Source organism: Streptomyces sp. NPDC020898 (genome assembly GCF_044333925.1).
GTDB lineage: Bacteria > Actinomycetota > Actinomycetes > Streptomycetales > Streptomycetaceae > Streptomyces.
Genome location: NZ_JBIRRV010000014.1, coordinates 57,672 through 282,579, shown reverse-complemented (window position 1 = coordinate 282,579; position 224,908 = coordinate 57,672). Strand labels below are relative to the sequence as shown.

The 224,908-nt window shown below is 70.8% G+C and carries 202 protein-coding genes and 4 pseudogenes (1 of these 206 running past the window's edge); 94 read left to right on the top strand and 112 right to left on the bottom strand.

What is annotated here, in order from left to right:
* Nucleotides 1-100 precede the first annotated feature (100 nt).
* Nucleotides 101-742 carry an SRPBCC family protein gene (locus ACH4TV_RS35720; RefSeq protein WP_398405418.1) on the top strand — a complete coding sequence of 214 codons (642 nt, stop codon included), beginning with the start codon at nt 101-103 and terminating at the stop codon, nt 740-742.
* Nucleotides 743-980: 238 nt separating this feature from the next.
* Here ACH4TV_RS35720 and ACH4TV_RS35715 read toward each other — a convergent pair whose 3' ends face one another.
* The 5 genes from ACH4TV_RS35715 to ACH4TV_RS35695 all read right to left on the bottom strand — a co-directional run bounded on the left by ACH4TV_RS35715 (nt 981) and on the right by ACH4TV_RS35695 (nt 4,778).
* The gene (locus tag ACH4TV_RS35715; protein ID WP_398405417.1) at nt 981-1,913 is read right to left on the bottom strand and encodes an alpha/beta hydrolase fold domain-containing protein; all 933 of its coding nucleotides are present in this window, start codon (nt 1,911-1,913) and stop codon (nt 981-983) included.
* Nucleotides 1,914-2,001: 88 nt separating this feature from the next.
* Complete coding sequence (locus ACH4TV_RS35710; RefSeq protein ID WP_398405416.1) at nt 2,002-2,811, bottom strand: SAM-dependent methyltransferase; 810 nt, start codon at nt 2,809-2,811, stop codon at nt 2,002-2,004.
* Between the two features lie 34 nt (nt 2,812-2,845).
* Entirely contained in the window at nt 2,846-3,385 is a 540-nt protein-coding gene (locus tag ACH4TV_RS35705; protein WP_398405415.1) for a hypothetical protein, read from the bottom strand.
* A 277-nt stretch (nt 3,386-3,662) separates the two neighbouring features.
* A complete protein-coding gene (locus tag ACH4TV_RS35700) occupies nt 3,663-3,908 on the bottom strand; it encodes a DUF397 domain-containing protein (RefSeq protein WP_398405414.1) in 246 nt (81 codons plus the stop codon).
* Nucleotides 3,909-3,911: 3 nt separating this feature from the next.
* Entirely contained in the window at nt 3,912-4,778 is an 867-nt protein-coding gene (locus ACH4TV_RS35695) for a helix-turn-helix domain-containing protein (RefSeq protein ID WP_398405413.1), read from the bottom strand.
* Nucleotides 4,779-5,031: 253 nt separating this feature from the next.
* On the opposite strand from ACH4TV_RS35695, the gene ACH4TV_RS35690 reads away from it, so the two are divergent.
* Nucleotides 5,032-6,474, top strand: a complete 1,443-nt coding sequence (locus ACH4TV_RS35690) for a hypothetical protein (RefSeq protein WP_398405412.1) — start codon at nt 5,032-5,034, stop codon at nt 6,472-6,474.
* Nucleotides 6,475-6,498: 24 nt separating this feature from the next.
* Here the strand turns inward: ACH4TV_RS35690 and ACH4TV_RS35685 are convergent, their stop codons facing one another.
* Nucleotides 6,499-7,335, bottom strand: a complete 837-nt coding sequence (locus ACH4TV_RS35685; RefSeq protein WP_398405411.1) for an SDR family NAD(P)-dependent oxidoreductase — start codon at nt 7,333-7,335, stop codon at nt 6,499-6,501.
* A 262-nt stretch (nt 7,336-7,597) separates the two neighbouring features.
* Between ACH4TV_RS35685 and ACH4TV_RS35680 the strand changes: the two genes are divergently transcribed.
* The 3 genes from ACH4TV_RS35680 (at nt 7,598) to ACH4TV_RS35670 (ending at nt 9,732) form a co-directional block, all read left to right on the top strand.
* Entirely contained in the window at nt 7,598-8,017 is a 420-nt protein-coding gene (locus tag ACH4TV_RS35680; RefSeq protein ID WP_398405410.1) for an ATP-binding protein, read from the top strand.
* 43 nt (nt 8,018-8,060) lie between these two features.
* The gene (locus tag ACH4TV_RS35675) at nt 8,061-8,606 is read left to right on the top strand and encodes a DUF6624 domain-containing protein (RefSeq protein WP_398405409.1); all 546 of its coding nucleotides are present in this window, start codon (nt 8,061-8,063) and stop codon (nt 8,604-8,606) included.
* Nucleotides 8,607-8,781: 175 nt separating this feature from the next.
* Complete coding sequence (locus ACH4TV_RS35670) at nt 8,782-9,732, top strand: SDR family oxidoreductase (protein WP_398405408.1); 951 nt, start codon at nt 8,782-8,784, stop codon at nt 9,730-9,732.
* Here the strand turns inward: ACH4TV_RS35670 and ACH4TV_RS35665 are convergent.
* The gene (locus ACH4TV_RS35665; RefSeq protein ID WP_398405407.1) at nt 9,723-10,274 is read right to left on the bottom strand and encodes a hypothetical protein; all 552 of its coding nucleotides are present in this window, start codon (nt 10,272-10,274) and stop codon (nt 9,723-9,725) included. The two genes, ACH4TV_RS35670 and ACH4TV_RS35665, sit on opposite strands and share 10 nt — an antisense overlap.
* A gap of 50 nt (nt 10,275-10,324) precedes the next feature.
* Between ACH4TV_RS35665 and ACH4TV_RS35660 the strand changes: the two genes are divergently transcribed.
* Nucleotides 10,325-11,113 carry an SDR family NAD(P)-dependent oxidoreductase gene (locus ACH4TV_RS35660; RefSeq protein ID WP_398405406.1) on the top strand — a complete coding sequence of 263 codons (789 nt, stop codon included), beginning with the start codon at nt 10,325-10,327 and terminating at the stop codon, nt 11,111-11,113.
* A gap of 143 nt (nt 11,114-11,256) precedes the next feature.
* Complete coding sequence (locus tag ACH4TV_RS35655) at nt 11,257-11,952, top strand: L,D-transpeptidase family protein (protein ID WP_398405405.1); 696 nt, start codon at nt 11,257-11,259, stop codon at nt 11,950-11,952.
* A gap of 75 nt (nt 11,953-12,027) precedes the next feature.
* On the opposite strand, the gene ACH4TV_RS35650 is transcribed toward ACH4TV_RS35655, so the two are convergent.
* From ACH4TV_RS35650 to ACH4TV_RS35635, 4 genes are read right to left on the bottom strand one after another with little or no spacing between them, the layout of a single operon-like run.
* Nucleotides 12,028-13,248, bottom strand: a complete 1,221-nt coding sequence (locus ACH4TV_RS35650; RefSeq protein WP_398405404.1) for a Gfo/Idh/MocA family protein — start codon at nt 13,246-13,248, stop codon at nt 12,028-12,030.
* Nucleotides 13,249-13,286: 38 nt separating this feature from the next.
* Nucleotides 13,287-14,642 (bottom strand): ABC transporter substrate-binding protein, encoded by a 1,356-nt coding sequence (locus tag ACH4TV_RS35645; RefSeq protein ID WP_398405403.1) that lies wholly within the window; start codon nt 14,640-14,642, stop codon nt 13,287-13,289.
* 32 nt (nt 14,643-14,674) lie between these two features.
* The gene (locus ACH4TV_RS35640) at nt 14,675-15,622 is read right to left on the bottom strand and encodes a carbohydrate ABC transporter permease (RefSeq protein WP_398405402.1); all 948 of its coding nucleotides are present in this window, start codon (nt 15,620-15,622) and stop codon (nt 14,675-14,677) included.
* A 16-nt stretch (nt 15,623-15,638) separates the two neighbouring features.
* Nucleotides 15,639-16,541, bottom strand: coding sequence for a carbohydrate ABC transporter permease (locus ACH4TV_RS35635; RefSeq protein WP_398405401.1), 903 nt, complete (start codon nt 16,539-16,541; stop codon nt 15,639-15,641).
* A gap of 172 nt (nt 16,542-16,713) precedes the next feature.
* On the opposite strand from ACH4TV_RS35635, the gene ACH4TV_RS35630 reads away from it, so the two are divergent.
* Nucleotides 16,714-17,877, top strand: a complete 1,164-nt coding sequence (locus tag ACH4TV_RS35630; protein ID WP_398405400.1) for an ROK family protein — start codon at nt 16,714-16,716, stop codon at nt 17,875-17,877.
* A 110-nt stretch (nt 17,878-17,987) separates the two neighbouring features.
* Complete coding sequence (locus ACH4TV_RS35625) at nt 17,988-18,173, top strand: hypothetical protein (RefSeq protein WP_398405399.1); 186 nt, start codon at nt 17,988-17,990, stop codon at nt 18,171-18,173.
* Between the two features lie 73 nt (nt 18,174-18,246).
* Here the strand turns inward: ACH4TV_RS35625 and ACH4TV_RS35620 are convergent, their stop codons facing one another.
* Both ACH4TV_RS35620 and ACH4TV_RS35615 read right to left on the bottom strand, forming a co-directional pair.
* Entirely contained in the window at nt 18,247-19,623 is a 1,377-nt protein-coding gene (locus ACH4TV_RS35620) for a S1 family peptidase (protein ID WP_398405398.1), read from the bottom strand.
* 226 nt (nt 19,624-19,849) lie between these two features.
* The gene (locus ACH4TV_RS35615) at nt 19,850-20,830 is read right to left on the bottom strand and encodes a hypothetical protein (RefSeq protein WP_398405397.1); all 981 of its coding nucleotides are present in this window, start codon (nt 20,828-20,830) and stop codon (nt 19,850-19,852) included.
* A 166-nt stretch (nt 20,831-20,996) separates the two neighbouring features.
* Between ACH4TV_RS35615 and ACH4TV_RS35610 the strand changes: the two genes are divergently transcribed.
* The 6 genes from ACH4TV_RS35610 to ACH4TV_RS35585 are packed head-to-tail and all read left to right on the top strand — an operon-like array spanning nt 20,997 to nt 26,841.
* On the top strand, nt 20,997-22,322 hold the full coding sequence (locus ACH4TV_RS35610) for an ABC transporter substrate-binding protein (RefSeq protein ID WP_398405396.1): 1,326 nt from the start codon (nt 20,997-20,999) through the stop codon (nt 22,320-22,322).
* Nucleotides 22,319-23,242: a carbohydrate ABC transporter permease gene (locus ACH4TV_RS35605; protein ID WP_398405395.1), complete on the top strand. Its 924-nt coding sequence runs from the start codon at nt 22,319-22,321 to the stop codon at nt 23,240-23,242. Before ACH4TV_RS35610 ends, ACH4TV_RS35605 begins: the two co-directional genes overlap by 4 nt.
* Complete coding sequence (locus ACH4TV_RS35600) at nt 23,239-24,183, top strand: carbohydrate ABC transporter permease (RefSeq protein ID WP_398405394.1); 945 nt, start codon at nt 23,239-23,241, stop codon at nt 24,181-24,183. The genes ACH4TV_RS35605 and ACH4TV_RS35600 overlap by 4 nt, the downstream gene beginning before the upstream one ends.
* A gap of 29 nt (nt 24,184-24,212) precedes the next feature.
* Nucleotides 24,213-25,121 carry a 5-dehydro-4-deoxyglucarate dehydratase gene (locus ACH4TV_RS35595; protein ID WP_398405393.1) on the top strand — a complete coding sequence of 303 codons (909 nt, stop codon included), beginning with the start codon at nt 24,213-24,215 and terminating at the stop codon, nt 25,119-25,121.
* Nucleotides 25,118-26,398, top strand: a complete 1,281-nt coding sequence (locus ACH4TV_RS35590) for a glucarate dehydratase family protein (RefSeq protein WP_398405392.1) — start codon at nt 25,118-25,120, stop codon at nt 26,396-26,398. The genes ACH4TV_RS35595 and ACH4TV_RS35590 overlap by 4 nt, the downstream gene beginning before the upstream one ends.
* A gap of 59 nt (nt 26,399-26,457) precedes the next feature.
* Nucleotides 26,458-26,841, top strand: coding sequence for a PPOX class F420-dependent oxidoreductase (locus ACH4TV_RS35585; protein ID WP_398405391.1), 384 nt, complete (start codon nt 26,458-26,460; stop codon nt 26,839-26,841).
* Between the two features lie 77 nt (nt 26,842-26,918).
* Here the strand turns inward: ACH4TV_RS35585 and ACH4TV_RS35580 are convergent, their stop codons facing one another.
* From ACH4TV_RS35580 to ACH4TV_RS35555, 6 genes are all read right to left on the bottom strand, one after another.
* Nucleotides 26,919-27,095, bottom strand: coding sequence for a hypothetical protein (locus ACH4TV_RS35580; protein ID WP_398405390.1), 177 nt, complete (start codon nt 27,093-27,095; stop codon nt 26,919-26,921).
* A gap of 175 nt (nt 27,096-27,270) precedes the next feature.
* A complete protein-coding gene (locus tag ACH4TV_RS35575) occupies nt 27,271-30,054 on the bottom strand; it encodes an alpha/beta hydrolase family protein (protein ID WP_398405389.1) in 2,784 nt (927 codons plus the stop codon).
* Nucleotides 30,055-30,240: 186 nt separating this feature from the next.
* Nucleotides 30,241-30,648, bottom strand: coding sequence for a Zn-ribbon domain-containing OB-fold protein (locus tag ACH4TV_RS35570; RefSeq protein ID WP_398405388.1), 408 nt, complete (start codon nt 30,646-30,648; stop codon nt 30,241-30,243).
* A gap of 111 nt (nt 30,649-30,759) precedes the next feature.
* A complete protein-coding gene (locus tag ACH4TV_RS35565; RefSeq protein ID WP_398405431.1) occupies nt 30,760-31,485 on the bottom strand; it encodes a TetR family transcriptional regulator in 726 nt (241 codons plus the stop codon).
* Between the two features lie 103 nt (nt 31,486-31,588).
* Complete coding sequence (locus tag ACH4TV_RS35560) at nt 31,589-32,875, bottom strand: cytochrome P450 (protein WP_398405387.1); 1,287 nt, start codon at nt 32,873-32,875, stop codon at nt 31,589-31,591.
* 34 nt (nt 32,876-32,909) lie between these two features.
* Nucleotides 32,910-34,265: a glutamine synthetase family protein gene (locus ACH4TV_RS35555; RefSeq protein WP_398405386.1), complete on the bottom strand. Its 1,356-nt coding sequence runs from the start codon at nt 34,263-34,265 to the stop codon at nt 32,910-32,912.
* Between the two features lie 360 nt (nt 34,266-34,625).
* On the opposite strand from ACH4TV_RS35555, the gene ACH4TV_RS35550 reads away from it, so the two are divergent.
* The 11 genes from ACH4TV_RS35550 to ACH4TV_RS35500 all read left to right on the top strand — a co-directional run bounded on the left by ACH4TV_RS35550 (nt 34,626) and on the right by ACH4TV_RS35500 (nt 45,896).
* The gene (locus ACH4TV_RS35550) at nt 34,626-34,814 is read left to right on the top strand and encodes a ferredoxin (RefSeq protein ID WP_329267447.1); all 189 of its coding nucleotides are present in this window, start codon (nt 34,626-34,628) and stop codon (nt 34,812-34,814) included.
* Between the two features lie 43 nt (nt 34,815-34,857).
* A complete protein-coding gene (locus tag ACH4TV_RS35545) occupies nt 34,858-36,069 on the top strand; it encodes an NAD(P)/FAD-dependent oxidoreductase (RefSeq protein WP_398405430.1) in 1,212 nt (403 codons plus the stop codon).
* Nucleotides 36,066-36,878: an acetoacetate decarboxylase family protein gene (locus ACH4TV_RS35540; protein ID WP_398405385.1), complete on the top strand. Its 813-nt coding sequence runs from the start codon at nt 36,066-36,068 to the stop codon at nt 36,876-36,878. The genes ACH4TV_RS35545 and ACH4TV_RS35540 overlap by 4 nt, the downstream gene beginning before the upstream one ends.
* Before the next feature lie 126 nt (nt 36,879-37,004).
* Nucleotides 37,005-38,471, top strand: a complete 1,467-nt coding sequence (locus ACH4TV_RS35535) for an aldehyde dehydrogenase (RefSeq protein WP_398405384.1) — start codon at nt 37,005-37,007, stop codon at nt 38,469-38,471.
* A complete protein-coding gene (locus tag ACH4TV_RS35530) occupies nt 38,464-39,384 on the top strand; it encodes a 3,4-dihydroxyphenylacetate 2,3-dioxygenase (protein WP_398405383.1) in 921 nt (306 codons plus the stop codon). Before ACH4TV_RS35535 ends, ACH4TV_RS35530 begins: the two co-directional genes overlap by 8 nt.
* Before the next feature lies 1 nt (nt 39,385).
* Nucleotides 39,386-40,231, top strand: coding sequence for a fumarylacetoacetate hydrolase family protein (locus ACH4TV_RS35525; RefSeq protein ID WP_398405382.1), 846 nt, complete (start codon nt 39,386-39,388; stop codon nt 40,229-40,231).
* A gap of 44 nt (nt 40,232-40,275) precedes the next feature.
* Nucleotides 40,276-40,884, top strand: a complete 609-nt coding sequence (locus ACH4TV_RS35520) for a TetR/AcrR family transcriptional regulator (protein ID WP_398405381.1) — start codon at nt 40,276-40,278, stop codon at nt 40,882-40,884.
* A gap of 201 nt (nt 40,885-41,085) precedes the next feature.
* A complete protein-coding gene (locus ACH4TV_RS35515) occupies nt 41,086-42,546 on the top strand; it encodes an APC family permease (RefSeq protein WP_398405380.1) in 1,461 nt (486 codons plus the stop codon).
* A 113-nt stretch (nt 42,547-42,659) separates the two neighbouring features.
* A complete protein-coding gene (locus tag ACH4TV_RS35510; RefSeq protein WP_398405379.1) occupies nt 42,660-44,150 on the top strand; it encodes an aldehyde dehydrogenase in 1,491 nt (496 codons plus the stop codon).
* Nucleotides 44,147-44,866 (top strand): gamma-glutamyl-gamma-aminobutyrate hydrolase family protein, encoded by a 720-nt coding sequence (locus tag ACH4TV_RS35505; protein ID WP_398405378.1) that lies wholly within the window; start codon nt 44,147-44,149, stop codon nt 44,864-44,866. The genes ACH4TV_RS35510 and ACH4TV_RS35505 overlap by 4 nt, the downstream gene beginning before the upstream one ends.
* A gap of 190 nt (nt 44,867-45,056) precedes the next feature.
* On the top strand, nt 45,057-45,896 hold the full coding sequence (locus ACH4TV_RS35500; protein ID WP_398405377.1) for a hypothetical protein: 840 nt from the start codon (nt 45,057-45,059) through the stop codon (nt 45,894-45,896).
* A 33-nt stretch (nt 45,897-45,929) separates the two neighbouring features.
* Here ACH4TV_RS35500 and ACH4TV_RS35495 read toward each other — a convergent pair whose 3' ends face one another.
* The 4 genes from ACH4TV_RS35495 to ACH4TV_RS35480 all read right to left on the bottom strand — a co-directional run bounded on the left by ACH4TV_RS35495 (nt 45,930) and on the right by ACH4TV_RS35480 (nt 51,651).
* On the bottom strand, nt 45,930-47,627 hold the full coding sequence (locus ACH4TV_RS35495; RefSeq protein WP_398405376.1) for an amidohydrolase: 1,698 nt from the start codon (nt 47,625-47,627) through the stop codon (nt 45,930-45,932).
* A gap of 78 nt (nt 47,628-47,705) precedes the next feature.
* Nucleotides 47,706-48,686, bottom strand: coding sequence for an ABC transporter permease (locus ACH4TV_RS35490; protein ID WP_398405375.1), 981 nt, complete (start codon nt 48,684-48,686; stop codon nt 47,706-47,708).
* Nucleotides 48,683-50,611: an ATP-binding cassette domain-containing protein gene (locus ACH4TV_RS35485; RefSeq protein ID WP_398405374.1), complete on the bottom strand. Its 1,929-nt coding sequence runs from the start codon at nt 50,609-50,611 to the stop codon at nt 48,683-48,685. The genes ACH4TV_RS35490 and ACH4TV_RS35485 overlap by 4 nt, the downstream gene beginning before the upstream one ends.
* 11 nt (nt 50,612-50,622) lie before the next feature.
* Nucleotides 50,623-51,651 carry a sugar ABC transporter substrate-binding protein gene (locus ACH4TV_RS35480; protein ID WP_398405373.1) on the bottom strand — a complete coding sequence of 343 codons (1,029 nt, stop codon included), beginning with the start codon at nt 51,649-51,651 and terminating at the stop codon, nt 50,623-50,625.
* Nucleotides 51,652-51,942: 291 nt separating this feature from the next.
* On the opposite strand from ACH4TV_RS35480, the gene ACH4TV_RS35475 reads away from it, so the two are divergent.
* Together ACH4TV_RS35475 and ACH4TV_RS35470 are read left to right on the top strand one after the other, a co-directional pair.
* On the top strand, nt 51,943-53,025 hold the full coding sequence (locus ACH4TV_RS35475) for a LuxR C-terminal-related transcriptional regulator (RefSeq protein WP_398405372.1): 1,083 nt from the start codon (nt 51,943-51,945) through the stop codon (nt 53,023-53,025).
* Between the two features lie 83 nt (nt 53,026-53,108).
* Nucleotides 53,109-53,765, top strand: a complete 657-nt coding sequence (locus tag ACH4TV_RS35470; protein WP_398405371.1) for a peptidoglycan-binding protein — start codon at nt 53,109-53,111, stop codon at nt 53,763-53,765.
* Between the two features lie 24 nt (nt 53,766-53,789).
* Here the strand turns inward: ACH4TV_RS35470 and ACH4TV_RS35465 are convergent, their stop codons facing one another.
* From ACH4TV_RS35465 to ACH4TV_RS35445, 5 genes are all read right to left on the bottom strand, one after another.
* Nucleotides 53,790-54,179 (bottom strand): hypothetical protein, encoded by a 390-nt coding sequence (locus ACH4TV_RS35465; RefSeq protein ID WP_398405370.1) that lies wholly within the window; start codon nt 54,177-54,179, stop codon nt 53,790-53,792.
* Between the two features lie 269 nt (nt 54,180-54,448).
* Nucleotides 54,449-55,372 (bottom strand): MurR/RpiR family transcriptional regulator, encoded by a 924-nt coding sequence (locus tag ACH4TV_RS35460; protein ID WP_398405369.1) that lies wholly within the window; start codon nt 55,370-55,372, stop codon nt 54,449-54,451.
* 47 nt (nt 55,373-55,419) lie between these two features.
* Nucleotides 55,420-57,153, bottom strand: a complete 1,734-nt coding sequence (locus tag ACH4TV_RS35455) for an ArnT family glycosyltransferase (protein ID WP_398405368.1) — start codon at nt 57,151-57,153, stop codon at nt 55,420-55,422.
* Nucleotides 57,154-57,251: 98 nt separating this feature from the next.
* Entirely contained in the window at nt 57,252-59,186 is a 1,935-nt protein-coding gene (locus tag ACH4TV_RS35450; protein ID WP_398405367.1) for a phosphatase PAP2 family protein, read from the bottom strand.
* Between the two features lie 183 nt (nt 59,187-59,369).
* Complete coding sequence (locus tag ACH4TV_RS35445; RefSeq protein WP_398405366.1) at nt 59,370-60,278, bottom strand: N-acetylglucosamine kinase; 909 nt, start codon at nt 60,276-60,278, stop codon at nt 59,370-59,372.
* A 329-nt stretch (nt 60,279-60,607) separates the two neighbouring features.
* Here ACH4TV_RS35445 and ACH4TV_RS35440 point away from each other — a divergent pair, with 329 nt between their 5' ends.
* From ACH4TV_RS35440 to ACH4TV_RS35415, 6 genes are all read left to right on the top strand, one after another.
* Complete coding sequence (locus ACH4TV_RS35440; protein ID WP_398405365.1) at nt 60,608-61,738, top strand: ROK family transcriptional regulator; 1,131 nt, start codon at nt 60,608-60,610, stop codon at nt 61,736-61,738.
* A gap of 276 nt (nt 61,739-62,014) precedes the next feature.
* Complete coding sequence (locus ACH4TV_RS35435; protein WP_398405364.1) at nt 62,015-63,343, top strand: ABC transporter substrate-binding protein; 1,329 nt, start codon at nt 62,015-62,017, stop codon at nt 63,341-63,343.
* A 120-nt stretch (nt 63,344-63,463) separates the two neighbouring features.
* Complete coding sequence (locus tag ACH4TV_RS35430) at nt 63,464-64,375, top strand: carbohydrate ABC transporter permease (RefSeq protein WP_398405363.1); 912 nt, start codon at nt 63,464-63,466, stop codon at nt 64,373-64,375.
* Entirely contained in the window at nt 64,372-65,274 is a 903-nt protein-coding gene (locus ACH4TV_RS35425; RefSeq protein ID WP_398405362.1) for a carbohydrate ABC transporter permease, read from the top strand. The genes ACH4TV_RS35430 and ACH4TV_RS35425 overlap by 4 nt, the downstream gene beginning before the upstream one ends.
* Before the next feature lie 2 nt (nt 65,275-65,276).
* The gene (locus tag ACH4TV_RS35420) at nt 65,277-66,995 is read left to right on the top strand and encodes a hypothetical protein (RefSeq protein WP_398405361.1); all 1,719 of its coding nucleotides are present in this window, start codon (nt 65,277-65,279) and stop codon (nt 66,993-66,995) included.
* Between the two features lie 88 nt (nt 66,996-67,083).
* On the top strand, nt 67,084-68,928 hold the full coding sequence (locus tag ACH4TV_RS35415) for a hypothetical protein (RefSeq protein WP_398405360.1): 1,845 nt from the start codon (nt 67,084-67,086) through the stop codon (nt 68,926-68,928).
* Nucleotides 68,929-69,006: 78 nt separating this feature from the next.
* On the opposite strand, the gene ACH4TV_RS35410 is transcribed toward ACH4TV_RS35415, so the two are convergent.
* The 3 genes from ACH4TV_RS35410 to ACH4TV_RS35400 all read right to left on the bottom strand — a co-directional run bounded on the left by ACH4TV_RS35410 (nt 69,007) and on the right by ACH4TV_RS35400 (nt 71,369).
* Nucleotides 69,007-69,675, bottom strand: coding sequence for a nucleoside/nucleotide kinase family protein (locus tag ACH4TV_RS35410; RefSeq protein WP_398405359.1), 669 nt, complete (start codon nt 69,673-69,675; stop codon nt 69,007-69,009).
* Nucleotides 69,676-69,692: 17 nt separating this feature from the next.
* Nucleotides 69,693-70,811 (bottom strand): serine hydrolase domain-containing protein, encoded by a 1,119-nt coding sequence (locus ACH4TV_RS35405; RefSeq protein ID WP_398405358.1) that lies wholly within the window; start codon nt 70,809-70,811, stop codon nt 69,693-69,695.
* A 156-nt stretch (nt 70,812-70,967) separates the two neighbouring features.
* On the bottom strand, nt 70,968-71,369 hold the full coding sequence (locus ACH4TV_RS35400; protein WP_398405357.1) for a molybdopterin-binding protein: 402 nt from the start codon (nt 71,367-71,369) through the stop codon (nt 70,968-70,970).
* Between the two features lie 119 nt (nt 71,370-71,488).
* Between ACH4TV_RS35400 and ACH4TV_RS35395 the strand changes: the two genes are divergently transcribed.
* A complete protein-coding gene (locus tag ACH4TV_RS35395; protein WP_398405356.1) occupies nt 71,489-72,520 on the top strand; it encodes a permease in 1,032 nt (343 codons plus the stop codon).
* Entirely contained in the window at nt 72,517-73,236 is a 720-nt protein-coding gene (locus ACH4TV_RS35390; RefSeq protein ID WP_398405355.1) for a TIGR03943 family putative permease subunit, read from the top strand. Before ACH4TV_RS35395 ends, ACH4TV_RS35390 begins: the two co-directional genes overlap by 4 nt.
* Before the next feature lie 24 nt (nt 73,237-73,260).
* Here ACH4TV_RS35390 and rpmF read toward each other — a convergent pair whose 3' ends face one another.
* The 6 genes from rpmF to ACH4TV_RS35360 all read right to left on the bottom strand — a co-directional run bounded on the left by rpmF (nt 73,261) and on the right by ACH4TV_RS35360 (nt 77,129).
* A complete protein-coding gene (gene rpmF, locus ACH4TV_RS35385) occupies nt 73,261-73,425 on the bottom strand; it encodes a 50S ribosomal protein L32 (RefSeq protein ID WP_398405354.1) in 165 nt (54 codons plus the stop codon).
* A gap of 94 nt (nt 73,426-73,519) precedes the next feature.
* A complete protein-coding gene (locus ACH4TV_RS35380) occupies nt 73,520-74,476 on the bottom strand; it encodes an LLM class F420-dependent oxidoreductase (protein ID WP_398405353.1) in 957 nt (318 codons plus the stop codon).
* Between the two features lie 19 nt (nt 74,477-74,495).
* A complete protein-coding gene (tgmB, locus tag ACH4TV_RS35375) occupies nt 74,496-75,479 on the bottom strand; it encodes an ATP-grasp ribosomal peptide maturase (protein ID WP_398405352.1) in 984 nt (327 codons plus the stop codon).
* A gap of 16 nt (nt 75,480-75,495) precedes the next feature.
* Nucleotides 75,496-75,687 (bottom strand): putative ATP-grasp-modified RiPP, encoded by a 192-nt coding sequence (gene tgmA / locus ACH4TV_RS35370; protein ID WP_398405429.1) that lies wholly within the window; start codon nt 75,685-75,687, stop codon nt 75,496-75,498.
* Nucleotides 75,688-75,891: 204 nt separating this feature from the next.
* Nucleotides 75,892-76,263 (bottom strand): DUF6479 family protein, encoded by a 372-nt coding sequence (locus ACH4TV_RS35365; RefSeq protein WP_398405351.1) that lies wholly within the window; start codon nt 76,261-76,263, stop codon nt 75,892-75,894.
* 50 nt (nt 76,264-76,313) lie between these two features.
* Complete coding sequence (locus ACH4TV_RS35360; protein WP_398405350.1) at nt 76,314-77,129, bottom strand: SAM-dependent methyltransferase; 816 nt, start codon at nt 77,127-77,129, stop codon at nt 76,314-76,316.
* 153 nt (nt 77,130-77,282) lie between these two features.
* Between ACH4TV_RS35360 and ACH4TV_RS35355 the strand changes: the two genes are divergently transcribed.
* The 3 genes from ACH4TV_RS35355 to ACH4TV_RS35345 all read left to right on the top strand — a co-directional run bounded on the left by ACH4TV_RS35355 (nt 77,283) and on the right by ACH4TV_RS35345 (nt 80,801).
* Entirely contained in the window at nt 77,283-78,980 is a 1,698-nt protein-coding gene (locus tag ACH4TV_RS35355) for a hypothetical protein (protein WP_398405349.1), read from the top strand.
* A 138-nt stretch (nt 78,981-79,118) separates the two neighbouring features.
* Nucleotides 79,119-80,264: a M23 family metallopeptidase gene (locus tag ACH4TV_RS35350; RefSeq protein ID WP_398405348.1), complete on the top strand. Its 1,146-nt coding sequence runs from the start codon at nt 79,119-79,121 to the stop codon at nt 80,262-80,264.
* 84 nt (nt 80,265-80,348) lie between these two features.
* On the top strand, nt 80,349-80,801 hold the full coding sequence (locus ACH4TV_RS35345) for a DUF1569 domain-containing protein (protein WP_398405347.1): 453 nt from the start codon (nt 80,349-80,351) through the stop codon (nt 80,799-80,801).
* Between the two features lie 44 nt (nt 80,802-80,845).
* Here the strand turns inward: ACH4TV_RS35345 and ACH4TV_RS35340 are convergent, their stop codons facing one another.
* From ACH4TV_RS35340 to ACH4TV_RS35325, 4 genes are all read right to left on the bottom strand, one after another.
* A complete protein-coding gene (locus ACH4TV_RS35340) occupies nt 80,846-81,304 on the bottom strand; it encodes a (2Fe-2S)-binding protein (RefSeq protein WP_398405346.1) in 459 nt (152 codons plus the stop codon).
* Between the two features lie 63 nt (nt 81,305-81,367).
* Entirely contained in the window at nt 81,368-83,575 is a 2,208-nt protein-coding gene (locus tag ACH4TV_RS35335; protein ID WP_398405345.1) for a molybdopterin cofactor-binding domain-containing protein, read from the bottom strand.
* Nucleotides 83,576-83,683: 108 nt separating this feature from the next.
* On the bottom strand, nt 83,684-84,931 hold the full coding sequence (locus ACH4TV_RS35330) for a MalY/PatB family protein (RefSeq protein WP_398405344.1): 1,248 nt from the start codon (nt 84,929-84,931) through the stop codon (nt 83,684-83,686).
* Between the two features lie 216 nt (nt 84,932-85,147).
* Nucleotides 85,148-86,488 (bottom strand): MFS transporter, encoded by a 1,341-nt coding sequence (locus ACH4TV_RS35325; RefSeq protein ID WP_398405343.1) that lies wholly within the window; start codon nt 86,486-86,488, stop codon nt 85,148-85,150.
* A gap of 140 nt (nt 86,489-86,628) precedes the next feature.
* Here ACH4TV_RS35325 and ACH4TV_RS35320 point away from each other — a divergent pair, with 140 nt between their 5' ends.
* Nucleotides 86,629-86,988, top strand: coding sequence for an ArsR/SmtB family transcription factor (locus ACH4TV_RS35320; RefSeq protein WP_398405342.1), 360 nt, complete (start codon nt 86,629-86,631; stop codon nt 86,986-86,988).
* A 156-nt stretch (nt 86,989-87,144) separates the two neighbouring features.
* Here the strand turns inward: ACH4TV_RS35320 and ACH4TV_RS35315 are convergent, their stop codons facing one another.
* The 9 genes from ACH4TV_RS35315 to ACH4TV_RS35275 all read right to left on the bottom strand — a co-directional run bounded on the left by ACH4TV_RS35315 (nt 87,145) and on the right by ACH4TV_RS35275 (nt 98,085).
* A complete protein-coding gene (locus ACH4TV_RS35315; RefSeq protein ID WP_398405341.1) occupies nt 87,145-87,882 on the bottom strand; it encodes a DUF1775 domain-containing protein in 738 nt (245 codons plus the stop codon).
* An 81-nt stretch (nt 87,883-87,963) separates the two neighbouring features.
* The gene (locus ACH4TV_RS35310; protein WP_398405340.1) at nt 87,964-88,620 is read right to left on the bottom strand and encodes a hypothetical protein; all 657 of its coding nucleotides are present in this window, start codon (nt 88,618-88,620) and stop codon (nt 87,964-87,966) included.
* A 411-nt stretch (nt 88,621-89,031) separates the two neighbouring features.
* The gene (locus ACH4TV_RS35305; protein ID WP_398405339.1) at nt 89,032-89,418 is read right to left on the bottom strand and encodes a cupin domain-containing protein; all 387 of its coding nucleotides are present in this window, start codon (nt 89,416-89,418) and stop codon (nt 89,032-89,034) included.
* Complete coding sequence (narI, locus tag ACH4TV_RS35300; RefSeq protein ID WP_398405338.1) at nt 89,418-90,155, bottom strand: respiratory nitrate reductase subunit gamma; 738 nt, start codon at nt 90,153-90,155, stop codon at nt 89,418-89,420. The genes ACH4TV_RS35305 and narI overlap by 1 nt, the downstream gene beginning before the upstream one ends.
* Nucleotides 90,152-90,814 (bottom strand): nitrate reductase molybdenum cofactor assembly chaperone, encoded by a 663-nt coding sequence (gene narJ / locus ACH4TV_RS35295; RefSeq protein ID WP_398405337.1) that lies wholly within the window; start codon nt 90,812-90,814, stop codon nt 90,152-90,154. The genes narI and narJ overlap by 4 nt, the downstream gene beginning before the upstream one ends.
* Complete coding sequence (gene narH / locus ACH4TV_RS35290; RefSeq protein WP_398405336.1) at nt 90,811-92,568, bottom strand: nitrate reductase subunit beta; 1,758 nt, start codon at nt 92,566-92,568, stop codon at nt 90,811-90,813. The genes narJ and narH overlap by 4 nt, the downstream gene beginning before the upstream one ends.
* A complete protein-coding gene (locus tag ACH4TV_RS35285) occupies nt 92,568-96,314 on the bottom strand; it encodes a nitrate reductase subunit alpha (RefSeq protein WP_398405428.1) in 3,747 nt (1,248 codons plus the stop codon). The genes narH and ACH4TV_RS35285 overlap by 1 nt, the downstream gene beginning before the upstream one ends.
* Nucleotides 96,308-96,886, bottom strand: coding sequence for a hemerythrin domain-containing protein (locus tag ACH4TV_RS35280; protein ID WP_398405335.1), 579 nt, complete (start codon nt 96,884-96,886; stop codon nt 96,308-96,310). The genes ACH4TV_RS35285 and ACH4TV_RS35280 overlap by 7 nt, the downstream gene beginning before the upstream one ends.
* A gap of 11 nt (nt 96,887-96,897) precedes the next feature.
* Nucleotides 96,898-98,085 (bottom strand): MFS transporter, encoded by a 1,188-nt coding sequence (locus tag ACH4TV_RS35275; RefSeq protein ID WP_398405427.1) that lies wholly within the window; start codon nt 98,083-98,085, stop codon nt 96,898-96,900.
* 816 nt (nt 98,086-98,901) lie between these two features.
* Here ACH4TV_RS35275 and ACH4TV_RS35270 point away from each other — a divergent pair.
* From ACH4TV_RS35270 to ACH4TV_RS35245, 6 genes are all read left to right on the top strand, one after another.
* Nucleotides 98,902-101,556 (top strand): cation-translocating P-type ATPase, encoded by a 2,655-nt coding sequence (locus ACH4TV_RS35270; RefSeq protein ID WP_398405334.1) that lies wholly within the window; start codon nt 98,902-98,904, stop codon nt 101,554-101,556.
* Nucleotides 101,557-101,591: 35 nt separating this feature from the next.
* Nucleotides 101,592-102,248: a helix-turn-helix domain-containing protein gene (locus ACH4TV_RS35265; RefSeq protein WP_398405333.1), complete on the top strand. Its 657-nt coding sequence runs from the start codon at nt 101,592-101,594 to the stop codon at nt 102,246-102,248.
* 570 nt (nt 102,249-102,818) lie between these two features.
* Entirely contained in the window at nt 102,819-103,244 is a 426-nt protein-coding gene (locus ACH4TV_RS35260; RefSeq protein WP_398405332.1) for an STAS domain-containing protein, read from the top strand.
* Nucleotides 103,245-103,300: 56 nt separating this feature from the next.
* Nucleotides 103,301-103,666, top strand: coding sequence for a hypothetical protein (locus tag ACH4TV_RS35255; RefSeq protein WP_398405331.1), 366 nt, complete (start codon nt 103,301-103,303; stop codon nt 103,664-103,666).
* Nucleotides 103,663-104,424, top strand: a complete 762-nt coding sequence (locus tag ACH4TV_RS35250; protein ID WP_398405330.1) for an ANTAR domain-containing protein — start codon at nt 103,663-103,665, stop codon at nt 104,422-104,424. The genes ACH4TV_RS35255 and ACH4TV_RS35250 overlap by 4 nt, the downstream gene beginning before the upstream one ends.
* A gap of 79 nt (nt 104,425-104,503) precedes the next feature.
* Complete coding sequence (locus ACH4TV_RS35245) at nt 104,504-105,220, top strand: GAF and ANTAR domain-containing protein (RefSeq protein WP_398405329.1); 717 nt, start codon at nt 104,504-104,506, stop codon at nt 105,218-105,220.
* 375 nt (nt 105,221-105,595) lie between these two features.
* Here ACH4TV_RS35245 and ACH4TV_RS35240 read toward each other — a convergent pair whose 3' ends face one another.
* The gene (locus ACH4TV_RS35240) at nt 105,596-106,420 is read right to left on the bottom strand and encodes a SigB/SigF/SigG family RNA polymerase sigma factor (protein WP_398405328.1); all 825 of its coding nucleotides are present in this window, start codon (nt 106,418-106,420) and stop codon (nt 105,596-105,598) included.
* A gap of 370 nt (nt 106,421-106,790) precedes the next feature.
* Here ACH4TV_RS35240 and ACH4TV_RS35235 point away from each other — a divergent pair, with 370 nt between their 5' ends.
* From ACH4TV_RS35235 to ACH4TV_RS35205, 7 genes are all read left to right on the top strand, one after another.
* The gene (locus tag ACH4TV_RS35235) at nt 106,791-107,441 is read left to right on the top strand and encodes a hypothetical protein (RefSeq protein ID WP_398405327.1); all 651 of its coding nucleotides are present in this window, start codon (nt 106,791-106,793) and stop codon (nt 107,439-107,441) included.
* 373 nt (nt 107,442-107,814) lie between these two features.
* Nucleotides 107,815-108,426: a DUF5994 family protein gene (locus tag ACH4TV_RS35230; protein ID WP_398405326.1), complete on the top strand. Its 612-nt coding sequence runs from the start codon at nt 107,815-107,817 to the stop codon at nt 108,424-108,426.
* 5 nt (nt 108,427-108,431) lie between these two features.
* Complete coding sequence (locus ACH4TV_RS35225) at nt 108,432-108,647, top strand: hypothetical protein (RefSeq protein ID WP_398405325.1); 216 nt, start codon at nt 108,432-108,434, stop codon at nt 108,645-108,647.
* Between the two features lie 625 nt (nt 108,648-109,272).
* A complete protein-coding gene (locus ACH4TV_RS35220; RefSeq protein WP_398405324.1) occupies nt 109,273-109,980 on the top strand; it encodes a restriction endonuclease in 708 nt (235 codons plus the stop codon).
* A gap of 343 nt (nt 109,981-110,323) precedes the next feature.
* Entirely contained in the window at nt 110,324-110,683 is a 360-nt protein-coding gene (locus ACH4TV_RS35215) for a hypothetical protein (RefSeq protein WP_398405323.1), read from the top strand.
* A gap of 5 nt (nt 110,684-110,688) precedes the next feature.
* Nucleotides 110,689-110,958: a hypothetical protein gene (locus ACH4TV_RS35210; protein ID WP_398405322.1), complete on the top strand. Its 270-nt coding sequence runs from the start codon at nt 110,689-110,691 to the stop codon at nt 110,956-110,958.
* 6 nt (nt 110,959-110,964) lie between these two features.
* Nucleotides 110,965-111,480: a DUF5994 family protein gene (locus ACH4TV_RS35205; protein WP_398405321.1), complete on the top strand. Its 516-nt coding sequence runs from the start codon at nt 110,965-110,967 to the stop codon at nt 111,478-111,480.
* Here the strand turns inward: ACH4TV_RS35205 and ACH4TV_RS35200 are convergent.
* From ACH4TV_RS35200 to ACH4TV_RS35185, 4 genes are all read right to left on the bottom strand, one after another.
* Nucleotides 111,419-111,739, bottom strand: a complete 321-nt coding sequence (locus tag ACH4TV_RS35200) for an STAS domain-containing protein (RefSeq protein ID WP_398405426.1) — start codon at nt 111,737-111,739, stop codon at nt 111,419-111,421. The genes ACH4TV_RS35205 and ACH4TV_RS35200 overlap by 62 nt on opposite strands.
* 266 nt (nt 111,740-112,005) lie before the next feature.
* Nucleotides 112,006-112,413 (bottom strand): ANTAR domain-containing protein, encoded by a 408-nt coding sequence (locus ACH4TV_RS35195; protein ID WP_398405320.1) that lies wholly within the window; start codon nt 112,411-112,413, stop codon nt 112,006-112,008.
* A gap of 481 nt (nt 112,414-112,894) precedes the next feature.
* Nucleotides 112,895-113,329 (bottom strand): STAS domain-containing protein, encoded by a 435-nt coding sequence (locus tag ACH4TV_RS35190; protein WP_398405319.1) that lies wholly within the window; start codon nt 113,327-113,329, stop codon nt 112,895-112,897.
* A 1,081-nt stretch (nt 113,330-114,410) separates the two neighbouring features.
* The gene (locus tag ACH4TV_RS35185) at nt 114,411-115,265 is read right to left on the bottom strand and encodes a hypothetical protein (RefSeq protein WP_398405318.1); all 855 of its coding nucleotides are present in this window, start codon (nt 115,263-115,265) and stop codon (nt 114,411-114,413) included.
* Nucleotides 115,266-115,780: 515 nt separating this feature from the next.
* On the opposite strand from ACH4TV_RS35185, the gene ACH4TV_RS35180 reads away from it, so the two are divergent.
* The 3 genes from ACH4TV_RS35180 (at nt 115,781) to ACH4TV_RS35170 (ending at nt 117,941) form a co-directional block, all read left to right on the top strand.
* On the top strand, nt 115,781-116,203 hold the full coding sequence (locus ACH4TV_RS35180) for an STAS domain-containing protein (protein ID WP_398405317.1): 423 nt from the start codon (nt 115,781-115,783) through the stop codon (nt 116,201-116,203).
* A 231-nt stretch (nt 116,204-116,434) separates the two neighbouring features.
* Nucleotides 116,435-117,163, top strand: a complete 729-nt coding sequence (locus ACH4TV_RS35175; RefSeq protein WP_398405316.1) for a GAF and ANTAR domain-containing protein — start codon at nt 116,435-116,437, stop codon at nt 117,161-117,163.
* A 52-nt stretch (nt 117,164-117,215) separates the two neighbouring features.
* Nucleotides 117,216-117,941, top strand: coding sequence for a GAF and ANTAR domain-containing protein (locus ACH4TV_RS35170; protein ID WP_398405425.1), 726 nt, complete (start codon nt 117,216-117,218; stop codon nt 117,939-117,941).
* Nucleotides 117,942-117,976: 35 nt separating this feature from the next.
* Here the strand turns inward: ACH4TV_RS35170 and ACH4TV_RS35165 are convergent, their stop codons facing one another.
* From ACH4TV_RS35165 to ACH4TV_RS35140, 6 genes and pseudogenes are all read right to left on the bottom strand, one after another.
* A complete protein-coding gene (locus tag ACH4TV_RS35165; RefSeq protein ID WP_398405315.1) occupies nt 117,977-118,888 on the bottom strand; it encodes a universal stress protein in 912 nt (303 codons plus the stop codon).
* A 104-nt stretch (nt 118,889-118,992) separates the two neighbouring features.
* The gene (locus tag ACH4TV_RS35160) at nt 118,993-119,610 is read right to left on the bottom strand and encodes a hypothetical protein (RefSeq protein WP_398405314.1); all 618 of its coding nucleotides are present in this window, start codon (nt 119,608-119,610) and stop codon (nt 118,993-118,995) included.
* A gap of 369 nt (nt 119,611-119,979) precedes the next feature.
* Nucleotides 119,980-120,855, bottom strand: coding sequence for a universal stress protein (locus ACH4TV_RS35155; protein WP_398405313.1), 876 nt, complete (start codon nt 120,853-120,855; stop codon nt 119,980-119,982).
* A 130-nt stretch (nt 120,856-120,985) separates the two neighbouring features.
* On the bottom strand, nt 120,986-121,819 hold the full coding sequence (locus ACH4TV_RS35150) for a universal stress protein (RefSeq protein WP_398405312.1): 834 nt from the start codon (nt 121,817-121,819) through the stop codon (nt 120,986-120,988).
* Nucleotides 121,816-122,064, bottom strand: a pseudogene (locus ACH4TV_RS35145) (putative PEP-binding protein); the annotation flags it as partial. The gene ACH4TV_RS35150 and the pseudogene ACH4TV_RS35145, both read right to left, overlap by 4 nt.
* 85 nt (nt 122,065-122,149) lie before the next feature.
* Nucleotides 122,150-123,058, bottom strand: coding sequence for a universal stress protein (locus ACH4TV_RS35140; RefSeq protein WP_398405311.1), 909 nt, complete (start codon nt 123,056-123,058; stop codon nt 122,150-122,152).
* A gap of 263 nt (nt 123,059-123,321) precedes the next feature.
* Between ACH4TV_RS35140 and ACH4TV_RS35135 the strand changes: the two genes are divergently transcribed.
* From ACH4TV_RS35135 to ACH4TV_RS35125, 3 genes are all read left to right on the top strand, one after another.
* The gene (locus ACH4TV_RS35135; RefSeq protein ID WP_398405310.1) at nt 123,322-123,786 is read left to right on the top strand and encodes a cyclic nucleotide-binding domain-containing protein; all 465 of its coding nucleotides are present in this window, start codon (nt 123,322-123,324) and stop codon (nt 123,784-123,786) included.
* A gap of 42 nt (nt 123,787-123,828) precedes the next feature.
* Nucleotides 123,829-124,503, top strand: coding sequence for a CBS domain-containing protein (locus ACH4TV_RS35130; protein ID WP_398405309.1), 675 nt, complete (start codon nt 123,829-123,831; stop codon nt 124,501-124,503).
* Between the two features lie 135 nt (nt 124,504-124,638).
* The gene (locus ACH4TV_RS35125) at nt 124,639-125,340 is read left to right on the top strand and encodes a response regulator (RefSeq protein WP_398405308.1); all 702 of its coding nucleotides are present in this window, start codon (nt 124,639-124,641) and stop codon (nt 125,338-125,340) included.
* Between the two features lie 57 nt (nt 125,341-125,397).
* On the opposite strand, the gene ACH4TV_RS35120 is transcribed toward ACH4TV_RS35125, so the two are convergent.
* From ACH4TV_RS35120 to ACH4TV_RS35070, 11 genes and pseudogenes are all read right to left on the bottom strand, one after another.
* The gene (locus ACH4TV_RS35120) at nt 125,398-127,143 is read right to left on the bottom strand and encodes a GAF domain-containing protein (RefSeq protein ID WP_398405307.1); all 1,746 of its coding nucleotides are present in this window, start codon (nt 127,141-127,143) and stop codon (nt 125,398-125,400) included.
* Nucleotides 127,144-127,407: 264 nt separating this feature from the next.
* Nucleotides 127,408-127,917, bottom strand: coding sequence for a flavodoxin domain-containing protein (locus tag ACH4TV_RS35115; protein WP_398405306.1), 510 nt, complete (start codon nt 127,915-127,917; stop codon nt 127,408-127,410).
* A gap of 123 nt (nt 127,918-128,040) precedes the next feature.
* Nucleotides 128,041-130,743 carry a GNAT family N-acetyltransferase gene (locus tag ACH4TV_RS35110; protein ID WP_398405305.1) on the bottom strand — a complete coding sequence of 901 codons (2,703 nt, stop codon included), beginning with the start codon at nt 130,741-130,743 and terminating at the stop codon, nt 128,041-128,043.
* 212 nt (nt 130,744-130,955) lie between these two features.
* Nucleotides 130,956-131,964 (bottom strand): annotated as a pseudogene (gene gap, locus ACH4TV_RS35105) (type I glyceraldehyde-3-phosphate dehydrogenase).
* 31 nt (nt 131,965-131,995) lie between these two features.
* On the bottom strand, nt 131,996-134,377 hold the full coding sequence (locus ACH4TV_RS35100) for a phosphoketolase (RefSeq protein WP_398405304.1): 2,382 nt from the start codon (nt 134,375-134,377) through the stop codon (nt 131,996-131,998).
* Nucleotides 134,378-134,531: 154 nt separating this feature from the next.
* Entirely contained in the window at nt 134,532-135,407 is an 876-nt protein-coding gene (locus ACH4TV_RS35095; protein WP_398405303.1) for a universal stress protein, read from the bottom strand.
* A 5-nt stretch (nt 135,408-135,412) separates the two neighbouring features.
* Nucleotides 135,413-136,435 carry an alcohol dehydrogenase AdhP gene (adhP, locus tag ACH4TV_RS35090; RefSeq protein WP_398405302.1) on the bottom strand — a complete coding sequence of 341 codons (1,023 nt, stop codon included), beginning with the start codon at nt 136,433-136,435 and terminating at the stop codon, nt 135,413-135,415.
* Nucleotides 136,436-136,459: 24 nt separating this feature from the next.
* A pseudogene (locus ACH4TV_RS35085) lies at nt 136,460-136,771 on the bottom strand (universal stress protein); the annotation flags it as partial.
* A 422-nt stretch (nt 136,772-137,193) separates the two neighbouring features.
* On the bottom strand, nt 137,194-137,889 hold the full coding sequence (locus ACH4TV_RS35080) for a hypothetical protein (protein ID WP_398405301.1): 696 nt from the start codon (nt 137,887-137,889) through the stop codon (nt 137,194-137,196).
* A gap of 410 nt (nt 137,890-138,299) precedes the next feature.
* On the bottom strand, nt 138,300-138,542 hold the full coding sequence (locus ACH4TV_RS35075) for a twin-arginine translocase TatA/TatE family subunit (protein ID WP_398405300.1): 243 nt from the start codon (nt 138,540-138,542) through the stop codon (nt 138,300-138,302).
* Between the two features lie 16 nt (nt 138,543-138,558).
* Nucleotides 138,559-139,134 (bottom strand): TerD family protein, encoded by a 576-nt coding sequence (locus tag ACH4TV_RS35070; RefSeq protein WP_398405299.1) that lies wholly within the window; start codon nt 139,132-139,134, stop codon nt 138,559-138,561.
* 201 nt (nt 139,135-139,335) lie between these two features.
* Between ACH4TV_RS35070 and ACH4TV_RS35065 the strand changes: the two genes are divergently transcribed.
* The 5 genes from ACH4TV_RS35065 to ACH4TV_RS35045 all read left to right on the top strand — a co-directional run bounded on the left by ACH4TV_RS35065 (nt 139,336) and on the right by ACH4TV_RS35045 (nt 142,734).
* Nucleotides 139,336-139,782: a BlaI/MecI/CopY family transcriptional regulator gene (locus ACH4TV_RS35065; protein WP_398405298.1), complete on the top strand. Its 447-nt coding sequence runs from the start codon at nt 139,336-139,338 to the stop codon at nt 139,780-139,782.
* Nucleotides 139,783-139,788: 6 nt separating this feature from the next.
* Nucleotides 139,789-140,739, top strand: coding sequence for a M56 family metallopeptidase (locus tag ACH4TV_RS35060; RefSeq protein WP_398405297.1), 951 nt, complete (start codon nt 139,789-139,791; stop codon nt 140,737-140,739).
* Nucleotides 140,740-140,829: 90 nt separating this feature from the next.
* Nucleotides 140,830-141,759: an ATP-binding cassette domain-containing protein gene (locus ACH4TV_RS35055; RefSeq protein WP_398405296.1), complete on the top strand. Its 930-nt coding sequence runs from the start codon at nt 140,830-140,832 to the stop codon at nt 141,757-141,759.
* Entirely contained in the window at nt 141,756-142,532 is a 777-nt protein-coding gene (locus ACH4TV_RS35050; protein ID WP_398405295.1) for an ABC transporter permease subunit, read from the top strand. Before ACH4TV_RS35055 ends, ACH4TV_RS35050 begins: the two co-directional genes overlap by 4 nt.
* Nucleotides 142,525-142,734, top strand: a complete 210-nt coding sequence (locus tag ACH4TV_RS35045; protein ID WP_398405432.1) for a hypothetical protein — start codon at nt 142,525-142,527, stop codon at nt 142,732-142,734. The genes ACH4TV_RS35050 and ACH4TV_RS35045 overlap by 8 nt, the downstream gene beginning before the upstream one ends.
* On the opposite strand, the pseudogene ACH4TV_RS35040 reads toward ACH4TV_RS35045, so the two are convergent.
* From ACH4TV_RS35040 to ACH4TV_RS34995, 10 genes and pseudogenes are all read right to left on the bottom strand, one after another.
* Nucleotides 142,674-142,910: pseudogene (locus tag ACH4TV_RS35040) on the bottom strand (5-methyltetrahydropteroyltriglutamate--homocysteine S-methyltransferase); the annotation flags it as partial. The gene ACH4TV_RS35045 and the pseudogene ACH4TV_RS35040 sit on opposite strands and share 61 nt — an antisense overlap.
* Nucleotides 142,911-142,959: 49 nt before the next feature.
* Nucleotides 142,960-143,958: a methylmalonyl Co-A mutase-associated GTPase MeaB gene (gene meaB, locus ACH4TV_RS35035; RefSeq protein ID WP_398405294.1), complete on the bottom strand. Its 999-nt coding sequence runs from the start codon at nt 143,956-143,958 to the stop codon at nt 142,960-142,962.
* Nucleotides 143,955-146,135: a methylmalonyl-CoA mutase gene (scpA, locus tag ACH4TV_RS35030; RefSeq protein WP_398405293.1), complete on the bottom strand. Its 2,181-nt coding sequence runs from the start codon at nt 146,133-146,135 to the stop codon at nt 143,955-143,957. The genes meaB and scpA overlap by 4 nt, the downstream gene beginning before the upstream one ends.
* The gene (locus ACH4TV_RS35025) at nt 146,135-147,943 is read right to left on the bottom strand and encodes a methylmalonyl-CoA mutase family protein (RefSeq protein ID WP_398405292.1); all 1,809 of its coding nucleotides are present in this window, start codon (nt 147,941-147,943) and stop codon (nt 146,135-146,137) included. Before ACH4TV_RS35025 ends, scpA begins: the two co-directional genes overlap by 1 nt.
* A gap of 125 nt (nt 147,944-148,068) precedes the next feature.
* Nucleotides 148,069-148,641 carry a hypothetical protein gene (locus ACH4TV_RS35020; RefSeq protein ID WP_398405291.1) on the bottom strand — a complete coding sequence of 191 codons (573 nt, stop codon included), beginning with the start codon at nt 148,639-148,641 and terminating at the stop codon, nt 148,069-148,071.
* A 26-nt stretch (nt 148,642-148,667) separates the two neighbouring features.
* Complete coding sequence (locus tag ACH4TV_RS35015; RefSeq protein WP_398405290.1) at nt 148,668-149,591, bottom strand: STM4011 family radical SAM protein; 924 nt, start codon at nt 149,589-149,591, stop codon at nt 148,668-148,670.
* Between the two features lie 10 nt (nt 149,592-149,601).
* Entirely contained in the window at nt 149,602-150,978 is a 1,377-nt protein-coding gene (locus ACH4TV_RS35010) for an STM4012 family radical SAM protein (protein WP_398405289.1), read from the bottom strand.
* Complete coding sequence (locus ACH4TV_RS35005; RefSeq protein ID WP_398405424.1) at nt 150,975-151,781, bottom strand: STM4013/SEN3800 family hydrolase; 807 nt, start codon at nt 151,779-151,781, stop codon at nt 150,975-150,977. The genes ACH4TV_RS35010 and ACH4TV_RS35005 overlap by 4 nt, the downstream gene beginning before the upstream one ends.
* A 43-nt stretch (nt 151,782-151,824) precedes the next feature.
* Nucleotides 151,825-152,991, bottom strand: a complete 1,167-nt coding sequence (locus tag ACH4TV_RS35000; protein WP_398405423.1) for an STM4014 family protein — start codon at nt 152,989-152,991, stop codon at nt 151,825-151,827.
* A 60-nt stretch (nt 152,992-153,051) separates the two neighbouring features.
* Entirely contained in the window at nt 153,052-154,020 is a 969-nt protein-coding gene (locus ACH4TV_RS34995) for an STM4015 family protein (RefSeq protein ID WP_398405288.1), read from the bottom strand.
* A gap of 229 nt (nt 154,021-154,249) precedes the next feature.
* Between ACH4TV_RS34995 and ACH4TV_RS34990 the strand changes: the two genes are divergently transcribed.
* Nucleotides 154,250-154,576 carry a hypothetical protein gene (locus ACH4TV_RS34990; protein WP_398405287.1) on the top strand — a complete coding sequence of 109 codons (327 nt, stop codon included), beginning with the start codon at nt 154,250-154,252 and terminating at the stop codon, nt 154,574-154,576.
* Nucleotides 154,577-154,666: 90 nt separating this feature from the next.
* Complete coding sequence (locus ACH4TV_RS34985; protein WP_398405286.1) at nt 154,667-155,692, top strand: DUF6745 domain-containing protein; 1,026 nt, start codon at nt 154,667-154,669, stop codon at nt 155,690-155,692.
* 38 nt (nt 155,693-155,730) lie between these two features.
* Here ACH4TV_RS34985 and ACH4TV_RS34980 read toward each other — a convergent pair whose 3' ends face one another.
* Nucleotides 155,731-156,567, bottom strand: a complete 837-nt coding sequence (locus ACH4TV_RS34980; RefSeq protein ID WP_398405285.1) for a PaaX family transcriptional regulator C-terminal domain-containing protein — start codon at nt 156,565-156,567, stop codon at nt 155,731-155,733.
* A 190-nt stretch (nt 156,568-156,757) separates the two neighbouring features.
* Between ACH4TV_RS34980 and ACH4TV_RS34975 the strand changes: the two genes are divergently transcribed.
* The 4 genes from ACH4TV_RS34975 to ACH4TV_RS34960 are packed head-to-tail and all read left to right on the top strand — an operon-like array spanning nt 156,758 to nt 160,215.
* Nucleotides 156,758-157,735: an ABC transporter substrate-binding protein gene (locus ACH4TV_RS34975; RefSeq protein WP_398405284.1), complete on the top strand. Its 978-nt coding sequence runs from the start codon at nt 156,758-156,760 to the stop codon at nt 157,733-157,735.
* On the top strand, nt 157,732-158,589 hold the full coding sequence (locus ACH4TV_RS34970) for an ABC transporter permease (protein WP_398405283.1): 858 nt from the start codon (nt 157,732-157,734) through the stop codon (nt 158,587-158,589). Before ACH4TV_RS34975 ends, ACH4TV_RS34970 begins: the two co-directional genes overlap by 4 nt.
* Nucleotides 158,586-159,368, top strand: coding sequence for an ABC transporter permease (locus ACH4TV_RS34965; RefSeq protein ID WP_398405282.1), 783 nt, complete (start codon nt 158,586-158,588; stop codon nt 159,366-159,368). The genes ACH4TV_RS34970 and ACH4TV_RS34965 overlap by 4 nt, the downstream gene beginning before the upstream one ends.
* Nucleotides 159,369-159,381: 13 nt before the next feature.
* Nucleotides 159,382-160,215, top strand: coding sequence for an ABC transporter ATP-binding protein (locus ACH4TV_RS34960; RefSeq protein ID WP_398405280.1), 834 nt, complete (start codon nt 159,382-159,384; stop codon nt 160,213-160,215).
* A gap of 19 nt (nt 160,216-160,234) precedes the next feature.
* Here the strand turns inward: ACH4TV_RS34960 and ligA are convergent, their stop codons facing one another.
* From ligA to ACH4TV_RS34940, 4 genes are all read right to left on the bottom strand, one after another.
* A complete protein-coding gene (gene ligA, locus ACH4TV_RS34955; RefSeq protein ID WP_398405279.1) occupies nt 160,235-162,337 on the bottom strand; it encodes an NAD-dependent DNA ligase LigA in 2,103 nt (700 codons plus the stop codon).
* Between the two features lie 55 nt (nt 162,338-162,392).
* Nucleotides 162,393-163,397: a Dyp-type peroxidase gene (locus tag ACH4TV_RS34950; RefSeq protein ID WP_398405278.1), complete on the bottom strand. Its 1,005-nt coding sequence runs from the start codon at nt 163,395-163,397 to the stop codon at nt 162,393-162,395.
* A 144-nt stretch (nt 163,398-163,541) separates the two neighbouring features.
* On the bottom strand, nt 163,542-166,007 hold the full coding sequence (locus tag ACH4TV_RS34945) for a glycoside hydrolase family 2 TIM barrel-domain containing protein (RefSeq protein WP_398405277.1): 2,466 nt from the start codon (nt 166,005-166,007) through the stop codon (nt 163,542-163,544).
* 30 nt (nt 166,008-166,037) lie between these two features.
* A complete protein-coding gene (locus ACH4TV_RS34940; RefSeq protein ID WP_398405276.1) occupies nt 166,038-166,991 on the bottom strand; it encodes an alpha/beta hydrolase in 954 nt (317 codons plus the stop codon).
* A gap of 182 nt (nt 166,992-167,173) precedes the next feature.
* On the opposite strand from ACH4TV_RS34940, the gene ACH4TV_RS34935 reads away from it, so the two are divergent.
* From ACH4TV_RS34935 to ACH4TV_RS34920, 4 genes are all read left to right on the top strand, one after another.
* Complete coding sequence (locus ACH4TV_RS34935; protein WP_398405275.1) at nt 167,174-168,106, top strand: LacI family DNA-binding transcriptional regulator; 933 nt, start codon at nt 167,174-167,176, stop codon at nt 168,104-168,106.
* Between the two features lie 111 nt (nt 168,107-168,217).
* Entirely contained in the window at nt 168,218-168,790 is a 573-nt protein-coding gene (locus ACH4TV_RS34930; RefSeq protein WP_398405274.1) for a TIGR03086 family metal-binding protein, read from the top strand.
* A gap of 48 nt (nt 168,791-168,838) precedes the next feature.
* The gene (locus ACH4TV_RS34925; protein ID WP_398405273.1) at nt 168,839-169,348 is read left to right on the top strand and encodes a GNAT family N-acetyltransferase; all 510 of its coding nucleotides are present in this window, start codon (nt 168,839-168,841) and stop codon (nt 169,346-169,348) included.
* Nucleotides 169,349-169,525: 177 nt separating this feature from the next.
* On the top strand, nt 169,526-170,944 hold the full coding sequence (locus ACH4TV_RS34920) for a DEAD/DEAH box helicase (protein ID WP_398405272.1): 1,419 nt from the start codon (nt 169,526-169,528) through the stop codon (nt 170,942-170,944).
* 102 nt (nt 170,945-171,046) lie between these two features.
* On the opposite strand, the gene ACH4TV_RS34915 is transcribed toward ACH4TV_RS34920, so the two are convergent.
* Nucleotides 171,047-172,219 (bottom strand): N(5)-(carboxyethyl)ornithine synthase, encoded by a 1,173-nt coding sequence (locus ACH4TV_RS34915; RefSeq protein WP_398405271.1) that lies wholly within the window; start codon nt 172,217-172,219, stop codon nt 171,047-171,049.
* A 235-nt stretch (nt 172,220-172,454) separates the two neighbouring features.
* On the opposite strand from ACH4TV_RS34915, the gene ACH4TV_RS34910 reads away from it, so the two are divergent.
* The gene (locus ACH4TV_RS34910; protein ID WP_398405270.1) at nt 172,455-173,024 is read left to right on the top strand and encodes a PadR family transcriptional regulator; all 570 of its coding nucleotides are present in this window, start codon (nt 172,455-172,457) and stop codon (nt 173,022-173,024) included.
* On the top strand, nt 173,011-173,832 hold the full coding sequence (locus tag ACH4TV_RS34905; RefSeq protein WP_398405269.1) for an SGNH/GDSL hydrolase family protein: 822 nt from the start codon (nt 173,011-173,013) through the stop codon (nt 173,830-173,832). Before ACH4TV_RS34910 ends, ACH4TV_RS34905 begins: the two co-directional genes overlap by 14 nt.
* A 21-nt stretch (nt 173,833-173,853) precedes the next feature.
* On the opposite strand, the gene ACH4TV_RS34900 is transcribed toward ACH4TV_RS34905, so the two are convergent.
* From ACH4TV_RS34900 to ACH4TV_RS34880, 5 genes are all read right to left on the bottom strand, one after another.
* Nucleotides 173,854-175,614: an amylo-alpha-1,6-glucosidase gene (locus ACH4TV_RS34900; RefSeq protein ID WP_398405268.1), complete on the bottom strand. Its 1,761-nt coding sequence runs from the start codon at nt 175,612-175,614 to the stop codon at nt 173,854-173,856.
* A 91-nt stretch (nt 175,615-175,705) separates the two neighbouring features.
* Complete coding sequence (locus ACH4TV_RS34895) at nt 175,706-176,527, bottom strand: carbohydrate ABC transporter permease (RefSeq protein ID WP_398405267.1); 822 nt, start codon at nt 176,525-176,527, stop codon at nt 175,706-175,708.
* Nucleotides 176,524-177,507, bottom strand: a complete 984-nt coding sequence (locus tag ACH4TV_RS34890; RefSeq protein WP_398405266.1) for a carbohydrate ABC transporter permease — start codon at nt 177,505-177,507, stop codon at nt 176,524-176,526. The genes ACH4TV_RS34895 and ACH4TV_RS34890 overlap by 4 nt, the downstream gene beginning before the upstream one ends.
* A gap of 44 nt (nt 177,508-177,551) precedes the next feature.
* Nucleotides 177,552-178,781 (bottom strand): extracellular solute-binding protein, encoded by a 1,230-nt coding sequence (locus ACH4TV_RS34885; RefSeq protein ID WP_398405265.1) that lies wholly within the window; start codon nt 178,779-178,781, stop codon nt 177,552-177,554.
* Nucleotides 178,782-178,910: 129 nt separating this feature from the next.
* Nucleotides 178,911-179,966, bottom strand: a complete 1,056-nt coding sequence (locus ACH4TV_RS34880) for a LacI family DNA-binding transcriptional regulator (protein WP_398405264.1) — start codon at nt 179,964-179,966, stop codon at nt 178,911-178,913.
* Between the two features lie 599 nt (nt 179,967-180,565).
* Here ACH4TV_RS34880 and ACH4TV_RS34875 point away from each other — a divergent pair.
* Complete coding sequence (locus ACH4TV_RS34875; protein ID WP_398405263.1) at nt 180,566-183,211, top strand: cellulosome protein; 2,646 nt, start codon at nt 180,566-180,568, stop codon at nt 183,209-183,211.
* Between the two features lie 17 nt (nt 183,212-183,228).
* Here ACH4TV_RS34875 and ACH4TV_RS34870 read toward each other — a convergent pair whose 3' ends face one another.
* Entirely contained in the window at nt 183,229-183,996 is a 768-nt protein-coding gene (locus tag ACH4TV_RS34870; protein WP_398405262.1) for a thioesterase II family protein, read from the bottom strand.
* Between the two features lie 99 nt (nt 183,997-184,095).
* Nucleotides 184,096-184,974: an NAD(P)H-binding protein gene (locus ACH4TV_RS34865; RefSeq protein ID WP_398405261.1), complete on the bottom strand. Its 879-nt coding sequence runs from the start codon at nt 184,972-184,974 to the stop codon at nt 184,096-184,098.
* An 80-nt stretch (nt 184,975-185,054) separates the two neighbouring features.
* On the opposite strand from ACH4TV_RS34865, the gene ACH4TV_RS34860 reads away from it, so the two are divergent.
* Nucleotides 185,055-186,032: an AraC family transcriptional regulator gene (locus ACH4TV_RS34860; RefSeq protein ID WP_398405260.1), complete on the top strand. Its 978-nt coding sequence runs from the start codon at nt 185,055-185,057 to the stop codon at nt 186,030-186,032.
* Nucleotides 186,033-186,086: 54 nt separating this feature from the next.
* Here the strand turns inward: ACH4TV_RS34860 and ACH4TV_RS34855 are convergent, their stop codons facing one another.
* The 11 genes from ACH4TV_RS34855 to ACH4TV_RS34805 all read right to left on the bottom strand — a co-directional run bounded on the left by ACH4TV_RS34855 (nt 186,087) and on the right by ACH4TV_RS34805 (nt 198,191).
* Entirely contained in the window at nt 186,087-186,743 is a 657-nt protein-coding gene (locus tag ACH4TV_RS34855) for a response regulator (RefSeq protein WP_398405259.1), read from the bottom strand.
* Nucleotides 186,740-188,065, bottom strand: a complete 1,326-nt coding sequence (locus ACH4TV_RS34850) for a sensor histidine kinase (protein WP_398405258.1) — start codon at nt 188,063-188,065, stop codon at nt 186,740-186,742. The genes ACH4TV_RS34855 and ACH4TV_RS34850 overlap by 4 nt, the downstream gene beginning before the upstream one ends.
* Before the next feature lie 146 nt (nt 188,066-188,211).
* A complete protein-coding gene (locus ACH4TV_RS34845) occupies nt 188,212-190,659 on the bottom strand; it encodes an MMPL family transporter (RefSeq protein ID WP_398405257.1) in 2,448 nt (815 codons plus the stop codon).
* Nucleotides 190,660-190,829: 170 nt separating this feature from the next.
* Complete coding sequence (locus ACH4TV_RS34840; RefSeq protein ID WP_398405256.1) at nt 190,830-191,558, bottom strand: hypothetical protein; 729 nt, start codon at nt 191,556-191,558, stop codon at nt 190,830-190,832.
* Nucleotides 191,559-191,619: 61 nt separating this feature from the next.
* On the bottom strand, nt 191,620-192,009 hold the full coding sequence (locus tag ACH4TV_RS34835) for a fic family toxin-antitoxin system, toxin component (protein ID WP_398405255.1): 390 nt from the start codon (nt 192,007-192,009) through the stop codon (nt 191,620-191,622).
* Nucleotides 192,006-192,305 carry a hypothetical protein gene (locus tag ACH4TV_RS34830; protein WP_398405254.1) on the bottom strand — a complete coding sequence of 100 codons (300 nt, stop codon included), beginning with the start codon at nt 192,303-192,305 and terminating at the stop codon, nt 192,006-192,008. The genes ACH4TV_RS34835 and ACH4TV_RS34830 overlap by 4 nt, the downstream gene beginning before the upstream one ends.
* Before the next feature lie 50 nt (nt 192,306-192,355).
* The gene (locus tag ACH4TV_RS34825) at nt 192,356-193,234 is read right to left on the bottom strand and encodes a dioxygenase (RefSeq protein WP_398405253.1); all 879 of its coding nucleotides are present in this window, start codon (nt 193,232-193,234) and stop codon (nt 192,356-192,358) included.
* Nucleotides 193,231-194,352, bottom strand: coding sequence for a maleylacetate reductase (locus ACH4TV_RS34820; RefSeq protein WP_398405252.1), 1,122 nt, complete (start codon nt 194,350-194,352; stop codon nt 193,231-193,233). The genes ACH4TV_RS34825 and ACH4TV_RS34820 overlap by 4 nt, the downstream gene beginning before the upstream one ends.
* Nucleotides 194,349-195,641: an MFS transporter gene (locus tag ACH4TV_RS34815; RefSeq protein ID WP_398405251.1), complete on the bottom strand. Its 1,293-nt coding sequence runs from the start codon at nt 195,639-195,641 to the stop codon at nt 194,349-194,351. Before ACH4TV_RS34815 ends, ACH4TV_RS34820 begins: the two co-directional genes overlap by 4 nt.
* Entirely contained in the window at nt 195,638-197,188 is a 1,551-nt protein-coding gene (locus ACH4TV_RS34810) for a bifunctional 3-(3-hydroxy-phenyl)propionate/3-hydroxycinnamic acid hydroxylase (RefSeq protein ID WP_398405250.1), read from the bottom strand. The genes ACH4TV_RS34815 and ACH4TV_RS34810 overlap by 4 nt, the downstream gene beginning before the upstream one ends.
* A 16-nt stretch (nt 197,189-197,204) precedes the next feature.
* Nucleotides 197,205-198,191, bottom strand: a complete 987-nt coding sequence (locus tag ACH4TV_RS34805; protein WP_398405249.1) for an amidohydrolase family protein — start codon at nt 198,189-198,191, stop codon at nt 197,205-197,207.
* 295 nt (nt 198,192-198,486) lie between these two features.
* On the opposite strand from ACH4TV_RS34805, the gene ACH4TV_RS34800 reads away from it, so the two are divergent.
* The gene (locus ACH4TV_RS34800) at nt 198,487-199,269 is read left to right on the top strand and encodes an IclR family transcriptional regulator (protein ID WP_398405248.1); all 783 of its coding nucleotides are present in this window, start codon (nt 198,487-198,489) and stop codon (nt 199,267-199,269) included.
* Nucleotides 199,270-199,273: 4 nt separating this feature from the next.
* Here the strand turns inward: ACH4TV_RS34800 and ACH4TV_RS34795 are convergent, their stop codons facing one another.
* Nucleotides 199,274-200,083: a PaaX family transcriptional regulator C-terminal domain-containing protein gene (locus ACH4TV_RS34795; protein ID WP_398405247.1), complete on the bottom strand. Its 810-nt coding sequence runs from the start codon at nt 200,081-200,083 to the stop codon at nt 199,274-199,276.
* 183 nt (nt 200,084-200,266) lie between these two features.
* Here ACH4TV_RS34795 and ACH4TV_RS34790 point away from each other — a divergent pair, with 183 nt between their 5' ends.
* The 7 genes from ACH4TV_RS34790 (at nt 200,267) to ACH4TV_RS34760 (ending at nt 209,273) form a co-directional block, all read left to right on the top strand.
* Entirely contained in the window at nt 200,267-201,784 is a 1,518-nt protein-coding gene (locus tag ACH4TV_RS34790; protein WP_398405246.1) for an FAD-dependent monooxygenase, read from the top strand.
* A complete protein-coding gene (locus ACH4TV_RS34785) occupies nt 201,781-204,168 on the top strand; it encodes an acetate--CoA ligase family protein (protein ID WP_398405245.1) in 2,388 nt (795 codons plus the stop codon). The genes ACH4TV_RS34790 and ACH4TV_RS34785 overlap by 4 nt, the downstream gene beginning before the upstream one ends.
* On the top strand, nt 204,161-205,828 hold the full coding sequence (locus ACH4TV_RS34780) for a (2,3-dihydroxybenzoyl)adenylate synthase (protein ID WP_398405244.1): 1,668 nt from the start codon (nt 204,161-204,163) through the stop codon (nt 205,826-205,828). Before ACH4TV_RS34785 ends, ACH4TV_RS34780 begins: the two co-directional genes overlap by 8 nt.
* Nucleotides 205,825-206,913: a cupin domain-containing protein gene (locus ACH4TV_RS34775; RefSeq protein WP_398405243.1), complete on the top strand. Its 1,089-nt coding sequence runs from the start codon at nt 205,825-205,827 to the stop codon at nt 206,911-206,913. Before ACH4TV_RS34780 ends, ACH4TV_RS34775 begins: the two co-directional genes overlap by 4 nt.
* A complete protein-coding gene (locus ACH4TV_RS34770) occupies nt 206,910-207,743 on the top strand; it encodes a fumarylacetoacetate hydrolase family protein (RefSeq protein ID WP_398405242.1) in 834 nt (277 codons plus the stop codon). The genes ACH4TV_RS34775 and ACH4TV_RS34770 overlap by 4 nt, the downstream gene beginning before the upstream one ends.
* A complete protein-coding gene (locus tag ACH4TV_RS34765; protein ID WP_398405241.1) occupies nt 207,740-208,468 on the top strand; it encodes a maleylpyruvate isomerase family mycothiol-dependent enzyme in 729 nt (242 codons plus the stop codon). The genes ACH4TV_RS34770 and ACH4TV_RS34765 overlap by 4 nt, the downstream gene beginning before the upstream one ends.
* A gap of 76 nt (nt 208,469-208,544) precedes the next feature.
* A complete protein-coding gene (locus ACH4TV_RS34760; RefSeq protein ID WP_398405240.1) occupies nt 208,545-209,273 on the top strand; it encodes an alpha/beta fold hydrolase in 729 nt (242 codons plus the stop codon).
* Between the two features lie 141 nt (nt 209,274-209,414).
* Here the strand turns inward: ACH4TV_RS34760 and ACH4TV_RS34755 are convergent, their stop codons facing one another.
* On the bottom strand, nt 209,415-209,843 hold the full coding sequence (locus tag ACH4TV_RS34755) for a VOC family protein (RefSeq protein ID WP_398405239.1): 429 nt from the start codon (nt 209,841-209,843) through the stop codon (nt 209,415-209,417).
* Between the two features lie 328 nt (nt 209,844-210,171).
* Between ACH4TV_RS34755 and ACH4TV_RS34750 the strand changes: the two genes are divergently transcribed.
* From ACH4TV_RS34750 to ACH4TV_RS34740, 3 genes are all read left to right on the top strand, one after another.
* Nucleotides 210,172-210,828: a hypothetical protein gene (locus ACH4TV_RS34750; protein WP_398405238.1), complete on the top strand. Its 657-nt coding sequence runs from the start codon at nt 210,172-210,174 to the stop codon at nt 210,826-210,828.
* Nucleotides 210,818-211,453 carry a Fic family protein gene (locus ACH4TV_RS34745; RefSeq protein WP_398405237.1) on the top strand — a complete coding sequence of 212 codons (636 nt, stop codon included), beginning with the start codon at nt 210,818-210,820 and terminating at the stop codon, nt 211,451-211,453. Before ACH4TV_RS34750 ends, ACH4TV_RS34745 begins: the two co-directional genes overlap by 11 nt.
* Before the next feature lie 64 nt (nt 211,454-211,517).
* On the top strand, nt 211,518-211,985 hold the full coding sequence (locus ACH4TV_RS34740; RefSeq protein ID WP_398405236.1) for a hypothetical protein: 468 nt from the start codon (nt 211,518-211,520) through the stop codon (nt 211,983-211,985).
* A gap of 67 nt (nt 211,986-212,052) precedes the next feature.
* Here the strand turns inward: ACH4TV_RS34740 and ACH4TV_RS34735 are convergent, their stop codons facing one another.
* Nucleotides 212,053-213,111 carry a LacI family DNA-binding transcriptional regulator gene (locus ACH4TV_RS34735; RefSeq protein ID WP_398405235.1) on the bottom strand — a complete coding sequence of 353 codons (1,059 nt, stop codon included), beginning with the start codon at nt 213,109-213,111 and terminating at the stop codon, nt 212,053-212,055.
* A 241-nt stretch (nt 213,112-213,352) separates the two neighbouring features.
* Between ACH4TV_RS34735 and ACH4TV_RS34730 the strand changes: the two genes are divergently transcribed.
* From ACH4TV_RS34730 to ACH4TV_RS34710, 5 genes are all read left to right on the top strand, one after another.
* Nucleotides 213,353-214,300 carry a carbohydrate ABC transporter permease gene (locus ACH4TV_RS34730; RefSeq protein WP_398405234.1) on the top strand — a complete coding sequence of 316 codons (948 nt, stop codon included), beginning with the start codon at nt 213,353-213,355 and terminating at the stop codon, nt 214,298-214,300.
* Nucleotides 214,297-215,118 (top strand): carbohydrate ABC transporter permease, encoded by an 822-nt coding sequence (locus ACH4TV_RS34725; RefSeq protein ID WP_398405233.1) that lies wholly within the window; start codon nt 214,297-214,299, stop codon nt 215,116-215,118. The genes ACH4TV_RS34730 and ACH4TV_RS34725 overlap by 4 nt, the downstream gene beginning before the upstream one ends.
* Before the next feature lie 54 nt (nt 215,119-215,172).
* A complete protein-coding gene (locus tag ACH4TV_RS34720) occupies nt 215,173-216,438 on the top strand; it encodes an ABC transporter substrate-binding protein (protein ID WP_398405232.1) in 1,266 nt (421 codons plus the stop codon).
* Nucleotides 216,439-216,498: 60 nt separating this feature from the next.
* Nucleotides 216,499-219,660: a family 78 glycoside hydrolase catalytic domain gene (locus tag ACH4TV_RS34715; RefSeq protein WP_398405231.1), complete on the top strand. Its 3,162-nt coding sequence runs from the start codon at nt 216,499-216,501 to the stop codon at nt 219,658-219,660.
* 293 nt (nt 219,661-219,953) lie between these two features.
* On the top strand, nt 219,954-220,469 hold the full coding sequence (locus ACH4TV_RS34710) for a GNAT family N-acetyltransferase (RefSeq protein WP_398405230.1): 516 nt from the start codon (nt 219,954-219,956) through the stop codon (nt 220,467-220,469).
* Nucleotides 220,470-220,592: 123 nt separating this feature from the next.
* Here the strand turns inward: ACH4TV_RS34710 and ACH4TV_RS34705 are convergent, their stop codons facing one another.
* From ACH4TV_RS34705 to ACH4TV_RS34695, 3 genes are all read right to left on the bottom strand, one after another.
* On the bottom strand, nt 220,593-221,102 hold the full coding sequence (locus tag ACH4TV_RS34705; RefSeq protein ID WP_398405229.1) for a GNAT family N-acetyltransferase: 510 nt from the start codon (nt 221,100-221,102) through the stop codon (nt 220,593-220,595).
* A 92-nt stretch (nt 221,103-221,194) separates the two neighbouring features.
* Nucleotides 221,195-222,964 carry a glycoside hydrolase family 36 protein gene (locus ACH4TV_RS34700; protein ID WP_398405228.1) on the bottom strand — a complete coding sequence of 590 codons (1,770 nt, stop codon included), beginning with the start codon at nt 222,962-222,964 and terminating at the stop codon, nt 221,195-221,197.
* Nucleotides 222,965-223,170: 206 nt separating this feature from the next.
* A protein-coding gene (locus ACH4TV_RS34695) for an RICIN domain-containing protein (protein WP_398405227.1) crosses the window boundary here: on the bottom strand, nt 223,171-224,908 show its 3' portion. It continues 359 nt past the right edge of the window; the window shows 1,738 of its 2,097 coding nt (coding positions 360-2,097); its start codon lies off the right edge, out of view; its stop codon occupies nt 223,171-223,173.

Here is a 224,908-nt window from a genome sequence, read left to right as displayed (position 1 = left end):
CAAGCTCCGATGCTCGACGACCCGGATCACGAGCCTCGTCCAAGCTGTCCTCACCCTCCAACTGGCCAGCTCAGACTGAGGATGGAAAAGGCTCAGTGGCATGGATATGGACATCGTCGGCAGGATCAACGCCGTTCACCGTGAGCTCGGCACCAGGAACATCCCCGCGGGTGAGGGCAAGGTCGTTGTCCTGCGCCGGAGTTACGACGCGGACATCGAGGACGTCTGGGACGCCTGTACCGACCCGGAGCGCATCGCGCGCTGGTTCCTGCCCGTCACCGGTGACCTCAAGCTCGGCGGCACCTACCAGCTGAAGGGCAACGCCGGCGGCGAGATCGTGGGCTGCGAGCCGCCCCGGCTGCTCAAGGTGACCTGGGTCTACGGCGAGAACGCCACCGAGAAGGACGTCGGCGAGGTCACCGTACGGCTGTCCCCGGGGGAGGACGGCGCGACCGTCCTCGAACTCGAACACGCGGCCGTTGTCGACCCCGGTTTCTGGGGAGAGTTCGGGCCGGGCGCGGTCGGCGTCGGCTGGGACGGGGCCCTGCTGGGCCTGGACGTGTACCTGGGCGGTGGCACGTTGGACGGGGAGGCGTGGCCGACCTCGCCGGAGGGGCGGGAGTTCGCGACCCGGAGCAGCGAGGCGTGGGGTGTCGCCCACGCCGCCTCCGGTGCGCCGGCGGACGAGGTCGCGGCGGCGGTCGAGAACACGACGAAGGCCTACGCGCCGCCTCCTGCGTGAGGGTTTCGCCCCCGCCGCCCCTACCCCGTCCCATCCCTGAGGGCTGCCGCCCCCAGACCCCCGCTGTCGGCCCTGAACGGGCCTCGTCCTCAAACGCCGGACGGGCTGGGGATGCGGGCCGGCCGAGAGGTTCAAGGGCGCCTGGCAATCGTGCCGAGACGGGCGGGTGGGTGGGAAACATGGCCTGGGCGGCATCGGCCTCGACTTTTCGACGCCGGACGAGCCGGAGGCAATGCGCTCAGGCCGTCGTGGCCTGCCGTACGTGGCCGGCGATGAAGGCGTAGCTCTCCCGGGCCTTCTCGTCGTCCTTGATGTCGTAGCCGTGGTCGACCCCGGCCATGTCATGGTGCTCGACCAGTGATCCCACCTGCCGCAGCCGCTCGGCGTAGCGTGCGCCCTCCGCCCGGAGACGGTCGTACGCGGCCGTGACGATCAGGGCCGGAGCGATGCCCTTGAGGTCGGCGGTGTCCTTCGCGCCCGCGGGGGAGACGAGCCGGTCGGCGCGCTCGGCCACATCCGGTACGTACGCACTGTCGAACACCTCACCCATCCACGGGCGCAGCATCGGCTTGGCGATCGCGGCGGGCTTGTCCTTCGCGGCGATCGAGAGGTCGAGCGGCGGGTAGAGCAGGACCTGCAACGCGATCGAAGGGCCACCCTCCTCCAGGGCCTGGCGGGCCACGGCCGCCGCGAGACCACCGCCGGCGCTCTGCCCGCCCACGGTGAGCCGGGCGCCGTCCCAGCCGTGCTCGTCGCCGTGCGCGGCGATCCACCGGACGACCTCGAACGCCTGCCGGGGCGGGGCGGGGAACGGGTGCTGAGGGGCGACCACATAGTCGACGTTGACGACCACCACCCCCGCCTGCGCGGCGACGGCCCGGCAGAAGGCGTCGTCGGTCTCCGTCACCGGCATGATGTAGCCGCCGCCGTGGAAGTTGACGTGGACCGGCGGGGCCGGGTCCCCGTTCGCGGGCCGGTACACCACGATCCGGGCCGGGGCGATAGACGTCGGGACCATCAACTCGCGGGTGTCGCGCGGGAATTCGGGGAGGCGGGCGTGGGCCGAGGCGGCGGGACCCCGCTCGCCGGAGCGCCGGTCCGCCAGCTTGAGGAGACGTTGCACCGTCTTGGCGATGAAGGAGGCCACCGCAGGCCTGGCGAGGAGGGACACGCGGTTCCGATCGGTCGGGCTATTGCCAGGAATCCTGTCGATCGACAGGCTGACATTAAACACGACCGCTCGGTACACCGAAAGTGGGCTACGGCTTGTGGGCGACCCCGCCGTACACGTCCGTGGGCTCGGGCGAGGTGCCGGGCTCCGGGCGCCACAGGGGGCAGGAGACGATGCCCGGCTCCAGCAGGTCCAGGCCCTCGTAGAGCGCGGAGAGCTTGTCGGGGCTGCGCAGGACGTAGGGGACGGCGCCCGTGTCGTCGTATCCGTCCTGGGCGCGTTTCAGCTCCTCGTCGGTGTCCGTGCTGTCGTAGTGCACGAAGTAGCTGCCCGGGGGCAGAGCGGCCTGGAGGCGGTGGGTGATCGACTTGGCCTTCTCCCAGTCCTGGACATGGCCGAGGATGCCCATCAGCATCAGCGCCACCGGCTTGCGGAAGTCCAGGATCTTGCTCGCGGCCTCGATGATCGTCTCGGGCTCGTGCAGATCCGCGTCGACGTAGTCCGTGGTGCCCTCGGGGGTGCTGGTGAGTAGGGCCTGGGCGTGCCGCAGGACGAGCGGGTCGTTGTCGACGTAGACGATGCGCGACTCGGGGGCCACCTTCTGGGCCACCTGGTGCGTGTTGTCGTACGTCGGCAGCCCGGTGCCGATGTCGAGGAACTGGCGGATGCCGCGCTCGCGGGCCACGAAGGTGACCGTGCGGATGAGATAGGTGCGCGAGGCCCGGGCCATCGTCTCGATGTTGGGGGCGATCTCGCGGTACGCGTCGCCCGCCTCGCGGTCGACCTCGTAGTTGTCCTTGCCGCCCATCCAGTAGTTCCAGATGCGGGCGGAGTGCGGCACCGTGGTGTCGATCTTGGACAGTGCTTCCTGGTCTGGGGTGGGCTGGTCGTCTGCCATCGGGGTTCTCCTGACTTGCCTCGCGCGGACTTCGCTAACCTACCGTCAACTGCCGTGTCGGGTAACGGAGTTGGGACTGCCGAGGCGCGGGTGCACGGATGCGGCGACCCGGTTCGGCGGACAACTCGGTGACGTCGACGGTGACGACGGGAACGTGCTGGGCGAGTGTCCGGAACACCCGGCCGTACGCGAGGGCGGCGGCCGAGGACTCCGAACCGTCGTCGCCGTGTTCACCTCCGGTGAGGTGGAGCATGGCGCCGTCGCGTTCGGCGACCGCCTCGGCGAAGTCGAGTGCCTGGATCCAGGTCACCCGGGAGCGTCCGTGGCGCAGTGGCCCGTAGACGAGTTCCCCGATGATGCCGCCGTCGATGACGAACCGGCCCGGCGCGGACAGCAGATCGCGGTACGGCCGGGTCGGATCCAGGTGGTGCAGACCGCCCGGCGTCCGCCGCAACGGGAAGCCGGAGCGGGCCAGTTCGGTGAGAAGACGGGTGCGGCGGACGCCCTCGTGGCCCTCGACGACCAGGGTCGGGTACGGGGCGACGGTCTCCGCGACGCTTTGCGGCAGGCTCATCGCGGGGGCGTCCCCGCTCCTCGGGAGCGGCCCGGCAGGGGAGTGCCGGCACGCCCGGTCGGTATGGCTCGGCCCGGGACGCGAGGCGGCGTGCGCATGCCGCTCCCTTCAGAGTGCTGCGTGCGGGTGTGCGTCAACTCCCTCAGTGTGTACGGGACCCCCGCACGGCGGGAGTGCGCGTGCGGGTTGTCCGGTTGTGCGGGTGTGGTGGCGCGCCGGACGCCCGCCGGTCGCGACGGCGCGTGGGTCTGGTGATTCGGGTGGGTCGGGCGGAGGGTCAGGCGATCAGGAAGTCGGCCTGGCCGGACTTCGCGCCCTCCAGGAACGACACCATCTCGTCCCGGGAGTAGACCAGCGCGGGCCCGTCCGGGTCCTTGGACTGCCGGAACGCGACGCTGCCGTCGGGCAGCCGCTTGGCCTCGACGCAGCTTCCGCCGTTGGTACCGCTCCAGGGCTTGTGCCAGCCCTCGGAGCCGAGTTCGGACGCGGCCATGCCGCTGTGGACGGTTCCGTCGGTTGCCATGGTTCACAACTCCTTACGCAGTGCTGCCAGGGTCTCCCTGGTCCGAGCGACCGGCTCCGCCTGTACGGACATCCGGTCCAGTACCTCCAGGTACGTCACGACGTCGGCGGGCTGGTCGAAGTACTGCGCGCCGGCGAGGCTCTCCGTGTAGACGACGTCGGGCAGTTCGGAGAAGCCGAATCGGAAGTAGTGAAAGGGACCGAAGGCTCCCGGGTGCGGACCTGCCTTGAAGCGCATGACCTGGATCCGGACCTTCGGATACTCCAACACCTCGATGAGACGCTCGATCTGAGCCCGCATCACCTCGGCCCCGCCCACGGGCCGGTGCAGCACGGTCTCGTCCAGTACGGCCCAGACGGCGGGCGCCTCGGGCTTGTCGAGGAGATCCTGGCGCTTCAGCCGCAGGTCGACCATGCGCTGGATGTCCTCGTGGCTCTTGTTGGGAAAGCCGACGCGCAGCAGCGCGGCGGCGTAGTCGCGGGTCTGCAACAGGCCGGGGACGTAGTGGGGTTCGTAGAGCCGGATGACGGTGGCTTCGCTCTCCAGGCTCACATAGGCGCTGAACCAGTCCGGCAGTACGTCGCGGTACGTGTACCACCAGCCCGGCTGGTTGGCCTCCCTGGCCAGGTTGAGGAAACCGTCGATCTCCTCGGCCAGGACCCCGTAGGTGCGCAGCAGCTCCCTCACGTAGGGGATGCGGAGGCCGACCTCGGCCTTCTCCATCCGGCGGACCGTCAACGGTGTGACCTCGATCGCCCGTGCCGCGTCCTCGAAGGACACCCCTGCCCGCTCCCGCAGATGCCTCAGACGCTTTCCGAGGACCATCCGCAGGACGGTGGGGGCACTTCCGCCTGAGCGGTTCTCGCTCACGTGGTACCTCCAGGGACCGCCGTCACAGCGGGCAGTGTGCCACGTCTTCGGTTGACACCGACAGGGCTTTGCGCTTCATTCTGAAATTATCAGAACGAAGGTTGCGAGCTGTGCCTGTCCGTCACCATAGTGATCGAGTGACGTGCCGCACACTGTGCGGCACCGCCACCGAACCTCGTCCGTCCTCCGGGAAGTTGACGTCCCGGCAGACCGGACAGGTACGAAGCCCCACCCGACGTGATGCGAGACCTGGATGGCCGCCGTGACGAACGGACAACCGAGAAGCCCGGGCAAGGGCACGGGCGGAAGCAACAAGGCGCTGGCAACCGCGCTCAAGGACGCCGGCTGCTCGTACGCCTCGCTCGCGCACCGCGTCAATGACCTGGGCCGCCGCCAGGGCGTGGACACCAACTACGACAAGGCGTCGGTCACCCGCTGGCTCCAGGGCCAGCAGCCCCGGGGCGCCACACCCGAGCTGATCGCCGCCGTCCTCTGCGAGCGGCTCGCCCGCCCGCTGTCCCCGGCGGACCTCGGCTTCCTCCCCGACCAGCAACGCCCCGTCGTGGGCAGGGCACTTGTGTACGGCGACGACGTGGCGGAGACCTTGCACACCCTGGCGGAACTCGGCTGCACCGACATCTCCCGGCGCACGCTCCTCGGCGCGGTCCCCTTCGTCCCGGGCGCCCTGACGAACCCTCAGCGCGAGTGGCTGCTCTGGCTGTTGGAGAACACCGGGAGCGGCGAGGGGGGTGGCGACCCGGGAGGTGTCCGTCCTGGGTTCGCGGTTGACGCCGGGGGGCCGGTGGAACAGGTCCACGCGATGATCGGCATGTTCGACGAGATGGACAACCACTACGGGGGCGGCGGGGTCCGCACCAGCATCGTGCACTACCTGTCCACCGAGATCATCCCCATGCTCCAGCAGCGCGGCGTCGCCCCGGCCCCGCTGCGGGAGCTGTTCGCCGCCGCGGCCCGCCTCGCGGCGATGGCCGGCTGGAGCTCGTACGACGCGGGGGAGTACGGGCTGGCGCAGCGCTACATGATCCAGGGGCTGCGGCTCTGCGCCGAGGGGCGCGACCGGGTGCTCGGCGGACAGATCCTGGCCGGGCTGTCCCATCTGGCGACCAGCCTCGGCCGCCCCGACGAGGGCGTGTGTCTGGCCCGGGCCGGCCTCGCCACGGCAAAGGGTTCGGGCAGCCCGCTCGGCCTGATGCGGCTGTACGCCATGTCCGCCCGGGGCCACGCCGCGCTGGGCCGCGCCCGCGAGACCTCCGAGGCGCTGCGCGAGGCCGAGCAGCAGCTGGCCGCGAGCCGTGGGAGTGCCCAGGAGTCACCCTGGGTGCGGTTCCTGGACCACCACTACCTGGAGGCGGAATCGGCCCTGTGCTTCCGGGATCTGGGCTGGGCGGCACAGGCGGAGAACACCGCCGTGGAATCCGTACGCGCCCACGCGGACCGTCGCCGGCGCCAGGCCATCAGCCGCTCGGTGCTGGCGACGGCCCAGCTCCAGCAGCACCGCCTCGACGAGGCGATCGGCACGGCGACGGAGGCGCTCGACGCGCTGAGCGGCGTACACAGTGAACGCTCGATACAGGCCCTGCGGGACTTCCGCGGCCGGCTCGCCCCGCACCGCGGGGAGCCGATGGTGCAGGAGTTCGAGCACAGGTCCCGGCCGGTACTGGGGGCGGTGGCGTAGGGGTTCCGCTGCTTCGGCCGTACGTCAGTAACCGTCCGGTGTCGGCGCGTTCTGGGCCCGGTCCACCGGGAGATGGGCGCCCGAGACGCCGCTCGACGCGTCGGAGAGCAGGAAGGCGACCACGTCCGCGACCTCCTCGGGGGTGACGGGTTCGCCGCCGGGCAGCTCGGCGGCGGTGAAGGCCGCGTAGGCCTCCGGTTCCTCCGTGCGCATCCGGTCCCAGCGGCGGCCGGGGATCAGCATCGAGCCCGGGGAGACGGCGTTGACGCGGATGCGGTCGGGGCCGAGTTCGCGGGCCAGGGAGGCCGCCAGATGGATCTGGGCGCTCTTGGCCGCGCCGTACTGCGCGTACGGCCCCGGTTTCCACCCGGAGATCGACGCGATCACGACGACCGAGCCGCCGCCGGCCGCCCGCAGCGCGGGCAGCGCGGCCCGGACGAGCCGGGCCGTGTGACCGGCGTTCAGCTCCCAGGTGTCCGTCCAGTCCTGCGCCCGGGACCCTTCCAGACGACCGCCCCGGGAACCGCCGACACAGGCGGCGACACCGTCGAGACCGCCGCCGAAACGTTTCCCCGCAGCGGTGACGAAGTCCTCCAGCCGATCGGGCTCCACCACGTCCAGTACCTCGGTGAACAACCGGCCGCGCGCCTCCTCGTCGAGGGAGGCCGCGAGGGCCGTCAGCCCGGCCTCCGTGCGCGCACAGGTCGCCACCCGCGCGCCCTCCGCGAGCAGCAGCCGCACGATCCGCTCGCCGAGCCCGCGGGTGCCCCCGGTGACGAGCACCCTCTTGCCCCGTACCCCGGCCCGGCCTGCGAAGCCGCACCGCAGGCCGGCGGCCCGGCCTTCGTTCACGTACACCATGAACGGGAACCTACCGCCCCCGCCACTACGCATATGCAACCGGACAACCCCCGCACTCCCTGGCCCGGCAGGCCCCCGGTGCTGTTGTCTGCGACAACAGCACCGGCGTACCGGAAGGAGCACCGATGACGGCACCCGAGACATCCCCGCAAGGCTCACCCCGCCGTCACCGAACCTCCGTGCCGGACCGATTACCCGGACCGGCCGGAACGCCTGGATCGCCTGGCACGCATGCATACGTGGACTACATGGTGAGGCTCCCTTGATCTCCCTCAGCAGGCCCCGCCTGTTCCAGGTCGCGGTCCCCGCGCGCGCTTCGTGCGCGGCCCGGGTACGGCGCACGGTGGCCGCGCACCTCACCCTCTGGCAGCTGTCGCACCTGCTCGACGACGCCGTCCTCGCGACGGACGAGCTGTTCGCCAACGCCGTCCGGCACACGGGCGTCGGGCCGGGCGACTCGATCGCCATCGTGCTCGAACACGACGAGCACGAACTGCGCGTCACCCTCTCGGACCCCTCGCCCCTGTTGCCCCGGCCGCGTACGTCCACCGCGGCGGCCGAGTCCGGGCGGGGACTGAACATCGTCGCCGCGCTCGCGGACGACTGGGGCACAGCGCCGCCGGACCCGGGCATCCCGGGCAAGAAGGTGTGGTTCTCCCTGGTCACCGGAGAGACGGCATGAAGGCCATCGGGGGCAGGAGAACGCTATGAGGAGTGCACCGCCCATGGGGACCGCACGAGGCCCGGCGGCAGAGCCGCACCAGGCCGCCCTGGCCGCCGAACTGGTGGGCCGGGCCGAGGAGGACCAGCGGCTGACCCGGCAGGCACGCGAGGTGCCCACGGCGCTCAACCGGCATTTCGTGACGCGGTGCCGGGGCGCCAACGCCGACGCCCTGAGGTCGGTCGTGGCCCGTCGCGGCTGGCCCGAGGCCGGGCAGGTCGGCGAGCCCGCCTCGACGGCGGCCCTGATGATCCTGCTGCACACCGCCGACCTCGGTTTCCAGCTCACCTGCCGCGACCTGATCGCGGAAGCCGTGGCGGACGGCGGCTGCCCGGCCGTGCACCACGCCTACATCGCCGACCACTGCGCGGTCGAACTGGGCCAGCCGCAGTTCTACGGCACCCGTATCAACGCGAACACGCTCTGCCCGTACCCGATCCGTCACCCCGAGACGGTCGACGAACGCCGCCAGGACGTGGGCCTTGAGCCGCTGGCGGAACATCTGCCCGCGCTGCGGCATGTCGTGCACGCGGTGCGCGACGGGCGCTGAAGGACGCTCTCGGGCGGACGGGGTCTGACGGGCGCGTTCGCGCGATGGAAGCGGCTCGCGCTTCCCCTGCGGAAAACCTGACAGCAGATGTCCGGTATTCGCGACACCCTGAAGTGACGCCGGTCCTGAGGGCCCGGGCGGTCACATTTGTTGTCACGCACGGAGGAGGTCGCACATGCCGAGTACGACGGAGAACCCGCCCGCCGGGAAACAGGACGGGGAGCAGGAAGGCAAGGTCGCGCTGGTCGCCGGGGCGACCCGCGGGGCCGGGAGGGGCATCGCGGTGGAACTCGGAGCCGCCGGGGCCACCGTCTACGTGACCGGACGCAGCACCCGGAAAAAACGCTCCGAGTACGACCGGCCGGAGACCATCGAGGACACCGCCGACCTGGTCACCGAGGCCGGCGGCCGGGGCATCGCCGTGCCGACCGACCATCTCGTGCCGTCCGAGGTGCGCGCCCTCGTGGACCGGATCGCCGGTGAACAGGGCCGCCTCGACATTCTCGTGAACGACATCTGGGGCGGCGAGAACCTGTTCGACTGGGAGAAGCCGGTCTGGGAGCACGACCTCGACAAGGGGCTCAGACTGCTCCGGCTCGCCGTCGAGACACACGCGATCACCAGCCATCACGCGCTGCCGCTGCTGCTGCGCAACCCCGGCGGCCTGGTGGTCGAGGTCACCGACGGCACCGCCGAGTACAACCGCGACACCTACCGCGTGTCCTTCTTCTACGACCTCGCCAAGTCGTCCGTCCTGCGCATGGCCTTCGCGCTCAGCCACGAACTCGGCCCGCGCGGCGCCACCGCCGTGGCACTGACCCCGGGCTGGATGCGCTCCGAGATCATGCTCGAACACTTCGGCGTCGGCGAGGAGAACTGGCGCGACGCCCTCGAACGCATCCCGCACTTCGGCATCTCGGAGACCCCGCGCTTCGTGGGCCGCGCGGTGGCGGCCCTGGCGGCCGACCCCGACGTGGCGCGCTGGAACGGCGAGTCCCTTTCCAGCGGCGGGCTCGCCCAGTCCTACGGCTTCACCGACCTCGACGGCAGCCGCCCGGACGCCTGGCGTTATCTGGTCGAGGTCCAGGACGCGGGCAAGCCGGCGGACGTGACGGGCTATCGCTGAGCCGGTTCGGACCGGTCGGGCGGCGGGAGCGGCCAGCGCCCCGCATGCCCGGGCGGGAGCGCCAGGTCGTCCCGTACGGCCGTGTAGTAGCCGTCGCGTCGGGCGCGCTGGCGTTCCAGCAGCGTCTGCCAGGTCTGGGGGTCGCGCGTTCCCGCGCGCAGGAACCGTTCCATCTCCATCACCGCGACGACCCACTCCCGGGCCTTGTCCACCACTTCCGGGCTGCCGAGGAGAATCAGCGCCTCCCCGGACGGATCCCGCGCGACGGTCGCCTCGGCGAGCAGGGGCTCCGCCTCCTCGGGCGACAGCGGGTGCGGATGGGGGTCGTTCCCCAGATGGGAGGCGACCCGGTAGGTGAGGGTGACGGATCCCTTGAGGGTCCTCGCGTAGTCGGAGTACACCGAGAGCCGCCGCTCCTCCCAACGGGCCTCCCGCTCACGGCGGAAGCGGACCCGGTCGACCCGCACAACCGCCAGATACGAGCCGAGGGCGCCGATGACGACACCGATGAGGGCCGGGAGTTGCTGAAAGAACGCGGACATGTCCGCACGGTATCCGTCCAGTTGATCTCCGGGACACTACCGTCGACCCCATGACGACACAGACAGGGCGCTTCGAGGGGTACGGGGTTCTTGTCACGGGCGCTGCCCGCGGCATCGGCGCGGCCGTCGCGCGGCGGCTGGCCGAGGAGGGTGCGCGGGTGCTGGTGACCGACGTCGACTCCGGCGGGGCCGAGCGTACGGCGGCGGCGTTGCGCGAACGGGGCCTGGCGGGCGAGGGGTTCGGGTGCGACGTGGCGGACCGCGCCTCGGTCGAGGCCGCCGTCGCACACGCCGTCGCCTCCTTCGGCTCGCTGGACGTCCTCGTCAACAACGCCTACGGCTGTACACCCGACGCTCCCCTGTTCGAGGACGAGCCCGACGAGAAGTGGGCCCACGACCTCGACCTCACCCTGACCGGCGCCTACCGCTGCTGCCGCGCGGCGCTTCCGCACCTGGTGGCCTCCGGGCGCGGTGCCGTCGTCAGCATCGGTTCCGTGAACGGCGTCCAGGCCTTCGGCAACCACGCCTACAGCGCGGCCAAGGCGGGGCTGGCGTCCCTCACCCGCACCCTCGCCGGGCACGCCGCCGCCCGCGGGGTCCGCGTCAACCTGGTCGAGCCGGGCACCGTACGGACCACGGCCTGGGCGGGGCGCGACGCGGAACTGGAGGCGCTGCGCGAGCTGTACCCCCTGGGGCGGGTCGGCGAACCGGAGGACATCGCGTCGGCCGTCGCCTTCCTCGCCTCGCGCGACGCGTCCTGGATCACCGGCACCACCCTGCGCGTCGACGGCGGCCTCACTGCGGTCAACACTGGATTCCGCCAGGTCACACGGTCGTGAACGACGGAGGACGCACCAGCGAATGTCACCGTTTCGTCCCGGCCCGGGCTGTTCTACAACCGAACCCCCGGAACGCCGGTCTAGCTGGCAGAGAACGTGCGGGGGCGCCCCGTACGCAGCATGCAGGGGAGAGAGGTTCTGTCATGGGGGACGTACGCAGACGAGGAGCCGTCGCGCTCGGGATCGCGGGGCTCGTGGCGCCGCTGACGCTCGCGCTCGGCACCGCACCGGCGCAGGCGGCGAGCTGTACGACGCAGACAGGCCCGTACCAGAAGAAGGTGGAGAAGTTCCTCGGGCGGCCGGTCGACGGTGTGCAGTCCCCCGCTGACTGCAAGGCCATCCGGGCCTTCCAGAACAAGCACGGCATCACCCCCAACGTGGGCTACGCGGGTCCCGTCACCTGGGGCGTGATGGACCTGATGCTGAAGCAGCGGGCCGTCGGGAACAAGCCCAACAAGGCCGGCAAGTGCCCGGTCAACAAGGGCCGCATCGCGTGCGTCGACCTCACGCTCCAGCTGAGCTGGGTCCAGGACGGCAGCCGTCTCGTCTACGGCCCGGTGCCGGTGCGTACCGGCCGCAACGGCTACGAGACGCGCACCGGGCTGAAGTCGGTCTACTGGCGGGACATCGACCACATCTCGTCGATATACGACGTCCCGATGCCATACAGCCAGTTCTTCGACGGCGGTCAGGCCTTCCACTCGGTCGGTGTCAGCATGTGGAACCCGCCGGGCTCGCACGGCTGCGTCAACATGACCACGAAGGACGCCAAGAAGTACTGGTCGCTCCTGAAGAAGGGCGACGACGTCTTCGTGTACGGGCGCAAGCCGGGCACCTGACGAAACGCCCGCGTCCCGCCCCGCCGAGGTGGCGGAACGGGACGCGGACTCCCCTCTGGTGAGCCAGGGAGGCCGTCAGCTCGCTGTTCGGGCCGTGTCCGTGTCCGGGTCACCGAAGTCCGGGATCGCCAGCCTCGCCCCGCCCTGGAGCGCGGAGTCGTGCGCCACGATGCCCGGCAGGGTGTAGCGGGCGGCCACCCATGCGTTCACCGTCGGCAGGGTCCGCGTGTTCACCGCCGTCACGAAGTCGTCCACCAGGAAGTGGTGGCTTCCCTCGTGACCGTTGTGCAGGTGCTCGAACTCCTTCGGCAGGCGCGAGCGGTCGTGCACCGGCGCAGAGCCGGACGTGAACGCGGCCCGCAGGTCGGGGGCGATGTGCTGGAGTGACGGATCGTCAGGAGCCATGGTGGGCTTGGGTTCCAGCAGCTCGCTGATGTCCGTGACCCCCTTCTTGTCCTGCCAGAAAGCGACCGTGGCGAGCTGCTCCATACTCGCGTCCGTACCGAAGAACCGGAACCGCGACTCCCGGATCTGGGAGGGATAGCCGACCCGGCGGAACTCGTTCGTCCGGAACGAACCGCCGCCCGCGACCTCGAACAGCGCGGTCGCGTTGGAGTAGTCGTTGCCGAACTGGCTGACCTCCTTGTCGAACACGCCGTCGCCGCGCTCGTCCCGCACCCCGATCGCCGACACGCTCACCGCGTGCGTCTGCCAGGCGCCGAGCACCCCGCCCACCGAGTGCGTCGGGTAGAGCAGCGGGGGATAGCTGGCGGTCGCCTTCCAGTTGTCGCCGCCGCTGTACTGGTAGGCCTCGTAGAAGCCGAGGTCCATGTCGTGGACGTAGTCGCCCTCGGCGTAGAAGAGCCGGCCGAAGGCGCCCTCGGCGATCTGGTTGCGGGCGTGGACGGTCGCCGGGTTGTACTGACTCGTTTCACCCATCATGTAGGTGAGTCCGGTGGCCCGTACGGCGTCGATGATCGCGCCGATCTCCTCCGCGCTGACCGCCATCGGCACCGCCGAGTACACGTGCTTGCCGGCGCCCAGCCCCTGGAGGACCAGGGGGCCGTGCGTCCAGCGCTGGGTGAAGATCGCGACCGCGTCGACCGCCGGCGACTCCAGCATCGCCTCGTACGAGGGGAAGGTGCCCGACAGGCCTTCTGCCGCGGCCAGTTGCTCCGCGCGCTCCGGCAGGAGGTCGGTCACGTACACCTCGCCGACGCCCGGATGGGCGAGGAACAGCTTGGCGAACTGGCCGGAGAACTGCCCGGCGCCGACGATGCCGAGGGAGAACGTCATGGATTGCGTGCCCTTCTGTGGTCGCTCGACCGGTGTCGTTACTGGTCGAGAATCAGATTGATCTGGCTGTTGGTCCGGTCGAGGCCGGTCACGGACCCGCCGTTGCTGAAGATGTCCTGCATGGCCGGGTGCATGAGGGCGTACACGTCCGCCGCGTAGTTGGTGATCGGGTAGGAGAAGGTGGCGAACTCCTTCCCGCCGGCCTTCTCGTCGGCGACCGGCCTGGTGAACGCCGAGACGTCGATGCCCTTCTTCTCGTACGCGGCCACCGCGGCCTCCGTGCCGTCGGGTGTGGCCGGGAAGACGATCCCGTAACTGCCCACGGTCCGCTGGCACTTGTCCGAGGCGAGGTACGTGACCCACTTCTTGGCGCCCGCCTTGTTGTGGGCGCCCTTGGTGATCGAGTCGGCGAGGCCGTTCAGCATCGTCGCCCGCTTGCCCGTCGGCCCGGCCGGAGTGACGGCGGTGGCGATGTCCATGCCCTTGAAGCCGGCGTACGACGAGATCATCCAGGCTCCGTCGAACGCCGCCGCGGCCTTGCCGGAGGAGATCTGCGTGTTGGCCTGGTTGGACTGGGAGTTGTAGTCGGTGAAGGGGACCATGTAGCCCTTCTTCGCCAGGCCGAAGTACCACTTGATCACGGACTGAAAGGTATCGCTGTCGTACCGGTACTCGGTGCCCCAGCGCTTCTCGTTCGTGTACGTCCAGCCCGCCGAGGCGGCGAAGTTGCTCCACTGGGTCTGGCCGTCACCGTCACCGCCGCCGTTGGTGGCGAGGCCGTACACCTTGACGTTGTCCTTGTCGAAGCCGGCCTCGTCGCCCCGTTTGCCGTTCTTGTCGATGGTGAGGTGTGCGATCGCCTTCTCGAAGGTGCCGCCGTCCTTGGGGTTCCAGGAGAGGCCGTTCAGTTGCGCGGCTGTGAGACCGGCCGCCCGCGCCAGCTTCTCGTTGTAGAAGAGGGCGACGGTGTCCCAGTCCTTCGGGGCGCCGTAGCGGTGGCCGTCCTGGCCGGTCCAGTTGGCGGCGAGCCCGGGCTGGTAGGCGGAGCCGTCGATGCCGAGGTCGTCGAGCGGTTCGAGGACCTTCAGGTCGGCGAACTGGCCGAACTTGACGATGTGGTCGGTGAACACGTCCGGCTGGGTGCCCGCGATGAAGCTCGCGGTGAGCTTGGTCCAGTAGTCGTCCCAGCCCAGCTGGGTGATCTTCACCGTCAGCCCGGGGTTCTCCTTCTCGAAGTCCTTCGCGCAGGCCTGGTAGGCGGGTTGCTGGTTGGCGTCCCACAGCCAGTAGTTCACGGTGTCCGCCGACGAGCCGGCCGCCCCGCCCTGCGCGCAGCCGGTCGCGAGGGTCAGCGCCAGGGCTCCGCCCAGCGCCACGATCGTACGAATGCGCATGTCCGTCCCCTCAGTTGACTCCGTTGACGCGGTCACTTGATGCCCGTGAAGCTGACGGAACTGACGATGCGGCGGGCGAAGCACGCGAACAGCACGATCATCGGCAGCGCGGCGATCAGCGTGGCCGCCATCAGCCCCGACCAGTCGACGCCGGTCTGCGGGGTCTGCGCGCGGAAGATCGCCAGAGCCACCGTGAGCACCCGCGAACTGTCGCTGTACGACACCATCAGAGGCCAGAAGTAGTCGTTCCAGGCGGTGATGTACGTCAGGATCGCGAGGGTGAGCACCGGTGTGGACGCCATCGGCAGCAGCACCCGGAAGAAGACGCGGATCTTGCCGGCGCCGTCGAGCAGCGCCGCCTCCTCGACCTCGCGCGGGATGTTCATGAAGAACTGGCGCAGGAAGAACACCGCGAACGGCGTCATGAACATCGTCGGCAGCGCGATCCCCAACAGGTTGTCCACCAGGCCGAGTTGCTTGATCAGCACGAAGTTCGGCAGCAGAGTGAAGATGGCCGGGACCATCAGACCCGCCAGGAAGAGCCCGAAGACCGTGTCCCGGCCGCGCCAGCGCAGCCGGGCGAAGGCGTACGCGGCCATCGCCGAGAAGAAGATCTGGCAGCCGGTGATCAGGGTCGACACGACCACCGAGTTGAGGAGGTAGCGCCAGAAGTCCAGACCGCCGCCCGCGCCGCCCTGGGCGATCGCCTCCTCGGTGGACTGGAGCCCGAGCGCCCGCTCGAAACCGCCGGTGGTCGGGTGCACCGGCAGCGGGTTCGCCGGGTCGGCGGCGAGGCCCGCGTTGGTGGACAGCGCGGTGCGCAGGATCCAGTAGAACGGCAGCAGAGTGACCAGCACGATCGCGGCCATCACCGCCCAGGCGGCGATCCGCCCGAGGGAGGGCCCGCGCCGCAGGGGCCGGACGGCCGTCGCGGTGGGCGTCGGGGTGGGCGTCGGCGCCGGTGTTGTCAGAGTTGTCATGGCGTGCTCCTTCCGGTCAGCCGAGATCCGTGTGGCCGGCCCGGGTGAGCCGGTACTGGAGGAAGGTGATCGCGCTCAGCACGACCAGCAGGGCCACGGACATCGCCGAGGCGTAGCCGAACTGGAAGCGGCCGAAGGCGGAGCCGTAGATGTAGAACTGAAGGACGTTGGTGGCGTTCGCCGGACCGCCCGCCGTCGTCACCGCGACGGTGTCGAACACCTGGAACGAGCCGATCACCGTCATGATCAGGACCACCGCGAGGACCGGACGCAGCAGCGGCATCGTGATGCGCCAGAACATCCGCCCCTCGCTCGCACCGTCCACCTTGGCCGCCTCGTACATGTCGTTCGGGATGGCCTGGAGACCGGCGAAGAGCAGCAGCGCGGTGTAGCCGACATGCCGCCAGACGTTGATCAGCGCGATCGTCGGGATCGCCCAGGTCTCGTCGGCGAGGAACGGGATCCGGTCGAAGCCGAGGGCCGCGATGATCTCGTTGCCGATGCCGAGCTGGGTGTCGAGCATCCAGAGCCAGACGATGCCCGCGACGACGTTCGACATCAGATAGGGCGTGAGCACGATCCCGCGGAGTACGGCGGACTGGGTCAGCCGCTGGAGCAGTACGGCGATGGCGAGTGCCGCCGTCGTCTGCACCCCGATGTTGATGAGGACGTATTCGACGGTGACCGTCAACGAGTCCCAGAAGATGGGGTCGTTGACCATCCGGACGTAGTTGTCGAGCCCCACCCACTCGGCCGGGGTCAGCAGGTTGAAGCGGGTGAAGCTCAGGTAGACGCCCCGCAGCGTCGGCCAGAGCAGGAACACCAGGAAGCCCAGCATCGCCGGGGCGACGAAGAGCGCCGCGAGTGCGCCGTCGCCGCGTGGTCGACGCAGGGGTGGGCTGGTGGAGGCGACGGTCATGGAGAGACTCCCTCGTCTGCTCGTCAGCGGCTCGTCCTCAGGGGACTTACTTTTGAGCCAAAAGAATCCATTCGTCAAGAGGTGGGTAACCATCTTTTTCCGGCAGGGAATCCCGGCGTATGGTGGTCACGTTAGTTTCAGGGCAAAAGAAATGGTGAGGGGTCTGATCGTCATGACGACCGCACTGGCCGACGGCTGGCCGCCACTGAGTCCCGGCGAGCGCTCGGTGGCGATCGAGGTGCTCGTCCACGGCCCGCTGTCCCGTGCCGAACTCGCCCGGCGGCTCGACCTCTCCGCCGGCAGCCTCACCCGGCTGACCAAACCGCTGCTCGCCTCGGGGCTGCTCGTCGAGGTGCCCGACGCCGGCGCCCCGGCCGAGGTGCGGCAGGGGCGCCCCTCGCAGCCGCTCGACGTCGTCGCCGAGTCCCGCGCCTTCCTCGGCTTCAAGATCACCGAGGACATGGTCTACAGCGTCGTCACCACCCTGCGCAGTGAGGTCGTCGCCCGTCTCGACCGGCCCCTCACCACACACGATCCGGCCGAAGTGGCCGACCTGGTCGGCGAGATGACCGCCGAACTCACCGCCGCCCACCCCGCCGTGGCCGGCATCGGGATCGGCGTCGGCGGACACGTCGAGAAGCGCTCGATGGTCGTCGACTCCGTCTTCCTCGGGTGGCAGGACGTCCCTCTCGCCGCACTCGTCGAGGAACGTACGGGGTTGCGGGTGGTCGTCGAGAACGACGTGGCCGCCCTCGTCGAGGCCGAGAGCTGGTTCGGCGCGGGCCGCGGCCTGGACCGCTTCGCGGTCCTCACCATCGGCGCGGGCATCGGCTACGGCCTGGTCAGCGGCGGCCGTCGCGTACCGTCCGCCGAGCACGACCGGGGCATAGGGCGCCGCTGGATCGTCAACCCGAACGGCCCGCTCACCCCCGAAGGGGAGCGTGGCAGCGCCATATCCCTGCTCGCCGTCCCCAGCATCCGCTACCAGATCCGCGCCGCCACCGGCCACGACCTGACCTACGACGAGATTCTCGCCCGGGCCGCCGCCGGTGACCCCATGGCCGCCCGCGTCATCGACGAGGCGGCCCGCGCTCTCGGCACGCTGATCGCCCAGATCGCCAACTTCGCGATGCCCGAGAAGATCCTGCTGGCCGGGGAGGGCGTCGGGCTCGTCGAGGTGGCCGGCGCCGCGGTCGAGGAGACCATCCTCGCCAACCGGCATCCGCTCGCCGATCCGGTCAACCTGGAGACCAAGGTTTCCGACTTCCACGACTGGGCGCGCGGGGCCGCCGTACTCGCCATTCAGGTACTGGTGCTGGGGGCCGTCGACCGATGAACTCCGGGGCCGGAAACGAGGGATGCCGATGGCTGGACGTGATCAGCAACACGGTCCCTGATGTCCGTTTAGTTCGAAATAATCGATTCGGCTTTCACTCTTGGCGGCATATGCTTCACACCATGTCCACCACTCTTCAATCCGCCCCTGATCGATCGGCAGCCGACGTCAACGAAGAGATCCGGGCCCTGTGGCTCCGGTCGGGCGGGATTCTCAGCACCGAGCAGCGGCTGACCTATCAGCAGCTCGTCGCCGAATGGGCCGCGGTCTCCCCGCACCCCGGGCACGAGGCGTAACCACTTTCGACATCTCCGCAGCAGGGCCGGGGCCGCGCACAGCGCGTCAGCCCCGGCCTTTCGTGTGTCCCCCTCAGCTCCAGGTCGCCGAGTACGAACGGCGGTAGTCCCTGCGGTCCTGTTCCACCCGGAACCAGCGGGTGGCGACCAGGGCGATCAGGCTGCCGCCGACGATCAGCAGCCCCGGCCCCACGTTCTTCGGGTCCGCGAGCCGGTCCAGCAGTGCCTCCCCGACCGAGCCGCCCGCCACCGGCGCCACCGAGCCGGGCTGGGCGTCCCCCGGGTCGATGGCGTTCTGCGTGGCCGTCGCGGACGGTTCCGGGGCGGCCCCCGCCCCCTGACCCGCGGCGTTCGCCGGGCCGATCAACCGGACGTTGAGCGCGGTCAGCGCCTTGGTCACCGGCTGGAAGAACGTCGTACCGCCGCTCTGGCAGTCGCCGTTGCCGCCCGAGGTGATCCCGAGCGCGATGCCCTCGGAGAACAACGGGCCACCGCTGTCTCCCGACTCGGCGCACACGGTGGTCTCGATCAGGCCCGACACCGTGCCCTCCGGGTAGTTGACCGTGGCGTTGAGCCCGGTCACCTCGCCGTCGCGCAGCCCGGTGGTGCTGCCGCTGCGGAACACCTTCTGGCCCACGGTCGGATCGGCCGAGCCCGTGATGCGCACGCCCCGGCCGTTGCCGATGGCGACGACATCGGCGCCGTCACCGGCCGAACCGCCGTTGTACTGCACCAGCGAGTAGTCGTTGATGGGGAAACTGCCGCTGATCGTTTTGCCGATCTCCTGTGAGCCTGAGGTGTCCGCGAACCAGATCGAACCGTTGGGCCCGCAGTGACCGGCGGTGAGGATGAAGTCGGCCGTCCCGTTGGTCACGTTGAAGCCCGCCGAGCAGCGCCCGCCGGTCGACAGGATCGGCTGCGCCGCGTTGATCCGGGTGGTGAAGGTGCCCTGGGTGCGCTCCATGCGGACGGAGCCGCCGATGTCCTCGGCGACCGCGGCGAGTTTGGCCCAGTCGGCGGCCGACACGGTGGTGTCGGCCTGGACGACCACCTCGTTCTTGGTGTAGTCGACCGACCAGGCCGTGCCCGCCACGCGTGGTGCCGAACGCAGCGTCTGGGTCGCGGACTTGAGGTCGTTCATGCTGTAGTCCACGACCTTGGCCCGGGCGCCCGCCTTCTTGACCTCCGCCGCCGCCTTCTCGTCGGTGACCGCGACGACCGGTTTTCCGTCGTCCGCGATCCAGCTGCCCGCCGTACGGTCGGTGCCGAGCTCGGTGACGAGACCGGAACCGGTGGTGCCGGCCGCCCGGGCCGAACTGAGAGGCAGGTCGGCGGCTTGCGGTGGCTCGGTCGCCACGGCCTGGGTGACCATTAATCCGCCGAGGATGATTCCGCCGACGGCCGCCAGCCGTGTCGCTCGCCGGACGATCCGTCGTCGTGCGTGCCTCATCAATGGCTCCCGAACCCTGAACGCGCGGTCTCAACACCGCGGGGCCCTCCGGTCGTTGAGTGGCCCTGACTTCCATACGTGGCGAGCGGTGTTCATGTTCACCGGGTTCAAGATCCTGTGCGGTCCTCTTGCCAAGGGGGCGGATCGTGTCAGGACGTGCGGCCCGGTCCGCAGTACACGGCAGTCCAGGCAAGGTTGTTGATGTGGGCGAAGGCCTGGACAGGGCCTAATCGGGGGCAGTTGCGAAGAGCCGGCCCCGGCTCCGTTCGTCGCCCCACACGGACCCCGTGTCCACATACGGACGCAGCAGCGCCGTCAGTGTCGCGTCGCCGCGCCCGTTCAGCTCGTGGGAGGCGATGCTGCGGGCGATGCCGGCGAGGAAGTCGGCCAGCTGGATCCGCGCGTCGTCCCGAGCGACGACGAGGCGCAGCCCGCCGATCCGCGCGGTCTCCTTGAGCCACTCGATGCGCTCCTCCGTCAGCATGTTCTGCCGGTCGTGCACCAGCACGACGGCCTGCCCGCCCGCACGCCAGTAGGCGGCCGTCCGCACGATCGCGGGCAGCAGCGGATTGAGTACGGGGATCAGGGCGGGGGCGGCGAGCAGCCGGGCCCGGTGCTCCTCGGCCCGGGAGCGGGCACCGCCGAGCAGCTTCAGCACGTCTGCCGCGTCCTGGCCCAGAGGGCCCGGTGTCTCCCGGGCCAGGGTGTCCACCGCGCGGAAGAAGGCGTCGACGGGCGCCCGAGGATCGGCGCCGGCGTCACCGCGTACCCGCAGCAGGGCGTTGGCCGCCGCCAGGAACTCCTTCCATCGCTCGGCCCCGAAAGCGTCCGCGCCCGCGCGGAAGAGGGGACCGGCGCCGGCCGGATCGCCGAGGAGCAGGTCCACGACCCGCTCGACCATGAAGAAGGTCTTCTCCGTGAGATGGACGTACGCGTGCCCGTGCAGAGGGCCCGCGGGGGCGAGCAGCCATTCGAGGACCGCTCGGTGCTTCTCCCGGAGCAGATGGTTGGCCTTGTACTCCTCGGCGGGTGACCGGATCCGGTCGCGTATCTCCTGGATCGCCGCCGCCGCGGACGCCACGGGCACATCCACACTGCCGTGCGCGAAGACATCGGTGTTCCCGCCGGTCAGGTTCTCGCCGTCCGAGCCCGACTCGTCGCAGGCGATCTCGACTTCCGTGGGCTGCCGGGTCACACCGATCAGCATCCCCCACCAGGGTCCGTGAGGGCACCTGGTTATCGGGGCGCCATGAGCGGTGTGACGTCCGTGAAAACTCCGACCCATGTCTTGACATGCGGCTGAAATCATTCGTAGCTTACAGCGATCATTTAGATTCGTGAAAGATGTTCACGGATATGAACGGAGAACTTCCATGGGCGATCGCCGACGAAGTCGCCGCCTGGCCGCCGTGCTCACCGCCTCGGGGCTCGCATTCGGAGCGGCCGCCTGCGGGGCCGGTTCCGACAGTTCGGGTGGCGACCCGAACACGCTCGAGGTGTGGACCCGGAGCAACCCGGACCCCGCCGCCACCTATGAGCGCGTCTTCGCCGCCTTCACCAAAAAGACCGGGATCAAGGTCGACTATCAGCCGGTCGTCAACTTCGACCAGCAGCTGCAGAGCCGTGCGTCGACCAAGGACCTGCCGGACGTCATGATCAACGACACGGCGCTGATGGGCAGTTACCAGAGCCAGGGGCTGCTGAAGGTCATCGACCCCGCCTCGATCGCGGGCCACGGCCAGATCACCGCCAAGTCATGGTCCTCGACGGTGGGTATCGACGGCAAGCACTACGGCATCCCCTACTCCCGCCAGGCCCAGACCCTGATGATCAGGAAGGACTGGCTGCGGACGCTCGGCCTCGCGGTGCCCACCACCTGGGAGGAGATGCTGAGCGTCGCCAAGGCCTTCGCCACCCGCGACCCGGACGGCGACGGCAAGGCCGACACCTACGGCATGGTCGTCCCCGGCAGCGCCCAGAACGGCTACGCCGCCTGGTGGGGCGCCAGCTTCCTCTGGCAGGGCGGCGCGAAGATCGTCGAACCGGACGGCAAGGGGTTCTACAAACCGGCCATGGACTCGGCCGCCGCCGTGAACACCGTGACCTGGATGAAGGACAACCTCTTCTGCGGTGACAACGCTGTCACCCAGCCCGGCGCGCTGACCGCCATCACCTCCACCGCCACCAACTTCCAGGACGGCAACGCCGGGATGTACCTCACCGGCCCGTACAACATGGCCACCTTCGACGGGACCCTCGGCAAGGACAAGTACGAGGTCGTTCCGGCTCCCGCGGGCCCGGCCGGCGGTGACGTACTGGCCGACGGCGAGAACGTCTACTTCGGCGCCAAGACCGGCAAGACCGAGCAGGAACAGGCGCTCGCCGCGTTCCTCATCTCCCCCGAGGGCCAGAAGCTGGCCATGACCGGCGAGAACCAGCCCGTCGTCCGCATCCCCGTGAACTCCACGCTGGACGCCGCCACCGTCCGCGACGACGCCCGTTGGAGCGTGGTGCAGAAGGCGTACGAGGACACCTCGCAGCAGTTCCCGAACGCACCCGACTTCGCCCCCATCAAGCAGGACATCGCCGACAGCCTCAACGCGATCTTCACCTACTGCGGCGGAGACGTCCGCTCCCAGCTGGGGGAGCTCAACGACACGCTCGCCGGTGACCTCAAGGACCAGGACCTGCTGAAATGACCGCTACCGTGACCACCCCCGCGGCGCGCAGAGTCGTCACAGCGCGCAAGGTCTTCAATAAGAAGGCCCTCATCCCCTGGCTGTTCCTCGCGCCGGGTCTGCTTCTCGCCCTCGTCTTCAAGTTCTGGCCGATGGCCAAGGGCGTCTGGCTCAGCTTCTTCGACGTCCGGCCCTTCCTCGGCGACCAGTGGACCGGCCTCGACAACTACACCCGCGTCCTGACCGACCACCGCTTCCAGGACGCCATCGGACACACCCTGCTCCTGGGCCTCGGCCAGTCCCTCGGCGCCATCGTCCTCGGATTCGTCCTCGCCCTGCTCCTGGAGGGCCAGGCCCGCTCGCTGAAGATTGTGCGCACCGCCGTCTTCCTGCCCGCCGTCACCGCCACCGCGGTCGTCGGCGAGCTGTGGCGGCTGATGTACTACCCGACCTCCGACGGCCTGATCAACAGCGGCCTGAACCTCCTCGGGTTCGGCCCCGTCCAGTTCCTCGACAACCCGGACCTCGCGCTGTGGTCGACGATGGTCATGGGCATCTGGATCTGGGCCCCCTACAACATGGTCATCATCATGGCCGGCCTCGCGGGCGTGGACCGCTCGCTGTACGAGGCCGCCGCGATGGACGGCGTCTCCCTCTGGCAGCGCCTGCGCCACGTCACCCTCCCCGCGATCCGCCCCGCCCTCAGCATCGTCCTGATCCTCGCCGCGATCCGCGGCCTGCGTGTCTTCACCGAGGTCTACGTCCTCACCGGCGGCGGCCCGGCCGGGTCCACCGATGTCTGGATGACCCGCGCCTACACCCTCGGCTTCACCCGCAACGACATCGGCGGCGCCTCCGCGGCCTCCGTCGTCCTGCTCTGCGTCACGCTGCTGCTCACGGTCACCGTCAACTACTTCCGCAAGAGGGGAGACGTGCGATGAGCGCCCCAGCCATCGACCCCGTCCGGACAACGGCCCCGAAGCCGAAGGCGAGGCGGTCCGGCAAGGCACAGCGCACCACGCCGGCCCGCTTCGACACCGCCCTCGGCTGGAACGACAAACCGGGCTCCGCCTGGACCCTGAGAATCCTGCTCTGCGCGATCGCCCTGCTCATCTTTGCCGCGCCCTTCCTCGCGATCCTCTCCGGAGCCTTCACCAAGAACGCCAGCGGCTCCTCGCTGTCCTTCCTGCCGCACGACAGCACCCTGCTGAACTTCACGGTGGCCGGCGAGCGCGGCATCTGGGACTACTTCTCCAACTCGCTCGTCATAGCGGGCGGCGGGCTGCTGCTCCAGCTCGTGGTGTGCACGCTCGCCGCGTACGCGCTGGCCCGGCACCGCTTCCGCGGCCAGGCCATCGTCCTCACCCTGTTCATGCTGACGATGATGCTCCCCGAGGAGGTCATCGCGATCCCGCTGTCGCTGGTCCTCGGCGACGTCCCGGTGGTCCACCTCGACCTCAAGGGCACCGTCTGGGGCGTCATCCTGCCGCTGGGCGCCTGGGGCTTCTCGGTGATGATGCTCACCGAGTTCATGAAGGACATCCCCGACGAGATCGAGGAGGCCGCCCGCCTCGACGGCGTCGGCGAGCTGCGGATGCTGTGGCAGATAGTCCTGCCCCTGTGCAAGCCCGCGCTCGGAGTGGCCGGTGTCCTCGGCTTCATCATGATCTGGGACCAGTACCTGCTGCCGCTGATCGCCGCCAAGGACCCCACCGACTACACGGTGACCGTCGCCCTGTCCATCCTGCGCACCGACCCCGAGGTCGGTTCCGGGGTGGTGCTGGCGGGCGCGGTCATCGCCCTCCTGCCCAGCCTGATCGTCTATCTGCTCCTCCAGCGCTCGCTGGTCACCGGCATCGCCGCCGGTGCCACCAAGGGCTGACACCGACCCCCCACACCTTTGAGAGAGACATGAAGTTCCAAGGAGTGCTGTTCTTCCCGGTCACGCCCTTCGCGGCGGACGGGTCGCTGGACGGGGAACTCCTCGCCCAGCACATCGAGGCCGGCGTCGCGGCCGGCGCCGGCGGGGTGTTCGTCGCCTGCGGTACCGGCGAGTTCCACGCGCTGACACCGGCCGAGATCGAACAGGCGACCAGGATCGCGGTCGCCACGACCGCCGGGCGCGTCCCCGTCCTGGCCGCCGCGGGCGGTCCGGTGCCCGTCGCCATCGACCAGGCCACCCGTATCCGGGAGGCCGGCGCCGACGGCATCCTGCTGCTGCCGCCGTACCTGGTGACCGCACCGCAGCAGGGGCTCGTGCGCTACGCGCGTGAGGTGACGTCGGCCGCCCGGCTGCCGGTGATCTTCTACCAGCGCGGCACCGCCCGCCTCACCGAGGCGACGGCCGCCGAGATCGCCGCCCTGCCCGGAGTCGTCGGCCTCAAGGACGGCACCGGCGACATCGAGCGCATGCACCGCATCGTGCGCACGGTACGGGCGCTGCCCGGCGGCGAGGACTTCGCCTTCTTCAACGGCCTGCCGACCGCCGAGATGACGGCCGCCGCCTACCAGGGCGTCGGCGTCGACCTGTACTCGTCCGCCGTGTTCGCCTTCGCCCCGGAGATCGCCACCGCGTTCCACCGGGCACTGAGCGAGGGGAACGAGGCCCTGACCACGAAGCTCCTCGACGAGTTCTACGGCCCGCTCGTCGAACTCCGCGACGAGGTACCGGGATACGCGGTGTCCCTCGTCAAGGCCGGGGTGACCCTCCGGGGCCTGGACGTCGGCGGCGTACGGGCCCCGCTGCTCGACCCGACGCCGGAGCACGTGGCCCGGCTGGCGAAACTCATCGACCACGGTCTGGAGGCGGTCCGCGCATGAGCGACAGCAGGAGTACGACCATCAGCGTCACCGGCACCCGTATCCGCGAACTCCTCGTCACCCCCATCGCGTTCGGCGACCCGCCGCTGCTCAACGCCGACGGGGTGCACGAACCGGTCGCCCTGCGCTGCATCCTCCAACTCGTCCTGGAGGACGGCACGGTGGGCCTCGGCGAGTCGCCCGGCGGCACCGCCCGCCTCGCACGGCTCCAGGAGGCCGCGAAGGCCGTCGTCGGCATGGACGTCTTCGACACGACAGCCATCGCGGCGGCGATCGACGCCGTCCTGGCGCCGACCGTGCCCCGCTCCCACGATCGCGGCTGGGCCACCTCGGCCGTCGAGGTGGCCTGTCTCGACGCCCAGGGCAAGCTGCTCGGCCGCCCGGTCAGCGACCTGCTCGGCGGCAAGGTCAGGGACGCCGTGCCCTTCGCCGCGTACCTCTTCTACAAGTGGGCGCAGCACCCCGCCCTCGACGGCCGCGAAGCCATCGGCGACGAATGGGGCGCGGCCCTCGACCCGGCCGGGATCGTCGAACAGGCCCGGCGGATGCAACAGCGGTACGGATTCACCTCGTTCAAGCTCAAGGGCGGGGTCTTCCCGCCCGACGAGGAGATCGCCGCGATGCGGGCCCTCGCCGAGGCCTTCCCCGGACAGCCCCTGCGCCTGGATCCCAACACGGCCTGGACGGTGGAGACCTCGAAGTACGTCGCCCGTGAACTCGACGGCGTCATCGAGTACTTGGAGGACCCGACCGCCACCATCCCCGGCATGGCCGAGGTCGCGAAGGACGCGCCGATGCCGCTCGCGACCAACATGTGCGTGATCGCCTGGGAACATCTGCGGCCCGCCGTCGAACAGAACGCGATCCAGGTCCTCCTCACCGACCACCACTACTGGGGCGGACTGCGCCGGACCCGTGAACTCGCCGCCGTGTGCGAGGCGTTCGGCATCGAGTTGTCCATGCACTCCAACTCGCACCTGGGCATCAGCCTGGCCGCGATGACCCACGTCGGCGCGGCGATCCCCAACCTCGCGCACTCCTGCGACACGCACTACCCGTGGAACTCGGCCGACGACGTGATCGTCCCCGGCGTCATCGAGGTCCGTGACGGTGCGGTGAAGGTGCCGACCGGCCCCGGCCTGGGCGTCGAGCTCGACCCCGACGCCCTCGACCGGGCCCACCGCCGCTACCTCGCCTGTGGGGTGCGCGACCGGGACGACACCGGGTACATGCGGCGGATCCGGCCGGAGTACGAGCGGCGGCTGCCGCGCTGGTGACGGCGGACAGCGGGGAGGGGCCGTCGCCGGCGCCCTCCCCGCTGCCTAGACTCCCGTCCATGGACGAGACCACGCTGGACCGGCTCGGTGCGGGCAGCTACCTGCTGATCACCAGCTACCGCAAGAACGGCACGCCCGTCGCCACCCCCGTCTGGGTGGTACGGGACGGGAACGCGCTCGGCGCCTGGTCGGCCGCGGACGCCTGGAAGGTGAAACGGATCCGCAACCGGGCCGACGTCCTCGTCGGCCCCTGCGACGCCCGCGGAAAACCGACCGGCGACCAGGTCCCCGCCACCGCCGAGATCCTCGACCAGCCCGCGACCGACGTCTACCGCGGGCTCCTCGCCCGCAAGTACGGCGTGCTGGGCCGCGTCACCCTGCTCGGCAGCCGGCTGCGGCGCGGGAAGTCGGGCACGGTCGGGATCCGCATCACCCTCACGTAGGCCGGCGGACGGCCCCGAACGCCGAGGGGCCGGAAGACGCCGTTCCCGGCAGGTCTTCCGGCCCGTCCCCTGTCCGGTCAGTCCTCGCCCCGGACGATGTTCCACTCCGTACCCGTGTGCGTCGGCGCCGCGGAGCCGCAGGTCTCGACGGGGGAGAGGCAGGTGCGTATTCCCTCGTCGGGGGCGTGGCGGTCTTCTGCCTCGCCGGTCTCGCGGGGTTGCGATGCCTTCTTCGCAATGGTGTGCGCAGTCACGGCCCTTCAACTTCTCTCTGCCTCGGAATCACCAGACCGCGAGGCCGAGCCGCACCGTTCTTCGCTGGTGCCCGACTCTCACGGTGTGGCGACCGAGTTCCCCCGGCCATGAGGACAAAACGCGTTCGCAGGCCGGGCCCCCGAACGGGATGCCCGGCCTGCGAACGGCTCACCCCTACGAAGCGTCCGACACCGTTCCCGAGAACTCGGGCCCGAACACCGGATCGCCCGTCTCGTCGTCGTAGTCCGTCATCCGCAGCCGCACCGACTCCTCCGGCTCCGCCACCGTGTCAGCGATCGTCGGCACGCTGATCTCGGCGGTCAACTCGCCCGGCGGGATCGCCACGTACAGATAGAGGTCGGTCTTGGACAACAGCCGTTCCGGCAGCGGTTCCTGACCGGAGGTGTCCGCCAGCCACGTCGGATCGACGTCCGTGGTGGACAGTTCGGCGCCACCTGCGACCGGCAGCGCTTCGATGCCCCAGTACATCTCGGCGCCGGAGGGCGCCGACAGGGTCGCGCGCCAGGTCAGCCGCTGCCCCTCGGTGACCCGGTCCGCGACCGGGGTGATGGTGAGCGTGGGCCGGGGATCGTCGTTCTCGGCGGTCACCCCGCCGCTGTGCGCACCGACGACCGCACCGCGCACGGCCTTCACGAACACGTTGTGCGTCATGTCGTAGTCGTACAGAGTGTCGCCCTTCACCGTGACCGGCACGTCGACGCTCTGCCCACCGGGCCGTACCGTCACCAGGCGGCTCGTCGTCGCGTACGTCTCGGGGTTCTGGACGTACAGCCGGACCGTGCCGCCGCCCTGTCCGGAGATCCGGACCGGCACCCGGTAGGTCCGGGTGCCCGAGTCGCCCTCCATGACGCTCAGCCGTCCGAGGTCGACGCGCGGCAGCACGGCCGGCCGCACCGCGGGGGTGCCCGGGCGCCAGCCCCAGGTGTCGATCAGCCAGGCCTGCCCCGCGTTGCTGCGCGGAGTCAGCTCCACGCTCCGCACCTTGTGCAGGTCGAGCCCGGCCCGGCCGGCGGCTGCCAGCGGTACGCGGACCTCCCGCGCCCAGTACGAGGCGGTGCGCTCGGTCCCCGGCAGCCCGTCCACGCGGACCCTGCCGAGGGTGGCGCGCCGGCCGGAGGTGTCGGTGACGGACACGTCCAGCTGGGTTCCGGTGGTGTTGGGCGGCACCATCACGCGCAGGGCGAGGCCCTTGGCGCCGCCCAGGGACACCGGCCGTTCGGGAAGCACCCGCACCGGCGTACCCGGCTGCGACCACTTCATGGCGACCGCCCGGCGGCCCACCTCCCGCTCCGTCTCCCAGCTCGCGAAGTGCGGGGAGCCGCCGGGGGTGTCCTCGGCCAGGCACCTGAGCGCGGCACGGTCGTCGACCGCCGAGCACAGTCGCCCGCCGGCGCCCTGCACGGTCACCGCACCGTCCGGCAGGATGCCGGCGGAACGGTTCGCGCCCACCGCGTGCGTGAGGACTCGCGCCGGGTCGGCGGACGGTATCCGACGGCCCGAGCCGTCCAGCAGCGGACGCACCCGGTCGTCACCGGCGACGAACAGCCGGGCCGCCGCCGCGATGTAGGAGGCGCCCGCCCTGTGCTGCTGGTCGGCGGTCAGCCGGGTCCTGGTGCCCATGTTGCACACCGCGTCCGGCTCCTCCTCGTCCGACCAGAAGTCGTCGTTCGCCGGTGCCTGCGCCTGCCCCGGCGTCCACTCGGTGTTGAAGTAGTTGTGGTTGGCGCCGATCATGTACACCGCGCTGTGCAGAGCGGCGCCGCGGCTGATCCCCCGGGTGCCGTCGATCGCCAACTCGCCCTGGAGATCGGACACATCGCCGTCGCAGCCCGGCAGAATCGTCACCGACGGCACGTCGGCGACCGGGTTCTGTCCGAAGATCGTCGGGCCGATGAGGACCGTACCCCGGATGTTCCAGCGCACCGGGCCGCCGTACCCGTCCTGGTCGGCCGGCGGACGGTACAGGCTGTCCATCGCGGCCCGGTTCACACCCTCACCGCCCCGCGAGTGACCGACCAGCAGCACCCGCGAGAGGTCGGCGGCCGGCGCGGTCCGCACGATCGCCGGCGCCGAGGGCCGGTTCGCCGCCCAGCCTGCCCAGCGGGCCAGATGCTGCCGTACGAGGGAGGAGCGGGCCTGCGCCCCGGCGTCCTCGGCCCACCGGTCCTGCGCGTTGATGCCGTTGGCGGAGATCGACACCGTCACATAGCCCTGCGACGCCAGGAGTTTCTGGTCGCGCAGATAACCCCGGTAGCTCGGTATCTGCTTCGCGCCCGCCTGACAGGGCCAGTCGCCGCTCACCTCGCCGTCCGGCGTGTAACAGGTCGAGTGGCGCCCGTGCAGGAACAGCGCGAGCGGCCGGTGACCGGTGGCCCCGGTCGGCGCGACCACCACGGCCTTCATCTCGATCGGCACGGCGAACCCGGGCAGCTTCACGGAGTCCAGCGCGTACTCGCCCGAGACCGTACGGTACGAGCCCGGCTTGCCGGGATCGACGGAGCCCGCCGGAGCCAGGGCGGGCGGAGCGACCGCCGCGCGCTGCTCGTCCGGCGCCGACACCAGTCCCGCCGCGTCCAACCGGCGCCCACCGGCGCGCACTTGGAGATCCTCGAATTTCTTGGTGCCGCCGCCGTTCAGGGCCTCTTCCAACGGAAGCCGGAACGTCCGGCCGTCCTTCGCGGCCGTGGGCCGGCCGAGCAACTGGTCGCCCGCGTAGAACTCGACGCGCGCGTCCCCCATCGGTACCGGTCTGCCGCCGGAGCGCCAGACGAGCTGCCGCTTCGCACCGTCACCGGTGAACGTCCAGTCCGGGGGCAGCTGTTGGTCGGCCGCCACCTCCGACCGGGTCGGCTGCTGCGCCTGCGCCCAGCCTGGCGATGCTCCCACCACCGCGACCAGGGCAGCCGCGGTGACCCATATTCGCCGGGCACGTAGCAATGGTCTTCTCCTCCTGGACTCGCTCAGGAGCCCCGGGCTTCCCGGTGGCCCCTCTCGTCTCGGAGGACGGGATCAAGGACCTGTGGGTTGCCTGTGGAGGAGAGTCAATGGAAGTGAGAGCTACGGCAGTTGGCGGTGCGAGGAGTCGGCGTACCGGCAGCGGGGGCGCTGGTTACTGACGTACCGTCAGATCCAGGCGCGGTACGGCTCGTCCAGCAGCTGGAAAACCGGCTCGCCGCGCACCGGGTCCTTCGCCGTGGACAGTCGGACCCGGTCCCCGCTGTGGATGCCGGCGGCGGGGCCCATCACCCGGCCGCGTACGACGAAGCCCTCGGCCATCTCGACCAGCGACACATTGCGCGCGGCCGGCGTGTTCCGGTTGACCACCGTGGCGTGCCGGACGGTGCCCGTGCCCTCGCTGCGCTCCGTGCGCAGGTCGCTGCCCGCGCAGACCGGACACAACAGCCGGTGGTACATCGCGGTGGCGCACCAGCCGCAGCGCTGGAAGACGAGGGTGTTCGTGTCGGCCGGGGCGTCGAGCAGGCCCGTGGAGCCGACGGCCACCGGACGAGTGGCGCCAAGTGAGTGGTACACCGTGTCATCTCCCTGCGCTCCGCCTGAATCCGAAGTGCGCGGTTCGCCGTGCCACCGTGCACGGCTTCAGGGTATGGCACTCAGTGTCACGCGTAAAGGCACTGCGTACCCTCAATTCTCGCGAAGATGCGAGAGCGTCGACTCGATCTCCTGCACGACCCGCCACATCGGTGCCCCGCGCCGCGAGACGACGACAACCACGTCATCGGACTCGTCCAGGTCGGAGGCTGGGGACGGGGACGGGGACGGGGACGGAGACGGAGGCGGAGGCGTGGGCGTGGGCGGGGTGCCGAACGCGGCCTTCACGTAGTCCAGGGCGTGGTCCACGGCTGTGGTCGCGTCGCCCTGTCCGTCCGAGCGCAGCCAGGAGCGCAGCGCGTTGTTGTGTGCGGCGACGACGGACGCCGCGATCACGTCGGCCTGGAGCGTCCCGTCGGGCCGGCCGGCGAAACGGCCGCGCAGATACGCGGCCAGGGCACGCTCGTACCGCCAGACCACCGACAGCTCGGACGCGCGCAGCCCGGGGACCTTCTTGGTGAGCCGGTAGCGCTGTACGGAGAAAGCGGGGTTCTCGGCGTACATGAGCAGCACCATGCGGGCGGCGGCGCTCACCCGCCCCACGGGTTCCGCGTCCTCGGGGCTGTCGGCGAGGTAGGCCGTCATGTCGGCCAGGCACCGCTCGTGGTCGGGGAAGACCACGTCCTCCTTGGAGGGGAAGTAGCGGAAGAACGACCGGCGCCCGACCCCGGCCAGCGCCACGATGTCGTCCACGGTGGTCTGCTCGTAGCCCCGCTCCAGGAACAGCTGGAAGGCCGCCGCGACCAGGGCGTCCCGCATGGGCGGTTTGGTCATGGACCGGAAACTAGCATCCGAGCGGGAGTGATGGCACTCAGTGCGCTGCGTATGGGGAACTGAGTGCCCTCGGATGGACGCCCGCGCATCACGCGAGGGTGACCTCGACCGGCAACTTCTTGATCCCGTTGACGAAGTTCGAGCGCACCCGGGGAGCGTCCCCCACCAGCCGGATGTCCGCGAGGCGTGGGATCAGCTCCTCGAACATGATCCGGATCTCGGTGCGGGCCAGCAGATTGCCCAGGCACAGGTGCGGACTGCCCTTGCCGAAGGTGAGGTGGTCGTTGTCCGTGCGCGTGACGTCGAAGTCGTACGGATTGCCGAAGACCGCCTCGTCACGGTTGCCGGAGGCGTACCACATGACGACCTTGTCGCCCTCCCTGACCAGCTTGCCGCCCAGCTCCACCTCACGGGTCGCGGTGCGCCGGAAGTGGTAGACGGGGGACGCCCAGCGCAGGAACTCCTCGACCGCGCCCGGGATCAGGGAGGGGTCGGCCTGGAGGCGGGCGAGCTGCTCGGGGTGCTGGAGGAGGGCCAGCATCGAGTGGGTGATGGTGTGCCGGGTCGTCTCGTTGCCGGCGACCACCAGCAGCAGGAAGTAGTTGTCGAAGTCCTGCGCGGACAACGGCACTCCGTCGCGCGGGGTGGTGTTGATGAGCTTGGAGACGAGGTCGGTGCCCTCCCCGCCGCGCCGCTTGCGGGCCAACTCCCGCCCGTACTCGAAGACTTCGAGCGAGGCGGGGGAGCGGAAGGGCAGATCGCGGTACTGCTCGCTCTCCGCGCTGTGCAGCAGCACGTCGGCGTAGTCGGGGTCGGTGTTGCCGATGATCCGGTTGCCCCAGTCGATGAGCTGCTGGTTGTCCTCGGGCGGGACGTCGAGGAGCCGGGCCAGGACGTTGATGGGGAAGTCGGCGGAGACCTCCTTGACGAAGTCGAACGTCCCCTTGGCGAGCGCGGTGTCCAGGGTCCGTGCGGTGAGCCCGCGCAGGAAGTCGGTGTAGCTGTTGATGACGCTCGCGCCGAACTGGCGTTGGATCAGGCTGCGCAGCGCGCGGTGGCGCACTCCGTCCAGCTCCAGGACGGAGGCGCGTTTCTTGATCTGGTCCTCGTCGAGCTCTTCGAGGTTGACGAACTTCGTCGAGGTGAAGGTCTCCGCGTCACGGTCGACGCGCGCGATGTCCGCGTGCCGGGTCACCGCCCAGAAACCGGAGTTGGGCGCCTCCTCGGGCTGCCAGTGCACCGGGTCCTCGTGGCGCAGGGTGTGGAACATCCGCCAGGGCGTCACCCCGTCGGTGAAGTTGTCGAGGTCGGCGAGGTCGACGGCGTCGAGGGGGAGCGGTTCTTGGGCCGGGGTGGACTTGAGGGTCTCGTTCATGAAGGGCTCCGGGGGAGGGGGCAGGCAACGGCGATCAGAGGTGGTACGCGTACTCGGTGAACTCCCAGTCGGTGACGTGCCGTTGGAAGCGTTCGACCTCGTTGCGCTTGTAGGCGAGGAAGGAGGCGACGAAGTCCTTGCCGAGCAGCTCGGTCAGGGCGGTGTCCGCCTCCAGCGCGTCCAGGGCGGCGGGCAGGCTCATCGGCAGTACGGCGGACCGTTCGGTGTCGTAGCCGTAGCCCTCCAGTGGCGCCGACGGCTCCTCCCCGGCCAGCACGCCGAGCAGCGCGGCGGCCGCGGCGCCGGCGATCGCGAGATAGGGGTTGGCGCCGGCGTCACCGAGGCGCAGTTCGAGCCGGGCCCCGGACCCGCGCTCCGGGGGTACCCGGACCATGGCGCTGCGGTTGTCGAGCCCCCAGTCGATCAGCCAGGGGGCGAGGGTGTCGGGCCCGAAGCGTTTGTACGAGTTCACGGTCGGGTTGAGCAGCGCGGCGAGGGCGGGTGCGTGGGCGAGGAGACCCGCCGCCGCGTGCCGTGCCGTGGCGGACAGTCCGTACGGGCCGGCCGGGTCGTCGAAGGTGTTGCGGCCCTCGGCGTCGTCGCAGGAGATATGGAGGTGGAAGCCCGAGCCGCCCGCGTCGTTGAAGGGCTTCGCCATGAAGGTGGCGAGCCGCCCTTCCTTGCGGGCCAGTTCCTTGATCGCGGCCTTGAAACGGAAGGCCCGGTCGGCCGCCGACATCGCCTCCGAGTGCAGCAGGTTGATCTCGAACTGCCCGCCGTCGAACTCGTGGTTTCCGCTGAGCACGCCGATGTTCAGATCGCGTACGTGGCGCAGGGTGCGCAGGAGATGGTTGTCGGGGTCGGCGCGCAGTCCGGCCGTGTAGACGACACCCGCGTCCCGGTTGTACCGCTGCCAGCCGCTCGCGTCCCCCGGCGCGGGATCGCACAGGAAGTACTCCAGCTCGGGCCCGACGACAGGCCGCAGCCCGTGCTCGGCGCACCGGGCGAGGACGGCGCGGAGCAGATCGCGGGGCGACTCCGGCGCAGGTGAACCGGTCGCCGGGTCGACGACGTCCCCGAGGCAGACGGCGACGCCGGGCTCCCAGGGCAGGGCGACCAGGGTGGACAGATCCGGCCGTACGGAGATGTCGGGCAGGCCCGCGTCCAGGCCGCCGCTGACCGGGACCACGTCTCCTTGGGGGCTGGTGTGGTAGACGGCCCGGCAGAAGGCGAGGCCGTGCTCACAGGCGCGGGGCAGTTCGTCGAGCAGGACGTCACGGGCGCGGTCGGTGCCGATGAGGTCGGGATAGACCACCCGGACCACGTCGATCCCCTCGGCGGCGAGCCGCTCGATGTGCCGGCGGACCTCTGGAATGTCGATTGCGCTCACCGTTGTCTCCTCGGGCGGACGTCGGGCACCTCCGGAACGGGGGTCCGGGAGGCGGGTGGCGTGGGGAGCACGGCCGGGGTGCGCGGTGCGGGCGGACGGCCCGGGCTCGTTGTTTGAGGCCAAACGGTATGGAGGGGTGGCCTGTACCGCAAGAGGGTCGGGAAAGAATTTATCCATCCGGATAGCTATTGACCAGACTCCAGCTGCTTCCTATCTTGTTTGAAGCCAAACGAGTCAGGGGTCGAGCCTCTTACCGGGTCTCCGCACCCCTTTGGCCGGGGCCCGTCCGGCAGCGGCCGGGCCCCTCCACCTCCCTCCCACTCCCCGCTCCGACGCCCTCACCACCAGGAGGACCGGCCCATGAAGGTCGTCGTCGACATGAACAAGTGCCAGGACCACGGCCAGTGCGTCTTCGCGGCGCCCGACGTCTTCTCGATGGACGACGGCGGTCACCTGCTGTACGTCTCCGACCCCGACGACGCGCTGCGCGACGAGGCCGAGGAGGCCGCGGACGTCTGCCCGCTCCAGGCCATCCGGATCGAGGACTGACGTGACCGGCGCGACCGACTCTCCGGGTGCGCCCGTGGGGCGCGTGGTCGTTGTGGGCGCCTCGATGGCCGGGCTCCGCGCCGCCGAGCAGCTGCGCGCGGCAGGCTGGACCGGGGCCGTCACGGTTGTCGGCGACGAGCCCCACATGCCCTACAACCGCCCTCCGCTGTCCAAGGGCGTACTCGCGGGCAAGGCTTCATTCGCGTCCCTGGCCTTCACCCCGAAGGCGTCGACGGCCGACGTGGAGTGGTGCCTCGGTACGAAGGCGATCACGGCCCGCCTCACGGAGCGAACCGTCGACCTCGACGACGGTTCGACCCTGTCGTACGACGGTCTGGTCGTCGCCACCGGAATGCGCCCCCGGAGGCTGCGCTGCGCCGGCCCGCAGGCCGGCCGGCACACCGTACGCACCCTCGCCGACGCCCAGGGTCTACGCGACGAGCTGACCCGGCCCGGTGTCAGGGTCGTCGTGGTCGGCGCCGGATTCATCGGCTGCGAGGTCGCCGCCACGGCCGTCGGGCTCGGCGTCACCGAGGTGACCGTCGTCGATCCGCTGCCCCTGCCCATGGTGGGCCCCCTCGGTGAACTCCTCGCCCGCGCGCTGCTCACCCGGCACGAGGAACGCGGGGTGCGCTTCGCACTGGGAACCGGGGTCGCCGGATTCGAGGGCGACGACCGGGTCACCGGCGTCGTCCTCGGCGACGGAACGGTCCTGCCCGCCGACGTCGTCGTGGAGTCGGTCGGGTCCGTCGCCAACGTCGAGTGGCTGGACGGCAACGGGGTCGATCTCGGCGACGGTGTGCTCACCGACGAGTGGCTGCGAGTGGGCGGGCGCCCGGAGGTCGTCGCGGTCGGCGACGTGGCCCGCTTCCCGAACGCCCGCTACGACGGCGTACCCCGCCGCGTCGAGCACTGGTCGATCCCGACGGATACGGCCAAGCACGCTGCCAGGTCTCTCGTCGCCCATCTCGCGGGCGAAGGAGGGGAGTTGGCGCCCTTCGCGCCGCTGCCCACCTTCTGGAGCGACCAGCACGACTTCCGGCTCCAGTCCTTCGGGGCGCCCGTGCTCGGTATCGACGACGTACGTGTCCTCGACGGCGACCCGGCGGGTGACGTCCTCGTCGGATACCACGCCGACGGCCGGCTCGTCGGGGTCGTCGCCCTCGGCGGGCCCGCCACGGCGACCAAGGCCGCCCGCTATCGCGCCGAACTGCTCAAGCAGCCCGTTCTCCCTGTGCAAGGAGCCTCCAAGTGACCGGTCCCCGTGGGTTCTTCCACCCCAAGACGGCGAGCGGCGCCTCGTCGCTCATCCCGTCGCCGCCCTGGCGCTACTCGGGCGACCTGCTGACGATCGAGTACCGCACGGATCCCTCGCGGGTGCGTGAACTGCTCCCCGAGCCACTGGAGTTGGCCGACGAGGAGCCGGGCGCCGTCGCCATGATCTGGGCCGACTGGCAGTCGTGCTCGGCGGCTGGGGACGAGCTGCTGGATCCCGTGCGGGGGCAGTACAAGGAGGCGTTCGCGGTCGTCCGGTGCAAGTACCGGGGCGAGACGTACTCGCGGTGCGTCTACATCTGGGTCGACAAGGACTTCGCGATCGCCCGTGGGCTGCACCAGGGGTATCCGAAGAAGCTCGGGTCGATCCATCAGACGCGTCCGCATCCTTACGGGCCCGCTCCGCGGGTTGAGGCGGGGGCGAGGTTCGGCGCGACGCTTGCTGCGGCGGACCGGCGGTTGGCTCAGGCGGTGGTGACTTTGCGGGAGCCTTCGGCGACCAACGGGTTCGTGAACGGGCATCCCATGGCCCATCATCGCTGGCTGCCGTCCATCGAGAGCGGTAAGGGGTTGGCTCTGGACGAGTTGATCGAGTCGGGGGCGGCGTCGTTCGAGGGTGGGCAGGCGTGGGTTGGTGAGGCGTCGTTGGAGTTGTTTGACGCGCCTACGGAGGAGCTGGCTCGGCTGGAGATTCGTGAGCCTATTGCTGCGTATTACCGGCAGGTTGGCGTCGTTTGGGATGGCGGGCGGTTGTTGGAGTCGGGGACTTCGGGGGTGGGTGCCTCTTGATGTCGGTGGGTTTGTGCGGGCTGTGTGTGGCTGGTCGCGCCCACGCGGCGGAGCCGCAAATGTCACAGCCCCGCGCCCCTAGAAGCAGGTCGGTTCAGCCCAACTTCCTTTAATTGGAGCCCTTTCATGTCCGAAAGACTCATCGTCGCCGGAGTTTCCGTCGACACCCGGCACTGGATCGGCGGGAAACGCGTCGCATCCGCCGCCACCTTTACCGACACCTCGCCCATCGATGGCCGTACCCTCGGGGAGATCGCTCGTGGCGGGCCCGTCGAGGCCTCCGCTGCTGTCGCCGCCGCGAAGGCGGCCTTCCCTGTCTGGGCCGCGACCTCGCGTGACGAACGTGCCCGTGTCCTCCATGCCATCGCCGACGGCGTGGAGAAGCGGATCGAAGAACTGGCGATCGTCGAGACCAACGACAACGGCGCCCTCCTCCGCTCGCACCGCAGGGGTGTGATGCCCCGGGTGGCGCACAACTTCCGTTTCTTCGCGGACTGGTTGCTGAAGCTGGACCACGAGGACTTCGAGACGCGCGGACACACGAACCACGTCTCGTGGGACCCGGCAGGCCCGAGCGTTCTGATCACCCCGTGGAACGCGCCCTTGATGCTGGCCACTTGGAAGGTCGCCCCGGCGCTCGCCGCCGGTAACACCGTGATCCTCAAGCCCGCCGAGTGGTCCCCGCTCACCGCGTCCCTGTTGGCCGACATCGCGGCCGAGGCGGGACTGCCGGCCGGTGTCCTCAACGTCGTCCAGGGATACGGGTCCGAGATCGGCGACGCGCTCACCTCGCACCCGGACGTACGCCGGATCAGCTTCACCGGGTCCGTGCCGACCGCCAGGCACATCGCCGCCTCCGCCGCCGCGAACCTCACCCCGCTCAGTCTCGAACTCGGCGGAAAATCCCCGCTGTTGGTGTTCGCGGACGCCGACCTGGAGCTGGCCGTCGACCTCGCGGTGGAGCAGTACGACAACGCCGGCCAGGTCTGTCTGGCGGCGACCCGCATCCTCGTCGAGGAGTCGGTCGTCGACGAGTTCACCCGGCGATTCATCGACAAGGCAACGCGGTTGACGCAGGGCGACCCGCGCGACGAAGCCACCGACCTGGGCCCCAACATCCACCCCCGTCAGCTGGAGAAGATCGACGGGTTCGTGCAGCGGGCCGTCGAAGCAGGTGCGCGGGCTCTCATCGGCGGGCACCGCGCGGACGGGGACGGCCAGTACTACGCGCCGACCCTGCTCACCGAGGTCGCCCAGGACTCGGAGATCGTCCAGGAGGAGGTCTTCGGGCCGGTCCTCACCCTCCAGACCTTCGCCGGCGAGGACGAAGCCGTCCGCCTCGCCAACGACACTCGCTTCGGCCTCGCCGCGACCCTCGTCACCGGCGACCCCGACCGCGCCGAACGCGTCACCGCGCGGCTCGTCGCGGGCACGGTCTGGGTCAACTGCTTCTTCGTACGCGACCTCCAGGCACCCTTCGGCGGCTCCCGGCTCTCCGGGGTCGGCCGCGAGGGCGGTACCTGGAGCTTCGACTTCTACTGCGACGTCAAGAACACCGTCACCGCGCCGAACGGATGGATCAACCATGGGTGAGATCGTCGGGGCGGGCCTGCTCGCCCATGTGCCCACCATCGTGCTACCTGAGGCTGACCGGCTGGAGCTGAACGAGGGCAAGGAGATCACCCTCGTCACCGGACTGCGTCAGCTCAGGAAGGATGTGTTCGAGCGCGATGCCGCCGACGACTACGACACCGTCGTCGTCCTCGACTCGCACTGGGCGACCACCGTCGAGTTCGTCGTCAGCGGCCAGCAGCGCCGGGCCGGCCTCTTCACCTCCGAGGAGCTGCCGCGCGGCATGTGCAGGATGCCGTACGACTATCCCGGCGACCCCGAACTCGCCCACAACATCGCCCAGTTCGCCGACAAACACGGCACCTGGATCACCCCGATCGACGACGAGTACCTGCCCGTCTACTACGCGACGATCAACCTGTGGAAGTTCCTTGGCGAGGGGCTGCCCGACAAGCGGTGGGTGACCATCGGGGTCTGCCAGACCGGTGACATGGAGGACCATCTGCGGCTGGGGAGGGCCCTCGCCGACGGTATCGCCGCCACTCCGGGGCGCCGGGTCCTCGTCATCGCCTCCGGCGCCCTCTCGCACACGTTCTGGCCGCTGCGCCAGATCCGCGACCACGAGGCCAGCGACCCGGCGCACATCTTCACGCCGGAGGCCCGCGCCGCCGACGAGGAGCGCATCGCCTGGTTCAAGGAAGGGCGCCACGACAAGGTCCTCGACACCATGCCGGAGTTCTGGCAGCACAAGCCCGAGGCGAAGTTCTTCCACTACCTGATGCTCGCCGGCGCCCTCGGTGAACAGGCCTGCACCGCACCCGCCCGCCAGTATGGCGCGTACGAGAACTCCGTCGGTACCGGCCAGGTCCACCTCTGGTTCGACCGCCCCGCTGCCGGCTGGACCGCCCCCCGAACCCCCGTACAGGAGTCCTGACATGCCCGAATACCGTCGCATCCTGCTCGACGGCGCCGCCGTCCAGGTCACCGTCGAGGGTGACGAACTCGTCGCCGGAGACGGCCGCCGGGTCAAGGTGGAGGAGGCGCAGCATCTGCCGCCGGTCGTGCCGTCGAAGGTCGTCGCCGTTCATCTCAACCACCGTAGCCGGGTGGACGAGTTCCAGATCCGGCTCACCCCCACGCCGACCTACTTCCACAAGCCGACCTCCTCCCTCAACTCCCACAAGGGGGCGATCGTCCGCCCCGAGGGCTGCAAGTGGCTCAACTACGAGGGCGAGGTCGCCATTGTCATCGGGAAGACCGCGCGGAACATCTCGCAGGCCGAGGCGGGGGAGTACATCGCCGGTTACACCGTCGCCAACGACTACGGCCTGCACGACTTCCGCGACACCGACGCCGGGTCGATGCTCCGGGTGAAGGGCTCCGACACGCTGTGCCCGCTCGGGCCGGGGCTCGTCACCGACTGGGACTTCCACGGAAAGCACCTGCGGACGTACGTCAACGGCGAGGTGGTGCAGGACGGTTCGACGGACGAGATGGAGTGGGACATGCACTACCTCGTCGCCGACATCGCCCGCACCATCACCCTCTACCCGGGTGACGTACTGCTCTCCGGTACGCCCGCGGGCTCCCGGCCCGTCCAGCCCGGCGACATCGTCGAGGTCGAGGTCGAGGGGCTCGGACGGCTGACGAACCACATCGTCACCGGCCCGACCCCGATCCGCGCCGACGTCGGTGCTCAGCCCACCGAGTCCGAGGAGGTGCTGTCCACCGCGCTGGGCGGCGACTGGGAGTTCCGCGGCATCCGGGCGCCGCGGCGTTGACCATGGCCACGGGCAGGATCACGGCCGCGGGTAAGGTCGCGGGCATGACCGAGCCCGCCGCCCCGCGCCGCCCCCGCAAGCGCGTGACCTACGGAGCCGGCCGCGAGGCCCTGCTGAACGCCGCCGTCCGGGTGGTGGCCCGCGGCGGGCTCCGCAAGCTCACGTACCGGGCGGTCGCGGAGGAGGCGGGGGTCACCCACGGGCTCGTCGTACACCACTTCGGCTCGCGCGACACGCTGATCGAGGAGGCCCTCACCCACGCCATCCGCTCCTCCCTGACCAGCAGCGACCTCGAACCCGGTACGGGCAGGGCCGCCGACTTCTCGGCCGGGCTGACGGAGATGGTGGAGAGCGGCCCCGACCTCCAGGCCTTCCAGTACGAACTGCTGCTGGAGTCCCGCCGCAGGCCCGAGCTGCTCCCGCACCTGCGTGCCCTGTACGACAACGAGTACTTCGAGGCGACCCGGCGCGAACTCTCCCAGATGCTGCCCGGGCCGGTCGACGAGGGCCTGTCCCGCATGGTCTTCGCCACGCTGGAAGGCCTGGTCCTGCACCAACTGGTGTTCGGCGAGCGCGAGATCATCGAGGACGCCCTCGACGAACTGCGCAACGTCCTGCGGCTCCTGGCCGCCGACCGGAACGGCGAGGCCTGAGCCCGTCCTGCCCGGGCGCGCACTCTCCGTACGAGGCGTACGACGGCTGACGACCGGCCGCTGATTACGACCGTGTAAGGAAAACCGTCGGTAGCGGAATCAGCGTGCCCGACCCCTTGCCAAACGGATAGTTCCACCCCACCATGAGGCAACTCGTTTGGCCTGAAACGATTTCCCCTCTTCCCCTGGCAGGTGATCCGAGTGGACAGTCAGACGGTCTCCCCAGAGCAGACCGCGCGGGACGCATCCACCGCAGGCAAGCTCAAGCCCAACGCCCTCGGCGTGCTGGGCATCCTCTTCCTCGTCCTGTCCGCCCAGGCGCCGCTCACCGGCATCGCCGGGTCGGTCCCCATCTCCGTCGCGATCGGCAACGGTCCCGGCACCGCCGGCGCCTACGTCCTGGTCGGTGTGGTGACCCTGCTCTTCGCCGTCGGCTTCGTCACCATGGGCCGGCACGTCGTCGACGCGGGCGCCTTCTACACGTACATCGGCAAAGGTCTCGGACGGACCGCCGGGGCCGGCAGCGCGGGCGTGGCGCTCTTCGCGTACTGCGCCATCCAGGCCGCCATGTACGGGCTGTACGGCGCCATCGTCAACGGCCTGGTCGGCACGCACACGGGTCTCGACCTGCCGTGGTGGGTGTGGTCGCTGGCCACCATGGCTCTCGTGCAGCTGCTCGGCGTCACCGGCATCGACATGGGCGCCAAACTGCTCGCGGTCTTCGTCCTGGCCGAGTTCAGCATCCTGCTCGTCTTCAGCCTGGTCATGCTCTTCAAGGGCGGCGGACCCGAAGGGCTCGGCATCTCGGACACGTTCTCCGTGAGCGCCGTGACACAGGGCGCGCCCGGCATCGCCGTGATGTTCGCCCTGGCGTCCATGTTCGGCTTCGAGGCCACCGCGATCTACGGCGAGGAGGCGCGCGAGCCGAAGAAGACCGTCCCGCGGGCCACCTACCTCGCCATCGTCGTGGTCGTCGGTTTCTTCGCCCTGACCTCCTGGATGCTGGTCTCCGCACACGGCGCCTCGAACGCCGTCGCGGCGGCGGGCAAGGCGCTGGAGAGCGGCGACTCGACGGCGTTCGTCTTCGCCCCGATCGCCGCCGAGTTCGGCGACTGGGTCAACGACGTCCTGCCGGTCCTCCTGGCCACCTCCCTCTTCGCCGGCCTCCTCACCTTCCACAACTCGGCCAACCGCTACCTGTTCTCCCTGGGCCGCGACGGGCTGCTCCCCGGCCGCCTCTGTACGCTCAACAGCCGCCGTTCGCCCTGGGTGGCGGGCTGCGTGCAGACGGCCGTCGCGGTGGCCCTGGTGGTGCCGTTCGCCCTCGCCGGCAAGGACCCCGTGCTGACGCTCTTCTCCTGGTTCAGCGGTGTCGCCGTCCTCGGGATGATGCTCCTGTACCTGCTGACCTCGGTATCCGTGATCGTCTTCTTCCGCCGCGAGCGCCTGGACACCCGCCTGTGGAACACGATGATCGCCCCGGGCCTGGCCACGGTCGCCGTCGCGGGCGCCGTCTGGCTGATCCTCGACAACTTCACCACCCTCATCGGCGGCGACAGCGACACCGCCCTGTGGCTGCAGCTGACCGTCCCGGCCGTCATGGCCCTCGGGCTCCTCGCAGCCCGGCTGACCCGCCCGCGCGTACCGGCTGCCGACGCCTGACCCGGCCGCCCGCCTGCCTCCGGAGCGGCCCCCGTCGCTCCGGAGGCACGGCAGCGCTTTCCATCCGCTGCTCCGAACCGTCCCCGCACATCCATCTGTTCTGGAGGCCTGCCATGTCGCCTGTCACCCACGACGAGTGGCTCCGCCGAGCCAAGGCGCCGGTGGTGTCCGGTGCGCACCACATCGACGGCCGGGACGAGCCCGGTGGCGGTGCCGTTTTCGCCGTCGTCTCGCCGCGCGACGGTGAGGTGCTGGCCGAGGTCGCCGACGGCGGGCCCGCCGAGGTGGACGCCGCCGTGGCCGCCGCCCGCCGGGCCTTCGACACCGGACCGTGGCCGCGCCTGGCGCCCGCCGAACGCGGCCGGGTGCTGCTGCGGCTGGCCGAACTCCTCGAAGAACAGCGCGAGTTGCTCGCCCTGACGGTGACCCTGGAGATGGGCAAGCCGATCACGGACGCGCACGACATCGAACTGCGCGCCGCCATCAACACGTTCCGCTGGTACGGGCAGTTGGCGGACAAACTCACCGACGAGTCCCCGCACACCGCCCCCGACGCGCTCGCCCTCGTGACCCGCGAACCGGCGGGCGTCGTCGGCGCGGTGGTGCCGTGGAACTTCCCGTTGACGCTGGCGAGTTGGAAGGTCGCCCCGGCGCTCGCCGCCGGTTGCACGGTCGTGCTCAAGCCCTCGGAGAACTCCCCGCTGTCCGCCTTGCTGCTCGGCCGGCTCGGCACCGAGGCAGGGCTGCCGCCGGGCGTCCTCAACGTCGTCGCCGGAGACGGACCGGGGGCCGGTCGGGCGCTCGGCCTCCACCCCGACGTCGACGTACTGGCGTTCACCGGCTCCACGGCCGTCGGCCGCCACTTCCTTCGCTACTCCGCCGACTCCAACCTCAAGCGCGTCTGGCTGGAGCTGGGCGGCAAGTCGCCCAACATCATCCTTCCCGACGCCCCCGACCTGGAGAAGGCCGCCGCCACCGCCGCCTGGGGCATCTTCTTCAACCAGGGCGAGATGTGTACCGCCCCCTCCCGGCTCCTGGTCCACTCCTCGATCGCCGAGCAGGTCACCGAGACGATCGTCCGCCGGGCGCGCGAACTCCGGGTCGGCGACCCCCTCGACCCCGCCACGGAGATGGGCGCGCTGGTCGGGGAGGCCCACCTGGGCCGCGTACTCGACCACATCGGGACGGCGGCGGAGGAGGGCGCCAGGCTGCGTACCGGCGGTGCCCGGGTCCTGGAGAGCACGGGCGGCACCTACCTGGAACCGACCGTCTTCGACCGGGTCGGCCCCGGCAGCCGCCTGGCCCGCGAGGAGATCTTCGGCCCGGTCCTGTCCGTCCTCACCTTCGACGACGTGGACGAGGCGGTACGCCTGGCCAACGCCACCGAGTACGGCCTCGCCGCCGGCCTGTGGACCTCGAACCTGACCACCGCCCACCAGGTCTCCCGCGCCCTCAAAGCCGGAACCGTCTGGGTCAACTGCTACGAGGAGGGCGACCTGACCGTCCCCTTCGGCGGCATGAAGCAGTCCGGCAACGGGCGCGACAAGTCCGCGCACGCGATCGAGAAGTACACCGAGCTCAAGACCACCTGGATCCAGCTGTGACGACGCGCGTGCGACCACTGATCGCGATCCCGGCCCGCTTCGCCGCCTCCACGTCCGCACTGCGCTACGCCGCCGAGGTCAACGCCCGCGCGCTGATCGAGGCGGTCTGGCGGGCCGGCGGTGAACCGGCGAGCATCCATCCCACGGACTGCACCGAAACCGAGGTCACGGCCCGCCTCGCCCGCTTCGACGGTGTCCTGCTCCCCGGCGGCGGCGACCTCGCCCCGCACCGCTACGGAGCCGCCGACACCCACGACACGGTGTACGACGTCGACGACCTCCAGGACGCCTTCGACCTCCAAGTCGCCCGCAGCGCACTCGACTTGGACATTCCGCTACTTGCGATCTGCCGCGGCCTCCAGGTCGTCAACGTCGCCCTGGGTGGCACGCTCGACCAGGACATGGGCGGCCCGGCACGCGAACACCGGCACGTGGTACATCCGGTGACGCTCCGTCAGGGTTCCTTGCTGGCACAGGTCGTCGGCACAGAGAAGGCGGAGGCCTCCTGCTACCACCACCAGCGCGTCGACCGCCCGGGCGCCGGCCTGGAAGTGGTCGCCACGGCGGTGGACGGCACAATCGAGGCGCTCGAACTCCCGCAAACCCGGAACTGGTTCACGTCCGTCCAGTGGCACCCCGAGGACACCGCACACGAGGACCCGGCACAGCAGGGACTCTTCGACGCGCTGGTGACCGCCGCCCGGGAGCGTGTCTGAGCCGGGGCGACGACAGAACGGACAAGGCCGGGGGAGGGCACGAAGGTGGACCTGAACGTCGACGGCGACACCGTCGTGCGCCGGCTCTCAGCTGTGGCGGCACAATGTGGTCCTCGGCGCCACGGCCGCCCGCGCCGTGCTCGCCGGCAGCTTCTTCGCCACCTGCTTGACAGTCCTCCAGGGAGAGTTCATGCCGTCCGCCCGCCCACAGCTCCTGTACGTCACCGACCTGTCCTACCCGGCGCGCGGTCGCCGCTACTGCGACGAGGACATCTACCTGACCTCTCGCCTGCGTGAGGACTTCGACCTCGCCCTGTGCCACCCGCTGGACGCGGCAGCGCTGATGCACACCTTCGACGCCGTAGTGGTCCGCAACAGCGGGCCGGTCCTCGAGTACCAGGCCGCGTACGACGACTTCCGCGTACGCGCGGCCGCCACCGGGACCCGCGTCTACAACCCGCTCACGGGCAAGGCCGACATGGCGGGCAAGCAGTACCTCGTCGACCTGTCCGCCGCGGGACACCCGGTCATCCCCACGGTCGACCGCCCGGAGGACCTGCACCGCCTGCCGAAGGCCGACGCCTACGTGGTCAAGCCCAAGCTGGGCGCGGACTCCATGGGCCTGGAGATCGTCCCCGAGGACCGCCTGCGCGGCCTGGCGGACGGGACCGTCCTTGTCCAGCCGCGCATCGACTTCACGTACGAGGTCTCGTTCTGCTTCGTCGACCACGAGTTCCAGTACGCCCTGTACGCCCCGCACACCGACCGGCGCTGGCAGCTGGAGCCGTACCGGCCCACCCCGGCCGACCTCCGCTTCGCCCAGGACTTCATCGACTGGAACGGTCTCGGCCACGGCATCCAGCGGGTGGACGCCTGCCGCGCCCCGGACGGCGAACTCCTCCTGGTCGAACTGGAGGATCTCAACCCGTACCTGTCCCTGGACGCTCTCGGTGAGGAGACCCGGCATCAGTTCGTCGCCGCGCTGAAGGCGTCCCTGGCCCGGTTCCTCGACACCGCGCCGGGCACCTGACATCCCCAGCTTCTTCAGGATTCCCCAGGATCCTCAGCGTTCGAAGACCACGCGCCCGTCGAAAACGGTGAGGTCCACCTCGACCCCGGTGATGTCGTGCGGGTCGATGCCGAGCAGCGGCCTGTCCAGGACACACAGGTCCGCGACCTTGCCCGGCTCGATCGTGCCCTTCCAGTCGTCGGCGAAGTCCTGCCAGGCCGGGGTGGCCGTGTAGGCGCGCAGCGCCTCCGCGAGGGTCACGCACTGCTCGGGGCCGCTGGGGCGGCCGCTGGCCTTCGACTCGCGCAGCAGCATCGCGGCCACGCCCTGGCGCCAGTCGGGCTCGGTGATCGGCGCGTCGGAGCTGGCGCACACTCGCACCCCGGCCTCGACCGCGGACCGCACCGGCCACTGGTACGCCGACCGCACGGGTCCCACGAGCTCGTCCATCAGGTCGGAGATCGTCCACTTGATGGCGGGGTTCATGTTGACCCCGTACCCGTGCGCCGCCAGTTTCGCCAGGCTGTCCGGGCCGATGAAGTCGCCGTGGATGACGTAGTGCCGGGCGTCGGCGCGCGGCGCGGCGGCATCGGCGTCGAGGAACGCGTCGACGACGGTGTCGATCGCCCGGTCGCCGGTGACATGCACGCCGAGCTGGAAACCGGCCTCGTGCGCGACCCGGATCATCTCGCGCAGCTCGTCCACCTGGAGCGCGGGAGTGGCCCCGTGCACACACAGGGCGCCGTGACCGCCCTCGGGATACGGGTCGTTCATCCAGGCCGTACGGTTCGGCGGCACCCCGTCGGCGAAGATCTTGACGCCGATCGCGTTCAGGAGCCGGGGGTCGGCCGACTCGGGGCGGCTCAGCTCGGCCAGCCCCTTGCGTACGTCGTCGGCGGAACCGCCCATCGGCGCGGGGAGCAGCAACACGCTGATCCGGGCGCCCAGTTCACCGCTCGCGGCCAGTTCGGCGTACGCCGTCCAGTTGTCGGTGCTCAGCCCGCCGAAGAAGGTGCCGGCACCGCCCGGCCCGAGACCGGGCTCCGTGTAACTGGTGATCCCGCGCGAGTGCATCTCGCCGACCACCCCCTGGATGGCCCGGCGCCGCTCGGCGACGGTGGGGGAGGGGAGCCCGGCCTGCACGAGCCCCTGGGCGGCCTCGCGCAGGATGCCGGTGGGCTGCCCGTCGGGCCCGAGGTCGATGACCCCGCCGGCCGGCGCCACACTGCCGGCGTCGATTCCGCACGCACGCAGCGCCGCACTGTTGACCCACACCATGTGCGAGGAGAAGTCGGTGAGACAGACCGGGTGGTCCGGCGCGACCGCGTCCAGGTCCCGGCGGTCCGGAAAGCGCCGCGGATCGGCGAGACACTCCGCCAGATACCCCGGGTTCCAGCCCAGCCCGACCACCCACTCACCGGCCGACGCTTCCCGCACGGCCCGCTCCACGACACCGGCGATGTCGGCGATCGACCGCACGCCCGGATGGCCGACGTCGACGGCGAAGGGCGGCTTCGTCATCCCGTACGCGGCCCCGTGCAGATGCGAGTCGTTGATGCCGGGCAGGACCGTGCGGCCGTTCAGCTCGACGACCCGGGTGTCCGGCCCGGCCAGGGCCCGCACCTCGGTGTCCGACCCGACGGCGAGGATGTCCCGGCCGCGCACGGCGACACCTTCCGCGACAGTGAAGTCGCCGTCGACGGTGAGGACCTGACCGCCGGTCAGGATCAGGGTGGGAGCGCTGTCGCTCACGCGGAAACCTCTTTCGCAGAGTTCACGGCATTAATAGTGGTCAACGGTGTTCACACCTGGAAGGGAAGAGCGAAGGGTTCACCGGCCTGGCCGGGGCGCGAAGTGCGCGAGCGCGGCGCCCGCCACCAGCGCGGTCCCCTGCGCCATCTGCTGCCAGAAGGTGGGTACGTCGAGCAGCGTCAGCCCGTTCTGCAGGCTGCCGAGGAACAGCACCCCCAGCAGCACCCCGAGGACGGACCCGGAACCGCCGGTGAGCGCGACCCCGCCCAGCAGCACGGCGGTCAGCACCGTCAGTTCGAACCCGGCCCCCGAGGTCCCGCCGACCGCACTGTCCAGCACGGACGCCTTGATGGCCCCGGCGAGCGCGGCGGCCACCCCGGTGACGACGAAGAGCGCGAAGGGCGTACGCCGGATGCTGATACCCGACAGATACGCGGCCTCCCGGTTCACACCGATCGCGAAGACATGCCGCCCGGCCGGCGTGAGCGCCAGGAACAGCGCGCCCGCGACCAGCACCACCGCGGCGATGACGACCGGCGCCGCGACGCCGGCGATCCGCGACCCGCCCAGCCAGGCGAACCCGGAGCCGAACCCGCTGAGCGGCAACGGGAAGAGCTGCTGCGCGAGGCCGCGTACGGCGGTCAGCATGCCCAGCGTCACGATGAACGCCGACAGCCCGAAGTAGCAGCACAGCACCCCGTTCACCGCACCGACCGCCGCCCCGGCGGCCAGCCCGCCCAGCACGGCGACGACCGGCGACTGCCCCTGCCCGGCCAGCCATCCGGCGACCAGCCCGCCCAGGGCGAGGGTCGAGCCGACGGACAGATCGAGATACCCGCTGATCACCAGCAGCGCGAGGGGCACGGCGACGATGGCGACGGTGGCCGCGTCGGTGGCGATCCCGCGCAGGTTGGCCGCGTCGAGGAAACTCCCCGTCGACACCTGGAACACCAGCACCATGACGGCCAGGACGACGATCAGTGGATGCCGCCGCACGGTACCGAGACCGCCCGCGGCGAGGGCGCGCGGGCGCACGAGGACGGAGTCGGCGGTGGTCATACTGCTCCTTCGGCGGGGACGGACTGCTCAAGTGCCGGTGCGGATGTGGCTGCGGGTGCGTTGTCGGAGGCGTCGTGCACGGCTGACAGCAGCGCCTCCTCGGTGAGTTCGGCGCCGGACAGCTCACCGACGACCCGGCCCCCGGCGACGATCAGGCAGCGGTCGGCGAGCGCGACGATCTCCTCCGGGTCGCTGGACGCGAACAGCACGGCCGTGCCCCGGTCGGTGCCGAGCGAGCGCACGACCCGGTAGATCTCCTGCCGGGCGCCCACGTCGACGCCCTGGGTCGGCTCGTCGAGGAGCAGCACACGGAGGTCCCGGGTGTCGTTGATCCACCGGCCGAGGACCAGCTTCTGCTGGTTGCCGCCGGAGAACGCGGCCGCCGGCAGCCGGGACCGCGCCGGACGCAGGCCCACCGCGGCGGCCAGCGCGTCGAACACCCGCTGCTCGGCGCCGAGTGCCCGTACGCCGTACCGGGAGAGGGGGCGCACCGCGGGAAGCAGCGCGTTGTCCCGGGCGCTCAGCGTCGGGAACAGCCCCTGTCTGCGCCGGTCGGCCGGTACGAGGGCGATCCCGGCGTCCAGCGCGTCGCCGGGCCGGGCGGCGGCGACGGTACGGTCACCGACGCGCACGGTGCCGCCGGACGCGCGGCGCCTGCCGTACAGGGTCTCCAGGATGCGCGTACGGCCGGAGCCGATGAGCCCGTGGAGCGCGACGCGTTCGCCGTCGCGGACGGTGAGCGTGACGGGCCCGAACCCGGGTCCGCGTAGCCCGTCGAGGACCAGACCGTCGGCCGGTGAGCCCACACCCCGCGCCACCGAAGTGACGGGGGAGAACGTGACGCGGGGTGTGGTGTCGGTGCGGGGCTCGCCGGCCCCGGGTGCTGAAGTACCGGCCGGAACCCGCTCCCCGCCGGTCGGGAGCATGCCCGCGGGACCCGCGTGATCAGGGACCTGGCTGCCGGGACCTCCGCCGTGGTGGGAGTCGGAGCGCTCGGGGCCGGGGAAGCGTGCGCCGCTCGGCGGGAGCATGCCCCCGGGACCCGCGTGATCAGGGACCTGGCTGTCGGGAACCCCGGAGTGGTGGGAGTCGGAGCGCTCGGGGCCGGGGAAGCGTGCGCCGCTCGGCGGGGTGTCAGCACCCCGATCCCCGGTGGGGCCGGCGCCTGCGCGACGGTCCCTGGAGTTGTCCCCGGCCTCTGCCGGTCGGCCCGCGATCGCGGCGACCAGTTCCCGCCGGCTCTGCCCGGCGCCCACCGCGTGATGGGCGACGCGTCCGTCCCGCAGGACGGTGACCGCGTCCGCGAGGCGTTCCACCTCGCCCAGCAGATGGGTGACGTACACGATGGCCAGCCCCTGGGCGCGCAGGTCCTCGACCCGTTCGGCCAGGGCGTCGCTCTCGGTGGTGGACAGGGCGGCGGTGGGCTCGTCGAGGACCAGGACCGACGCGCTGCGACCGAGCGCCTTGGCGATCTCCACCAACTGGCGTTGCCCCATGGGGAGTTCACCCACGCGGTCGCGTGGTGAGCAGGTCGCCGCCACCCGTTCGAGGAGTCCGGCGGAGACCTCTTCCTGGGCGCGGCGGTCGATCCGGCCGTACCGGGTCCACTCCTGGCCGAGGAAGATGTTCTCCGAGACGGTGAGCGCGTCGACCACGCTCAGCGTCTGGAAGATGATCGCCACGCCCGCCGCGATCGACTCGCGCGGGCTCAGCCGCTCGTACGCCCGGCCGCCGACCTCGATCGTGCCCGCGTCCGGTGGGTACGCCCCGCCCAGGCACTTGATGAGCGTCGACTTGCCGGCGCCGTTGTGGCCGAGCAAGGCGTGGACCTGTCCCATCGGCACGGTCAGGTCCACGCCGTCCAGTGCCCGGACTCCGCCGAAGGACTTCGTCAGTCCGCGGATCCGGAGACTCGCCTCCGTCATGACGTCCGCCCCTAGCCGTTCTGGGCGAGCAGCGCGTCGATCTTCGCCGTGTCGCGGGGCCCGACGAGCGCGATCGGAACCTCCACGCCCGGGTTGGCCTTGCCCGCGGCGACCGCGAGCGGCACGTCCACGATGGCGTTCGCGATGTCCTGCGGGGCGAGGGCGGCGGAGGCACGGTAGAACGTGCCTGCCTTGATCGCGAGGAGCGAGGGTGCCGCCCCGTCCTGCCCGCCGACGAACGTCTTCGCGTCGTCCTTCGCACGCCCCGTCTGCTCCAGCGCCTTGTATCCGCCGTACGCGGCCGAGTCCGTGACCCCGAGGACCAGGTTGAGGTCGGGGTGCTTGGCCAGGATGGCCTTGGTCCTGGTCAGGCCCGTGTCCGGGTCGATGGCCTGCTCCTGGGCGACCACGTCGACGCCCGGCGCCAGTTTGGTGAAGGCGTCGACCATGCCCTTGGTGCGTTCGCGGCCCAGTTCGATCGTGTTGTCGGTGAGGAAGGCGACCTTGCCCTTGCCACCGAGGTTCTCCAGCGCCCACCTGGCCGCCGCCTCGCCGAGCAGCGTGCCGCCCTCGCGGAAACTGAACCGGATGTCGGCGCTCTGGTTCTCGAGTGTGCCGCCGTACGTCACCCAGATCAGGCCCGCGTCCAAGGCCGCCTTGGCGATCGGCTCGGCGGCCTCGAACACCATCGGGAACGACACGATCGCCGGAGTCTTCCGGGCGACCCAGGTGGTGAGGTTGGTCGCCTGAGTGTCGGCGCTGCTGCCGTCGCTGGTCGTCAGCAGGGAGACCCCGTGCTTCTTCGCGGCGGCCGTGGACAGCTTCACCAGCGTGGCGTAGAGCGGTATCTGGGTGAACGGATAGTCCAGGCCGATCTTCGTCAGGGGCTCACTGGACCGGTCAGCCGCTTTCTGACCCGACGACGCCGTGTTGCTGCCGGGCGCCGAACAGCCGGCGGCGGCGAGGGCGACGGTCGCGCCGGACCAGGCGAGGAACTGTCTGCGCGAGGCCGCGGAGTCGGCGTACCGGGATGTGATCATGGCGGTGCTCTCCCAGGGGATGTGCCCGCCGGAGGAGGGCGGGCTGCGAGGGGGCTTGCGGCGCTGCCGGTCGGGAGGACCGGCTGTGCCCAACAGGAAAGACCCCGGGGCGTCGCGGCACCATCCGTACAAATACCGACCGCGTCCGGACCGCGTCCCGACCACCGTCCGGGCCGGGACCGATCCGGTCACGTCGTGCTGAACGCCTTGCCGGACAGGGGCCGTACCCCTAGCGTTAGGGCCCAAACGACTTCACTCCTGGTTCACTCCCGGGCAGTCCCGGAGGCGCGCATGCTCAGTCACCACCAGATCGCGGCGGCCACCCGCATCGGCATGCTCACGCGTGAACGCGACACGGTGTCGGCCTGCGCCCAGGCCCTGGACGAACTCGGCCGCGCCCTGCCCCTCGACGTGGCGACCCTGCTCTCCATCGACCCGCTGACCGGTGAGCACGTCCAGGTCGCGGGCATCGGCTACACCGCCGCCAACTCGCAGGCGCTGGCCGCCGAGTTCATCGGCACCCCCTGGTACCGCAACGTCGTCAGCCAGGACGTGCCGCCCTCCATCTCCGAGGACGCCGCCGACCCCGGGCAGCGCTTCCGCAACGGCTGGTTCTATGCCGAGCGGGTCCGCCCGGCCGGCCTGCGCGACGCCATCACCGGAGCGCTCCGGCACGACGGACGCCTCGTCGGCCTGATCAACCTCTCCACCCAGAACCCGGACGCCTACGACACCGAGGCCCGTCACCTCCTCGCCTCCGTCCTGCCCGCGTTCGGCGCGCTCGCCGACCCGACGGCACGCACCGGTGACCTGCACGGACTGCCGCCCGAGGGTGCGGCGAGCCTCGTCGCCGAGAGCGGGAGCATCGGCCTGCCGGGGCGGGAACACGCACGGGCGGCGACGGACGAGGAGTTCCGGCCGCTGCTGCGCGCCTTCGCCGAGACGGGCGGCCACCGGCTGCGGCTGCTGTGGCCGCTCGACGGTACGTGGCACCGCATCTCCCTGCACCGGCACACGACATGCCCCGGCCTGACCGGCCCGGCGGTGGCGGTACTGGTCCACGAGACCCCGACCGAACTGCCGTACGGGCTCAGCCCGCGCGAGCTGGAAGTGCTCACGCGGGCAGCCACCGGGCAGACCAACCAGGCCATCGCCCAGGCCCTGTTCCTGTCCCCCCGGACCGTGCACAGCCACATCGAGCATCTGCTCCGCAAGACCGGCGCCGCCTCCCGCGCCGAGGCCACCGCCCTCGCCGTCCGCGACGGCCTGCTGCGCCCCGCCCCGGACCACCTCGGCCACTTCGTCGAGCGGAGCGGCCGAAGCGACAGCGGCGACAGGCGCCGTGCTTCCCGCAACGTCCGCCCGTCGCGCTGAACCCGGCGGCCCCCGACCGCGTATCACTCCAAGGAGCTGACGGCATCGCCGTACGCGAGGAATGCGCAGGGAAGGGGAGCGGAGTGTCGACACCGCCCGAAACGGGCCGGCCGGAGCGCCGCCGGACCCTGGAGCCGACGCGGGTGCTGCGCCGCCGCCGTACCGAGGCGCTGGCACAGCTGATGCGCGAGCACGACGAGGCGCTGGCCACAGGCAACGAGGGCTACGAGTCCGTGCCCCTGCCCCGCCCGGCGCGTGGCGCCGAGGATGTGACACAGGAGCTGCCGCCCGTCGCCAGGCGTACACGGGCGCTACGGCCCGCCAAGCGCTTCGGGTTCGGCCCGAACCTGCGACGCGCCGCTGTCGTGGTCGCCGTGGGCGCGGCGGCGCTCGTCGGCTTCGGCTCGGCCCTGCTGCTCCCGGGCGACGCCCAGGGCGAGGAGGCCCGGCCGGCCCCTTCCGGCATCCCCACCGCCGCTCCGTCGACGCAGGCTCCGGCCGACCCGGACGGCCCCGGCACCCTCCGGGAAGGCGCCAGCGGCCCCGAGGTGACCGAACTCCAGGAACGGCTGCTGCGTATCCCGAACGTCTACGACAACGGCGCCACGACCGGCAGCTACGACACCACCCTCACCGAGGCCGTCGCACGCTTCCAGCTCTGGTACGGCATCCGCGGCGACGAGGACGGCGTCTACGGCGACGACACGCGCAAGGACCTGGAGTCCCGTACGGCGTCCTGAACACCGCTTGGGAGGCCCCGCGGCTCAGCGGGCGGCGTGGGTGTCGACCAGGGCCTGGGTGACCGCGCGGATGCTGCGGGCGATGTGCTGGAGCTGGAGCACCTCGGCGGCGTACATCTTGATCGTGTGCTCGATGACCGACTCGCTCAGGCCGAGGCCGGGCAGGTCGGCGCGGGCCGTCTGGAGGGCGGTGCGGGCCACCCGTATCTCGTGCTGGACCTGGATCTGCGCGTGGCGGGCCAGCAGGACGGGGTGGCGGATCAGCGTCGGATAGCCCGCGTAGCGCGTCGGCACCAGTTCGCGCAGCCATCTGACGGCCGAGCGCTCCCAGTCGTAGCTGCCGGGGATTTTGACCTGACACGGCCAGTCGGGGCCGGTCCGCGTGGCGATCGTGGACATCAGAGGCATGGTCATCGCTCCGGGAGTGCGGCGTCGACAGGGTGGTGCGACGGGATTCAGCGGCCCCGGCCTAGGGGATGGCCGGGGCCGCAACGGGCGTTCGCGCAGGCGATACCCGTCTGCACGCCCACGGCGCCGACGCGGGTAGGAGACGGCGGCAGCGGGTGTGCAGGGCAGTGGAAACGTGTCCCGGAGTCCCACCGGGTCGCGATCCGTGAGAAGTATTTATATATGCCGTCCGGTTTGCAAGAAGTATGAAAAAATTCATGCACAAAACGGGATATTCAGTCCCTCAGGAAGAACTGATGCAGGTCGGCGCTCTGCTCGTACTCCTCCAGGCGCCCCTGGGTCCGCTCCGGATCGGCGTCCGTCATGGCCTGGAGCAGCGCCGCCGACAGCACGGCGGGCCCGGCGTACGAGTCGAACACCAGCCGTGAGCCCGTCCCGGTGGCGAAGGCGACGTCGGCCTCGTCGGCCAGCGGACCCAGCGCCAGATCGGTGACCAGGGCCACCCGCAGCCCGGCCCGCCGGGCGACCTGCACCGCGGTGAGCGTCTCCTGCGCGTGCCGGGGCATCGAGAACGCCAGCACCCACGTGCCGCCGGCCTCCCGCGACTGGAGGAGCGCGTCATAGGCGGTGCTGCCGCCCCGGGTCACCAGCCGGACGTCGGGGTGGATACGGCGGGCGGCGTAGGCGAAGTACTCGGCCAGCGATCCGGAGATGCGCAGGCCGAGCACGGTCAGCGGAGTCGAGCGCGACAGACTCCGGCCGACCTCGATCACCCGGTCCGGGTCGGCGAAGTCCCGCCGCAGGTTCTCCAGGTTCGCGATCTCCGCGTCCACCGCCGCCTGGAGCTCGTTGCTCCGGTTCTCCTCCGCCGTGCCCGGCGCGTTCGCGAGGGTGCTGAGCGCGATGGCCTGGAGCCTCTCGCGCAGTGCCGGGTAGCCGCTGAAGCCGACGGCCGCCGCGAACCGCGTCACCGACGGCTGGCTCACCCCCACCCGGTCCGCGAGGTCCGTGATCGACAGGAACGCCGCCTCGGTGATGTGCTCGATCAGGTACTGCGCGATGCGCCGCTGCCCGGGGGAGAGCCGGGGCCCGTCGAACAGGTCCCGCAGCCGGGAGGTCGGCGCCGCTTCCACCTCCGGGGCCGTCTTCCCCGAGGTGATCGCGGACGCCTGGGCGCGAGCCTGCTGCGGCGATGGCACCGATGTGCCTCGTTCGTCTCCCACAGCGAGTCAACATAGCCCACCGTTCACCGGCGGAAGATCGTGATCGAGTGGCCGACCTCGTCGACCTCGCGGCTGCTGCGGATCAGCCGCGCCAGTCGCCCTTCCGCCTTGGCGACCGACGAGTCCGACACCACCAGCAGCCCGCGCACCTTCCGTTCGGGCCGGCTGCGCGGATCGGACCCGTGGATCCCGTAGTACGACGGCACCCCGCTGCCCTTGTAGACCAGCCAGACCCGCTGACCCGAGTACCGGTCCCGCAGCCGGTCCGCGAGCCGGCCCAGGTCCTGCCCCCAGTCGACATTGGAGTCGTGCAGCCGCTCGTGCGCCCTCGCCGCCGAGCCGAACGCCTCGTTGGCGTACGGCAGATAGAACGGGAACGTCCGCAGCGAACTCACCGCCACGAACGCGAGCAGCGCGGCCGCCGTGACCGGCACCCACCGCTTTCGCAGCGCGAGGACCCCAACTGCCGCCACCGCGCCGAACATCGGAACGAAGATGGCGTACCGCACCCCGAAGTCCCGCTGCCCGCCCATGGCCGCGGCCAGCAGCACGGCCGTCGGAAGCAGCAAGTACGGTGCGACGGGCCGAAAGTGACGGATCGTCAAAAAAGCGGCCGTGCCCGCCGTCCAGAGCGCCAGCGTGCCGAGTGGCGTCTTCACCAGGAGCGCGGCCGGCAGGTAGTACCAGAGGGAACCCTCGTAGTGCCGCCCGAAGAGGAAGCCCTCCCAGTGCGCGTTCTCCAAGCCGAACTGCACCCGCATCCCGTCGCGGTAGGCCTCCGGGAAGGGCAGCAGGCCGGTCACCAGCCCCCGCAGCCCGTGCACGACCGGTACCTCGCCGGAGGACGGCGTCCAGCGCAGCCGGGGATCGACGACGAGGTACGACGCCCAGACGACGGCCACCGCGATCACCGCCACCAGGGCCGCGCCCACGGCAGCCCGCGCGAGCGGCCGCAGGCGCGCTCCCGGAGCCGCCGTGCGCCGGGCATGCCACACCGACAGGCCGGCCAGCAGGAGCAGGACCGGGACTGCGGCGAGAGTGTTCATCTTCGTGGCCACGGCCGCCCCGAGGGCCACTCCGGCGAGAGGGAGGTACAGGCGGGGCCGCCGACTCGCCCGCCACAGCAGCCACACCGACGTCAGCACGAACCCGGCCGCCGGTACGTCGAGGGTGGCCAGCGAGCCGTGCGCGACGATGTCCGGCGAGAACGCGTACAGGGCGAGCGCCCCCAACCCGCCCACCGTACCGGCGAGTTCACGGCCGAAGGAGAACACCACCAGCCCGAAGAGCAGCGTCAGCGCGATCACCGGCAGCCGCGCCCACAGCATCAGACGCCAGGGGTCGTTGCCGGACTCGTAGAGCAGACGGCGGCCCACACGGCTCTGGTCGCCGTCGTAGGCCCGGTCGACGTGCGGACCGGCCGCGGCCACCCCGGCGGCGATGAACAGCTTGCCCAGCGGCGGGTGCTCGGGGTTCAGGCGCAGGCTGTGCTCGTGGAGGTAGACGGCTGCCGTGCCGACGTAGACGGGCTCGTCGATGGTGGGCGTCTGCTCCACCGCCGTCGTGATCATCGCCACGGCCATCTGGAGGAGCAGGACGGCCACGGCGAGCGGGATCAGCAGGCGGCGGCGGTGTCTCAGGCGGGCGGACAGCCGTGCCCGTCCGGTGAGCACCTCCCCCTGGGCCGCAGAACCGAGCGGGCTCCTCGTGACGAGGGGAGCCCCGGGGGCGGGAACCGTGTGCTGATCGTGTGTCATCAGCCGCACCGCGGTGACGCCGACCGCGCGGTGGCGGGAGCGATCCTGAGCCGGGCCATGGCCCTACTCTCGCATCAGCTCCCGCCCCGCAGCGTGCATTACCGCTTCAGGAGTCGTACCGCCAGACCGTCCGCCGTGTAGACGGGCACGGCGCGCAGCTTGTCCGAGTTCAGCTCGATACGGTCGAACTGGCCACGCAGCACCGGAGCCTCGATGACGGAGACGACGCTGCCCGCGGCCGGCGGGTTCTCGGCGTCGAGGGTCAGCGACAGGACGCTGCCCTTCTCCAGGACCACCCGCCGCGTCACCGTCACGACCTCCTTGCGGCGGCCCGCGCGCAGCGTGACCGCCAGCGCGCCCGACTCCTGGGCGTAGGTGCCGTGCAGCTGGACCGGCTCGGTCACCCGCAGCGTCCCGCCCAGTACCCGGACATCGCCGTGGCCCAGCGCGTGGGCGGCGGAGGAGACCAGCGTGCCCTCCTTGAGGACCGTGCCGCCCCGGTAGCTGTTGTGCCCGGTCAGCGTGAGCGTGCCGGTGCCGCTCTTGGTCAGTCCGCCCCGGCCGTCGATGTCGTTGCGCCAGGCGTCGGCAGCGCCGAAGCCGCCGGCCGCCGCGTCGAGCGCGACGGTCACGTCGGACTCGAAGGAGCCGTAGCCGTCCGCCGCGGCGAACAGGTTGAGCCGCCCCCACTGCTCGAAGCCGTCGAGCACGACGTACCCGGCCGGCAGCGCGGTCGTACGCAGCACCGCGCGCCGCTGCGCCGCGTCGAGGTACGGCTGACGCGTCTCGAGGAGCACCTCCGCGCCCTTGGGCACGGTCAGCGCCTGGTCGCGGCCCTTGCGGTTGAGGATGTACGTCAGCTTCGGCGTGACCGCACAGAGGTTCGCGTCCCGGTCGGCGTACGCGTCGCCGGTGGCGGGGTGCGCGTAGTCGTACAGGGTGTCCGCCGTCGTGCCGGTCTGCGCCTGGAAGTAGGCGAGGGCCTGGGCGCGCGCCGCGGCCTTGAGGCCGGCGTTGGCCGGGTCGGCGAGAGCGGCGGCGGCCAGGGCGGTGGCCATGACACGGCCGCCCAGGACGTCCGTGGGGGAGTGCATGCCCGACATGATCCGGGTGTGGCTCAGCTCGAACGCGCGCGTCACGATCTCCTGGAAGCGCTCCGGGACCGCGTACGCGAACGCCAGTGCCGCCAGGTGGAAGGCGTTGGTGTGGCCGCTGGGGAAGCCGCCGTCCTCGGCCGGGTTCGTGCTGCGCTGCCGCAGCAGCTGCGGAACGACCACGACGTCGGACTCGTACACCGGGTAGCCGAGGGCGTCGGTCGCACCGGTGGGGACGGCCTCGCTGTTCTCGTTGAGGCGCCACGGACGCGGGTACTGGAAGGCGAACTTGGCGGGGTTCCCGGAGGCGAACGGGCCGCGCACCGTGTCGACCAGCTTCGCCACCTGACCGAGATCCGAGGTGTACGAGCCCGCGCCGAGGGCCGATCCGGCCGGGGCGCCCGCCGGAACGGAGTCGCTGATCGTGGTCGCGGGCGTCGTGTCCGGCGCCGCCGTGATCGACGTGACCGCCTTGGCGCCCGCCTTGTACAGGTCGGCCAGCGGGCCCAGGGCGGCGATCATCGCGTAGCTCTGGTGCTGACGGTCGTAGACGAACGCCTCCCGTCCCTGCGCATCGGTGCGCGCCTGGGTGACGCGGGCGCAGTAGCGCACGTTGGCACGCAGCACCTCGGGCATCAGCGGGATGCCGGTGTTCCAGGCGTCGCCGGTCTTCCACACCTTGGCGAAGCCGCCGAGGGCCCGGATCACCGCGTTGGTCTCGGGCGTCTGGTTCGCGACGATGTTGGTCGTGTAGTCGTCGACGAACGCGGCGGCTGCCGTCGCGCCGGTCGTCGAGGAGGCCGTCGCGGCACTCGCCTGTCCGACGCTCGCCCAGGTGATCACGGTCGGACCCGCGACCAGACCGGCCGACGCGGCCAGCGAGGTCTTGAGGAGCTTCCGCCGGTTCAACGCGGTGGAGTGGAGTCCGTCTGCAGGCATGCGCGTGCCTCTCTTGGGTTCTTCGGCCGTGCGGCCAGGAGGGAAGGTGGTGCGAACGACAGGAGCTCGATGAGTACGTGAGACGCGCCGACCCCATGGGGACTGCGGTGAGGGCGAATCGTACGGCTGAAGATCTACGGCGGGGCCATGTCCGGCCGGAGTCTGCTCAGCGACCGGGACATGTCATACGAGTGAACGGGCCAGTGCCAGGGCACCTTCCACCGGCGGCACCCGCAACGGCCGCAGCCGGGCACCGGGGACGAGTATGGCAAGTGACGCCAACAGAGCGTCGTGCAGGGCTGGTTGAGCGAGCACAGTACCGCCCGAGACCACCACGTCGTCGACGGGGACCCCGCGACCGGCGAGGCGCACGACGAGTGACGCCAGTGACCGGCCCCCTTCGGCGATCACCTCTGCGGCGATGAGCGAACCACTCGCGGCGGCCTCGAACACCACGGGAGCGTGCCGTCCCCACTCGGCCGAGACATCCGTCGCGCTCTCCAGCGCCGCGCCCAGCGCGGGTACTTCACCGACCCCGAAGGCGGACATGAGCCCCTCGGCCAGCGCGTCGGGCGCCTCGCCCCGGTCATGGGCGGCCCAGACCGCCCGCGCCGCCTCGCGCACGAGACCCGCGGCACCGCCTTCGTCGCCGAGTACGGCGCCCCAGCCGCCGACCTGGACGAGAGTGCCGTCGGGCCGCCGGCCGACAGCGACCGAGCCGGTGCCTGCCACCAGCCCGACACCCTTGTCCAGCCCCGCCGCCGGGACCAGCAGTTCGGCGTCGCCGACGACCGACGCGGGCGCGTCGAAGTGACGATGCAGAGCGGTGCGGATCCGGTCGCACTGAGGGGGTGTCTCGCAGGCGTGTCCGCCCACGGCGACGGCGGACGGGCGCGCGCCCGCGGGCAGGGCACCGTCGACCAGCGCGGCCAGCCAGTCGGCGGCGGCCACGGGGTCGTGCGGCCGCCAGCCGCTGCTGGGGCGGACGTGATCGGCGATCAGATCGTCCCCGGAGCAGGCGCGCAGGTGTGTCTTGGTGCCGCCCACGTCGATGCCCACGACGAGCGGGCGTGGGAAGGGAGAGTCCTGCACGGATCCTCTTTCGTCGTTGCGCTGTGGCTGCGACGGTGGGCGAACCGTGTCTGGAGCAGGGAAAACATGACGTACGGAAGAGCTAGGGAAGCCCCGGGACGGGCCTCTGAGCGGACACGGCAGGCGAGTACCGTGACATTCGTTAGGAAGTTAACTAACGAAGTACAGTGCGTGTCAAGAGGTATCGCGTACTCGACCGCGGCGGTGGCCCGACCGGGCCGGAACGCAGCGGGAAACAGCGATACCAGGGCGTCCTATCGCCGCATCCCACGACAGCGAGTCACCGGGGGAGCGCGGCCCTCGACCTTGGGGAGACTGTGGAACACGATGTGGCGAAGGCCCCACGCCTGACCGAGAGCGCGAGCGCGGTCTTCGCCGTGCTGGCCGGCGCGGGCACGGCCACCCGGCCGCAGCTCGCGAGCCTGGCGGGCCTCTCGAAGCCGACCGTCTCCTCCGCCGTGGCGGAGCTGGAGAACGCCAGGCTCGCCGCCCACTCGGGCATCGCCTCCGGCGGTACGGGCCGTTCCGCCGCCGTATACGGTCTCGGTCCCGCCGCCGGCTCCGTACTCGCCGTCGACCTCGGCCCCGCCCTGACCCGGGTGCGCGGCTGCGCCCTGGACGGCACCCTGTTCGCCGAGGCCACCGGCCCTCGCGAGGAGGCCGCCGACGTGGTGCGCGAAGCGCTGTGCGCGCTCCCCGCCGACGCTCCGCTGCGCACCATCGTCGTGGCCGTCGGTGACGTCACGGCGCGCGCCGAGGAGGGCACCGTGCGTCCGGCGACGGCCAAGGCGGGACCGGTCTTCGACGCGATGGCCGTGGCGCTGCCGCCCGGGGTGCCCGTCCACCTCGAGAACAACGTCAACTGCGCCGCGCTCGCCGAACTGCACGAGGGCGCGGCGCGCGGCCGGCACACCTTCGGCTATCTGCGGATCGGTGTCGGTATCGGTCTCGGCATCGTCGTGGGGGGCCATGTGCTGGCCGGGGCCAACGGGGCGGCCGGAGAGCTCGCCCGGCTGCCCTACCCCTGGGACGACGACCTGGAGCCCCGCCATGAGGCCCTGGAGGAGTACATCGGCGCCCGCTCCCTGCTGCGCCGGGCCGCCGAGGCCTGGCCGCAATCCGACGGCTCGTGCCCCCGTACCGTCGAACGGCTGTTTTCGCTGGCCGGACAGGGCGGTGGCACAGCCCGCGCGATCGTCGACCGGCACGCGGTGGACGTGGGCCGGCTGGCGGCCGCGGTGACCGCCGTACTGGATCCCGGGCTGCTCGTCCTGGGCGGCAGCACCGGTGCGTTTCCGCAGCTCCTGCCCGGTGTGCGGGCCGAGCTGGAGCGGCTGAGCTGGCCCACCGAGGTGGTCAGCAGCCAGGTCGGTGATCTCGGCACCGTGGTGGGCGCGGCGCGGCTCGCGGTCGCCAGAGGAGTCCAAACCGTGACCCAGGCAGCGCGAATGAAGGATTGACGGTTTCGGACTCGGTCTGCCAATGTCCGGACAAGCGCTTTCTAAGTCGGCCGGGACGCCGACTTGGGGTGAGCCTCCCGCCCGTACTCGACGTACGGCAACCGCACGAGGGCGTGCCCGTGCGGTGACGGCCAGAACGGCCGGGGATCCCGCCCCGCGTGGACGATGCGGCCGGGCGAGGCCGTACCCCCAGAAAGCAACTTTTCCTGCAAACTGCACCCGTGCCGCTTCGGTCGGCGCCGTGCTCCGTCCCCTACGACGAAAAAGGGATCGAAGATGACCACTGTAGGTGTGCGGCGCTCTCGCCGACCCGGCCTCGGCGGCATGCGCCGCCTGGCTCCCCTCGCTGCCGTTGCCACGTCAGCTGCCCTGCTGCTCACCGCCTGCGGAGGGGGATCCGACTCGGGCGGCACCTCCAAGTCGCTGACGTTCTGGATCTCCACGGTTCCGGGGCAGGACGCGGGCTGGAAGAAGTCGGTGGCGGAGTACAAGAAGGAGACCGGCGTCGACGTCAAGCTCGTCAACATCCCCTACGACGGCTACGACGCGAAGCTGCGCAACGCCGCGCAGGCGAGTTCCCTGCCCGACGTGGCGGCGGTGCCGAAGATTGACCCGATCTGGTCGAACAAGCTGCTCGACCTCAGCTCCATCGCCAACAACAAGACCAACAAGATCAACGCCAACTTCGTCGCCAAGGACTCGTCCGGGAAGGTGCTGTCCATCCCCTCGGACGTCACCGCGTCCGGCATGTTCATCAACAAGACGCTGTTCGCGAAGGCCGGCGTCGCCGTCCCGACCTCGCCCCAGGACACCTGGACCTGGACCGACTTCATCAAGGCGGCGGACGAGGTCCGGGAGAAGACCAAGGCCAAGTACTCCCTGACGTTCGACCAGTCGCCGTCCAGACTCCGCGCCATGGTGTACGAGATGGGCGGGCAGTACATGCACGCGGACTCCTCCGGCAAGTTCTCGGCGGACGAGGCGACGAGGAAGGCCGTGAACACCTTCGTCGGATGGAACGACGACAAGACCATGCCGAAGTCGGTGTGGACCAGCGGCGCCGACCCGTCGGCCATGTTCCAGAGCGGTGACGTCGTCGCCTACTGGTCCGGTGTGTGGCAGGTCGCCTCCTTCGCGGAGAGCGTCACGAAGTTCGAGTGGGCGAGCGTCCCGACACCGGCCGAGCCGGTGCAGGCCAGCGACGTCAACAGCGGCGGCATGGTCGTGGGCTTCAACAACAACAGCGACGCGGCCACCGCCGCGAACAAGTTCATCTCCTGGCTGTACGAGCCCGAGCACTACAAGGCGCTGTGCGAGGCGTCCGGGTTCCTGCCGGTCGAGAGCGGTCTGAACCCGACGTACCCCTTCAAGTCCGAGGCGGCGCAGGCGGCGTTCAAGCTCTACAACGAGTCGATCCCGCTCTACGCTCCCATCTCCGGCTACTTCAACGTCGCGCAGACGAACTGGGCGCTGAAGGGCAAGAGCCTCACCGACGACCCGACCAAGGCGGAGATCGGCAAGGCGATCAACGGTGAGCAGTCGGCCGACAAGGCCCTGGAGAACATCGTGGCCGGCTACAACCAGCAGGTCGGCGGCGCGTCGTAGGCGCCCCAGGTCCGGGCGGCGGTACGAGCCACCGCCGCCCGGACCTGGACGTCCGCGTGATGCCGGGCTCATGGCGTGAGCCCACCGCAATCCCATCCACCAGCACGGAGTGTCAGGAAGATGACAAAACGAGCCTCGGACGTGTCCGTGAGCCCGCCCAGGAGCCGCAGTAAGTACACCCTCGCGCCGCTCGTCCTGATCGCGGCCAATGTCGTGCTCTTCGCGCTGTTCTTCGTCTGGCCGGCGGTGATCGGGCTCGTTTACTCCTTCACGAACTACACGGGCATCGGGTCGTTCCAGTTCGTCGGACTGGACAACTACCAGAAGCTGCTCGGGGACTCGGCCTTCTACGACGCGATGACCCGCACGCTGCTGTACACCGTGCTCTTCGTCCCGCTGAACTTCGTGCTGTCGCTGCTCATCGCCAACGTGCTGGTGAGCAAGCACGCCAAGGGCGCGTCGGTCGCCCGCCTCTCCTTCTTCATCCCGTGGCTTCTGTCGCCCATCATCGTGGGTGTCCTGTGGCGATGGCTGTTCGGTGAGAACTTCGGACTGGTCAACTACCTCATCGAGAAGGTCGGCGGAAGCGCCGTTCCGTGGCAGTCGAACGCGGACCTGTCACTGATCGTGGTCGTGGTGGCGGCGTCCTGGGCCTGGACGGGCTTCTCCATGCTGCTGTTCATCGCGGCGATCAAGAACGTACCGACGTCGTACTACGAAGCGGCCTCGCTCGACGGCGCCGGTCCGTGGCGCCAGTTCATCAGCATCACACTGCCGAGCATCGCGCCCACCTCCTTCATCGTCATCCTGCTCAACACGATCCACGCGATGAAGGAATACGCGGTGTTCGCCTCCCTCAACAGCGGCGGACCCGGAACGTCGAACAACCTGCTTGTCCAGTACATCTACCAGACGGGGTTCAAAGCAGGCCAGATCGGCTACGCGAGCGCCGCGTCGTTCGTGCTCATGCTCATCCTGATGGGCGTCGCGGTCATCCAGATGATGGTCAACCGGCGGGTGGAGAACCGATGACAACCACAGACATGCCGCGCAAGGTCGACGCCGACTCCGTACGGGCCGTCTCCAAGAAGAGGAACCGCGGCTCGGCAACTGGCGGGCTTCGGCGCGCGATCGCCCCGACGACTCTGCTGTGGGTCCTGGCGGGCCTCTACGGGATTCCGGTGCTGTGGTTCGTCCTCAGCTCCTTCAAGCCGGCGGGAGACCTGTTCTCCCTTCCGCTGACGGTGTTCCCGGAGAACCCCACCGTGTCGGGTTACAAGGCGGCGTGGGCAAGCGCCAACTTCGCCCAGTACTTCATCAACACGACCCTCGTGTGTGTGATCGCGACGATCCTCACGGTGGGAGTCAGCTGCTGCACCGGGTACGCGCTGGCCAAGTACGACAACAAATGGCTCAAGGCCTTCTTCCTCTGCATCCTGGCCACCACGATGCTGCCGGCCGAGGTCATGCTCGCCCCGCTGTTCCTGGTGGTCCGCGACCTCGGCTTCTACAACTCGCTCACCGGCATCATCCTCCCGGCTCTGCTCACCGCGACCGGGTGCTTCATGTTCCGCCAGTTCTTCCTGACGGTCCCCGACGAGCTCATCGAGGCCGCCCGCATCGACGGCGCCAAGGAGCTGTCGATCTTCCTGCGGATCATGGTGCCGCTCTCCCGGCCCATCGCGCTGACGCTCGCCATCCTGTCGTTCCAGTGGCGGTGGAACGACTACATCTGGCCGCTGCTGATGCTCAACGACCCCGAGAAGTTCACCGTGCAGATCGGCATCCAGAGCCTCGTCGGCGCGCAGAACATCAACTGGTCGGTGCTGCTCGGCGGATCGGTCATCTCCATGGTCCCGCTGATCGTCGTCTTCCTGGTGTTCCAGAAGTACGTCATGAACGCCGACATCAACGCCGGACTGAAGGACTGACCTTGCCCACCCCGCTCGACCACGAGTTCGTCCGCGCGGCGGCCCGCGCCGCCGACCGGCAGGCCGCCCCGCTCGCGGCCCGCCCCGACGGGGAACCCGCCGGTGTGCCGCACCGTGGTCTGGCGCGGCGGGTGAAGACCCTGGTCGCGGCATACCGTTCCCCGGACTCGGCACTGCACGGCAGCGGGCAGGCCGTCGCCGCCGCGATGACCCACCTCCGTGCCCTGCGAGCCACGCAGACCACCACCGGCCTCTTCGCCGGCGGCGACAACGTGCAGTCACCGCCGGACTCCGCCTTCACCGTGAACGACGTGTGCGACGCGCACGTCCTCGCCGCCGGCGCGGGACCGGAACTGCGCGGCGTCACGGCCGCGCTCGCCGAGATCGCCGGCGCCGCCACCGGCAGTCTCCTGACCGGTGGGGTGCACACCCCGAACCACCGCTGGGAGCTGTGCGCGGCGCTGGCCCGGCTGCACCGGTCGTTCCCGGACGACCGGCTGCTCGACCGCGTCGACGAGTGGCTCGCCGAGGGCGTCGACATCGACGCGGAGGGCCTGTACTCGGAACGCAGCGCCAACTACGCCGCCCACGTGTCCAACCCGTCGCTGCTCCTGCTGGCCGAAGTGCTCGGCCGCGCCGACCTGCTGTACGCCGTCGAACGCAATCTCGCCACCACCCTGGACCTGATCAGGCCGGACGGCACGGTGGAGACCGTCCACTCGCGACGGCAGGACCAGCACTGCCCGTTCCCGCTGGCGCCCTACCTGCCGCACTACCGGCTGCTCGCGATCCGCACCGGCCGGGGCGACTTCGCCCGGGTGGCGCGGCTGGCGGCCGCCGGCGGGATCGACGACCCCGACCTGCTCGCCGAGACCCTCCTCACCCCGGATCTGTGCCGCGCCCTGCCGGCCCCGGCCGAGGAGCCCCTTCCGCGCGACCGGTACCTCACCACCGCAGGCCTCGCCGTACGCGCCTCGGCCACCGCCCACACGGTGGTGTACGGCGGCTCCGACGTGCCCGAGCACCGGCGCATCCGCTCGGGCCTCGCCTGCAACCCCACCTTCCTGCGCCTGTTCGCCGGCGACGCCGTCCTCGACGCGGTCCGTCTCTCACGGGGCTTCTTCGACCTGGGTCCGTTCCGCGCGGCCTACATGGAACAGCCCGCCGACAACCGGTACCGGCTCACCGAAACCCTCACGGCCGCCTACTATCAGCCACTCCCGAAGGACGAGAGGCGGGACGACGGCGTCTACCGGCTGGTGGACGACGGACGCTTCTCGGCCGCCATGGCCTTCCCGGACCGGCCTCGGGACGAGGTCTCCCACACGACCCGCATCGACGTGGACCTGCGCGAGGACGGCGCCGACCTGCGGATCGACATCAGCGGACCACGGGTGCCCTGGGCCCTCGAACTGACCTTCCGGCCGGGCGGCGTGCCAGCGGGCGCCGTACCGATCGGCGACGGACGCTGGTGCCTGACGACCGAACCGATGACCTACCGGGTCGGTGACGACGAGATCCGGGTCGAGGCCGGCATCGAGGCAGGCGAACCGCTCGCCGGGCCGGACCGGAGCGACGTACTGCGGTACGCCCCGGGTCAGGGCTACTCCGTGGTGGGCGGCACCGATGCGACGACCGGCAACCGCGTCTACATCGGTGGACACGGCCCGAACACTCTGACCGTCGCGCTGCGCGCCCGCAGACCCGCACCCGCCGTGTGACTCCGATGCCTTCGACGACTCCGACGAACCACACCATGGCCACCCCAGGCATGAAGGGCAGCTCCCCGTGCACCACACGTCCCCTCCCGTGCACCTCACGCACCAGCGCGGACCTCTGCACGATCTGCCCGACAGCCCCGAGGCGTACGACGCCCTCCTGACCGCCGTCACGGGTGAGGCGCTCACTCGCCTCACCCGTGACGGCAACCTCGAACACCCCGCCGCCACCGACGACATCGGCGACACGTCTCTCGGGATCACCTCGCTGCTGGCCCTCGCCTGGCAGCGCGGCAAGGACCCGCTCCTGCCCGAGGCGGTGGCCCGCAGTCTCGCCTTCCACCTCCGGGAGCGCGTCTACACCGAGGACAACCCCGGCTACCCGAACCTGACGGTTCGCAACTCCGGTCTCCCGTACGCCCGTTACGTACTGGAGTCCGGCGCCCACCCCATCGGCGACTGGCCGAGCACGGTGTGGGCGCTGCTCCAAGCAGTCAACATTCTGGACGCGGCCGAGGGACTCGTCGCCGACGAACAGCGCATGGAACTGGTCGAGTTGGCGCACGGCTACTGGCGCTGGCTCACCGAGGCGACCTTCTTCAACCCGCAGGAAGCCGGCAACCAGGCCATCGGCTGCGTCGTCGGTGGCCTGATGCTGGCGCCCCATCTCCCGCCGGGGGAGGGCGAGTCGGTGCGGTCGCGCGCGATCTCGTTGTACGCCGACAAGATCCGCGCCCACCGGGTACGAGACCGGGGCGCGGCCCTGCCGCCCGAGCACGGCGGCGCCTACGACAACAACTACGGCCCGATCTCCCTCTCCTTCCTCGCCCAGGCCCACCGGGTCAGCGGCGAGGAGATGTTCGCCCAGGACGGCGAGGCGCTGGCCCGCTACATCGACGCCCGCCTGACGAACGGCGGCTACGACAACGGCGGGCCCCGCTACAGCGAACAGCACTCCGCCTTCGAATCGGTCCTCGGCCTGCGCTACTTCGGCCACCGCATCGGCGCCGACCTCGGCCGCTACCGGGGCGACAGCCGCTGGGCCCGCCACGCGGTCAAGCCGGACGGCGGCATCGACGGCCACTTCGCGTGGATGCTGGTCTGGCAGATCCAGGACACCACCCCCTGGCACCGCACCCCGTCCACCGAACCGCTGCGCCACCAACTCCGCGCCGGTACGGTCTCGGTGGCCTTCGACGACAAGATGACCCCGTCACTGGTCGAGGCGGCCGGCACGTACTACCTCCCCGCCGCCGTCAACCGCCAGCACGGCTTCGGCCCGGTGACCGACGGCTTCCTGCTCTGCCGCCCGATGGGCGAGGTCCGCGTACGCGACCTGCGCACCCCCGCTCTCACGGCGAAGCTGGTCACCAAGCCCGTCGTCGGCCGCGACCACGTCCTGCGCCACCTCCGGTCCCTGTACGTCACGGACGGCACGACCCTGTGGGTCACGGTCGCCGTCGAACACCTCGACGGCACCCCGTACCTGCTCGCCGGCCTGCCGTACGCCACGGACGACGGCGACCGGGTCCGCCGGACCGCGGAAGCCGGCGGAGTGACCTCCGCGGGCCCCCTGCGTCTGACGCACCCGGCGACGGAGGGCGTCGACCACTTCGATGCCCGCAGCGAGGCGACCCAGCAACAGGCGGCCTTCGCCCTCGCGGCCGACCCGCGCGGCTACGGCAACCCCGACGAGGGCTGGCGCCACCTGGTGAGTTCCACGGCATTGGAGGCCGACCCGGCCCCGGGCGCACCGGCGGGGCTCAGTGTCTTCGCCGTACGGTACGGCGACGGTGACAGCGGCGCCGGGTTCGCTCCGGCCTTCGAGGCGACGCCGGAAGGCCTGAGGGTGCGCACGGAGGCGTTCACGGCCGTCATCGGTGAGGTCGCGGGCGACGTCCGCGGTGAGCCGGAGCTGACAGTGTCGGGCTGCTGATGAGTATGTGGCTGCGGGCCGGTGGGGGCTTGTCGCGCCCACGCGGCGGAGCCGCAGATCAGACACAGCCCCGCGCCCCTAGGAGGGTGCAGTTCCGCCTGTCTGTACGACCAGGTCTGCTCGGTCACGGGTTGCCGCTGCCAGTTCTGCGTTGCGCTGGTCGGTGCCCAGCACCCACGCGAGGGCCGTGTCGTGGTCCTTGCCGAACTCCTCGTGCCGGGCGACCAGCCGGCGGACGCGCTCGTCCTCGTCCAGCTCGCAGAACCACACCTCGTCGAGCTGGGCCCGCACCCGCGTCCACGAACCCTCCGCCAGGAGCAGGTAGTTGCCCTCCGTGACGATGAGCCGCGCGGACGGAAACACCGGAATCGCGCCCGCGACCGGCTGCTCCAGGACCCGCTCGAACCCCGGCGCGTACACGATGTCTCCGTCGCTGTCCTCTCTCAACCGCCGCAGCAGCGCCGCGTACCCCGCAGCGTCGAACGTGTCCGGAGCGCCCTTGCGGTCCCGCCGGCCCAGCCGCTCCAACTCGACGTCGGCCAGATGGAACCCGTCCATCGGCACGTGCGCGACCCAGGGCGCGCCGTCGCCGTTCAGCGCCTGGACGAGCCGCCCGGCCAGCGTCGTCTTGCCCGCGCCGGGACTCCCGGCGATACCGAGCACGGCACGCCGACGGCTGTCCCCGACCAGCGCTCGCGCCCGGCCGAGGAGCTCGTCGAACGTGGGGGAGGAGAGGGGTTGTTCCACGCGGCCGAGTCTCTCACCTACCCGGACAGCCCCTCGTAGGCCGCCGCCAGGATCATGAACGCCCGATCGTCACCGAGGGCTCCCTGGTCGAGCATGCGGTTCATGACGTACGCCACGGACATGCGCGCGTCCAGGTCGACCAGGACCATCGAACCGCCCCAGCCGCCCCAGAAACACGTGCGCGGGTTGGGGAGCTGGCCGCCGTTCAGGCCGTACCCCAGGCCCCAGCGCATGGGCACGCCCAGGACCCGGTCCGTCCCCAGGAACTGTTCCTCCAGGGCGCGTTCGCAGCCCGCCTCCGACAGCAGCCGTACGCCTCGTACGGTGCCGCCGCAGGCCAGGACCGACTGGACGGCGGCGACCGAGCGGGCGTTGCCGTGCCCGTTCGCGGCGGGGATCTCGGCTCGCCGCCAGGCCTCCGTGTTGGCGGTGGCGGCCGGGATGTGCGGGTTGCCCACGCCGTCGCGCGGCAGAGCGGCATCCGGATCGGGCACCCGCTCGGGCGGGGCGATCACCGGCGCGACCCGGTGATCGTGCTCGGCGGGCAGTCCGATGTGGAAGTCGGCGCCCAGCGGCCCGGCGATCTCCTCGGCGAAGAACACGCCCAGGGAGCGGCCGGTGATCCGGCGGACCACCTCGCCGACCAGATGGCCGTAGGTGACCGCGTGATAGCCACCCTCGGCACCGGGCTTCCAGGCCGGGGCCTGCGCGGCGAGCAGGGCGGTGGCGGCCGGCCGGTCGTAGAGGTCCTCGACCGTCATCGGCTCGTCCCAGGTGGGCAGGCCCGCCGTGTGGCCCAGCAGATGGCGTACCCGTACGTCGTCCTTGCCGTTCGCGGCGAACTCGGGCCAGTAGCGGGCGACCGGCGCGTCCGGGTCGAGTTCGCCCCGGTCGGCGAGGACCAGGGCGCACAGGGCCGTCATCGTCTTGGTCGTGGACCAGGTGTTGGTGAGTGTGTCGCGCTCCCACGGCACCGTACGGGCCTCGTCGATGTGGCCGCCCCACAGGTCGGCCACCGGTTCGCCGTCGACGTACACCGCCACCGAGGCGCCCACGTCCTGGTCGTCGAGGGATGCCGTCAACGCCGTTCGGACAGCGGCGAACTGGTCGGTGCACGTGCCGGAGATCTCCACCATGCCGCGACCGTAGCCAGGACCCGGCAGACGTGGCCACCGATTAATTTTCGGGCCGGTGGCATCCTTGGCGTGGGCTCGATGAGGGCGGATACCACCGGCTCACCCGGGCGCCTGCCCGTTCGCATCCGGTCCACACACCCGGATCCCGGCGGGCTGTCAGGTCCGGTCGATGTGCACGCTCGTCGACTTCACGCGGGCCGTGGCCTCCACACCCACTTCGAGGCCCAGTTCCTCCACGGCCTCCCGCGTCAGGAGGGACACCAGCCGGTGCGGCCCCGCCTGGATCTCGACCTGAGCGGCGACATCGCCCAGTTTCACCGCCGTGACGATGCCGGGAAATGCGTTGCGGGCCGAGGTGTACGACGGCTCCTCCTCGGTGGAACCGGTGCCGGTGTCCGCCAACTCGATCGAGAAGGCGGCCAGATCCCGTCCGTCGATCAGCCGCCGTCCGGCGTCGTCACGGTGGGTCTTCACACGGCCGGCATCCGCCCACCGCCGGGCGGTGTCGGGGCTCACGCCCAGCAGACGGGCGGCCTGACCAATGGTGTAGGACTGCATACGCGCCAACTTAGCCCGTTCCCCGATCCCGCAAAATGAGCAACAGTGCCCGTCCCGGCGTACTGAAGTGGTAAGGAACGCACGTACGCAGCACGGCCACGCCCGGAGGTACCTCGCCCGTGAGCATCACCAAATCGGCCTCGCCCGGGGCCGGCCACCGCGACACGGAGGTTCCGCGGGACGAGGCGAAGGGCGAGCAGGGCTGGCAGTTCAACTCGCCGCTCGTCCTGACCATGCTGCTGATCCTGGTGATCGCGTCCCAGGGGCCGATCCGCCGGGCGGTGTCCGCGCCGGTGATGCAGAGCTGGATGACGGTGTTCGTCGCCGTCGTCGTGCAGGCGCTGCCCTTCCTCGTCCTGGGCGTGCTGCTGTCGGCGGTGCTCGCGGTGTTCGTGCCGCCGTCGTTCTTCGCCCGCGCCCTGCCCAGCCGTCCCGCCCTCGCGGTGCCGGTCGCCGGGATGGCCGGCGCGGTACTGCCGGGCTGCGAGTGCGCGTCGGTGCCGGTGGCCGGTGCGCTGGTGCGGCGGGGTGTCGCCCCGGCGGCGGCGCTGGCGTTCCTGCTCTCCGCCCCGGCGATCAACCCGATCGTGCTGACCGCGACCGCCGTCGCGTTCCCCGGCAGGCCGGAGATGGTCGTCGCCCGGTTCGTGGCGAGCCTGCTCGTGGCGTGCGCGATGGGCTGGCTCTGGCAGCGGCTCGGCCGTACCGACTGGATGCGACCCCCGGCCCACCCGTCGGACGAGGGCCTGGGCAAGGGCGCCGCGTTCTGGAGTTCCGTACGGCACGACGTGATGCACGCGGGCGGCTTCCTCGTCGTCGGCGCGATGGCCGCGGCCACACTGAAGTCCGTGGTGCCGGAACGCTGGCTGAGCCTCGCGGCGGACAACCCCGTGGTGTCGGTCCTCGCGCTCGCGGTCCTCGCGGTGCTGCTGTCGATCTGCTCGGAGGCGGACGCGTTCGTCGCCGCGTCGCTGACCCAGTTCTCGCTCACGGCCCGGCTGGCGTTCCTCGTGGTCGGCCCGATGATCGACCTGAAACTGTTCGCGATGCAGACGGCGACCTTCGGCCGCGGCTTCGCCCTCCGCTTCGCCCCCGCCACCTTCGTCCTGGCCGTGGCGTCGTCGGTCCTCGTCGGGGCGGTGCTCCTGTGAACCGGCAGGCACAGGCGGTCGTCCTGTTCCTGGTCGGCGGCGCGATGGTGCACGCCGGTTCCACCGACCTCTACCTGCGCTACGTCAAGGCAGGGCTCCAACCGCTGGTCATCGGCGCCGGCGTGGTCCTGATCGTGGCCGCGCTGGCGACGGTCTGGTACGAGCGGAAGCGTGCGAAGACCGGCTCCGGCAAGGAGGTTCACGCCCACCGTGAACCGCGCGTCGCCTGGCTGCTGGTCCTGCCCCTCTTCGCGCTGATCCTGGTCGCCCCGCCCGCCCTGGGCTCCTACAGCGCCCTGCGCACGGGTACGTCCCTTCAGGAGCCGCTGGCCTACGCGCCCCTGCCGGCCGGCGACCCCGTACGCCTCAGCCTGGTCGACTACGCGGGCCGCGCGGCCTACGACGGCGGACGCTCCCTCGGTGACCGGCGGATCGCGATCACCGGGTTCGTCGCCCTCGACGGCAAGGGCACCCCGTACCTCGTCCGGATGGCCCTCAACTGCTGTGCCGCCGACGCCCAGCCGGTCAAGGTCGGTCTGACCGGACGGATCCCCCCGGTGCTGCAACCGGACACCTGGCTCGAACTCACCGGCACCTACACCGACAAGCGGACCAGGGACCCGGTGAACGAGGGCATCATCCCGTTCTTCGACATCACCGGGTTCAAGCCGGTCCCGGCCCCGCGCGACCCGTACGACGAGAGCTGGAACAACTGAGGGCCGGGGCGGTCAGGCGCCCGGTCAGGGCTGGATCAGCCCACGCTCGTACGCCTTGACCAGCCGCTGCGGCACCATGTGCGCGACGCCGTCGACGGTGACCTGCACCAGCTGGGTCGTCGTCGCCTTCCACTGGGCGCGGCGGTGACGGGTGTTGCTGCGGGACATCTTCCGCTTCGGAACGGCCATGGGAATCCTCCTCGGTTGGCAAGCGAGACAGGACGCTACATGAAAATGGATCCCATTAACAATTGAGTGCAGGGGCTCCGGCTACCGGCGGCCGTCAGCCCGCCAGGGCCGTCAGGGTCCGTTCGCCGCCCGGGTCGCCGGCGGTGGCCGGTACCGCGGCGATCTCGTCCAGCCCGGCCGCGGCGTAGGCGTCGATCCGGGTGCGTACGGCGTCGATGTCACCCACCAGGGCGACCGTGCCCGCGGCCTCGGGCGGCAATGCGGTGAGCAGCGTGTCCACGGGGGCGCCGGAACGCGCCAGTTCGACCGCCGCCCCGAAGCCGGCCTCGGCGAACACGTCGCTGTAGCCCGGCACGGTCAGGTATCCGACGAGACTCCGCAGGACCTGGTCGAGGGACTCCGGCTCGGGGTCGACGGCGACAGGCAGCCAGGCGGCGATCCGGGGCGGCGAGGCCCGCCCCACTCGCCTCGCCGCCGCGTCCAGCCTGCCGCGCAACTCCCGCACCTGCTCCGGGGAGACCACATCGAGAAGCATCCGGTCGGCGTGCGCGGCGGCGGTCGCGATCGCCCGGTCGCCGAACGCCGCCACGGTGAGCGGACCACCGGGCGGCCGGTGCCGCCGCCGGAAGACGCTCCCGGGCACGATCGCGTCGCCCGGCTTCCCGTGCAGGAGACCGCCCAGCGCCTCCGCGCTGTGCGCGAGCGCCGCCGCGGGCCGGGTGCGGGAGACCCCGTGCACGCCTTCGACGACCCGCTTGCTGGAGGTCCCCAGCGCGACTCCGACGGGGCGCCCCACGACAGCGGCGACGGAGGCCGCGCCCCTCGCGATCGTCAGCGGATCGCGTACGGAGACGGGCACGGGACCGGCCGTGAGGGCGACGTGCCGGGTCGCGAGCCCGATGGCCGTGGCGAGGACGAACGCGTCCCACGTCGGCCCCTCACCGGCCCACACCTCGCGGTACCCGAGCCTGTCGGCGACCACGCCGACCCGTACCGGCTCATCGACCGGACTGTCGTCCTCACGCGCTGCGGCGACCACGCTGATGTCCATGGAATTCACCGTAGGGGGTTCAGGGAACCGTGTGGGCGGAGGTGCCGGGGTGCGACGGCGCCTCCGGCCCATCCCCGGCCAGCCACTCGGCGACGGACCGGGCGATCGGCTGCCCGGTGTCCATCTCGACGAAGCCGAACTGGCCCGACTGGTTGCATTCGAGGAACCACCAGATGCCGTCGACGTCCTCGGCGAAGTCGAAGGCTCCGTAAGCGAGTTCGGCCTCGCGCAGATACAGCCGCACGGCCTCGGCGATCCGGGGCGGCACGTCCGCCGGCCGCCAGGGCTCGTCCGAGGGCGCGAAGCGGACGTCGACGTCGGCGGGATCCGCGTCCGGCGCGACGGCCTTGCGGGCGGCGAGGATCCGGTCGCCGACCGCCGTCAACCGGATGTCGGCCCGCTTGTCGACCCGGCGTTGCAGCAGGGTGGGCCCGAACGCGACGGCGGCGAAGTCGACATCGGGTGCCACCCTGCTGGTCGGCACCACCCGGGGCGGCTCCTGCGGATGGGCTCCGGAGACGGGCTTGACGACGAGGTCGGGAAAACGTTCCGCGAAGTCACGGGCGGCCTGCGGGAAAGTGGTGATCAGCGTGGCCGGTACGGGGAGCCGGCTGCGCTGCGCGAGATGGAGCTGCCAGGGCTTGTGGCGGGCCCGGCGGGCGGCGTCGGGATGGTTCATCCAGCGCGCGCCGGTGCCCCGGAGCATGCCGTAGAAGGCCTGCGAGGCCTCCTCGGCCAGCCAGCCGGAGGGCTCGGCGGCCCGCGCTCCGGGAACCCCCGGCCTGCGCACCCAGACCGACCGCAGCCCGCCCATGCTCACCAGCCGGCCACCGGCGGACAGATGCCCGCGAAAGACACCGTGGACGTACTCGCCGGACAGGGCGACCTCACCGGGCAGATCGGCGGGATCGAGCCGGACCACGGGAACACCGGCACTGTTCAGCCGGGCCACCACAAGATCCGCCGTCACATCCTGTTCGCAGGTCAGCACCAGGACCGTCATCGTGTCGGGCCCGCGTTCAGTCGTCGAAGTGTGTCTTGGAACCGGCCGTTGACGTGGTGGCTCCGAATTCGCGCATCACGGCATGGTCATGAGCGGCTATCCGCCCATTGGGGAGCACGTTCAACTGCAGTCCGCAGTCATAGCTGTACGGAGTGCTCACCTCCAACTGTTCAGCCGGGCGTGCGTAGTTCAGAACGAACAGCTGCATCGCTTCTCCTCGATCGGCGACGACGTCGGTCAAGTGGACGGTGGAGCTCCGGTATTACTGTCCCGTCCACCGTGCCCCGCCTCCAAGGAGTTATACGAATCGAACGAGTGAATGGTTGCCTCATCCAGTGCAGCGGTGTCCGGCGCAGCCCTCAGCGGCCCGCGGCGAGAGGCCTGCGAGCCGCTGTACCGGGCCGCGGACGGATCAGGTGTGACCGAGGCCACCACTGCCGAAGGAGCCGCTGGAGCCGGGATCCCAGCGCCCTCGATGCTGATCCTGCCGTCGTTTGCTCGCCGAGTGGTGGAGCTCGTACGGCATGAGCCGTTCCCGCTCCTCCGCCGCGTGCGGCATCTCGTCGGGCTCCCTCATCTCGCGGATCTCGTGGACCGGACCGGAGAGCGGGAGGGTGGGTTGTTCGTCGGGCCGGGGCCGGGCGGATTCCCGGTCCCGGACCTGCATGCCGAACCGTACGGCCCAGATCAGTGCACCGGAGATGAACAGGCCCGCGACAAATGCGGCCGTTACGTTGAGTAGATCGCTCGACGCGGCCAGTAGTTCAGACGTTGTCGTACCCATATACCAATTATCGCCGACAGAATATGAATGCGCGCCTGAAGCGAACCTTGTTAAACGGTCTTCACGGCGACGGCACCGAATTGCGGAAGGACGTCGGCGGAGTCGGTGCCGGAACGCCACTGCGCACAGGAGACGAGCCCCGGATCGAGCAGGTCCAGGCCGTCGAAGAATGCGGCGACCTCGGCGCGGGAGCGGGCGGTGATCGGCGGGGTGGCGTTCTCGTTCCAGAACTTCATCGCCTCGATGTTTCCCTCCCCGCCGAGGTCGGAGTCGGTCGTCGGATGGGTCAGCACCAGACAGCTTCCGGAGGGCACCGCCGCCATGACCCGGCGCACGATGTCCTGCGCCTCGTCCGTGTCGAGCACGAAATTCAGAATGCCCAGCATCATGACGGCGACGGGCCGGCCGAAGTCGAGGGTCGCCCTGGCACGGTCGATGATGCTGTCGGGGTCGTGGACGTCCGCGTCGATGTAGTCGGTGGCTCCCTCGCGGGTGCCGGTCAGCAGCGTACGGGCGTGCGCGAGCACGATCGGATCGTTGTCGACGTACACGATCCGTGACTCGGGCGCGATGCGCTGGGCGATCTCATGGGTGTTGTCCACGGTCGGCAGGCCCGTCCCGATGTCCAGGAACTGCCGCATCCCCCGCTCGGCGACCAGGAACCGCACGGCGCGCCCGAGGAAGGCGCGGTCCGCGCGCGCCACGCTGCGGATCAGCGGGAACATGGCGTCGATGTGGTCGCCGACCCCCTGGTCGACGAGGTAGTTGTCCTTGCCACCGATCCAGTAGTTCCACACCCGCGCGTTGTGGGCGACCGCGGTGTTCAGCCGGCTCCGTCCGTCCGACGGGCTCTCCTGCTCGCTCACGTCTCTTCCTCTCCCCAGATCCCCGGCGCACGAGCCGTCAACATCGTTCGTGCCTATGGGGGTGATCTTATGACCGGCGCCTTCGCGGTCGGGGCGGGAGCGGGAAGGATGGGTGTCCGGCGGGCGAGGCGAACGGGAGCGGGAGAGAGACAGATGGACTACACCGACAACACGGACTACTACGACCTTGGTACCCATGGCCGGACCGTGACGACGGCGTCCCCCGTGGCCCAGACGTGGTTCGACCGCGGCCTGGTGTGGACGTACGGCTTCCACCACGAGGAGGCCGTCTCCTGCTTCGAGGCCGCCGCGGCGGCGGATCCCGACTGCGCCATGGCCCACTGGGGCATCGCGTACGCCCTCGGCCCGAACTACAACAAGCCCTGGGAGTTCTTCGACGGCGAGGAACTCGTGGAGACCGTCGCCCGTACCCACGCCGCCGTCGAACTCGCCCGGCGGAAGGCGGCCGGTGCCACGCCCGTCGAACAGGCCCTGATCGGTGCTCTGCGGGCCCGTTACCCGCAGGCGGAGGCCGTCGAGGACTGCTCCGTGTGGAACGAGCCGTACGCCGAGAGCATGCGGGCCGTCCACGAACTCGCCCCCGACGACCTCGACGTCGCCGCCCTGTACGCCGACGCGCTGATGAACCTCACGCCCTGGCAGCTGTGGGACATCCGCACCGGCGAACCGGCCGACGGCTCGCGCGCCCTCGCCGCGAAGGCCGTCCTGGAACGGGCGATCGCCACCGAGGCCGGATCGCGGCACCCGGGCCTCCTGCACCTGTACATCCACCTGATGGAGATGTCCGCCGCCCCCGAGACCGCCCTGTCCGTCGCGGACCGGCTGCGCGGCCTCGTCCCGGACGCCGGCCACCTCCAGCACATGCCCACGCATCTGGACGTGCTCTGCGGCGACTACCGGCGCGTGGTGTCGGACAACAGCGTGGCGATCACCGCCGACGAGAAGTTCCGTGAGCGGGCCGGCGCGATGAACTTCTACACGCTCTACCGGTCGCACAACTACCACTTCAAGATCTACGGCGCGATGTTCCTCGGGCAGTCCAGGACAGCGCTGGAGACCGCCGCGCAGCTCGAGGCGTCGATCCCGGAAGAGCTGCTGCGGGTGCAGAGTCCGCCCATGGCCGACTGGCTGGAGGGGTTCCTCGCCATGCGGGTCCATGCGCTGATCCGGTTCGGCCGCTGGTCGGACATCCTCGAACTGCCGCTCCCCGCCGACCCGTTGCTGTACTGCGTGACGACGGCCATGCTCCGTTACGCCCGAGGCGTCGCCCTCTCCGCCACCGGCCGGATCCCCGAGGCCGAGGCCGAACGCGAACAGTTCCGTGCGGCGGTCAGCCGGGTGTCGGAGACCCGGATGCTGTTCAACAACACCTGCGCCGACATCCTCGCCATCGCGTCGGCGATGCTCGACGGCGAACTGGAGTACCGCAAGGGCAACCACAAGGCGGCCTTCGCGGCGCTGGAACGCTCGATCGAACTGGACGACAACCTCCCCTACGACGAGCCCTGGGGATGGATGCAGCCCACCCGGCACGCCTACGGCGCCCTCCTCCTCGAACAGGGGCACGTCGCCGAGGCGGAAGCCGTCTACCGCGCCGACCTCGGTCTCGACGAGACCCTTCCGCGCGCCCAGCAGCATCCGGGCAACGTGTGGGCCCTGCACGGGTTCCACGAGTGCCTCGTCCGGCTGGGCAGGGACGGGGAGGCGCAGATCGTGGCCCAGCAGCTGAAGATCGCGCTCGCCCTGGCGGACGTCCCGGTGGAAGCGTCGTGCTTCTGCCGTCTGGAGACCGGCACCGGCATCGGCGGCTCCGACACCGGTTGCTGCTGAGCGGGGCACCGACCGTGCGGACACTCCAGGTCTGCCCCTGAGGACGTCTCGGTCTGCCTCCGCGTCCGGTGACGTCCGCCGGACCCCGCGTTAGCGTACGCACGTGAGTACCAGCAACTTCCCCCGACGGCCGGTTGCGTGAGCGACGACAACGCCGTCGGGACACCCACGCACGAGGCACCCACCACCGCGGAACCGCCCGACACGGCCGGCGCTCCCGCTGCCCCGCCGCAACAGGAGCGGCCCGCACCACGCCCCGCCCGGCGCGGCCCGGGCTGCTTCACCCTGATGGTGCTGCCGGGCCTGGTGACGCTCTCCGCGGTCGCCGGTTTCCTCGCCCTGACGGGCGGCTTCTCCGGGGACTGGACCTCGGACGCGGATCCGCAGCAGGACAGCGCGGGCGGCGTCAACGAGACCTACGGACCGTGGCTGCGCAAGGCCGCCGACTGCACCGTCGTCCAACCCTCCCTGCTCGCCGCGCAGATCGACCAGCTCACCGGCTGGCGCGACGACACCGGCGAACTCACGGGCGCGCAGGGCATCGCCGGATTCACGGCCGCGCAGTGGCGGACCTGGGGCAAGGACGACGACGGCAACGGCACCTCCTCGCCGCGTGATCCGGCCGACGCCATCATGGCGCTCGGCCGGCAGAACTGCTCCCTCGCCCGGAAGATCACCGACCTCAGGACCGAAGGCACCGTCAACGGCGACCTGGTGGACCTCACCCTCGCCGCGTACGCCGTCGGAATCGAGGAGGTCACCGACGCCGGACGCGTGCCCGCCGGGGCCCGGACCTACCTCGCCGAGGTGAAGGAACTGCTCCCGCGCTACGAGACGTTCGACCAGGAACCCCTGACCGGCGGCGGACCGGCGTCGGCGATCCTTGGCGCCCCCGTGAGCACCCTCGTCATCACCTCCCCCTACGGATCACGTCAGCACCCGCTCACCGGCGTGACCAAACTCCACACCGGCGTCGACTTCGGCGCGCCCCAGGGAGCCGAGGTCTTCGCCGCCCGCCAGGGCCAGGTGGTGTTCGCGGCGATGACCAGGGCGTACGGCAACCGCATCGTCATCGACCACGGCACGATCGAGGGCAAGCGCCTGGAGACGACGTACAGCCATCTCTCCGCGCTCGGCGTCACCGCCGGCCAGACCGTGGCCGCCGGCACCCCGATCGGCCGGGTCGGCTCCACCGGCTTGTCCACCGGCCCGCACCTGCACTTCGAGGTGATCTACGACGGCTACTACGCCGACCCGCAGCCGTGGCTGGCGCCACCGGGCTGACGAGGCGTTACGGTCCGCCTCTGTCGGGCGCTGGCACATGTTGCTACGAAACGTCGATTCTTCGTACCAACATATGCTGGTGGCATGGCCTCACTCACCCTTACTGAGCTCACCGAGCGGCTGCCCGCGGACCTCGGCCGTCCCGAAGCCGACCTGCTGGCGTCGGGCGGTGTCTGGAACCTGTCCCAGACGCTGCAGCACTGTGCTCAGACCGTCCGCTATTCCGTGACGGGATACCCGACACTCAAGCCCGCGCTGTTCCGGGCCACGGCCGGCGCCCTGGCCAAACGCCTCTTCCTGCGCCGCGGAGCGACGAAGCACTCGCTCGGCGCCGAGATCGACGGAGCTCCGCCGCTGGACCCGAGCCTGCCGTCGGCAGAGGCCGCGTCCGGCCTCGCGGACGCGGTGGCCCTGTTCACCGGCCACACGGGACCGCACGCCCTCCACCCCGCCTACGGACGCTGCACGCACGAGGAGTTCGCACGTCTGCACGCCATGCATCTCGCCGAACATCTCCCCGGTCTGGCCTACGCCTGACGCCGGGCCGCCCCGGGGCCACCTTCGCGACGTGCGGCCCGCCGTCACCCCAGTTTGGCGGCGGCGCTCTTGATCGCCTCGCGGATCCGGAAGTAGGTCCCGCAGCGGCAGACGTTCTCGATCGCGTCGATATCGGCGTCCGTGGGGTTCTTCGTGCGCTTCAGCAGGGCCACCGCCGCCATGATCTGGCCGGGCTGGCAGAAGCCGCACTGGGCCACGTCCTGCTCCAGCCAGGCCTGCTGCACAGGGTGCAGCCGGTCGCCGTCCGCGAGACCCTCGATGGTGGTGACCTCCTTGCCCGCGGCCTCGGCCACGGGGACCACGCAGGGATTGACCGCCTCGCCGTCGAGATGGCTGGTGCAGGCCTTGCAGACGTCGATCCCGCAGCCGTACTTGGGGCCGCGCACACCCAGCAGATCGCGCAGCACCCACAGCAGGGGCAGGTCGTCAGGGGCGTCGACGGTCACGGACTTCCCGTTGACGGTGAAGGTGTGGGAGGGCACGTACGTTCTCCTGTCGGCGTGCTGAGGGTGCTCGGCGGCTGTTTTGCCGGTGCTCGGAGAGGATCAGCGGGGAAAGGGAGTGAAGTCGACGTCGAAGTTGACGGGGAAACCGCGCGGCTTCGTGCCGGTGGCCCGGGCGTAGGCGTTGGCGATCGCCCCGACGGCCGCCGGGACGCCCAGTTCTCCCGCGCCGCCCGGCTCGCCGTTCGCGGGCATGATGAAGATCTTCACGTCCTTGGGGCTGTCCTTCTGCCGCGCGTAGTGGAACTGCGAGTAACTGCCCTCCAGCGGAAGGCCCTTGTCGATGTGGAGCCCAGCCCGCAGGGTGGTCGAGATGGCGTCCGTCAGGCCCCCGAGCAACTGGGCCTCGATCCCCAGCGGATTGACCGGCCGCCCCACGTCGGCAGCGATGACGGCCTTCGTCACCCGTGGCCGCTTCGGGTCGGTGGCGTCGATCTCGACCAGGCAGGCCGTGCAGGACTTGTACTCCTCATGGAAGCCGACGCCCTGCGCCCAGCCCTTCGGCAGGGTGCGGCCCCAGCCGCCCTCCGCCGCCACTTTGTCGAGCACGGCCCGCTGCCGGCCGGACTTGAGGAACTCGCGCCGGAAGGCCACCGGGTCCTTGCCCAGCCTGGCGGCCAGTTCGTCGACGACGATCTCCTCCGCGCCCCGGGTGTTGCCCGAGTACACCGAGCGCCAGGACCCGGTGTGCATCTTCAGCGGCACCTCGGTGAGTACCTGGGTGGTCAGGCCGAAGTGGTACGGGGACTTCACCGTGGTCAGGAAGAGCGTCTGGGCGAAGCCCGCGTTGCCCACCCCGGAGGGCAGACTGGCCGCGGTGGCCGTCAGGATCTCGCCGAGACCGTGCCGGAAGTCGGTCTCCACGGCAGCCACCCGGTGCTCGAACGAGAGGACCTGTCCGAGTGCGTAGGTGGCACGGATCTTGTGGTGGGTGGCGGGCCGCATACGGCCGTGCCGCATGTCGTCGATCCGCGACCACTGGAGCCGGACCGGGCGCCCGCTCTTCTGCGAGACGAGCGCGGCCTCCAGCGCGGCGTCGAAGAACAACCGCCGCCCGAAGGAGCCGCCCGCCTGCACCACATGGACGGTGACCTTGTCCAGCGGTAGCCCGAGCTCCTTCGCGATGGTCTGCCGGGCCACGATCGGGGACTTCAGCCCCGACCAGATCTCGGCCCGGTCGGAACGGACGTCCGCGACCGCCGAGTTGGTCTCCAGCGGAGCATGGCCGGCGAACGCGAAGTCGAACTCGGCATCCACCCGCTTGACCAGCAGCCCGGGAACGACCAGCGGGGCGGTCGCCGCCTTCAGTTTCGCGGTGATCTCGTCGTCGGAGAGCGCGTCGACGCTTCCGGGACCCCAGTCGACATCCAGGGCGTCCTTGGCGTCGAGTGCCTGTCCGAAGGTCTCCGCGACCACCGCCACACCCGTGGGGACGGTCACGATGTCGAGGACGCCCGGCATGGCCCGTACGGCGGACTCGTTGTTCACCGATTTCACCGTGCCGTTGATGGTCGGCGGTCGGCGCAGCATGCAGGGCTTGGCGCCGGGCACTTCCAGGTCGAGGGTGTACTCCTGGCGGCCGGTGATGATCGCCCGGGCGTCGATACGGGAGGTGGGGGTGCCGACCAGCGTGTGCTCGGACTCGGGCTTGGGGGTGGCGGTGAGCGCGCCCAGGGCGGGGGAGGCCGCCGCTGCCGACAGTGATCCGTAGGAGGCGGTACGCCCGTCCGGCGCCGTCACGACTCCCTGACGGACCGTCAACTCGCTGGTCCGCACGTCCCATTGCCGTGCTGCGGCGGCGATCATGCGGGCACGGGCCGCCGCCGCGGTGTGCCGTACGGGGTCATAGAGTGAACGGATCGAGTTGGAACTGCCGGTCAGCTGGTTGAAGAGCAACTCGGGCCGAGCATCGTCCAGCCGGATACGTACCCGGGCGAGCGGGACGTCCAGCTCCTCGGCCACCAGCATCGCCACCGCTGTCGTGAGGCCCTGGCCGACCTCCACTCTCGGCAGCCGGAAGTCCACGATCCCGTCCTCGCCGATTTCCAGCACCAGCATGTTCGCGGTGGGCGCGCCGGCGAGGATCAGCACATCCCCGAGGTCGACCAGGTCGGCCGGCGCGGGCAGCGTGGGTATCACGGCTTGGGCGGTGCTCGGCGCGGCGGCGTCAAGACCGACGTTCGTTGCCAGCGCGAGGGTGGGAGCGGCGACCAGATAGGTGAGGAACCCGCGCCTGCCGAGTCGTTTCATCGTTGCTCCGTTCACGCGTGCCCGCCGACGTCGCCGGGCCGCGCTCTGATCATTACCGACTGGTAGGCGCAGGTTCAAGGGACATGGCGCTTCGGGTCCGGCGGCTCATTACGGAGAAATGCGGACCGAATTTCCCATTCTGGTCACCGCCTGGCGCAGAACGGCCGGTGTCGTCGCGAAGTTGAGGCGTACGTGTCCCTCGCCTCCGGAGCCGAAGACATGGCCTGAGCTGAGGGCGACCCTGGCCTCGGCGAGGAACATCTTCGCGGGTCCGGCCACATCGCTCACCACGCCGGGCCCCTCGACGTCCTGGTCGATGTGCAGTCCCAGCCACCTGCAGTCCAGCCAGGCAAGGTAGGTGCCCTGGGGCTCCTGGTACCCGACCTCGGGGAGGTGTTCTTCGAGCAACTGCCCCAGCAGGCGCCGGTTGGCGTCGAGCCCGAGCAGCAGTTCGTCGAGCCAGGCCCCGCCCTCGCGGAACGCCGCGGTGTGGGCGATGACCCCGAGGTGGCTGGGGCCGTGGCTGACTTCTTCCGGCAGGAGCCGAAGCTCGTCGGCGGCTTCGGCTCCCGCGACGGCCAGAGCGGCCTTCAGTCCGGCGAGGTTCCACGCCTTGGACGCGGAGACCAGGGCGAACGCGTTCTCGGCGCCGGGAACGCTGAGGAAGGGGGTGAAGACGGCCCCCGGCAGCACCAGAGGGGCGTGGATCTCGTCGGACACCACTCGCACACCGTGCTTGCGGGCGAGGGCCGCGACCGCTTCCAGTTCCTGGCGGGTGGGGACGACACCGGTCGGATTGTGCGGGTTGCTCATCAGGAACGCGGCGCGGCGGCCCTGACATCGTGCCCGCACGAAGGCGTCCTCCAGAGCGGCCAGGTCGACCCGCAGGTCGGCACCGAGTCGTGCCTCGACGATCTCGCGGGCGTCGTGGGCGACGAACGCGTAGAAGGGCGGGTACACCGGGGAGCACACGACGACCGCGTCGCCGGGCCCGGTCACCAGCCGGAGCACTTCGACGACGCCGAGCATCACATCGGGCACGATCGCCGTGCGCTCGACATGCAGCCCGTCCCACTTCCACCGCTCGGCGGCGAACGCGGCGACGGCCTCGGCGTAGCCGCTCCCGTACGGATAGCCGGTGTCACCGAGGTCGATCGCCGCGCGCAGGGCCTCGGCGACGGGCGGAGCCATCGGCACATCCATCTCCGCCACCCAGAGCGGAAGCACGTCCTCGGGGTGGGCACGCCACTTCATGCTGGTGCGCCGCCGCAACTGTTCCAGGGACAACTGGACGAGAGGATCCGTCCGGTCGGCTTCGGGGACATCGAGGGCTTCGCTCTTCGGGCCGTCTGCCATTCCATGCTCCAACTCCCGGGTCCACCGGGTCGGTAGGGATGTGTGCCCGCCCGCAGTCACATCACTTGTCCGTGGTCGGCTCCAGGACGGGCTCCCGGCGCCGAACACCCGCAGAGTGCGCGGTTCCGGGGAAGCCTCCCGTGTCCCGCGTGCGCGGGCAACCACGTCTCCTGCTTCCCCCCGGCGTGGAAACAGCGTCTGACGGTCCCGGGACTGTCAGCGGTGGCCGTGCAGCCCGTCGAGGAGCGGGTGATGGCTGTGCCGCCAGCCGCTCCGGACCCGGATCGCGTCGCGCAGGTGCGGGTGCCCGGCAGGGAGACCCGCGTGCTCGTGCTCCACGGGCGCGGACTCCCGCACCGGCCACAGGCGTACGGCGAGCAGCCCGGCGGCCGAGGCGACGGCGCCCAGGACGAGGACCGCGGACCCGAGCCCGGCTGCCGCGCCGAGCCAGCCGGCCAGCGGGTACGTGAGCAGCCAGCAGCCGTGCGAGAGGGAGAACTGGGCGGCGAAGGCAGCCGTACGCCGCTCGGCCGGTGCCGCGCGCCGGATCAGCCGCCCGGTCGGGGTGAGCACCAGGGAGCAGGCGGCCCCGAACGCTGCCCAGACCGCGAGCAGCGCGGGCCAGCGCCAACTGCCGCTGTCCGCCGCGGTGATGGTGCCCAGGGCGACGAAGATCGCGGTGAGCAGCAGCGCCCCGCGCAGCATCACCGTACGGTCGGGAATCCGGTCGAGCAGCCTGGGCAGGAGCAGCGCCACGACCATCGAGCCCGCACCGTAGGCGCCGAGCGCCAGCGGTACGTCGGCCGCGCTCCGGCCGAGCTGGTCGCGGACGTACACCACGGTGTTGACGGTGACCATGGCGCCCGCGGCGGCCACCGCCAGGTCGAGGGCGAGCAGGGCGCGCAACTGCGGGACGCCGAGGAAGAGGCGGGTGCCCGCGATCGCCCTGGCGTACACGCCGCCTGTTCGTGGGGCGGTGGGCGCGACGGGTTTGGGCAGTGCGGCGGAGACGACCAGGGAGGCCGAGGCGACGAATCCGAACACCGTGCCCAGGAACAGCCAGTTGTAGGTGATGAGGGAGAGCAGCGCGGCGGCGAGGGCGGGGCTGAACAGGCTCTCCAGGTCGTAGGCGAGCCGGGACAGTGACAGGGCCCGGGTGTAGTCGCGTTCGGCGGGCAGTACGTCCGGTATCACGGCCTGGAAGGTGGGGGTGAACGCGGCCGACGCGGCCTGGAGCAGGAAGATCAGGACGTACACCTGCCAGACCTGGTCCACGAACGGCAGCAGCAGCGCGACCCCGGCCCGGGTGAGGTCAGAGGCCACCATCAGCGCGCGGCGCGGCAGGCGGTCGGCGACCGCGCCGACGGCCGGGGCGATCGTCACGTACGCCACCATCTTGACCGCGAGCGCGGTGCCGAGCACCGATCCGGCGTCGGCGCCCGCGATGTCGTAGGCGAGCAGGCCGAGGGCGACCGTCGCCAGGCCGGTGCCGATCAGGGCGACGACCTGGGCGGTGAAGAGGCGGCGGTAGGCGCGGTTGCGCAGTACGGAGAGCATGCGGGGGTCCCTTGGCCGGTCGGGGAAGCGAGCGCGACTGCCCTCCACTGTAGCTATAGGTGCGCACCTGTGCACATGTTGATCCGGGAATCGGTACGCCGACGCCGTCGATGCCTGCCTCCGGCCTCTACGCTGAGGGCATGCCTGCTCGCGAGACCTTGCCACCTGCGGCCGATGCGCATCTGCGTGCCCCGGACAGCGCGCGTCTCGCGGAGGCGACCGAGGTGTTCGCGCTGCTCTCCGACGCGACGCGGCTGCATCTGCTGTGGCTGCTCGCGCAGGGCGAGTCGGACGTCGGCTCACTGACCGAGCGGTGCGAGGCGTCGCGGACGGCCGTCAGCCAGCACCTGGCGAAACTCCGGCTCGCGGGGCTGGTGGACACCCGGCGCGAGGGCCGGTACGTCCACTACAGCCTGCGCGACGGGCATCTGCGCCGCCTGGTGATGGAGGCCCTCAGCCACGCCGACCACCGCGTCAGCGGCAAGGCCCCACACGACTGAGGCACCCCCGAACCCCCGCTCAAACGCCGGAGGGGCTGACATACCAGCCTGTCCGGCGTTTGAGGACGAGGCCCGTTCAGGGCCGTAGCGGGGGTCCGGGGGCGGCAGCCCCCAGGGATGGGACGGGTCGGGGCGGCGGGGGCGAGGAAAAAACGGCTACGGCTGGGCAGCGGCCCGGCGTCGAACGAGGTAGACAGCCCCGCCTGCCACCACGATCACCGCCGCCCCGATCCCGATCCAGGCGCCCGCGGACATCCCGTCGTCGTCCTTGCTCGTCGCCTCTGCCGCCGGTGAGGCCGGTGCCTCAGTGGCCTCGGATGTGGGCGTCGGCGTCGCGGACGGAGACGGGGACTCGGACGCCGTCTCACTCGGCGACGGGCTGACTGCCTTCGCGCCCGGTGCGGCCGCCTTGAGCTTGAGCACCGGGGCAGGCTGCTCACCGCTCTCGTCCAGCTCGATCCAACGGTCGATCCTGCCGTCGCTGTACGTCTGCAACGACTTGAAGGCGAGCTCCTTCGCGTCGGGCAACTGCCGTACGACGATGGAGTACTCGGCGCTCGTGCCGGTCTTCAGGGCCGCGCCCTTGACCGTGTAACCCTCGGCGTCGGTCGCGAACTTCCAGCCCGCGGGGCCCTCGCCGTACGTCACGTCACCGGGCGCGATGCCCTCGGGCAGGATCACGCGGACCTCGGCGATCCCGGCGGTGTCGGACTCCGCCTCCGCGTGGAAGGAGAGCTCGACGTTCTCGGCGAGGGCCTGGGCCTTCTCGGACTCGACCTCCACGTGGGCGGCGGCCGGCCCGGCGGTGAGGAGGACGAGGGTGGCAGCGGCGGCAGCGGCGGCCGTAAGGGTCAGGCGCCGCGCGGTGCCGTGCTGGACAGGGGAAGTGAACATGGGTGTCTCCGGTGCTTTCCGGGGTCTCCGGGCGTGCGGTGGCACAGAACGGCCGACGTGCGACGGACCGTTCCGGCAGGGTCAGTTGGCGAGAGCGGGCCGCTCGGGCGGAGGACCCCGCCGTACCACCGTGTCCGCGAGGAGCGACCCCTTGAGCGGCGGCAGCTCAGTCCACCGAGGGCGGCTCACCCGCGCCCTGTGGGTGACCGGTGCCGGCCGGCCGGCGAGCAGTGCCCGTACGGTGGCGAGCCGTGTCCGTACCGCGTCGACGGCGCCCGTCAGGCCGCGGGCCAGCGACCAGCAGGCCGCGTCCGCGCGGTGCAGCAGCACGGCGACGAGTACGGCGGCCACGGCATGGAGGACCGGCATCGCCCCCGAGTCGTGCAGCCGCTCCTGCCAGACCCCGTGGGTGGTCGTCGCGGGATGGGCGTGCGGGGACATGTCCATGGCCACGCCTGTCCTATGGCGTGAGTGCGCTGCCGACAGCCACAGATGCAGTCCGGTCTGGGCCGCCGCGCATGTCACCACCACCGCGGCGAGCGAACGCGGGCGCCGCGTGCCGGCCAGTCCCACGGCGAACAGCAGCCCCGCCGCCGCGATGCCCGGCCGCCACGGAGCGGGGCCCCCGGCGACCAGATGATGCGCGCCGACCCCGAGCACCGTGCCGACGACGGCGAACACCGCTGCCCGGAGCACGGGCAGTGGCGCGGAGTGCGTCGTCGTACGGAGCATGGTCATGACCCGATCATCATCAACCATGCGACGGCCGGGCCGGGACCGGGTTCAAGGAAATTCTCATCGCCTTCCCATGGGGGAACCAGAGTCCGGTCATGGAATGGTCAAGTACTCATCAGGAAGGTGAGGTTCCGCACGCCGGGGGTCAGGGCGGCACGGTCATGGTTGTGGTCGGTCCGGAAGTGCGCCGAGTGGCCCGTGGGTTGAGACGGCGGGTACGGAGGCTGGCGGAGCCCCCTGTGCCGCAGTCGGCCCATCGGCTCGTCCCGGACCCGGTGTTCGTCACGTCACGGCGGCTGGTGCCCGGCGGATCAGACAGGTGCGGGAACGGGATGCGCGCGGCCTGTGCTTTACCCCACTTCAAGGCACGCGGAGAGGATGGCGCGAGGCGCACGAGATCTTCTCCGCCGGTGTTCATGCCAGCCGGACGGTGAGGAGTACCGCCGCGTCCGTCTCGGCGGTCAGGCTGTGCCGTCGGTCGGGGATGGCGACGATGTCGCCCTGGCCGAGGGGCCATGTGAGGTCGGCGGCGCGGAGTGTCACCCGGCCGGTCAGACAGGTGAGGGTGGCGGCGCCCGGCGCCTCGTGTTCGGCGAGTTCGGAACCGGTCGCGAGCGCGATCAGGGTGACGCGGAGTCCCGGGAGGGTGACGACGGTTCGTGCCGTTCGCCCGGAGCTTCCGGAGTTCGCTGACCTGGCATCGGCGAGCAACTCCTCACCCATGGCCGGCAGGTTGGTGACCTCACCGGCGGACAGGTGTGCCTCGGGAGGCCGGGCAGGACCGTTGTGGTGGGTGTTCATCAGGTGCGTTCCCATCCGCGCCGGGGTGTGCGGGAGCCCAACTGCGCGTCCCGGCTGCGATAGACGATGTAGGGGCGGGTGAGGTAGCCGAGCGGTGCGGTGAGCATGTGCACCAGCCGGGTGAACGGCCAGACGCCGAACAGCAGCAGGGCGCTGAGCGCGTGCAGGCGGAACAGCAGTGGCGCACCGGCCATCAGCGCGGGGTCGGGGTGCAGGTAGAAGACCGACCGGAACCAGGGCGAGATGGTGGTGCGGTAGTCGTAGCCTCCGCCGATGATGTTGCTGACCACGGTGGCGGACAGCCCCAACGCCAGGGTCAGGGTGAGCATGACGTACATGAGCTTGTCGTTGCGGGTGGTGGCGCTGAACACCGACCCGACCGTACGTCGGCGGTAGACGAGGATGGCGAGCCCGGCCAGGGTGGCGGCACCGGCGATGGTCCCCAGACCGGTGGCCATGAGGTGGTAGGCGTGCTCGCTGACGCCGATGGCTTCGGTCCAGCCCTTCGGGATCACCAGTCCGCCGATGTGGCCGAGCACCACCGCCAGGACTCCGAAGTGGAACAGCGGGCTGCCGATGCGCAGCAGCCGGCTCTCGTACAGCTGGCTGGACCGGGTGGTCCAACCGAACTTGTCGTAGCGGTAGCGCCAGACATGGCCGGCGATGAACAGGGTCAGCGCGATGTACGGCAGGACGACCCACAGCACGACGTCGAGCGCGTCCGCGTCCGGGGTCATGACCGGCCTCCCCCGACCGGGGCGGGCATGCTCCCGAACTCTCTACTGGCCGGTGGTGCGAACGGCGCGAGGCCCACCTGTTCCTCGGGCGGTCCCTGGGCGGCGAGCTTGGCGACGGCTTCGCGTTCGTCGCCGGCCAGCGGGGGCAGGGTCGCCGATACGGAGTCCAGGACGTCGGCCCAGGCGGATCGTGCGTCGCGCAGTGCCAGGCGCAGCAGTTCCAGGCCGGCCCGGTGCTCGGTGAGGAGGCGCCGGCCTGCTTCGGGGTCGCCGGTGGCGGCGAATTCCAGGACGACGCAGAGGTGGTCGGGCAGTTCGTCGTCGGTCAGCCGCAGTCCGGCCGCGGCGTAGGTCTGCTTGAGGCGCAGGAGTGCGGCGCCGCGATTGCGGGTGTCGCCGTGGGCGTAGTACGTCAGGAAGAGGCAGTTGCGTTTGCGGTGGTCGAAGGTGGTGACGTAGTCCGCCGCCAGGGCGGTGGCGGGCGTGCGGTCGAGGTGCCCGAGGAATCGGCGCAGCGGCGCGGCGACCCGGTCGGGCAGGGTCTCGGTCACCGCTCGTACGAGCGGCACCTGTTCGAAGAGCCGTTCGTCGGGATAGCCGAGGAGCAGGGACTGGACCTGCCAGGCGGCGGGGTGGCGGGCGGTGCCTTCGCGGGTCATGGGCGCGGCTCGCTCTCGTCGGCTCCGGGGGAGTGGGGGAACAGGCCCTGGGGGCGGCCGTTGCCGTCCCAGTTGAGGAGGTTGAGCCGGGTGGACTTGTCGCCGGGGGCGGCTGGGGAATCGGCCGGGGTGTCCATGGCGTCGGCTCTCTGGCGGTCGCGCTGCAGGTGGAAGTTCTCCACGGCGATCGGGGCCGGAGCGTCGCCGGACGCCTCGCCGAAAGGCCCTGAACTGCCCGGACCGGAGCCGCCCATGCCGGGGCCGTCCTCGAAGTCGAGGCTGCACTCGGTGGCCAACTCCTCCAGGCTGTGGGCCTGTTCGGCGTGCGCGGGCGGGATGACGTACCTGTCCTCGTACTTGGCCAGCGCCAGGAGGCGGAACATGTCGTACATCTGCTCCTCGGTCATCCCCACCGCGGCGGGGATGCTCGCGTCGGGTTCGCGGCCGAGGTTGATGTCGCGCATATAGCTGCGCATGGCGGCCAGTCGTCGCAGCACGGCGTCGACGGGGGCCGGGTCGCCGGCGGTGAACAGCTGGGCGAGGTAGTCCACGGGGATGCGCAGGGCGTCGATCGCGGCGAACAGGTTGCCGCGGTCCTCGGCGTCGTAGCCGGTGTCGCGGACCACGTCCACGACCGGGGACAGCGGCGGGATGTACCAGACCATGGGCAGCGTGCGGTACTCCGGGTGCAGCGGCAGGGCGACCTTGTACGTGTTGATCAGGGCGTGCACCGGGGAGCGCCGGGCGGCCTCGATCCAGTCCCGTGGGATGCCGGACCGCTCCGCGTCGGCGGCCACCTGCAGGTCCTCAGGGTCGAGGAAGACCTTCCGTTGCGCCTCGTACAGGTCGGTGTCGTCGGGGGTGGAGGCGGCTTCGAGGACCTGGTCGGGGTCGTAGAGGACCAGGCCGATGTAGCGGAGCCGGCCGACGCAGGTCTCGGCGCAGACGGTGGGCTGGCCGACCTCGATGCGCGGGAAGCAGAAGGTGCACTTCTCGGCCTTGCCGGTGCGGTGGTTGAAGTAGATCTTCTTGTACGGACAGCCGGACACGCACATCCGCCAGCCCCGGCAGCGGTCCTGGTCGACCAGGACGATGCCGTCCTCGGAGCGCTTGTAGATCGCGCCGGAGGGGCAGGAGGCGACACAGGACGGGTTGAGGCAGTGCTCGCAGATCCGCGGCAGATAGAACATGAAGGTCTGCTCGAACTCGAACTTGACCTTCTCGGCGATGCCCGCGAGGAGGACGTCCTTGTCGCCGTGGTCGGCCGAGCCACCGAGGTTGTCGTCCCAGTTGGCCGACCAGGTGATCTTCATGTCCTTGCCGGTGATCAGGGACTTGGGGCGGGCGACCGGGGTGTGTTCCTGGAGCGGCGCGTTGGTCAGCGTCTCGTAGTCGTACGTCCAGGGCTGGTAGTAGTCGTCGAGCGAGGGCAGCGTGGGGTTGGAGAAGATGTTGATGAGCTTCTTGAACCGGCCGCCGCCCTTCAGTTTCAGGTTGCCGCGCTTGTTGAGGTCCCAGCCGCCGCGCCACTTCTCCTGGTCCTCGTAGCGGCGCGGATACCCCTGGCCGGGGCGGGTCTCGACGTTGTTGAACCACACGTACTCGACGCCGGGACGGTTGGTCCACGCCTGTTTGCAGGTGACCGAGCAGGTGTGGCAGCCGATGCACTTGTCGAGGTTCATCACCATCGCCATCTGGGCCATGACCCGGCGACCGGGCGCTGCGGTCGGGGGCGTCGCGGCGATCGGGGCCATCAGTACGTCACCTCCTGGTCGGTGCGGCGGCGGATGACGGTGACCTCGTCGCGCTGGTTGCCGGTCGGGCCTAGGTAGTTGAAGGCGTACGTCAACTGGGCGTAGCCGCCGATGAGATGGCTGGGTTTGACCAGCAGGCGGGTCAGCGAGTTGTGGACGCCGCCGCGCCGCCCGTTGGTCTCGGTGCGGGGGACGTCGATGAGCCGGTCCTGGGCGTGGTGCATGTAGACGGTGCCTTCCGGCATGCGGTGGGAGACGACCGCGCGGGCGGCGACGACGCCGTTGCGGTTGACCGCCTCGATCCAGTCGTTGTCGTGCACGCCGATCTTCGCCGCGTCCTCCTTGCTCATCCAGACGGTCGGGCCGCCCCGGGAGAGCGAGAGCATGAACAGGTTGTCCTGGTACTCGGAGTGGATGGACCACTTGTTGTGCGGGGTCAAGTACCGCACGGTGATGCCGAGTTCGCCCTGATCACCCACCTCGGGCTCGTCGAAGAGGGCGTGCATGTTGAGCGGCGGCCGGTAGACGGGCATCCACTCGCCGAGTTCGGCGATCCAGTCGTGGTCGATGAAGAAGTGCTGACGACCCGTCAGGGTGTGCCAGGGCTTGAGCCGTTCGACGTTGATGGTGAACGGCGAGTAGCGGCGCCCACCGGACTCCGTCCCCGACCACTCCGGCGACGTGATGACCGGGACGGGCCCCGCCTGGGTGTCGGCGAACGTGACCCGCTTGCCCTCGGCCTCCGCGGCCAGGTCGGCCAGCTTGACGCCGGTACGGGCCTCCAGGGTGCGGAAGCCCTGGGTGGCCAGGTGCCCGTTGGTGGTTCCGGAGAGGGCCAGGATCGCTTCGCAGACGTGTACGTCCCTGGCGATCGACGGGCGGCCGTCGGCCGGACCGCCGCGTACGGTGCCGTTCTTGTGGCGCAGGTACTCCAGCTCCTGCCGTACGTCGAAGGTGACGCCCTTGGCGGTGGCGCCCAGGGTGTCCAGGAGCGGGCCGAGGGCGGTCATCCGGTCGGCGACGGCCGGGTAGTCGCGCTCGATCACCACCAGCTTGGGCATGGTCCGGCCGGGTATCGGCTCGCACTCGCCGGCCTTCCAGTCCCGGACACGGCCGTGCGGGGTGGCCATCGCGTCGGGGGTGTCGTGCAGCAACGGCGCTGCCACCACGTCCTTTTCGGTGCCGAGCCGCCCTTCGGTGAGACGGCTGAACGCCGCCGCGATCGTGTTGAAGGCGTCCCAGTCGGTGCGGGTCTGCCACGGCGGCGGGATGGCCGGGTTGAAGGAGTTCACGAACGGGTGCATGTCCGTGGTGTTGAGGTCGTGCTTCTCGTACCAGGTCGCCGCCGGCAGCACGATGTCGGAGTAGACGGTGGTGCTGGTCATCCGGAAGTCCAGGGTGAGCAGCAGGTCGAGCTTGCCCACCGGTGCCTCGTCCCGCCACACCACATCGCGCGGGCGGGCGTCGGGCGGCGCCTCGGTGGCGCGTACGGCGGAGTCGGTGCCGAGCAGGTGCTTGAGGAAGTACTCGTTGCCCTTCGCGGAGGAGCCGAGCAGGTTCGCCCGCCAGATGGTCAGCACCCGGGGGAAGTTCTCCGGTGCGTCCGGGTCCTCGCCCGCGAACTTCAGCCGCCCGGACTTGAGTTGGTCGACTACGTACTCCGATACCTGCTGCCCGGCGGCTTCGGCGTCCGTAGCGAGGGTGAGCGGGTTGCGGTCGAAGGTCGGGTAGGACGGCATCCAGCCCATCCGGGCCGAGGCTGCGATGACATCCGCGGTGCTCTTCCCCGCGAACGTGCCGCCCGCGCCCGCGGCGGCGAGGGTGTCGGCGCTGAAGGGGTCGTAGCGGAACTGGTCGGTGTGCAGGTACCAATAAGCGGTCTGGATCATCTGCCGGGCGGGCCGGTGCCAGTCGGCGGCCGTCGCGATCGCCGAGTACCCGGTGATCGGGCGGACCTTCTCCTGCCCCACATAGTGGGCCCAGCCGCCGCCGTTGACACCCTGGCAGCCGGTCAGCGTCGTCAGGGTGAGGAAGGAGCGGTAGATGGTGTCGGAGTGGAACCAGTGGTTGGTCCCCGCCCCCATGATGATCATTGAACGGCCCCTGGACTCCTCCGCGTTGGTGGCGAACTCGCGCGCGATGCGGGCCGCCGTCTCACCGGCCACCCCGGTGATGGCCGCCTGCCAGGCCGGGGTGTAGGGCTGGTCTGGGTCGTCGTAGCCGGTCGGCCAGATCCCCGGCAGTCCGTCGCGGGCCACGCCGTACTGGGCGAGCAGCAGGTCGAACACCGTGGTCACCAACTGCCCGGCGACCCGGCGTACGGGGACACCGCGCCGCAGCTGTCCGGCGGTCCCGTCCGGGGTGTCGAACCGGGTCAGCTCCACCGTCACGGCATCCTGGCTCTCACCGTCGGCCGCCGCTGTCAGCAGCGGGTCGGTGTCGCCGAGGTCGAGGTTCCACTTCCCGGCGCCGGACTCGCCGTAGCGGTGGCCGAGCGAACCGTTCGGGACGACGGGCTCGCCGGTGGCGGCGTCGAGGAGGACGGTCCTGAACTCCGCGTTCTCCGCCTCGGCCGCCGTGCCGCCCAGGTCGGCGGCGGTGAGGAACTTCCCTGGTGCGTACGTCAAGTCCGGTCCGGTGCCGCGCTGTTCGAGGGTGACGAGGAAGGGCAGGTCGGTGTACCGCTTGACGTAGTCGGTGAAGTAGCCGACCTGGCGGTCGACGAAGAACTCCTTGAGGATCACGTGTCCCATCGACATGGCCAGCGCCCCGTCGGTGCCGGGCGCGGCGGGCAGCCACTCGTCGGCGAACTTGACGTTGTCGGCGTAGTCCGGAGCGACCGCGATCACCTTCTGGCCCCGGTAGCGGGCCTCCGCCATCCAGTGCGCGTCCGGTGTACGGGTCACCGGCAGGTTCGAGCCCCACATGATCAGATAGCCGGCGTCCCACCAGTCCCCGGACTCCGGTACGTCGGTCTGGTCCCCGAAGACCTGGGGCGAGGCGACCGGCAGGTCGGCGTACCAGTCGTAGAACGACAGCATCACCCCGCCGAGCAGCGAGTAGAAGCGGGCCCCCGCGGCGTGGGAGACCATCGACATCGCCGGTATCGGCGAGAACCCGGCCAGCCGGTCGGGACCGTACTCCTTGATGGTGTGTACATGGGCAGCGGCGATCATCTCGCTCGCCTCGTCCCAACTCGCCCGTACCAGGCCGCCCTTGCCGCGCGCGGACTTGTAGCGCCGGGAGCGCTCCGGGTCGGAGACGACGTCCGCCCACGCCAGCACCGGGTCACCGAGCCGGGCCCTGGCCTCCCGGTACATCTCCAGGAGCACTCCGCGCACATAGGGGTAGCGGACGCGGGTGGGCGAGTAGGTGTACCAGGAGAACGCGGCGCCGCGTGGGCAGCCGCGCGGCTCGTACTCGGGGCTGTCCGGGCCGACCGTGGGGTAGTCGGTCTGCTGGGACTCCCAGGTGATGATCCCGTCCTTGACGTACACCTTCCACGAACACGAGCCGGTGCAGTTCACCCCGTGGGTGGAGCGCACCACCTTGTCGTGGCTCCAGCGGTCCCGGTAGAAGTCGTCGGCCTTGCGGCCACCGATCTTGTACAGGGTGCGGTGGTCGGCGGAGACCTCGGCCCGGGTGAAGAACCGGCGGGTCCCCACCAGCGCGTCCGTCAACTCACCGTCCAGGCCGGCCGGTTTGCGTGCCTGCGGGTCGGTTCGTGGGGTTCGTGGGCTCACGATGCCGCCTTCCCGGGCGTCAGCGGCCCGTCCTGCTGTGATCCGGTGTGCTGATCGATATCGACACCGGCTTCCGTGGCGAACTCCGTCGTGGCGAACCCCGTTGTGGCGAAATCCGTGCTCATCGTTCCGACGCGGGAGCGGACCGCGTCCATGGCCTCCCAGTCCTCGGTGCTCAGCCCGGCCAGAGCGGCGGGGAACACGCCGTCCTGTTCCTTGAGGATGTGGTCGCGCAGCAGATCCAGGGCGTCCAGGAGCCGCCGGGGCCAGACGGGGTCGGCCGGGACGCCCGCCGCGGCCTCGTCGAGGACGGCCTCGACGTGCCGGTGTTCGGCCCGGAGTGCCGCCATGCCATCGGGAAACTCCTCCGCCAGCGGCGGGAAGAGACCCTGCTCCTCCACCGCCGTGTGCGGCACGAGAACGGCGGAGACGCGGCGCGCGATCCACGCCATCCGGGGGACGTCCGCGTCGCGGTGCGCGGTACGGACGTCCCCGATGAGATTGACGACCAGGTCGTGTTCACGGGTCAGTTCGGCGATCTGGGGTAATGCCTGGCAGCCGCAGTACTCACACATGGTGACTCGTCTCAGGCCGGGGCGATGGCCGTCGGGGTGCGATGGGCGCCGCGGGTGACGGCCTTGCGGACGGTGGTGGCGGTGAATGCCAGGGCGGTGGCGGCGATCAGGGCGAGCAGGGCCAGCCCGAGCGCGTAGTTGCCGTAGGCGCCGTAGAGGGAACCCATCAGCAGCGGTGGGACGAAGCCGCCCAGCCCGCCGGCCGCGCCGACGACGCCGGTGACGGCGCCGACCTTGCCGGCCGGGGCGAGCAGGGCGACGAGAGCGAAGGTGGCACCGCTGCCCGCACCGAGCGCGGCGGCGATCGCCAGGAACGCGATGGTGCCCAGCGGGGCCAGCGCCGGGGCGAAGGACTGTACGGCCGCACTCACCATGACCACGGCGAGCGCCACGGCCAGCACACGGGTGGGACGCAGCCGGTCGGACAGCCAGCCGCCGACCGGCCGCATCACCACCGCCAGCAGCACGAACCCGGCCATCCGGTTGGCCGCGTCGGCCTGCGCCAGGCCGTAACCGGACTTGAGGTAGGTGGGCAGATAGACGGAGAAGGCGACATAGCCGCCGAACGCGACCGCATACAGCGCCGATGCCTGCCAGGTGACACCGAGCCTTACGGTGGCGGCGAGCCGGCCTGTCATGGTCCCGGCCGGCACGGCCCTGCCCGGAGCGTCGCGCAGCAGGAACGCGGCCAGCGCCGCATAGCCGGCCAGCACGATCGCGGTCACCACGAACGGGGTGGCCAGACTGTGCGTCTTCACCAGGTTCACCGTGGTCAGGGCGCTGATGGCGGTACCGCCCATCCCGGCGCCGAAGACACCGATCGCGAGCCCTCGGCGCTCGGGCGGGAACCAGGCGCTGACGAAGGGCACCCCCACGGCGAACGCGGTGCCGCCGATACCGAGAAAGAACCCGCCCACCAGCAGTTGGTTCAGAGAGGAGTGTCCGGCCAGCCCCAGGTACAGGACGGGGACGATGGTGGCCGCGGAGACCAGCGGGAACATCACCCGGCCGCCGAACCGGTCCGTCAGCGCACCCACCGGTATGCGGCCCAACGAGCCCACCACCACTGGCACGGCGACCAGTAACGCCTGCTGGAACGCGCTCAGTTGCAGGCTGTCCTTGAACCGCGGGCCGAGCGGGCTCAGCAGCGCCCAGGCCCAGAAGTTCACCGCGAACCCGACCGTGGCAAGCGCCAGCATCAGCCACCGCCGGCCGGCCGACGGCGGCGCCTGGGCCTGGGCGTTCGTGGCGGGGCCGGGGGACCGGGGCGAGTCGATGGCTTCCTGAGAGTTGCCCGCCCGGTTGCCCGTCGGCGACTTGTCTGTTGAAGACTTGTCTGTTGGGATCTCCGGCTTCGCAGGGCGGGGCATCGTAGGCATGGTCTTCTCGGCTCCTCAAAAGTGCCGTCGGACGGTCGCGTCCCGTGTTTCGTGGCGTGGTGGCCCGACCACGGCGTCCCCGCAAGGATCGCCAGGGGCCGGCTCCCACGGCAGGGGCCGTTGGTCCTCAACTCCCGAGCCGACCGGGGTACAAACCGGCGGCTGCGCTTGTGGACGTCGCGTGGATCGCCCCAACTCGTGACGGACTGTTCGAACTGGGCCCGCAGTGCGGACGTTCGTCGGTCGGAGCGGCACTCGCCGGGCTCAGGCGACAGCCGAACGGGGCCCATCGGCCCCCTTGTACGGGCCGATGGGCTCTGCTCCGGTGTGCGGTGTGTGTGCGACCGTCGCTGCGGGGTCACGCGTACCGCCGTGTTCGGAAAGCGGGGTCGGCCATGGGCACGAAGGTGAGGTGGTGGCGGGCGTGGGCCCTCACCGGTTCCCCGGTGGAGCGGAAGCACGCCTGACAATGTCCCGGGCCCCGGGCAGGAAGGGCCAACGGTTCCACCGCCGTGACGGCTGACAACAGTGGTGACGCGTGCCAGGACCGGCACAGCAGCTACCCCGCGAATGCTGGTGCACGTCCCCGAGACCGCGCACGGCCGGCGGCCACCGCATCGAACCCGGAGACAACCCATGACACCTCAGCCTGCGCCTGCACCCTGCATCGCGCACCCGGTGGGTCTCACCGAGGAACAGGCCGCCCGGCGGCTGGCGGAATGCGGTCCCAACGAGCTGGGCGCAGGGCGCCGGATACCGCTGCGCTCACGGGTCGGCGCGCAACTGCGCGATCCGATGATCCTGATCCTGCTGGCGGCGGTGGCGCTCACCGTGGCGACCGGGGACCACGCGGACGCGGTGGTCATCGCCCTGGTGATCGTGGCGAACACCGCCGTGGGGGTGGCCCAGGAGGTACGCGCGGACAACGCCGTCGCCGCGCTGTCCGCCATGACCGCCCCGACAGCCCGGGTGCTGCGCGGCGGCACCGAGCGCGAGGTGGCGTCCGCGGCCGTCGTACCGGGCGACGCGCTGGTGCTCGGCGAGGGTGACATCGTCCCCGCCGACGCCTCGCTGGCCGAGTCGTCCGCGCTGCTGGTCGACGAGTCGGCGCTGACCGGGGAGTCGGTGCCGGTGGACAAGGACGCGCGGGCCGACGACCCGGACGCCGCACGGCTCCAGGCGGGCACCGTCGTGGTACGGGGCCGGGCCGTCGCGACCGTCACCGCGACCGGGCCGCACAGTGCTCTCGGCCGCATCGCCGCGCTGCTGCACCCCCACCCCGAGCCCACCCCGCTGCAACGCCGGCTGGCCGGCCTCGGCCGGGTACTGGCCCTGGTGGCGGTGGGCCTGTGCCTGATCGTCTTCGTTCTCGGCCTGGCCCGCGGCCAGTCGCCGCAGGCCATGGCGGTCATCGCGATCAGCCTCGCCGTGGCCGCCGTACCGGAGTCGCTGCCCGCTGTCGTCACCCTCGGCCTGGCGCTCGGTGCCCGGCGGATGGCCGCCCGCCACGCGCTGGTACGGCGTCTGTCCGCAGTGGAGACCCTCGGCTCGGTCACCATGCTGGCCACCGACAAGACCGGCACCCTCACGGAGGGCCGGATGGTCGTGGAACGGGTCTGGACCACCCGGGGCACGGCCACGCTCACCGGTTCCGGCTACGGGCCCGCCGGTGAGGTCCTGGTCGCGGGCGAGTCCCCCGACCCCGCCGCGCTGCGAGCCGTACAGGACCTGCTCACGGCGGCGGCCCTGTGCAACGACGCCTCGCTGCGGCCACCCGGGAACGGTGGTACGAAGGGCGCTGACGGTACTGACGCCTGGACCGCGCTCGGGGATCCCACCGAGGCCGCGCTGCTCGCCGCCGCGGTCAAGGCCGGCCGCGACCGCGACGAACTGCTGCCCGCGCACCCGCGTGTCGGCGAGGTGCCGTTCGACAGTCTCCGCAAGCGCATGACCACGCTGCACCGCGCCCCCTCCGGCCAGGTGGAGGTCTGGCTCAAGGGCGCGCCGGAGGCGGTGCTCGACAGCGCGACCCTGGACGAGAGCCCCGACCTGCTGGAACGCGCCCGCAAGGAGGCCGCCGCGCTCGCTGCCGAGGGCTTCCGCGTCCTGGCGGTGGCATCGGCCCTGCGCGCGGACCTCCCGGCCCGGTACGAGGACGCCGAGACCGGGCTGCGGCTGCTCGGCCTGGTGGCCATCAGCGACCCGCCCAAGGAGGCGGCCGAGGCGACCGTCACGGCCTGCCGGCTGGCCGGCATCACCCCGGTACTGATCACCGGCGATCATCCGGCCACCGCCCGTGCCATCGCGACCAGGGTCGGCATCCTCGGCCCCGGTAGCGGCGTCTCCGACGAGGTGGTCACCGGCCGGCAGCTGGCCGCCGGGGAGGTCCCGGACCTCACCCGGGTCCGGGTGTTCGCCCGCACCACTCCCCAGCAGAAGCTGGACATCGTGCAGGCCTGGCGCGCCGGCGGTGCCGTCACCGCCATGACCGGCGACGGCGTCAACGACGGCCCGGCGCTGCGGCAGGCCGACATCGGCGTGGCCATGGGCCGCCGCGGAACCGAAGTCGCCCGGCAGGCCGCCGACCTGGTGCTCGCCGACGACGAACTGTCCACCGTGGTCACGGCGGTGGAGGAGGGCCGCCGAGTCTACGACAACATCCGCCGCTTCCTGCTCTACGCCCTGGCCGGTGGCGTCGCGGAGATCCTCGTCATGCTGCTCGGCCCGCTGTTCGGCCTCGCGCTGCCCCTGCGGGCCGGCCAGATCCTGTGGATCAACCTCCTCACCCACGGTCTGACGGGCGTCGCCATGGGAGCCGAGCCGGTTTCCCGGCACGCCATGCGCCGTCCGCCGCGCCCGCCCGGGCAGCATGTGCTCGGCGGCGGGCTGTGGCAGCGGATACTGCGCCTCGGCACGGTGGTCACCGCCGCGAGCCTCGCCGCGGGGCTGTGGGCCAGGCACACCGGGCAGCCCTGGCAGACCACGCTGTTCCTCGCGTTGCTGGCCGCCCAGCTCGGCGTTGTACTGGGGCTGCGGGAGCGGTTGCTCACCCGTGAGAACCCCTTCCTGCCGTGGGCGGTGCTGGCCGCGGTGGGGCTGGGAGCCGCGGCACTGTACGTGCCGTTCCTGCGGGCCGTCCTGGAGACCTCGCCGCCGTCCTGGCCCGGTCTGGCAGCGGCTCTCGCCGCGGGGCTGACCGGATTCGGCACCGCCCGTGCGGAGAGCCGGTCCACCCGGGCCGTCGGGCGCCCGGACAGGGCCGGGCCCGTGACCGGAGTCCCCGTCTCATGACTGACGAGTGACAAGGCGAAGGGAAGTGATCGGCCGTGTCGGAACCGACGAGGAACGCCGGAGACATCGGACGTCGGGTGGCAGCTCGGCGCGAGGAACTGGGGCTCACCAGGGAGCAGGTGGCCGAGCGGGCGGGCACGGCTCCGGATTACCTGCGGTACGTGGAGGAGCGGCCGACCGCGTCCCCGGACACGGGCCTGCTGATGAGGCTGGCCGGCGCGCTGGATACCACCGTGGCCCAACTGCGCGGCAGCGATGCGGACTTGCCGCCCGGCATCGGGCAGGCGGCCTACCATCCCGAGCTGACGGAGCTGGATCCCGGGGAGTGCTGGGCCCGGCTGTCCACACACGGCGTCGGACGCGTCTCGGTGTCCACGCCCGACGGCCCGGCCATCGTGCCGGTCAACTACACGGTCGTGGACGGCGCGGTCGCCTTCAGTACCGCGCACGGCGCCACACCGGCCCTGGCCGCCGGAGCCGAGGCCGCCTTCGAGGTGGACCACATCGACGAGGCGCTGAGCGAGGGCTGGAGCGTCCTCGTCGTCGGCCGTGCCGAATGGGTCACCGACCCTGCCGCCACCCGGCACCTCGCCGGCGCGGCCCGCTCCGCGCCGTGGGCGGGCGGTGACCGCGAACTGTGGGTGCGCATCACCCCGGAGCGGGTCACCGGACGCCGGATACAGGTCCTTTGAGGATTTTCGCGGTCCTTGCCGATCAACGTCGACGCGTGACGTTTTTGCCGCACAGCCACCACGTGCCGGTAGGGTCCGGGCCGCGCGGCCTGCGGAGTTGAACTGTTCGGCTCCGCCGGGCGGAACCACCCCTCAGATGGTGCACGGACGGCGGACCGTCGTACCGGGCTGCCGTCGGTCACCGTGTTCGCGCCGGCCGCCCAAGTACCGCGCAGGACACCGGACATACCCGCGCGACAGCATGCCCAGGCGTCGCCCGGGTACGAGAAGCGGACGGCTTCGGAGCGTCCGTCGGACCGGGTTGAGGACTATGCTGTGGGACGGACGTCCCAGACCCCGGCGGTTTGTCGTTGCTCGATGCAGATGGCTGAGGGGAGCGGGCTCTTCGTCCGTCACTCGGCGCATCTCCAGAGGGAACTGGGTGGGTCCACTGTCCTGTCGCACAGGCTGCCGGGCCGCCCGTTGCTCCACCTCCGCCGAACATACGCCCCTGCCGACAGCACGCCATGGGCGCCGGAGTTCCCGGCGTCACCGCGTCCGCTGCCGGATGGTCTGTTGAACCGAGGCGTCATGCCCCAACCGCAGCTCACCGTCTACCGCCATGACCGAAGGAAACGGGCACTGATCACCCTGGCCGGTGAGATCGACCTGGAATCGACCTCTCTGGTACGCACGGCACTGGCGCGGTGCCTGAGCGACGGCATCCACACCATCGACATCGACCTCACCCCTGTCACCTTCTGCGACTGCAGCGGCCTCAACGCCTTCCTCCACGCCGCGCAGAGGACCACCGAGGCCGGCGGAACCCTGCGACTGCACCACCCGCCACCGACACTGAGCCTGATACTCGACCTCACCGGCTCCGGGTTCCTGCTCCTCGACGTCGCGTCCGGATATGTGTCACCTCCTCTCGGGGGTGTCCCGGCCCCGACCGCCCAAACCCCGCGGAACCAGACTGTTCCGCTTGCCTCTGTGCTCTCGCGTGATGCGCAGTGACGGCCAGGCCGGGGCGGGGACAGCCGCGAAGGCCCGGTGGCAGCGAGTCGTCCACCATGGTGATCGCTGAGACGGGCGGCCTCGTGGGATGCGCTTCCGGCTTCCCGGTGCGCGGCGACGGCTTCTGGTGGCTCGGGTTCGACGGGGCACTGCCGCGCGCCGTCGAGCAACTCACCGCGTCCGGCGGTGACTTCGCGATCACCGATATCCCGGTCCGCCCGCACCCACAGGATGCGCAGGTGGCCCGCCGATCGCAGGAGCGGCTGCCGGCCGACCAGCAGGCGTCGGTGGCAGTGATCGGCTTCCGGATTTCGCCCGCGGCCGGACAACTGCTCCGGGTGTCGGCCCTTCCTCTCTGCGTACGAACCGCGACGAGGCCGGCGGGACCTGCGCACGATGCCTGGACACGGTGGCCGGCATGAGGTCCGACAGCCGGTCGGCCCGGATCCAGATGCTGGTCGCCGAACAGGCGGCCCTGCGCGGTGCCCGGGTCGGTGTGGTGGACGTGTGCACCGCGGCCGTGGCCGCGCTCCCGGTCGGCGGGGCCGGGCTGTCGGCGATGTCCCGCACCGAGGCCAGTCATCCGCTGTGCAGCACCGACAGCATCAGCGAACAGCTGGAGGAGCTGCAGCTCACCCTTGGCGAGGGACCCTGCGTGGATGCCTTCCGGCACGGCTCGGCCGTCCTGATCCCCGATCTGCTGGCCAGTGGGATACACGACCGCTGGGTCGTGTTCGCGGATGCGGCCCTGGACGCCGGGGCACGTGCCGTCTTCGCGCTCCCCCTGCAGATCGGGGCGATCAGCCCCGGAGTTCTGGACCTGTACGCCGACGTGCCGACCGTGCTGGACGCCGGGGAACTGGCCGACGCGCTGGCGTTCGCCGACCTCGCGACGCTGCTCCTGCTCGACGCGCGGATCGACGACACGAACGCGCCGGTCGACGGAGCACGGGAAGACCGAGGCTTCGAGGACCTGGGCGGATACCGGGCGGAGATCGACCAGGCCACCGGCATCCTCACCGTCCAGCTCGGTGTCGGCATCGACGAGGCCCTCGTACGGCTGCGCGCCCATGCCTACACGAGGGGACGCCGGCTCACCGACGTGGCCGCCGACGTGGTGGCCCACCGGCTCCGCTTCTCGCCGGACGCGGAACCCGGACCGACCGACGAGGAAACCTGACGCACCGGTGCCATCGGATGAACGTGCTGTGCTTCCCGCCGCCTCCCGGCCGGACCAATCTCAAGCGAGGGTGCCCACGATGAATCAGCAGTTACTGGCCAAGACCTTCGTCGAACTGGCCGACAACCTGGTGGCCGACTTCGACCTGATCGACTTCCTGCGCCTGCTCACCGACCGCTGCGTCGGCATGCTCGGCGCGAGCGCCGCCGGGGTGCTGCTCGCCGACCGCGACGGCCGACTGCGCGTCATGGCCGCCTCCGACGAGCAGGTACGCCTGCTGGAGCTCTTCCAGCTCCAGAACGACGAGGGCCCCTGCCTGGAGTGCTGTCGCACCGGCACACCCGTGATCGTCCCCGACCTGAGCGCGGAGACCGTGCGCTGGCCCCGCTTCTCGGTAGCGGTCCAGCGCAGTGGTTTCACAGCCGTTCAGGCGCTGCCCATGCGCCTGCGGGACGAGGTCGTCGGCGCCCTGAACCTCTTCCACGCTTCCCCCGGCCCCTTCGACCCGGCAGACACACTCGTCGCCCAGGCCCTGGCCGACGTCGCCACCATCAGCCTTCTCCAACAACGCTCCGCTCGACGCGGCACGATCCTCAACGAACAGCTGCAGACCGCACTGAACAGCCGCGTACTGATCGAACAGGCCAAAGGCAAACTCGCCGAACGCCAGGGCGTCGACATGGAACAGGCCTTCACCGCCCTGCGCGGCTACGCCCGTTCCCACAACCGGCGGCTGTCCGATGTGGCCCGCGCCTTCATCGACGACTCCGAACCGCTCCCCGGACTGGGGTCCTGACCCACTCCGCGCCACCGACCACCGCCCCCGCGCCGCGATTCACGGTCCGTACGGACGCCGCCGCACTGCGGCGGCGTCCGTACGTGGCGCGAGGACGGGAGGCCCCCCTCCACCGTTTCCTCGCGCGCTGTCCTCCGCGGCGGCGGGACCGGTGAGAACGCCCCGTCTGGAAATGCCCGGAGGACGGAGGCTGGAGCCGCTCACTGCGGCGATGCGGCTCCGGCCAGACCTCGGTCTCGACTCGGGGGCTGGGAGCCTGAGTTGGGGACACTCACCGGCACCTGACACGGTCGCGGTGCCGTCATCCCCGCGTGCAGCGTAGAGCAGATGCGGGAGGAGCGGAACGGGCCTGACGTAGAGGTGGTCCGTCCCGCGTCATCGGCGGGACGTGCCGTGGGCGTCGGCCATCACCTGGCGGCGCAGGCGTGCACAGGTGCGGGTGATCAGCCGGGAGACGTGCGTCTGGGAGACACCGAGCTGCAGGCCGATGCGGTCCTGCGTCATCTCGCAGAAGAACCTCATGTACAGGATCTGGCGTTCACGTTCGGGCAGTGCCCGCAGCAGAGGGCGCAGGGACTCGCGGTTGACCACCTGGTCGAAGCCGGGTTCCATGGCGCCGAGGGGGTCGGTCAGCGGGTGGCTGTGCACGGAGCGGCCGGGCACGGCGTCCATGGACAGGGCGGTGAAGCTGGCCGGCGCACCCTGGCCCAGCCGTACCTCCGCCTCGGTCAGGCCGGTGTACGCGGCGATCTCGGGGACGGAGGGTTCGCGGCCGCCCGGCGAAGAGCCGAGCCCGTGGCCGGCGGAGCGAACGAGGCTGCGTAACTCCTGTACGCGCCGTGGCACGTGCACGCCCCAGAGGTCGTCACGGAAGTGCCGTTTCACCTCGCCGAGGATCGTCGGTATGGCAAAGCTCGGGAAGGCGGTGCCGAGACTCGGGTCGAAGCGGGACACCGCTTTGACCAGGCCCAGTTGGGCGACCTGCTTGAGGTCCTCGAAGGTCTCACCGCGATGGCGGAAACGCCGGGCGAGCCGTACGGCCATCGGCATCCAGGCGCACGCCACCTCCTGCCGCAGCGCGGACCTCTCCGGGCCGTCCGGCAGGGCCGCGATACGGCGGAACGCCGCGGCGGTGTCCGGCGTGTCGCCGTAGTCGCGGGGGCGGGTGCTTCGTGGGCTGTGCGTGCGTACGTCCGGCATGGGCACGTCTCTCCCTGGTCGGTGGCGTCGCTCACCGTGGGAGCCGGCAGACCGCGGCACGCAGGAGAGCAGCGAACGCTGCTCGCACGGGCGTGCCTCTGGTCTGAAGCACACCGGACCGCTTCCCCAACAGCCCGCGTTCAAACAGGGTTTCCGCCGTCCGACCGCAGCTGTCCGCGGATGGTTCCGGCCGACGCGTTCACCGTTCGCCCATCGGCACCCCGGTGTCCCCGTACCCCCAACAGGCCCCGGCGGGGCTCCGATCCGGGGCTATGCTGGCGTACAGACGTCCCGGACCCCGGCGCCGCACTGCCCATCGGCCACGATGGCACTCCCGCACATCTGCCGGTCTCCTGAACCGAGGCGCCCCATGCGCACCCCGCTGCAACCATCCGAACCCGAAGGCTCAGAGCGTCTCGATCTGGACATGGTGCGGCTGCGCCGACTGAACCGCTGGCAGGCCGAGGGCCTGCGGGAGGACCTGGCGGATCTGTACGTGGAGTCCTCCGCCGCCGAGGCGGGTGAGGAGTTCCACGACCGGCAGAAGTTCCTGCACCGTCTGGCGGACGAGGTGAAACTGCCGGGCTTCGACATGCTGGTCGCCGAGGCGCAGGCCCTGACCGGCTGTGTCATCGGAATCCCCGTGCCGCGCGACGGCTCCTGGTGGCACGGGTTCGAAGGCCCACTGCCACAGAACCTGGAACAACTGACCGCGTCCGGGCATGTGTTCGCGATCCTCGAAACGGTCGTCCATCCGCACAGGCACGCCCAGGGACTGGCCCGCCGGCTCCAGGAGCGCCTGCTCACCGACCACCACGCCTCGCTCGGCGTCACCCTGGTGGAGCACTCCGACCGTCCGGTGGGTGCCGCCCTGGAGGCGTGGGGCTGGCAGGACGCGGGGCGGATCCGGCGCCCGCCCGAACCGACAGCCCTGCGGCTCATGGTTCTTCCCCTCGGGGAACGCACGGCGGATCATCCGGACGGCCTCGCTCACAACGCCCGTACCCACCGGCCCGAATAGCCGTCCGCACCGGCCGGAAACGGCTGGTGCGCAGGTGTGGAGGAGCGCGTGGAGCTGCCGCCGGAGCAGGCGACGGACCGGGCCGCCGACTCTCGCCGGGCGGGAGGAAGCGCTCTTCCAGTACTACGGCATGACGTACCACACGACTCGGACACCACCCTTGGACCGTGCCGTCGCTCACCGGCGGGCGAACTAGCTTTTCGCCGTTCGCCGTTCGCACCCGGCGGCGTCCTCTCCGCTGAGGCCCAGCCCTGGCCGGGAGTACTCTGGAATTACCGAGAACACTTCGTACGTGGGCTTTCCCCGCTCGTGTCGCTCTCGGCGAGCCACAACGCCGGGCCGGTGCAGGTCGGCCCGGGGCAGGGGCGGCGTCATGACCGCAACCATGTTCCACAAGCCTGCGGTCGAAGACCGGATCCCCTCTTCCGCTTCGCCGCTTCTGCGGCTCCGGCTGGCGCCGACCGGCAGTGCCCCTGCCTTGATCGACGGCGCGTGGTGGCCACGCTCCCGCGATCTGGCGGCTGAACTTCCGGCGCTCGTCGCGGTCCTCGACCCGCTGTGGGGGCGGATCACGCATGTCACCGTGAACCCCACGTTCTGGCCGGTCGTCCCCCGTGGGGTCCCCGTCCACGGGCATGTGGTGAAGGTCGGCTGGTTCAGGGCCGAGCAGGACCCGCACACGTTGCTTCTGTGCTCCTGCACCGTCGGCCGCTGGGACCTTCTGGTGATCCCGCCCGGGACCAGTGCCGTCACGGCCGCCCGGCTGATGACCACAGCCACGGATCCCTCGTGGAGTCTCACCGCGGGCGGCCTGATCCAGGAGGCGGAGTTCTTCCGGACCGCGGCCGAGGCCGACTGGGACTCGGCCCGGGAGCGGCTCTGGGATTCCGAAGGCGGGCAGGACGCCCGTCCTACGGCCTCTCGCAGCCCCGCGACGGTCGGCCTCGGCCACGTGCCGATTCCGGCGGAAGGAAAAGGAAGGTGACAGGCATGGAGACCTTCGCGACCGTCATCGTGCTCCTGGCGATGATCGCTCTGGGCGCACTCGCGATTCAGCTGTTCACCGCGAGCCACAGCGATCGCATCGCGACTCTGCCCTCCGGCCGGTCCACGTCGCCGGGAAGGGGTTCCGGGCGGACCGCGGCGCGCACGGTGAGGCGCGTACTGCGACGGTTCCGGCCGTGGCATCGCACCGGAGACGAGTGACAGCTCCGGCCGGCGCCGGGCATCGTCGGTGCGCCCGGAACGCCCTCTCACGCGCGCTTCTCGGCCGACTTCGGGTGGCTCCTTGCGGGCGGGGTTTCCGGCCGCTCCCGATCAGCGCACCTGCATCAACAGCATCTCGCGGAGACTGACGTCCGACGAGAGCCGGGGCAGAACGTCATCCGATCACCGCCTGGGTCCCGCTCGCACTTCGCTCCTCACTGCCAGGGCCACCGATGGGAACACGTGTGCCCTGGGGGTACGCGACGGGCGGGGTGCGCGTGTTCGACGCGGCCGAAAACGGCGTCCGGTCTCAGCGGGCGACGAAATCTGACCTAGTGTCAAGAATGTTCGCACCGATGCCTGTTGCCCGGTCGGGGCGGCCGCGCAGGAGCGCCGAGGAGGACACGGTGCCTTGGACCGATCCGTACGTGAGGAACGACGGAACACAAGTCCGGGGGGCCGGTCACCGTGCTCCGGGAGCGTGGCACGAACCGGCGATCCTGTCGTTGGCGGGCCTGGTGATCCGAGGCTTCAGCAGCGGGCGGGTCCCTTCTGCCGTGGATGGCGGGCGTACGACTCCGGTTCTGCGCGTCTGCGGTCGGGGCGCTGTCGGCGGGGGGCAGTGGTGAGCCGCCGGCCGCCGGTGCGGCGGACTCGTAGGTCTCCGAAGCGTGCCCCGACCCTGACGAAGCCCCAAGGGCCCCGGCCGTCGGTGCTCGCCGTAGCGGCTGCCGCGGGTGTCGGGCTCTGCGTCGCCGTGGGTCAGTGGCTGCTGGGCAACTGGTGGCTGTTCGCCGTGCTCGCCGCCGTCGTGGGTGGGGCCGGCGGTCTCTGGCTCACGCAGTGGGCGGTGAGTGCTCGCTGGGAGCGGGTGCACGTGCGGGGGCTGCGGTACCGGCTTCTGCAGCTCGACGGGCTCCACCATGAGGACTTCGAGTTCGCGGTACGGGACCTGATGCGCCGTGACGGCTGCGCCGATGCCGTACAGGTGGGCGGGGCCGGGGACAACGGCGCGGACGTCACAGCGACCGATCCGCTCGGCAGACGCTGGGTGATCCAGTGCAAGCACCGGCAGGAGGGGGCTTCGGGATCACCGGTCGGCACCCCGGATCTGCATGTGCTCAACGGCACCGGTCGGCAGCTGCACGGCGGGGACGTGGTGGTTCTGGTGACGAACGGACGCTTCACCGCGGGGTGTGCACCGCTCGCGAAGTCCCAGAAACTGCATCTGGTCGACCGGGGAACGCTGGGCAAGTGGGCGGGAGGCTCACGGCCGCTCTGGGACCTGCTCCAGAAGCTGCCCCCGCCGGGGAAGCGGTCGGCGGTGTCCTGAGAGGAGGGTGTCCGACGTCGCCCGGGCGCCGGGTATGCGCGTCACCCACTGTCACAGACGGTCGACCGCGGCAGCCGATCGGTATCCGAGTGCTCGGCGGCGGTCCGTCCACTTCCCGCACTCGCACGCATCGCGTCCGTGCAACGGCTCGCCGTCTCGGACCGGTCGACTCAGGTGACCGGTCCCGGGTTACCGCGATTGCTGGGCAGAGTCCGGTAGGTCGGCCGGAGGAGTACCCTGGTGTTACCGAGGGTATTTCGCGCACCGGCCTCTATGCCTGTGTCGTTTTCGGCGATTGATGACGCCGGGCCGGTTCCGGCCGGTCCGGAGCAGGGTTCGCATCATGACTGCGACCGTTTCGTACACGCCGCCACTCGGACACCGGCCCTTCTCTTCGGGGGCGGAACTTCCCCCGTTGACTGCCGTACTCGATCCGCAGACGACTCCCGTCTCGGCCGCCTGGCTGATGGCCCCCGCGAGCGACCCACTGCGCACCTCCACCACCGGCCGTCTGATGGCGGAGGCGGCGCACCTGCGCACCGTGTCGGAGAGCGACCGGGCCGTGCAAGCCGTCTGGGACGCCGAAGGAGGCCACGAGGCCCGCGCTTCGACCGCACGTCCACGGATCCCGGCCGTCACCGCTCCGGTAATCGTCGTCCCGGCAGCCGCTCCTGCCATGCCGGATCCGGCGCGGGGGGTGTGAGGGCCATGGAGACCTTCGTGACCGTGGTCGTGCTCCTGGCGATGGTCGCTGTGGGCGTGCTCCTGATCCATCTGCTCAACAACCAGCACGACGAGCGCATCACCGCTTTCCCCTACGGCCGCTCCCGGTCGGCTGTCCGGGGTCCGGCGCCCTCGGACCCGCAGAAGGCTCGCGGTCGTGCCGGAACGAGCGGCACCGGCGATCGCCGCGACCACCGTGACGGGGGACGCGGGAGGCTCCGGCCCCGGCGCCGGACCCGTACAGGAGGGAAGTGAGTCGCCATGCTCCCCGCCACCCACCCCGTCAGGCTTCTGGCAGACACCAGCAGTGAGCCGGTGCTCCCCGGCACCGCGGTCCTGCGGATGGAGACGACGCCCCAGCGCACGGGGACGTTCGACGGCGCGTGGTGGCCGAGGACACGCGACCCTGAGAGCCAGCTCTCCGGACTGCTCATCGCGTTGACTGCGCGGCTGGGCCCCATCGCCCGCGTCGGCCTCGACGCGAGCGCGTGGGACAGCGCACCGGGCCGTCTGGTCGTCGAGGGGCATCCAGTCCGCATCGACTGGTCCGCCGTCGGGGACAGCACGATGATCGTCACCCGGGGCGACCAGGACCATTTCCTGTTCCTGGTGATCCCTCCGGAGACGGCCCCCTCGTCGGCACGCGCCGCGATGGCCATGGCGGTACAGGACGACAACGCCGTCTCGGGCGAGCGGATTCTGGCCGCCACCGGCATCACCCGGGCCGACCGGACCGACGTACCGCGGAGTTCACCCGGCCGGGCCGAGTCGACGTAGCAGAGCCTCGACAGCCGTGGTTCCGACGGCCGCGCCGGCATCGGGCAGGACCCGGAGGCGCCGGATCGGCCCGCTGTCGCTGAGAGCCTCGACGACGGCTCGGGGCGGCAAGGCGCAGGTCGCCGGCGGAGAGGTGGACCCTGCGTGCCGTGGCGACGAGCGGCCCGAGGCCCTGGGTGTCGCAGGAGGTGACGCCGGACAGATCGAAGGTCAACCGCCTTACGGGACTGCGACATGCGCCCGGAAGACGCTCGCGCAGTCGTCCTCCGGCACATCAGCGACCGCAGGCCGCCGACCCGGAGCTCGGGGAACTTCTGCGGGGATGAGGGGAGTCGCGGTACCTGCAGGCGCGCACTCCGTCACCGCCGATCTGCCGCATGAAGGCGCCTCGCAACGCCCGGCGCAGCTCCCGCCGTAGTTGTTCCGGGAGCGCCTCGTCCCTCGTCGTGGCGACCAGGGCACGACGCGCACTTCCTCAGCCCGCGAGCAGGACTCGGCGGTGCCGCCGTCTGCCGCCTGCGTACCTCACGGCCTTCGCGTTTTGGCCGTCGGTTTGTTTGACCGTCCTGAGGGGTGTGACCGGTTGTCGGCGTGAAGGTGCTGTAGTGCGCGCAGCATTGCCTGTTGCATCTGTCGCGGGAGGGGCTTGCCTTCCCAGGCGGCGACCACGGCTGCGGCCGTCACCTGGAGTGTGACGTTGCACCGGCGGGAGACGTCCAGCAGCAGGTGCTTGGCCGGCCCACGGTGGCAGGGAGTCAGGACCATCACGATTCCGCGGGCCTGGTCGATGACCGCGCGGCCGGCCAGCGCCCGCCGTAGCTGGTCGTTCTCGGCGCGCAGCGCGGCAACCTTCTGTCCGGGCGGTGTGTTGCTCCAGGTGGCTTCGGCCTTCAGGTCCCAATATCCCTCTGGGAGCACGGTGGTGTGTGACATGGCGGTACCTCTCGACGTGCTGGGTGCGTCCGGTCGTGCCGAAGCTGTCCCCGGAACCTCTGGGTGTCAGCGCTGCTCTTCGGGTCAGATGCGGTCCTGTCGGTCCTCGCGCATCCACGCGCATCCAGCGCGCCTGGTGCGGACGGTTACAGAGGCGTTCCCAGCAGTCCTGCCGGTCACGGCGTGCCCCATCGTTGGGGTAATCCCAGCCGCTGCCACGATCACGCCTGGAGCGGGTGGCGGCGAACACCAGCACCGCTGCGGCCACACGGCGATCACGGTGGGCCTCCCGGGGCGGAGTAACGACATCACTGCCGGGGATTGGGGCCTCACCCAACAGCGTAGTCCTGCCCAGCGGTTGTGGACAGCTTGCGACTTCAGGGGCCCTGCCCAGTGGAGATGACCGGGCGGCAGCTCGAGGCACAGGTACCTACCCTGCCCTTTGGGTGAGGGTCTGCCGATCGGCGGGCGGGGGCGCCCGTCAGAGCCAGGCGCTCGGACCCGTGCCCCTGGCTCGCCGGGCCGGTGCACGGGGCGCATGCGCTTCGTGTGGGAGGACGAGCAGGCCGTGGGGCGTGGGCAGGGTGCTGAGGATGGTGAAGTCCAGGCGCAGTACGGGGTGGTGGAGCAGGTGGAGGAGGGCGGGGCGGGTGCAGATCAGTTGCAGGCGTCCGCTCCGGCTGCGTGTGCGGGCGCGGGTGAGGACGCGGACGCCGGCCACGTCCATGAATTCCACGGGACGCAGGTCGACCAGCAGCTCGATGTCCCGGGTGGAGGTCAGGGCGTCGAGGCGGTGGGTGATGGCGGGGCCGGTGTACAGGTCGATCTCTCCGCCCAGCACCACCAGGGTGCAGGCTCCGTACGGTCGGACATGCTGGACGCAGGCGGTAGCGCTGAACGGACCGGGCAAATTCATGGCGACTCTGCTTCTTTCCTGAAAGCGGTGCCCCTCTTGGGAGGGCCGGTGGCCAACGGGAGCAGGGTCAGCGTTCGCCACAGTAGAACGCCGGCTGGTGGCGCGGACGGTATCGCGGAAGGGCTGCGGCCCACCCGGGGCACCTGCTACAGGACCAGGTCGCCGACGGGTAGCGGACGTTGGTCAAGGGGCAGGTCAGAGATGGCCTGGGGCACGCCGAGTACGGGCCGGTCGTGGCCGAAGGGATGCCCGTACTGTCGGATCAGAGCCCGCGCGGGGTGACCGGCGTGAGCCGCTTCCACGGCCTCGGGGTGCGCCCCGCGGCTACGGGTACTCGGTGAGGACCGGGATCAAGGCGGCTGGATTCGTCGGCCGCTCTGGGTGGTTACGGCCAATGGTGGTCGGGGTCGTCCAGGCGCAGCCGGTAGGCGAGCACGTCGCGAGCGGTGGCCAGCAGCGGAAGTTCGTGGCTGTAGGCGTAGCCGCGCAGCTGTATCAGGGCTTGGGCGCAGGTGATGCCGAGCTGGGCGGAGAGCAGGCCGGTGGCCTGGTGGACTTCGGCGAATTCCAGGCCGAGTTCGTCCGGGAGCCGGCTGCTCGGCCCGGGGGGCCGGGCGGCCTGGCCGATGATGATCTCGGCGAGGGTGTCGGCGAGGTTGAAGGCCGCGGCGAGCTGGTCGTGGCTCAGTGGGCCGGGCTGGATGCGGTGGCCGGTGAGGGCACGCGCGCGCGGCGGGACGCGTTGACGTGCTGGTGGGTGCCTCGGTGCGCTGGCTGTGCTGCGCTCGGACCGGTCCGCACCCTGGCGATGGCTGCCCGGGCCTGCCTACTGTTCCAGCAGAGGCCGGTACCCATGCTGATGTCCCGCACGGTCACCGCGCCACCAGGCTCCCAGCTCCCGGGCCGCACGCCCCGCCAGTGTCGATCACCTCTCGCGCTCCTTGAGGGCGCAATCTCGCGCATCAGTGCGGACCCCGTCCCGTCACCGACGGGCCGCACCCGCACTTGCTGCCAACACCCTCTCAATCAGGACGAGTTCACTGAACCGGATCCGGTGGACTGCCGAGCGGCAGAGCCCCGCTCATTGACCAGTGACGTCGGAACTGCTCACGGCACCGCTGCCGGACGGCCCGGACGACGTCGAAGAGCTGGGGCTGGCGCCGGGACTGCGACTGGGACTCGGGCTGAGGCCGGGACTGTGACTCGGGCTGGGACCAGAACTGGTGTCCGGCGCCGCGCTCGCGTCCGGCGAGGCTGAACCGCCCGTCTGCGGCGCCGAACCACTGGACGCAGCCGGGGTGGGTGTCACGTTGTCCGTGGGAACACGGCTACCGGCCGAGCCACCGCCCACCGAGGTTCCCCTGCCCTGCTCGTTCCTGACCACCGCCGCCACGGGCTTGCCCATGATGAGCTCCCCCACGGTCACCGTGACCATCGCCAGGGCGAACACCAGGCCCGTCGCCAGGGCGTACTTCTTCCAGCCGATGGACTTCCGGAAGGAGCCACCTCGATTCCGGAGGGAGCCACCCCGATAAGTGGTGACCGACTGGCCTTCGGAGAGCGCGAAGTGCCGTACATGGTCGGCAACCGAAGCGTCGGCCGGTAACCCGAACGCCGCCCGGGCGTCGGCGCGGTGTTCCACGCGCTCCTCGCCCGGCGTCCTCGGCACTCCCACCGGCGGCACCCGGCTGCGGATCCCCTCGCCCGTCCGCCGGAAAGCATGCGAGAAGACCGCTGCGCCGGTGGTCGCGCTGGTACTGACCACGGCGGCGCCGATGATCGTCCCGGTCACCCCCAGCAGCGACGCCAGCACCGCGCCCACCACCGTCGCGAGTGCGCTCGCCACCACCTGCACAGCCGTCAGGTCGAGCACCTTGCGCTTCGGCGCCCGTGCCTCTTCTTCTCTTTGTTCTCTTTCTTCTCTGCGATTCTCCATCAACGTCCTTTGATAGTTCCGGAGCCCGACGGTCCTTGACATCGAGAGGACCAAGCCGGCCGGGAGAAGGCCGATAAGGGTTGGCCCGGCCGCGAGTTGTGCGGTATTCGCTGAGCACAGGGGCGTGTGAAGCTCCTGCGGCGGTGCGGGCGGTACAGCGGACGACTGCCCGGCTGACGGGGTTTCACCTGTGCTCCGCGCCCCCGGCACGGCATCGGAGCCGCCCTGATCACCGCCGTGTGAACATCGTGGTGTCCCTCGCCCGGACCAACCGAGGGCCGGCCTCAGGACTATGCTGTGTGCGGACGTCCCAGACCCCGGCGGGCCACCACTGCTTGGCACACATGCCTGCGGAGAGCGGATCGTTCGTCCGGTCGCCCAGCGCATCCCCGAGGGAACCGGCTGGGTCCTGCGCCCCGGAACATCGGCTGCTGGATCGGTCACTCACCTGCCTGCTCGACAGTACGACCGTACCGGGAGCCCGGCACGGTCTCGTGAACCGAGGCACCCTGCCCATGAGTGTCCCACCCGTCCTGAACGTCCACCGGCACGACGCCGACAACCGGGCGCCGGCCACCCTCGGCCGGATCGACCTGGGTTCGGCGCCGCTGGTGCACACGTCACCGGAGCGGTGCCTCCACGACGGCATCCGCGCCGTCGACGTCGATGCCGCCGCCGTCACCTTCTGCGACCGCGACGGCCCCACCGCCTTCCTCCACGCGCTGGCGCACACCACCGCGGTCGGAGGATCCCTGCAACTGCACCGCCCCAGCCCGGCGATGGAGCGCCTCGCCGCCCTCACCGGCTCCGACTCCCCCTTCCTCGCTCTCCCGGACGCCTTCGCCGGGAGCCGACCTTCCCCACAACCCTCTTCCGTGCACCAGGCCGCGCACCGGCTCGCCCCGGCGCCGGCCGCTCTCCCGGGCGGTGTGCTGTGACGGCCCTGCCCGGGCCGATCCGATCGCGCATACGCCCAGACCATCGGCCACACACCACGAGCGTGACACCTGGCGATCAGCGTTCGCGATGCTGACCGCTGAGGCATCGAAGTCGCTGGTTCTCCTCTTGGCGGTGCGAACGGCGGCGAGGCCGGAGGAGCTTGATCACCAGCCCTGGACCCGGTGGTCGCCGTGATCCCCGGTAGCCGGTCGGCGCGGATCCAGGCTCTCGTGGCAGAGCAGGCGGCCCTGCGCGGCGCCCGGGTCGGCGTCCTCGACGTGTGTACGGCGGCGGTTGCGGCGCTGCCGGTCGGCGGGGCCGGGATGTCCGCGATGTCCCGGGGGCGGGCGAGTCATCCGCTGTGCGGTACCGACTCCGTCAGTCAGCAGCTGGAAGAACTCCAGCTCACACTGGGCGAGGGGCCGTGCGTGGACGCCTACGTCCTGGGCTCGGCGGTCCTCTGCCCCGATCTGTTGGCCGGTGAACTCCAGCGACACTGGACGGTGTTCGCCGACGCGGCTCTGGAAGCCGGGGCAAGAGCGGTCTTCGCCTTCCCTCTGCGGATCGGCACCATCAGCCCCGGAGTGCTCGATCTGTACTCCAGCAGTTCGGTCGAGCTGGACGCGGACGAGGTGGCCGACGCGATGGCCTTCGCCGACACCGCCGCGTTGCTTCTGCTCGATGCCCGGATCACTGAGACGGGTGTCCCGTCCGACACCGATCGGACGGACGTCGCTCCCTTCGACGACCTGGGCGGCTACCGCGCCGAGATCGACCAGGCAACCGGCATCCTCATGGTCCAGCTCGGCGTCGGCTTCGAGGAAGCCTTCGTCCGGCTGCGCGCCCACGCATACGCCCGGGGGACACGGATCTCGCTGGTCGCCGCCGACGTGGTCGCCCATCGGCTCCGCCTCCCCCCGGGCACGACTCCGTCCGACATGCAACCGCCGGATGCGTGACCTCTCGACGACGAGCCCTGATGCTCCCACCCCACACACAGAGGTGTGCATGATGAAGGAACAGCTGATGGCCCGGACGTTCGTCGAGCTGGCGGACAGTCTCGTCGCCGACTTCGACCTCATGGACTTCCTGCGCCTGCTCACCGACCGCTGCGTCGACCTGCTCGACGCGAGCGCGGCGGGCGTCCTGCTCGCCGACCGTGACGGCGTGCTGCGGGTCATGGCCGCCTCCGACGAACGGGTGCGCCTGCTGGAACTCTTTCAGCTCCAGAACCACGAAGGCCCCTGCCTGGACTGCTTCCACACCGGAATCGCGGTCTCCGTTCACGACCTGCGAGACGAGGCCGCCCGCTGGCCCCTGTTCACCGCCCAAGCCCGGCGCAGCGGCTTCACCGCCGTCCAGGCGCTGCCCATGCGCCTGCGCGACGAGGTCGTCGGCGCCCTCAACCTCTTCCACACCACCCCGGCGCCCATCAGTCCCGCAGCCACCCCCTTCGCCCAGGCCCTCGCCGACGTCGCCACCATCAGCCTGCTGCAACAGCGCACCAGCGAGCGCAGCACGCTCCTCAACGAGCAGTTGCAGACAGCCCTCAGCAGCCGCGTCCTGATCGAACAGGCCAAGGGGAAACTCGCCGAACGCCGCCACACGGACATGGAACAGGCCTTCACCACCCTGCGGGCCTACGCCCGCTCCCACAACCGCCGCCTGTCGGACGTCGCCCGCGCCTTCATCGACGAGACCGAATTCCTCCCCGGCCTCAGTTCCCGAAGTTCCTGAGGAGCCCTCCTCAAGATGGGTTCGTCATGTCAGGGTCAGTCGTGCGGGACGACCGCGACCGGGGCCGCGGCGTGGTGCATCACCGCGTGGGCGACCGGGCCGAGGTGCGTGCCGATCGCCGAATCGCGGTTGCGGCGGCCGATGACCAGCAGGCCGGCGCCGGCAGCGGCCTCCACCAGGTGGTGGGCGGCCCCGCCGATCACGGAGTTCTCGGTCACCTCGACTCCGGGGAACTTCTCCCGCCACGGGCGCAGCGCGTCGGTCAGCCCGCCCGCCTCCTGTGCGGCCAGTTCGCCCCCCAGGCCCTGGGTGACGGCGCCGGAGGTGTAGCCGAAGCCGGTGTCCAGGCCGTAGTAGGCCGGCGGGGTCCAGCCCTGAACGACACGCAGGGCCGACGCGCGACGGGCGGCGGCATCGAAGGCGAACTCGATCAGCGCGTCGGCGGGCCGCCGCAGGTCCAGGCCGAGCACGACCTCGCCGTACGGGGGCTCCGCAGGGCGAGGGCCGGAGGCGTCCGGCTCCTCGGCCCGCACCAGGACCACCGGGTTGGTGGCGTGGGCCACCACCGAGAGCGCCACCGAGCCGACCAGAAAACCGCCGATGCCGCTCAGCCCCCGCGACCCGAGGACCAGCAGTTCGGCGTCGGCGTCGGCCGCCAGCAGCACCGGGACCGGCTGCCCGTCGACCTGGTCGGCGCTGACCCGCAGGCCGGGATAACGGCGGCGCAGATCCTCCTCGGCCTCGCGCGGCACGCGCTCCGCCCAGTGGCGCCGCAGGTCCGGCCCGGCCGGCGGCGCGTAGGCGGTGGGGTAGGCGTACGACTCCATTTCCCAGGCGTGTACGAGGCGGCAGGGCAGATCACGGAGCAGGGACTCACGGGCCGCCCAGTCCACTGCGGCCAGGCTTTCGCGCGAGCCGTCCAGGCCTGCGGCGATGATGCGGGACATGCTGCCAACTTCCTTGTGGAATAGGTGTGTTGCCCTTGGATGCATGGCCGGCGGCGGGTGCGACCGCGCGGTACCGCTGCTCACCGCCATGGGTGGGTCCGGGGTCAGCGGAGCCAGGCGTGGTCGCGGACTACGGGAAGGCCGGCCCAGGTCCTGCCGAGTCCCCAGGTGGTGCCGGCCGAGGCGACCGCGAGGGCGATCAGGACGGCCGCGTACAGGACGTGGTAATCGATGAGCGGGTTGCTGGACATGCTCGGCGAGCCGTCGGCCAGGTGCTTGGCGGGCGGCCACTCGGCGATCCACATGAACGCCATCAGGGCGGTGCCGGCGACCGCGGCGAGCCGCAGTGCGATGCCGCTGACCAGGGCGAGGCCGACGCCGAGCAGGCCGAGCATGAACAGCCAGTTCGCCCAGCCCGCTCCGGCCCAGGAGTGGAAGGTGGACTGCATGGGTCCGGCGGCGACACCGCTGAGGAAGCCCTTGGTGGGCGAGCCGCCGTCGGCCCAGCCCTTGCCGGACGCGGTGGCGTAGCCCCAGCCGAAGGTCTTGTCGAGGAAGGCCCACAGGAAGACGAACCCGGTCACGATCCGCAGCCCCGCGAAGACCTGCGCGCGGGTCGCCGTGGCCGTCGTCGTCTCGCCGGACCTCCGGGCCGTCCCGGCCCGGTGCCGCGACGGGAGGTGGAACCCCGTGTGCCGGCCGGGAGTTTCGTGTACTGCCATGATGTCCATCCCTGTCTGGGGTCTGGTTGGCGTAAGCGCGACATCTGTCGGCGTGCCGTCGTCGTCCTGCGTTCAATGTCCTGCCCGGACCAGTCGGACCACAGGGGCCCACAGGTACCGTCACAGGGGCCGAACGTCCCTTCCGGGCCATTCCCCTGCCCGCAACCAGCACGAGCATCCCGGTCCCGACCCACGCCAGCCTCATGACCCGCGACTTCACGATGGGCGAGGCTCATGGCGCGGGCCGGCCGGGACGGCCAGAGCGCCGGTTCGAACCCTCGGCTCGCGAACGCGCGGCGGAGCGGTGCCCCACCCCGTTGCCGGCTCCCGGCCCGGGATCCGTGCGTGTGCTGCGGATCGAGGGCGTGGTCAGTCGTGCGGGACCACCGCGACCGGGGCGGCGACATGGTGCAGGACCGCGTGTGTCACCGGTCCGATGTGATTCCCGAACGGTGTACGACGGTTGCGCCGGCCGATGACGACAAGTGCGGCGTTCCGGGAGGCGTCCACCAGGTGGGAGCCCGCCGTGCCGATCAGGGCCTGCTCGTTCACCTCGATGCCGGGGAACTTCGACCGCCACGGCCGCAGTGCGTCGGCCAGCCTGCGCCGCACCTGCGTGCCCAGTTCCGCGTTGGGCTCGATGTCGAAGGCCTCGCCGTAGCCGTAGGAGGAGGGCGGTGGCTTCCAGCCGTGGACTACGCGCAGGTTCGCCGCACGGCGGGAAGCCGCGTGGAACGCGAACCCGATCACGGAGTCGTCGGAGTTCTCCAGCCCGAGCCCGAGCACGACATCGCCCGTCATGTGATCGTTCTCGGCGCCTTCACCGGCTCGGACGAGGACGACCGGCCGCTCGGTCCGGGCCACGACCCAGAGCGCGACGGAGGCGGCCAGGAACCCGGTCACTCCGCTCAGGCCCCGGGATCCCAGCACCAGGAGATCGGCGTCCCCGGAGGCAGCCAGCAGGGCCGCGACGGGCCACTCCGCGCTCTGCTCGGCGCTGACGCGCAGGCCGGGGTGGCGCTCGGTGAGCCGGGCCGGCAGGCGTTCGGCCCAGTCGCGCCGCAGGTCGTTCAGGGGCGACGGTATGGGGGTGCCCGTCAGTGACGTGTGTGTGCGGGGCTGCCACCGCCAGGCGTGCACGAGGCGCAGGGGCGTGTCGCGGAGCTGCGCTTCGCGGGCGGCCCAGTCGGCCGCGGCGAGGCTCTCGGGTGAGCCGTCCAGGCCGACGGTGATGTTGCGGAGCATGGGGCGAGACCTCCTTCAGGGACGCGCTTCAGTCTCCGGGCCGGGAGCGGGTGTCAGGAGGGGCCACTGGTCCCCGGCAGGGCCCGAAGGTCCTTCTCCGGAGCCCGTTCAGGGTTTCGCGCCATCGGCTTTACACCGTCCCGGTGGGGACGACCACTACCGGGCAATGGGAGTGGTTGAGCAAGGCGTGGGTGACCGGGCCCAGTTGCCGGCCGAGCCGGTGGGGTCCGCGGCGGGCGCTGACGACCACGACCGCGGCGTCACAGGTCGCCTCCAGCAGCGCGGGCGCCGGGCCGGTCCGGACCGTGCGGGTCCCTCCCTCGGCATGGGGGTACCACTGCCTTGGCCCGGCCACCGCAAGGCGGGGCACGGCCTGTTCGGTTCGAACCTGCCGGGTGCCGTCGTTCTCCACCTGACGCGCGGGCACCAGGGACGGGAGTTCGGGCGTCAGGTGTCGACGGGGCCGGGCGTTCAGGACCCGCAGCCGGGCTCCGCGGCGTGCCGCCTCCGCGAAGGCGAACGCGGCGGCATCCGCATCGGTGTCGCTCTCCAGGCCGAGCAGCACCTCGCCACGACCTGCGGGCCGGCGGTCCCCTCGTACGACGAGCAGAGGTCCGTGCGTGTGCCCGGCCAGCCGCAGACTCACCGAGCCGAACAGCAGTGCGGCCATGCTGCCGAGCCCGCGGGTGCCGACCACGGTGAGCTCGGCGCCCCGGCCGTGACGCACCAGCGCCTGGACCGGTCCGCCCACGACGGCACAGGCCGTGACCGGTAGGCCGGGGTGGCGGTCACGCACCCGGGAGGCGGCGGACGCCAGTACCGGACCGGCCTCGTCGAGGTCGGGCACCGCGTACACGATGTCCAGCACGGCGCCGCGCAGCACCGCCTCTTCGCAGGCCCGGTCCAGCGCCCGTACGGCGACGAACGAACCGTCCACGCCTACTGTCACATGACGGGTGGTCATGTCTGCCCTCCCCTTGATCGGTGCTGTCCGGCCGACGGCCGACGGCCGGCGCATGGCGTCTCAGCGGCTGTCGACGTGCCTTCCGCCCGGTTCGCGAGGGCGGCGCGGCCCGCTTCGAGGCGGACGGCCGGGACGCGGAACGGCGAGCAGGAGACGTGGTCGAGTCCGGTGTCGTGGAAGAAGTGGATGGAGTCCGGGTCGCCGCCGTGTTCTCCGCAGACGCCGGTCTTCAGGCCGGGCTCCGTGGGTGGTGACGGTCAAGCCAGGGGGTACGGGCAGTCCCAGCCGGGTCATCTCCGCGAGGTTCGCCCCCTTGCCCTCCGGGCTTGTTCAGGCGTGCGGGACGACGGCGACGGGGCAGGGTGCGTGATGCAGCGCCGCGTGTGTGACGGGGCCGAGGTGGGTGCCGAGACGGGATTCGCGGATCCGGCGTCCCACCACGACGAGGGCCGCGCCGGCCGAGGCGCTGATCAGCTCGTCGGCCGCGCGTCCTTCGGTGACGCTCTCGGTGACGGTGACCTCGGGGAACTTCTCGCACCAGGGGCGCAGCGCGGCGACCACGGCGTGCTGGTGCTCCGCGCGCAGCCCCGGGCCGCTCACCGGGACGTTCCTGTCCGTCACGGCGAAGTCCGGCGGACGGCTGAAGGCGTGGACCACGCGCAGCGAGGAGCCCCGGCGCTCAGCGGCGTCGAAGGCGAACTCGATCAGCTCGTCGCAGGGTCGGCCGGTGTCGAGACCGAGGACGACATCGCGGTACGGGATCCCGGGTATCTCGTCCGGGGAGATGCCGTCCGGTGCCGAGAAGTGCTCGTCGGCGGTGCTCCCGCCCGCCCTCACCAACACCACGGGACGCGGTGCCCTGGCGACGACCCGCTGCGACACCGACCCCATCAGGAACCCCGTGACCCCGCCGAGTCCACGGGAGCCGAGGACCAGGAGCTCGGCCTGCTCGGCTGCCTTGAGAAGGGCAGAGACCGGCGAGTCCGCCAGCGCCTGGCCGATGACCTGCAGACCTGGGTGCGCGGCGCGCATGCTGTCGGCCACCCGTTCCGGCAGGTCCTCGGCCCGGGCCCGTTCGGACATGTCCGCGGGCACGGACGCGGCCGGACGCGGATGCCACTCCCAGGCGTGCACCAGGCACAGCGCGGCGCCTCGGCGCGTGGCTTCCCGGGCCGCCCAGTGCGCGGCGGCCAGGCTTTCGGGAGAACCGTCGATCCCCGCGGTGACATGTCGAAGCATGATCCGTACCTCCAGTGTTGCTGCCTGTGGGTTTCTCTTCTTCCATCGAGCCTGGTACCGGGACGAGCAGCGGCGCAGAGGCCGGGCAGGCCCTTGTGAGGGGCCCTTCGGCCCTGATGCTGTCCCCGCCGGGCACGGGCCGTGCCGATCGCCCTGACGGATGCCATGCGGCCCGGCCTGGGGGCCGGGTGGCCCATGGCGGAGGACGGGAGGTGGGGAGAGATTGGAGTCGGCAGGGTCGCGCGCCAGGAAGAGGCAGGACCATGAACACTTCCCCTACATCCACCATGCTGCGGGCGTTGCCCGCCGATCACCGCGAGCGGCTGATGCACCTCGCCCGCGAGGTGTCGTTCCCGCAGGGCACCCATCTCTTCAAGGAGGGCGGGCGCGCCGACCGGTTCTGGATCATCCGTACCGGCACGATCGCCCTCGACATGCACGTCCCCGGCCGTCGAGCAGCCGTCATCGAGACACTCGGGCACAACGAACTCGTCGGCTGGTCCTGGCTGTTCGGACCGCACGCCTGGTGTCTGGGCGCCGAGACGACGAGCCCGGTGCGCGCGTACGAGTTCGACGCCGAGGCCGTACGGGCCATGTGCCGGGCCGATCCCGTGCTGGGAATGGCAGTGACCCAGTGGGTGGGCGACGTCGTCGCCCGTCGGCTGCGGTCGGCGAGGACCCGCTTGCTGGACGTGTACGCGCCCTACGGCAGCGGCAGCTCTCGCTGACCCGGCCGCGATGGAATCGCCGGAACCGACCAAGGAGTCACCGTGCACGGCACCCCGCACATCGTGAGCGACGTGATGACCCGCACCGTCGCCTCCATCGGCCGCAGGGCCGACTTCAAGGAGATCGTGCAGCTGATGGAGCAGTGGAACGTCAGTGCCCTTCCCGTTCTGGAGGGCGAAGGTGAGGGCGAGGGCCGGGTGGTCGGCGTCGTCTCCGAGGCCGACCTGCTGTACAAGGAGGAGTTCCGCGACGCCGACCCCGACCGTGACACACAGTTGCGGCGTTTCTCCGATATCGCCAAGGCCGGCGCCGTGACCGCCGAGGAGCTGATGACGTCGCCGGCCCTGACCGTCCACGCGAACGCGACCCTCGCGCGGGCCGCCCGCACCATGGCGCACGCCAAGGTCAAGCGGCTCCCCGTCGTCGACGGCTCAGGCAGGCTGGAAGGCGTTGTCAGCCGCGGTGATCTCCTGAAGGTGTTCCTGCGGGACGACGAGGAGGTCGCCGAGGAGGTCCGCAGGGAAGTCGTGCCGTACCTGTTCCCCGCCTCGTACTCGGCTGTGCGTGTGCAGGTGAAGGAGGGGGTCGTCACACTCGCCGGGCGCGTCAGGGACACCTCTCTGGTGCCCGTGGCCGCACGCCTGGTGAGGGCCGTCGAGGGTGTGGTGGACGTGGAGTGCGAGCTCACGGGCCCGGCTCGCCGCCCGGAGCGATGACCGCCGGCCGAACCGGGGTCCGTCGCCGGGTTGGGCCGGTCGGCCCTGGTGCATCCGCTTCACAAGGGTGACGATCGTCATCACGGTCGGCATGTGGTCCGTGGTCTGTGGTCCACCAGAGAACGAGAGGTCGTCATGGCCGAGGCGCGTACCTTCACCCAGCAGAACCCGATCCGGGTCTTCCTGCTGGACGACCACGAGGTCGTACGACGCGGTCTCACCGACCTGCTGGACTCGGAGCCGGACATCTCGGTGGTCGGCGACGCGGACAGCGCCGAGCACGCGCTGGCGCGCGGGACGGCGCTGCGCCCGGACGTGGCCGTCCTCGACGTGCGCCTGCCGGACGGTGACGGGATCAGTGTCTGCCGCGAGCTGCGCAGCCGGATGCCGGAGCTGGCCTGTCTGATGCTGACGTCGTTCGACGACGAGGAGGCCCTGCTCGACGCGATCATGGCAGGGGCGGCGGGCTATGTGCTCAAGCAGATCAGGGGCTCCGACCTGGTCTCGGCGGTCCGCACGGTCGCCTCCGGCCAGTCCATGCTGGACCCCACGACGACCGCCCGCCTGATGCGCTCCCTGCGCGCGGACCCCACCGAGGGACCGGCACTCGCACCCGAGCTCGCCGGCCTGTCACCCCGCGAGCGGGACATCCTCACGCTCATCGGGGACGGGCTCACCAACCGCGAGATCGGCAAGAAGCTCTACCTGTCCGAGAAGACGGTGAAGAACCACATCTCCCGGCTGCTGGCCAAACTCGGCGTCCAGCGCCGCGTCCAGGCGGCGGTCCTGGCCAGCCATCTCGAACGGCCCGACTCCACCGGCCGCCCGCCGCGATGAGCCCGCCCCACCCCGTCTCGCTGCCCGGGCCTGCCGCCGGGCCGCGCCCTTCGACGGTCAGCCTCCGGCCGCGTCGCCGTCCGCACGCACGGGAACCCGCCACACCAGCCGCGTGCCACCGCCGTCCTGCCGTGGGCCGAGCGCCAGCGTTCCGCCGAGGACGACAGCCCGCTCCTCGATGTTCTTCAGCCCGCTGCGCCCTACGTCGCCCGGCACCCCGCAGCCGTCGTCCGTCACCGTGAGCGTCAACTCGCCCCTGGCGCACTGAAGCCGGACGTCCACCGCCTGCGCTCCGGAGTGCCGGGCCGCGTTGCTGAGGGCCTCGCCGAGCACCGCGACCACGTGGTCGGCGATGTCGCCGGGGACATCGGTCTCGACGAGCCCCTCGATGCGCAGCGCGGGCGGGAATCCGAATGACGTGGCCGAGGACCTCACCGCCTCGGACACCCGGCCGCGCAAGCCGTCGCTCTCCCGCCCTCCCCCGCCGTGGGTGCGCAGTCCGAAGATCGTGGACCGAATGATCTTGATGGTGTCGTCGAGGTCGTCGACCGTCCGTGTAAGCCGCTCCATGCCCTCGGGGTGCTCCATGAAGCGCTGGGTGCTCTGCAGGGTCATGCCGGCCGCGAAGAGCCGCTGGATGGCGAGGTCATGGAGGTCGCGGGCGATGCGGTCCCGGTCCTGGAGCAGGGTGATCTGTTCCGCGTCCCGCCGCCGTTCGGCCAGCTCCAGGGCCAGCGCCGCCTGGTCGGCGAACCCGAGCAGCGGCCCGGTGTCCACGTCGCCGAACGGCGTACCGCCCGGCACGCGTCCCAGCAGCAGCACGCCCCGCGCCTTCCCGCCGGCGCCGAGCGGCACCGCGACCACGGGTCCGAGCCCGGCCCACTGGGCTTCGCCCTCGCCCGTGCGCGCATCGTGCTCGATGTCGGCGCTGACCACCGGCTCCATCGCGCCGAGTGCCGCTCCGACGAAACCGTCCCGCGCGGACAGCACCAGACCGCTGCGTTCCTCCCGGCCCAGGCCGACCGCCAGAGCCGGCCGCAGTGTCTCCTCGCCCGGTACGCGCTCCGCGATCAGCCCCATGTCGGCGGAGACGATCTTCCGGGCCTCGTCGACGATCAGTTCCATCACGTCCGCGCTCGGCGCACCGGTCAGGAGCATACTGGTGACCTCGCCGCTGGCCCGCTGCCAGCGTTCGCGCAGCCTGGTCTCCTCGTACAACCGGGCGTTCTCGATGGCCACTCCGGCGGCCACCGCCAGCGTCGACAGAACGGACTCGTCCTCCACGTCGAACTCCCTGGCGCTGCGCTTCTCGGTGAGGTAGAGGTTTCCGAACACCTCGTCGCGCACCCGGATCGGCACGCCGAGGAAGGAGTGCATCGGCGGATGGTTGGCCGGGAAGCCGTACGACGCCGGGTGCTCCGACAACTCCGGCAGCCGCAGCGGCACCGGGTGCCGGATCAGCTCTCCGAGGAGCCCGTGCCCGCTGGGCAGTGCCCCGATCTCCGAGCGCCCCTCCTCGCCGATGCCGACGGTCAGGAACTCGGACAGCTTCTGGTCACCGCCGATCACGCCCAGCGCTCCGTACTCGGCGTCCACCAGCACCACCGCGGCCTCGACGATGCTGCGGAGCACCTGCGGCAGGTCGAGTTCCCGGCCGACCGAGAGGACGGCCTCCAGCAGGCTGTGCAGGCGGTCCCGCGTGCCCCGTACGGCGTCGATGCGCACCTGCAGCTCGCCCAGCAGTTCATCGAGCCGCAGCTTGGGCACATGCTCCTCAAAACCGCCGCGACCGTCTCCGCTCATGACTTCCTCCGACCGACACAGCAGACAAGGCGGCTCGAACCAGTTCCCCTGTCTTCACCGTACTGTCCGGGGCTCTCGGCCTTGCCGTCAAACAGGGCTCCAGAACGGGCTTCCCACACCCGCTCCCACACGCCCGTCCGACGGCGTTACCGGCCACCACCCTGGCCACGCTGGTCCGTCCGCGCCCGCAGGGGCCGGTCCCGTGCACGGTCACGGGGTGTCCCGACCGGACGGCGGACGGAGACGGGAGGAGGCCCGCATGGTTCACCTCCCTTGTGACACGCCCGCGAGTTCACTGCCGATCCGGGTGGCCCACGCCTCGATCTCCGTGAAGTCGCGGAAGTCTCCGCCCTTGCCGGAGGAGACGATCTTCTGGGCGATGAATCCCTTCGCTCCCTCATCGAGGCAGCCGCCGAAGGTGACGTGTTCCCTGGCGTCGAGCCGGATCATGGCCCGCTTCACTCCGGGGACGGGCGGGATGCTCCGCTCCGAGGCCGAGGGGTCGAGCGGGCCGCTGCTGAACATCCACAGCGGGCGTCCGGCCAGTGCCCGACGGTGGTGGCGGACGAAGCGGCGGGCGTGCTTCTGCCAGCGACCGGCGTACACGCTGCCTCCGACCACCACGGCCTCGTACGACGCCACGCTCGCCACGGACTGGGCGGGCAGCACATCTACCGTCAGCCCGGCCTTGCGCAGGACCCCGGCCACGGCCTCGGCGATCCGCGCGGTCGATCCGTTCGTTGTTCCGTAGGCGACCAACACACTGCTGGGCATGGCGGTCCGCCTCCTCTCATTGGTTGTGCCGCTCAGAGCGGCCCGTAGAGGGCGGCTGTCTCGGCCTGCCGGACCATCAGGTCGGCGAGGAGTCGTGCCACCTCCTTGAAAGTCCGTTCCTCCTCATCGCAGTCGGCGCAGATAGGGGTCCTGAGCCGTGCGCGGCAGCAGGCGGACTCGTGCGTCGAGCACGGTGACCGAACCGGGCGTCGCGAGGACGGGGTTGAAGTCGGCCTCGGCGAGCTGCGGCAGGTCGCCCGCCATGCGGGACAGGCGCAGCAGCAGTTGTTCCAGACCCTGGAGGTCGACGGGTCCGCTGCCGTGCGCGCCGAACAGGAGCGGTGCGCAGCGCGGTGCGGTGATCAGGTCGTGGACGTCATGGTCGGTCAGCGGCGCGAGGCGGGCGGCGTGGTCGGCCAGGACCTCGGTCGCGGTGCCGCCGAGTCCGAACAGTACGAGCGGGCCGAAGACCTCGTCCTGCACGACTCCCGCGAACAGTTCGGTGCCGCGCTCGGCCAGTGGCTGGACGACCACGCCGGTCAGCAGGCCGGCGAACCGTGTCTCGAAGTCCCGGTAGGCGGCCCGGACTTGGGCCTCTCCTTCGAGATCGAGGTGCACGGCGTGCTGTTCGCTCTTGTGGAGCTGGCCGGGCCAGTGGGCCTTCATGACCACCCGGCCGTCGGGGCCGCGCAGCCGTTCGGCCGCGATGACGGCGTCGTCCTCCGTCTGCGCCCAGGACCACGGGAGCTGGGGAATGCCATAGCAGGTGAGGAGTTCGGCGCAGGTGCCCGGGTCGAGCCAGCCGCCGTCCGGGTGGGCGGCGAGGTACGTCTCGGCGACCGTGCGGGCCCGGGCCGTGTCGACCTGTGCGAGCTCCGGGGTCGTGCCCGCCGCCCGGCTCAACCAGGCCGCGCGGCGAGCGGCGTGGGCCAGCGCACGTGCTGCCGCACCGGGTTCGGCGTACGAGGGAATCGCGCCGCCCTCCGTGGCCGGCAGCAGCCTGACGGGCAGGTCCTGCTCCAGGCGTACGACGGCGACCGGAACGGCGCGGCGTGCGGGGCCGCTGGTGAGGGCCCGCACGAGGTCGTCGCCGGTCGCCGCCGCGACGGCCGTGGGGACGAGGGCCAGCAGGACGGCGTCGATACCCGGGTGCCGCATGATCCGGTCCACGCAGTCCCCGAGCTGCTCCTCCGTGACGGCGGCGGTGACGTCGACGGGGTTGCCGACGGTGGCACCGTCGGGCAGTACGGCAGACAGGCTCTCGACCACCGAGGGGGTGAGCGGCGGAAGCGACAGCCCCGCCTCCGCGCAGGCGTCCGCGGCCAGGACACCCGCGCCGCCCGCATTGGTGACGATCGCCACGCGGGTGCCTGTCGGGAGCGGCTGGGAGTGCAACAGGGCGGCGGCTTCGAGGAGTTCGCCCACCGAGCGGGTGGCGGTGATGCCCGCCTGGGTGAACAGCGCCTGCCGGGTCATGGTCGGGGTCGCGGCGGCCGCGGTGTGCGAGGCGGCGGCGCGGCGCCCGGCGTCGGTACGGCCGGCGTCGACCGTCAGCACGGGCATACGGCGGGTCACGCGCCGGGCGGTACGGGAGAACGCCCGCGGGTTGCCGAAGGACTCCAGGTGCAGCAGGGCGAGGTCGGTGCGGTCGTCGCTCTCCCACCACTGGAGCATGTCGTTGCCGCTGACGTCGTACTTGTCGCCGAGCGAGGCGAAGGACGAGACACCGATGCCGAGCCGGGACAGCCCGTCGAGGAGGGCGATGCCGACGCCGCCGGACTGCACGGCGACGCCCGCCGTGCCGGGGCGCGGATGGTCCGCCGCGAAGGTGGCGTCGAGGGAGAGTGCCGGGTCGGTGTTGGTGATGCCGAGGGAGTTGGGGCCGACGAGCCGCATGCCGTACGTGCGGCACGCGGCCATGAGGGCTTCCGCCTGCCGGCTGTCGAGGTCGGCCGAGACGACGAGCAGTGCCCGTACCCCGGCCTTGCCGCACTCCTCCGCGGTGGCGGGGAGGGCTGCCGCGGGCACCGCGAGGACCGCGAGATCCGGGACCTTGGGCAGCGCGCTGACCGAGGGGTGGGACGGCACGCCGAGGATCGACGTGGCACGGGGGTTCACCGCGAAGAGCCGCCGGGTGAAGCCGCCCTCGTGCAGATGGTGCAGGAGAGCCCGCCCCACCGATCCGGGCCTGCGCCCGGCGCCGACCACCGCGATCGCGTCCGGTCGCAGCAGCGGCTCCAGGCTGGCCACGTCGGCGGCCCGGCCGCGGGCCTCGACGGCGGAGAGATAGCCGTCGTCCTCGGCCGGCTCGTCCAGTTCGATGACGCAGCGCACCTCCGGACCCTCGAAACGGCGTGCGGTGCGCAGGCCCAGGTCGGCGAAGAGCCGAAGCACTTCGTGGTTCTCGGAGAGCGCGTCGGCCGTGAACGTGGTGATGCCGTCCGCACGGGCGGCGGAGACCAGATGCTCGACCAGGAGGGTGCCGACGCCCCGGTGGTGCAGTCCGTCGGCCACTGCGACGGAGATCTCGGCCGTGGCCGCGTCGTCACCGGCCTCGTACTCGGCCAGGCCGATCACCTGGTCCTTCGACTCGGCCATCAGCGCCCGGTGTCCGGGGCGCGGCGGCATACAGGCCCGGTCGGCGGCCATCGCTGCGGAACGCCGGCTCGCCGCGAAGAACCGCAGCCGCAGATTCTCCGCGGACATCTCCTCGTAGAGCCTCTGCAGCTGCTCGTGATCGCCCGGCCGCACAGGACGTATGCACACGGTGGTGCCGTCCGAGAGCAGGGCATGGACCGTGGGTCGGCTGAGCGTGTCATACGTCATCGTGGGTCTCCTCCAAAGCCTTCTGACACTTCGAGCATCCAGCGGACCGGGCAGTGACCGCATGGGCTGTCCGGGGGTGCTTCGGGGGCCGATCGGCCCTGGAGCCCGGTCCCGCACGCGCGACGGGCCCAGGCCGGCACCCGGCGGACACCGCGGGTGCGGGCGTGGGCCCGGGCGGGGTGACGGTGACGCCGGTGTACGGGTCGGCGCCCTCAGTCGTCGGCCACCAGCGCCGTGAGGTCCAGGAGCCGGTTGGTGCAGCCCCACTCGTTGTCGTACCAGCCGAAGACCTTGACCAGATTGCCGTTCGCCTGCGTCAGCGCCGGGTCGAAGACGCAGGACGCGGGGTCGCCGATGACGTCGCGGGAGACGATGGGCGCCTTCGACACGCGGAGGATGCCGTTCAACGGGCCCTGAGCGGCCTCGGTGAAGGCCGTGTTGACCTCGTCCACCGTCGCCTTGCGCCGCAGCACCACCGCGAGGTCCGTGAGCGAGCCGTCCTCGACGGGCACGCGGACCGCGATGCCGTCCAGCGCACCCGCCAGTTCCGGCAGCACCAGGCCGACGGCGCGGGCCGCTCCCGTGCTGGTCGGGATGATGCTCAGCGCCGCGGAGCGGGCCCGGCGCAGGTCCTTGTGCGGGCCGTCCAGCAGGGACTGGTCGTTGGTGCAGCCGTGGATGGTGGTCATCATTCCGCGGTCGATGCCGAAGGTCTCGTGGAGCACCCTGACCATCGGAGCGACGCAGTTGGTGGTGCAGGAGGCCGCCGACACGATCCGGTGACTGTGGCGGTCGTACGTGCCGTCGTTGACGCCCATGACGATGGTGGCGTCCGCGTTCTTGCCGGGCGCGGAGAGCAGAACCGTGTGTGCGCCGCTCTTCAGGTGCAGTGCGGCCAGGTCGCGATCACGGAAGTGCCCGGTGGACTCGATGACGATGCCTGCGCCGCAGTCGCCCCACTGGAGGGCGGCCGGGTCGCGTTCGGCGGTGACGGCGATGCGATGGCCGTCGACGGTGATCGAACTGTCGTCGTGGGTGACCTCGCGTCCGATGCGGCCGAACGGCGAGTCGTACTCCAGCAGATGGGCGAGGGTGGCGGGCGGGGCGATGTCGTTGACGGCGACCACCTCGACGTCCTGGGCGCCCGCCTCCGCCCGGTCGAGGGCTGGACCGACGTGTCGGCCCGCGGCCGAAGCCGTTGATGCCGACGCGTACGGTCATGGCGTTGAACTCCTTCGCGGGGCGGGGGTGTTCAGGCCGTCCAGGTCCAGTCGGTGACCTCGGGCAGGTCGGTGCCGTGCTCGCGGATCCAGGCGTGGTGGCGGGTGCGGGCGTCGGCCATCTGCTGGCGTACGGCGGCGGCGCGTACGGCGAGGCCGGGGACGCGGTCGATGACGTCCATGACGAGGCGGTAGCGGTCGAGGTCGTTGCGGACGACCATGTCGAACGGGGTGGTCGTGGTGCCCATCTCCTTGTAGCCGCGGACGTGCAGGTTGTGGTGGCCGGTGCGGCGGTAGGCGAGGCGGTGGATCAGCCAGGGGTAGCCGTGGTAGGCGAAGATCACCGGTTTGTCGGTCGTGAACAGGCCGTCGTACTCGAAGTCGCCCATTCCGTGCGGGTGTTCCTCGCGCGGCAGCAGCCGGGCCAGGTCGACGACGTTGACGACGCGGACGGCGACTTCCGGCAGATGGCGCCGCAGCAGACCGGACGCGGCCAGGATCTCCAGCGTCGGCACGTCTCCCGCGCAGGCCAGCACCACGTCGGGCTCGCCGCCGTTCTCGCTGCCCGCCCAGTCCCAGACCCCGGCACCACGGGCGCAGTGGGCGCGGGCCTCGTCCATGGACAGCCAGTCGAAACAGGGCTGCTTGCCCGCGACGATCACGTTGACGTAGTCACGGCTGCGCAGGGCGTGATCCGCCACGGACAGCAGGGTGTTGGCGTCCGGCGGCAGATAGACCCGTACGACCTCGGGGCTCTTGCTGAGGACATGGTCGACGAAGCCGGGGTCCTGGTGCGAGAAGCCGTTGTGGTCCTGACGCCAGACGTGCGAGGTGAGCAGGTAGTTGAGGGAGGCGATCGGAGCCCGCCAGGCCAACTCCCTCGATGTCTTCAGCCACTTGATGTGCTGGTTGACCATCGAGTCGACGATGTGGACGAACGCCTCGTAGCACGAGAACAGTCCGTGCCGGCCGGTGAGGAGATACCCCTCCAGCCAGCCCTGACAGAGGTGTTCGGAGAGGATCTCCATCACCCGGCCGTGCCGGTCCAGGTGCTCGTCCACCTGGAGGATCTGGGCCTGCCAGGCCTTGCCGCTGGCGTTGAAGACGGCGTCCAGCCGGTTGGAGGCGGTCTCGTCGGGGCCGACGAGGCGGAAGTCGCGCCGCTGCGACGTGTCCCGCATGACCTGTTCGAGGAGGTCGCCGAGGACCCGGGTGGGCTCGTGCAGGGTGGCGCCCGGCTTGTCGACGGGAACGGCGAAGCGGTCCAGGGACGGCATGGGCAGGTCGCGTACGAGCAGGCCGCCGTTGGCGTGCGGGGTGGCGCCCAGCCGGCGGGTCCCCTCGGGGACACAGGCGAGGACGTCGGCGGTGGGCCGCCCGTCGGCGTCGAAGAGCTCCTCGGGGCGGTACGAGCGCAGCCAGGTCTCCAGCTGCCGTAGATGGTCCGGGTTTTCGCGTACGGCGGACAGCGGGACCTGGTGGGCGCGCCAGGTGCCCTCGACCGGGACGTCGTCGACCTCGGCGGGTCCCGTCCAGCCCTTCGGGGTGCGCAGCACGATCATGGGCCAGTGCACGCGCTCGGCCACACCGTCCTCGCGGGCCGCGCTCTGCATCAGGGCGATGCGGTCCAGTGCCTGGTCGAAGGCGTCGGCCATGGCGCGGTGGACCTGGTGCGGGTCGTCGCTGGTGACGTGGATCGGCTCGTGGCCGTAGCCGCGCAGCAGTTCGTCGAGTTCGGACTCCGGAAGGCGGGACAGCACCGTCGGGTTCGCGATCTTGTAGCCGTTGAGGTGCAGGATCGGCAGGACGGCGCCGTCGTGCACCGGGTCGAGGAACTTGTTGGAGTGCCAGGACGCGGCGAGCGGCCCGGTCTCCGCCTCGCCGTCGCCGATGACGCAGGCGACCAGCAGATCAGGGTTGTCGAAGGCGGCCCCGTACGCGTGCGCGAGCGAGTAGCCCAGCTCGCCGCCCTCGTGGATCGAGCCGGGTGTCTCCGGCGCGACATGGCTGGGCACTCCGCCGGGGAACGAGAACTGCCGGAAGAGCCGGTCCATACCCGCCGCGTCCCGCGAGACGTCCGGGTAGGTCTCGCTGTAGCTGCCCTCCAGCCAGGAGTTCGCGAGCACCGCCGGCCCTCCGTGGCCGGGGCCCCATACGCACAGCGCGTCGAGACCGCGGGCCTTGATCACCCGGTTGAGGTGCGTGTACACGAGGTTGAGGCCCGGCGAGGTGCCCCAGTGGCCGAGCAGCCGCGGCTTGATGTGGGCGGCGGTGAGGGGTTCGGTGAGGAGCGGGTTGGCCATCAGATAGATCTGGCCGACGGCCAGGTAGTTGGCGGCCCGCCAGTGGGCGTCCAGGGTGCGCAGTTCCTCGTCGGTCAGTACGGTGCTGTTCCGGTGTTCGACCTTGAGCATGGTGACTCCGCAAGTCATCGAGGCGAGTCAGGCTTCGGGAAGGGGCGCGAACCGAGGGCGCCCGCTTGTCGTGGTGTTCGAGGGGCGCCACGTCCACACGCGTCTCGGAGCACGTGAACCCGCGCGTCGCGCCCACGGTGGCGCTCTGAGCCGGTCATGCCCGTTGGGGTACGACGGCCACCGGGCAGGCGGAGTGGTGCAGGACCGCGTGGGCGACCCGGCCGAGCTGGAGCCCGAAGTGGCCGTGGCGCGGCCGGGCGCCGACGACGAGCAGGCCGGCGTCGGCCGAGGCGTCGAGCAGCACCTTGCGGGCGGGGCCTTCGGCGGTACGCCGGTGCAGTTCCACACCCTCCGGGGCATCCCGCAGCGCCGCGTCCAGGGTCTGAACGGCCCGCTCCTCGTGGAGCCGGGCGGGTTCGCCGGCCATCAGAGGGTGGTCGGTGGTCTGGTACCCGGGGCACCGCCAGGCGCGTACGGCCTCCAGGGGCACCCGGCGCTGCGCCGCCTCCTGGAAGGCGAAGCGCACGGCCGCCGCGTTCTCCGGCTCCTCGCCGACCCCCAGCACGACGGGCCCGCGCATCACGGAGTCCGCCCGGTTGCCGTGGCTGCCGCGCAGCACGATCACCGGGCAGGCGGCGCGGGCGGCGACCGCGAGGCTGACCGAGCCGAGCAGCAACTCGGCGATGCCGCCACGGCCGCGCGAGCCCAGGACCAGCGCCGAAGCGGTACGGCCCTCGCGCAGCAGAGCGGGCACCGGCTCTTCGGGCAGTACCTCGGTGGAGATCTTCACGTCCACCTCGCGGCGGTGGGCGCGCTTCGCGGCGGCCTCGACGATGGTGTCGGCCAGCACCTGCTCCGAGGACCTGCCAAGCCCCGTGGCGAGTGCGGGACCCTCGATAGGGAGTTCCCACAGCGAGGCGTACACCAGCCGCAGCGGCACCCCGCGCAGGGCGGCCTCGTCGGCCGCCCAGTCCACGGCACGCAGACTCGGCTCGGAACCGTCGACGCCCACGACCAGGGGGAGTTGCATCGTCCTCACCTTCCCGCAGCCATGTCGAAGACGATCCGCGCCTTGATCTCGCCGCGCAGCACCTCGTCGATGGACTCGTTGACGCGCGCGAGCGGCCGTGTCTCGTAGATGACCCTGGTGCGGCCTGCCGCGTGAAGCTCGAAGACCTCGGCCAGGTCCTGCCGGGTACCCACGATGGAGCCGATCACCGAGGTGCCGTTCAGCACGGTGTCGAAGATCGGGACCTGGATCGTGCCGTGCGCCGGCAGGGCCACCAGCACGAGCTTCCCGCCGCGCCGCAGCCCGGCGTACGCCGCCGAGAACGCCGTCTCGTTCACCGCCAGCGCGATGGCGGCATGCGCACCGCCGTGGCGCTGGAGCACCTCTCCCGGGTCCTGCTTGCGGGCGTCGATGACGAGGTCGGCGCCGAGTTCCGCGGCGAGTTCGAGCTTCTCGTCCGTGACGTCGATCGCCGCCACCCGCGCCCCGGCGATCTTCGCGTACTGCACCGCCAGGTGGCCCAGTCCTCCGACTCCGGAGATGGCCACGAGCTGGGTCGGCTTGACGTCGGCGACCTTGAGGGCCTTGTAGGTGGTGACGCCGGCGCAGGTCAGCGGGGCGGCCTCCAGGGCGCTGATGCCGTCGGGCACCGGCTGGGCGAAGTCGGCCCAGGCCAGCATCTTCTCCGCGTACCCGCCGTCGCACCCGTATCCGGTGTTGATCTGCTGCTGGCACAGCGTCTCCCGGCCGGACAGGCAGTACTCGCACCGCCCGCACGTCCTGCCCAGCCAGGGCACGGCGACGCGCTGCCCCGGTGCGAGGTGCGTGACGCCGTCGCCGAGGGCCTCGACGAGGCCGACGCCCTCGTGGCCGGGGACGAACGGCGGGCTCGGCCTGACCGGCCAGTCTCCGCGGGCGGCGTGGATGTCGGTGTGGCACAGCCCGGAGGCCTCGACCTGGACCCTGACCTGTCCGGGGCCGGGCTCGGGATCGGGGCGCTCCTCGATGACCAGGGGCTCGCCGAAGGCTCGTACGACTGCTGCCTTCATGCTTTCTCTCCTCCTCGGGGCAGGTCAGCCGCGTGTGACGACGGTGACGGGGGCGGTGGCGTGGTGCAGTACGGCGTGCGTGGTCGGGCCGATGCGGGCGCCGAGCGGGCCGCGGGGGATTCGGCGGCCGACGACGACCAGGGAGGCCTCGCGGGAGTCGTCGACCAGGTGGATGGCGGCTGTTCCGTACCTGGACTCCTCGACGACCTCGACGGCGGGAAACTTCTGCCGCCACGGGCGCAGGACCTCGGTGTGGAGTTCGAGGTCGGAGGAGAGGCCGTAGGCGTAATAGGACGGCGGGTTCCAGCCGTGGACGACCCGCAGGGGGGTGGCGCGGCTCTCGGGCGAGCCGTCGAGGCCCACGGTGATGGTGCGGGGCATGGTCTCCACCTCCTGGATCGGGATCGCACGATCCGATTCCAGACTGGTGTCGATCGAGTTCGTGGTGCAGGGGCCGCAGGTCCCTGGCAGGGGCCGATCGGCCCCTGCCAGGGACGGGGCGATCGGGGCGACCGCGATGACGCCTGCTGATGTCGCGGTCCAGATGGGCCATTCCGACGACCTGAATGACTATGTCTTCGGATTCGTGCCCATCAGCGTCCCCGGCGAAGGCAGGCACTCGGCAGCGCCGCGCCCCGGACTGCGCCTGGTTCACCATGCCGCCCGGGATGACACCCACAGCCCGGCGCCGCCCTCACGGTGTCCACCGCCTGCCCGCACGGTCCTTCCTGTGAGCCAGGGCCGGACGTGCCCGAGCGCTACCAGTGGGTCAGGTCGAATACTTCCGAGCAATAGGGGTCCACGGCGTCCGAGGGGTTGTACTGCAACTGGTCGCCGGCGATGAGCGAGGGCAGGGCAGCGGCCAGGCCCGTGATGCCCACGGCCACGGCTCCTTCTTCGTCGCGAAGTGACACGTCGAGACCGACCGTGTCGGACAGCCCCTCGCCGGTCACGTAGAGACGCGCGCTGTGCCGGTCGAGGAGGAGGAAGCCGAGCAGACACAGCTTCCCGGCGCGCTCGTGACCCCCGGACGGGGTGATTCCTGCGGCTGCCGCGTGGAGAGCGTCCGTGAGGTCGAACTCCGGACCGTCCTCCAGGAGCCGCCCCACGTTCTCCGCCGCCACGACGGGGATGCCGTGCCCCTCACGGTCGTGGCCCGCGGCGGTCCGTGGATCGTCGGACGCCTGCCGTACGGCCTGCCGCAGAGCCGCTGCCAGTGCGGAGGCGGGGATGTTGTCGCCGTGGTGGTCCACCAGAGGCAGGTCGTAGGCCACCGAGGTCCCGATGTCGTGGCCGTCCCAGACAGCCACTCTCCCCACGCCTCGTTTCGTCGGGACGGGAAGCACGCCCCGGACGACAGGGCCATCACCCAGGGGTGCCGCCGTGAACCGGAGCATGCCCCGGACGAGGGCGGTTTGCAGCCGGGCCAGCCCTTCGTTCTCCCACCGCTGCATCGGCGCGGACTCCTGACTGCCCTCCGGTGAGTGGAGTCGTCATGTCTCGTTCACCGCATCGGGGCACTTGTTGCGAGCAACCCGCTCACAGTACGCCGTGATGGTGCCGATTTTGTGGCTGTGATCGGCGAGCTCGTAGTCGCCGTCCGCGGTCTTCTAGCTGTACTGGGCGATCACTTTGATCCGGGCGAGGATCGCGCCGAGGCAGCTGGTCAGCACGCCGCCGTAGACCCGACGTGCTCCTTGGAGATCCAGAAGGCGCGGCCCCTGCCGGACGCCGAGGGTGTCCCGGCGGCGTTGCGCGGCCTCTCCCGCGCCTGGGGGTACCCGCGTTGAACCGCGACTGCGCCCCCGGGACGCGGCGAGAGCAACGCCGGGCCGGGCGCCGCTCTCGCCGCAGGGTGTCCGTGTCAGGCCTGCGGCCCCGGAGCCCCGGTGGGCGTCGTGGTGCCGGACACGACGGTCTCGCCCCGGATGACATGGGGCGCCGGCTGCTCCCCGGCCGGTGCCGGCTCCTCCTTCAGCGCCCTGGCCTCCGCCTTGAGGATGCGCGCCGACTTGCCCGCCGCGCGGGTCAGCTCGGGAAGCTTCCTGGCGGCGAGAACGGCGATGACGACGACGAGGATGACGGCGAGTTCACTCAGTCCGAACATGTGGCGCCCACCCGTCTCAGACGCCGACGCCGAAGTCGGACGCGATCCCGGCCAGCCCGGAGGCGTAGCCCTGGCCGACCGCGCGGAACTTCCACTCGGCGCCGTTGCGGTAGAGCTCACCGAAGACCATCGCGGTCTCGGTGGCGGCGTCCTCGGAGAGGTCGTACCGGGCGAGCTCGGCACCGCCGGCCTGGTTGACGACGCGGATGAAGGCGCCCCGGACCTGGCCGAAGCTCTGGCCCCGGCTGTCGGCGTCGTGGATGGAGACCGGGAACACGATCCGGTCGACCTCGGCGGGTACGGCGGCGAGGTCCACCTTGACCGACTCGTCGTCGCCCTCACCCTCGCCGGTGAGGTTGTCGCCGGTGTGCTCGACGGAACCGTCCGGGCTCTTCAGGTTGTTGTAGAAGACGAAGTGCTGGTCCGAGAGGACCTTGCCGGAGGCGTCCAGGAGCAGGGCGGAGGCGTCGAGGTCGTAGTCGGTGCCGGTGGTGGTCCGTACGTCCCAGCCCAGGCCGACCAGGACGGCGGTCAGACCCGGCGCCTCCTTGCTGAGCGAGACGTTGCCGCCCTTCGACAGGGAAACTCCCACGGCGAACTCCTTCTGAATCAGATGCGGTTGAGGGCCGCGGCGCGGACCCGGACCTGAAATCTACATCACTGTAGAAAATGTGGAAGGGTGAGTGTCCGTCGAGGTGCCTCACGATGGCGTTTACCTGCTCGGGGCGTCTATACGATGTTCGCTCGGGCAACGGAACGGCAACGGACGGCAGCGGAGGGGAGACAGGGCGTGATGGATCACGGGCAGCGTCCCCGGCGGCGGGGGCAGGGCGAGTTGGAGGCGCTGGTCCTGTCGGCGCTGCGTGAGGCGCAGGGTCCGGCGACGGCCGGCTGGGTACAGGAGCGGCTGGGCGGCGACCTGGCCTACACGACCGTCATCACGATCCTGACCCGGCTGCTGGCCAAGGGCGCGGTCACCCGGGAACGCGCGGGGCGGTCCTTCTCCTGGACGTCCGCGTCCGACGAGGCGGGTCTCGCCGCGCACCGGATGCGCAGGGTGCTGGACGCCGAGAGCGACCGGGAGGCGGTGCTGGCGAGCTTCGTCACCGGCCTCGGCCCCGACGACGAGCGGCTGCTGCGCGAACTGCTGGGCCGGCCCAGGCCGGAGAGGGCCCACGGGGGCGACGGGGGCGACGGGGGCGACGGGGGCGGCGGAGGCGACGGGCAGAGGGAAGACTGAGTTCTCATGGGGGTGTTCGTCTTTCTGCCGCTGGTCCTGCCGTTGACGGCGTGGCCGATCGCGCGGCTGGCCGAGCAGCATCTGCATCCGCGCACCGCGACCCGGCTGCTGGCCGCGGTGGCGGGCGTGATGGCGGTCTGCAGCACGGTGTGTCTGGGCCTGCTGATGGTGGTCGGCACGGCGCAACTGCCCGGCAACCCGCTGCCCGACGGCTGGTCGGACCCCGAGGTGCGCGAGGCCGTGCCGTACGACGAGGTGGCCGGCAAGCTCGCCATACCGGCGCTGCTCACCGTGCTGGTGGCCTGCGGCCGGGCGCTGTGGCGGCACGGCCGGGTCCACCGCCGCGCACACCGGGCGCTGGCCGGGCTCCCCGGTACGGAGGTGGCGGTGCTGCCCGACCAGGCGCCGTACGCGTACGCGCTGCCCGGCGGCCGACGGGGTCAGGGCCGGGGCCGGAACCGGATCGTCATCACCACCGCGCTGCTCGACTGCCTCGAACCTGCCGAACGGCGCGCCCTGTTCGCCCATGAGCGCGCCCATCTGACCGCCCGGCACCACCGCTTCCTGCTCGCCGTGCGGCTGGCCGCGCGCGCCAACCCGTTTCTGCGGCCCCTGCGTACGGCGGTGGCGTACACGGCGGAGCGGTGGGCGGACGAGGACGCGGCACGGTACGTGGGCAGCCGTCAGACCGTCGCGCGCGCCATCGGGAAGGCGGCCCTCGTCTCCCGGGGTACGCCCCTGGCGACGCTGGCCGGCTTTGCCGCGCCGGGGCCGGTACCGCGCCGGGTGGCGGCCCTGCTCGGCCCGGCGCCCGCGGCACGGACCTGGCCCTCGGTGTTCACCGCGGTGGGCCTGGCGACGTGGGGTGCGGCGGCGGGTGCCGCGGTGTCGGCGATGTCGTCGGCGAACTCCGCCGTGACCATGGTCCTCATCCTGCACGCCGCCACGCCGCTCTGAGATGTGCGCAGGGGGTCTGCTCCGAGGGGAGTAGGGGCCGACTCCCGGCGGCGGATGCCCGGACTGTCCGCGCTCCGTAGCGTCGACGGCATGATCGAAGCACGGGAACTCACCAAGACCTACGGAGGGAAGACCGCCGTCGACCGGCTGACCTTCACCGTCCGCCCGGGCCTGGTGACCGGCTTCCTCGGTCCGAACGGCGCCGGGAAGTCGACCACCATGCGCATGATCCTCGGCCTGGACACCCTGACCGCGGGCACGGTCACAGTGAACGGACGGCGCTACGACCGTCTCGCGGCACCGTTGCGCGAGGTCGGCTCGCTCCTGGACGCCAGGGCGGTGCACGGCGGGCGCAGTGTGCGGGGACATCTGCTCGGGCTCGCCCGCAGCAACGCGCTCGGGCGGGCCCGGGTCGACGAGGTGCTGGAGACGGTCGGGCTCACCGAGGTCGCCGGCCAACGGGCCAGGGGACTGTCGCTCGGCATGGGCCAACGGCTCGGTATCGCCGCCGCGTTGCTCGGCGACCCGGGCGTCCTCATCCTCGACGAGCCGGTCAACGGCCTGGACACCGAGGGCATCCGCTGGATGCGCGACCTGCTCAAGTCCCTTGCCGGACAAGGCAGAACCGTCTTCCTCTCCAGCCACCTGATGAGCGAGATGGAACTCACCGCCGACCACCTGATCGTGATCGGCCGCGGCCGGCTGCTGGCCGACACCGACATGCGGGACTTCATCGAGACCAACTCGCAGGGCGCGACGCTGCTGCGTACCGCCGACGGCGAGGCCCGGCCGATGCGCGCACTGCTGGAGGCGAAGGGTGCGCGCGTGCGCCCGGCGGCGGACGGCGGCTGGCGGGTGACGGGTCTGCCCCCGGCCGTCATCGGCGAACTGGCCCGCGAACACGGCCTCGCCGTCCACCAACTGACCCCGGTCTTCTCCTCGTTGGAGGAGGTCTATACCAGCATGACGCGAACCTCGGTGGAGTACCGGGGCACACGCACCGAGGAGTTGGTCCCATGAGCACGCGTACGACCACCGTCACGCCGCCCCCGGGCTTCGGGCAGGCGCTGGCCTTCGAGTGGACGAAGTTCACCAGCCTGCGCTCCACGACGTGGACCGCGGCGACGACCGGCCTGGCGACCGCCATCGGCGCCGTCTTCGTCGGCCTGACCGGCAGCCTTCAGCCCGACGACACCGTCCTCGGCGGCAGCCTCTCCCTCACTGTCGTCTCCCTGATCGTCGCCGGAGTGCTGGGCGCGCTGACCGTGTGCGGCGAGTACTCCAGCGGCACCATCGGCTCCACCCTCGCCGCGGTACCGCGCCGGGGCCGGGTGCTCGCGGCGAAGGCGGTGCTCCTCGCGGCTCTGCTGTACGTCACGTCGCTGGCCGCCTGCGCGACGGCGTACGTCGTCGGCGACGCGATCCTGGAGGACGGCGCGTACGCCCAGGGGGAGCCGCTGCCCGCGCTGTTCGGTGTCGCCGCGCTCTTCTCGCTCGTCGGTGTGCTGGGCCTGGCGATCGGGACGCTGGTGCGCCATTCCGCGGGGGCGGTGGCCGCCGTGGTGGGCACCCTGCTGCTGCCGTCCCTGTTCGGCCCGCTCTTCGGCGACCTCCAGCGGTGGATCGCGGGCGCCACCCCGACCGCCGCTCTGCAGAAACTCACCCAGACCTCCGACGCGACCCCCGAGGCAGTCGGGAGCGTGGGCGCCTGGCCCTCGCTGGCACTGGTCGCCACGTACGCGACCGTGGCGCTGCTCGTGGCGGCGGGCGCGCTGAGGAGGCGCGATGTCTGACGAACTGCGCCGGGTCCTAAGCCTGTCGCTCGCGCTGGTCGCCGTCCTGGCGCTCCAGGTGGCGGTCTCGGCCGACGGTGGTGCTCTGCCGGCCGGGGACCGGGGCGCTCACCGCGCCCCGGTCCCCGGGGTTGTGTTCGGTCAGGACACGGACAGCTCGCCGCGGACCGTGCGGGCGGCGGTGACCAGGTTCTCCGGGTAGACGCGGGTCTCGGGCCGGGCGCGGGTCTTGAGGCCGCGGTCGGATTGACCCACAGCCGTTCGGCGGGGACAGTGTCAAGTCCCCTGCACAGGAGGGCAGCCGCCGCGGCGGCGCTCGGCACACGCGGGGGAGTGGACGCCGTGCACGCCGGGTCCGGACTCGCGCGGGTAGCCGTGGGCGACGCATCCCGCCTGGCGGACGGGGCCGAACAAGCTGCACGCCGCCTTACTTCGCCTCAGTGGAACCCTGGCCGCCGCCGAATACCCCGAGGATGCGTTCGGCGGCGAGTGTCGCCGTCAACTCGCCGTCCCGGACCTGCTGTTCGAGGCCGGGTGCGAGGGCCCGTACGCCCGGGTCCGCGTGCAGGCGGCCCAGCAGTTCGTCGCGGACCATCGTCCACGTCCAGTCGACCTGCTGGTCGCGGCGTTTGGCGGCGAGGCGGCCGGTCGAGTCGAGCAGGGTGCGATGCTGTTCGAGGCGGTCCCAGACGGCGTCCAGACCGGTCGACTCACGGGCGCTGCACGTCAGGACGGGCGGTGTCCAGGACGCGTCCCTGCCGTGCATGAGCCGCAGGGCACTCGCCAACTCCCGGGCGGCGGACTGGGCTTCGCGCTCGTGCGGGCCGTCCGCCTTGTTGACGGCCAGGACGTCCGCCAGCTCCAGGATGCCCTTCTTGACGCCCTGCAACTGGTCGCCGGTGCGGGCCAGCGTCAGCAGCAGGAACGAGTCGACCATGTTCGCGACGGCGGTCTCGGACTGGCCGACGCCGACCGTCTCCACCAGCACCACGTCGTAGCCCGCCGCCTCCATCACCACGATCGACTCACGCGTCGCCTTGGCGACCCCGCCCAGCGTGCCCGCGGTGGGGGAGGGGCGGATGAACGCCGCAGGGTCGACGGCCAGGCGTTCCATCCGGGTCTTGTCGCCCAGGATCGAGCCCCCGGTACGGCTGGAGGAAGGGTCGACGGCAAGCACCGCCACCCGGTGCCCAAGCCCTGTCAGCATCGTGCCGAACGCGTCGATGAACGTCGACTTCCCGACCCCCGGCACCCCACTGACGCCGATGCGCCGCGCCCGGCCGCTGTGCGGGAGCAGCGCGGTCAGCAACTCCTGTGCCAGCGCCCGGTGCCCCGGCCGGGTCGACTCGACGAGGGTGATGGCCCGGGCGACGATCGCCCGCTTCCCGTCGAGCACGCCCTTGACGTACGCGTCGAGATCGATCACAGGTCGTGCCCGAGGTCGGCCGAGAGCCGCTGCACGAGGTCGTACGCCGCGTCCGGGATCACCGTCCCGGGCGGGAACACGGCCGCCGCGCCCATCTCCAGGAGGATCGGCACGTCCTGCGGCGGGATCACTCCGCCGACGACGATCATGATGTCCTCGCGCCCCTCGGCCGCCAGTTCCTCGCGCAGCGCCGGTACGAGAGTGAGGTGCCCGGCGGCCAGCGAGGACACCCCGACGATGTGGACGTCCGCCTCCACCGCCTGCCGGGCCACCTCGCCCGGTGTCTGGAACAGCGGGCCGACGTCGACGTCGAAGCCGAGGTCGGCGAACGCGGTGGCGATCACCTTCTGGCCGCGGTCGTGGCCGTCCTGGCCCATCTTGGCGACCAGGATGCGCGGCCGGCGCCCCTCGGCCTCCTCGAAGGCGTCGACCAGCGTGCGGGTGCGGTCGACGGACGGGGACTCGCCTGCTTCGTTGCGGTACACCCCGGCGATCGTACGGATCTGGCCCGCGTGCCGCCCGTACACCTTCTCCAGCGCGTCCGAGATCTCCCCGACCGTCGCCTTCGCACGGGCGGCGTTCACCGCCAGCTCCAGCAGGTTGCCCTCACCGCCGGCCGCCCGGGTCAGCGCGTCCAGCGAGTCCTGGCAGGCCCGCTCGTCGCGCTCCGCCCGCAGCCGCCGCAGCTTCTCGATCTGCTGGGTGCGCACGGAGGAGTTGTCGACCTTGAGGACGTCGATCTGCTCGTCGGTCTCCACGCGGTACTTGTTGACGCCGATCACCGGCTGGCGCCCCGAGTCGATGCGGGCCTGGGTGCGCGCCGCGGCCTCCTCGATGCGCAGCTTGGGGATGCCCGCGTCGATGGCCTTGGCCATACCGCCCGCCGCCTCGACCTCCTCGATGTGCTGCCAGGCGCGGCGCGCGAGGTCGTACGTCAGCTTCTCCACGTACGCGCTGCCGCCCCACGGGTCGATGACCCGGGTCGTGCCCGACTCCTGCTGGATCAGCAGCTGCGTGTTGCGGGCGATGCGCGCCGAGAAGTCGGTGGGCAGCGCGAGGGCCTCGTCGAGGGCGTTGGTGTGCAGCGACTGGGTGTGGCCCTGGGTGGCCGCCATCGCCTCCACGGCCGTACGCGTGACGTTGTTGAACACGTCCTGCGCAGTCAGGGACCAGCCGGAGGTCTGTGAATGGGTGCGCAGGGAGAGGGACTTGGCGTTCTGCGGGTCGAACTGCTTGACCAGCCGCGCCCACAGCAGGCGCGCGGCCCGCATCTTGGCGATCTCCATGAAGAAGTTCATGCCGATCGCCCAGAAGAAGGAGAGCCGCGGCGCGAACGCATCCACGTCCATCCCCGCCTCCCGCCCCGCCCGGATGTACTCGACACCGTCCGCGAGCGTGTACGCCAGCTCCAGGTCGGCCGTCGCACCCGCCTCCTGGATGTGGTAGCCGGAGATCGAGATGGAGTTGTAGCGGGGCATCCGCTGCGAGGTGTACGCGAAGATGTCGGAGATGATCCGCATCGACGGCTTCGGCGGATAGATGTAGGTGTTGCGGACCATGAACTCCTTGAGGATGTCGTTCTGGATGGTCCCGGCCAGCTTCTCGGGCGGCACGCCCTGTTCCTCGGCGGCGACGATGTAGAGCGCGAGAACCGGCAGCACGGCGCCGTTCATCGTCATCGAGACGGTCATCTTGTCCAGCGGGATGCCGTCGAAGAGCTGCCGCATGTCGTAGATCGAGTCGATGGCCACGCCCGCCATACCGACGTCACCGGTCACGCGCGGGTGGTCGCTGTCGTACCCCCGGTGCGTGGGCAGGTCGAAGGCGACCGACAGGCCCTTCTGGCCGGCCGCGAGGTTGCGGCGGTAGAAGGCGTTGGACTCCTCGGCGGTGGAGAAGCCCGCGTACTGGCGGATCGTCCAGGGCTGGTTGACGTACATCGTCGGGTACGGCCCGCGCAGATACGGGGCCACGCCCGGGTATGTCTCCAGGAAGTCCAGGCCTTCCAGGTCACGGCCCGTGTACAGCGGCTTGACCGCGATGCCCTCCGGCGTCTCCCAGAAGGCCTCGTCCGAGCCGGTCGCCGCCTTGACGGCCGTACGCCAGTCGTCGGCGCCGGCGGCGGTGTCGGCGGGCGGGGTCCCCAGTTCGATTCCGGAGAAGTCGGGGATTCCCATCAGGACGCTCCCATACGGTCGAGGGTGGCGGAGAGCACGGCGACGGCGTCGCAGCCCGCGAAGACGTACGCGTCGACGTCCTCGTACTGCCCGGGACGGCCGGCGAGGAACACCTGCCGCGCTCCCGCCGACTTCAGGTTTCCGGCGACGGCCGCCGCCTGCTCCGCGTACAGCGCGTCGCTGGAGCAGAGACAGGCCTCGGTGGCGCCGCTCTCCTCGAAGGTGCCCTCCGTGACGGGCTCGATGCCGCCGGCCTGGAAGAGGTTCGAGACGAAGGACGTCCGCGCGGTGTGGGCGGCGGCCGGTCCGATGGTCGCCAGGTAGACGCGCGGCCGGGTTCCGGTGGCGGCGAGGTGGGCGTCGGAGCGGGCGCGGAGCGTCTCGAACGCCTCGTCGCGCCGCACCCGGGGGAGCCCTCCGGGCGGCGGCTCGGGCGCGGGCTCGCGCTCCACGAGGCGCTCGGCGAGGTTCGGGAACTCGCTGACGCCGGTGATGGGTTCGCGCCGCTTGGCCAGCTCGGCGGAACGGGCCGCCCAGGTGTCGGCCAGGGCCGCACCGAGCCGGCCGGAACGAAGGGCGGCGGCCTGGCCGCCCAGGCCCTCGATCCACTGGAAGAACTCCCAGCCCGCGTGGGCGAGTTCGTCGGTGAGCCGCTCCACGTACCAGGAGCCGCCCGCCGGGTCGATGACCCGCGCCAGATGCGACTCCTCGACCAGGATCGTCGACGTGTTGCGGGCGATCCGGCGCGCGAACGCGTCCGGCAGACCCAGCGCGTGGTCGAAGGGGAGCACCGTGACGGAGTCGGCGCCGCCCACTCCGGCGGCGAGCGTGGCGACCGTCGTGCGCAGCATGTTCACCCACGGATCGCGGCGCGACATCATCACCGGCGAGGTCACGGCGTGCTGTACCTGCGCCCCGGCTGTCGGCGCCCCGCACACCTCGGCGACCCGCGCCCACAACCGCCGGGCCGCGCGCAGCTTGGCGATCGTCAGGAACTGGTCGGCGGTGGCCGCGTACCGGAACTCCAGCTGTGCACAGGCCTGTTCGACGCTCAGCCCGGCCTCGGTCAGCTCCCGCAGGTAGGCGACACCGGTCGCCAGTGACGCGCCCAGCTCCTGCGCGGCCGAGCCGCCGGCCTCGTGGTACGGGAGCGCGTCCACGGTCAGCGCACGCAGCCCCGGGTACTCCTCCGCGCACAGCCGGGCGAGCGGGACGACCGGCGCGAAGGGCGACTCCTCACCCGTACGGGCCTCGTGGCCCAGCGGGTCGGCGCCGAGATTGCCGCGCGCCGCCTCCTTGGCGACGCCCCGCTCCTCGTACAGCCGCAGCAACTCCCGTGCGGCGGGCTCCACTTCCTGTCCGGCGTCGAGGACGACGGGGGCCAGGTCGAGGAGGACACCGTCGAGGGCCTGGGCCAGGGAGCCGACCGGGATGGCCTGCGGGCCGACGGCGAGCCAGAGCGAGGTGACGCCGTTCTCCAGGTCCGCGAGTACCGCGTCGCCGACGGCTGTCGTGTGCCGCTGGCGCACGTCCCAGCCTTGGACGGTGTTCCCCTCGGGCCGGCCACCGCGGACGAAGGGGGCGAAGCCGGGGAAACCGGGGTCGGGAGCCTCGTCGCGCGCCGTGTACAGGGGCCGGGTGGTGAGGCCGGACTCCAGCGGGGTGGACAGCGCGTCCTCGGCTGTCTCGGCCGAGACCTCCTTGCCCGCTTTGCGTAGGACGCCTTCCACCAGGCGCTGCCACTGATCATGGGTGGCGGAAGGGAACTCGGCGGCCAGCGAGAGCCCGTCGTTGGGCAGGACTGTCATGTCCGGATGCTAGGGCAGAGAGCGGAATCCGGAGCAGTCTCCGAGGCTGTGACCTTGCCCTCGCCGCAACTGTGACCCCGGCCTCAACGGCCGTGACAGCAGGTGTGGAGGGTGTCTGGCGGGGGTCAGAGGGCGAACGCCTCGGTCAGGCGCACGCTGTAGCCGTCTTCCTCCATCAGGACGACGGTGACCCCGAAAGGCGAGGGATGGTCGAGTTCGAGCGGGACGAAGGAGTAGTCGACCGCGGCCCGGACCGGCGGGATCAGTTCGCCGCCCGGCTGGGGGTCGGGGGCGGGGAGCCACTGCGGTTCGACGGCGGCCAGACTCTCGGAGAGGTGGGCGAGGGACCGCTCGGTGTACGGGAACCGGTGCAGTGTGTGACCGTCCTTCGTGGCGTGCACCAGGTTCAGGCAGGGCGCAGGGCCGACGGCCGGCGCCTCGGAGAGAGCGGCGACGTCACGGGTCTCCCAGGCGAGGACGACCTCGTCGGCGCCGGCCGCCGCGGCGATGTTCGAGAGCTGGGCGATACCCGTGAGCGCGTCCTTGCCGTGCTCGACGGGACGCAGCCAGATCAGACCGACCAGCTCACCGCGGACCAGTGGCATGATGACCGGGCGGGGCACCGACCCCTCGCCCAGGCCCGCGGTGTACGCGTTCTTCATCGATGCGGCCAGTGCGTCCCAGGTCTGGGTGTCCACGAACTTCCCTTTCACCAACTGCACGTTCACGATCCCGACGACCCTGTCACGGCAGCCGTCGTCGACGCCAGTTCGGACGGGACCAGCGGCAGCAGCGGCCGGTCCGGGAGAGCCCGCGGAACGCGCTCCAGGACGCCGCCCGCGAACACGTCGTACAGCGGCAGCGTCTCCAGATGCACGTAGCCGATATGGCAGTCGCACACCGCCAGGGGGCAGGCCCGCGGGCCGAGCGCGGCACGGTAGGAGCCGTCGTACAGATTTCCCAGCTCCGCGCGGACGAAATGACAGCGGCGCACCGTGCCCTCACCGTCCACCGACAGGACCGAATCGCCCGTGCGGCACGGCAGGCCCGCCGACTGGTGCGGGTGCCGGCTGAACGGGAAGAGCGGATCCAGGAAGGTCCACTCGGCGGCCTGCTCGTCCGTGTAGGTGTGCCCCTCGGCCGCGTTCACCCACAGATAGACGTGCTCCGGCAGCTCCGCGCGCAGCCGCCGCGCGTGTTCCAGATGGTCCGGTACGCCGACGATGCCGACGCTGAAACGGACCCCGAGGGCGGACAGCTCGTACGTCTTGGCCAGGAACCGTTCGTACGGCGTCTGCCCGGGGTGGTAGGTGCACCACAGGGCGACGGTGTCGCGGTCCGCGTCCGCCAGCCAGTCGGTGCGGCAGCTCAGGTTGGTCTGGATGGCGACACGGCGTACGTGCGGTTCGTGCGAGAGCTCCACGAGGGCGCGCCGGTACCAGGAGCGGACCAGCCCCTCGCCCCACGGCGTGAAGAGCACCGACAGCCCGTCCTCCCGCTGGGCGCGCGCCCATGCCGTGAACCGCTCCAGTGCCGCGCGGTCGGCGCGCAGCTGCGCCGTGGTGTCCCGGCGCTTCGCGAACGGGCAGTAGGGACAGTCGTAGTCGCAGGAGGAGAGCGGCCCGCGGTACAGCAGCGTCAGATCCACCGGGCTCGTCTCACTTCGTCTCGTAGGCGGCCATGGCGTCGCGCACGTCCCGTGAGAAGAACTCCGGGCCGATGGCGTCCGAGTGGGCCAGCCCCTCGGCGGACAGACGCAGCCGCCCGGCCCGGTCGCCGTCGAGCCAGCCGCGGGCGGCGAGGGTGTCCAGCTCGGCGGGGAAGTCGTCGCAGGGGTCCGACCCGAACCGGAGCCGGTAATCCGCGACGGGCATGCCCTCGGCCTGGAGCAGCGACTGCAGCAGATGCCGGCGCCGTGCCTCGTCCTCGTCGACCCGGCGCCCGTGCAGCGCGCGGGAGAAGTCCTCGGTGGCGGTGTAGTCGTCGATGATGCCGCGTATCTCCCGCATCGAGACGGCGTAGTCGAAGGAGTAGTGCAGCGTGGAGGTGTACGAGCGGGCGCCGCAGCCCAGGCCGATCATGCCGTCGGTCTGGCAGGCGTAGTCGTCCGGACCCTGCGGCGGCGCGTCCGAGCGCCGGAACATACGCATCGAGACCTGCTCGTAGCCCTGGGTCAGGAGATGGTCGCGGCCCTCCCGGTAGCGGCGCAGGCGCTGCTCGTCCCACTCGCGGTCGGCGGCCCGGGGGTCGGTGTGGCGGCCCAGGCCGGTGAGCGGGCGGATGTAGAGGGGGTAGAGATAGATCTCCTCGGGGCGCCAGGCCAGGGCCGCGTCGACGGAGTAGCGCCAGCTGGCCGCGGTCTGGCCGTCGATGCCGTAGATCAGGTCGATGTTGAGGACGGGCACGGCCGCCTCACGGATGCGGGTCAGCGCCGCCTCGACGTCGGACCGGTGCTGTGGGCGTACGGCGGCCCGCGCCTCCTCCTCGACGAAGCTCTGCACGCCGAGGCTGAGGCGGGTGGCGCCCCGCTCGACCAGCACGGCCAGCCGGTCGGCCGTGGCCGTGGACGGCGACGCCTCCACGGACAGCGGGACGGCCCGCAGGTCCACGCCCATCTCCCGCTCCGCGATGTCGCACAGCCGTTCCAGTTCGGCGGCCTCCAAGTAGGTCGGCGTGCCGCCGCCGAACGCCGCGTTGACGAAACGCGGGGTCTCCGCATCGCCCAGGGCCTCGCGGACGGCGGCGGCCTGGCGCTGTACGGCGTCCAGGTAACGGCCCGTCAGACCGTCCGGCGCGCCGATGCGGGTGAACAGGTTGCAGAACCCGCAGCGGATCTCGCAGAACGGGATGTGCAGGTACAGCGACAGCGCCTGCCGGGACTCCCCGGCCCACAGATCCGCGAGCCGGGGCGCCGGCCGACCTTCGCGGGCGAGCTCCCGGTAGGCGGTCTTGTGCGGGTACGCGTACGTATAGCTCTGGTAGGGCCGCGGCAGGCGGACGGAGGTTACGGAGGTGTCCGCGGAGGTGACGGTCATGCGGGCGGCTCCAGGAAGAAGTGGCCGTAGGGCACGGTCCACACGGATTCGTGGCCGAGGCGGTGGCCCGTGTAGCCGTCGTCCCCGTAGGCGGTGCCGTGGTCGGAGCAGACGATGGCGAAGCAGCGGCGGCGCGAACTCATCGCCGCGAACAGCCGCCCCACGTGACGGTCGATGTACTCCAGCGCGGCGGCGTGGGTGCGTCGGCTGTCGCCCGCCTCGCGAGTCGCGCCGGGCAAATGGAACCAGTTCGGCTGGTGCAGCGCCGAGGCGTTCAGGAAAAGGAACAGCCGCTGTTCTGGCGGCAGTTCGGCCACCGTCTTCTCGACGCGGGCCACCTGCGCCTCGAAGGAGGTCGGGGAGGCCACGGAGAACTCCGGCTCCCAGTGGCTCTCCTGGAAGAACCCGGGCAGTACGCCGCCCAGGGCGCCCTGCTTGTTGAAGAAGCCGACGCCGCCGACACACACCGTGCGGTAGCCGCGCGCGGCCAGCGCCGACACGATGTCCGGGGTGTCGAAGACGTACGTGCCGCCCGCTGTCGTCTCGCTGCCCGCGAACTCGGCCGCGAACAGACGTGGATGCGGGCCGGGCCCGGCCGGAGTGGGGAGGAACCCCGCGAACATCGCCTGGTGGGAGGCGTACGTGAAGTTCCCCGGGGCGTGCCGCTTCTCCCAGGTGCCGCCCGGGAGGTGTGTGGTGAGGTTGGGCAGCCGTCCGGCGGCGGCGAGTTCGACGGCCACGTCGTAGCGGAGGGTGTCCAGGGTGAGCAGCAGCAGATCGTCGCGGCCCACCACCTCGTTCATGTCCGGAGCGGGAGCGGGAGCGGGTGTGGGTGTTGGTGCGGGCTCAGGCTGTGGCATGGGCTGTCCTTGACAGGTCGTGCGCCGGTCCGGAGAAGGGGCCGAAGGAGAAGGAACCGGGGGAGAAGGATTCGGCCGCCGCGACCTGCGCGGCGTATGTGTCCAGGCCCTCCGCGCCGCTGCCCGGAAGGCCGGTGAGGCGGGGGAGCAGGTCACCGAACGCGTTGACCTCCCCGACGGCGAAGCGGCGCCAGCCGACGGCCGGCAGCAGATCGACGCCGACGCACAGGGTGCCGGGGAAGCAGGCCGCGGCCCGCTCACTCGTGTCGAGGGCCTCGGCCCACCGTTCACCGGCCAGCGCCCGTACGGCCGCCAGGTCGCCGCGTGCCCCGCCGAGATGCAGGTTGGTCAGCGGGGAACGGCTCGTGCGGACCACGGCGTGGGTGGCCCGGCCGCCAACGACCACGATGCGCAGATCCGTCGACCGGCCGCCGAGCGAAGCCTTCGGCAGCCACCGCTCGATGTGCAGCCCGTCCGGGGCGAGCGTGTCGACGATCGCGGCGATCTCCCTCTCGTCGGTGTAGCGGCGCACGCGCAGGGAGTTGTGGAGCCGGCCCTCCTCGGTGCGCTCCACCGACGTGGTCGCGCGGATCCGGCCCGATGCGGTCGTCTCGATCGCCAGCACACCGGAGGCGGAGGAGCCGTGGGCGAGCTTGACGAAGACGCGCCGCAGGCCCGCCTCCTCCATGAGGCCCCGTACGTCCGCCCAGTCCCGCACCGGCGACAGGCCGCCGGAGGTGGGGGACGGCGGCACCGGTACGCCCGCCCGGGCGAGCCGGTCGTGACACAGCCGTTTGTCGAACATCACGGCCAGCTCCGCCGGGTCGTCGAGCCGCCGCCCGCCGCGCAACGAGGCCACGCACTCCAGGAACCGTCGGTACCAGCGCGCGGAACCCTCCACCCGCGTCGGATCGTCCACACCGCGCAGCAGGGCGTCCACCTCGGCGCTCTCCCCGGGCGAGTCGAGGCGGACGAACTCGTCGTCGGCGAAGTCGTGGCCGCCCTCGCGCAGCACGTCACGCCACTCGACCACACGAGGTGTGCCGTGACCGGCGGCCTCGGCGGCCGTCGCGAACAGGCCCGCCCGACGGTTGTCCCCGTTCGCGACCACCGCCCACCTCGGCGCGGTGCTTCCCGGGTCCGTGCCCCACATGCCGCTCACCGTCCCCCCTCTTCCTCTTCGTTCCTCGTGCCTTCGTCCGGACCCGGTGCGCTATTCGCCCACCGCGACGAAACGCCAGACCGTGCCGTCGTCCTCCTCGTCGGAGTCGGCGTCGTCGGCACCGGCGTCGACCTCCACACCGGCGGGCTCCAGCGTCTCCAGCAGCCGGGTGCGCAGGGCTTCACTGAGGTAGTTGTGGGAGAGGTCGAGCTCCTTGAGGTGCGTCAACGGCTGACCGGTCAGCAGTGCCGTCGCACCGTCGTCGGTGAGGACGCCCATCGAGACGTCGAGAATCTGCAGACGCGCCACCACGGGAGCGGACGCGAGCGCCGCGCAGACGGCGTCCTGGATCTCGCTGTTGCGCAGCCTGAGACAGGTGAGGCTCGGCAGCCTGGTGCCCGCGAAGAAGGGCTCCAGGTCGGACACGTCGGCATCGCCGCCGTACTCGGACGTGCCCAGCCACAGGTCGAGTTCGACGAGGGCGGGCAGATCGCTGCCGGCGATCCCGCGCACCGCCTCGACGGGCATACCGCCGGTCTCGACGGTCAGCGTGCGCAGCCGCTCGTGCCGGACGGCGGGGAAGACCAACTGGTTGCCGCCGCGGACTCCGAACTCCTCCAGGTCGGGAAAGGCCTCCAGGAGCGGGCCGACGTCGCCCTGGACGATCCAGGAGATCTCGCACTCCTCCATCACGATGTCGGCGAAGAACAGACCGCGCAGGGCGGGCAGTCTGTCGCGAGCCGCCACGAGCGCCTTGATCACCGCGTCGGGAGCGCTGTCGTACACCTCGCTCCACGCGCCGACGATCAGGGCGCGGACCTGCCTGGTGTCGACGGTGTCCAGGAAGCGGGCGAAGGCCTCCTCCCACTCCTCCTTGGCGTCGTAGGAGTCCACGGCGATGCGCCAGGCGACGGACTCGGGCGACGGAAGGGCGGACACGTCGGCCGGCGCGTCACCGGTGCCGGGAAAGGTGAAGGCCGGCAGGTCGTGGAATTCCTCGAGGTGGCTTCCGATGGTCATGCGTGCCTGCTCCCTGGTGCTGCGGCCGGTGGATCGGCTGTGGTGGTCCTCGGCCCGGCGCGCGCCGACCACGTCCAGGTAGAGGAGTTCTACCAAGCCCCACTGACAACGCCGCGAACAGGGGCCTCCTGCCGGGCCCGACGGCCCTTCGGCGAGGACTGAATGTCAGTGGTCGCCTCTACGGTCGTTCGCATGGCACACACCACGTGCCGCATCGGGAGGGAGACCCATGTACCGGCAAGGAGACGTTCTGATCGTGGCGCTGTCCGAGGACGCGGTGCCGGAGTACGCCGTCGACGCGGCGTCCGAGCCACGTGACGGTCGCGGCAGACTCGTTCTGGCGCTCGGCGAAGTCACCGGTCACGCCCATGCGGTGGCCGGTCCGGGACGGCTGATCCGGGAGGCCGGCGTGTTCGGGCCGATGCTGCTGCACGTCCCCGAGGGAGCCCGTGTCGTGCACGAGGAGCACGCGCCGATCCCGCTCCCGAAGGGCTGGTACCGGGTGATCCGGCAGCGGGAGTACGTGCCGGGTTCGGTGCGGATCGTCGCCGACTGACAGCACCGGGGCACACGGGCGGAACGAAGGACCGGACCGGGCGGCACGGATACGCGGCCCGGCACAGGACGTGGGAGAGGAACGGCGTTGATGGACCAGGGCAGTTGGCGGGCGGCGGCGACAGCGACGGGACCGGGGGACCGGGCGGCGGCCGAGGAAGGCGTCCGGCTCGCCTACCGGTGTGCCGGACTGCCGGAACCCGACCGCATCGTGTGGGCGCGCTCGCCCCGCGAGGCGGTGCGGATGCTCATGTCGGGCACGCGTCCGGACGGTTCGCCGCTGGGCCCCCTCGGCGGCGGTGTCCGCGACGCCGTGCTGGGCGCGCCCTGGGCGGCCGAACGGGCGCGGCTGCATGCGCGGTTGGGCCCGGAGAGGTGGAGCGGCCACTGGCGTGCCACGGGGGCCGGCCTGTGGGAGTCGACCCGCATGCTGGTCGACCGGGTGCGCGCGGGAATCGTCGAGGAACTCGCCGGCGACCGTCAGGAGGAGGTGCGGGTGCGCCTGTTGCTTCTGGACGCCGCGCTGGGACAGCACGACGCGGCCTGGCTGTGCGCGTTCGGGTCCGGCGACGACAGCCCCCTGGCCGGCCTGGCCGCCGTGGCGCGCGACGCGGGCTGGTGGTGGCCCTACGAGAAGGTGGCGATCGTCAGCGAACGCCCGCTGGCCCTGCACCGCGACGAAGCGGGACGCCTGGACCGGGGCGACGGCCCGGCGCTCGGCTACGCGGACGGGTTCGAGCTGTACGCCTGGCGCGGTATGCCCGTTCCCCGGGACTTCCTGGACGAGCTGACCGCACTGACTCCGGAACGGATCCGGGGCGAGGAGAACGCCGAACTCCGCCGGGTGATGCTGGAGTTCTACGGCTACGACCGGTACCTGGAGGAGTCCGGCGCGAAACCCGTCCACCGCGACGAGACGGGGGTGCTGTGGCGGGTCGAACTCGTCGGTGACGAGGACGTGGTGATGGTCGAGGTCGTCAACTCCACACCGGAACCGGACGGTACGAGCCGCACCTACTGGCTGCGGGTGCCGCCGACGACCCGTACGGCCCGTGAGGGGGTGGCCTGGACGTTCGGTATCGGCGCGGACGCGTACGAGCCGTTGCGGCAGACCTGACACGGCGACCGGGCATCGGTGACAGGTGTGACCCGATGTCAGGCGTCGAGCAGTGAGTCGACGAGTTCGCCGGCCAGCCGGCGGGCGGGGGCCTCGGTGTGGTCCGCGATGCGGCGGAAGGTCTCCTGGGCCGGGCGGGCCGGCCAGTCGGCGGGCAGGTGGCGGGCGGGCAGCCGTGGATCCGTGCGGATGATGCCGAGCCATTCGCTGATCAGACGCAGCCGGGTGCCGAGCGGGTCGCCGGAAGCGGTGCCGGGCCAGGTGGACCAGCGCTGGTCGAAGTCGGCGTAGCGGGCGCCGAGGCCGCCCAGGTCCCAGGTGTCGCGGATCATCAGCCCGATGTCGGTGGCCTCGTCGGCCGTCGCGTGGAAGACCTTGACGTGCGCGGCGAGGCCGAGCTCGGAGACGAGTGAGGAGACGTCGATGTCGCCGGGCGCGATCCACAGCCCGCTGTACAGGGCGCCGAAGCCCGACCAGGTGAGCCGGGAGCGCAGATCGTGCCGCTGGCGCTGCCAGGACTCCGGCAGCGAGAAGCCGAGCAGTGTCCAGGTGCCGTCCCAGTCGTCGTTGACGGCACCGGTCTCCCAGAGGCGTTTCTTTCCGTCCCAGAGGATCTCTGCCGCCGGTGCGGTCAGGCCGAAGTGCATCCTGCGCCCCTGCCGCCGGCGCCGCAGCAGACCCTGGTTGACCATGCGGGTGAGGGTGGAGCGGACGGCGTGTTCCCCGACCCCGGCGCGGGCGAGGACATCGATGATGCTGCCCGAGTACACGGGCCCGAGCCGCTCCTCCAGAACGTAGCCGCCGAAGAAGGCGAACATGAGCGCCTGCGGGCGCAGTTGAGGTCCGGTGGGGGCCTCCTCGACGGGTGAGGTCATCAGCTGTCGGGGCCTCTCTTGTCCGGAGTACTGACAGCGCGAAGATAGGTGTGTACATTGCGGCCGTCAAGAAAGTGCACAACATTCGAATGAGCTGACGAGTCGCGACCGCGGCAGCCAGGGTTTCTCCGCCGGACTCCGTCAGCTCGGGATGTTCCACATTCAGAGTTGCCTACGTCAGGAGAGGCCCATGCAGAGGCGCGTTCTCGGGCTTGCCGCAGTACTGATCACGGTCGTGGGCGCGGCCGGATGCGGGTCGTCGGACCCTGCGGAGAGTGGTTCGTCGTCCCCGGACGGCACCAAGACCACCCAGGTCAAGGTCGGCATCATCCCCATCATCGATGTGGCCCCGCTCTACCTGGGCCAGAAGAAGGGGTTCTTCAGCAGCCGCGGCATCGAACTGGAGATGGTGAGCGCCCAGGGCGGCGCGGCGATCATCCCCGGAGTGGTGAGCGACCAGTTCCAGTTCGGGTTCAGCAACACCACGTCGCTGATGATCGCCCAGGTCAAGGGCGTACCGATCAAGTCCGTCGTCAACGGTGCGGCCTCCAACGGCAAGGTCGGGGCCGATGTCACCGGGGTGGCCGTCAAGAAGGACAGCCCGATCAAGTCGGCCAAGGACCTCGCCGGCCGCACGGTCGCCGTCAACACCCTGCAGAACATCGGGTCCACCACCGTGCGCGAATCGGTCCGGCTGGCCGGCGGCGACCCGGACAAGGTCAAGTTCGTCGAGATGCCGTTCGACCAGATGCCGGCCGCACTGGACGGCGGACGCGTGGACGCCGCCTGGATGGGGGACCCCGCGATGACGGTCGCCAAGGCGCAGGGCGCCCGCGTCGTGGCCTCGCCGTTCGCCGAGACGGACCCGAAACTCACCGTGGCGACGTACTTCACCTCCACCCAGCTCACGAAGCAGAAGCCGGACCTCGTCAAGAAGTTCGCCGAGGCCATGAGTGAGTCGCTGCAGTACGCCACCGACCACCCGGACGAGGCACGCCAGATCCTCACCACCTACACGAAGATCAGCGGCGACGTCCTGAACACGCTCACGCTGCCCGCCTGGCCGGCCCAGATCGACATGGCCTCGCTGGAGAAGCTCGCCGCCCTCGGGGAGACGGACGGACTCTTCGACGGCAAGAAGCCCGACCTGAACGCCCTGTTCTCATGACCCGCCCCGCCATCACCACCACGGCGGTCACCGCCGGGACCGGCACCGGTCCCGGCGGTGCTCCCGCCCGGCGGTTGCCGGAGCGGGCCGTCACCCCGCTGCGCGGCCTGGCCGGCCTGGCCGGGCTCGTCGCGCTGCTCGAAGTGCTGCCGCACACCGGCCTGGTGTCGGCCGACTATCTGCCACCGGCCTCGGAGACCCTCCGCGCGCTGTGGCAGCTGCTCGCCGAACAGACATTCTGGACCGCGCTCGGCGACACCCTCACCGGCTGGGGCCTCGGCCTGGCCATCTCCGTCGTGGCGGGCGTGGCGGTCGGCCTGGTCATCGGCTCCGTCCCCGTCCTGCGCGCGGTCACCGCCTCCACCATCGAGTTCCTGCGCCCCATCCCGTCCGTCGCCCTGATCCCCGTCGCCGTCCTCCTCTACGGCGCCGACCTCAGGTCGAAGCTGCTGCTCGTGGTGTACGCCGCCTTCTGGCAGGTCATCGTCCAGGTCCTGGCCGGCATCCAGGACGTCGACCCGGTCGCCGACGACACCGCCCGCAGCTATCAGCTCGGCACCTGGGGACGGCTGCGCCACGTCATGTGGCCCACCGCGCTGCCGTACGTGATGACGGGCGTACGGCTGGCCGCCACCGTGGCGCTCATCCTCGCCGTCACCGCCGAACTCGTCATCGGCGCACCCGGTCTCGGCCAGGAGATCGCCGTCGCCCAGACCTCCGGAGCCGTACCGCAGGTCTACGCCCTCGTCCTGGTCACCGGGCTGCTCGGCGTCGCCGTCAACCTGGTGGCACGGGCGGTCGAGCGACGGGCACTGCACTGGCACCAGTCCGTACGCACAGGGGTGACCGTATGACCGTCCTCACCGTCCTGCGACGCGCCCTGCTCGTCCTGGGCCTGCCCGCCGTCCTCTTCGCCGTGTGGTGGTACGCCACCGCCGACAGCACCGACTTCTACGTCCCGCCGCTCGCCACCATCCTGGAAGCCTTCGGGAAGGTCTGGACGGCGGAGCGGCTGCTGTCCGACGTCGTACCGAGCCTCCTGCGCCTCACCGCCGGCTACCTCCTCGCGGTGGTGATCGGAGTGGGCCTCGGCCTGCTGGTCGGCATGCGGCGGGCCGTACGCGACGTCCTGGAACCGGTCCTCGAACTCTTCCGGGCCATCCCGCCGCCCGTACTCGTACCGGTGATCATGCTGTTCGCGGGCATCGGCGACACCATGAAGGTGCTCGTCATCGTCAGCGGCTGCGTATGGCCGATCCTGCTCAACACCGTCGAGGGCGTCCGCGCCACGGACGAGGTGCTCAGCGACACCTGCCGGTCCTACGGCATCACCGGGATCGCCCGACTGCAGCACCTGGTGCTGCGCGCGGCGAGCCCGCAGATCGTCACGGGCATGCGCCAGGCCCTGTCGATCGGCATCATCCTCATGGTCATCAGTGAGATGTTCGCCGCCACCAACGGCCTGGGCTTCACGATCGTCCAGTTCCAGCGCTCGTTCGCCATCCCCGAGATGTGGAGCGGTGTCCTGCTGCTCGGCATCCTCGGCTTCCTCCTGTCCCTGCTCTTCCGCTTCGCCGAGAACCGCGCCCTGGCCTGGTACCACGGCCTGCGCCGAGCCCAGCGCAACCCCTGAAACGGAGCCGTCGATGCTCGACGTACGCAACCTGCAGAAGATCTACACCGGACGGAACCGCAATGTCGAAGCCCTGCGGAACCTCACCTTCCACCTCGACGCCGGTGAACTCGTCTGCCTGGTCGGGCCCTCGGGATGCGGCAAGACCACGCTGCTGAAGTGCATGGCGGGACTGCTCGCCCCCACCGACGGCGAAGTGCTCCTGGACGGACGCCCGGTCGACGGACCCCCGGCCGGCATGGCCGTCGTCTTCCAGGAGTACGGCCGCTCCCTGTTCGCCTGGAAGAACGTCCGCGACAACGTCGCACTGCCGCTGCGCCGCAAGAAGCTCGGCAAGGCCCGCGAGCGGGAACTCGTCGACCACGCGCTGGAAGTGGTCGGTCTCGCCGACGCCCACGAGGCCTACCCCTGGCAGCTGTCCGGAGGCATGCAGCAGCGCGTCGCCATCGCCCGCGCCGTCGCGTACGAACCGAAGGTCCTGCTCATGGACGAGCCCTTCGCGGCCGTCGACGCACAGACCCGCGCCGAACTCGAGGACCTCATCCGGCATTTGTGGCGCGAACTGGGCGTCACCGTCCTGTTCGTCACCCACGACATCGACGAGGCCGTCTACCTCGGCCAGCGCACCGTGATCCTGTCCAAGTCGCCGACCGTCGTCCAGGAGGACCTCACCATCGACCTCCCCGACGAACGCGACCAGCTGCACACCCGCGCCAGCCCTCGCTTCGCCGAACTGCGCGCCCACGTCTACGAGCAGATCCAGCGGGCCAAGCACCACAGCGGAGACACGGACGCCCAGGTCGCGGACCGGACACCCGAGCCGGCTCTGCAGAAGACCGAACGCTGAGGGGCCGTCGCGGGCCGGGTCAGCCGATGAAGTCGGCGACGAGGGCGGCGAACTCGTCCGGGGTGGCAAGGCGGATGCCGAGAGTCTCCGCCTTGACGCGCTTGGATCCGGCACCGTCTCCGGCGACGACCAGGCTGGTCTTCCTGGACACGCTGGAGGAGGACCGGCCGCCGGCGGATTCGATGAGTTCGTTCATCTGGTTACGGCTGAGCTTCTCCAGGACACCGGTCATCGCACCCGTCACCACGACGGCCATACCGGCCAGTGGCCCGCCCACCGGCTCCGTGCCGTCCGAGCCGTCCGAGCCGGCCTCCGTCTCGGACTCCGCGGTCGCGGCGGACGGCGGGGTGGCGCCGGGCTCGGTCATGTTCACCCCGGCTGCGACGAGTCTGTCGATGAGCGGGGCGAGTTCGACGAGTTCGTTGACGATGGACGGCGCCTTCTCGGTGCCGATGCCGTCGACCTGACGCATCGCGTCGGCGTCCGCCGCACGGATGCCGTCCATGGTGGCGAAATGCCGGGCGATACGGCGGGACATGGACCGGCCGGTGCCGCGCACCCCGAGCGCGCACAGCACCCGCGACAGCGGCCGGCCCTTTGCCGCGCCGATCGCCGACAGGAGGTTGTCGGTACTGGTCTCACCCATCCGCTCCAGGTCCAGCAACTGCTCCCGGGTGAGGGCGAACAGGTCGGCGAGATCCTTCACCAGGCCCGCGTCGACGAGCTGGACGACGCGGGTGTGGCCGAGGCCTTCGATGTCGAGCTGATCGCGGCCGGCGGCGTAGGAGAGGGCGGCCACCAGATGGCAGTTGCGGCCGTTCTCGCAGCGCCAGCGCTGCTCGCTGGTGTCGATGGCCGAGCCGCACCGCGGACACACCTCGGGGAAGACGATCGGCTGCTCCTCGCCGGTGCGCAGATGGGCGACCGGAGCTTCGACCCGGGGGATGACATCGCCGGCGCGGTGGACCATTACATGGTCGCCCAGGCGCAGGTCACGGCGGGTGATGTCGCCGGGGTTGTGGAGGGTCGCGTAGGTGATGGTGGAGCCGTCGATCTCGACCGGCTCCAGCACACCGCGCGGGGCGATGATCCCGGTGCGGCCCACGTTCCACTCCACCGCCAGCAGCCGGGTGATCTTCTCCACGGCGGGCAGCTTGTAGGCGATCGCCCAGCGCGGGGCCCGCGAACCGGATCCGGCCGCCTGCTGGTCGGCGGCCCGGTCGGCCTTGATGACGATCCCGTCGATCCCGAACGGCAACTCGGCGCGCAGCGCGGCGATCTCCTTGACGCGGTCCAGCACCGCGTCGACGGTGTCGGTGGCGATGCCCGGCACGGCGGTGGTCGCGGTGGTGTTCACCCCGTACTCGCCGGCCAGCGCCATGAGGTCGCTGTGCGCGAGCTCGCCGAGCCGTGCGGCGAGCCCGGCCTCGGTGCCGGTCAGCGGAAGCAGGCCGTAGGCGAAGAACGTCATCGGCACGGTGTAGGCGCGGTCCTTGGCACGCAGGGTGCCCGCGGCGGCGTTGCGCGGATTCGCGAACGGTGCCCCGCCGTGCGCGGTGCGGACCTCGTTGGCGTGCTCGAACTGGGCGCTGGTCATCAGGACTTCGCCGCGTACTTCCACGGTGACGGGTTCGGCCAGTTCCCCGGGGAGCCCCTCGACGGTGCCGGCGGCGTGCGAGACGTCCTCCCCGGCTGTCCCGTCGCCCCGGGTGATCAGCCGGGTGAGGCGGCCCTTGGTGTAGCGGGCGGCGATAGCGAGGCCGTCGAGCTTCGGCTCGACACTGAACCGCTCCGCGTCGTGGCCGATACGGCGGGCCAACGACGCGGTCCACGCCGTGAACTCGTCCGGGGAGAACACGTTGTCCAGGCTCAGCATCGCCACCGTGTGCGGGACATCGCCCTCCACGGCGCCACCGGCGACCTTGCCGGTCGGCGAGCCGGACAGCACCTGGTCGGGATGCTCGGCCTCCCATGCCGCGATGCCGCGTACCAGCCGGTCGTACGCGTCGTCGTCGAGCACCGAGGTACCGCCCGTGTAGTAGGCGGCCGACGCCTGCACGGCGTCCTCGACCGCCTGGGCGTAGGCGGAGGCATCCACGATCACTGCTGCTGTTGTGGTCATGCCCCACATCCTGCACGGCACCACTGACAACGCCCCGGCGCGAACGAACGGTTGCTCAGGACTGTCCCGCCGACAGGGATCCGTCGGCCCGTGCACCGGCCGCCGGTTCCGGTGCGGCGGGCGGGTCGTCGAGGAAGTCGGTGGTGGGTACGTGGAACAGGCTGCCGGTGACCGCTGTGGAGAAGTCGAGCAGCCGGTCGTGACTGCCCGGCGGATCGCCGACGAACATGTTCTCCAGCATGCGCTCGATGACCGACGGGGTATTGGCGTAGCCGATGAAATACGTGCCGAACTCGCCGCGTCCGGGGGCTCCGAAGGGCATGTTGCTGCGCAGGATCTGGCGTTCCGTGCCGTCCGGATCGTTGATCGTGGTGAGCGCGACGTGCGAGTCGGCGGGCTTGAGGTCGTCGGGCAGTTCGATGTCGGAGAGCTTGTGGCGGCCGACCGCCCGTTCCTGTGCCTCGACCGGCAGGGCGTTCCACCCGGGCAGGTCGTGCAGGTACTTCTGCACGATGACATAGCTGCCGCCGGTGAAGTCCGGGTCCTGTTCCGGATCGACGGCACCGATGACGACGGCGTTGTCCGCGGCGGCTCCGGTCGGGTTCTCGGTCCCGTCGACGAAACCGAGCAGATCACGTTCGTCGAAGTACTTGAACCCCGACACCTCGTCGCGAACGGTCACCGCCCCGCGCAGCCGCTCCATCAGCTGTGTGGCCAGCTCGAAGCACAGGTCCGTCTGCCGGGCCTTGATGTGGAACAGCAGGTCACCCGGGGTGGCGGGGGCGGTGTGCCGGGCGCCGGCCACTTCGCGGAAGGGATGCAGCTCGGCCGGCCTGGGACCGGTGAACAGCCGGTCCCAGGCGTCGGAGCCGATGCCCGTGACGCAGGTCAGCTCCCCTTCGGGGATCCGGAATCCGACGGCCCGCACCAGACCGCTGAGGTCGGTCAGCAGTTCCCGTACGACCGGCTCCCCGCCTGGATCGACGGTCATGACCAGGAAGACGGCGGAGCCGGTGAGCGGGCTCAGTACTGCCTGCGGTACGGGTTGCGGCTCGGGCACGAACGCTCCTTGTTCTTAAAGGGAGTTCATCAGACACGTTCATCAGGGAAGTTCATCGGCGAACACGGAGGCGGGACTCGGTCAGCCTCTCATCCGCAGGACGTAACGGTGCGCACCGTGCCCGGCCGGTACGGACATCGTCCTTTACTTCACGGAGACCAGGATTTCGATGCGTTCGCATTCGGGTGCGGTGGCGGTGAGGAGGATTTCGCCGGGCCCGGTCGGACGGAGGACGGCGAGGACGCGGCCTTCGTAGGTACGGCGTTCGGTGGCGTCGAAGCGTTCCTCGGAGGCCGGATCGGCGCTGCCGAAGCCCAACAGGACGCCCGCGCCGGAGACTTCGAGGCTCACCGGCCGGTCGGCGGCGGTGTGCAGGGTGCCGTCCGCGTCGGTGAGCGTGAGGGTGACGTACGCGAGGTCGCCGCCGTCCGTGGTGACGACCGTGCGGTCGGCCTCGGCACGCAGCCGCACCGGACCGGTCGCGGAGCGCAGGGTGTGACGGCCGGTTTCGGTGCCGTCGCGGTAGGCGACCGCGAGGAGTTCGCCGGGCTCGTACGTCGTGTCGAACCCGGTGCGGAAACGGTGGTCCTCGCCCACCGGCCGGCGCCCGAGGGAGCGGCCGTTGACAAGGAGTTCGACCTCGTCGGCGTCGCCGTAGACCTCGACGGTGACCGGGGAGCCCTCGAAGCCCGGCCAGGTCCAGGAGGCGAGAGTGTCGCTCCACGCCCACGGGGTCCCCGCGTACGTCCTGCCGTGGTGCTCCGGCCGTCGGACCGCGACATAGGGCTGTGTGCGCAGGCCGAAGACGATCTCGCGGTAGTAGGAGGCGGGGCGGCGGTGGCCGGTGATGTCGAGGTCGCCGCAGCCCGCGACCAGGTAGGGATAGGGAGCGGTGTGGGAGGGGCGGGGAGCGTCAGGAGTGAGGTACTGGGGGCGGCCGATGCCGACCTCGCCGAGGTAGTCCCAGCCCGTCCAGGTGAAGTCGCCGATGACATGGCCGTGTTGCCCGACCAGCCGCCAGTTGCCGTCGATGCGGGTGGGGAAGGTCTCGGTGCCGAGAATGATCCGGTTGGGGAACAGGTCGCGGTCCAGGGCGTAGCGGGCCTCGGCGTAGTTCATGCCGGCCACGTCGAGGACGGCGAAGGACTCGGCCGTCTTCTCGGTCACGAGACCGGAGGCACTGATGGCGTTCATCATGTCCCCGGCGTCGGCCATGAGGGTGTTGATGCCCTTCTCCTCGCCCGCGCCCTTGCTCTCACCCGCGTCGGCCGCCTTCTCCTCCGACTGCCGGCGCAGCTTGCCCAGTTCGGACATGACGGCGAGCATGCCGTTCACCGCGTTGGTGACGTAGCGCGTGCCGTCCGACGAGCGGACCTTCTCGGCGAGTTTGCGTCCCCATGCCGCGCCGAGGGGCGAGCCGGTCTCGGGGATCTCGTTGCCGATCGAGTAGAAAATGACGCTGGGGTGGTTGAAGTCCTTGGAGACCATCGCCTCGATGTCGCGCTCCCACCACTCGGGGAAGCTCAGGCTGTAGTCGAACTCGCTCTTGCCGGACGTCCACACGTCGAAGGCCTCGTCCACCACGAGCATGCCGAGGCGGTCGCACGCGTCGAGCATCGCCTTGCTCATGGGGTTGTGGGACATGCGGATCGCGTTGAACCCGGCCTCCTTGAGGAGGCGCACCCGGCGTTCCTCGGCACGGGCGAAGGTCGCCGCGCCCAGGACGCCGTTGTCGTGGTGGACGCAGGCGCCGCGCAGCTTGACCGTCGCGCCGTTGATCCGCAGGCCGTGCACGGGGTCCAGGCTCAGCGAACGGATGCCGAACGTGACGGTCTCGGCGTCCAGGTCCCCCAGGTTCACGGTGGCCGTGTACAGGGCGGGTGAGTCCGGGCTCCACAGCAACGGGGCGTGGACGTACAGGCGTTGGCGTACGGTCGCGGGCTCGCCCGGCAGCACCGTGACCTTCGAGACGTCGCTCGCGACGACGCTCCCGTCGGCATCGCGGATCTCCGTGACGACGTCGACCGTACGGATCGCGATCGAGTCGTTCTCGACCCGTGTCGCGACCTCGACCACGGCCCGCTCCCCGTCGATGTCGGGGGTGGTGACGCGGACCCCCTCGGGCGAGATCCGGACCACCTCGCCGACGAGCATCCAAGTGTCGCGGTAGATGCCCGCGCCGGTGTACCAGCGCGAGTCCTGATGGGTACGGGCCTCGACGCGGATCTCGTTGTCCTCGCCGAAGCGCAGGAAGCGGTCGGCGTCGACGAAGAACTGCGAGTACCCGAAGGGCCGTTGCCCGGCGTAGTCCCCGTTGACGAACACGACGGCATCACGGTAGACGCCCTCGAACTCGAAGAGGATCCGCTTGCCCCGCTGCTCCTCCGCCACGAAGAACGACTTGCGGTACTCGTACGTCCCGCCCGGGAAGTACGCGCCGGCGCCCCCCTCCATCGTGACCTCGGCGCCGGGGGCGGCCCGCTCCCGTCCGATCATCGCGTCGTGCGGCAGCGTCACCGGCCGGAAGGGAACCTTCGTGCCGGACAGTTCGGCGAAGGGATTGACCTTCGGCCGGGCCTGCCAGCCGTCGTTGAAGGACGTGCGCATCATGTGCTCTCCGTGGGTCGTTGTGGGGAAGGCCTATGCCTCGCCGGGGACCGCCGAGGCCGATCCGGTCAGCCGTGCGCCCAGCCAGCCGCGGCTGCGCTCCAGCAGCCCGCGGGCGATGCGTGTGTCGGGAGCCCAGACCTCGAAGCCGTGGGGAGCGCCGGGGACGAGGTCGAAGGCACAGTCCACGCCCGCTTCGCGCAGACGCTGCGCGTAGGCACGGCACTCGTCGGCGAACAGGTCGATGTCGCCCACGCTGATCCAGGCCGGCGGCAGTCCACGCAGGTCGGCGCGCCGGGCCGCGACCGCGTAGGCAGGGGTACGAGGGTCACCGGACCCGGCACCGAGGTAGGCGCCCCAGCCGGTCCGGTTCGCGGCGTTGTTCCATACCCGGTGCTGCACCTGGTCGAGCTCACGGCGCGCGGCGGTGCGGTCGTCGAGCATCGGCGAGAACAGCCACTGCCCGACCGGCTGGCTCCCTCCGGCGTCATGCAGCCGCTGCACCAGGCAGGCGGCCAGACCCGCGCCCGCGCTGGCACCCCCGACGACGACGCGCCGCTCGTCGACCCCGAGCTTCCCGGCGGATTCCCGCAGCCACTGCCACGCGGCGAAGGCGTCGTCGAGAGCGGCCGGGAAGGGGTGTTCCGGGGCGAGGCGGTAGTTCGTCGAGACGACGACGATGCCGAGTTCGTGGGCCGTCGCGGAGCAGAAGGCGTCGTCCTGGACGACGTCGCCGATGACGTACCCACCGCCGTGCACCCACAACAGCGCCGCCCCCGAACCGCCACCGGCGGGGGTGTACACGCGGATGCCCTGACCCCGGTCGATATCGACGTCGGTGATGCCGACGCCCTCGACCGGCGCACCCGGTCCGCGACGGCGGACCAGGGCACGCACGACGCGCCGCCCCCACTTCCGGCGGATCGGCATCCTCGGTATCCGCGCGACGGCGCGGCGCAGTTCCGGGTCGACCAGGTCGAGCTTCATGGGCGCCTCTCCTCGAATCCGGTCCGTGCGGAGCACGTGTCCCACCGCTGGTAAATCGTATTACCAGCTGCCTGCGGTACGGTAACCAGCGCATCCCACACCGCACAAGCCCCAGACCGGACCGCATGCAGGAGGCCCGCCGCCGGCCTCCGTCCCGAGGCGCGAGCCCGAGGAGTGAGTGAGTGAGCAGACCCGCGCGCGCGACAGCCAAGGACGTCGCCCGGGCCAGTGGCGTCTCACAGACCACGGTGAGCTTCGTCCTCAACGGGGCCGCCGGCCACGTCTCCGAGGAGACACGGGAACGGGTGCGGGAGGCCGCGCGCACGCTCGGCTACGTCCCCAACGGATCGGCGCAGGCGTTGCGCAAAGGGGCGTCCCGCATCGTCCTGCTCAACATCGAGGGCGTCCCCACCGGCAGCAGCCTCGGCAGCTACATCCGGGGCCTCGACGCCGAACTCGCGTCGCACGACCACGTACTCCTGGTGCTGCACGGCCATCTCTCCTCGCAGGCACTCTCCGACGTGGCTCAGGCCGTCTCCGCCCGGGCCGTCATCGACCTGGGCGACGCGGGCCGCGCGGACGCGCTCGTCACCGACGCCGAGACGTCCCTGGACGCGTTCTCCGCGCAGGCCGAGGTCCCGGTCCGGTACCTGGTCGAGCGGGGTCACCGGCACCTCGCCAACGCCATGCCGGACACCCCGGAACTCCAGGCTCTCGCCGGCCTGCGCGAGCGGCTCATCCGGCAGGCCACCCGCTCCGCCGGCCTGCCCGACTGCCCGACGCTGGTCCTCCCCACCGGCCTAGGCGCCGCCGCGGAACGGTTGCGGGCCTTCCGCGCCGAGCACCCGGCAGTGACCGCCGTCCTCGCCTACAACGACGACCTCGCCTTCGTGACGCTCGCCGCGATGCGGCACCTCCGGCTGCGGGCACCCGAGGACCTCGCCGTCATCGGATTCGACGACACCCCGCACGGGTCCCTGTTCTCACCCGCCCTGACCAGCGTGCACATCGACGCGGAGGCCATCGGCCGCATCGCCGCACGCAAAGCGCTGGGCCTGCCGGCCCCCGACGCCACCCCCGAACCGGCACGGGTGATCGTCCGCGAGTCGGCGTGACCGGTGTCCGATGAACACCGACGGCACAACAGCCCAGGGGAACGGGGGCAGGACCGGGCGAGGCAGGAAAACCGTTGGGGCACCCGACGGTTGCCGCCGTAGTCTCGCCCGATGGTTACCGCCTCTGTCGAAGATCTCGCACGCGCCTACGAATCTGTCGACGGCCTCATCGCCGGGATCCGTCCCGAGCAGTGGAAGGCGCCGACGCCGTGTGCGGAGTGGACCGTGCGCGAGGTGGTCGACCACCTGGTCGGCATGGACCTGGTGTTCGCAGCCTTGATCGAGGGCGGCCCGATGCCCGAGCGCGGAACGGACCGTCTCGGCGACGACCCGGCCGGAGCCTTCCGGGCCTCCGGCGCCTTGCTTCAGGCCGCTTTCTCCCGTCCCGGGGTACTCGATCGGATCTACCGCAGCCCCTTGGGGAGTGCCACCGGTGCCGAGCGCCTGCAGATCCGCCTGTACGACCTGCTGGCTCACGGATGGGACCTCGACCGGGCCACCGGAATCCCCGCCCGGCTGCCCGAAGACCTGGCCGAGCAGGCCCTGGCGTTCGCACAGGTCCAGCTCTCCTCCCCCCAGTCCCGAACGGGTCGGTTCGCCGAGCCGCAGCCCGTCGAGGGGACCGCTCCGGCCATCGATCGGCTTGCCGGGTTTCTCGGTCGGCCGGTCCCGCCGCAACGGTGAGACCGACGCTCCTCCAGGTCCTGGCAGACGCCATGTGATGCTGAGGCCATGACTGATCAAGGTGAGGTTGCCGTCGTCCGTTGGCCAGGTCAGACCCCTTCCGCCCAGGACGGTCCGGCGGGTCCGGCCGGGCTGCTGGCGGCTTACCACCTGCAGACGCAGGCCGAGAAGGGGGAGGCCGTCGCCGGTGTGGACGCGTTGCCGGACCGCTATCGGGCGGAGATCGCGGATCCGCGGGCTGCGTTCGTCGACGATGTCGTGCTGCTGGCGATGAGTGGGGACACCGCGGTCGGCTGCCTGGTGGTGACCGCCCCGGTCGACAAAGGCTCCGAGGTCAAGCGGCTCTGGACGGATCCGGCGTTCCGGGGCCGGGGCATCGCGGCCGAGCTGATCGGCGCCGCGCTCGTCCATGCTGCCGAGAGCGGCGCCGGCACCGTGCGGCTGTCGGTGTGGAAATGGCGGTCCGGCGCGATCGCCCTGTACGAGCGCCTCGGATTCACCGTCACCGAGTCATGGGACGAACGGGACCAGCTGGTCTGCATGGAACGCGCTGTGTGAGGGGCCACAGCCACTCGTCGACGGTGTGGCGGCCGGCCCCGGTGTCCGGTGCGCAGGTCGGCGGGGCCGGCAGGTTCCCGCTGATAAAATAGGGCCACGCTTCGACACCGCCGGGGCCCGTACCAAGGGGTACGGGCCCTGGTGTGTTCCGGGCGCCAGACCAGGAAGGTTCCTCCCATGAACGCCAAGTCGTCGGCCCCAGGACCATCCCGTGCCGCCAAGTCCCAGCGCCCGGCAGCTCTGCAGGGAGAGCTCTCCACGCCGAAGACGGTGTCCCCGGGCCTGCCCCCGGCCGCGTCCTTCGACGCACTCGGGCTGCCGCCGGAGCTGATGACGGCGATGACGGGCCTCGGCGTGACGGAGCCCTTCCCGATCCAGGCGGCGACCCTGCCCGACGCGCTGGCCGGCCGCGATGTTCTCGGCCGTGCGCGGACCGGCTCCGGCAAGACGCTCGCCTTCGGGCTCGCACTCCTCGTCCGGACGGCGGGGCGGCGCGCGGAGGCCAAGCGGCCGCTCGCACTGGTGCTGGTGCCGACCCGGGAACTCGCGCAGCAGGTGGGCGACGCGCTGGCCCCGTACGCGCGGACACTGAACGTACGACTGGCGACGGTGGTCGGCGGGCTGTCGATCAACCGGCAGCAGGCGGAGCTGCGGACCGGCGCCGAGGTGGTCATCGCGACCCCGGGACGGCTGACCGACCTGGTGTCCCGCCGGGACTGCGTCCTGAACCACGTGCGGATCACGGTGCTGGACGAGGCGGACCAGATGTGCGACCTGGGGTTCCTGCCCCAGGTGTCGGACATCATGGACCAGCTCCCCGCCGACGGACAGCGGCTGCTGTTCTCGGCGACGCTCGACCGCAACGTCGACCAGCTGGTCCGCGACCACCTCCACGACCCGGTGCTCGCCACGGTCGACCGGGTGGCGGGCTCGGTCACCACGATGGAACACCACGTACTGAACATCCACGCCGCCGACAAGTACGCGACCGCGACCGAGATCGCGGCACGGGACGGCCGGGTGCTGATGTTCCTGGACACCAAGACCGGCGTGGACCAGTTCACCCGTCACCTGCGGGCCAGCGGGGTACGGGCCGGCGCCCTGCACAGCGGGAAATCGCAGCCCCAACGCACGCACACGCTCGGCCAGTTCAAGGACGGCGCGATCACCGTGCTGGTGGCCACCAACGTTGCTGCGCGGGGCATCCACATCGACGCCCTCGACCTGGTCGTCAACGTCGACCCGCCGGCCGACGCCAAGGACTACCTGCACCGCGGCGGGCGCACGGCGCGCGCGGGGGAGTCCGGCAAGGTGGTCACCCTGGTCACCCCCAACCAGCGGCGCGATGTGAACCGGATGATGACCGACGCCGGGATCCGGCCGACGGTCGTCCAGGTGCGCTCCGGCGAGGAGAAGCTGACCGCGATCACCGGCGCGAAACGCCCGCCGACCGAGACGAAGACCCACACCGGCAACGCCCCCTTCCGTGGCATGGGCACCCGCCCGGGCCGCCCCGCGAAGGAGACCCGCAAGACCGCCGAGGCCCGCAAGGCCGCGGAAGCCCGCGCGGCGGCCCGGGTACGCAGGGGCCGCTGACACCGGACGGATCACACCGCCGGCACGAACAACCGCGGGAATCCCGCCACTTGACAGCCTGGCGGGACACCCACGGTGACGGCGGATCACCGCCTGGGGACGCTAGACCTGCGAACCCAGCGGAGTCTCCGGGACCTCGGGAGCGTGAGGGTAGGCGGCTGACCTGTGTTGGAAGGAGAGGATCTTCGGGTTCTGGACGACGCCGTCACGGATCTCGATGGCCTTACTGACCGTGACGTCGGCGTCCCATGCCGCCGGGCCGCGCATGACCTTGCGCAGGTACGGAAGGAGCGCCTCGCTGATTTCCCAGGTCGCGGAGTTCCACAGATGGGACGGACTGTGATCCACCCCGTAGTAGTGGCAGCCCGGCCCGACGGTGAACATGGGCTCGCCGAAGGTGGTCGGGCGGGCCCATTCGAAGCCCATGCCCTCGTCGCATGAGACGTCGACGAAGAGGGTGCCCGGCCGGAAACGGGCGAGTTCCTCGTCGGTGACGAACGTGAGCGGCGCGTCGGTGTCCTGCAGGACACAGTTGACGATGATGTCGAACCCGGCCAGGTACTCCGCGAGCGGCATGGAACCGGCCGCGGTGACTGCCCGCAGCTTCGACGGATCGTCCTCCTGCTCCTCGAAGTGGGCCATCACGACCGAGGGCATCGGCGAGGCCACCGCCGCGGCGGCGCGCTGGGTGAGCACCGTGACATCGGTGACCCCCATGGCGCCCAGGCCCGTGACCGCTCCGCGCGCCGTGGCGCCGAAGCTGATGACCACGGCACGCAGCCGGCGGCCGTAGTGGCCGGTCAGTCCGCCGAGCTGGAGGGCGTGCAGCACCGAGCTGTAGCCGGCGAGCTCGTTGTTCTTGTGGAACACATGGACGCTAAAAGCACCTGCGGAGGTCCAGTGGTTCATGGCTTCCCAGGCGATCAGGGTCAGCCGTCGGTCGATGCCGATCTGGGTCATCTTCTCGTCCTGCACGCAGTGCGGCCATCCCCACAGCACCTGGCCCTCGCGCAGTTCGGCGATGTCGTCGTGCATCGGTTTGGGCAGCAGCAGGATGTCGCACTCGGCGACGAGCTGCTCGCGGGAGCGCAGGCCGGCCACGAGGGGGCGCAGCGCGTCGTCAGCGACGCCGAACCGCCGGCCGTATCCCTCCTCGAGGAAGATCTTCTCGCGTATGTCCGGGGCGATCCGGTCGAGGTGGCGGGGGTGCAGCGGCAGCCGGAACTCGTTCTCCTTGCGGGAGGAGGCGAGTACTCCGAGACTCATCAGACTCATGTGGGGCGGCTCATTTCCATCCGGACGCGATGTGCTCCGGCCTTGCCGTTCCCCGAGGGCGACGCCGAAATGGATGACGGCGTGCGAAGTGCGCTCGGTACTCCCACCGTACTCCCCGTCCCGGCCGCGACGGGCCTGCCGTGATGTCTATACAGTCATGAATATGACTAGTCTTATTCATGACTGTCATGGAGATGTATCCATGGATGGGGGCAGCAGGAAGGGGGGCGATCCGATGGCGTTGCGGCACGCGGTCCTGGCGGCGCTGCTCGGTGAAGAACTGAGCGGATATCAGCTGGCCAAGGCATTCGATCTGAGAGTGGCGAACTTCTGGTACGCCCAGCCACAGCAGTTGTACGCCGAACTGAGCCGACTGGAGAAGGACGGGCTGGTAACGGGGCGGGAGGTCGTCCAGGACACCCGGCCCAACAAGCGCCTGTTCAAGGTCACCGACGCCGGACTGGCCGAACTGGAGTACTTCACGGCCACCGTTGCCAAGCCCTCCTTCATCCGCGACGACCTGCTCGTCAAGGTCCAGGCCGCCGACCATGTCGAGGTCGAGACGCTGATCGCGCAGCTGACGGAGCGTGCCGCCTTCGCCCAGGCCAAGATCGACCTGTGCGTCAAGCTGCTGCACACCATGCGGGGTGAGCGCACCGAAGCGGAGTTCCTGCGCCACGGCGAACCCGTCGGCCCCTACTTGACGTGCCTGCGCGGCCTCGCCTTCGAAGAGGGCAACCGCGACTGGTGCGCACGCGCGGCAACCGTCCTGCGAGAGAGGCAAGGCACCCATGCCCGGCACTGACCCCGGCTACCTGCGGTACGTCGCCCTGGGCGACAGCCAGACCGAGGGCTGCGGCGACGGCGACGACATCGTCGGCCTGCGCGGCTTCGCCGACCGGCTCGCCGAACACCTCGCAGCGCACAACTCCGGTCTGCAGTACGCCAACCTGGCCGTACGAGGACGCCTGGCCGGCGCCGTCCGTGCCGAGCAGCTCGCTCCTGCCCTCGCCCTGCGCCCCGACCTGGCCACCGTGGTCGCCGGGGTCAACGACCTGCTGCGACCCCGGTTCGACGCCGACGAGGTCGCGGGCCACCTGGAGGCGATGTTCGCCGCGCTCACCGCAGAGGGCGCCCGTGTCGTCACCCTCACCTTCCCCGACATCGCGCGCATCACCCCGCTCGCCCGGCCGTTCAGCTCCCGCGTGACCGCCCTCAACAACCGCATCCGCCACGCGGCCCACCGTCATGGGGTCACCGTCGCCGAGACGAGCCACCACGCCGTGCTCACCGACACCCGCCTGTGGAGCCCGGACCGGCTCCATGCCAGCCCCCTCGGCCACCAGCGCATCGCCGCTGCCCTCGCGCACGCCCTCACCCTGCCGGGCAGCGACGACACCTGGACACACCCCCTGCCCCCTCGGGAAACACCTCCGCCCACCCGAGGGAACGCCACCGCCACAGAACTTCGCTGGGTCGCCGCCTTCCTCGGCCCCTGGCTCGGCAGGCGCCTGCTCGGCCGCTCCACCGGCGAAGGCCGCACCGCCAGACGCCCGCACCTCCTCCCCATGCCGACAGCCGCAGGCCCGGGCCACGGTGAGGAACGAGGGTGAGCCCGCACAGCGGGCCGGCGATCAGATGACCGTGGTGTCGGGCGCGGCGTTCGCGCGGCGGTGGTCGTGATCGCGGGCGAGCAGCAGGTAGCTGCCGGCGGTCCAGGTGTAGGCGCGGTCGCGCAACCCCTGGCCGGTCAGGGCGTCGAAGTTCTCGGCGAAGCCGGAGGTTTCGCACAGAGCGCGGAAGCGGGCGCTGATCTCGTCCGCGAGACGTTCGTGCCCGGCGCGGCGCAGGCCGTCCTCGATGAGGACGGTGGCGGGGGCCCAGATGGGGCCGCGCCAGTAGCCGTCGGGCTCGTAGTGGGGGGAGCCGGGGTGTTCGGTCGCCAGGCCGAACGCAGTGAGGTGGGCTTCGATCTGTTCGGCCAACCGGTCGCGGACCTTGGGGGGCAGGCGGTCGCCGAGCACGATCGGCATCAGGTCGAGCAGGCTGGCGCTCCGGGTAGGGGTGCCGCCGCGGGCTGGGCGGCTCAGGAAGCGTTCGCCGTCCCAGAGTTCGTCCAGCAGGGCGGCCTGGAGGGCGTCGGCTGTCGCGGTGCGGCGTAGGGCGTCGTCCGGGAAGCCCAACTCGGCGGCCAGTCCGGCCAGTTCGTCGAGCTGGAGGATCAGCAGCGCGGCGAGGTCGGCGGTGACCATGACGCGTCCGGGGTCGAAGGTGGTGGCGTTGTCCCAGCCGCTGTCGTTGCCGTGCTGGTAGTGGGGCAGGGTGGCCGCGGGTGCGCGCCGTGCGGTGAGCCAGAAATCCGTCCAGCGCGTCAGTCTGTCGTACGCCTCTGCCAGTTCGGTCCGGCCGAGGGGTTCGGGGAGCAGTCTGCGCAGGTGGCCCAGCGCCCAGCCGTGGATGGGCGGTTTGACGAAGTTGTAGAGGACCTCGGAGTGGGTGACCGAGTCCGGCAGCGCGCCGCTTTCGTCCTGGTGGTCGAAGGGCAGCGAGAACTGGTCCCAGGCCAGGGCCGGGGATCCGAGGGCCAGGGCGAGGGCGTTGAAGCAGTGGTCCCAGCTCCAGACCTTGTCCATCCAGTGCTTGGACATGAGTACGGCGGGGCGCGTGACCAGGCCGGCCGGGCGTACCGTCGCGGACCACACGACGTACGCGGCGAGTTCGGCCGCCGGGGTGCCGGCCGAGCGCCACGGGGCGGCCGCGTCGACGAACTCGGCGAACGACTGCCGCGCGGCCTCCATGACCTCGCCGAACCCGGACCCGGAGCGGTAGGGCTGCCGCGCGCTGTCGAGTTCCTCGACCGCGACCTCCCACGATCCGCCGGTCTCGGCGGTGACCGTGAGATCGCGCTCCCCGGCGCCCAGGGCCTCGGACCCGGACACCTCGGCCACCGTGCCGGACAGGACGGTGATCCGGTAGCGGCGCCCGGTCTCGTAGGAGGTGAACGTGTGGGCACCGTCCACCGGGTCGCGGTAGAAGTAGGTCCCGCTGAACGGGGTCAGGGCGGGCGCCGCCGCGCTGATGCCGAACCCGAGACCGGTGCCGTGGACACGTACGGTGTCGGGTGACTCGTAGGCGAGGTCGACGCGTCCGTACGCGCCCGTCCAGCTGAGCAGGCTCGGCGTCGCCCGGACGGTGGTCTCCGCTCGCTCGCCCGTCGCCGCGTCGAGGGGGACGAGGCGCAGGACGGGGTGCATGCCGTTCTGGTGCGAGACGAGGTGGAGGTCCTCGGCGCGCGTTTTCTCCGCCAGCACGGGCGAGATGCCGAACCAGGATCCGTGCGTGCTGAAGGGTATGTCGTGGACGGAGAAGGCCGGTCCGGACGGGGCGGCGGTCATGAAGGCGGTACTCGTTTCTGGGGCGAGGGTGGTCGGCGGGCTGCCGGGCGGGGCGACGGCGCCCGCGGCTGCGGCTGCGGGCGGTCCGGTGTCAGTCCTTGACGGCTCCGGCGGTCACGCCGGCGGCGACGTAGCGCTGGGCGAGGACGAGGATGACCGCGGCGGGCAGTGAGGCCACGACGGCGGTGGCCATGATGGCGTTCCACTCCTGGTTGTTGTTGCCGATGTACTGGTAGATGCCGAGGGTGATCGGCTGGTGGGCGCCGCCGGCCGCCAGGGTGCTCGCGAAGATGAAGTCGGACCAGGACCACAGGAACGCGAACAGCGACACCGTGACGATCGAGTTGCGGCTCATCGGCAGCACGATCGACCAGAAGGTCCGCAGCGTCCCGGCGCCGTCCGTCCTGGCGGCCTGGAGGAGTTCGCCGGGGATGCCGGACATGAACGCGGTGAAGATGAGTACGGCGAAGGGGACGGCCAGGGTGGAGTCGGCGACGATCAGTCCGGGGACGGACTGGAGCAGACCGAGGCTGAGGTAGATGGCGTAGAAGCCCATCGCCATGATGATGCCGGGGATCATCTGGGCGGCCAGCAGGACGAAGTTGAGGATTCCGCCGCCGCGCGGACGCAGCTTGGCCAGCGCGTAACCGGCGGGCGCCGCCAGGGCCACCGTCAGTACGACGGTGCCGAGGCCGATGACGAGGCTGGTGCCGAGGTAGGGCAACTGCTGGTCGATGACGGCCCGGTAGCCCTCCAGGGTGGCGTGGGCGGGGAACAGGTCCGGCGGGCTCTTGCGCATGTCCTGGTCGCGGGTGAAGGACACGTTCAGCATCCAGTAGACCGGGAACAGCATGATGGCGGTCAGCAGGAGACCGATGAACGTCTTCCACCACGTACGGTTGCGTCGGTTCATGACAGTTCCTGCTTTCGCTGGACCCTCATGTAGACCAGGCCGAAGACCAGGGCGGCGACCACGAGCAGGTTGCCGACGGCCGCACCGGGGCCGAAGGCGGGCAGCAGGTTGCCGAAGCCGAGCTGGTAGGACCAGGTGGCGAAGGTGGTGGACGAGTCGGCCGGGCCGCCCTTGGTCATGATCCAGATGATGTCGAAGACCTTGAGCGTGTAGACGAGGCCCAGCAGCAGGGTGATCGCGGAGACCGGCCGCAGCAGGGGGAAGGTGATGCTCCAGAACCGCCGCCAGGGGCCCGCCCCGTCGAGGGCGGCGGCCTCGTACAGGCCGACGGGAATGGACTGGAGGCCGCTGTAGAGCACGACCAGGTTGAAGGGGACGCCGATCCAGACGTTCGCGATGATCACCGAGGCCAGCGACCAGGACGGCGAGGTCAGCCAGTTCACCGGGCCGATGCCGATCGCGTGCAGGGTGGCGTTGACGACGCCGGAGTCGCTGTTGAGCATCCACGACCAGGTGGACGCCGACACGATGAGCGGCAGCAGCCACGGTACGAGGAACAGTGCGCGCAGGGTGGCGGAGAGCCGGAAGTTCTGGTGGAAGAAGACGGCGAGCGCCAGGCCGATCGCGTACTGGAAGGCCAGGCACACAACGGTGAACACCACGGTGTGCAGGAGTGCGGGCGCGAAGGTCGGGTCGTCGAAGACGGTGAGGTAGTTGTCCAGGCCCGTGAACGGGGCGTCGCCCTGGACGAAGGAGCGGACGGTGTAGTCGCGCAGGCTCAGATCGACGTTGCGGTAGAGCGGATAGGCGTAGAAGAGGACGAGGTAGAGGGTGACCGGGGCGAGGAAGGCCCAGGCGGCCCACTGCTGGGAGGCGGGACGCCGACGCGTGGTGGCGGGGGCCGGGGGCGGTGCCGCGATGGCCGCCCCGTTCCCTTCGCGTACCGGCAGCGGGTCCGGTGCCTTTGTCGTGCGGTTCATCAACGGGCCTCTGGCGTCGGCGACTTGGGTTACTTGACGGCGGACTAGGCGGCCGTGAGCGCGTCCTTGGGCGACTGGGACCCGCTCAGCGCGGACTGGACCGCCTTCCACAACTGCTCGGAGATCTTGGGGTACTTGGTGCCCAGGTCGTCACTGGTGCGTCCCTTGGCCGCCTTGACCGCGTCGACCCAGGGCTTGAGTTCGGCGTCGGTCGCGACCTGCTTGTCCTGGACCTCGCCGGTGGGCGCGACGTACGACAGGGTCGTGTCGGTGGCGAGGAGGTTGTCGGTGCTGGTCAGGCAGGTCACGAGCTTCTGCGAGGTGGCGTAGCGGCCGGTCTCGCCCTGCACCGGGACGGTGACGAACTCGCCGCCGGTCGGGGCCGCCGCGTTGCCGCCCGAGGCGCCCGGCACCGGGATGACGCCGTACTCGAAGCCGGCCTTCTCCGCGTTGGCGAGCTGCCAGGTGCCGTTCTCGCTGAACGCGTAGTCGCCGGTCGCGAACTCCTGCCAGCTGGTCGTCTGTGTGTTGTTGATGACCGAGTTGGGGGCGTAGCCCTTGTCCAGCCAGCCCTTCCACAGTGCCAGTGCGGACACGGCCTCGGCCGAGCCGACGTCGGTGAGCTGGGCTCCCGAGCCCCAGAACCACGGCAGGAACTGGAAGCTGCCCTCCTCGGTCCCGATCGCCGAGAACGTGATGCCCTTCTTGCCGGCCTTCTTGACCTTCTCCAGCGCCGCCGTCAGCGAAGCCCAGTCCTTCACCGACGCGATGTCCACGCCGGCCGCCTTCAGCACCTCCTTGTTGTAGTAGAGGGCGAGGGTGTTGGCGCCGACCGGCGTGCCGTACGTCTTCCCGTCCGTCTGGCCGGCTGCGAGCAGGTTGGCGTCGACGGCAGACGTGTCGATCTTGTTGTCGTCGGTCGTGGTCAGCACGCCCGCCTCGGCGAGGGTGGAGACGACGGGGTTGTCGACGATGAGCACGTCCGCGGAGTTGTCCTGCTGGGCCGCGAGCAGCGCCTTGTTCGTCAGATCACTGGTGTCGAAGGCGGTCCGCTTGATCTTCACGCCGGCCTCGGTGCCGCAGTCGTCCAGCAGCTCGGCCCACGCCGAGCCCTTCGCGAACTGCGGGTAGGGGTCCCAGACGGTGTACGTACCGCTGTCCGCCGCCTTGCCTGCGGTGCCGCCCGACCCGGAGGAGCACGCGGTGGCGCCGGCGGTGACGGAGACGACGGTCAGGACTGCGGCGGTGAGACGCCGTCGGGCAGATCTGTTCATTGCGTGTTCCTCATGGTTTTTGGCACAGGGGTGCCCTGGGATCGGCACAGGTGTGCCGGGCGGTGAGTTGTGTGGGGTCGACCGGTTCGGGGTGCGGAGCGTGAAAGGTGAAAGGGGCGCGGGTGACGGTCAGGGGTGCGTAGGGGTGCCCGAGTCGGGAGCCGGGTCGGCGGGCCTGTTGCCGGCGGGTGCGGTGCTGGCGCGCAACGAGATCGGCGGTGCGAGCAGGTGATGCCGGGCCGGTGTGTCGGGGTGGTCGAGGCGCTCGACGAGCAGGTCCACGGCGAGGCGGCCCATCTGTTCCGCCGGTACGTCCGCCGCGGTGAGCTGCGGGGTCACCGTCTCCGCCCACCGGCTGGCCACGACTCCGGTGACGGAGAAGTCGCGTGGCACATGGCGGCCGGCCTCGGCCAGCCCCCGGTACAGCCCGCCGATCGCGGCCTCGTTGAGGGTGACCAGGGCCGTGGTGGCGGGATCGTCGTGCAGGATCCGCTCCAGACAGGCCAGGCCGGAGGCGGCGTCGTCCCCGCAGCAGTACGACCGGACGGTCAGCCCGCGTTCCGCCGCGGCCTTGGTGAACCCGTCCAGCCCGCGCTGGGCCGACTCGTACCCCGCCCGCAGCAGTTGTTCGGGCCGGTTGACGAAGGCGACCCGGCGGTGACCCAGATCGGCGAGATGGTGCACACAGGCCGCTGCCAGTGCCGTGTGGTCCAGCCCCACCCACCAACTGCCCTCCGGGTGGGCGGTGCGGCCGATGGCGACGGAGGGGAAGTCCACCGCGGCGAGATGGTCGAGCCGGTCGTCCCGCAGCCGGATCTCCATCAGGATCGCGCCGTCGACCCGCCGCTCGCCCAGCAGCCGCTGGAAGGAACGGTCGCTGTCCACGCCGCTCGGGGAGAGCAGCACGTCGTAGTCGTGGGCGGCGGCGGCTTCGACGACGCTGCCGATGAAGTCCAGCTGCATGCCGGTGTAGTGGTTCCCGGCGGGCGGGAAGACCAGACCGATGGTGTTGGTCCGGCCGTTGGCCAGGGCCCGCGCACTCGCGTTGGGCTGGTAGCCCAGTTCGTCGATGACCCGCTGGATCTTTCGGCGGGTGTCCTCGGAGACGGGGCGCTTCCCGCTCAGGGCGTACGACACGGTGCTCCGCGAGACACCGGCCCGCTGGGCAATCTCACCGATGTTCACGGGACTCCTTGCTGAGAGCGGCCGAATCGGTTCGATGATTCCAGAGATCGAGATCCGACGGATCGCGATCGTCGAACCGGTTCGCGTGATGTGAAGGTAGGAGCAACCCGGACGGGTGTCAACGCCTCGTGCCGGATTTCCCGTAACGGCCCGGAAACGTGAGTTGGGTGGGGTGCGGTGCCCGGCCCGCCTGGACGTGTACTGGCTCGCCGACGGGCCATGGGCAGTTAAGAGGCAGGTCAGGGGCAGTTCCGGGGTCGTCTTCGACGGGCCGGGAATCCTCTGATCCCGGCAGGACGGCCCGGCGTGCGCGGTCGACGGGATGTGTGTCGGGGGTATTGCTGGCCGGATTCCCCGGTGCTAGCTTCCTCGAACCGGTTCGACAGAGCATCGAGGGGTTCAGCACACCGCGCCGCGACCACACGCGGTTCGCTCCCCGAAGGCCGGCCGAGCGCGTCCGAAACCCGGAACCCGAGCGCCGCCGAACCGTGGCGACTCCTGTCACGCGACGCCAAGTCGAAACCGGTTCGCCCCTCCGCCACCTGCCCATGGAGACTTCAGTGCGACAACGACAAAGAACGACGGGAGCCGGCGTCATCATGGCCGCAGTCCTCGCCACCATGCTCGCCGTCCCCTCCGCGGGCACGGCCCGGGCGGCCGATCCGGAACAGCTCGTCATCGATCTCGCCACCGACACGGGCGCCTTCCACGGCGGCGCCTCCGGCTCGCTGTACGGGATCTACGGCGACGGCGCGCCGAGCCGCAACCTCATCGAGGGCATGCACCTGCGCACGGTGTCCACCAAGGCGCAGGACGGCCCGCAGCACCCGGGCGCGGACGCCCTGGAGATCCTGCCGCCGTTCGTGGACTCCGGGGGCAAGGACGTCTACATCTACATGACCGACATCTACCGGGGCTTCCCGTACCAGTGGCCCGGCGCCAACGGCCCCGAGCGGCTCGCGGACTTCAAGGAGAAGATCAAGAAACAGGTCGCCCAGGTCACGACGATGGGCGACTACAAGGACCACGTCGTCTACGTCCCCTTCAACGAACCCGAGGGGAACATGTTCGGCTCGGGCGCGTGGAGCTACAACAACGTGTCCTGGCTGAACGACCCGCAGGACTTCTTCGCGGCGTGGAAGGAGACGTACCACCTCATCAAGAGCCTGGACCCGGACGCGCGGATCGCCGGCCCGAACACCTCCCTCCTCTTCGACCAGGTCAAGGGCTTCCTGCAGTACGCCAAGGCCAACGACGTCGTCCCGGACGTGATGACCTGGCACGAGCTGTCCAGCCCCGCGGCGGTCCGCACCAGCGTGGCCAGGTACCGGCAGTGGGAGCAGGAGGTCGGAATCGGTCCGCTGCCGATCAACGTCAACGAGTACGGCCACAACTACCACCTCTCCGTGCCCGGCCAGGTCGTCCAGTGGGTCTCCGCCATCGAGGAGTCGAAGATCGACGCCGACCTGGCGTACTGGAACATCGACGGCAACCTCAACGACTCGGCCGTCGACGCCAACAAGGGCAACGGCCAGTGGTGGCTGTTCAACGCCTACGGGCAGATGTCCGGGCACACGGTGCAGGTGACCGCTCCCCATCCGAACCAGCAGTACACGATGCAGGGTGTGGCCACGCTCGACGCGGACAAGAAGCAGTCCCGGGCGCTCTTCGGCGGCAAGAACGGTGACGCGAACGTCGTCTTCAAGAACATCGACCCGAAGCTGTTCGGGAAGACGGTGCGCGCCACCGTGCAGGAGATCCCGTGGACCGGACAGGTCGGCGACTCGGCCGAACCACTGCGACTGGCGGACCAGGAGGTCGCCGTCGGCACGGACGGCGTGGTGACGCTGCCGATGGCGGGCATGAACGCGATGTCCGCGTACCAGGTCATCCTCTCCCCGGGCGGAAACGGCGGGAGTCCGGCCACCCCTTCGACGAGCTGGCGCACGACGTACGAGGCGGAGAACGCCACCTACACCGGCAGCGGCTACTCCAGGAACGGGCCTGAGGGAACGCCCTCCAACGTCGGCAAGTTCGCGACCAGCGGCGACTACAACGTCGGCGGCCTGCGCACCGGTTCCGACGGTGTGCTCGCCTTCGACGTCGAGGTCCCGCAGGACGGCACGTACGACCTGAGCGTCTTCGCCAACTCCTACAACCTGGACGCCCGGGTGAAGGAACAGGGCCCCACCAACGTCTTCCTGCGCGTCGACGGCACGGACCCGCAGGAACTGCGGATGCCGCTCGGCTACAAGTGGGTGGTCTGGGGCCACACCGACACCACCGTGAAGCTGACTGCCGGCAAGCACAAGATCACGCTCTCCGCGAAGGACGCCGACCTGGGCGTCACCAAGGGCGACGCGATCATCGACAAGATCGACCTGGCCCTGCGCGACGAGCACGTCACCCAGCCGGCGATCTACGAGGCCGAGTACGCCACTCTCACCGGAACCCGGCCCGGCTACACCTACCGCGGTGCTTCGGGTCCGGGCGCGGTGGCCCTGGGCAAGCGCGACTCCGCGACCTTCTGGGTCCACTCGGCCGCCGACGGCGAGTCGACGGTGTCCGTCGACCACCTCGGCGGTGGGGAGGCGGGCCTGTCGCTCAACGGTGAGGCGCTCGACCTTCCCAAGGTCGGAAGCGGCAGGCCGGGTACGGACACGGTCAGGATGTTCCTGTCCGCCGGCATCAACAAGATCACCGTCACCGGTACCTCGCGGGAACTGGTGCTCGACCGGCTGCGGGTGTCACCGTCGAAGGGCGCTCTGGTGCCCACCGTGTACCAGGCCGAGGACGGCACACTCTCCGGCGCGGCCCGAACGACCGCCGAGTACACCTTCGCCGGTAACGGCAAGGCCGTCACGGACATCGGCAACGGCACCGCCAACGCCCTCACCATCGACGTGGTGGCCGCCAGGTCCGGGCGGCACGCGGTCACGATCCGCTACTCCAACGCCGAACAGGCACCGGCGACCCACTACAACCCCGACCCGATCGCCCGGCACGCGGACCTCTCGGTGAACGGCGGCCCGGCCCGCAGGGTGCTGTTCCCGACGACCTTCCATTTCAACGACTTCCGGGACCTGACCGTCCCGGTCACCCTGAAGAAGGGTACGAACCGGCTCACCTTCACGGCGGACGAGCTGCCGGACTTCGACGGCGACACCTACAACCAGTACGACCAGCGATCCCCGTACGCGCCGGTGATCGACCGGATCGCCGTCACACCGCTGACGAAGCGTTAGCAGCGGGCAGGCACCGCTCAGGACGACGTCCGGCTCGGGTGCGACACGGGGCCCGAGCCGGCCGCCTCCGTGACGAGCGCCGTGATCTCCGGAAGATGCCGGGCGAGGAAGAAGTGCCCGCCGCTGAAGGTCCGCACCTCGCAGCGCGCGGTTGTGTGCCCCGCCCAGGCGGCGGCCTCCTCGGCCGTCACTCTGGGGTCCCGGTCGCCGGTCAGGACGGTGACCGGGCAGGACAGCGGCTCGCCCGGCTCGTACCGGTAGGTCTCGGCGGCCTTGTAGTCGTTGCGGATCGCGGGGAGCGTCATCCGCACCACCTCCTCGTCCGGCACCTCCAGATCGGCGCCGGCCAGCCGGAACACATTGGCGACCAGCGTGTCGTCGTCGAGCAGGTACGTCGACTCCTCGCGGTGTGCCGACGGTGCGCGCCGCCCCGACGCGAACAGCGTCAGCGGCACGACACCGCGCCGGCGCAACCGCGCCGCCACCTCGAAGGCGACCGTGGCGCCCATACTGTGCCCGAAGAGCACCACCGGCAGATCGAGCCACGGCACGAGTTCTTCGAGGACCAGGTCCGCCAGTTTCCCGAGATCGTCCACGCACGGCTCGGCGATCCGGTCCTGCCGGCCCGGATACTGCACGGCCAGCACCTCCAGCGACGGCGCCAGCGCCCGCGACAGGGGGAAGGAGAAACTGGCCGAACCCCCGGCATGCGGAAGGCACACGACGCGAGCGGTCGCCCGCTGCGCCGGATGGAACCTACGGATCCACGGTGATCCCGCAGACACGACCGCACCTCACTTCTGCCTGGTCACACCGGTGTTCGGCACCGGCGCCTCCCGCGACAGATTATCGGACCGGATGCTCGGTGGCCGGCGACGGCCCGGTCAGCCGTGCCACACCCCGGTCGCCGCGGTGGCCCTCACGTAGTCGGCGAAGTCGCGCGGTTCGCGGCCGAGCACCCGCTGGACGCCGTCGGCGAGTTCGGCGAAGCGGCTCTCGGCGATCCAGCCGTAGAGCAGGTTCAGCAGACCGACGTACTCCTGCGGTACGCCGCGCCGGGTGGCGTAGTCCGCGAAGTCGGCCTGGGAGACCGGACGGTAGGCGATGTCCCGGCCGGTGGCGCGGGCGATCTCGTCGGTCACGGCGCCCAGACTCAGCAGCCGGGGTCCGGTCAACTCGTAGGCCTGGCCGCCGTGTCCGTCCTCGGTGAGGGCGGCCACGGCCACGTCGGCGATGTCGTCGGCGTCGATGAACGGCTCGACGCCGTCCCCGGTGGACATCACGACCTCGCCGTCGAGGACCTGCCCCCGGAAGTACGGGTCCTCGTCGAAGTTCTGGAAGAACCAGGCCGGCTTGAGGATCGTCCACTCCGCGCCGGACTCCCGTACCGCACGCTCGCAGGGCAGCTTCTCCTCGCCGGCCGGCACCACCCAGTCGCGGGCGGAGAGCAACACCAGCCGCTCGACGCCGCCGGCCGCGGCAAGCTTGCCGAAGGCGCTCATCGAGGTCGCGGCGTCGGCGAGTTGCGAGTCGACCAGGTAGGCCGCGCCGGCGCCATCGAGGGCGGGCTCCCAGGTGTTCTCGTCGGCCCAGTCGAAGCGGGTCGTGCCCGTCCGGGAGGCCGCCCGGGTGTCGTAACCGCGCTGCTGGAGACGGGAGACCACCCGGCGTCCGGTCTTGCCCGTACCGCCGAGGACCAGGATCGGCTTGGTCGTCGTGTGAGTGGTGACAGTCGTGCGAGTGGTGTTCGTCGGCTTCGTCATGCGATCAGTCAAGCGTTCACCGGTGAGTCGTGAAATGGTCCATAAGCTCATATCAATGTCTCAGCGTCTAGAGTCGTTCCATGGACGCGTTGACGAGTCTGTTGCACGAAGTGCGGTCCGACGGGGCCCTCTTCAGCCGGAACATCCTGGTCCCGCCCTGGTCGGTCCGCTTCGCCGACGGCACCTCCCTCACCCTGGTGACCATGCTGCGCGGCGACGGCTGGGTCGTCCCCGGCGACGCCGCACCCGTGGCGCTCGGCGCCGGAGACGTGGCGGTGGTGGTCGGGGCGGAGCCGTTCACCATCGCCGACACCGCCGACCCGCCGGCGTCGCCGCTCTACGTGGTGCACGGCCCCGACCTCTGCACGACGGCCGACGGCGCGGAGATCAGTGACGAACTCGTGCTGGGCCTGCGCACCTGCGGGAACAGCCTGGACGGCCCGACCGTGCTGCTCACCGGCAGCTACCGGGTCGGCGGCCGGGTCTCCGAACGGCTGCTGAGCGCGCTTCCCCGGGTGCTCGCCGTCCGCCACGACGGCCGGCCCGGCCCGGTCCTCGACCTCGCCGCCACGGAGATCGAACGGAACGCCCCCGGGCAGCAGGCCGTTCTGGACAGGCTTCTGGACCTGCTCCTGCTGTCCACGCTGCGTGAGTGGTTCACCCGCCCGGAGGCGGCCTCGCCCGGCTGGTACCAGGCCCTCGGCGACCCCGTCGCGGGCAAGGCCCTGCGTCTCATCCACGACCGGCCCGCCCGCCCCTGGACGGTTGCGGCCCTCGCCGAGGAGACCGGAGTGTCCCGGGCGACGTTCGCCCGCCGCTTCAGCGACCTGGTCGGCCAGCCGCCCATGGCCTACCTCACCGACTGGCGCCTCGCCCTGGCCGCCGACCTGCTGGCACGCACCGACGCCACCGTGGAGTCCATCGCCCGCCAGGTCGGCTACCGCAGCGCCTTCGGACTGAGCGTGGCCTTCCACCGGGTGTACGGCACCCGCCCCGGCCACCACCGCACGAGCACGGCCCGCGCCACCGCCGGCGTCGGCGACGACCGTCGCGGTTGACGATCTGACGGCTCATCACCATGCCCTGAAATCCGAGTAGTTGGACCGCACCGTTCAGGCGGGTCGGACAAGTCCGGTGTCGTAGGCGAAGATCACGGCCTGGACGCGGTCGCGGGCGTCGATCTTGGTGAGGATGCGGCCGATGTGGGACTTGACGGTGGATTCGGCGAGGTGGAGGCGTTCGGCGATCTCGGTGTTGGTCCAGCCGGAGGCGATGGCGGTGAGGACTTCGCGTTCGCGCTGGGTGAGTTCGTCGAGCCGGCGCTGCTGCTGCGGGGAGTGGCCGGGCAGGCGGTCGCCGAAGGCGTCGATGAGCTTGCGGGTCAGGCCCGGGGAGATGACGGCGTCGCCGGTGGCCACCGCGCGGACGCCGGCGACGAGTTCCTCGGGCAGGGCGTCCTTGAGCAGGAAGCCGCTGGCACCGGCGCGCAGGGCGTCGTAGGCGTACTCGTCGAGGTCGAAGGTCGTCAGCACCAGGATGCGGGAGCGGCCGCCCGACTCGACGATCCTCCGGGTGGCCTCGATGCCGTCCACGCCGGGCATGCGTACGTCCATCAGGACGACGTCGGGACGCAGTTCGGCGGTCATACGGACCGCTTCGGCACCGTTGGCGGCCTCGCCGACGACGGTCATGCCGGGCTGGGCCTCCAGCAGCATGCTGAAGCCCATGCGCTGCAGGGCCTGGTCGTCGACGATGAGAACTGTGGTCATGAGCGGTGCTCCGGGGAGGATGGCGGTTCCCCCTGCTCGTACGAGGTCGAGTACGTGGGGGAAGGCGGATCGGGGACGAGGAAGGCGTGGACGGTCCAGCCGCCGCGGGAGTTGGGTCCCGACGTGACGGTGCCCTGGTAGAGAGCTGCACGTTCGCGCATGCCGACCAGACCGCGACCGCCCCCGGCCCGCCGACGGCGGCTTCGCGGCGTGCGGCACGGGCCCTCGTCCTCCACAGTGACGTGGAGGGCCTCCGGGCCGGCGGTGAGGGACACCCGTACCGAGGTGTCGGGGGCGGCGTACTTGACGGTGTTGGTCAGGGACTCCTGGACGATGCGGTAGACGGACAGCTGGAGACCAGGGGGCAGGCCGGTGAGGTCCCCGTGGGTGTCCAGGGTGACGGTGGGGCCGGCCGCGCGGACGCGCTCCAGCAGGGGGCCGAGGTCACTGAGACCCGGCTGTGGGGCGAGCGGAGCCTCGTCCGCCCGTTCGTCGTCCTCGCCGATGACAGCGAGGAGGCGGCGCAGTTCGGCCAGGGCGTCGCGTCCACTGGCGCTGATGATGCGGAGTGTCTGGGCGCCGCGTTCCGGTTTCGTTCCGGAGAGGGCGGCGGCGCCGTCGGCGAGGCCGACGATGACGGAGAGGGTGTGGCCCAGGATGTCGTGCATCTCGCGGGAGACGCGGGCGCGTTCCTGCGCGGTGGCGAGGCGGGCCTGCTGGTCGCGTTCCTTCCGTAGGGCCTCGATGTAGGCGCCGACCACCCTGCTCAGCAGACCGATCGCGGCGAACGCGGCCATGGCGGTCATCGCCAGCGCGGTCACGACCTCGGGCCGCGTGGCGTACTCCAGCTGGCGCCCGGTGAACACAGCGGCCCACGCGACGAGCTGCACGGTGGTGACGCCGACGGCGAGGGCCAGCTGGCGCGGTGAGCAGTGGCGGCCGACGTTGAAGAGAGCCACGACGCGTGCGGACTCGGATCCGGTCATCACCCCCAGAGGGAGGGCCGCGACGGACACGGCGGTGGTGAGGGCGAAGACGAGCATGGGCCGGCGCTCCCGCCACAGGAGCGGGACGGTGAAGGCGACCACGAGCGCCAACTGCGCCGGGATGTCGGCGGTGTTGTAGGGGTTGAAAGGGGAGCTGGCGCCGAGCGCGGCGCACAGGACCGGAACACCCCAGTGCCGGATCCTGGGGTGGGCGTGGTCGCCCCGCCGCAGCGCGGCCAGCCGGTGGACGACGGAGGCGATCACCGGATCGCCGGCCAGGGTCTTCAGGGTCCGGTCGTCGTCCGGGCGGAGGGCGGGGGCGCTCGGTACGGTCACGGGGAGGTCCTTCACGGGTCGGGGGCCGCCCGCCGGTCCCGGGGGGATTGGACCGGCGGGCGGGGCTGGGGAGCCGGCCGGTGGGAGGCGGCCGTTCCGGTTGTCGATCGGGCGTGGTCGGCAGCTGCCGCTGCGGCTCGATTCTGTCAGCGCTTGCGGAACATCTTCTTCCGTATCCCCTTCGTCGCGCCGCCCTTCGGCTCGGTCGTGTCGGCGGGGGTCTCGGCGCCGCGCTGCCTGAGTCCGGACAGCCCCCGGGTCCTGCCGCGGTGGTGGCGCGGAAGTGGCGATGTGAAGGTACCCGGGTCCGAGGCGTCGGAGCCGGCGTCGCCGGCCATGACCTGCGGGGAGCTGTGGCTGTCCGAGCCCTGGTGGGCCCCGGCTCCCACGCCGGCGAGTACGGGCTCGGGGGCGGTGCTCGCGCTGTCGGAGTCCAGAGTGTGACGCAGCTTCTCGCCCTCGACGTCCACGTCGGGCATGACACGGTCCAGCCATGCGGGCAGGGCCCAGGCGCGGTGGCCGAGCAGAGCCATCACCGCCGGGACGATGGTCATGCGGACCACGAAGGCGTCGAAGAGGACGGCGGAGGCGAGCCCCAGACCGACGGACTTGATCAGCGCCGCGTCGTCGAGGAGGAACCCGGAGAAGACGGCGATCATGATGACCGCGGCGGCGGTGACCACCCGGCCGCTGTGCCGGAAGCCCCCGATGACGGCGTCGGTGGGGGTGGCGCCGTGGACGTACTCCTCCCGCATCCGGGTGACGAGGAAGACCTCGTAGTCCATGGCGAGACCGAAGACGACACCGATCAGCAGGATGGGCAGCACGCTGACGATGGGCGCCGTCTGGTCGACGCCGAAGACGTCCGCGAGCCAGCCCCACTGGAAGACGGCGACCAGGACGCCGAGGGTGGCGGCGATGGTGAACAGGAAGCCGAGCGTCGCCTTGAGCGGGATCATGATCGACCGGAAGACCAGCAGCAGCAGGACCAGGGCCAGGCCGACGACGATGGCGAGGTACGGGGCGAGGGCTTGGGCGAGCTTGGTGGAGACGTCGATGTTGACGGCGGTGGTGCCCGTGACCATGAGGTCGGCGCCGGTGTCCTGGTGCAGGGCGGCGCTGTGGTCGCGGATGTCGGAAACCAGGTCCTTGGTGGCCTGACTGGTCGGGGAACTGGCCGGGACGACACCGATGATGGCCACGTCACCGGCCTGGTTGAAGGCCGCGTCACGGACCGAGACGATGTCGTCCAGCGTGCCCAGCACCGCGGTCGCGTCCGCGGCGGCGGCCTCGGGGTCGGCACTGTCCCGGGCGTCGACCACCACGGTCAGCGGGCCGTTGAAGCCTGGTCCGAAGCCTTCGCTGAGGGTGTCGTAGGCGAGGCGCTGGGTGCTGCCGGGGGGCTTCATGGAGTCGTCGGGCAGGGTCAACCGCAGCGACATGGCGGGAATAGCCAGCAGCCCGAGGCCGATCACCGAGACGGCGAGGACCTTGACCGGGTTGCGGGTGACGAACTTCGCCCAGCGCACGCCCATCGCCTCGCCCTCGCCGCGCTCCAGGGCCTTCATACGACGGGACTGCATGGTGCCGTTCATGATCCGCGTGCCGGCGAAGCCGAGCAGGGCGGGCAGCAGGGTCAGCGCGATCACCACGGCGACCGCGACGGCGAAGGCGGAGCCCAGGCCCATGGAGGTGAGCATCTGGATACCGATGACGCTCAGCCCGGCCAGCGCGATGATCACGGTCAGGCCGGCGAAGACGACCGCGGAGCCGGCGGTGCCCAGGGCCCGTCCGCAGGCCTCTTCCGGTTCGTGTCCGTCGCGGATCTCGTTGCGGTAGCGGGAGACGATGAACAGGGCGTAGTCGATGGCGACCGCGAGGCCCAGCATCAGTGCCAGCGCGGACGTCTGGGAGGAGATGTCGAAGAACCGGGTGGCGACGGTGATCGACAGGATGGCCGCGCCGACGCCGAGGATCGCGGTGAGCAGGGGCAGTCCGGCGGCGATCATCGAGCCGAAGGTGATCACCAGGGCGACGGCGGCGACGCCGAGACCGATCAGCTCGGCCGCCTTGCTCGCGGCCTTCTCGGCGACCGCGTCGCCACCCAGGCTCACCGTGAGGCCCGCCTGCTCGCCCTGCGCGACGACAGCGGTCTGGACGTCGTGCGCGGCGTCACTGACGTCCGCCGCGGCGACCTCGTACGTCACCCCGGTATAGCCGATCGTGCCGTCCTCGCTGACCTGGCCGCTGCTGAAGGGGTCGGAGACACTCGACACCTGCGGCGACTTCCCCAGCTTCGCCACCATCGACTCGACCGCGGCCTTGTTGGCGGTGGCGGTCAGCTTCTGTCCGTCGGCTGCTTCGAACACGACCCGTGCGGAGGCGCCGCCCGCGGAGGCCTGCGGGAACTCCTCGCCCAGCAGGTCGATGGCCTTCTGGGACTGGGTGCCGGGCAGCGTGAAGCTGTCCGAGGTCTTGCCGGTGGAGCTCATGGCGCCCACGCCCACGGCGGCCAGGACGGCGATCCACAAGATGAGGACGAGGCGTCGTCGCCGGAAGGCGAGCCGTCCGAGTCGGTACAGGAAGGTGGCCACGGATTGCTCCCACAGGAGAAGAGATCGTTAGGTGAAGGCGGGGTCGATCGACCCTTGATCTCAAGCTAGGGGCGCTTTCTCGCGCTCCCTGCCCCCTGTGGGACCCAACCGGCGGGGTGCGGTTAGTACCGCGGTACTAACGCCTCTCGTCCTTGCCGTGCGTCCGGCTGTCAGTTGACCGTGCTGGTCGCGGTGACCGCGTACGCCTCCAGGCCCGGGGTTGCGAGCAGGTCCGCGACACAGGCCGCCGAACCGCCGACGTACGTGCTCACCAGGTCGACATCGCCGCCCACGCACCAGGCGTGATCCTCGGGCCACCACAGGTCGGGGATCTCGGGCGGCACCTCGTCGGTGCCGCGGGCGGGGGAGTCGGCATCGTCGAGAGGGCCGGCGAGGAGGACCTCGTCGCGGTTCGGTGTGCGGAAGAGGGGGAGACCGTCCCAGTCGTAGTGACCGTATCCCTCCCACAGCCCGTACCAGCAGCGGTCGGGGGTACGGGTGTGCCGGGACAGCACGGAGATCAGGGTGCGGGCCACGTCGCCGGGGGTGGGCCCCTCGTGCGGGTGCTCGTCCCAGACACCGGGGACGGCGGGGGTGTCGTCGTTGCGGTAGAGGATGGGGTCCTGGGCGCCGATCAGTTCGTGCCAGCGTGTCCCCGCGGACACCGTGCGGCCGTACACCGCGGCCACCCGGTCCCACCGCACCGGATCCGCACCGAGCAGGGCCGGATGGAGGATCCGCGCGTACGCGTCGAAGCCGGGTGCGCACACCCCCGCCACCGTGCCGAATCCGTCGTCGCCGGGCGGACGTTGCTCCAGCCAGCGGGCGGGACCGAGATCGAGCCGCTCGACGCGGAGACGGCCGTAGACGGACGGGGGCGGAAAACGGTGGACGCGCATGCCGCCATTGTCGCCCGCACCGATGGACGGACCACCGCACCCCCGCCTGTCACCCGTGCGCTCAGTCGGTCGCCCAGGTACGCAGCTGGCGCGCGATCCGCGCGACGCCCAATGTGCCCGCGGCGTCGCGGACCAGAGCCACGGCGTCCTTGGGCCGGTAGGTCAGACGGTGGCCGTTGAGTGCGAGGTAGGCCTCGCAGGAGTGCCAGGCGAAGGCCTCGTTGGAGTGTTCGAGAGGGGGCAGCTTCACCAGGGTCTGGAGCAGCGCGGCGGCCCTCAGGTACGGGGAGCCGTAGATGTCGCGGTCCATCGCGTGGGCGTTGACGCGCGCGACGGCCGCGTAGAGCGGGCCGTAGTCGTCGACCTGGGGGTCACCGTCGAGGAGTTCCGCCGCATGCAGCAGGAACTGGAGGTCGAGAGGCTGAGGCTGCTGGGGATCCGGCTGGTTCACGCGGCGTGGCCCTGCGCGTCGGGCTCCACCTCACGGCGGGCCTGCCGTTCGGCGTCCCGTTGTTCCGCCGTCGGGTCGACGACGCTCGGCTCGGCGGCGAACGCCTCCCCGGAGAAGGCCATCGAGCCTCGGAACGCCTTGAGGAAGGCCTCCTCGACGGCGGTCGCTCGGGCGTAGGCCGCCGACAGGATGTACTCCTGGAGACTGACCCCTTCCTTCCGGGCGGCGGCCTCGATGGCGGCCCGCTGCCCGGGGTCCGGGAAGCGCAGGTTCATGGCCTTCGGAGAATTCGACATGGTACCGACGGTACCAGTGGTACCGCCTCTCCGGCAGTCCCTCGCCTGACCTACTCCTTCCTGAGGACGATGTCGAAGCCGGCCGAGGTCCACGGCCCGTCCGGCCGACGGCCGTCCGGTGTCGGTGTTCCCGCCGGGTGACGGTCGAAAGGGCGGACCAGTGACTGCTTCACCCCGAATACCGAGTCGCTGTCCAGACCGGGGTCGCCCGCGACGAAGATGTGCGTGATCAGCGGGTGGAAACCGGGTGCCGTCACCTTGAAGTGGAGATGCGGTGCCCGCATCGGTGACCGGCCGGCATGGTGGAGGAGCCGGCCGACGGGGCCGTCGTCGGGGATCGGGTACGGCGTGGGCGTGAGCGCCCAGAACCGGTAGCCGCCCTCGGCGTCGCTGAACAGGTGCGCCCGTCCGGCGAGGGCACCGTGGTCGTACTGGACGTCGTACATGCCGTCGTCGTCGGCCTCCCACACCTCGATGCGGGCCCCGGGGACCGGGGTGCCGTCGGTGTCCGTGACCGTGCCGGCGACCCACGAGGGCTCGCCCTTCGCGCCGCCCGCGATGTCCCCGCCGAGTGCGATCTCGGGGGCGTCCTGGACGAAGAAGGGGCCGAGGACCGTGGACTCCGTCGACTCGCCGAGGCCCGGTTCGTTCACCGCGACGGTGAGCATGGAGACGCCGAGGACGTCGGAGAGGAGCACGAACTCCTGGCGGGTGTCGGTCGTGATGTGACCGGACGCGGTCAGGAACGCGATCGCCGCGCTCCACTCGGCTTCGGTGAGCCGCGTCTCGCGCACGAACGCGTGGGCGTGCCGCACGAGCGCCTGCATGACCTCACGGAACCGTTCGTCCTTCGCGGTGCCGAAGCTCGCGACGACCTTGTCCGTCAGTTCCTGTTCCGTCGTCTCAGCCGTTTCAGTCGTCTCAGTCATCGGGGGTGCTCTTTCGTACGGAGGGCGGTGAGCGGGACCGGGACAGGCACCGGGGTGTCGCCCCGGTACGCGCGGCCCAGCAGTTCGCGCATCTCGTCGCGGGTGACCCGGCGCGGGTTGGAGTCCGGCACTTGGGCCATGACCAGGTCGGCGGCCCGGTCGAGTTGCTCCTCGGGGAGCCCCAACTCGCGCAGCGAGTAAGGGGGTTCGAGCTGCGCGTAGAGGGCGAGCAACGCGCCGAAGGGGTCGGTGCGTTCGTCGAGCGCCGCTCCGAGGAGCCGCGCCGCGTCGGGCGCCGCGGCCAGGTTGAGGCCGACCACGTGCGGCAGGACCACCGAGTGCAGGGCGGCGTGTTCGAGGTCGTACGCGCCGCCGAGGACGTGACACACCTTGTGGTGCAGCCCGGAACCGGCGCCCGCGAAAGCCACAGCCCCGAGGTAGGTGCCGAAGAGGATCTCGCGGCGGGCGACGACATCCTGGCCGTCGGCGACGATGCGGGGGAGGGCGGACGCCAGCGAGCGGACGCCCTCGACGGCCAGCGCGGAGCTGATCGGGTTGTGCCGGGGTGCCCACCACGCGTCGACGCAGTGGGCGAGGGCGTTGAGGCCGGACGTCACCGAAAGCCTCGTCGGCAGCGACAGCATCAGCGTCGCGTCGTAGACGACGACCTTGGGGAGCACCTTCGGGTCGACGCCGGTGCGCTTGTGGCCGTCCTCGGTGAGGCCCCAGACCGGGGTGGCCTCGGAACCGGCGTACGTCGTGGGGACGGCGAGGATCGGCAGCCCGGTGGTGAGCGCCGCCGCCTTGGCGGTGCCGGTCGTCGATCCTCCGCCGACGCTCAGCAGCAGGTCGGCCGCGTGCTCGTGGGCCGCGGCCCGCACGGCCTGTGCCACGTCGGCCGGTACGTGCGGCCGGACGCCGCCGAAGACCGCCACGACCGGGAGGTCCTTGCAGATGTCCTCGGCCAGGGCCCGCTCCCCGTCGGCCGCGATCACCAGGACCCGGCTCGCGCCGAGTCCAGCGACCGCGGCCGCCACGTCCGCCCGGACGGTGCCCGAGCCGAAGACGACCCGCTGGCCCCAGGACTCGTAGACGACCGGCGATGGGACGACGGTCATGCCTTGACCTGTCGCGCCCGGGGCACGGCACCCGCCGCGAACGCCCCGACGAGGGCGGGGACGGCGAAGGCGTAGAAGGCCCATTTGACGTCGGCGCCCGAGGTGAGGACGAACGCGCCCAGGGACGGGCCGGCGATGGCTCCGAAGCGGCCGATGGACAGGGCCCAGGCGAGGCCGTTGCCGCGTACGGCGTCCGGGTACCTGGTCACGATGAACGCGTTGCCGAGGATCTGCGAACCGATGAACCCGAACCCGCTGATGAACATGAGCACGAACATGACGGGTGTCGGCGGGCGGGTGCTCATCGCGATCAGGCTCAGCGTGCCGACCAGGAACGCGACGACCACGACCCGCTTGGCGCCGAGCGCGTCCGCGACCCGGCCGCCGACGATGGCCCCGACACCGACGCCCAGCCACATCGCCGCCGTCTGCAGCAGTGCCGAGCCGAGGGAGAAGCCGGCGGCCTGCATGATGCTGGGCAGCCAGGTGCTGATGCCGAAGACGAGGAGGAGTCCGCAGAAGGACATGGCCCAGAAGAGCAGGGTCGAGATCGCGAGGCCGCCCGTGAGCAGCGATCCGAGGCCGAGCATGCGGCCCGGGTCCGACGTCGGCGCGGCGACGGACGGGGCGAGGCCGTGCTGCTCCTCCACCGCTCTCGCCTCGGTGGTGCGGCCCGTGCGGTGGAGGTGGAACGGGCTCTCGGGGAGCCGGAGCACGAGCGGTATGGCCAGGAACACCGGGAGCACGCCGATGACGTACAGCCAGCGGTACGAGACGTCGGGGAGCAGGGCGGTGCCGAGCAGCGGGGAGAGCAGGGCGCCGGCCGCGTAGCCGCTCATGATCAGGGCGACGTTGCGGCTGCGGCGGCCCGGCTCGCTGAGGTCGGCGACGTAGGCGTTGATCGTCGGCAGTACGACACCGAGGCCGAGGCCGACGACAAGGCGTCCGGCGCCGAACGAGGGGACTCCACCGGCGAACGTACAGACCGCCATCCCGAGCGAGAACACGACGGTGCCGACGAGCAGGAGCCGGCGTGGGCCGGTGCGGTGGAGCAGGGCGCCGGCGAGCGCGGCGCCGACCAGCATCCCGATGCCGACAAGGGAGCCGATGGTGCCGGCCTCGGCCTTGTCGATGCCGAGCGAGGGGTCGCCGAGGATCGCCGGGACGGTGACGCCGTACACGGCGAGGTCGTATCCCTCAAGGGATGCGACGACCCAGGCGGCGATCAGCATGAACGTGGTCGCGGACACTCTGCGGGCCTGCGGACGGACGGCGGACTGTGTGGTCATGGCCGGATCCCTTCTCCAGCTGTGGCAGGAGCCTGCACCGGCTCGACTGCTGTGGCAAGTGTGGTGAGAAGTGCCGGGATGTCCGAGAGGACTCCCGTGGTGCCGAGGATGTAGAAGTCGGGCCGCCACAGCACGGCTGCGCGGCCGGTCTCGTCGAACCAGCGCCCGTAGACGCCGCCGACATCGGTGACCCCCTCCGTGCTGAGGCGGCGGTCGGTGAGGCGGTGGACGGCCACGCCGAGCCGGGCGGCCTCTTCGGTCGTCGAGGCGTCGAGCGAGGCGCCGGTCCGGCCGTCGACGAGGAGCACGAATCCGCGTCCCAGGACCTCGTCGAAGAGCCCCTCGGTGCCGTGCGACTCCACCCGGCCCTGCGGCATCAGATGGCCGGCCTGCGGGGACTCGTCGCGCAGACCGGGGCCGAGGCCCGGGAAGCGCATCTTCTCGGGGCGCCCGTCCGCCTCGCGCAGGGCGATCAGGCGGGCGTCCCGCTCGGCGGCGGCCACCGGATCGCGCATGGTCTGCACCCGGCCGAGTTCGATGCCCTTGGCGATGATGGCCCGCACATGCGGCTCGCGTTCGCTCTGGTAGGTGTCGAGGAGCGCGTCGTCGGCGCCGCGCAGTACGGCGTCGAGCTTGAAGGCGATGTTCTGGGCGTCGCGGATGCCCGAGCACATGCCCTGCCCGAGGAACGGCGGCATCTGATGCGCTGCGTCCCCGGCGAGCAGGACCCGGCCGCTGCGCCAGCGTTCCGCGACGAGCGAGCGGAACGTGTATGTGGCGACGCGGACGAGTTCGGCCTGCGAGCGGCCGACGTGGTCGGCGACCCGTGCCCACACCCGGTCGGGCTCCCGCTCGAAGGGGAAGGAGTCCGCCGAGTCGAGCATGAAGCTGAACCGGTGGTGCCGGGGGCCCAGCGAGATGATCGACACGGGCTGCTTCGGGTCGCACACCTGACGGGCCTTGGGTATGTCCGTGGGGCCGGTCAGGCGGAAGTCGCAGACCATCCACGGCTCGGAGAACCCGTAGTCGTCCTGCCCGACGTCGAGCCAACCACGGGTGAAGCTGTTGCCGCCGTCGCAGGCGACGACGTACCGGGCCGAGACGGGCGTGTCGCTTCCCTCGACCTGGATGTCCACGCCGTCAGGCGTGTTCCGCAGGCCGTTGACCCGGGAGTCCATGCGGATCTCGACGTTCTCGAGACCGCGGACCAGACCGTCGAGGGTGTCCTCCAGATAGGGCTGGTACATCATGTACCACTCCGCCCAGCCCTGGCCGCCGACGGCGGCGAAGTCGTGCTCGATGAGGAGCTCGCCCGCGCCGTTGCGCCACTCGTAGTTCCGCTGGACGTGCAGGGTGGGCAGCAGATCCCCGGAGATGCCGAGGCGGTCGAAGGTCCGCATCGTCTCGTCGTCGAAGATGGCGGCGCGCGGAAGGTTGTAGAGGGTCGGGTAGCGCTCCAGCACGACCACGTCGTGGCCTGCCTGACCGAGCAGCGCCGCGGTGGCCATGCCGACGGGCCCGTACCCGATGACGGCGACGTCGTACACGTGCGTTCCCCTCCGCTCAGACACCCGCGAGCGCGGGCGTGGTGGCGAGGCCGAGCAGCTTCTCGGCGTTCTGGTGGCCGATCTTGAGCCGGTCGGCGTCGCTGATCGGGGCGTTCTGGAGGAACTTCGTGGCCGTCTCGATGTCCTCGAAGGGGTAGTCGGTGCCGAAGAGGATGTGGTCGGCGCCCATCGACAGCAGGGCGGTGAGTAGCGGGGCGGGAGAGCAGACGCCGCTGGTCGTGATGTAGAGGTTGTGCCGGATGTACTCCGAGGGGCGCCCGCGCTTGAGCTCGATGCCGTGGTGCGCGTGGAACTCCCAGCGGGAGTCCATGCGCCACATCACGTAGGGCAGTCCCTCTCCCATGTGGCCGAGGAGCAGCTTGGCGTTCGGGAAGTCGTCGAAGACGCCGCCGAAGATGAGCCGCAGGGCGTGGGTGGCGGTGTCGATCCCCCAGCTCCACATCGGTCCGACGAGTTCGGGGTGTCCGGAGAGCACGTGCGCGGTGTCGACGCCGTTGGCCGGGTGCAGATAGAGCGGTACGTCGAGGTGCTCGGCGCGCTCCCAGACGACGCGCAGGGCGGGGTCGTCCAGGTACCTGCCGTGGGTGTGCGCGTTGACGAGGGCGCCGCGCAGGCCGAGCTGGGTGACCGCGCGCTCCAGTTCGTCGGCGGCGGCCTTGGGGTCCTGCAGGGGCAGGGCGGCGAAGCCGGAGAAGCGGTCGGGGTGCTCGGCGATGACGCCGGTGAGGAAGTCGTTGACGGTGATCGCCTGGCGTACGGCGGAGGCCGGGTCCTTCTCTGCCTGGAGGCCGGGGGAGTTGAGCGAGAGCACCTGCATGTCCAGGCCGGCGGCGTCCATGTCGTCGAGGCGTTCCTCGGTGAGGTCGAGGAGCCGCCGGGAGGCCTCGGCCCACGCATGGGGCTGGGCGATGGAGGCGGTGGAGGCGCCGTGGCCCACCAGGTCAGGGGTCACGAAGTGTTCTTCGAGGCCGATCAGCTTCATTGCGGAGTTCTCCTCGGAGGGATCTTGAACGCAGCGGGGTACGGCGGCGCCCGGCTCGGTGTGAGTGGCCGGGGCGGATGAGATGCGCGGGTGTGTGCGCCGGAGGACGAGCGGCTCCGGGCGGCTGCGAAACGGGCCGCCGGTGTGGCGGGGGCAGTCGGGGGAGGTGACCGCCACCGCTTCCGCAGTTCACCAGAACGTAACGCGTTCCGCAATAGTGAATGTAAGATCAGTTGTATCGGCGGCCTCGATAGGCTGACCGCGTTCATGCACCGGCAGGGGAGAAGGCTGCGCTGTGACCACGACTGACCCCCGGGAGAACGGGGAGCGGCAGGGCATCCAGTCCGTCGAGATGGCGATGAGAGTCCTGCTGGCGCTGGAGAGCGGCGGCGGCGCGCTGAGCCTGTCGGCGATCGCGCAGGCGAGCGGCATGCAGCCCAGCAAGGTGCACCGCTATCTCGTCAGCCTCGGCCGTATCGGTCTGACCTCGCAGGATTCCGCCTCGGGCCTGTACGACTTCGGGGCCGCGATGCGCCGCATGGGCGCCGAGTCGCTGCGCCGCACCAACGAGGTGGCGGTGGTGAGCGGCCACGCGACGCAGCTCCGCGACCGCACGGGCCACTCCGTGAACCTCGCGGTCTGGGGCGACCGCGGCCCGATCGTGGTGAGCTGGGCGTACGGCACCCGCCCGCTGCCCCTGACGGTGCGCGTCGGCGCCACGCTTCCCCTGCTCACGTCCTCCGTGGGCCAGGTCTTCCTGGCCCACCTGCCCGAGAGCCTCACGGACGAGGTGCTGGGCGGCGAGCTCCACGGCAAGGAGGGGGAGTGGACGAGCGAGCGCATCGCCGCCACCCGGGCGCAGATCCGCGACGACGGACACGTCGTGACGCACAGCGGCGTCATCCCGGGCATCATCTCGGTCGCCGCGCCCGTCTTCGCGGCAGGCGACCCGCTGCCGCTCGCCGTCTCCGTCGTCCTGCCCGAGAGCCTCGGTACCCCGGCCCACCTGGCCGAGGTGACCCAGGAACTGCGCGACACCGTGGCCGCGGCCTCGCACGAGCTGGGACACCTGTCGTAGGGCCCTATGCAGGGGGACGTGGGCCGGCCACCTCGTCGTAGTAGGACTCGGCGGAGGGGCCGAGGACCTCGTGGGCCTCCAGGAACATCTCGTGCGCCTCGTGGCCCACCCAGCCCGCGGGCAGGAGGTCGGTCGGCAGGTCCGGGTCGCGGAAGGGGAACTTGCGGTAGTCGTAGGTCAGCCGCATCCGCTCGACCATCGCCTCCTCGGGGCTGAGGTGCCCGGCCCGGTACGACGGCATCCGGCTGCGGTAGGTGCGCAGCAGCTCCCGGTAGTCCTCGTTGAGGGCGGCGAGATCCCAGCTGCGCGCCGCCATCTCACGGTCGACGGTCAGCCCCCCGGACTGGCAGCGCAGGGTGTCCAGGCGGATGGCCGGCTCGTCCGCGAACTTCTCCCGGACCTGCTGCAGCCGGTCGTGCGGGGAGACGTACGTGGACGGGGCCAGCGGGCCGAAGCCCAGCCAGGCCAGCTCCTTGCGGATGCGGTCGCGTACGCCGCGCTCGGTCTCGGGGACCGAGTAGATGGCCATGTACCAGTGCCGGTCCCAGTCGGACGGGGCCCGGTCGAAGATGCGTGAGCGGCCCTCGTCGAGGAGCTGGAGGCTGCGCTTGTTGAGCGTGTAGACGGTCTCCCTGCCCTCACGCCGGACGTCGAACCAGTCCTCCTTGCGCAGCCGGGCGAGGACCACCCGCACGGTGCTCTCGCCGACACCGAAGCAGCCCATCAGTGTGCTGAGTGTGCGCAGCCGGGCGGCGCCGCCGCGATAGCGCACATAGTCGCCGAACAGGTCGAAGACGATCGATCGAGGCTTCACAGAATCGACTATGTCACACGGACGGCCGTCGTCATGATGAGTCACCCGAAGGGAAAAACTCCTGTCCCTGCTGGTTCAGCGGCTTCATCGATGCGCAACAAAATATTGACGCCCGTGCATCCATTGACACAAGACGCGTCCGGGGCGGAGTCTGGGGCTGTACTCGACGTGGAGGCAGGAGCCATGGTGACTCGGATCGCTTGCGTGGGAGGCGGCCCCGGCGGGCTGTTCTTCGCCGCGCTCGTCAAGCAGGCCGATCCGTCGGTCGAGGTGACGGTCTTCGAACGCAACCGCGCCGAGGACACCTTCGGCTTCGGCGTGGTGTTCTCGGACGCGACCCTGGCCGCCATCCACGCGGCGGATCCCGTGCTGCGCACGGCGCTCGCGGAGCACGGCCGGCACTGGGACGACATCGAGGTGCGGCTGAAGGGGCAGCGGATCCGGTGCGGTGGCAACGGCATGGCCGCCATCACCCGCAAGATCCTGCTCCAGCTGCTGCACCAGAGGGCCGAGGAGGTCGGGGTCGAGCTCCGCTTCAGCCACGAGATTCCCGCCGACCCGGCCGAGCTGGCCGACTACGACCTGATCGTGGCCGCCGACGGGGCGAACTCCGGGTTGCGCGACCGGCTCGCCGACGTGCTGGTGCCGGAGGTGGAGGTCGCGACCGCGAAGTTCATCTGGTTCGGCACGGACTATCTCTTCGACGGCCTGACCTTCGTGCACGAACACGGCCCGCACGGCACGTTCGCCGTGCACGCCTACCCGATCAGCGACAGCGTGAGCACCTTCATCGTCGAGACGGACGAAGAGTCCTGGCGCAGGGCGGGCCTCGACGAGTTCGACACGGCGGGGCCGCCCGGCCCGAGTGACGAGAAGAGCAAGGCGTACCTGGAGAAGCTCTTCGCCGAACAGATCGACGGGCACGAACTGCTGGTCAACAACTCCCGCTGGGGCAACTTCCGCACCCGCCGCACCCGGCGCTGGCACAGCGGCAACGTCGTCCTGCTCGGCGACGCCGCGCACACCGCGCACTTCTCCGTCGGCTCCGGCACCAAGATGGCCCTGGAGGACGCCGTCGCCCTCGCCGACAGCCTCCTCACCCACCGCGACGACCTGCCGAGCGCCCTGGAGGCGTACGAGGCGGCCCGGCGACCCTCGGTGGAGAAGATCCAGGGCTCCGCCCGGCCGAGCCTGTCCTGGTGGGAGCACTTCGGGCGCTACCACGACGCGTTCGAACCGACGCAGTTCGCCTTCCACTTCATCTCCCGCAGCATCGGCAAGGAACGGATCGCGCGCCGCGACCCCGAGTTCGTCGACCAGGTCGTACGGGACTGGCGGGCGGCCCACGACGGACACGATCCCCTGGACACGCCCTTCAGGGACTTCGGCGGCCGGCGACTGACCTCGGCCGACCTCGCCGGTCTGCGCTCCGAGGGATGCCGGTGGCTCACCGCACCCGAGGATGAGACTCAACTGCCGCAGATCTACGACGAGTTGGCCGACGCCCTGAGTGGTGACAGGCCCCCGGACATGGTCGCCGTACGGGGCGGAACGCCGTTCACCCGGTCGTTGCTCGCCGAACAGGCCCGGCTGGTGTGCGGCATCCCCGTACTGATCGTGGAGGACACGATGGACGACGATCGTGCGGAAACGTTGCTGCTGTCCGGGCGTGCCGACCTGGTGGCGGGGGAGCAGGCATGAGCACCGACCTGATTCCGCTCTTCGCGCCCGAGGGCGTAGTCGTGATCGGCGCCTCCCGGCAGAGCGGAAAGCTGGGCGCCGCCATGGCCCGCTCGCTGGCCCCGTTCTCGGGAGCCCGCGCCCTGGTCAACTCGCGGCGCCCGGAGCCCGGCGAGGGCGTGTACGCCTCGGTCGCCGAGGCGGCAGCGCACACCGCCGGACGGCTCGACCTGGCCGTCCTGTGCGTGCCCGCGGCCGGCTGCGCGGACGCCCTGGCCGAAGCGGCCGCCGCCGGCTGCCGGGCCGCCCTGGTCTGTGCCGGCGGGTTCGGCGAGGCGGGCCCGGAGGGCGAGGCACACGCGGACGCCCTGCGCCTCGTCGCCCAGGAGACGGGCATCCGGATTCTCGGCCCCAACACCTCGGGCTTCTTCGCCCCCCACCTCGGCCTGACGGCCAGCTTCGTGCCCGCGGCAGGACAGCTCCCGGCCGGGGACATCGCGGTGGTCGCGGCCAGCGGCGGCGTCAACCACGCGCTCTCCTTCGACCTGGTCGCCGCCGGCAACGGCATCAGCCTCGGCGTCGGCATCGGGGCAGGCCTCGGCGTCACCGCCGCGGACGTCCTGGCCCACCTCGCGGGGGACGGTCGTACGACGGCCGTGGCGTTGCATGTGGAGACGGTGCCGGACGGGCCACGGCTGGTCGAAGCCGTACGGCTGGCGGCCGCTGCAAAGCCGGTCGTGGCCCTAATCGTCGGCCGCAGCGACGTCGGTGACTTCGCCCGCTCCCACACCGGTGCGCTCGCCACCTCCTGGCGTACGACGCGGGCCGCGCTGCGGCAGGCCGGGGCCGTGGTCGTGGACGACGAACGGGAGATGGTGGACGCGCTCACCGCCCTCTCCCGCATCCAGCTGCGCCCCCACCCGGACCCCGGCCTCGCCATCGTGACCGCCCAGGCCGGGCCGGGCCTGCTGTTGGCGGACCGCGTGGGCGCCGACGGCATCCGGATGCCGGAGCTGGCCGAGACCACGCGGCGGGCGCTCGGCGTACTGCTGCCCCCGCTCACCTACCAGCGCAACCCGGTCGACACGGGCCGGCCCGCCGAGACCTTCGCCCGCGTGCTGGACACGACGGCCGCCGACCCGGCGGTGCATCTGCTCGCCGTCTACGCCCTCACCGAGCCCGACAGCGTCGACCTCGCCACGGCCGCGCAGGACGCAGGCCTCGGCACGGACTCCCCGGCCGTCGTGGTCGTCGGCGGCCTGCCCGAGGACGTCGCCGACCAGCGGGCACGGCTGCACAAGGCGGGGATCCCGGCCCTGACCGGCCCCGCTTCCGCCGCGAACGCCGTACGGGCCCTGGTGGCGCATGCCCGGCAGCGGGCGGTGCGCATCGACGGGTCCACCGGGCCGCTGGACGGCGGGCTGCCCGTGCACAAGGCGGGGGTTCCGGCGCCGACGGGACCGGCCTCCGCCGCGAACGTCGTCCCGGCACCGACCGGACCGGCTTCCGCCGCGAGTGCCCTCCCGGCTCCGGTGACGCACGCCCGGCAGTGGGCCGTGCCCACCGAGGGGCCGTCGCAGGCGGCGGCTGCCCCCGTGCCGTCCGGGCCGCTGGACGGCGGGCTGCCTGTCCACAAGGCGGGGGTTCCGGCGCCGACGGGACCGGCTTCCGCCGCGAGTGCCCTCCCGGCTCCGGTGACGCACGCCCGGCAGTGGGCCATGCCCACCGAGGGGCCGCCGCAGGCGGCGGCTGCCCCCGTGCCGTCCGGGCCGCTGGATGAGGATGCCGCCAAGGTGTTCCTCTCCTCGCTCGGCATCCGCACCCCGGACCGTGTCGCCTGCGACAGCCGGGCCGATGCCCACCGCGCCCTGGGTGTGCTGGGCGGGCCCGTCGCGGTCAAGGTGCTCGACGCCGCGATCCTCCACAAGACGGAGATCGGCGGAGTGCACCTGGGCGTGCGCACCCCCGGCGAACTCGACGCGGCCCTGGACGCCATCGGCGCCGACCGCCGCTACCTGGTCGAGGCCATGGCCCCGGCCGGCGTCGACCTCGTGCTCGGCGCGCGACGGGACCCCGTGTTCGGGCCGGTCGTCCTCGCCGGGCTGGGCGGCACGGCCGCCGAGGCGCTGGCCGACGTGGCGATCCGGCTGGCGCCGCTCTCCGTCGCCGAGGCCGCCGGGATGCCCGACGACCTGGCCGCCTGCGCCCTGCTCGACGGCTGGCGCGGCGGGCCGGTGCTCGACCGCGCCGAGTTCGGACGGGTCGTATCGGCACTCGCCGCCGCCTTGGCCGCGAGTCCGGACACCGCCGAGATCGAGATCAACCCCCTGCGGCTCACCGGCGACGGGCTGATCGCCCTGGACGCCGTGATCGTGCCCATCACCGAGGAGACCGACCATGCCTAGGCCGAGCAGCAATGGCGCTGTGCCCTGGCCCGCGGACCATGCGGCGCGCTACACCGCGAAGGGCTACTGGGAAGGCCACACCATCGGCGACCGGCTCCACGCCGTCGCCGACGCGACTCCCGATGCCGTCGCGCTCGTCGACGGTGACCAGCGGCTGACGTACCGTCAACTCGCCGTGCGCGCGGACGCCGTGGCCCTGCGGCTGGCCGCGGTCGGGCTCCGCCCGGACGACCGGCTCGTGGTGCAGCTGCCCAACACCGCCGAGTTCGTGATCCTGACCTACGCCTGTCTGCGCCTCGGTGTCATCCCCGTGATGGCACTGCCCGGACACCGCAGACACGAGGTCGGTTACCTCGTCGAGCACAGCGAGGCCGTGGCCGTCGCGGTGCCCGACCACCTCAAGGGCCACGACCACCGGGCGATGGCGTTCGAGATCGCCGCGGACTCGCCAACTCTCCGGCACATCCTGGTACTTGGCGACAAGGTCGGCGACGACGCCGTGGACCTGCGGGAGTTGTGCGCCGCGTCCGGTACGCCGGCGGACCGGGCCGCCGTGGACGCGTACCGGCCGGACAGCCGATCGATCGCCGTGTTCCTGCTCTCCGGCGGCACCACCGGGCTGCCCAAGCTCATCGCCCGCACGCACGACGACTACGTCTACAACGCCCGCCGCAGCGCCGAGGTCTGTGAACTCGGTCCCGATACCGTCTACTTCGCCGCCCTCCCGCTCGGCCACAACTTCCCGCTCGCCTGCCCCGGCCTGCTCGGCACGCTGCTGCACGGCGGCCGGGTGGTGCTGGGTTCTCCCAACCCGGAGAAGGCGTTCCCGATCGTCGAGCGCGAGGGCGTCACCGCTTCGGCCCTGGTGCCGGCCATCGCCCAGCGCTGGCTGGACCACCACCGCGAACACCCCGGAACCGACCTCAGCTCGCTCCGCCTCCTCCAGGTCGGCGGCTCCCGGCTCGCCGACCACGTCGCCCGCCGGGTGCGCCCCGAACTCGGCTGCACCCTCCAGCAGGTGTTCGGCATGGCCGAGGGACTGCTCAACTACACCCGCCTGGACGACCCGGAAGACGTCATCTGTACGACGCAGGGGCGCCCCATGTGCGAGGACGACGAGCTGCTCGTCGTGGACGAGCTGGGCAACCCGGTCCCCGACGGAACCCCGGGGGTGCTGCTCACCCGCGGTCCGTACACCCCGCGCGGCTACTACCGCGCCGAAGAGCAGAACGCCCGCGCCTTCACGGAGGACGGCTGGTACCGCACCGGCGACATCGTGCGGCTGCTGCCCGACGGCAACCTCGTCGTCGAGGGCCGCGACAAGGACATGATCATCCGGGGCGGGGAGAACATCTCCGCCGAGGAGATCGAGAACTTCGCCTACCAGACCTCCGGCGTCGCCCGTGCTGCCGCCGTCGCGATGCCCGACGACCGCCTCGGCGAACGCGTCTGCCTCTACGTCGTGCCGGAACCGGGGCACACAGTGACCCTCGACGACATCCACCACGTCATGGAGGACGCGGGTACCGCCCGCTTCAAGTTCCCGGACCGGCTGGTGACGGTCCCCGAACTCGCCGCCACCAAGGTCGGAAAGATCGACAAGAAGGCCCTGCGCGCCGACATCGCGCGCCGTCTCGACGCCGAAGGGACCCCCCGATGACCAGCGACTCCGTCATAGCCCCGGACGAGACGGACCCCGAACTCCGCAAGCTGTACGACGGCTTCGCCGCCGCCGGACTCATCCCCCTGTGGACCGAGATCGGCAACCTCATGCCGCTCACCCCGCAGCCCGAGGCCGTCCCGCACGTCTGGCCGTGGGACACGCTCCTGCCGCTCGCCCGCAGCGCCGGCGACCTCGTGCCGGTCGGACGCGGCGGTGAGCGCCGCGCGATAGCACTGGCCAACCCGGGCCTGCCCGGCCGGCCGTACGCGACTCCCAACCTGTGGGCGGCGGTTCAGTACCTCGGCCCGCGCGAGGTCGCCCCCGCGCACCGGCACTCGCAGGGCGCCTTCCGGTTCATCCTGGAGGGCGAGGGCGTGTGGACCGTCGTCAACGGCGACGCCGTCGAGATGCGCCCCGGCGACCTGCTGCTCACGCCGTCGATGCACTGGCACGGTCACCACCACGTCGGCGACGAGCCGATGGTCTGGCTGGACGGCCTCGACATTCCGCTCGTACACCGCCTGGACGCCGGGTTCTTCGAGTTCGGCGAGGACGGGGTGTCGGACCGGTCGACCCCGACCCGGTCGCGCAACGAGCGGCTCTGGGGCCACCCGGGACTGCGCCCGATCGGGGCGCCGGACAGCCCCGACTCCCCGCTGATGGCCTACCGGTGGGCCGACACCGACGACGCGCTCACCGCCCAGCTGGAGCTGGAGGACGAGGGGCACACCGGCGTCGTCGAGCCCGGCCACGCCGGCATCCGCTTCACCAACCCCGCCACCGGCCGCGACGCCCTCGCCAGCCTGCGCACCGAGATGCACCGCCTGCGTCAGGGCACCACCACCGCGACCCGCCGCACGGTGGGCTCCTCGGTCTGGCAGGTCTTCCGCGGCACCGGCACCGTCACCCTCGACGACCGCGAGATCGAGGTGTCCGACGGCGACCTGATCGCCGTCCCCTCCTGGTGCGCGCTGACCATCGCCGCGCACACACGGCTCGACCTGTTCACCTTCAGCGACGCGCCCCTCTACGAAGCGCTGAATCTCGCCCGCACCGAAACGACCGGGAGCACCCGCGCATGAAGCTCGCCACCATCCGCACCGCCGACGGCACGGCGGCCGTCCGCATCGACGGCGACCGCGCCGTGGAGACCGGCACCCCCGACGTCGCCGCCCTGCTGCGCCGCCCCGACTGGCGTACGTACGCGGCCGCCGCCGACGGCCCGGCGCACGACGTGGCGGCGCTCGACCTCGCCCCCGTCGTCACGACCCCCGCCAAGATCTTCTGCGTGGGCCACAACTACCGCGCCCACATAGCGGAGATGGGCCGCGAGATGCCGTCGTACCCCGCTCTCTTCGGCAAGTTCGCCAACGTCCTGCTCGGCGCCCGCGACGACATCGTCCACCCGGGCGAGACGGAGGAACTGGACTGGGAGGCCGAACTCGGCTTCGTCATCGGCTCGCGGCTGCGCCGCCGGGCCACCAAGGAGGAGGCGGCGGCCGCGATCGCCGGCTACACCGTCGTCAACGACATCTCCATGCGGGACTGGCAGTGGCGTACCCCGCAGTGGCTCCAGGGCAAGGCGTGGGAGGCCAGCACCCCGGCCGGGCCCTGGCTGGTGACCGGCGACGAGATCGACGACGCGGCCGACCTGGAGATCCGCCTGGAGGTCGACGGGCAGGTCATGCAGCGCTCGCGCACCTCCGACCTGCTGTTCACTCCGGCGGACATCGCCGCCTACCTCAGCACGTTCACCACGCTGGAGCCGGGCGACCTCGTCCTCACCGGTACCCCGGGCGGGGTCGGCGCGGCCCGCGACCCGAAGGTGTTCCTGAAGCCGGGCCAGGTCGTACGGACCGTGGTCGAGGGCGTCGGGGAGTGCGTGAACACGGTTGTCGAGGACAAGCCGTGAGTACGCCGGAACGGGTTCTCGGCTGGGTCGAGGACGGAGAGCGCAGGCTGCGGCAGGCGGTCGACGCGCTGCCGGAGGACGCGGTCGCCGAGCCCTCCGCGTTGCCCGGCTGGACCCGCGGCCATCTGCTCAGCCACCTCGCCCGCAACGCCGACGCCCTGGTCAACCTGCTGACCTGGGCCCGGACGGGGATCCGGACGCCCATGTACACCTCGCCGGACCAGCGCGTCACGGACATCGAGGCGGGCGCCGTACGTCCCCTCGCCGAACAGCGGGCGGACGTACGGGAGTCCGCCGCGCGTTTCCGGAAGGCCGCCGACGCGCTCTCGGCCGACGCCTGGTCGGCCCCCGTCGTGAGCGCGCAGGGGCGTGAGATCCCGGCGTCGGAGGTGCCGTGGCTGCGGGCCCGCGAGGTGTGGATCCACCTGGTCGACCTGCGCGTCGGCGCCGGAACGGACACGTTGCCGCCCGACTTCGCCTGGGCCCTCGTCCGCGATGTGGCCGGGTGGATGTCGGCCCGCGTCGAGCCAGGCATCGGCGCCGAGCTGGCGGCGGAGGGCCACGGCAGCGTCGTACTCGGCACGCCCGCCCCGGGTGCCACGGTCACCGGACCGCCGTACGCCCTCGCCGCCTGGCTCACCGGCCGAGGCGGCACCCAAGAGCTGCGTGAACGGCGTGAGCTGCGTGTCACGGGTGAACTCCCGGACATCCCACGCTGGTTGTGAACCCGGCTTTCACCTGTCGATTCACGCGTGACGCATTCACACAATTCACTCGATCACTCGATCAAAGGAGACCGACATGAGCGAGACCTTCGTCCTGGTGACCGGAGCCTGTCACGGCGGATGGGCATGGCGGCCGGTCGCGACCGAACTGAGAGCCGCCGGACACCAGGTGCACACCCCCACCCTGGCCGGCCTGGGCGCCGACGACGACCCGCGCGGCGTGACCCTCACGGACTGTGTGAACAGCCTCGTGGACTACGTCGAACGCGCCGGGCTCACCGACATCACCCTGCTCGGCCACAGCTGGGGCGGCTACGTCCTGACCGGCGCGGCGCCGCGACTCGAAGCCCGGATACGGCGCCTGGTCTTCTGGAACGCGTTCGTGCCGAACGACGGCGAGTCCCTGATCGACGCGTGCCCGCCGCACTACGGCGAGATGTTCCACGCCGTGGCGGCCGCCTCCGGCAACGACACCGTGACGTTCCCCTTCGAGGTCTTCCAGCAGGCGTTCATGCAGGACGCCAGCGAGGAGACGCAGCGCCTGATCCACTCGCTGCTCGTCCCGCAGCCCCTCGGCACCTTCACCGAGAAGCCGGACACGACGGCGTTCACCGCCCTCGACCTCCCCACCGCCTACATCCTGGCCACCGAGGACCTCGCCCTTCCCGGCGAGTGGGCCTGGGCCGACCGCTTCCTGCCGCGGCTCAAGAACCCGCTGGTCATCGAGACCCCGGGCAGCCACGAGGCCCTCTTCACCCGCCCCGCCGAACTGGCCGACGCGTTCGTCCGGGCCTGCGCCGCGTAACGCGGCTGGGCACAGCGGAGCGATCGTGGCCGAATGCCGTCAACTGCGGTGCGGCAGGAGGGTGTTGACGGCAGCGGCAGGACAGGGAGGAGATGGCGGGGCACACGCCCGACTCGGGCCTGTGCCCCGCACGGCGGCTTGCTAGGGCCGGGCGTACGGCCGGGTCATGATCTCCATGTTGTGGCCGTCCGGGTCGGCGAAGTACGCGCCGCGTCCGCCGAAGAGGCGGTTGATCCGGCCGGGTTCGGTGTGGTTGGGCTCGGCGTAGTAGGTGACCCCCACCGCCTCCAGCCGAGCGACCATGCCGTCGAAGTGCTCGTCGGGCACGAGGAACGCATAGTGCTGCGGCTGGATCGGCTCGTCACGCTTCTCGTAGTAGTCGAGCGTCACGCCGTTGCCCAGGTCGACGGGCAGGAACGGCCCGAAGGGCGCGCCGACCTTCAGACCCAGGATCGCGGTGATGAACTCGGCCGACAGGTACCGGTCCGTGGCGTACACGGCGGTGTGGTTCAGCTGGACGGTAGTGACCGACAGCTCGTCTTCGTGCTGGTGCTGCTCGACAAGGGGCATGTGTGGATGTGTCTCCGGGTCTTTGATCCGCTGTGGAGCGCCGCGCAGGGGCGCTGGGAAGAAGGACAGGAAGACATCGGCGGGGCTCTGGCCCGCCTCGTGCTCACGCCGAGGCCGGGCGCCTCACTCGTGCATGGCCCATGGCCGACCCGGCAGTCACCCGGCCGACCCTAGTGCCCTGCCGCGCACCGCTGCAACGCGGCGCCGTAAATCCGTATGACAGGACCGCGACGCTTTGGCACGATCGCTCAGTTGCCCTGCCCTGCCCTGCCCTGCCTGGTTCTGGAGGAACGCCACGACCACCCATGACAAGCTCTCTGCGGCCTGGTTGCCGTGGTCTGCCGTCGATCCCGATCGCCATGCCTTCGCCTGGGACGACGAGGAGGCCTCTCGGGTCGCCGCGGTGATCGCCTCGATGGTGCCTCGTCCCGGTGCCGGGTGGAAAGAGGAGTTTCGCTTCACCGACGAGGTCACGGTGCTGCTGGCAGCCCGGTACGGCCGGTGGGCCTGCGGATGGCACTGGGCGGTCGGGGAGGGCGGTTCGGGTGGCGTCGTCACCAGCTGGTGCTGCGCCTCGCACTCGATGGGCGAACCCGAAGCGACGGCCGCCAAGGTGATCGCGTCGATGCTGGAGTGGCGCGACTGGCTGGAGGAACTGGCCGAGCGGTTCGCCCGGTTGGCGCCGCCCGCCGGAGTGGACGCCGAGGAGCGCAGCTGGCACCTGGAACGGGCGGCGACCCGGCTGGTGACGGTGGTGGTGGACCGTACGGGGCACGAATGCGGTTGGTACGGGCTCTGCCACACGGTGCTGACATGGTTCCTCTCCTCCACAGGCATGGGGCCGGACAGTGCGAGAGCCGCGGTCGAGGCCGCGATCGGTGGACGGTTCGAGAGCTGGACGGAACCGGCGCGGACCCTGGTCGACACCGTGGCAGAGGATCTCGCCGTGGGCCTGACCGGAGAGCGGCCCTACCGTGACCGCTGACGCCCTGGCTGTCTGGTGCCGTGTCAGGAGCCGGATCGACTGGGCTTCCGCAGTCGGCGAGACACCGGCCCCGGTCGAAGCGACCGTGGACGGCTTCGCCAACTGGTGTGCCGCGGGGGGCCGTTCGGCGGATCCGGCCCGAGCCGACCGACTGCTCGCGGCGCTGCGGCGGTCGCGCGCTGACGCTTCCTACGGGCGCTCCCTCACCTGCGCGCTGCTGACCGGATGGCAGCGGCTTGTCCTCGGTGTGCCCGAGGTTCCGTTCCGGCAGGGCGATGCCTTCGCCAAGGGCGGCCGGGAACGCTACGCACTCACGCCACACACCAGGCGGGACTTCGAGCACTGCCTGCACGACAGCACCGACCCGCGAGTCCCCCTGGCCTCCCGCGCGGCCAGGGCCTATCTGGACGTGGCCTTCTTCCACCCCTTCGCCGATGGCAACGCCCGCCTCGCCATGCTCACCCTCGCCCATGTCCTGGAACGGGAGGGAGTCCGGCTGGATCAGGCCGGCCCCCTGCAGACCACGCGGTACGCGGACGACGCCGTCGGCGCAGCCGACCTGGCGGTCCTGGTCTCCGTCCTCATCCGCTCGACCCGGCACCGGACGAGCAGAGCCCGCGACTGAGAGCGCAACTCCCGTGGGAGGACCGGAGGGAACCGTTCCGTCGCGGTGCGGTATCTGGCCCGGCATGGGTCCAATGATGTTGTTCTTCGGGCTGGTCTTCATGGGCGGGTGGGCGGCGGCCGTCGGTGCGCTGGTGTACGCCGTGGTCGCGCTGGTGCGTGTCTGGCCGCAGGACTGGATGCGCAGCCAAGGACATCTGGCGGTACGGGTGTTGGTGCCGACGCCCGCATACCGGCGCTTCGACGTGGCGCTCACCGTGGCGGCTCTCCTGGCCGACCTGTGGTTCGTGTCGGCGGTCATCGTGTTCGGGTCGGACGGCATCTTCACCGAGGAGTGGATGGGCTATCCCGGCATGACGGATCCCGAAGGGCAGGGGTACCAGGCCGGAGCGGTGGACGCACTGCGGACGCTGGCGTGGTGGACCTCCGGGATCGCGGTCCTGGGCCGGTGCTGGATCACCGCCGGCGTGCAGCTGTGCGTCCTGCCGATGGCGGCATCGTGGATCGGATCGTTCGACACCTACTACACCTGACCCGCGCGGGCCTGCCACGGGCTCTCCGGCAGGCACGGGAGCCTCGTGCGCGCCGGACACCGACCCCTCAACAGCCGGCGCCGGCGGCCTGCTCCGGTACCCGGGCGGTGGTCCGGCGTGGCACCAGAGTGGGGGCCAGGGTGACCTGGGCGGAGGGCTTGCTCCGATCGGCGATCCGTTCCTGGACGAGACGGGCGGCGTTGCGGCCCATCTCGTGGCCCGACTGGTCGACGCTGGTCAGTGACACCGGGCCGAACGCGGCGAACGTGGTGTTGTCGTATCCGGCCACCGAGATGTCGCCGGGGACGGAGAGCCCGGCTTCGGCGACCGCCTCCAGTACGCCCATCGCCACGACGTCCGCTCCGGCGAACACGGCGGTGGGGCGCCGGGGGCGGTCCAGTAGTTCCACGGCGCCCAGATGGCCGCCCTCCTGGGTGTAGCTGGTGGAGACGACATCGATCCACTCCACGAGGCCGTGGGTGCGCATGGCCTGCCGGTATCCGTCGGCACGGCGGGTGTTGGGCATCTCCGCGAGGCGCGTCGGGTCGGTCTCGTGGTGCTCGATGTGGGCGATCCGCCGATGCCCCAGACCGGCAAGGTGGCCGACGACGAGTGAGGCGCCGTCGATGTCGTCGTTCACCACCGTGTCGTACACCGGAGAGGATCCGTGCCGCCCCACGACGACGGTCGGTACGGCGGCGGCGACGCGTTCGAGGTGGGCGCGCGAGGACACCGGGGCTACCAGGATCAGGCCGTCCATACTGCGGTCGATCATCGCCTCGGTGACCCGGGCCTCCGCCTTCTCGCCGTTGCAGCCCGGCCCCAGGAGGACTTGGTACTCCGTGTCGTCCAGCACCTGGGTGATCCCGTCGAGGACCTCGGGGAAGAACGGATTGCGGATGTCGGGCAGCATCACACCGATGGTGTACGTCTGCCCCCGCAGGCCCCTGGCGCCCGCGTGCGGCCGGTAGCCGAGCTCGTCCATCGCCCGGCGCACCTTCGCCCGCATCTCGGGACTGGCTCCGTACGCGTTGCGCAGCACCTTGGACACGGCGGTCGTGGACACCTGGGCGTGTCGTGCGACATCGACGATGGTGACACGGCGGCCCGATGCTGGCGGCTCCATCCGGTTCCTCTCCCCTTGGGAAACGTTGCCGCCGAGTGTACGGACAGGCTTACGGGCCGGCAGAGGCCAGGCGAGGCCGCGCCGTTCGACCGTCGTAACAATTGTGCAGCGTGCGCGGCATCTTGACGTCACGCGGGACGCTCCCTAAGGTCTGGCCACACCCGTGGGAAACGTTACCCATAGAGCTAAGGCTCTTCTCTCCGGCAGTCATGTTGAAACGTTTCAGGAAGGAGGTGAGTCGGTGACCGTGGCTCAGAAAGAGAACCTTCCGGGCAGTGACCGGCCGCCGGACGCGGAGCCCCCTCCACGGGTCCGACGGGCGCGTACCGCCCCGCCCTGGTGGTTCGCGCTGCCGGCGCTGCTCCTGTTCGCCTTCGTCGTCCTGGTCCCGAGTGTCCGAGGTGTCCACTACGCCTTCACGGACTGGGACGGCCTGGACCCCGGCTTCACCTTCGTGGGACTGGACAACTTCGCCGACATGCTCCGCGATCCCGATGCGCTGCAAGCGATCCGGCACACGCTGTTGATCGCCGTGTCGATCACGGTCGTCCAGAACGCGCTGGGCCTGCTGCTGGCCCTCGGAGTCAACTCGGCCATCAGGTCCCGGAACCTGCTCCGGGTCCTCCTCTTCGCCCCGGCGGTGATCACCCCGATCGTCACCGCCTACCTCTGGCGCAATCTGCTCGGCCCCGACGGTGCGGTCAACAGCCTGTTCGGCGCGGTCGGCCTGGACGGTCTGCGGCAGGACTGGCTGGGCAGCCCGAGCCTCGCACTGTGGTCGGTGGTCGGAGTGACCGTCTGGCAGTTCGCGGGCTACTCGATGGTCATCTTCCTGGCCGGGCTCCAGTCCGTGCCCAAGGAGGTCCATGAGGCCGCGGCCATCGACGGGGCGGGCCCGGTGCGGCGCTTCTGGTCGGTCACCCGGCCGCTGCTGGCTCCGGCCCTCACCATCAACCTGATGCTGTCGATCATCGGCGGGATCAAACTCTTCGACCAGGTGTACGCGTTGACGGGCGGCGGCCCCGGTCACGCCACCGACACCCTCTCGACGCTCATCTACAAGGACGCCTTCACGCTCGGCGAGTTCGGCTACAGCATCGCGCTCGCGGTCGTCCTCACCATCATCGTGGCGGTCGCGTCGACCGGACAGCACGCCGTGCTCTCCCGCAACGAGAGGGCCGCGTCGTGAACCGCTACCGCGGGCGCACGCTCGCGCTGGAACTGGCGATGATCGCCACCGCCCTGGTCGTCGGCTTCCCCGTGTACGTCCTGGTCAACCTGGCCCTGCGGCCGGTGTCGGACACCTCGTCGCCGATCAGCCCGACCACCTCGCCCACCTTCGACAACTTCTCGCAGGCGTGGCAACAGGGCGGCCTGGGCGGCGCGTTGGGTAACAGCCTGCTGGTGACGGCGTGCAGTGTCGTCATCGTGCTGGCCGTCTCGTCGCTCGCGGCGTACCCGCTCGCCCGCGTCACGGCCCGCTGGTCCCGGCGGACGTATCTGCTCTTCCTCCTGGGCCTCGTCCTCCCCTTCCAACTCGCCTCACTGCCGCTCTACCAGACCATGCGGGACCTGGGGCTGCTCGGTACCCCGTGGGCACTGGTCCTCTTCTACGCGGGCCTGCAAGTGCCGTTCACCGTCTTCCTCTACGTCGGCTTCCTGCGCGCGCTGCCCCGCGACTTCGAGGACGCGGCCCTGATCGACGGCTGCACACCGCTGCAGAGCTTCCGTCACGTGGTCCTGCCCCTGCTCAAACCGGTCACGGTGACGGCCCTGGTGCTCAACACGGTCGCCGTCTGGAACGACTTCTTCACCCCGCTGCTGTACCTCAGCGGCAGCGACCGGCAGACCATGCCGGTCGCGATCGCCGGCTTCGTCGGTCAGTACGTCACCGACTGGAACCTCGTCTTCGCCGCACTGGTGATCAGCATCCTGCCCGTCCTGCTCGTCTACTTCCTGCTCCAGCGCAGCATCATCAACGGCTTCGCGGGAGGGCTGCGCGGATGAGACGCGACGCCCGCCCGTCACCGACACCCGGTGGCTCATCCCCGAGGGGGACACATGAAGACACGCACACTGCCGGCCCTGATCGCCGCGTTGACGGCCGGAGCCGTACTGGCCGCCTGCAGCGGCGGCACCAAGGCGGGCTCGGGCGGCGGCGGTTCGCAGACCCTGACGCTCGCCTCGATCGACCAGGGCTCCGTCGAGGACGTCGTCAAGGCGTTCGAGAAGGCCAACCCGGGGGTCAAGGTCCGCTACACCACCAGCGGCGCCGACCAGTACCAGCAGCAGATCCGCACCCAGTTGTCCTCGGGCACCGCACCCGACGTGATGTCGGTCTGGCCCGGCAACGGCAACCCCGCCGCCACATACGTTCTGGCCGAGCCGGGCTACCTGCGCGACCTCTCGGACCAGCCCTGGGCCGCCAGGATGCCGGACGCGATCAAGAGCGTCGCCCAGTACGACGGCAAGACGTACAACGCGATCTTCGGCCAGAACGGCATCGGCGCGGTCTACAACCAGCAGGCCATGGAGAAGGCCGGCCTCACCCCGCCGGACACCTGGACGGAACTGCTCGCCTTCTGCAAGGCCGCGAAGGACAAGGGCACCCCCGCTTTCGCCCTCGGCAACCAGGACAACTGGGTGACCCAGCTCGTCCTGTACGCGCTGGTCGCCACGACCGTCTACGGCGACGACCGCGACTTCGACGAGAAGATGCAGGCCGGACAGGCCACGTTCGCCCGGTCGCAGTGGACCACCGCCCTGGACAAGTACCTGACGATGGAGCGGACCGGCTGCTTCCAGAAGAACCCGCTGGGCACCAACTACGAAGCCAGCCAGGCCCTCGCCGCCACCGGCAAGACGCTCGGCATCGTCCAGGGCAACTGGGTGATCGCCCTCCTCAAGCAGAAGAACCCCAAGGGCACGTTCACGCTCCGGGCGCTTCCGGCCACCGACGCCCCGGCCGAGACCCTCATACCGGCTGCGGCGGGCGCCGGCTACGGCGTCAACGCCAAGGCCGACAACGAGGAACTCGCCCTGAAGTTCGTGAACTTCGTGATGTCGCCCGAGGGCATGAACCTGTTCGCCAAGAAGCAGGGCAGCCTGCCCTCCCTGCCCGACACGGGCTACGCGGCGGACCCGTCACTGGCCGAACTCACCACGTTCGTCGAGGCGGACCGGACCGTGCCGTTCATGGACCAGCTCTGGCCCGACGCCAAGGTCCAGCAGACCATGCTCAGCGGCCTCCAGGAGATCTTCAGCGGACAGTCCACGTCCAAAAAGCTCCTCGACGAGATGGACGCCGACTACAAGGCCGGCTCCTGACCGCACGCGAAACACGTGTGGATACCGATGAACACAGATGAATACCGAAGGGATGCAGGTGTGAGCCATGCACAACACGACGGTGACAGCGCCGGCAAAGACGGCAGCGGGGTCCGCCGCAGGAGCGTGCTCGCCGCGTCGGCGGTCGCGGTGCCGATAGCGGCCGGCCTGGGCGGCGGCGGCACCGCACACGCGGCGCCCTCCCGCCGTACGGAGCAGGCCGCCGTGACCGGGCCGACCGTGGAACACCGCACGGATCCCCTGGGCATGGACGCCGCCCGGCCGCGCTTCGGCTGGCGCATGCGGTCGGCGGCCCGGGGGAGGAGCCAAGGGGCGTACCAGATCCTCGTGGCGAGCTCACCGGACCGGCTGACCGCCACCCGCGCGGACGTCTGGAACAGCGGCCGCGTCCGTTCCTCCGACTCCGTGGCAGTCCGCTACGCGGGCAAGCAGGTGCGCGCCTCGACCCGCTACCACTGGACCGTCACCGTCTGGGACGCCGAAGGCCGTCCGGTCGGTACCTCGGCGCCCGCCTTCTTCGAAACCGGCCTCCTGAGCACCGACGGCGTCGGCGGCTGGGAGGGCGCGCAGTGGATCGGGATGAAGGGGAAGGCCCTCAACTCGGCCGGCGCGCCGATGCTGCGGAAGGAGGAACGTCTCCGGGCGGCGGGCTCCGCCAAGCCCAGGGTCCGCGAGGCACGGCTGTACGTCTCGGCCCTCGGCGTGTACGACGCCTACATCAACGGGCGCCGGGTGACGGTGGAGCAGGACGGCTCCACCACGATCGAGCTGCTGCCTCCGGGCTCGACGAACTACGACGCGCGCGTCAACTACATGACGTACGACGTCACCAGCCTCGTGACGAGGGAACCGGACGTCACCCTCGCGGTCGTCCTGGGCAACGGCTGGTACAACGGCCGTATCTCCGAGGGCAGTACGTACTACGCGGAGGACGGCAACGCCCTGGCCGTGAAGGCCAAGCTGCTGATCCGGTACGCCGACGGCACCTCGCAGACCGTCGTCTCCAAGCCGGACGGCGGCTGGAAGGCCACGGACACCGGTCCCTACCGCGCCGACGACATCTACGACGGCCAGACCTACGACGCCCGCCAGGAACTCCCGGGCTGGACGTCCCGAGGATTCGACGACGCCGCCTGGGCGGACGTGGAACGCGTCGCCTTCGACGACAGGTTCCCGGACGCGGCCCTCCTCGCCTACCCGGGCGAGACCGCACGCTTCATGCATCGCTGGGACCGGCGACCGCAGTCGATCACCGTCGCCACCGGGGTGACCGGACAGGACGGCAGCGCCAACGGCAGGGGCCGCATCGTCGTCGACCCCGCCCGGACGGTGACCGACCCCGCGAAGGCGGCCACCGCCCCGGTCACGTTCGGCAGCGGCGAGACCGTCGTCCTCGACCTGGGCCAGAACATGGTCGGCGTGGCCCGCTACAGCCTGCGCGGCCCGGCCGGAGCCAGGGTCGAGTTCAGGTTCGGCGAGATACTCAACGACGACAGCGCCGGCGCGGACGGACCCGAGGGCTCCCTCTACCGGGCCAACCTCCGCAGCGCCAAGGCCACCAGCACGTACGTCCTGAAGGGCGACCGGCACGGCGAGACCCACCAGGACTCCCTGACCTTCTACGGCTTCCGCTATGTCTCCGTCACCACGACGGACACCGTCACGCTCACCGGCCTGACCGGCAAGGTCGCCACGTCCGCGATCCGCGAGACCGGCACCGTCACCACCGACGATCCCGACATCAACCAGCTGGCGAGCAACATCCGTTGGGGCCAGCGCGGCAACTACCTCTGGGTGCCCACCGACTGCCCCCAGCGCGACGAACGCCTCGGCTGGACCGGCGACACCCAGGTCTTCTCCGCGACCGGCCTGTACAACGTGGACGCCGGTGTCTTCCTCACCCACTTCCAGGACACCGTCGTCGACTCCCAGGCCATCTACGGCGTGGACAGAGCGCAGTTCACGGGGGTCGCCCCGACGGGACGGTACAACTTCCCGGGCGGCGGCAGCGGTTGGGCGGACGCCGGGGTCATCGTGCCGTGGACCGTGTGGCAGATGACCGGGGACGCGACCGTCGTCGAGGACAACTGGCCCGCGATGACCCGCTACCTGGACTGGATCCAGGAGCAGACCGGCGACACCTACGCCGGACAGGGCTCCCTCACCGGCGACTGGCTCGGGCCACAGAAGACCAGCGCCCAGCTCATGAGCGACGTCTACTACGGCTACAGCACCCGCCTCATGGCACACATGGCCCGCGCGATCGGCAGAACGGCGGAGGGGGAGGCGTACGACCGGCTCTTCGGCCGCATCCGGCAGGCGTTCATCATCAAGTACCTGTCCACCGAGGGCGGCACGGTCACGGTCAGGTCCAGCCTCGGCGACGCCTCCCCGATCGAACCGGGCTCCGACCCCAATCAGAAGACCGAGGACAACAGCCAGACAGCGCTGCTCTGGGTCCTCAAGCTCGGCTTCTACGAGACGGAGGCCCAACGCCGCACGCTCGTCGGGCATCTCGCCGACAACATCGGCAACGACGACGCCTACAAGGCCGCGCACCCGGACAGCATCCGCGTCAGATACGCCGAGAACACGCTGTCCGTCGGCTTCCTCGGCGTCAACGTCCTGGCCCCCGTCCTCACGGACGAGGGACGCGCGGACCTGGCGTACAAGCTGCTGCACCAGGACGCGCTGCCGTCCTGGCTGTTCTCGGTGAAGAACGGTGCCACCACCGTCTGGGAGCGCTGGAACTCGTACTCCAAGGACGACGGCTTCGGGCCGGTCGGCATGAACTCCTTCAACCACTACGCCTACGGCGCGATCATGGAGTGGATGTACGCCTACATGGCCGGCATCGCCCGCGACCCGGACAACCCCGGCTTCAAGCGCTTCCTGCTGCAACCCCACCCCGACCCCACCGGCAGGATCACCCGGGCGGCGGCCTCGTACGAGTCGCCGTACGGCGAGATCAGGAGCGCATGGGCGGTCGAGGACGGAGGCAGAACCCTCGTGTACGAGGCGGTCGTGCCCGCCAACAGCGAGGCGACCCTGCGCCTTCCGTCCCTCTCCGCCGACGCCGTCCGCGAAGGCCGGACCCCGCTGGCACAAGTGGACGGCGTACGGTTCCTCGGCCACGAGGACGGAGTGTCCTCCTACCTGCTGCCCTCAGGCCGGTACCACCTGACCGCCCGGCTCCGCTGATCGGCAGTTGCCGCAGTCCCCGGCCGCAACGGCCCGTCTGCGTACGGGAGTTCGGCCGGGGACGGGACCTCGCGCTTGTGGATCGGCGTGAGCCTCTGACGGAGGGTTCACCGTCGCCCCTCCTGGCATTTCGGCTTCCGGCCGGCCTTGCGAGCCAACTGGCGGTGCGGCAGGGCGTGTTGTGCCAGGGAACAGCGAGCCAGGCCACCCGCGGTCACTGCTGGAAGGGGCTGCCGGGCACTCGATATCCCTTCGGGAAAATAGCTTGGCCCGGCTTTGTGGAACCTTGAAGAATGACGGCCATGCAGATTCGACAGGCACGGCCTGAGGACGCTCCAGCGGTTGCCGGCGTCTACGTCCGCTCCTGGCAGGTGGCCTTCGCCGGCCTTCTTCCGCCGTCCTACCTCGATGCCATGGACCCAAGCCGCGAAGAGTCCGGCTGGAAGACCCGCATCGTGGAGACACAGTGGCCGACTTCGGGAGTGCTGGTGGCCGAGACGGAGGTGGGGATCGTCGGGTTCACAGGATTCAGCCCGTCTCAGGAGACGCCCGCCGTCGCGGAAATCGGCACGCTCTACGCGATGCCCGAGGTGTGGGGCACGGGGATCGGAAAACAGCTGATGCTGGCCACGCTGACCACCCTCGGACAGGCGGACTACAGGCAAGCCACCTTGTGGGTCCTGGAAGACAATGAACGCGCCCGACGCTTCTACGAGGCCGCCGGTTGGCGCGCAGACGGCGCGGCTGTGGAAGACACCACTGGCGGAGCCGCTCTGAACAAGTTGCGTTACCGCCGCCCTCTTGGCTAGCCCGCTCACCATCCCGTGTGTCCGGAGAACCACGAAGCGGCGTGGTCGAGAGATGGCGTCGACCTCGTGGATCCCGTGCCGCTGGGCCGGGGCTCGATGGCGCCCCGGCACAGCGGGTTCCGACTAGATGCCGAACGGTGCGGCGTAGTGGACCGTGCCGCTGGGCAGCGGGTGGTCGGCGTCGAGGGAGAGAGCCATCATGGCCTCGTCCGGGACGTCGATGCTGAGTCCGATGCCGTGCTGGGAAGCGCGAGTGAAGCCGAACCGCGGGTAGTACGCCGGGTGCCCGAGGACGGTGACGAAGTGCTCGCCCAGCTCCTTGGCAGCCTGCAACGAGGCACGGATCGCCGCGGCGCCGGCGCCGGTCCGCTGGTACTCGGGCCGGACGGCGACGGGGCCCAGGCACAAGGCCGGGATGTCGTCGATGTGACAGCGGGTCAGCAGCGCGTGGCCGATGAGCTTGCCGTCATGATCGGTGGCGACGATGGACAGTCCGTCGATCCACGAGGGATCGGCGCGCAGGGCGTCGACGAGGTCGGCCTCCAACGGAGTGTCGAACGCGGCGAGGTCGATGTCGCGAAGGGTGGGGATGTCGGCGCTGGTCTCAGCGCGCGTGATCCAGTTGATGCTCACGATGGATGGAGATCCGTTTCATGGTTGGTTCGGACGTGAGGGTGGTCCGGATCACCCCGCCGAATCCGACCGCTCACGCACCAGCGCGCCAGTCAGCGCCGGCGGAGGCGGGCCGTGCCGCAGCGGGGTACGGGCAAGCGGTAGAACTCGCTCACCGGGACACCGGTCTCGGCCATGACCAGGGTGCCGTCGGGCTTGAAGACCTCCACGTCGATCGCTCCCGCGCCGTTGGCTGTCGGCCGGGCGAATTCGAGTACGAGATGGTCCTGCGCTGTCGCATTGAGGACCAGGACATCGGTGTCCGCCGATTCGATACGGACGACAGCCGGCTGATAGACGCCGACGACACGCACGCCGTCGTCGCTCCGGGCGGAAAGCCACGGGTAGTTCTCCACCGGAAGGCCGCCGGTGAGGTCACCGCCGAGCACCACACTTTTCACGGATTCCCACTGAGCCAGCCCGAACTCGAGAACGCGCCGGTGCTCAGCGGGCAGGGTCGTCAGCCGCACGGAAATCTGCGGCACGCCGAAGAAGGCGTTGAGCAACTGCCGGGACGCGACGTGGTCGGACCCCGTCGGGTCCCACATCATCATGTCGGAGTGGATCACGCGGCCGGATGCGAGAAGCCTGGCGTCGACGATCGAGGTGCGGTTGGAGATGGCGTCGGCCGGACAGTCGTTGGCCCGCAGCACGTTGCCGTAGGGCGCGATCGACGGACTGACGTAGGGCTGGCGGAACTCCAGCAGGACGTCCGGTCTGCCGATCTCGGCGAGCGCCTGGACGAGGTCGCCCATCCATGCCTGCATCGCCAGGCCGACATCGCTGATGTCGCCGGTCGAGGGCGCCGTCTTGTAGATCATGGCCTCGTTGAGGAAATCGATCTTCAGGCCGTCGATGCCGTAGTCGCGAACCAGACGGAGGCACACCTCCACCAGGTGCTCGCGGGCTTCGGGCAGGCGAGGGTCGATGATGTGGGTGTCGAGTTCTTCCTTGTACGCAGGGGCGAGGGAGGCGAGTTCTCCGTAGCGGTCGCTCTTCGAGCCGAGCAGCAGCGGCGCTACCCACACCACCACCTTCAGCCCCAGCTCCCGCAGCCGCTCGACGTGCGCCCTGAAGTCCGGGAACTTCGCCTCGTCGGGCGCCCAGTCGCCGCATCCGGCATACCCGCGGCCGTGTCCGTAGCGCTGCCAACCGTCGTCGATGAAGAGCGCCTTGAGCCCGATGGCGACCGCGATGGCGGCTTCGTCCTCCAGGCTCGACGCATCGACGTCCTGACTGAACGAGTACCAGGTCGAGTACACAGGCTCGGTGGCGAACTCCGGGACCGGCATGGAGGGAACTCCTACCTGCTCGCGGAACCATTCGCCGATGGAGCCGATCGCTTCGGTGTAGTCCGTGCCAGGGGCGGCAAGAGCCAGCTTCACCCGTCGGCCCGCCGAAGCGCGAAGAAGCGTGAGGTGAACGACGAACGTCTTCTCCTCCTCCGACACACCGAAGCGCATCTCGACTTCCTGGACCAGCTCGCCGAGACCGAACGTCAGGAGGTTGCGTCCTGAGTTGTCGTAGAGACATCCGATCGGGGCGGAGTTGACCAGGGAGGTGACTTCCCTGCCCATCCAGTCGGGCAGCACTGTCCGGTGGTGGCGGGAGTCGGGGTGCCAGAAGCCGACCGCGTCGGCGAGCGGGACCTGCAAGGTGATGAGCAGAGGGCCGTCCACGCCGGCTTCGAACTCCAGGACGCGTACCGGGCCGAGTTCTTCGGATTCCCCCAGCACCGTCGTGGAGTTCGAGACCGCCAGCTGGACTCCGAACGGCTGCTGGGCCAACCGCGCCACCTGACCGAGAACGGTTTCCTGAAGCATGTCGTCCCTCTCCTGTCGTTCACGTGGTCGGGACTGTCGCGTCACGACCACGGCGACCATCCCACGACGAGTTCCGCCCGCCTGCCGGCTTCTCGATTCCTTGCCGCGCACGTCCACGTGACGCCGCGCACGCGAATCGGCGGACGGGCCGGAGAATCCGGTCCGTCCGCCGATCAGGAAGCAACCAACGGGGAGGCGTCAATCCGTCAGTTGAGCGTCCACTGCTGGTTGGTGCCGCCGTTGCACGTCCACAGGTCGATCTTGGTCCCGTTGGCGGTCCCGTTGCTGACGGCGTCGAGGCAGAGACCGGACTGGTTGTTGGTGAGGGTGCCGTTGGAGTTGACGGTCCACTTCTGGTTGGTACCGCCGGTGCAGTCCCAGATGATGACCTTCGTCCCGTTGGTGGTGCCGTTGTTGTCGGCGTCGAGGCACTTGTTGCCGTAGACCACGAGCTCGCCGCGCGACGTGGACGTGAAGGTCTGGTTGTGTCCGCCCACGCAGTCCCACAGGGCGAGCTGGGTGCCGTTGGTGATGGTGTTCTTGGCGAGGTCGAGGCAGCGGTTGGAGCCGGCGCCGACGATCGCGTTGCCGTCGGTGCCGGCGATGCCCTGAAGGAGGACGGCGTCGAGGTTGGGTGACCAGCCGCCACTGTTGGAGAACTTCATGGTGTTGGGGCCCTTGGCCATGCCGACCAGCACGGAGACGGTGCCGGGAGTGGTCCAGGAGCCGGTCGGCGGGAACGAGACCACCGTGGGCTGCTGGCCGTTGACCTGGAGCGTCGCCGTACGGGCGGCGCTGTCACCGTTGACGTAGGCGATGGTGGCGAGCTTCACGCCGGACGTCGAGGCGTTGACGCCGTTGAACGTCAGGGTGTTGGCGGAGCCGTTGCCGACATAGCCGACCAGCGAGCCGCCCGAGCAGTTCGCGCAGGTGGCGTTCGCGGCGGCACCGGCCAGGGTGTTGGACGAGGACTCGGCCTCGTACGTCGTGCCGGAGGCCTCGGTGCCGGAGACGGTGAGCAGCACCGCTTCGCCGGCCGGGACGCTGGTGGTGTAGCTCGTCGCGGAGCTGCCCGCGTTCGTCGTCGTCCATACGTTGCGTACGGCGGCGGAGGCCGTGGTCAGGCCCAGGTCGGCCCAGCGGGCCGTGACGGAGGCGGCGGCGGAGGTGCGGTTGAGCAGCAGCACGGCACGCTTGCCGGTGCCGGACAGGACCTTGCTGTAGACCTGCAGGCCCTTGGTGTCCTCGGCGACCTTGACGCCCTGGAGGCCGCGGGTGTCCTGGTCGATGGCGATGACCTCGGAGTTCTTGAGGATCGACGCGGTGGTGGAGCTCATGGTGGTGAGGTTGTTGCCGGCCAGCAGCGGAGCGCCGGAGATCGCCCACAGGCTCATGTGGGTGCGGTTCTGGGCGGCGCTGAAGCCGTTCATGCCGACCATCAGCATGTCGGGGTCGTTGTAGTACCCGGTGTGCTGGGACGACGGGTGCAGCGCCTTGTCGAAGTTGGCCAGCATGTTGGCCGTGGACGGGCTGCTGCCCCAGAAGATGATGTCGGTGCTGGTACGCCACATCGGGGCCAACCCCGCGCCCCAGTTCCAGGAGTTGCCGGTGCCCCACTCGCAGAACGACAGGACCAGCTTGCGGCCGGTGATCGCGGTCGCGGCGTCGTTGGCGGCGCTGATCGCCCTGTACGTGGTCTCCTGGTCGAGGCCCTCGGCGTTGCCGCCGCACCAGTCGATCTTGACGAAGTCGTAGCCCCACTCCTGGAACGTCTGCATGTCCTGCTGGTAGTGCCCCTCACTGCCGGTGTTGGGCGCCGCGGGCCTGGTGGTGGGGTAGTAGTAGCCGCAGCCCTGCTTGCCCGCGTCGGTGTAGATGCCCGCCTTCAGGCCCTTGCTGTGGAGGTAGTCGGCCATGGCCTTCATACCGCCGGGAAACAGGCTT

Bases quoted from the DNA above. Each gene is read 5' to 3' on its own strand.
- ACH4TV_RS35720 (WP_398405418.1), top strand. From the start codon at position 101: ATGGATATGGACATCGTCGGCAGGATCAACGCCGTTCACCGTGAGCTC.
- ACH4TV_RS35710 (WP_398405416.1), bottom strand. From the start codon at position 2,811: ATGGCAGACGACCAGCCCACCCCAGACCAGGAAGCACTGTCCAAGATC.
- ACH4TV_RS35705 (WP_398405415.1), bottom strand. From the start codon at position 3,385: ATGAGCCTGCCGCAAAGCGTCGCGGAGACCGTCGCCCCGTACCCGACC.
- ACH4TV_RS35700 (WP_398405414.1), bottom strand. From the start codon at position 3,908: ATGGCAACCGACGGAACCGTCCACAGCGGCATGGCCGCGTCCGAACTC.
- ACH4TV_RS35690 (WP_398405412.1), top strand. From the start codon at position 5,032: ATGGCCGCCGTGACGAACGGACAACCGAGAAGCCCGGGCAAGGGCACG.
- ACH4TV_RS35685 (WP_398405411.1), bottom strand. From the start codon at position 7,335: ATGGTGTACGTGAACGAAGGCCGGGCCGCCGGCCTGCGGTGCGGCTTC.
- ACH4TV_RS35675 (WP_398405409.1), top strand. From the start codon at position 8,061: ATGGGGACCGCACGAGGCCCGGCGGCAGAGCCGCACCAGGCCGCCCTG.
- ACH4TV_RS35670 (WP_398405408.1), top strand. From the start codon at position 8,782: ATGCCGAGTACGACGGAGAACCCGCCCGCCGGGAAACAGGACGGGGAG.
- ACH4TV_RS35665 (WP_398405407.1), bottom strand. From the start codon at position 10,274: ATGTCCGCGTTCTTTCAGCAACTCCCGGCCCTCATCGGTGTCGTCATC.
- ACH4TV_RS35660 (WP_398405406.1), top strand. From the start codon at position 10,325: ATGACGACACAGACAGGGCGCTTCGAGGGGTACGGGGTTCTTGTCACG.
- ACH4TV_RS35655 (WP_398405405.1), top strand. From the start codon at position 11,257: ATGGGGGACGTACGCAGACGAGGAGCCGTCGCGCTCGGGATCGCGGGG.
- ACH4TV_RS35650 (WP_398405404.1), bottom strand. From the start codon at position 13,248: ATGACGTTCTCCCTCGGCATCGTCGGCGCCGGGCAGTTCTCCGGCCAG.
- ACH4TV_RS35645 (WP_398405403.1), bottom strand. From the start codon at position 14,642: ATGCGCATTCGTACGATCGTGGCGCTGGGCGGAGCCCTGGCGCTGACC.
- ACH4TV_RS35640 (WP_398405402.1), bottom strand. From the start codon at position 15,622: ATGACAACTCTGACAACACCGGCGCCGACGCCCACCCCGACGCCCACC.
- ACH4TV_RS35635 (WP_398405401.1), bottom strand. From the start codon at position 16,541: ATGACCGTCGCCTCCACCAGCCCACCCCTGCGTCGACCACGCGGCGAC.
- ACH4TV_RS35630 (WP_398405400.1), top strand. From the start codon at position 16,714: ATGACGACCGCACTGGCCGACGGCTGGCCGCCACTGAGTCCCGGCGAG.
- ACH4TV_RS35625 (WP_398405399.1), top strand. From the start codon at position 17,988: ATGCTTCACACCATGTCCACCACTCTTCAATCCGCCCCTGATCGATCG.
- ACH4TV_RS35620 (WP_398405398.1), bottom strand. From the start codon at position 19,623: ATGAGGCACGCACGACGACGGATCGTCCGGCGAGCGACACGGCTGGCG.
- ACH4TV_RS35615 (WP_398405397.1), bottom strand. From the start codon at position 20,830: ATGCTGATCGGTGTGACCCGGCAGCCCACGGAAGTCGAGATCGCCTGC.
- ACH4TV_RS35610 (WP_398405396.1), top strand. From the start codon at position 20,997: ATGGGCGATCGCCGACGAAGTCGCCGCCTGGCCGCCGTGCTCACCGCC.
- ACH4TV_RS35605 (WP_398405395.1), top strand. From the start codon at position 22,319: ATGACCGCTACCGTGACCACCCCCGCGGCGCGCAGAGTCGTCACAGCG.
- ACH4TV_RS35600 (WP_398405394.1), top strand. From the start codon at position 23,239: ATGAGCGCCCCAGCCATCGACCCCGTCCGGACAACGGCCCCGAAGCCG.
- ACH4TV_RS35595 (WP_398405393.1), top strand. From the start codon at position 24,213: ATGAAGTTCCAAGGAGTGCTGTTCTTCCCGGTCACGCCCTTCGCGGCG.
- ACH4TV_RS35590 (WP_398405392.1), top strand. From the start codon at position 25,118: ATGAGCGACAGCAGGAGTACGACCATCAGCGTCACCGGCACCCGTATC.
- ACH4TV_RS35585 (WP_398405391.1), top strand. From the start codon at position 26,458: ATGGACGAGACCACGCTGGACCGGCTCGGTGCGGGCAGCTACCTGCTG.
- ACH4TV_RS35565 (WP_398405431.1), bottom strand. From the start codon at position 31,485: ATGCGGGACGCCCTGGTCGCGGCGGCCTTCCAGCTGTTCCTGGAGCGG.
- ACH4TV_RS35560 (WP_398405387.1), bottom strand. From the start codon at position 32,875: ATGAACGAGACCCTCAAGTCCACCCCGGCCCAAGAACCGCTCCCCCTC.
- ACH4TV_RS35550 (WP_329267447.1), top strand. From the start codon at position 34,626: ATGAAGGTCGTCGTCGACATGAACAAGTGCCAGGACCACGGCCAGTGC.
- ACH4TV_RS35535 (WP_398405384.1), top strand. From the start codon at position 37,005: ATGTCCGAAAGACTCATCGTCGCCGGAGTTTCCGTCGACACCCGGCAC.
- ACH4TV_RS35530 (WP_398405383.1), top strand. From the start codon at position 38,464: ATGGGTGAGATCGTCGGGGCGGGCCTGCTCGCCCATGTGCCCACCATC.
- ACH4TV_RS35525 (WP_398405382.1), top strand. From the start codon at position 39,386: ATGCCCGAATACCGTCGCATCCTGCTCGACGGCGCCGCCGTCCAGGTC.
- ACH4TV_RS35520 (WP_398405381.1), top strand. From the start codon at position 40,276: ATGACCGAGCCCGCCGCCCCGCGCCGCCCCCGCAAGCGCGTGACCTAC.
- ACH4TV_RS35510 (WP_398405379.1), top strand. From the start codon at position 42,660: ATGTCGCCTGTCACCCACGACGAGTGGCTCCGCCGAGCCAAGGCGCCG.
- ACH4TV_RS35500 (WP_398405377.1), top strand. From the start codon at position 45,057: ATGCCGTCCGCCCGCCCACAGCTCCTGTACGTCACCGACCTGTCCTAC.
- ACH4TV_RS35490 (WP_398405375.1), bottom strand. From the start codon at position 48,686: ATGACCACCGCCGACTCCGTCCTCGTGCGCCCGCGCGCCCTCGCCGCG.
- ACH4TV_RS35485 (WP_398405374.1), bottom strand. From the start codon at position 50,611: ATGACGGAGGCGAGTCTCCGGATCCGCGGACTGACGAAGTCCTTCGGC.
- ACH4TV_RS35480 (WP_398405373.1), bottom strand. From the start codon at position 51,651: ATGATCACATCCCGGTACGCCGACTCCGCGGCCTCGCGCAGACAGTTC.
- ACH4TV_RS35475 (WP_398405372.1), top strand. From the start codon at position 51,943: ATGCTCAGTCACCACCAGATCGCGGCGGCCACCCGCATCGGCATGCTC.
- ACH4TV_RS35465 (WP_398405370.1), bottom strand. From the start codon at position 54,179: ATGACCATGCCTCTGATGTCCACGATCGCCACGCGGACCGGCCCCGAC.
- ACH4TV_RS35455 (WP_398405368.1), bottom strand. From the start codon at position 57,153: ATGACACACGATCAGCACACGGTTCCCGCCCCCGGGGCTCCCCTCGTC.
- ACH4TV_RS35450 (WP_398405367.1), bottom strand. From the start codon at position 59,186: ATGCCTGCAGACGGACTCCACTCCACCGCGTTGAACCGGCGGAAGCTC.
- ACH4TV_RS35435 (WP_398405364.1), top strand. From the start codon at position 62,015: ATGACCACTGTAGGTGTGCGGCGCTCTCGCCGACCCGGCCTCGGCGGC.
- ACH4TV_RS35430 (WP_398405363.1), top strand. From the start codon at position 63,464: ATGACAAAACGAGCCTCGGACGTGTCCGTGAGCCCGCCCAGGAGCCGC.
- ACH4TV_RS35425 (WP_398405362.1), top strand. From the start codon at position 64,372: ATGACAACCACAGACATGCCGCGCAAGGTCGACGCCGACTCCGTACGG.
- ACH4TV_RS35405 (WP_398405358.1), bottom strand. From the start codon at position 70,811: ATGGTGGAGATCTCCGGCACGTGCACCGACCAGTTCGCCGCTGTCCGA.
- ACH4TV_RS35400 (WP_398405357.1), bottom strand. From the start codon at position 71,369: ATGCAGTCCTACACCATTGGTCAGGCCGCCCGTCTGCTGGGCGTGAGC.
- rpmF (WP_398405354.1), bottom strand. From the start codon at position 73,425: ATGGCCGTTCCGAAGCGGAAGATGTCCCGCAGCAACACCCGTCACCGC.
- ACH4TV_RS35380 (WP_398405353.1), bottom strand. From the start codon at position 74,476: ATGGACATCAGCGTGGTCGCCGCAGCGCGTGAGGACGACAGTCCGGTC.
- tgmB (WP_398405352.1), bottom strand. From the start codon at position 75,479: ATGACGGTCCTGGTGCTGACCTGCGAACAGGATGTGACGGCGGATCTT.
- tgmA (WP_398405429.1), bottom strand. From the start codon at position 75,687: ATGCAGCTGTTCGTTCTGAACTACGCACGCCCGGCTGAACAGTTGGAG.
- ACH4TV_RS35365 (WP_398405351.1), bottom strand. From the start codon at position 76,263: ATGGGTACGACAACGTCTGAACTACTGGCCGCGTCGAGCGATCTACTC.
- ACH4TV_RS35355 (WP_398405349.1), top strand. From the start codon at position 77,283: ATGGACTACACCGACAACACGGACTACTACGACCTTGGTACCCATGGC.
- ACH4TV_RS35345 (WP_398405347.1), top strand. From the start codon at position 80,349: ATGGCCTCACTCACCCTTACTGAGCTCACCGAGCGGCTGCCCGCGGAC.
- ACH4TV_RS35335 (WP_398405345.1), bottom strand. From the start codon at position 83,575: ATGAAACGACTCGGCAGGCGCGGGTTCCTCACCTATCTGGTCGCCGCT.
- ACH4TV_RS35330 (WP_398405344.1), bottom strand. From the start codon at position 84,931: ATGGCAGACGGCCCGAAGAGCGAAGCCCTCGATGTCCCCGAAGCCGAC.
- ACH4TV_RS35325 (WP_398405343.1), bottom strand. From the start codon at position 86,488: ATGCTCTCCGTACTGCGCAACCGCGCCTACCGCCGCCTCTTCACCGCC.
- ACH4TV_RS35320 (WP_398405342.1), top strand. From the start codon at position 86,629: ATGCCTGCTCGCGAGACCTTGCCACCTGCGGCCGATGCGCATCTGCGT.
- ACH4TV_RS35315 (WP_398405341.1), bottom strand. From the start codon at position 87,882: ATGTTCACTTCCCCTGTCCAGCACGGCACCGCGCGGCGCCTGACCCTT.
- ACH4TV_RS35310 (WP_398405340.1), bottom strand. From the start codon at position 88,620: ATGACCATGCTCCGTACGACGACGCACTCCGCGCCACTGCCCGTGCTC.
- ACH4TV_RS35305 (WP_398405339.1), bottom strand. From the start codon at position 89,418: ATGAACACCCACCACAACGGTCCTGCCCGGCCTCCCGAGGCACACCTG.
- narI (WP_398405338.1), bottom strand. From the start codon at position 90,155: ATGACCCCGGACGCGGACGCGCTCGACGTCGTGCTGTGGGTCGTCCTG.
- narJ (WP_398405337.1), bottom strand. From the start codon at position 90,814: ATGACCCGCGAAGGCACCGCCCGCCACCCCGCCGCCTGGCAGGTCCAG.
- narH (WP_398405336.1), bottom strand. From the start codon at position 92,568: ATGGCCCCGATCGCCGCGACGCCCCCGACCGCAGCGCCCGGTCGCCGG.
- ACH4TV_RS35280 (WP_398405335.1), bottom strand. From the start codon at position 96,886: ATGTGTGAGTACTGCGGCTGCCAGGCATTACCCCAGATCGCCGAACTG.
- ACH4TV_RS35275 (WP_398405427.1), bottom strand. From the start codon at position 98,085: ATGCTGGCGCTTGCCACGGTCGGGTTCGCGGTGAACTTCTGGGCCTGG.
- ACH4TV_RS35270 (WP_398405334.1), top strand. From the start codon at position 98,902: ATGACACCTCAGCCTGCGCCTGCACCCTGCATCGCGCACCCGGTGGGT.
- ACH4TV_RS35260 (WP_398405332.1), top strand. From the start codon at position 102,819: ATGCCCCAACCGCAGCTCACCGTCTACCGCCATGACCGAAGGAAACGG.
- ACH4TV_RS35255 (WP_398405331.1), top strand. From the start codon at position 103,301: ATGGTGATCGCTGAGACGGGCGGCCTCGTGGGATGCGCTTCCGGCTTC.
- ACH4TV_RS35250 (WP_398405330.1), top strand. From the start codon at position 103,663: ATGAGGTCCGACAGCCGGTCGGCCCGGATCCAGATGCTGGTCGCCGAA.
- ACH4TV_RS35245 (WP_398405329.1), top strand. From the start codon at position 104,504: ATGAATCAGCAGTTACTGGCCAAGACCTTCGTCGAACTGGCCGACAAC.
- ACH4TV_RS35240 (WP_398405328.1), bottom strand. From the start codon at position 106,420: ATGCCGGACGTACGCACGCACAGCCCACGAAGCACCCGCCCCCGCGAC.
- ACH4TV_RS35235 (WP_398405327.1), top strand. From the start codon at position 106,791: ATGCGCACCCCGCTGCAACCATCCGAACCCGAAGGCTCAGAGCGTCTC.
- ACH4TV_RS35230 (WP_398405326.1), top strand. From the start codon at position 107,815: ATGACCGCAACCATGTTCCACAAGCCTGCGGTCGAAGACCGGATCCCC.
- ACH4TV_RS35225 (WP_398405325.1), top strand. From the start codon at position 108,432: ATGGAGACCTTCGCGACCGTCATCGTGCTCCTGGCGATGATCGCTCTG.
- ACH4TV_RS35215 (WP_398405323.1), top strand. From the start codon at position 110,324: ATGACTGCGACCGTTTCGTACACGCCGCCACTCGGACACCGGCCCTTC.
- ACH4TV_RS35210 (WP_398405322.1), top strand. From the start codon at position 110,689: ATGGAGACCTTCGTGACCGTGGTCGTGCTCCTGGCGATGGTCGCTGTG.
- ACH4TV_RS35205 (WP_398405321.1), top strand. From the start codon at position 110,965: ATGCTCCCCGCCACCCACCCCGTCAGGCTTCTGGCAGACACCAGCAGT.
- ACH4TV_RS35195 (WP_398405320.1), bottom strand. From the start codon at position 112,413: ATGTCACACACCACCGTGCTCCCAGAGGGATATTGGGACCTGAAGGCC.
- ACH4TV_RS35190 (WP_398405319.1), bottom strand. From the start codon at position 113,329: ATGAATTTGCCCGGTCCGTTCAGCGCTACCGCCTGCGTCCAGCATGTC.
- ACH4TV_RS35185 (WP_398405318.1), bottom strand. From the start codon at position 115,265: ATGGAGAATCGCAGAGAAGAAAGAGAACAAAGAGAAGAAGAGGCACGG.
- ACH4TV_RS35180 (WP_398405317.1), top strand. From the start codon at position 115,781: ATGAGTGTCCCACCCGTCCTGAACGTCCACCGGCACGACGCCGACAAC.
- ACH4TV_RS35170 (WP_398405425.1), top strand. From the start codon at position 117,216: ATGAAGGAACAGCTGATGGCCCGGACGTTCGTCGAGCTGGCGGACAGT.
- ACH4TV_RS35165 (WP_398405315.1), bottom strand. From the start codon at position 118,888: ATGTCCCGCATCATCGCCGCAGGCCTGGACGGCTCGCGCGAAAGCCTG.
- ACH4TV_RS35160 (WP_398405314.1), bottom strand. From the start codon at position 119,610: ATGGCAGTACACGAAACTCCCGGCCGGCACACGGGGTTCCACCTCCCG.
- ACH4TV_RS35155 (WP_398405313.1), bottom strand. From the start codon at position 120,855: ATGCTCCGCAACATCACCGTCGGCCTGGACGGCTCACCCGAGAGCCTC.
- ACH4TV_RS35150 (WP_398405312.1), bottom strand. From the start codon at position 121,819: ATGACCACCCGTCATGTGACAGTAGGCGTGGACGGTTCGTTCGTCGCC.
- ACH4TV_RS35140 (WP_398405311.1), bottom strand. From the start codon at position 123,058: ATGCTTCGACATGTCACCGCGGGGATCGACGGTTCTCCCGAAAGCCTG.
- ACH4TV_RS35135 (WP_398405310.1), top strand. From the start codon at position 123,322: ATGAACACTTCCCCTACATCCACCATGCTGCGGGCGTTGCCCGCCGAT.
- ACH4TV_RS35125 (WP_398405308.1), top strand. From the start codon at position 124,639: ATGGCCGAGGCGCGTACCTTCACCCAGCAGAACCCGATCCGGGTCTTC.
- ACH4TV_RS35120 (WP_398405307.1), bottom strand. From the start codon at position 127,143: ATGAGCGGAGACGGTCGCGGCGGTTTTGAGGAGCATGTGCCCAAGCTG.
- ACH4TV_RS35115 (WP_398405306.1), bottom strand. From the start codon at position 127,917: ATGCCCAGCAGTGTGTTGGTCGCCTACGGAACAACGAACGGATCGACC.
- ACH4TV_RS35110 (WP_398405305.1), bottom strand. From the start codon at position 130,743: ATGACGTATGACACGCTCAGCCGACCCACGGTCCATGCCCTGCTCTCG.
- ACH4TV_RS35100 (WP_398405304.1), bottom strand. From the start codon at position 134,377: ATGCTCAAGGTCGAACACCGGAACAGCACCGTACTGACCGACGAGGAA.
- ACH4TV_RS35095 (WP_398405303.1), bottom strand. From the start codon at position 135,407: ATGCAACTCCCCCTGGTCGTGGGCGTCGACGGTTCCGAGCCGAGTCTG.
- adhP (WP_398405302.1), bottom strand. From the start codon at position 136,435: ATGAAGGCAGCAGTCGTACGAGCCTTCGGCGAGCCCCTGGTCATCGAG.
- ACH4TV_RS35080 (WP_398405301.1), bottom strand. From the start codon at position 137,889: ATGCAGCGGTGGGAGAACGAAGGGCTGGCCCGGCTGCAAACCGCCCTC.
- ACH4TV_RS35075 (WP_398405300.1), bottom strand. From the start codon at position 138,542: ATGTTCGGACTGAGTGAACTCGCCGTCATCCTCGTCGTCGTCATCGCC.
- ACH4TV_RS35065 (WP_398405298.1), top strand. From the start codon at position 139,336: ATGGATCACGGGCAGCGTCCCCGGCGGCGGGGGCAGGGCGAGTTGGAG.
- ACH4TV_RS35060 (WP_398405297.1), top strand. From the start codon at position 139,789: ATGGGGGTGTTCGTCTTTCTGCCGCTGGTCCTGCCGTTGACGGCGTGG.
- ACH4TV_RS35055 (WP_398405296.1), top strand. From the start codon at position 140,830: ATGATCGAAGCACGGGAACTCACCAAGACCTACGGAGGGAAGACCGCC.
- ACH4TV_RS35050 (WP_398405295.1), top strand. From the start codon at position 141,756: ATGAGCACGCGTACGACCACCGTCACGCCGCCCCCGGGCTTCGGGCAG.
- ACH4TV_RS35045 (WP_398405432.1), top strand. From the start codon at position 142,525: ATGTCTGACGAACTGCGCCGGGTCCTAAGCCTGTCGCTCGCGCTGGTC.
- scpA (WP_398405293.1), bottom strand. From the start codon at position 146,135: ATGGGAATCCCCGACTTCTCCGGAATCGAACTGGGGACCCCGCCCGCC.
- ACH4TV_RS35025 (WP_398405292.1), bottom strand. From the start codon at position 147,943: ATGACAGTCCTGCCCAACGACGGGCTCTCGCTGGCCGCCGAGTTCCCT.
- ACH4TV_RS35010 (WP_398405289.1), bottom strand. From the start codon at position 150,978: ATGACCGTCACCTCCGCGGACACCTCCGTAACCTCCGTCCGCCTGCCG.
- ACH4TV_RS35005 (WP_398405424.1), bottom strand. From the start codon at position 151,781: ATGAACGAGGTGGTGGGCCGCGACGATCTGCTGCTGCTCACCCTGGAC.
- ACH4TV_RS35000 (WP_398405423.1), bottom strand. From the start codon at position 152,991: ATGTGGGGCACGGACCCGGGAAGCACCGCGCCGAGGTGGGCGGTGGTC.
- ACH4TV_RS34995 (WP_398405288.1), bottom strand. From the start codon at position 154,020: ATGACCATCGGAAGCCACCTCGAGGAATTCCACGACCTGCCGGCCTTC.
- ACH4TV_RS34990 (WP_398405287.1), top strand. From the start codon at position 154,250: ATGTACCGGCAAGGAGACGTTCTGATCGTGGCGCTGTCCGAGGACGCG.
- ACH4TV_RS34985 (WP_398405286.1), top strand. From the start codon at position 154,667: ATGGACCAGGGCAGTTGGCGGGCGGCGGCGACAGCGACGGGACCGGGG.
- ACH4TV_RS34980 (WP_398405285.1), bottom strand. From the start codon at position 156,567: ATGACCTCACCCGTCGAGGAGGCCCCCACCGGACCTCAACTGCGCCCG.
- ACH4TV_RS34975 (WP_398405284.1), top strand. From the start codon at position 156,758: ATGCAGAGGCGCGTTCTCGGGCTTGCCGCAGTACTGATCACGGTCGTG.
- ACH4TV_RS34970 (WP_398405283.1), top strand. From the start codon at position 157,732: ATGACCCGCCCCGCCATCACCACCACGGCGGTCACCGCCGGGACCGGC.
- ACH4TV_RS34965 (WP_398405282.1), top strand. From the start codon at position 158,586: ATGACCGTCCTCACCGTCCTGCGACGCGCCCTGCTCGTCCTGGGCCTG.
- ACH4TV_RS34960 (WP_398405280.1), top strand. From the start codon at position 159,382: ATGCTCGACGTACGCAACCTGCAGAAGATCTACACCGGACGGAACCGC.
- ligA (WP_398405279.1), bottom strand. From the start codon at position 162,337: ATGACCACAACAGCAGCAGTGATCGTGGATGCCTCCGCCTACGCCCAG.
- ACH4TV_RS34945 (WP_398405277.1), bottom strand. From the start codon at position 166,007: ATGATGCGCACGTCCTTCAACGACGGCTGGCAGGCCCGGCCGAAGGTC.
- ACH4TV_RS34940 (WP_398405276.1), bottom strand. From the start codon at position 166,991: ATGAAGCTCGACCTGGTCGACCCGGAACTGCGCCGCGCCGTCGCGCGG.
- ACH4TV_RS34930 (WP_398405274.1), top strand. From the start codon at position 168,218: ATGGTTACCGCCTCTGTCGAAGATCTCGCACGCGCCTACGAATCTGTC.
- ACH4TV_RS34925 (WP_398405273.1), top strand. From the start codon at position 168,839: ATGACTGATCAAGGTGAGGTTGCCGTCGTCCGTTGGCCAGGTCAGACC.
- ACH4TV_RS34920 (WP_398405272.1), top strand. From the start codon at position 169,526: ATGAACGCCAAGTCGTCGGCCCCAGGACCATCCCGTGCCGCCAAGTCC.
- ACH4TV_RS34915 (WP_398405271.1), bottom strand. From the start codon at position 172,219: ATGAGTCTGATGAGTCTCGGAGTACTCGCCTCCTCCCGCAAGGAGAAC.
- ACH4TV_RS34910 (WP_398405270.1), top strand. From the start codon at position 172,455: ATGGCGTTGCGGCACGCGGTCCTGGCGGCGCTGCTCGGTGAAGAACTG.
- ACH4TV_RS34905 (WP_398405269.1), top strand. From the start codon at position 173,011: ATGCCCGGCACTGACCCCGGCTACCTGCGGTACGTCGCCCTGGGCGAC.
- ACH4TV_RS34900 (WP_398405268.1), bottom strand. From the start codon at position 175,614: ATGACCGCCGCCCCGTCCGGACCGGCCTTCTCCGTCCACGACATACCC.
- ACH4TV_RS34895 (WP_398405267.1), bottom strand. From the start codon at position 176,527: ATGAACCGACGCAACCGTACGTGGTGGAAGACGTTCATCGGTCTCCTG.
- ACH4TV_RS34890 (WP_398405266.1), bottom strand. From the start codon at position 177,507: ATGAACCGCACGACAAAGGCACCGGACCCGCTGCCGGTACGCGAAGGG.
- ACH4TV_RS34885 (WP_398405265.1), bottom strand. From the start codon at position 178,781: ATGAACAGATCTGCCCGACGGCGTCTCACCGCCGCAGTCCTGACCGTC.
- ACH4TV_RS34875 (WP_398405263.1), top strand. From the start codon at position 180,566: ATGGCCGCAGTCCTCGCCACCATGCTCGCCGTCCCCTCCGCGGGCACG.
- ACH4TV_RS34865 (WP_398405261.1), bottom strand. From the start codon at position 184,974: ATGACGAAGCCGACGAACACCACTCGCACGACTGTCACCACTCACACG.
- ACH4TV_RS34860 (WP_398405260.1), top strand. From the start codon at position 185,055: ATGGACGCGTTGACGAGTCTGTTGCACGAAGTGCGGTCCGACGGGGCC.
- ACH4TV_RS34855 (WP_398405259.1), bottom strand. From the start codon at position 186,743: ATGACCACAGTTCTCATCGTCGACGACCAGGCCCTGCAGCGCATGGGC.
- ACH4TV_RS34840 (WP_398405256.1), bottom strand. From the start codon at position 191,558: ATGCGCGTCCACCGTTTTCCGCCCCCGTCCGTCTACGGCCGTCTCCGC.
- ACH4TV_RS34830 (WP_398405254.1), bottom strand. From the start codon at position 192,305: ATGTCGAATTCTCCGAAGGCCATGAACCTGCGCTTCCCGGACCCCGGG.
- ACH4TV_RS34825 (WP_398405253.1), bottom strand. From the start codon at position 193,234: ATGACTGAGACGACTGAAACGGCTGAGACGACGGAACAGGAACTGACG.
- ACH4TV_RS34820 (WP_398405252.1), bottom strand. From the start codon at position 194,352: ATGACCGTCGTCCCATCGCCGGTCGTCTACGAGTCCTGGGGCCAGCGG.
- ACH4TV_RS34815 (WP_398405251.1), bottom strand. From the start codon at position 195,641: ATGACCACACAGTCCGCCGTCCGTCCGCAGGCCCGCAGAGTGTCCGCG.
- ACH4TV_RS34805 (WP_398405249.1), bottom strand. From the start codon at position 198,191: ATGAAGCTGATCGGCCTCGAAGAACACTTCGTGACCCCTGACCTGGTG.
- ACH4TV_RS34790 (WP_398405246.1), top strand. From the start codon at position 200,267: ATGGTGACTCGGATCGCTTGCGTGGGAGGCGGCCCCGGCGGGCTGTTC.
- ACH4TV_RS34785 (WP_398405245.1), top strand. From the start codon at position 201,781: ATGAGCACCGACCTGATTCCGCTCTTCGCGCCCGAGGGCGTAGTCGTG.
- ACH4TV_RS34780 (WP_398405244.1), top strand. From the start codon at position 204,161: ATGCCTAGGCCGAGCAGCAATGGCGCTGTGCCCTGGCCCGCGGACCAT.
- ACH4TV_RS34775 (WP_398405243.1), top strand. From the start codon at position 205,825: ATGACCAGCGACTCCGTCATAGCCCCGGACGAGACGGACCCCGAACTC.
- ACH4TV_RS34770 (WP_398405242.1), top strand. From the start codon at position 206,910: ATGAAGCTCGCCACCATCCGCACCGCCGACGGCACGGCGGCCGTCCGC.
- ACH4TV_RS34760 (WP_398405240.1), top strand. From the start codon at position 208,545: ATGAGCGAGACCTTCGTCCTGGTGACCGGAGCCTGTCACGGCGGATGG.
- ACH4TV_RS34755 (WP_398405239.1), bottom strand. From the start codon at position 209,843: ATGCCCCTTGTCGAGCAGCACCAGCACGAAGACGAGCTGTCGGTCACT.
- ACH4TV_RS34740 (WP_398405236.1), top strand. From the start codon at position 211,518: ATGGGTCCAATGATGTTGTTCTTCGGGCTGGTCTTCATGGGCGGGTGG.
- ACH4TV_RS34735 (WP_398405235.1), bottom strand. From the start codon at position 213,111: ATGGAGCCGCCAGCATCGGGCCGCCGTGTCACCATCGTCGATGTCGCA.
- ACH4TV_RS34720 (WP_398405232.1), top strand. From the start codon at position 215,173: ATGAAGACACGCACACTGCCGGCCCTGATCGCCGCGTTGACGGCCGGA.
- ACH4TV_RS34710 (WP_398405230.1), top strand. From the start codon at position 219,954: ATGACGGCCATGCAGATTCGACAGGCACGGCCTGAGGACGCTCCAGCG.
- ACH4TV_RS34700 (WP_398405228.1), bottom strand. From the start codon at position 222,964: ATGCTTCAGGAAACCGTTCTCGGTCAGGTGGCGCGGTTGGCCCAGCAG.